Below are 230,686 nucleotides of genomic sequence, written 5' to 3' on the forward strand. Positions count from 1 at the left end.
AATCTGAACCAAATAATCCAAACCACCTGCAACTTGCATAGCAGCAATCGCTGAAATAACTGATGCGATGATCAAAATAACATCTACTGGAATATCTTTGAATTCCACCTTCATACCGATAATCGCCATAACGACGATACCTAAACCGCCGGCGTATCCGACGCCCATGCCGCCTAAGCGAACGCCTAGGTAGATACCAGCTAGCAATACGGCCAGTTGGACAAATAGCATAATATCCATGCAAGACTCCTTTGAAAATTCAAAACTCTAAATTTAGGGTAGGTCAAAATTTGACCTACCACGATAAAATTTATTTACCTGTTTTTTTCATGCCAGGATTTAGCATGTTTTTAGGATCTAAAATTTTATCGATTTCTTCTTTTGTTAAATAACCGCGCTCTAAGCAGATATCGCCGACTGCTTTACCAGTTTGGAGAGCCTCTTTTGCGATACTTGCTGATTTTTCATAACCTAAAATTGGGTTAAATGCAGTTACGATACCGACTGAGTTTAGCACTGATTTTAAGCAAGCTTCTGGATTTGCAGTTAGTTTTTTGATAGCTTTGTCGCTTAGTGTTTTAACTGCGTTTTCCAAGATTACGATTGAGTTGAATAGATTATAAGCAATGCCTGGTTCGAAAGCGTTTAGTTCGAAATCGCCTCTTTCAGAGCATAGCATGATAGATACATCATTGCCGATGACTTCGTAGCATGCCTCGCCTACAACTTCGCAAATTACAGGATTTACCTTACCTGGCATGATTGAGCTACCTGGTTGCATTTGTGGTAGGTTGATTTCGCCTAGACCGCATCTTGGGCCTGAATTCATTAGGCGTAAGTCGTTGATGATTTTGCTGATTCTTACAGCAGCTGTTTTTAGTGCGCCAGATACATGCACGAAATCGCCTGTATCTTGTGTAGCTGCGATGAAATCCTCAGCTGGTTTGAACTCAACGCCAGTGATTTGGCTTAGGTGTTTTTCTACTACAAATTTATAATCTGGGTGGCAGTTGATACCTGTGCCGATCGCAGTTGCGCCCATATTTAAAAAGCTCATTGACTCTCTTGCAGCTTTGATTTTTGCTATATCGCTTTTAATGTAGCTTGCAAAAGCGTGGAAGGTGTTGCCAAGTGTAGTTGGGACAGCGTCTTCAAGCTCTGTTCTACCCATTTTGATGATATCTTTGAAAGCCTCAGCTTTTTTCTCTAATTCGCCTTTTAGCTCTTCCATAGCAGCTAGCAAATCTGTAAGTTTAGCATAAGCTGCGACTTTGATTGAGCTAGGGTATGTATCGTTTGTGCTTTGGCCTAGGTTTGTGTGATCGTTCGGGTGGATGAATTGATATTCGCCTTTGGCATGACCTTGAATTTCAAGAGCGACATTTGTCAAAACCTCATTGACATTCATATTTGTGCTAGTTCCTGCGCCGCCTTGGATCATATCTACTACGAATTGATCTGCGAATTCGCCTGCGATAACCTTGTCGCAAGCTGCTACAAGCGCATCAGCAATTTCTGGTTTTAAAACGCCCAATTCTTTGTTTGAAAGTGCTGCTGCTTTTTTGATTTGTGCAAATGCTTTTACAAAAAATGGATAATCGCCAAGTTTGCGACCTGTCATTTTGAAGTTGTCCAAAGCTCTGAAAGTCTGAACGCCATAGTATTTGTCGTTAGGAATTTCAAGCTCACCTATAAAATCGTGTTCTTTTCTAGTTTCCATCACTAGTCCTTTCTGAAAGAATTTATGTGATTGTATTATTAAATACCTAAAAACAATCTTAAATTTTCGTTAAAATGTTACTTTAAATTCAAAATTTTATAATTGTTATTTTTATTTTAAGATTTTTTTAAATTTAGCGATTTTTTCGCTTGATATGAAGTATGTAAATTACAGAAAGAAGTAGGACAAATCCCAATAAAAGAAGCGTGATTATATGCAATTTTTCCTTAATTAATTCTTGATTTTCGCCGATAAAATATCCAAGTAGCATTAAAATCAACACCCAAATCCCAGCACCAAGTGCTGTAAATGTGCAAAATCGCGCTAAATTCATCTTCGCAAGACCTGCTGGCAGGCTGATGTATTGGCGGATACCTGGGATTAGTCTGCAATTAAATGTAGAAATTTCGCCGTGTTTGTTGAAAAATGCTTCAAATTTGGCGAATTTTTCGTTTGTTACGCCGATAAATTTGCCAAATTTATCAATAAATTTGCGCCCGAAAAAATAGCACAAATAGTAGTTAAACACAGCCCCAGCCACGCTCCCTGCTAGCCCGCACGCAAATGCTATGGCAAAGCTCATTTCGCCCTTGCTAGCGAGGTATCCTGCTGGAATCATCACGACTTCGCTTGGAAATGGAAAAAAACTGCTTTCTAAAAACATCATCGCAAAAATGCCGAAATATCCCCACGCTGCGACGAATTCTACGATAAAATTTACGATTGATGTAAGCACGAATTTCCCTTAAATTTGAAATTTAGAATTTGCGCGAAACTTAAATTTTATTAAATTCCGCGCATTAAATTTACATTTTTATTTTGCGTATTCTACTGTCTGTTTGCTAAATAGCTCGTTTGCGATATCGTCAATTTTTTTGTTTAGTTTGCTTGGCGCAATTTGAGCTTTTATCATCTCTTTTACTTTGTCAAATTCCACAGGAGCAGCCTCTTTTAGGTCTTCTTTGTAGATGACATGATAGCCAAATTGAGTTTTCACAGGGGTTTTGCTAATCTCGCCTTTATTTAGCGCCCACGCAGCCTCTTCGAACTCGCTTACCATCATACCTTTGCCAAATGAGCCCAAATCGCCGCCATTTTCTTTGGCACTTGGATCTGTTGAAATTTCTTTGGCAAGTTTGTTGAATTCGGCTTTTAATTTGTCTTTGCTGACTTTTTCTAGTTTAGCGATAGCGTCTTTTGCCTCTTTTTCATCTTTTAGCAAAATGTGGCTAGCTACGACGCTTTCTGGTTGCATGAAGCTGTCTTTATTATCATCATAGATTTTTTTGGCCTCTTCGTCGGTTACTTTGACATCTTTTGTCTGCTCTTGTTGCCACAAAGCAAAGGCGATTTCATCTTTTGCAAGCTCGACTTGTTTTTTGTATTCTTCACTATTTACGATACCGCTTTTTTTAGCCTCGGCAATCATAAGTTTAAATTTAATCATTTGATCGATTAGTTGTTTTTTGTCCTCATCGCTTGGTGTAGCGTGTGGGTTTTGAGCGAAAACTGGTGCGATATCCTCATCTGTGACCGTGATATCTGTGCCTTTGACACTAGCTAGCACGCCAGCATTTAGCGAAAGCGCCATAGCGGCGACGAAACTGATTGATAAGAATTTTTTCATTTTTTTCCTTTTTTGAAAATTTTTGCGCGCATTATAAAAAAAGATTGTAAATATATAAGCAATACGAGAAAAAATGCGAAATTTAGCCTACGAATTCGTAGGCTAAATTTGGATTAAAACGATGGAACAATCGCACCTTTGTATTTTTCCTCGATAAATTTTTTCACACTTTCGCTTTGAAGTGCGCTATCAAGGGCTTTGATTTTTGGTAGGTTTTCATTGCCTTCTTTGACGACGACGATGTTTGTGTATGGGTTGCCGACTGCTTTTTCGATGAAAAGTGAGTCTTTAACTGGGTTTAAATCCGCGTTGAAAGCGAAATTTGAGTTGATTACAGCGATATCGACATCATCGAGCGTGCGAGGCAAATTTGGACCTTCAAGCTCTAAAATTTGGATATTTTTAGGATTTTTGGTTACATCTAGGGCTGTGCGAAGCTCTACATCTTTATTAACCTCGATTAATCCTGCATCCGCAAGCACATCAAGTGCGCGAGATTCGTTCGTAGGGTCGTTTGGCACAGCTACTTTGGCGCCGTCTTTTAGATCTTTTAGATCTGTGATTTTTTTGCTATAAATTCCCATCGGTTCTAAATGCACGCCAACTGTTGTTTTGAGTTTTGTGCCATTTTTGGCGTTAAATTCCACTAAATATGGCTCGTGTTGGAAATAGTTCGCATCCACGCTGCCGTCATCTGTGGCTAAATTTGGAGTAACATAGTCGTTGAAAACTTTGACTTCGAGCTCGTATCCAGCGGCTTTTAGCTCTGGTGCGATATGCTCTAAAATTTCGGCATGTGGCACAGGAGTAGCTGCGACAACTAATTTTTCTGCCAAGGCAAAACTTACAACGCTTGCACTAAGAAGTGTAGTTAGAAATATTTTTTTCATTTCTTTCCTTTGATGAGAATTTAAAAAGGGCGATTTTATCATAAAATTTGGGCGTAAAACACAACAATTATTAAATTTATATGTAAATTTGTATTTGAAATTTCACTTCTAAATAATAATTTTTATTAAGTAGAGTTTAATGAGCTTTTGGTTATCATAAATTCCAAATTTTTGATAAAGGAGAGAGTATGAGACAATACGAAACATACAAATGCGAAAAATGTGGCTGCGAAGTCGAAGTGCAAAAAGTAGGCGAGGGCGCAGTTTTGACATGCTGTGGAGAGCCGATGAAATGCATCACAGAGGATTTGACACAGGTAAATTTGATGAAGGCGTTTGCTGGCGAATCACAAGCTAGAAATAAATACGACCTTTACGGAGATTTAGCCAAAGAAGCTGGTTTTCACGCTATCGCGCGCCACTTTTACGAAGCGGCTGAAAATGAAAAATGGCACGCAAGAGCCGAGCTTAAAGCTCACCACGCAGCAGCGGGAATTCCGCTAGATAAAATGGATAAAAACCTAATCGACGCCGCAGCTGGCGAGAGATACGAGCATGAAAGCATGTATCCTGCGTTTGCTCAAATCGCGACAGAAGAGGGCAAAAAAGAGGTCGCAAGGCTATTTAACGCTATCGGCAAGGTCGAAGTCGAGCACGAACGCGAATACAACGAACTTCAAAAAATCTTGCTTGAAGAGGGATTTTTCGAGAGTTTTGATGAGGAAGTTTGGGTTTGCGAAGTGTGCGGTCATGTCCATCGTGGCAAAAAGGCCCCAGGCGCATGCCCACTATGCAAGGCTCCAAAAGAGTATTTCAAAAAACAAAGATTAGTTTAACCCATAAAATTCTGACGCTTCTTTGGCGTCAGAATTACCAAATTTTATTCAAAATTTCACTATAATTCGCCCTAAATTTTACAAAAGGAAAATTTATGAAAAAGCTGCTTTTAAGCGCGATTTTTGGCGCAGTATTAGCGCAGGCAAACTTCCTTGATGAGGACATTAGGCTCTGCGATGAGGGTAGGGCTAGCAGTTGCGATTTTCTTATCAACTACTACAAAAGCGCCGAGCAAGAAAAGCACCGCAAAGCTTATGAAATCATCGCCAAACTATGTCTAAATGGCGATGATAGCAAGTGTGAAATCATCCGCTCTGAGGAATTTTTTGGCGGTGATCGCAAGCGTTATGCCGAAATTTTGGAGAAAAGTTGCGATGAGAAAAACATCAAAAGTTGCCTGTTTTTATTAGAGGATTATCCGATGTGGTCGAACCCCGCACCAAGGGTGCAAAGCGTGTATGATAGGCTGTGCAAATTCGGTGCGCTGCAAGATTGCGATAAACAAAACCTCGATTTTAGCGATGTTAGGGACTTGCGCAAAGCTCACGATATCGCAAGAGCTGCAAGGAAGCTAGAAACGCTTCCAAAAGAGCTGAAAAAATCTGCCCAAAACAAGCTTGACGCCGCAAAATTTGATGATATGATTGGGGCTGAAAATTTCGCTAGCGAGGAAAATTTGGCGCGAGTAAAGCAAAAATGCGAGGAGAAAAACAGCTCTTATTGCGCACTTTTGGGCTATTTTTACGAGGTGCGCGCCAAGGCCAGCACTGATAGCGATGATGATTTTTACGAGTTTAACGCTGCGTCGATGAAATTCTACAAAAAAGCCTGCGAGTATGGGGAGTGGGACGATTGGGATACGGGGCATTATTGCAGGGGATACGGCGGGGCTATATTTTATCGCCGTATGCGTGCAGGAGAGTGAAAGCTAGGCAAAATTCGGCGAAATTTTGATTTTGCCAAATTTCGTTTTTTAAATTTTGCAAAATTCTAAAATTCCGCTTATGCAACCCCAAAATACTGTGCCGCAATTTTGCTTTTTATTTTGAAAAAAATTTTGCTTTCAAGCGTCATTGCGAGGCGATGAAATCTCCGTGGTAATCTAGGGAATACCAAAAATTTTAAAATATAAAATTTAATTAGAATTTCAAATTTTTGATTATTAAGCCAAAATTTGCATTTTAAATTTCAAAATTCTTTGGAATTTTACTAGATTGCTTCGTCACTTTGTTCATCGCAATGACATTTTGGGCGAAATTTCGGCACAGTATCAGAGATTGCACTCAGCGAATTTTGCATAAAATTTCAGACGCAGTATCTGCAAAAAAAAACAAAATTTGCCAAATTTTACTCTCTTGTAAAAACTCTGATATTATCCGCAAATCCGCTATCTTGCACTATTTTAAGATTTTCATTTAGTTTGGATACGACCAAATCGTGGTGAGATTGCACGACATAGCGAGCCTCTTGCGGGCAGAGTTTTTTCCAAATTTCATAGCGTTCGTTGCAAGATTTCCAGCTAAGCTCGCCGTCGCAAGTTTGGATTAAAACTTCCGTTTTGTAACCTGCTGTTTTGAATTTTTTAAGCGTGTAAATTGGTGTATCAGCTGTGCGAAAAGTCCCCTCAATAGCGATATTATAGCGTTCTACGATTGCTTTATTTATGATTATTTCTGTAAGTTTTGCGCAAAACTCGGCTGTTCGCTCTGCCATTTTTTGGCTATCAAGGGCGCAAATTTGGGCGTAGTAGGGGTGGTATTTGCGAAACTCATCGCCGTTTATGACAACGCCATTTTCGCCTAGCTCGTTAAGGGCTAGGCGGAGCATATTTGCCTTACCAGCTCCTGGCTGACCGCCTAAAACATAGGCTTTTGGGGCTTCGTTGCCAGCTTTTGCGAGTGGATTTTTATCCAAAATCACCTCAGTCCATACATTTTGGCTCGCTCTTTGGGCGAAAAATTCGGCGTTTTCGTTGATTTTGGCTATGTCGCAGAGCAAATTTTGTCTAATTTCTTTATCTTTATAGGCTTGCAAAGTCGCAAAATTCGTGGTTGTGCCGCCGTCTATGGATTTTATGAGCCTTGCAAGATTTGGCATTTGAGTTGCGATATTTCTAAGCACATTTTTTATCTCATCATCGCTCATATCGTATTTTGAAAGAAACATTGTGCGAGCGACTTTCTCATCTGTGTAAAATTTGTGATAATCAAAGTTTTTATCTTGCGTAGGTCTGATTAAAATATCGAATTTAGCGAATTTCTCTTCTAATTCGTCAAAGAAGTTTTGCAAATTTTGCCCGTAAATTTCTCGCAATTTTTCTGCAAAAAATTCCAAAAACAAGCCGTGAGTATTAAATGAAACTTCCCGCCCCATTAGCTTCATATCGTATTCTTCGCGGATTTGCTCGATTTTTTCAGCCGTTTTTTCAAAATCAATGCTTTCATGTTCGCTCATTAAAATTTGATGATAAATTTCGCCCATTTTTTTGCTATCACTTCTCATTTTCTCGTCCCTATCTGTGGGGAATAAATGCCCAACACAAGCGTATTCGAGTAAAACATCTCTTTGCATTAACGAAGCCATTTTTTAATCCTTTAAGTTTTGATAAATGCGATTTTATCGCTATTTGGTAAAATTTTGAGCTTGAAGCTCTTTGATTTTTTCTATCTCTTTTGGTGAGTAACCTGCCTTTAAACGGGCGTTTTCGTTTATTATTCTAGCCGTAGAAAATGCCTTAGGATAGTGTTTTAAAACGATTTCAAAAAAGCACTCTGGCAAAACTCCAAGTCGGTCGCACTCGAATTTAAACCATTTATCGCCCTTGCCTACATGCGAAACTTCCTCGCGCAAAATCATCTCCAAAAGCGGCCGCAATGGCCTTTTATCCGGCATTTCATCGATATGCGAAAGCAGATAAAAGTTCGCATCCAGCCCGCCAGCCTCCAAGTGCCTAGGCACCACTGCCATGCGCTCAATTAGCGAGTGCTGAGTTTTTTTCAGCGCCTCAAATAGCCCGTCATGCACGCTAAAATCGCCGTAAGAAAAGCCCGTTTTTTCTAGCTCGGCATTTACGAGCGAAAAGTGCCTCACCTCATCTTCTGCCGCTTCTAGCCAATCAGCGTAAAATTCGCGTGGCAGTCCCGCGAAACGATAACACGCATCGAGCGCCAAATCAATCGCGCTGTATTCGATATGCGCCACAGAGTGCAGAAATAGGGCGTTTTTATCGACATTTTGCTTTTTTAAATTTTTGTTTTGGATTTTTATATCTTTGACCTGTGAAATTTGGGCGAATTTCGCATAGCTAGGATTTTCGAGCGGTTTTGGCTCAAAATTTGGCTCAAATTCTACTTCGTTTTTGCAAAATTTTGCGTAAAATTTTGCAAATTTTTCTATTTTTTCGTTAGGACTGCCAGCGTTTAAAATTTCCCAAATTTCTGCGTGAAAACTCATCTCTACCCCCATTTACGCCATACCAGCTTCGACTAAAAAACAGCTTGGCTGATAGTTTATTTTGCGAATTTTATCAAATTTCGCGTAGCTTAGATAGAGCTCATTTCGCGCCCTAGTAACCGCTACATAAAATAGTCGTCGCTCCTCATCTAGACTGCCACCCATGCCCATTAGCTTCAAATTTGGAAAGCGGTTTTGCGCCAAATCTACCAAAAACACGCTATCAAACTCCAAACCCTTGCTAGCATGCACGCTTAGCAGATTTACGCCCTCTCCCTCGCTCATTTCCTTTGCGCCAAGTGTGATGAAGTTATAAAAACTCCCCGCGTCCTTGTATTTGCTCGCAATCCCGCCTAAAATCGCTACTTTGTTGTAAATTTTCTCATTTTCGTTCGTTTTGCGATCGAGATCTATTTTGCCGTTTTTGAGCGTGGCTCTGTGAGTGGCGATATTATCGGCGATTATGGCAAAAAGCTTGGAGGATTTTATCAAATTTACTAGCTCGCCAGCGCCAAAATTTGGGTTAAATTTGCTAAATAGCGTGTATAGTTCGTGCAAAATCATAGCCGCGCTTTCGTTTAGTTTGTTGTATTTTAGCACCGGATTTTTGGCGAAATTTTCGCTAAATCCAAGCGTGCTAAACCGCTCTAAACTCGCCTGCAAATCCATATCGTCAAAAAGTCCTAGCTGGTAATTTCGCTTTTTTTGCTCGTAAATTTTCGCACTCATATCAGGGCGCAAAAAGCCATCTTTGATATTTCCGCCACCAAGCGTGATTAGCGCGTCGAAAATTTCCTTGCTAGTGGCGTTTCCCACGCCTTTGGCATACTCTAAAATCCCAAGAAATGCCATCATATCCTTTGGGTTTATCAGCGCGCCGAAAATATCCATAAACGCCTTTATTTCGCGACTTTCAAAAAAGCTCGTGCTGCCTTTGCGCTTCGCGCCGATTCCTAGCTCTTTGAGCGCGACCTCGATCCCGTCAGCCGAGGAGTTGTTGCGAAAAATCACCGCAAAACTCTCAGGCGCGCGCCTGCTTTGCTTGATTTGCTGTGCGATATGGCCGTATTGCGACATAATCTCATCATAAACATGCAGTTTTGGCGCGCTAAATTTGCCCGTGCGCCCTACGACTAGCTTTTTGTCATACAGGCGCGGATTGTTTGAAATGACCTTGTTTGCAAGGGCTAAAATTTGGCTAGATGAGCGGTAATTTATGTTTAGCGTGTAAATTTTCGCGTCGCTAAAACGGGTGCCAAAAGAGCCGATTATATCGATATTCGCGCCGTTAAAGGCATAAATGCTCTGGTCGAAATCGCCCACGCAAAAAAGGCTTTTTGTCCTAAATGCGTCGATTAGTGAGCCTTGAAGCGAGTTGGTATCTTGATACTCATCGACTAAAATTTCATCATAGTATAGTGGCGCACCCTTGCGCAGTTCGTGGCGCATTTTAAGCAGTATGTCGTTAAAATCGGCGTAATTAAAGCGGGCTTTTTCTTCTTCAAATTCACGCAAAATATCCTCGTAAATTTCGCTAAATTCAGCCTGATCTTCAAAATTTCTAGCAAACCATGAGCCAAAACTCTCGCCTGTTTGTTTGTTTTGAAAGAGCGAGTATATGTCGTATAAATACGCACCGCCATACGGCCTAGTGTCGCTGATATGGTAAAATTTGCGATTTTCTACGATACTTTTTAAAAGCGTTTTTAACTCGCTTGGCTGTTTTAAAATCACACCCTTGCCAAGCTCACGCAAAAGTGCGTAAGATACCGCGTGGAAGGTGCCTGCGGTGATTTTGGCGGTGATTTTTTTGTCAAAATAGCGATTTAGCCTCGCAATCATTTCGCTAGCTGCTTTGTTTGTGAAGGTTAGAAGCAAAATTTTGCTTGGATTTACGCCAAGGTGCAGTAAATGCGCAATGCGCGCTACAATGGTGCTAGTCTTGCCTGTGCCTGCGCTTGCGATTACGAGATTGTGGCCAAAGGGCGCAGTCGCGGCGGAGTATTGTTCTTGGTTTAAATTTGATATTGCGTTCAAAATTTTCCTTTAAAATCGTAGATTATAGCCTAAATTTATTATAAAAAAATTAGCCCTGCGCCTAAAATTTGGCGCAAATTTGGGCGTGAAATTTAACCAAAATTTGCAAAATTTAAAATTTAACCAAAATTTGCGAATTTTAAAATTTGCCTAAATTTAACGCGCGAAATTTAGCCCAAACTCACGCGCCCATTTCTTTTAGCTTTTTTATCCGTGATTGCAGGCTAGGGTGCGTGGCGAAAAGCCCAGAAAATGCGGGCAAGAAAAACATGTGCGCGCAGGCTCTGGCGTTAGTGTTTTTGATATGAAAATTTGCGAAATTTCTTAGTGGATTTGCGCGAAAATTTCGCATGTCATCTGTGTTTATACTGCCCCTTTGGCGCGTTTTTGAGGAAAAATATCTGTTTAAATTCGGCTTTTCTTCATCTTTTGGGGCTTTAAAATCCTTTTTGCCGATTCCGTCGTGATAGGCTTTGTTGAATTTTTGTATCATAAAAAGCTTATCAAGCGCCTTTTTGATCCCCAAAGGATTGCGCGTGTATTTGGCTGCGCTAGCGTCTGCTAAAAACTCTTTTTGCCTAGAAATGGCACTTTGGATAAGTTCGGCAAAAACTTTCCCCAAAAGCCCAAGTAGCCAAAATATTACTCCCACAAGTATGACTATGGCAATCCCGCTTCCTTTGGAGTTTCTGCCGCTTCTACCCCTGCCAAATGCCCTTAAAATCTCATATCCGATGAAGCTAAGTGTGCCAAGTGCGCCAATGACGCTAATTAGCCTGATATTTAGCTCGATATCATTGTGAAAAGCGTGCGAAAACTCATGCGCGATTACCCCTTGCATTTCGTCTCGGTTAAATGTCCTCATCGCCCCAGCCGTGACAAAAATCGCGATTTTTTCGCTATCTTTGCCGAAATTCTCCCCACTTGCCATGGCATTTACGCCATTTTCGTTTTTCATGATAAAAACCCGTGGCATGCCCACACGCGAGGCAATCGCCATTTCTTCGATTATGTTAAGTAGCACTTTTTCGGAATTTTTGGCAGTGTAGGGGTGAATTTCTGTGGCGTCAAGCTGGCTAGCTAGGCTAGAAATGTCTGTCGCCTCAAAATGGCGTTTTTTGATATAGTTAAATAAAATCACGCAGACTAAAAGCGCGGATAAAAGTAGTGGCAGGGCGTAATCCGCGCCCTCGCCAAGGGCAAAATTTTTGTAATTTAAAAAATCAAAAAATAGCGCGTATGAGAGCCAAAAAACCTGCACCAAAACGCTTGCAAAGACGAAATTTAGCCACGCAACCTTGCTTTTGGCTAGTTTTTGGTGCTCGTTTATGCTGTGAGATAGTGAGGCTGTTTTGCCAAGGAAAATGCGCGTTATGGCAAACAAAACCACGCTACACGCCAAAACACATAGATAATACCCGGCCTTTGGCGTGCAGGAAATCTCATTTGCGCTTAAAAAATGGCAAAATTTTTCAGGTAGGTAAAAGAGCGCTAAATTTAGCGCAGACAACGCCTCCACAAAATTTCTCGCTTAAAACTCGATTTTTGGGGCTTTTTGGATATTTTCCTCTCTAAATTCAAGCAGGGCTAAATCTTTGTGAAATTTAGGGAAAAATCCGACTAAAATATTGTTTGGAAAGCTTTGTTTATAGGTGTTAAAGTCCGTTACTGCGTCATTGTAAGACTGCCTAGCAAAGCCGATTTTATTCTCAGTAGAGGTGATTTCTTCGCTTAGATGTAGCATATTTTCGCTAGCTTTTAGCTCTGGGTAGGCTTCGACCTGGATATTTAGCCCATTTAGCGCGCTTTTTAGCTCGTTTTCTGCGCTTGCTAAATTTCGCATATCGCTATCGTTTATGCCATTTTGTTTAATGCGTTCTAATGCGCTAGTTGCGCGGTTTCTGGCATTTACGACATTTTCTAGGGTCTGTTTTTCGTGCGCCATGTATTTTTTGACAACTTCGATTAAATTTGGGATTAGATCATATCTGCGTTTTAGCTGGACATCGATTTGCGCAAAGGCGTTTTTGGCTTCGTTTAAAAGTGCGACAAGTTTGTTGTAAATACCAATGAGAAAAATTCCGACAAGAATTAAAATAGCTAAAATTACTAGCAAAACACTCATTTTTTATCCTTTTGTTAAATTTGGCTAAATTTCACGCTAAATTTGGAATTTAGCGTGAAATTTGATTATTTGTTTGCTGCGATTTGCGTAACCAAATCGTAGGTTACTGGGATTTTTTTGTATTGTGGCAAAGATGTAGAAAGCCCGTCGATAATCGCGCCAAAATCGTTAAATAAATAGCTTGCAAGAGCCGCTGGGACGGGGTTGATTTCGTTTAGATAGATTTCGTTATTAAACACGAAAAAGTCGCATCTGATGATCGAGCCCTCAAATCCGCTGTTGTAAATTTTAGCAAACGCATCTTTCATCTTATCTGCGATTGAAATGCCCACGGTTTGCTCTGTCACGGTGTTTGGTTGGGTGGTGTCGATGTATTTGCGACCAAAGTCTAGGAAGTCTTTTTTCACGGCTTGACTGATTTTTGAAAATACAATCTCATTGCCTATTTTACAACCTGCTAGGCTGTATTCTTTGACATCTTTGACGAAAGGCTCGACGATGACCTCTCTATCTAGGCTAAATACCTTATCTATGATTTTATCGAGCTCCATATCGCTATTTACGATACTAGCGCCGATACTGCTACCTAGGTGGGCTGGTTTTATGATGACAGGGTAGTTAAAAGACGGCAAACTCGTGCGCTTTAAAACCGCGTAATTAATCGCCTTGACCCCTGCGTTTTTGGCTAAATTTTTGGTTAAAATTTTATTATGGCTTACCGCACTTGCCTCTAATCTAGGGCCGATTTGTGGAATTTCGTAAAATTCTAAAAGTGAAGCTAGCTTGCCGTCGCAACCATCACCGCCGTGGATTGTGTTGATACACACATCGATTTCTAATCTGTTTTTTGAAAACATACCGCTTGTGTAAAATCCGCCATAAGAGAGGGTTAGCTCTTTGACCTTGCTGCCATAAGAAGTTTGAGATGAAAAACCGCCCTCAGCAGCGTCTGTGTTGGCAGAGTGAGACCTAGCAAAATTTCTAGCAAAGTAGCTTGCTACCATATTTCCCTCTTCGATTTCGAAAAATCTGCGGTTAGCGTCGCAGTAGATAAAGGCTAAATTTTTGCCTTTTAATGCGTTTTTTACAGCGATTGCTGTGAGGATACTGACATCGTGCTCGTAGCTTTGTCCGCCAAAAATGATACCATATTTCATAATAACTCCTTTGGGCTCTTTAAAGTGTAATTTAACTCTCGATTTTATAAAATTTATGCTTTATATTCTCTTTTTGCGTGAAAAATTTGAGTAAATTTATAAATTTTATAGATATAATATTTTTATGAAATTTATAGGGTTTGTGAAATTTAGCGCATTTTTTGGCGCATTTTTGCTTTCGTTGTTTTTGATTTTGGATTTTTTATTCCCCCTAAATTTGGCTGGATTAAATAAAGAAAAGTCGTTAGTTTTGTATTCGAGCGAGGGGGAAATTTTAAATATGCAAATCAGCAGTGATGAGATTTGGAGGTTTTACGCCAGTAGCGATGAAATCCCACAGCGTCTAAAACAAAGCGTAGTGCATTTCGAGGATAGGTATTTTTACTACCATTTTGGTGTAAATCCATTTTCGATAGCACGGGCATTTACGCATAATATTTCGCAAAATTTTACGCATAAAAATGCAAATATAGCCAGAGTGGGCGCAAGCACCATTACAATGCAGGTTGCGCGTATGATGAACCCCAAAGAGCGCAGTTACAAAAACAAATTTATCGAAATTTTCAACGCTTTTCAGCTCGAATTTCACTACACCAAAGATGAAATTTTAACAATGTATTTCAATCTAGCCCCCTATGGTGGCAATATCGAGGGTGTGGCGAGTGCTAGCTATTTTTATTTTGGCAAAAGCCTAGGTGAGCTTAGCAACGCTCAAATCGCGCTTCTTGCGGTGGTGCCAAAAAACCCGAACAAAAACCGCCTAGACCGCGCGAATTTGGATTTAAACTCGCTAAAAAATAGGCTGATTTTTAGCCTTTATAAGGCTAAAATTTTATCGCTTAGTGAATTTGAACGCGCTAGTAGCGAGAAATTTACCCCCACAAGGCACCCTGCGCCAAATTTTGCCCCGCATTATGCAATGCGCGCCTTTAAAAATGCGAAAAATTTGGGCGTGGCAGGGCGCGCTGGCGCTAGTGAGGCTGTGAGTGCGCGTATGGGCGAAACAGCGAGTAAAACAGCTGGCGTGGCAGAGGGTGTGAGCGAAACAGCTACCGAAACAGCTACCGAAACAGCTACCGAAACAGCTACCGAAACAGCTACCGAAACAGCTACCGAAACAGCTACCGAAACAGCTACCGAAACAAAACGCGCGTGCGCAGGTTCTGTGGGAGCAAATTCTGTGGGAGCAAGCCAAAGCGCGCACTTGGCACAAAATGGCGCGATAAAGCCCGCAAACACAGACAATCACGGCGCGCGCATAGGCGATACAAAGCACTCGGCGCAAAATTGCGCAATCTGGCAAAACAAAGCAGAGCGTATGGCACAAAACGGCGCAAATTTAATCCACTCAAATTTAAACAAAACCTATCAACTCACCCTTGAAAATTTCCTTAAATCAAGGATAAATGACCTAGCCAAATTTGGCGTCAAAAACGGCTCGGCAATCCTAATCGACAACGAAAAAATGGCGGTTGTGGCATACGCAGGTTCGCACGATTTTGGCGGATTTTTGGGACAAAATGACGGCATAGTCTGGGCGAAAAATGTTGGCTCCACGCTAAAACCATTTATCTACGCAAGAGCCCTTGAAGAGGGGCTTATCACGCCACGCCGTGAGCTAATCGACGCTCCGATTAGCTTCAAAAATTACTCCCCACGCAACTACAATCTAGGCTTTATGGGGGTTGTTAGCGCAAATGAGGCGCTCGGATATAGCCTAAATATCCCGGCTTTGAAGCTTTTATTATCCCTTGGCGATGACGGGCTTTATGAGCTTTTGCTTCGTGCAAATCTCGCGCCGTATTCCAAAGAGCATTATGGGCTTGGGCTTGGGCTTGGCGGAATTAGCATAAATTTGTTAAATCTCACTCATCTTTACAGCGTTTTTGCAAACTCTGGCGAGTTAAAACCGCTAGAACTAGCAGGGGCGAAGGTAGGGCAGAGCGCGCAAATACTAAGCCCGCAAAGTGCGTATATCATCACGCAAATGCTAAAAAACGCCCCACGAAGCTATCTTGGCTCTGTGTGGCAAAATACCAAAAATATGCCAGCCTTGATGTTTAAAACCGGCACGAGTGCCGACGGGCGCGACCTTTATACGATTGGCGTAACGCCAAAATTTAGCCTTGGGGTTTGGTTTGGCAATTTCAACGGCGAAAAAACGAGTGATATAAGTGGCGGACTTAGTGCTGCGCGCGTGGTTTTTGATATGTTTTCTTACCTTTCAAACACAGGCGCGATAAATGCCGAATTTGCCCGTCCTAGTGGCGTGAGCGAAAAAGAAATTTGCGCTGATTTTTTCGTAGAAAAAGAGTGCAAAAAAATGGTGCGAGATTTGGTGATAGAGGGTGTAACTTTGCACGATGAGTGCGAATTTTACCGCCCTAGTGAGCTTTTTTATCTTTTGCAAAACGGCATTATTGACGCAAATGCGACCAAAAATGGCAGGTGCAAGGATAAATTTGCTAGCATTGCGCCAGCTCTTAGCGATATAGATGGCAAAATTTACGAAGTGGGCGATAATGCAGAGATAAATCTTAGCGCCTCTTGCACGGCTGTTTTTGGCGATGAAATCTTTATCAGCGTAAATAATAGCCCATACGAGGCGAAAAAAAATGGCGAGAATTTTATGCTAAATTTAAGTCCGGGCGAATATGAGCTTTCGTGTTTGGACGAAAACGCGAATTTTAGCGTGGCGAAATTTAGTGTAAAAAATAGATAAAATAAAAAATAAAAAATTACCAAAATATAAAAATTTCACAATATAATTACGCGAAATTCTTAGGGGAAAATTATGGAAAAAATTTTAATCAAATTTGGGCTTTGTAGCGCACTTTGCGCTGGGTGGCTCTTTGGCGTGGAAACGCAGATTAATGATGAGAGCTTGATTTTTAGTGGTGCAAAAATCGCGCCTTTTGGCATAAGCGAGGAGCAAATCGCAAAATGTGCGCCAGGGATTACTGGCGTGTATGAATATAAAAATAGCGCTGAAATAGAGTTTTATCCAAAGACTAAGCTAAATGCTAGCACTCGCTATAACTGCGAGATTGGCGGGGAGAAATTTAGCTTTACGACGGCTGGGTTTAGCGCGAGCGAGCTTAAAATACTGCGCCCGGGACTTGCAAAGATTAGCTTTAACGATAGCGTTAGCGAGGAGGGGGCAAAGTCAGGGATTAGGGTGTATTCGCTGCAAAATTTAGCCAAAAACGATATTAGCTTTACCATTAGTGCGCAAAATGATAGAAGTTTTTTGATTTCTTATGACGCTAAGCACCCAAATATCGTCATCGAAGCAAACTCTGTAAAATCCAAAAACGGCGCAACGCTAAGTGCCCCAAAAATCCTAAAAGCAGATGAGGAGCCATTTAACGATAGCATAAACGCCTCAAACCTAGATGATGTCAAAATCCGCGAAATTAGCTTTAATGACGGCTCATTTGGAGCGAGGCTGTATTTCCCACACTATGTCGATGACGCGAATTTAGCCAAATTTATCCGCGTTAATGGCGTGGGTAAATTTAGCCTTGGCGAGGCTAGATACAGATACTACGAAGATGAGCAAAAATACCCGCAAATCAGTGATAAATACTACTATCATGTAGATATCAAAAGCGCTGAATTTGCGCCAAATAAAAGCTATGAATTGCGCCTTTTAAAGGGCTTTGGCGATGATTCTAGGATAGTTAGAGATGAAATAAAGCTAAATTTCAAAACTGGCGATAGAAAGCCGTTTGTGCAGTTTAGCGATATGAAAAAATTCGTCCCTAAAAACGCAAATATCGCGATAAAAAGCTCGAATTTAAACGAAATTAGCATTAGCGTTTCAAAAATCAGCGAGGAAAATTTCAGATATTTTCTAAATTTCGAAAGCAATTATCCGCACTCGCTAGCTAGTGAGGTTGTGAATAAAAAATTTGACATTGGCGGGGCAAAAAACGAGATTAGTGAGCATAAAATCGCTATGGATTTTAAGGGCTTTGAGGACGGCGTGTATGTGATAGATGTGCATTATAAAGAGGGTAATATAATGCGAACTATCACGCGCACGGCCTATATCAGCGATATTTCGGCTCAGGTTAGCATGGCTGATAGTGGCGCGCTAATCTATACTTCGCGCCTAAGCGATGCGAAGGCTTTGTCGCACGCTATTGTTAAAATTTACAATGACAAAAACGAGATGATTTTAGAAAAACGCACGGATAGTGATGGAATTTTGCTTGTAAATGACGCTAAATTTTTGGATAAAAATCCTAAATCTATCGAGATTACAGACGGCAAAGAGCGCGGATTTGTGATATTTGACGAGGCTGTTTCTAGCAGGGAAGCGACTACAAGCGACGCGCGGGCAATGGTGTATTTCGCTAGCGAGCTAGTAAGCCCAAATGAGGCACTAATCGGCTCTGTGGTGCTCAAAAAGAGCGATTTTACGCCGATTAAAAACACTCCGATTAAATACAAAATCACAGATCCTTACGGCGTGAATATCATCACTCGCGCCCTAAAAACCGACTCTTATGGCGCGCTAAATTTCAAAGAGAATTTGGGCGAAAAAAGCGGAAGTTATACCTTTGAGCTGATTTACGAGGATAAAATCATCGAAACCAAGAAATTTAGCGTCGAAAATTTCATACCAAACCGCGTGAAAAACGAAATTTTAACGAGCAAAGATGAAATTTACAAAGATGAGTTAATAATCGCAAATTTGATTTCAAACTACCTTGTGGGCGCACCAGCTGCGAGCTTAGCTAGCAAATTTGAAGTGAAATCTTACGAAAAAGAGCTTAAAATCAGCGGTTTTGAAGGATACAGCTTCACAAATGCAAGACTTAAAAAAGAGGGCACATTGGAGGTAAAAAGCGAGGAATTTAGGCTAGATAATAACGGCAAAAAAGATCTCGTAATCGCTCCAAAGGCGCAGGGTGTGTCAAATGCGGCAAATTTGATGATGAATTTCAGCGTCCAAGACGGGGGCAAAAATGTCAGCGCGTATAAAATGCTAAGCTACTATCCATACGAAAAAATTCTAGGAATTCGCGCTAACAAGGACTTTATAAGCAGTGGCGAGGAGGTAAAATTCGACCTTGCATTGCTAGATAGCGTTAGCAAAAAAGAGCAAAAAGGCAAGGTGGATTTAGAAATTTATCGCCAAGATTTCACTTACATTTACGACGGCGAGAGATATGTCGAGCAAGAGAGCTTTTCGCTTGTGGATAGCATTAGCGCAGAGGGCTCACAGATTGGGTATAAATTCGAAAATGGCGGTTCGTATATCGTAGTAGCAAACGACTACGCAAGTGGGGCAAGTGCGAGCGTGAGAGTCGATGTGAGCGGATATGGATACTATGGCAGGCTAAATGCCAAAGATGTCAATACCGCCCGCATAAATTTAGAAAAATCAAAGCTCAAACCTGGCGAAATGATAAAAGGCGTGATTACTTCGCCTATCGAAAACGGCGTGCTAAATGTGGCTTTGATAGGAGAGGGCGTGTATGATTATAAAATCACGCAAATTCGCGGAAATAGCGCAAGTTTCGAGCTAAGAGTGCCAGAGAATTTCACCGGCGGACACATTAGCGCTAGCATTTCACGCTCTGCCTCGGGCGCTGCTATGCCGCTTCGCACCTATGCAAATGTAGCCGTAAGCCTCGATGTAAGCGAGAAAAAACTCCCTCTTAGCCTGCAAAACAAGTCTGAGTATAAAAACGGCGAAAAAGCCATAATCGTGGCAAAATCCGCGCCAAATTCTAAAATCACGCTTTACGCTGTGGATTTAGGGATACTAGACGCGATAAATCAAAAAGAGTTAAATGCGTTTTCGTATTTTGATAAGCCGATATATTTCAGGCACCGATATTTCGATATTTTTGATGATTTGAGTGTGTATAGCGCAAACGGCAAAGAATTAAGCTTTGGTGGCGATGAAATGCTAAAAAGCGCGAAGCGAAATTTAAGCCCAGTGCAAAACAAAAAAGATAAAAAATTTGTCAAAATGTATGAGGGTATCGCAAACGGCGCAGGCGAGGCTAGATTTGAGGTAGATTTGCCAAAACACTTTAACTCTATGATTCGCCTAAGCGCGCTAGCTCTCGATGATGAAGAAAAAATCGGCTGGGCAAACTCTCAAATCAGCGTCAAAGATGATATCGTCATCAAACCAGCTGATTTGACATACATGGTCAAAGGCGATGATATAAATATCCCGCTAACGCTCATAAATACGACAAATTCGCCAAAATCGCTAAATTTAAAGGCGAGTTTTAACGACGCAGTTCAAATTTCGCTTAGTGATGCAAATATCACGCTAGGCGCGCTAGAAGCAAAGAATTTGAAATTTAGAGCAAATGCGTTAGAGCTTGGCGAGGGCGTGGTGAGCTTGGAAGCGAGCGAAGAAAATGGGGCGAAATTTGAGTATGAGTTGAAATTTGATGTCATTTCGCAGTTTCCGCGCTCGAAATTTAGCGCCAGTGCTTATAGCGACGCGCCGATGAATTTTAGTCTGCCAGCTTCGTATAAAGATGTCTTTACATACATAGGCACTAGACCTAGCACTTATACGGTGGCAAGGGAGTTGGAGCGATATCCGTATGGTTGCACAGAGCAGATTAGTTCAAAAATTTTAGCCTATGATTTCTTCTTTAAACGAGACCACGACGAGGCGATGAAGGGGGCTGTTTTAGAGCATGCTACGAAAATTTTATCAAGGCTTAAAAATAACGGCGAATTTGGGTATTGGAGTGCGCATGGTGAGACGAACGCATTTGCGTCGCTGTATGCTAGCGATGTGCTTTTGGATATGGACGCAAAATACAAAATCCTAACCCCAAAACAAAAAGAGCTGATTTTAAGGGCGCTAAGATCGTCGTATTCTAGCGAGCCTAGCTTGCGATTGTATGCGGATTTCGTGCTAGATAGGGTTGGCGCATTAAGCGATGATGAGCTAAATTTCGTCTATGATAAAAAACTCTACGAAGCTAGCCCGCTAGCGACATTTTCTATGCTTGCGATTTTGCAAAAACACAAAATGAGCGCGGAATTTAGTAAAATTTATAGTTCAAATTATAAATTTGATTATGCTAATAAAGAGGCTAGTAAAATTTTTGCTAGTGAGGTTAGGGACGCTGGATTTGCTCTGTATGCTTTGGGAAGCGTCGGTATAAAAGATAGTGTCTTAGATACTTTGGCGCAAAATTTAAGCCAAAATTTACAAGACATTTATAGCACGCAAGAAAGAGCGTTTGTGCTAAGGGCGCTGGAAGCGTATTTTGGCGAAGATGATAAGGGCGTGGGCGCAGATATCGTCGCAAACGGACTTACACAAAGTATCCAAACTCCGTCAAATTCAGTAATTACGCTAAATTCTAACGACAGAGAAATCAAAATTTCGCCAAAAAATGGCGAGAAAATTTTTGCTAATTTGCTTAGCTTTGGTTACGAACCAGTAGCACTTAAACATAGCCCGCTTAGTATAAACAACCACACAGGAAATCTGCACGGAATCAAACAGCTAGAAATCGTGCGTGAATTTGTCGATGAGGCTGGTAATGCGGTTTTGCTTGATAATCTAAAAGTAGGGCAAAGAATTTATTCTAAGATAAATTTCCGCTCAAATTTTTATATCAGAAATTTTGTGATTGACGAGGCGGCAAGCACCTGCTTTGAGATCGTCAATGAGCGCATAAATCCGGGATTTATAAGACCTGAGAATTTGCAGGATAAAACTAGCTTCGAGCACAAAGAGATAATGTTTGATAGAGTGCTAAGCTTCCCGGTTGGTGGGGCGTATTATAAAGATACAAAAAACGGCAATGACTATACCGGCGTATTTTACACACCGCTTAATGTAGTGTATTCTGGTATGTGTGCCTTGCCGGCTGTGAGTATCACTGATATGCAAAACGAAAGCGTAATGGATTATGATTTACCGGTGCTAAATTTCAAAATTAAATAAATTTAACCTTAAAATTTAACTTACTTGTAGAAAATTTAACTACAAGTAAGTTCTTCCTTAACAAATTTTAAACAAAAAAACTATATAATTACGGATTAACGCTATAAGCGTAAAGGAGAACATAATGATTGATTTAGCAAAAGTAGCCGATAGGCTAGAACAAGTCGCTAAACTACCCAAGATAAAAGAGGGCGATAGTATCACTAAACGCCTTGCTGAGCGCGGTTTTTCACGCCGTGATTTTATGAAATGGGCAGGCGCAATGACTGCGGCGATTGGGTTACCTAGCGTATTTGCACCACAAGTTGCACGGGCGGCAGAACTCGCCGATCGCTTACCTGTGATTTGGCTTCACATGGCAGAATGCACAGGTTGTAGCGAAAGCTTACTTAGAATTGATACTCCAACTATCGATTCGTTGATTTTCGACTATATTAGTTTAGAATATCACGAGACGATTATGGCTGCTGCTGGCTGGCAAGCAGAGGAAAATTTAGATGGAGCTATCGAAAAATATAAGGGGCAATATATTTTAATGGTAGAAGGTGGAATTCCAAGCGGAAGTAGCGAATATTTCCTTACAGTAGGACCTGCTGGTAAGACAGGTGCCGAGCATTGCAGACATGCCGCTGCTGGTGCAGCTGCGATTTTTGCTATTGGAACATGTTCGAGCTTCGGTGGTATCCAAGCAGCAAGACCAAACCCAACAAACGCTGTTGCGTTAAGCAAATTAACTAAAAAACAAGTAATCAATGTCCCTGGCTGTCCGCCAAGCGAGAAAAATATCGTAGGAAATGTCCTTCACTACATACTATTTGGCACACTTCCAGCACTTGATGTTTATAATCGTCCAAAATGGGCTTACGGACTTAGAATTCACGATTTGTGCGAAAGACGCGGTCACTTCGACGCAGGTGAGTTCGTAGAGCAATTCGGCGATCAAGGCGCAAAAGACGGATATTGTTTATATAAAGTAGGTTGCAAAGGCCCATATACATTTAATAACTGCTCGCGCGAGAGATTTAACGCTCACACTAGCTGGCCAATCCAAGCAGGTCATGGCTGTATCGGCTGCTCTGAGCCTGATTTTTGGGATCACATGGGACCATTTGAGGAGCCATTGGCAGATAGATTATACAATACCGTATTTAGCGGAGCAGGTGCTGATGCGACAGCCGATAAAATCGGTATAGGAATTTTGGCTGTTACAGGTGTAGCTATCACAGTTCATGCAGCCATTGCATCATTTAAAAAGAATAAGGGAGAGTAGAAATGTCACAAAGATTAGTAATAGATCCGATAACTCGTATTGAGGGACACTTACGCATAGAAGTAGTTGTCGATGATAACGGAGTTGTAACGGATGCGTATTCTGGCTCTACTTTATGGCGTGGATTAGAGACTATCGTTAAGGGTCGTGATCCTAGGGATATCGGCTTTTTTATGCAAAGAATTTGCGGTGTTTGCACATTTTCTCACTATAATGCTGGAATTTCAGCTGTTGAAAATGCTCTTGGCATAACTCCGCCACTAAATGCGATTTTGACTAGAACGCTAATGAACACTGCGTTATTTATGCACGATCACCCAGTGCATTTTTATCAACTACACGGACTTGACTGGGTCGATATCGTAAGCGCACTAAGCGCAGATCCACACGCTGCTAGCCAAGAGGCTTTCAGATATACAGATTTGCCTTATGCTTGCGGTGAGGATCAGCTAAAAGCGGTTCAACAAAGAGTAAAAGCTTTCGTTGAAAAAGGCGCACTTGGACCATTTGCAAACGCATATTTCGGACACAGCACATACAAGCTAACCCCTGAGCAAAATTTGATTGCGCTTAGCCACTACTTAGAGTGTTTGCGTATCCAAAGAACAGCCGCGCAAATGATGGCGATTTTCGGTGGCAAACAACCACACCCACAAACCCTAACAGTCGGTGGCGTAACATGCGTAATGGATATCCTAAGCCCAGCAAGACTTGGTGAGTATATGGTTAAATTCCAGGAAGTCGCTGATTTCATCAACCGCGCATATTATCCAGACTTGCTTATGGCTGGTGGTGCGTATGCTAGTGAAGAAAGCGTATTAAACGATGTCGGTGTCGCAAATCTATGGACACACCAAACTTTCCAATATTCACGCAATGATTTCTTATTCCAAAGCGGTGTGATTTTAGACGGCGATATTAGCAAGGTTCATGAGCTAGATGAGAGCAAGATTACAGAAGAAGCCACTCACTCATGGTATAAAAATGACAAACCACTTCACCCTTATGACGGCGAACAAGAACCAAACTACACAGGATTTAAGGTAGAGCAAACTCTAAACGCCAAAGGTGAAATGGAAGATACAAAAGTCCTAAATACCGAGGGTAAATATACTTGGATAAAAGCTCCTAGATATGATGGCAAATCGCTTCAAGTTGGACCACTATCAAATATCGTTGTAAATTACGCAAAAGGTAATGAATTTGTAGTAAAAGTAGTAGATAAATTCTTAGCCGATACAGGTCTTCCACTAGAAGCAGTATTCTCTACTCTTGGTAGAACAGCGTGCCGTATGATCGAGGCAAAAGTCGTAGCTGATAATGGACTATTAGCATTTAATAACCTAATCGCTAATATTAAATCAGGCGACACTGAGACTTGCGCTAAATACACAATCGATAAAAAGAAATCATATAAAGGCAGATATATCGGACATGTTCCACGCGGTAGCCTAAGCCACTGGTGCAGAATCGAAAATGGAGTAATCCAAAACTGGCAAGCAGTCGTTCCTAGCACATGGAACGCTAGTCCAAAAGACGCTCAGGGCAATATGGCATCTTATGAGTCATGCTTAATCGGTCTTAAAATTGCAGATTTAACGCAACCGCTTGAAATTATCCGCAAAATCCACTCTTATGATCCGTGCATTGCGTGCGCTGTTCATGTTATGGACACCAAAGGCAACGAGCTTAGCTCATATAAAGTAAATCCAAATATCAAGGATTAACCATGAAAAAAAGAGAAGCCGAGTATGAATTTTCGATAGGATTGCGCCTTACCCATTGGATACGCGCTATCGCTATCGTCATACTTGTAATTACTGGATTTTATTTGGCTTATGTTTTCATAGCCCCAGAGATTAGCTCTGAGCCAAATTTATTCTTGCAAGCTAAAATTCGCTTCGTGCATTTAGTGGCAGGTTTCGTGCTAATGGCGGCTATGCTTTACAAATCATATCTGTTTTTGTTCGACAAACACAGCAGAAAAGAGCTAGTTAGTATTAAGGATTTTATCAATCCTAGGGTTTGGATCGAGCAGATTAAATTTTACCTATTTTTAGGCGAACACCCACATTTGCACGGCGTTTATAATCCTTTGCAATTCATTGCGTATTTGGCATTTTACATCATTTTAGCCTTGATTTGTATCACTGGCCTTGTGCTTCATGTGCATATGTATCATGGCGGACTTGGCGGTATGATTTATGATCTAATGCGCCCAATCGAGGCTATGATGGGTGGTCTAAGCGAGGTTCGCACTATCCACCATTTATCGATGAATTTCCTTATTTTATTTATCCCTGTGCATGTTTATATGGCTGTTTTCAACGCTGTAAAAGGACAAGACGGAGCTATGGACGCTATCATTAGCGGCTATAAGTTCAAGGTTCAAAAATGAAATTAGGTGTTATCGGTATAGGTAACATTATGTACTCCGACGAAGGTGTCGGAGTACATTTTATGCACGCACTGCAACAAAACTACAAATTCACCCCAAACTCACCTGATGATAGTATCGAATTCATCGACGGAGGCACGCTGGCTGCGCTTTTAATGCACATTTTGGTCGAATTCGACGAAATTTTGCTGATTGATTGTATCGACGCAGACGAGGGCAGTATCGGTGATGTGTATTTCTTCGACTACGAGGCTATGCCAAAAAGCGTGAAATGGAGCGGTTCGGCTCACGAGGTGGAGATGCTAGAAACCTTGCAAATGCTAGATCTTTGTGGCGATAGACCACGCACGCAAATCCTAGCCGTGGTGCCAATGCGCATAGAGCCGATGAGTTTTAGCGTGAGCGATGAGGTGCTGAAATCTAGCGAGATTATGGAGCGCACGGCGATAGATTTTATCGCTTCTCGCGGTTTTGTGTGCGAAAAAATTGGGAATTTAAGCGTGCGCGATATCGCTGAAAATTTTGATTCTAAGGGCAAAAATTGATAATTTCTTTTAAATTTGATTATTTGAATAACAACGGCTTAATCGCCTATTTTTTGGATTTTTATGCGCGCAAGGCTGGGCTGAAATACGCCCTAAATTTAGGCAAAAATTTAATCACACTCTATGTCGAAGCAGATGAAAAAGAGCTACTCGAATTCAGCGATAAATTTATGGCGCTTATCCCAAATTCTGCGTTTTTGGCAAAATCGAGCGTGGAGGTGGTATCTGGCGAAGGGGATTTGAAGGAAGTTTGCGCCAGAAGCGACGAGATTAAATTTTTGCCTAAATTTTCGAATTTTACCCCAAGCCAAATTCACGAATTTTTGCAAAGTGGCGAATTTATAGAAAATGAATTTGGGGTTTTAAGCGGTGTTAGCGTCTTTGACGGCGAGAGTTTCGTCGCTGCAAATAAGCAAAATTTTGGCAAGTTAATCGAGTATGCTTACCGCATTTTGCGCCATAATCAAATTTTGCAAATTTCGCTAAATGGCGAGAAATTCAGCCTAAGTGCTGATTTAAATTTCGAAAATTCAGACTTTATGGTCGCCACTGGCCTAAAATCGTTTAATAAAATTTTCATCACCGATGACAAGCAAAAAATCGCCCTTGCGACATATGAAAAGCCGATTTTACGCCTCAAAACAAACAGCGTTTTTCGCAACTCTTTCTCAAAATCGCCTAAATTTTTCGATGTGAAAATGTGTAGCGATCTCTTTTCGTTCGCGCTTTTTAAACGGCTCGAAGATGATGAAATTTACTATGTCAGCGCACAGGGAAACAAAAATAAATTTTTAAATTTATGCGTGATTGAGGATAGATTTCTTATCACAAAAAATTACGAGTTTATGAGCGAGGCTGAAAAAACGCTTCTTGCTTCTGGCGATGAAATTACGCATTTTGGACTTATTTGCAAGGAAAAAGAGATTTTTGATTCGCGCGTGATGAGGGTGTTTGTATCGAAAGAGTGTGCCGATGAGATTGCGATTTACGAAGCCAAATCCAAGCGCAAGCTCCTAAATTTCGCTATGCCTGCGAATTTAGACGCTCTTTTTGATGAAATCAAAAGCGACGAGACAGGCGCAAAACTTTTGGCAAATTTTAGCGCAAAATTTAGCCTAGATTATGCGCGCGCAAATGCCGATTTTGGCGAAATCAAACCTAGCTTTTATGGCTATTTTGAACTGCTTTCTCGCGTGATTTTTGGCAAAGACGCGCAGTATTTGTTAGAGTGTGCTGGGGAGTTTTTGGGCGAAAAGGGCATGAAACTAGACTTCGAGCTTAAAGAAAACGGCGATTTTAACTTCGCCAAAACGCTTCGTTCGGCGATGAGCTACAAGCTAGCAGGGGTCGATGACAAGGTTTTAAGCTACGGCGTAATCGACACGTTGGCTAGATTTATCGGCGATTTGGCTGACGCAAACGAGGCATTATACGATTCTGGCGTGCTTAGCGGTTCGCTCTTTGCCGAGCGCAGGTTTGCAAACATCGCCACACTCGTGCTCGGCAAATCTCGCCTTGATTTCTCGGCATATTTGGGTTTGCAAGGCTGTGAGCGTTAAAATCGAGATTGCAGGAGCTGTGCAGGGCGTGGGCTTTCGCCCATTTATCTACCGCATTTGCACCGATCTAGGCATAAAAGGCGAGGTTTATAACGACGGCGAGGGCGTGAAAATCCACGCAAACGCCACGAGCGAGCAAATAGCACGGCTTAAAGAGCGCATTTATGGCGAGCTTCCGCCACTTGCGCGGATTGATAAATTTGAAATTTTTGAAATCGCGCCTAAAATTTATAGTGATTTTAAAATCACGCACTCGCAAGAAACGCAAAAATTTAACCCCATTTTGCCTGATTTTGCCATTTGTGATGATTGCAGGCGCGAATTTTACGACCCGCAAAACAAACGCTACCGCTACCCATTTATCAACTGCACGAACTGCGGACCGCGACTTAGTATCATCAAAAAACTCCCTTATGACCGCGCAAATACGACAATGTCGCAGTTTAAAATGTGCGAATTTTGCGGTGGTGAATACACTGACCCGCTAAATCGCCGTTATCACGCCGAGCCGATTGCTTGCGCAAAATGTGGGCCAAAGCTCTTTTTGAAAAACAAAAATGGCGAAATTTTGGGTATTGGCGAAAACGCTGTTAAAAGGCTTTGTGAAATTTTATCTCGTGGCGAGATAGTCGCTGTAAAGGGGCTTGGCGGATTTCATATAATGTGCGACGCGACAAACGAAGACGCCGTAGCGACCTTACGAATTCGCAAAAATCGCCCTGATAAGCCATTTGCCGTGATGTGTAAAGATGAGAAAATGGCTGAAAAATTTGCCCGGTTTTGCCAGAGCGAAAAAGAGCTTTTAAACTCGCAAATTAAGCCGATAGTTTTGGTTAAAAAATCAAAAAATCCGCAAAATTTAGCCCTTGCTAGGGCGGTTGCGCCAAATTTAGGCAAGGTTGGCATTTTTCTAGCTAACACTGGCATTCATTTGCTACTTTTTGAGTATTTTAATCGCCCCTTAATCGCTACAAGCGCGAATATCAGTGGCGAGCCGATAATTTACGATGAGGCGAGTTTGCGCCAAAAATTGGGCGGTGTGATTGATTTTTATTTGGATAACGATAGAGAGATTATTACGCCAAGCGACGATAGCGTGGGCTTTGTGGTGCGAAATCAGGCGCAGAGTATCGCAGAAACCACGGAGCAAAATTCGCAAAATTTAACGCAAAATTTTACGCAATATTTACGCACTTCGCGTGGGCTAAATCCGCAAATTTTCAAAAGCAAATTTACTCATAAAGGCTCGTTTCTCGCCCTTGGCGCAGAGCTAAAAAACCAGTTTGCAATATACAAAGACGGGCAAATTTTTATTTCCCCATACATCGGAGATTTGAAAAATATCGCCACAAATGCTCGATTTTTCGCGCTTTTGGATATTTTCATCAAAACTTATGATTTGAAATTTGACGCTGTTATAGGCGACCTGCACCCGAATTTTTTGCATACGAAACATTTTGAAAATTTAGGCTTTGAAGTGGCGAAATTTCAGCACCATTACGCGCATTTGGTTGCGAATTTGGCGGATAATGATTTGCTTGGAAGTGGTAAAAAATACCTCGGATTTAGCTTTGACGGCACGGGATATGGCGAAGATGGCGCGATTTGGGGTGGCGAAGTGCTGGAATTTGACGAATTTGGCTATGAGAGGGTTTTGCATTTCGACGATTTTGCCTTAATCGGTGGTGAGAGCTCGATCAAAAATATCTACAAACTTGCAATTTCGCTGTTTTTTAAATTTGGCATTGAAAGCGAGGCGAGTGAGTTTTTGGCGAAATTTAGCCAAAATGAAATTTCAAATCTAGCCAAAATCGCCCCGCGCTCGCCAAAGACAACCTCGCTTGGACGCATTTTTGACGCTTTTGCAAGCGTGATTTGCGCCCTAAAAAGCGTTAGTTTCGACGGTCAAAGCGGTATGAGTTTGGAAAATCTCTTTAATGAGAGCAAAATCACGAGCGAGAGTGAAAAACGATATAAATTTGAGATAATAAACGGCAAAATTAGCGTGAAAAATGCCTTTTTAAGCGCGCTAAAAGATGAGCCAGCCGTGGCTGCGTCAAATTTCATAAATGCGCTCGCTAAAATAATGCTTCAAATCGCAAAAGAGCGAAATTTAGAGGTCGTGCTAAGTGGTGGGGTTTTTCAAAATGCTACGCTTTTGGATTTGGTAGTGCGAAATTTTAGCGAGGCAGGGGTGAAATTTCATCTGCACAAAAATACTCCGAGTAACGATAGTGGCGTGGCTCTCGGGCAACTCATGGCCTATATCGCTCGCCTGAAATAATCAATAAATTTTATCAACTAACTTAAAATTTTAAAATTTTACGCTAAAATCGCAGGGAATTTTTAATCAAACAAGGCAAAAATGATGAAAATTTTAAAATTTTTACTATGTTTTGCGCTGTTTTTGGGCGCAGATGAAATAAATTTAAAGGGCGAAAGCGTGCAGAGCAAAAATCAAAATTTAAAAGAAATTTATTTAGCGGGTGGCTGTTTTTGGGGTATGGAAGGCTATTTTAAGCGAGTAAAGGGCGTCGTGGATAGCGAGGTTGGCTACGCAAACGGCAATAGCGAAAAAACGGATTATTATTCGCTTAAAAATACTGACCACGCAGAAACGCTAAAAATCAAATTTGATGAAAATGTCGTGGCATTTGCCGAGATTTTGGAGCATTTTTTCAGAGTGATTGACCCTATAAGCGTCGATAAACAGGGCAATGATGTCGGCAGGCAGTATCGCACGGGGATCTATTATACCAACGAGAGCGACAAGGAATTTTTGCAAAATTTCATCGCCTTAAAACAAAAAAAATATAAGGAAAAAATCGCTGTCGAGGTCGCACCACTACGCAATTACGCGCGCGCAGAAGAGTATCACCAAAACTACCTTGGCAAAAACCCAAATGGATATTGTCATATCGATCTAAATTTGGCGAGCAAACCGCTTTATGACGAGAGTAATTTTACACTTCCTAGCAAGGACGAGCTAAAAAATTCGCTAAGTCCGTTGCAGTTTAGCGTGACGCAAGAAAAGGCGACGGAGCGCCCATATACGAGTGAATTTGATAAACTCGACGCAAAGGGCATTTATATCGATGTCGTTACGAAAAAACCGCTTTTTAGCTCGACGGATAAATTCGACGCAGGGTGCGGGTGGCCGAGCTTTTCTAAGCCGATTACTACCGACGCGCTGGATTATGCGCGCGATACGAGCCACGGCATGGTGCGCACGGAGGTTAGCTCGCGGCTTGGCGGGGCGCATTTGGGGCATGTTTTCGAGGACGGTATCAAAGAAAAGGGCGGTTTGCGCTACTGCATAAACGGCGCCTCGCTCGAATTTATCCCGCTTGAAAAAATGAGCGAGCGCGGATACGCTGAGTTTATCCCGTATGTGAAATAGTAAAATTCCGCTGTCCGCAAGCTTCGATACCTGCGCCAAAAATTTTGCTTTTGCAACTTGTGAATACTGTGTGCGAAATTTCGCCAAATTTTAAATTGCAAACTGTAAAAATGGCAGAATTTTAAAGTTTAAATTTTTGCCATTTACCCTGCGCTTAGTTTGAAATTTGGCGATTGCTTTGCTTCGCTTTGCTCGCAATGACACTTATGTGCAAAATTTATACAATAAAATTTTCGGGTGCAGTATCCAAGTTTGTAGCAAGCTGGATTTGAAAATAAAATTTCTGCATAGTGCCTTGTAATGGGTAAAAAAGCATAACAAGCGAAGTTTAAAATTATTGCTAGATATTTTGCGCCCAAAGTCGTTATGAATTTTCGCTCAAATTTTCGCCCGAATTCCAGCCCAAGCTAGGCTTGAAAACTTTCGAATTTAAATTTAAATCATCTATTATTTTTAAAATTTCTAAAATCATTTTTTTATGCGTTCTGTAAATAATCGGGATTAGCGTCTGCGAGATATCAAAATCTATTTCGAAATTTTCCCGCCTATTGTTGATATAAAGATAGAGATTATCGCGGTAAAAAACGGCGTTTATCTCGCATTTCATCCGCTTAGCTAAATTTAAAAAATCCTCCATAAAACTATGCGATAAAATATAAAAGGCACTTATCTCATCGTCTGCATAAACATCGTATTGTTCGCTAAATTCGACATTATCGATATTTATCTTTTTCCCGTAGTTTCTCGTATATCCAGTGTCTTTGTTTTTTCGGATGATATAAACGCGAGAGTTAAAGAATTTATAAAATTTCGCGATAAAAACAATTCCTAAAAATAGGTGTTTGGCATAGACGCTTCTACCCGCGCTTCGAAGCACATAGTAATCGATATCGCTCATCCTAAAATAAACCCCATTATGCCTGCCATCTATAAAATCATCGCCCTTAAACCACCAAGTTTCTTGCGCTCTATTATAAAGATTTGGTTTGAAAAATTCCTTTTCGCCTATGGATGAGGTCGGGCGATATGCGAAATTTGGGTTTATGTCTTTTACGATTTTTTCTATAACGGCGTGTTTAAATTTGGGCTTTATATTCGATACATCCGAGTTTATTAAAGGATATAAAATAGAAAAAACGATAAGAAATATAGGCAAAACTAAAATTAATGTTCTAATAAATCCCAACTCATCAAAAAAATAGCCAAAAAGAAAAGTTAAAATAAAGCTAATAAAAATACTAAAATATAAAATATAACTTAGCTTTTTATTTATGCGCTGTCGCTCGAATTCGAGCTCTTGCATAGTCTCATAAGATATGCCGTTGTAATTATCCTTAGGTGGTTTATGCACTAAATTTCCTTAATCATCAAATCTTTTTAGAAGTGAGCCATAGCTATCAATTCGGCGATCGCGCAAGAACGGCCACCACCTACGCACATTTTCGCAACGCCGCATATCAATCTCCACGACCTCGCAAAGCTCGCTTTCGCTACCTGCGCGAAATAGCTCTTCGCCCTGCGCTCCAAAAACAAAGCTATTGCCCCAAAATTTAATCCCCTCTGCGCTCTCATCGCATGTTATCGCAGGCGCAGTATTTCCCAAAACTGCATTTGGCAAAATTTCGCTAAGTCCCGCACTCTCAAATCCCACGCGATTTACAGCGATCACAGGCAGTGAGTTTGCCACGCTATGGCCTCTTTGCACAGCAACCCACGCTTCTAACTGTCGCTCACGCTCTGAGCTTTCATCGCCCATAAACCAGCCAATCGCAGTCGGATAGATTAGCACCTGCGCCCCACGAAGCGCCATTGCGCGCGCAGCCTCAGGATACCACTGATCCCAGCACACCAGCACGCCGAGCCTTCCCACGCTCGTATCAATCGGCGCAAAGCCCATATCGCCGGGCGTGAAATAGAATTTTTCATAAAAATTCGGATCGTCTGGGATATGCATTTTGCGGTATTTGCCAAGCACTTTGCCGTCGTGCTCGAAAACCACAGCCGTGTTGTGATACAGCCCCGCACTCCTGCGCTCAAAAAGTGAAGCCACAAGCACTACGCCAAATTCTTTGGCGATACTGCCCCAAAATTTCACATCGTCTTCGAAATTCGCCGCATAGTCGAAATTTTCGGTGTTTTCGCGCTGACAAAAATAGTGAGTTTGGTGGAGTTCTTGAAGCACGATTAAATTCGCCCCTTTTTGCGCCGCCTTTGCGATAAGCTCCTTAGTGCGCGCTATCGTGGCTGATTTGGTGCCGTAAAATTTGTGTGAGATTAGTCCTACTTTTAAATTTTTCATTTTTTGCCTTTAAATTTTAAATTTTATCGCTAAATTTATTCATACACGAGCAGTGAAGCGAGCCGTTTTGGCGGATAAAAACCCGCGCATCTACGCCAACAACCTTGCGCCCCGGGCAAGCCAAAGAAAGACGAGAGAGCGCGATTTCGTCGTTTTTATCGCCATAAGTAGGCACGATAAGTCCTCCATTTACAAATACGAAATTCGCATAAGTCGCCCCCAAACGCCTATTTTCGTAAAAAATCGGCGCTGGAAGCGGAAGCTCGATAACCTCGAATCCATGTGCTAAAATCTGCTCTTTTAGCGAGCGCAGGGCAGGGTAGTGTATGTCGCTAGAATCATCGCATGAAGCCACGGCAACGAGATTTTCGCCCACAAATCTAGCCAGCGTGTCGATATGGCAGTCTGTATCATCGCCCTGAATAAATCCGCCTTTAAGCCAGATTATTTTTTTTAGCCCAAAAATTTCGCCTAGCTTTTGCTCTAAAATTTCTTTGCTAAGGGCGTTTCGGTTGTCATTTAGCAAGCACTCCTCAGTCGTCATTAGCACGCCAGCGCCATTAAATTCGACACTTCCGCCCTCTAAAATCAAATCGACATCGCGCAGCGCTTTGCCCCAAATTTCATAAAGCGTAGCATTTAGTGCGTTGTCCTTTTCACTCGCAAATTTCCCGCCCCAAGCGTTGAAGGTGAAATTTAGCGCCTCTACCTTGCCCTCATTTTCGACATCAATCGCGCCATAATCGCGTATCCAGGTGTCATTTGTAGGGATCTGCACGAAATTAACGGCGAATTTCTCGTCTATTTCGCCACACACTTTGTCGAATATTGCTCGTTTTGGTGCGATAGCTATGAGCGGCTGAAACTGCGCCACAGCGCGGATAAAGTGCGTATAAGCGCTACTAATCTCGCCCAGATACGGCGCCCAGTCGCTGTCCTCGTGAGGCAGTGAAACTAAAAGCGCGTTTTGATTTTCCCACTCTGCAAATGCTCTCATTTTCTCTCCAAAATTAAATTTGCGTTGAATTTTATGTAAAATTTAGCGTAAAATTTTACGCTAAATTTGTTAAAATTTCAAAAATTCCTCTTTGAAAATGCCTTTTAAATTTTCGTAAGGCACGATGATTTCGGGCTCGCCCATAGCATACGGCGCGATGAAATACGGCGCGAAGACAAACGCCACGCCCTCTTTGGCGAAATAAAATTCGCTTTTAAAAACGATATCTTCTGGCAGATTATCCACCCAAAATGTCTTGATAAACTCCGTAATATCGCGCTCTTGGCAGGCTTTGTCGCAGTTTGGCTGCGAGGCTATGATATCTGCGCGAAGCATATCCTTGTAACCCTTGAAAATCTCCTTGTATAGGGGCTCCACGCTAACCGCGCCGATTAGGACATTTGTAATGTCGATTTTTTTGTCTGCGGCTAAATCGTAGATGATATAGCTCGTGTGCTCCATGCCGTGCGCTCCGCCGGAATACGAGTATGAAAACTGCTTGATTTGGGCTAGGTTGCCGATTTGAGAGACAAAACTCTGCTCGGCGCTAAATTCGCTATGAAAGTCCAAATCGCCATTTTGAGCCATTTCTTTATCGGCTTGGGCTTTGGATTGTTCTACTAAACTTGTGGCGTATTTTTTCGCGTCCAAGCTTTTTAGCAAAAGCGCGCATCTCTCGTCGATACTCTCGCCCTCGCAAATCCCAAACAGGCGGTTTTTTAGTAAAATGTCTAAATTTTCGTTGCCGGTTTGAACTAGGGTGTAGCTGTGCGCATCGTCTGAATACAGCTCCTGGGACTGAGGGTTAATCTGCGCGTAAGAAAACAGCGCAAACAGCGCAATTGTGGCAAGTTTTTTCATTTTTTTCCTTTAAATTTACAAAATTTACGCCAACTTTTCTTTAATCAAATCCAAAATTTTATCCACGCTAACGCTTTGTTTTTCTAGGTTTTTGCGCTCGATAAACTCTACTTCACCATTAGCCAAGCCTTTGCCGACTAGCAGGGCGTATGGAAAGCCCATAAGCTCGTAATCGTTCATCTTAACGCCAAAGCGTTCGTTTCTATCATCAAGCAAAGCGTTAATGCCCAAATTTCGGCATTTCTCGTAAAGTTCGGTCGCAAAATTGACGATATTTTCATCTTTTGCATTTGAAATGATGATTTCTAGCGCAAAAGGCGATAGCTCTTTGCTCCACACGCAACCCTTCTCATCGTGGCTAGACTCGACTGCGACTGCGACTAGACGGCTCACGCCGATACCATAGCAACCCATGAAAAATGGCTGTGTTTTGCCGTTTTCGTCTAAAAATTTCGCCCCCATAGGGTCTGAGTATTTCTGTCCTAGCTGGAAAATGTGTCCTACTTCAATGCCCTTTGTAACGCGCAGTTCGCCCCCACAGCACGGGCATTTATCCCCAGCTTTGACTTCGGTTAAGTCTTTGAAGCGAGTTTTGTTAAAATTCGTAACCGCGCAACCGATTAAATGGTAGTTTTCTTCGTTTGCCCCAGCTATCATTTCGCGCTCGTTTTCAAGCTCAGCGTCTATGTAAAAATCAATATCTCTTGGCAGTCCAAATGGCCCGCAAAACCCTGGCACAAGCCCGGCTCCCCTAACTTCGCTCTCATCTGCGTCGATTAGTTCTAGCGCGCCACAAGCGTTTTGCGCCTTTGTCTCTTGCAAATCATCGTCGCCTCGCACGAAGAAAACCACGATTTTTGCGCTATCTTCGTAGATTGCTTTTTTCATCACGGCTTTGATTGTAAAAAATTTATCCACTTTGAAAAATTCAGCCACGCTCTCGATTGTTTTGGTGCCTGGCGTGTGAAATTTCATCATACCCTCGGTCTCTGGCGCTTCGCAAGGGGCTGTGCGTTTAGCGCGGTGCGCTGCTTCGATATTAGCAGCATAAGAGCAGTTGGCGCAAACCAAAATATCGTCCTCGCCGTTATCCGCTAAAACCATAAATTCCTTGCTTCCGCTTCCGCCGATTGCGCCACTATCGGCTTCGACGGCACGGAAATTTAGCCCAAGACGGGTGAAAATTTTGGTGTAAGTTTGCTCCATGAGATCAAATTCGCGCTTCAAATCAGCCTCGTTTGCATGGAAACTATATCCGTCTTTCATCGTAAATTCTCTACCGCGAAGTAACCCAAAGCGAGGTCTAGCTTCATCTCTAAATTTGGTGTTTATTTGGTAGATATGAAGCGGGAGTTGCTTGTAGCTGGTGATTTTATTGGCTACCATTAGCACGGCGCTTTCTTCGTTTGTCGGGCTTAGGACGAAGTCATTTTCTTTGCGGTCTTTTAGGCGCAAAAGCTCTTTGCCGTATTTGTTATACCTGCCACTTGCCTTCCACGCATCAGCTGGTGTAACCACGCTAAATGCGACTTCTTGCGCGCCTGCGTTATTCATCTCCTCGCGCACGATTTGCGTGATTTTGTTTAAAACCATTTTTCCTAACGGCATAAAATTATAAAGTCCGCTGCCTAACTGCTCGATAAATCCTGCCCTAAGCAAGAAAATATGGCTTGGCAAAATAGCGTCTTTTGGCGCTTCTTTAAATGTCGGTGCAAAAAGTTTGCTAAATTTCATTTTTATTCTCCATTGTTTTGCTATTTTCGTAGTCTAAAAATTTTTCGTAATTTTCTTTAAGGGCGAAAATTTCATTTAACGAATTTGTCGCGAAATCAATCTCGTCCTTGCTTTTTAAATTTTTCAAATTTGTCGTTGGCGTGTGCAAAAATGATTTGAAAACTTGGTGAATTAGCTTCCTGGCTTCTTCTTTGTCGCTGTTTTTTAAATAGCCCTTTTTGATAGCTTTTTCTAGCTCGATTTCGGCTATATCCCTGGCTTTGGCGCGTAGGGCCTTGATGAGTGGGGTGGCTGCTTTGGCGTTTTGGCTATCGAAAAACTCGCTGGTTTGCGCCCCAATGATCGCATAGGCGTTGTGGGCCTGCTCCTCGCGCAAGATTAGGTTGTTTTTGACGATTTCTTCTAAATCATCGACGCTATATACGACGATATCCTCGCTTTGGCTTAGCTCTATGTCGCGCGGGACGGCGATATCGAAAAAGTAGCGTTTGAAATTTTTGGCTTCAATGATTTCGTCGGTGATTATTGGCGTAGCGGAGCTTGTCGCGCTGAAAAATAGTCTATTGATATTGACATATTTTTTTAGGTTTTCAAGGCTATCAAATTTCACGCCTTCACCTAGGCTTTTGGCTAAATTTTCGGCATTTTTTAAATTTCGGTTTAAAATTGTAATCTTCGCGCCACTTGCGAGCAGGTGTTTGCACGCTAGCTCGCTCATTTCGCCAGCCCCGCACACTATGGCTTCCTCGCCTTGAAGCGAGCCTAGCTTTTCCTTTGCCATGGATACTGCCACGCTTGAAACAGATACTGGGTTTTTGGAAATTTCGGTTTTTGTGCGCACGCTAGCGGCGCATTTTAGCGAAGCGTCGATTGCGCTTTTGATATCCTCGCCTGTGTTGTTGTTTTCAAGCGCAAATTTATACGCATCTTTTAGCTGGCCTACGATTTGCGTTTCGCCGACAACTAGGCTATCAAGCGAGCTTGCGACCGAAAAAAGATGATGAATCGCGCCATCATCATCGTATAAATCAGCCCTAGTTTCTAGCTCATCTAGCCCCACGCCACTGACGCGAGATAGCGCAAGTAGGGTAAATTTCGACGCAGCCTCATAATCGCTTACACTAGCGAAAATTTCCACGCGGTTACAGGTATTTAGCACCATGCACTCTTTGATACTCGCGTTCGAGCACAAAAGTCGTAAAATTTCTTTTTTTCGCACATCGTTTGTGAAAGATAGCTTTTCACGCACTGTAATGTCTGTGTTTTTGTGAGTAAAACTCACACTCATATAAGCCATTAAAACTCCCTATTTATCATATTTTCAGCGATTTGTATAAGTTTTTCGTTTTTGAAATCTTTTATCGCTTCTATTGCGCTAGTGCCTAAAAATTTCGCTTCATTTATGCAACGCTCGATGATTTTATACTCGCTAAATTTTGCCCTAAGCCACGAAATTTCGTCCTCGTTTAGCTCTTTTTTGAAAAGTGATTTTAGTTTTTCTTTATCATTTTCGTCCAAATTCTCGTATAGATAAATATACGCTAGCGTAGTTTTTCCCTCTTTGAAATCCCCTAAATTTGGCTTTCCTAACACTTCGCTTGATTGCGTGATATCCAAAATATCATCGATTATTTGAAAGGCAAGGCCTAAATTTTTGCCATATTCGCCAAATTTTTCTACCTCCGCACCCTCGCCAAATTTCAAATACGCCGCACTTCTTGCCACTTCCTCGATGAAAACGGCGGTTTTGTAATAAATCATTTGGGTGTATTTTTGGGCGTCGGAGTTAAAATTTTGCGACATTTTTACATCCATCATTTCGCCGATTGCGAGTTTGGTGACAGCCGAGCTTAGCGAAGTAGCGATGAAAGCGGGAAATTTGCAAAGCTCGCTGTAAGCTTTGGAGTAGAGTATATCGCCGAGCATAACGGCGTTTTTAGAGCCCTGGGTTGCGTTGATTGAGGGCTTGCCGCGGCGCATTACGCTTTCGTCGATGACATCATCATGTAGCAGGCTAGCAGCCTGAATAAGCTCGGTAATAGCGCATAGTCTTAGGCTCTCTTCGCTCTCTCCGGCGATATTTAAAAGCAGTTTTGAGCGCAGTTTTTTGCCTGAACTAAGAGTCAAAAACATTTCGCTAGCCACGCTGTATCCGCAACTAGCGATGAAATTTTGCATAATTTGATCGATTTTGTCCATTATTTCTTTCTTTTTTGATAAAAAATTTAGCGATTATAGCAAAATTAAATTTAATCCAAGCTAGAATTTATCGATAATCTCCCACGCTTGCTCTGGCGTTTTTGCGTTTTTTACACCCTCTCTAAACTCGCCCATACCCCAGCTTACTTGCAGATACTGGATATTTGCCCTTTTGGCGGCAAATTCGTCCTTTTTGCTATCACCTAAAAAAATCGCCTTTTTAAATTTGCTATTTTTCAAAACTTCTAAAATCATAGCAGGATCTGGTTTGTGCGGCACTCTCTCGCTCTCGCCCACGATAAAGTCAAAAAACTCGCTTAGCCCCGTAAATTCGGCTATGCTAGCAAGGCTAGCTTGTGGGGCGTTTGAGGCTAGGGCGACGAAAAAGCCAGCATTTTTGCATTTTTTTAGCAAATCCAAAATCCCAGGATAGGGCAGGGCAAATTTGCGGTAATTCCCCATATACACAGCCATAAATTCAGCCCCTAACTCCGCGCTCACGCTCGCCCTGCCATATAGCGCGATAAAGGGGTTTTGCGCGGGATCGTTTATCACGCTCATTATGTAATCATGCTCCAAAGGTGCGAGGTTAAGGCGGTTTCTAGTGAAATTTATACTCTCGCAAATGGCCTTTTTGCTATCAAGTAGCGTGCCGTCCATATCAAAGATTATCGTTTTCATGCGCCTCGCCTTGCAAAAATTTTCTAATATCGCTCTCCCATTTTGGCGCAGCGGTTACTGCACTTTCGATGTAGCTTTTATCGAAAAATTTATCGATTCGCGAGGCGTCAAGGTTGTTTAAAACACTGATTTTAAAGTATCTTGTATAGCCTGCTACATCGAGCACTTCCCCGCTCGTGCCGATACAGACGAACATTTCGCACTCTTGCAGTGCCTCGTATAAATCAGCATAGTGTGGGGCTTGCTCGCCAAACATAACGATATTGTGGCGCATTTTAGGGCTCCCACATTTTCCGCAAATTTGCTCCTTAATTGGCGCGTAGCCGATGTTTTGGACATGTCCGCACGCCTCACAGCGAATTTCGGGCAAAAATCCGTGCAAATGAATTACACCCTCGCAACCTGCGCGTTCTAGCAGATCATCGACATTTTGGGTTTGCACGACGATTTTTTCTCCAAATTCTTTTTTTAATTTTGCGATTGTGTAGTGGGCTAAATTTGGCTCGCAACCCGCTAATTGCGCCCTGCGCTCATCGTAAAATTTAAGCACCTTCGCTCTATCTTTTAAAAACCCAGGCACCGAGCAAACCTCTGCCACGCTGTATTGCTCCCAAAGTCCGCCACTCTCCCTAAATGTGCGAAGCCCGCTAGCTGCACTCAGCCCAGCCCCGCTTAAAATCAATACTTTTTTCATTTTTTACTCCATAAATTTTATTTTTTTGTGGGGGCGGCGCTCAGAGTTGCGATGGCCACCCGCCCCCGCGCCCCCACCAGGCCGACGCTAGTAGTGGCGCGCTTTGCGCGCTAATTTTACTTTAAAATTCATCGTTAAATTTGCCCTTGTGCTTCTCTTTTTTGTAAGTTTTTGAATTTTTGAGTTTTTCTAGCAAATTTGCCTCTTTTATCAGTTCGTCTTTGCTCTTGTGCGCTAGGACCGATTTGACGAAGTTTTCGAGCGATTTCGTGTAGGGCTGATCTAAATAAACAGCTTCCACTTTTTTTAAAACTTCGTAGTTTTTTATCACGCGAATTTTAAATAAATTCTCGTCAAAATCATCTCGTTTCAAAATCGAAATTGCCGATTTTGCGAAGCGCTCTAAGGCGCGGATGTATTTGATACGATCGCTTTTTTCATTTATTTGGCTCAAATTTTATCCTTTGAAATCAAAAGTGCGATTATACCAAATTTAGCTTTATTTTTTATTTTGCATATTTTTCCTATATATTATTAAAACTATATTTTTTTCAAAACACTTTAAATAGGGAATTTATAAAATATATTTTCTCTATTGACTTGTTTGTAAATAAGTGTTATAATCTCTTTAAAATTTTAAATTTTAAGGAGGAAAGATGGCGGAATTTAACTTCGAAACACTAGCAACTCACGCAGGATACAGCTCTAAAGAGGGCTGTGGTTCTATGGCGGTGCCGATCTATCTAACCACAGCGTTTGACTTTGGCACGAGCGAGGAGGCGGCAGCTAGGTTTGCATTGCAAAGCCTTGGTCCCATTTATACGCGCTTAAATAACCCAACGGTCGATATTTTCGAGGCGCGCATTGCAGCCCTTGAAGGTGGCGTGGCGGCGATTGGCACTGCTAGCGGTCAAGCCGCTTCGTTTTATGCAGTCGCAAATGTCGCAAGTGCGGGCGATAATATCATCATGGCGCAAAAGGTCTATGGCGGAACTTCAAATTTAATGCTCCATACGCTTAAAAAATTTGGCATTGAGACGCGTATGTTTGACGCAGATAGCGCGGACGATTTAGAAAGCTTGATTGATGAGAAAACAAAGGCGATTTTCTTCGAAACGCTTTCAAATCCGCAAGTGGCAATTCCAAATTTTTATAAAATTATCGAAATTGCCGATAAATACGGCATTATCAGCATTGTGGATAACACAGTCGCCACGCCAGTGCTGTTTAATCCTATCAAAAAAGGCGCCGATATCGTCGTGCATAGTGCGAGCAAGTATATCAGCGGTCAAGGGCTAACCATCGCAGGTGCTGTCGTAAGCGGGGCTAGCACAAACAAAAAAATCCTAGCTAATCCAAGATATGCTGATTTCAACGAGCCTGATGAGAGCTATCATGGGCTAGTTTATACAGATTTGGTAGAAAATTTCGACATTTTCACGCTTCGAATTCGCCTTGGTTTGCTTCGCGATATCGGTGCGACGATGAGCCCATTTAGCGCGTGGCAGTTGATTCAGGGGCTTGAAACCCTAAGCGTGAGGGTTAAAGAACACTCTCGCAAAACGCAAAAAATCGCCGAATTTTTAGAATCTCACCCAGCGATAAAAAGCGTAAATTACCCAGGACTAAAAAGCTCGCCACTAAATAAATTTGTGAGCGAAAATTTCACCGAGGGGCTATGTAGCGGGCTTTTGTGCTTTGATGCTGGAAGCAGAAAAGTAGCCGATGATATCATGCGAGAGGTGAAAATTTTCGCCGTTGTCGTAAATATCGGCGATAGCAAATCCGTCATAACTCACCCAGCAAGTTCAACTCACTCGCAATCAAGCGACGAGGAACTTTTAAGCGCTGGGATTACTCCGGGGCTAATTAGGCTTAGCGTGGGGCTAGAAGACACTGACGATTTGATTAATGATCTTAAAAACGCAATCGAAAAAGCAACGAAATAAGGGGAATATATGGCACTTTTATCTACAAAAGGCGTTTATGGCTTAATGGCGATTTTAGAAATCGCCAAAGCTAGCGAAATTTCGCCGATTAGCATTAGCGAAATTTCAGATAGAATTTTGGTTTCAAAAAACTATTTGGAGCAGATTTTAAACGGCCTTAGAGGCGGCGGGTTGATTGAGAGTATAAAGGGCAAAAACGGCGGATATTATCTCTCGCGCGATATCGAGGATATCACATTTGCCGATGTTTTCAAGGCTATGGAGAAGGACTTTAAGCTTACGAATTTGAAGCTATTAAACCCAAATTTAGAGTTTTTTTTCAAAGAGTATGATGAAAAACTGCTAGAAATTTTCAACAAATCAATTAGCAAATTTGAAGAATACAAGGAAGAAAGCACTAAATTTTTAGATTTTAGTATTTGATTTGAGGCTGCGCACAGTTTCACAACGATAAAAAAAGGAAAAAAATGAAAATAGCAAACGATGTAACAGATCTAATCGGCAACACTCCGTTAGTTAGGATTAATACCTTTTCAAAAAACGCGACAATACTTGCAAAAGCTGAGTTTCTAAACCCAAGCCACTCAGTCAAAGACCGTATCGCGTGGAATATCATCAAGGTCGCCTTCGTGCAAAATCTCATCAACAAAGACACAATCCTAATCGAGCCAACCAGCGGAAATACAGGCGTAGGACTAGCCATGGTAGCTGCGAAAATGGGGCTAAAACTAATCCTAACAATGCCAAGTTCGATGAGTATCGAAAGACAAAAGCTAATCGCGGCTTTTGGTGCGAAAATCGTGCTCACAGATCCGCAATTTGGCATGAAGGGTGCCGTGGATAAGGCAAACGAACTAGCCGAGGAAAACCCAAATTCCTTTATCCCAAGCCAGTTTGACAACCCGGCTAACCCACAAGCCCACTATGAGAGCACTGGCCCTGAGATTTGGCGCGATACAGACGGCAAAGTCGATATCCTAGTCGCTGGATTTGGCACAGGAGGCACGCTAAGCGGGACAGCGAAATATCTCAAAGAGCAAAACCCTGATTTAAAGGTAATCGCGGTCGAGCCTGATTCGTCGCCATTAGCTAGTAGGGGGTGTGCTGGAAGTCACAAAATCCAAGGAATCGGCGCAAATTTCATACCGAAAAACCTAAATTTAGATATAATCGATGAGTATATCGCTGTCGCAAATGGCGCAGCTTTCGAGACTGCAAAGACTTTGGCGCAAAAAGAGGGCTTGCTAGTGGGCATTTCAAGCGGCGCAAATGTCTATGCGGCAAACATCGTCGCCAATCGCTTCGAAAATCGTGGCAAAATCATCGTAACCACGCTAAATGACACAGGCGAGAGATACCTTTCTACCGATTTATTCAAATAAAATTTAATTTCAAATTTGCGAATTTTATAATTCGCAAATTTGCTTTTTACTACGAAAAAATTCCAACGCTAAATTTGCTGTCATTGCGAGGCGACAAAGTCGCTGTGGCAATCTACGAGTTTAAAATTCCAAACGCTAAATTTGCGAAATTCATAAAATTTTAATAAATTCCGCCAAAACACTGCGCCGAAATTTTAAATTCCGTAGATTGCTTCGAATTTGCTACGCAAATTCTCGCAATGACACTAGCGAGCAAATTTGTTTAATTTGTCATTGCGAGGAGCGGAGCGACGAAGCAATCTACGAGTTTAAAATTCCAAACGCTAAATTTGCGAAATTGAAATTCCATAAATTTACACATTATTATCAAAATTTGCGCTAGAATTTGGCTAAATTTCATAAAAAGGAAAGTTATGAAAAAGCTTTTTGTTTTTTTATTTTTGTGCGCTTCTTTGTGGGGCAAAATCAACATAAACGACGCGACTAGATACGAGCTAATGACCATTGGCGGGCTTGATGCGGGCAGGGCGGACATGCTCATAAACTACCGCAAATCGCGCGAAATCACAGATGAAAATCAGCTAAAAAACATAACCGGTTTTGGCGGTTATGATACGACTAGGCTCGCGCAAAATTTTGATTTGCAAGCCCTGCCAAAGCCAGAGCCTGTCCCAGAACCTAAAAAAGAGAGCGAACAAAACATAATCATAATCCAACCAGAAAAAAAGGTCTATGTAAATCACCCGCCAAGATACCGCTACGAACAGAATTTCGGCAATGGTATCACTATCATAGAGGAGGGCAATCTACGACGCAGACCACTACCGCCACGCTACGAGGAGCACCGAGGGCGCCGCTTTGGCGCGCATGAGCAAAACAGAGTCGCCAAACCTGCGCCAGTGCCACAGCACCTAACCACACAAAGAGCTAAGAGCTCCCAAAATAACTGCGTCATGCGAAATGGAATTTGCATAAGTGGCGAAGTGCGTGCCAGAGGCGTGTGGAGATAGGCTATCTGGCTTAAATTTTAAAATCAAAGGGAAAAAATACGAAAAACAAGTCAGCACAAAATTTACAAAGGAAATTATTATATGAAAATTCATAAAAAGACCAAAATTCTACTTATTGCTTTATCGATTATTGCCATAGTTGGATTGCCGATTATTGGGTATTTGAATTTCATTGGTTATAGTTTTAGACATCATAAAATTTTAACCAAAGATGAGTTGTTGCAAATTTTTACACAAGATGAGTTTGAATTTAAAGTCTATATTATAGAAAGCTACAACCAAGAAAATCATGGCAACAAATTTTACGAGTTAGATAAAAATTTGGCTATGGACGAAATGATTTTGGAAATATCCGAAATCATAAATTCTCATATAGATGATAATGGGACTTTTGATTTACTTCAAGGAATATCAAATAATTTTGATATAAAAGACATAACACAAGAAATCGTAAATATAAACGAAAAAATTCCTTACTACAAAGAAGACGCTCAAATTATCGCCGACTATAACAAAGAAAGTCACGGGAATTGGGTTTATGCGGGATTTAGCAAGATTAATTATCCTGTTGGAAAAACTGTAATATTTGACGATATAAAGAATTTTTCGATTTACCCTTCCGACGCTTTTGAGATAAAAGAGTGTGAAATACCTACTAGTTTTGTTGGTAGATTGCTTGGTAAAAGTAAGTATTGTAGAAAAAAGAAAACTTTCGTATATATCGATAAATGCTACAAAACACCAGATGAACTTGTTTGTGCGGACAGTGATTTACAAGAAATAAAATCTGAAATAGAAAAATTTCGTGACGGACACAAAGGTGGCATTTCTAATGCTATTTGGATTTATGAAATTCCTATAAATAACGACGGAATTAATAAAAAGCAATGGCGGTGGCAATGGATAGGCAAATAGCTTATCTCGCTCAACAAATAATTAAAATTTAAAAAGGAATAAAAAATGTCAAATACAAACTTAAAAGAAAAAGAGTTAAATTTAGACAGCGACCAAGCCCAAAAATGTCTGCTTGACACGCAAAACATATAGGGGCTATGAGACGACCTGCGAAGATAGGCACCATTATTTTATATCGTTGTATAAAATCCGTTAATTTTCTCGTTTTAAAATTTTAGCTTCGACGATATGATAAATTTAAAGAGGGCAAATTTTAAACTGCATTTGAATAGATGGCTAAGGACACGAAATTTTGACATAATACGCTGATAAAATTACTTAAAAATAGAGTTACTAGTCTAAATTTATACCACAAGCCAAAATCGTTTTTAAGCTATTTTACGGATTTCAAGTCATTTAAATTTTAACTTTCCAAAATGCTACAAATTTTGCTAAATTTTCGGGGCAGTGTTACCAAAAAATAAGGGGCGAAATTTGCCTATTTTCTCGCCATAAAAACAGCGAAATTCGCCCATTTAAAGATAATTTCCACGCTGGCAAATCCGGCATTAAGCGCGAGTGTTTTGTTCTCGCTCTCGGTGTATGGTATGAGCACATTTTCGAGCGCTTTGCGCTTTTGGGCGATTTCGAACTTCGAATAGCCTTGATTTTCTTTGTAATTTTCGTAAATTTCAATCATATTTTTGCTAAGCGTTTTATCCTCATAAACGAGCTTTTCAGCGAAAATCAAAACCCCGTTTTTGCCCAAATTTTCATAAATTTTGCGCATAAATTCCGCCCGTTTTATCGGGCGAATAAACTGCAAAGTGTAGTTTAAAATCACGGCGTCAAAGCCCTTAAAATCGCACTCTAAGATATCTTCGCACGAAAATTTTATCTGCGCGCCAAAAGCAGCGGTTTTTGCCGCGGCGATTTCTAGCATTGCTTCGGAGTTATCCACGCCAAAAAGCGCCAAATCAGGGCGCATTTGATACAAGCTAAGCAAAATCCCAGCCGTCGAGCAGCCAAGGTCTATGGCTTTGGCACCATGAGCCAAAATCCGTGCCAAAAGCTCGCAAATAAGCTCGGAGCTTTGCTTATAAAACGGCACCGAGCGCGCGATCATATCGTCAAAGACGCTAGCGACGCTTTTGTCGAACTCAAACTGCTTTTTTATCGGCGTTTTGAAAATTTCATCTTTCATATTTGTTTCCTAAAATATCCCTAGCAAGGGTGATGTCGCTTGAAATTTGCGCTTTTAATTCGCCCAAATTTGCAAATTTTTTGTTTTCGCGGATAAATTTGATAAATTTCACGCTCGCACGCTTTGGCGTGAAATTTGCGCCAAACTCCCCTAAAATATGCGTTTCTATGGCGAAATTGCTATCCGTGCTGACCCTGTGCCCTATAAAAGATACGCTTTTGTAAATTTTGTTTTTTACCCTGCACAGCGTGGCATAAACGCCAAATTTTGGCATATAAAACTCGCTAGCATCTAGATTTAGCGTCGCAAACAGCTCCTTTGCGCCAAGCCCTTGACCGCTGATGACTTTGCCAGAGATTTCATACTCCCTCCCCAAAAACTTCGCCGCCTTCTCGCACTCACCAGCGTTTAAAAACTCCTTTATCAGCCTCGTATGCACGCCCACGCCGTCGATTTTATACTCGTCGATTATGAGCGTTTCACCGGCGAAATTCGCGCGCAAAAATTCTGCGTCGCTGGCTCTATTTTTGCCAAATTTAAAATCATTTCCGACTACGATTTTTTCTAAATTTGGAAAATTTGCGTTTAAAAGTGCGATAAATTCGGCTCCGCTTAAATTTTTCACCTTAGCTAAATCGCAGTAAAAAATCTCTTTTTCGCAAATTTGGCTAATTAGGCTAGGTGGCGTGAGTTTGGGCGCAGTATCGGCGATGACTATGATTATGCCACCATGCTCGCCAAGAGCGTCAAATAGCTTTTGATGAGCCCTGTGAAATCCGTCGAAATTGCCGATAGCAAGGGCTTTAATCTCGCTTTTTTTCGCTCCATTTAAATTTAGAAATTTCTCGTTTTCGCCAAATTTGGCTAGGATTGAAATTTCGCTAGGCTCACTCATTTTTGCTTCGTCCATACGATTTTTTGGGTGTCATAGCCACTTTCTTTGGCTTTGTTTAGGTAGATATTTTTGATGAGTTCGGGCATGGTTTTGGTGCGCGAAAGCATATAAAGCTCGCCTGTGTTTTCGCCAAAAACGAGCGCGTAGCTGTAATCCACATCGGTTTGAGCGACGCTAAATTTGGCATTTTTTATCATACCTTTGCGAACTAAATTTCCCTCGGATTTTTTGCCTACAAAGGCTAGTTCTTCGCTAGATAATTTGATTTTTCCGCTTTGGCTTTGGGCTGATTTTAGCATATTTATCGAGCCGTTTTTATCGACAAAAATCTCATAAGCTGTGTTTTCTAACTCGCCTGTAAAGCCCTTGATATGGGCTATCTCATACCAGCCGCCGCAAAATTTAGCTATGTCAAAATCCCGCGTGATAGGCGCGTTTGGCGAAATGCTTTTGGCACACGCCCCTAGGAAAAATATAGTTAAAGTTAAAATTAAAATTTGCTTAAATTTCATCTATTCTCCTTTTTTATAATGATAGAAAAACTCCTGATTTCCTTCTTTGCCTTTGATTTGACAAGGGAGTTTTTGTATCATTATAAGCCCCATTTTAGCGCAGTTTAACTCAAATTTCGCCATTGCTTGTTCGACTAGCTTTTCATTTTTTATGACACCTTTTTTATCTCGTTTTGCACCCACGCCGACCTCGAATTGCGGTTTGAAAAGCAAGATTATATCGCGCGAAGCAAGGCACAAAATGCTAGGCAAAATTTTCTCAATCCCGATAAAGCTCACATCGCAGGTGATTAGCTCAAAACTCGTTTGACTCTCAAACTCCCTGATATCGGTGTTTTCGCGCACGATTACACGCGGATCGTGGCGCAAGCTATCATCTAGCTGTGCGCTTCCCACATCGAGGGCTACGACCTCGCTTGCGCCGTATTTTAGCAAAATTTGCACAAATCCGCCCGTCGATGAGCCGATATCTAGGGCGCGCACGCCAGTGATATCAAGCGCGCACTCATCTAAAAATCCCTTTAATTTCAGCGCGCCACGGCTTACGAAAATCTCGTCTGTCGCGCTAATCTCGCCACTTTCTATTTCGGCTGATACCTTGCCTAAAATTTCGCCATTTAGCAAAATTTTGCCCTCTTTAATGAGATTTTGGGCTTTGTTTCGACTGATTTTTAGAGCCTGGGCCACGAAACTATCAAATCTCACGCGCCATTTCCTCAAACTCATCTTCGCTTAGCGTGCGCACGCCAAGGGCATTTGCCTTATCTAGCTTGCTTCCAGCCTCGCTTCCATAAATCACAAAATCGGTTTTGGCTGATACTGAGCCAGAAACCTTTGCGCCCATTTGCAAAAGGCGGTTTTTGATCTCGTCTCTGGGACGCGACATGGTGCCAGTAAGCACGATAGTCTTGCCTGTAAAGGCGGTTTGCGTGGTTTTGCTCTTAGAAATTTGTGGATTTATGATTGTGATTAAATTACGAATTTTTTCTCTGTTTTCGGCGCAAAATTCGCAAAAACTCTTCGCCATAGCCTCTCCAAAATTTTCTAAATTTAGCACCTCTTCATAGCTAGCGTCTAGCCATTTCTCGCCAAAACTCTCGGCGATTTTGCGCGCTGCGACCTCGCCTATATGCTCGATACCAAGCCCGCTGATGAAGCGATAAAGCTGTGCGCCCTTGCTCGAATTTATAGCGTTTAAGAGATTTGAAATTTTTTTATCTTTAAAGCCTTCAAGCCCCGCAAAATCAGCTTCGCTAAGCGCGTAAATATCGGCGATTTCGTTAATTTTGCCAAGGCTATGAAGCAAGCTAATCGTAGCCTCGCTTAGCCCTTCGATATTCATACATTTTTTCGAGCAAAAATAGATCAAAGCCCCTACAATCCGTGCTTTGCAACTCAAATTTTGACATTTTATCAAAGCACCCTCATCTAGCAGGCCACCGCCACATACAGGACATGCACTAGGGCGAGTTATGGGCGTTTGCGAGCCGTCTCTGCGCCCAGCAAAGACGCTTGTGATTTTTGGGATTACATCGCCGCTTCGTATAATTCCCACAAAATCGTTTTTCATCAGCCCCAAGCGCTCGATTTCATCGAAATTATGAAGCGTAGCGTTGCTGACATTTGCCCCGTCGATATTGACGCTTTCGACCACCGCCACAGGGGTGATTGCGCCCGTTCTGCCTACTTGCAAAACAATGTCTTTTAGCCTTGTAACCTTTTCGATAGCTGGGAATTTATACGCTACCATGAAACGCGGAAATTTCACGGTGTATCCCAGCAAATCGCACTTTGCGACATCATTTATGCGAAGCACCATGCCATCAAGCATCAAATCTTTTTTCTCGCGCAGGGCGTGCAAATCCTCGTAAGCCTTGCGGATTTCATTTGCACTCGCGCAAATTCGCCTAAAATCGTCCCTCTTAAAGCCAAGACTTCGCACGAACTCCATAATCTCGCTATGTCGCGTGAAATTTAATTTATTTTCGCCCACGCCCCAAGGTATGAATTGAAGTTTTCGCCTTGCTACGACCGCGCTATCTAGCTGGCGAAGGCTTCCAGCTGCGGCGTTGCGCGGGTTTGAAAACAGCGCTTCGCCATTTTGCGCGCGTTCGTCGTTTAGAGCGTCAAAATCGCTTTTAGCAATCAAAACTTCGCCACGAATTTCGATTTTTTCGTTATATGGGATTTGAAGTGGGATAGATTTTATCGCTCTTGCATTGGCGGTTACATTTTCGCCGATTTTGCCGTCCCCGCGTGTGGCAGCCGAGATTAAAATGCCGTCTTCGTAGGTCAAATTTAGGCTCGCTCCGTCAAATTTCGGCTCGACATAAAAATCTAAATTTGCCTTTTCTCCACGCCCAAGCCACGCCACAAGCTCGCCGTCGTTAAAAATATCCTCCATAGACCACATTTGCGCGCCGTGAGAAAGCTTTTCGAAACCCTCGCTAAGCTCACCTCCGATACGCAAAGTAGGGGAGTATGGCAAAATTCGCTCTGGGTGGGCGCGCTCGAAGATTTCGACCTTGCTATATAGCGTGTCGTATTCTTCGTCGCTAGCGATTGGATTATCCTGCGTGTAATACGCTCTCGCCCATAAATTCAGGGTTTGGACGGCATTTTTGTATTCGTTAAAATCCATTTTATTTCCCAAAAATTTTCAGCGCTTTTTCATAATCTTCTTGCGTGTCGATTCCGACGCTGTTTGTCTCTATTTGCAACATTGCGATTTTTTTGCCAGCACTTAGGGCGCGAAGTTGCTCTAATTTTTCGGTGTTTTCTAGCACGCTAGGCGGTAGGGCGCAAAACTCGCGCAAGGTTTTTGCGCTATACGCATAAATCCCAATATGCCCCAAATAGTCCTTGAATTCGGCTCTTGGATAAGGTATTGGCGCGCGTGAAAAATAAATCGCAAAGCCGTGGTTGTCCAAAATCACCTTGACTAAATTTGGATCTTGCGCGCTTGTGGGGTCGATTTTTTTGTAGCAACTAGCCATAAATGCGCCGTTTTTGATCGCGCTGGTGGCAAATTCTTTAAATTTAATTAAATTTTGCGTCTCAAAAAATGGCTCGTCGGCTTGAACATTGATTAAAATTTCATCATCGCTTAAATTTGCGTTTTTCACAGCTTCGTTTATTCTATCTGTGCCGCTTTGGTGGTTTTCATCTGTCATAACGGCGTGAAATCCGTAATCCTTAGCAATTTGCAGGATTTTTTCATCATCTACCGCGATTAGCACATTATCGACTTTCGCGGCGTTTTGCGCTGTTTTGATAAACATTGGCACACCGGCAAATTCGCATAAAATTTTGTTTTTAAACCTAGTTGAGGCTAGGCGGGCAGGTATTATAATCATAGTTTTATCCAATCAATAATCGTATTTTTAATCTCGTTTTGCTCGATTATGCTCGTGTGAATTTCAGGGCTGGCAAAAAGGCGTGAAATTTGCGCTGGAATATCGCTTTGAAACTCTTTTGAAAGCGCGATCATATCGGCCTTTTCGTCTTCGCATGGGCGAGATTTTATCGCTTTTATCATTGACGGGGTAAATTTTATCCATTTCGCCGTAGATACGATAAGCGTTGGCGTATCGCCACCTAAAAGTTTGAAGCAGTTTGCAGTGTGCGGGTCGATGAGACGGCCACTACTGCTAGCTTCTTTGATAAATTTCGAGCACTCATCATCGCTTGTAAAATCAGCCTCAAATTCGCTTTGAAGCTTAGTAAGCTCATCTTTGCTAAGGGCGTAGAATTTATCTTGCGCAAGGCTAGCCATAAGCTCTTTTGTGCGAACATCGCCGAATAAATCAGCCAGCACGCGCTCGACATTTGAACTAATCAAAATGTCCATTGCAGGGCTAATCGTGCTAATTAATTCTCTGCCACGCAAATCGTAAATTCCAGTATTAATGAAATCAGTTAGGATATTGTTTGCGTTGGAAGCGATTTTGATTTTGCCGATATTTGCCCCCATTTTTTTGGCGAAATACGCACCAAGGGCGTTGCCAAAATTTCCGCTTGGCACGATTACATCAAATTTATCGTGCGCGCTAAATTTTGGATTTTTGCTAAATTGCACGCTAGCGTAAATGTAGTAGATGATTTGAAACAAAATTCTGCCGAAATTTACAGAATTTGCCGCACTTAGGCAAAGATTATTAGCTCTTAGCTCGTTTTTAAACTCATCATCGCTAAGTAGCGATTTTAACGCTCTTTGTGCGTCGTCGAAATTCCCTTTAATGCCTAGAATTTTTAAATTTTTGGCTGATTGTTTTACCATTTGTTGGCGCTGAATTTCACTTGTTCCACCAGCCGGATAGAGGCAGACGACCTTGATATTTGGGTCGTTTGCAAAGGTATCTAGCGTAGCTGGGCCGGTATCGCCACTAGTAGCGCAGATTATGAGGTATTTTTCATTTCTTTGCGCCGCTAGCTCGCCAAGAAGCGCGCCAAAAGGTTGCAACGCCATATCTTTAAAAGCAAGTGTCGGGCCGTGATAAAGCTCCAAAATATAGGTGTTATCGTTAAATTTAGAAATTTCAAGTGGCAGGGCAGGGTTTTCGAAACTATCATACCTTGCAAGAGCGGTTTTGAAAACCTCCGGCGAAATGTCGAAATCTAGGGCTTTTATAAGCTTTAAAGCGATTTGTTTGTAGCTAAGCTCTTTGCACTCGCTCCAAAATTCAGGTGTAAGTTTTGGCAACTCGCGCGGTGTATAAAGTCCGCCAAATACAGCACTTGGGCTTAGTAGTGCGTCGCTAAGTGTGGCGCTGGCGCTAAAATCTCGTGTGGAAACTAATTTCATAAATTCTCCTTATCTAATCAAACTTCCGATACCAGTATCAGTGAAAAGCTCTAATAAAAGCGAGTGTGGGATTTTGCCATTTATTATGTGAGCGGCCTTGGTGCCTGTGTTTATGCACTCCAAACAAGCATCGATTTTAGGTATCATACCGCCACTAATCGTGCCGTCTTTTTTCAAAGCAGAGATCGAATTTTCATCGAGTTTGCTAATGAGTTTGCCCTCTTTATCTAGCACGCCGTCGATATCGCTTAGAAAAATCACTTTGTCGGCTTTTAGGTAGCTAGCGATTTTGCTAGCGCAAAGATCTGCGTTTATGTTAAAGCTGATATTTTCGTCATTTTCGCCCCCGGCAAGTGGCGCGATGACAGGCAGATAATCACGATCTAGCAAATCATAAATGACTTTTGTATTCACATCTGTGATTTCGCCTACGAAGCCGTATTTTTCGCGGTCTAAAAATTTGGCTTTCAAAAGTCCGCCGTCCTTGCCGCTAATGCCTATGGCAGGGGCTCCGTTTTGGTTAAGAAGCGCGGTGATTTCTTTATTTACAAGTCCGCTTAGCACCATTTCGGTTACTTCGATAGCTTCTTTACTTGTTACGCGCAAACCATCGCAAAATTCGCTTTTGATATCCAGCAAATCGAGGGTTTGGTTGATTTTTTTGCCACCACCATGCACGACGATGACCTTGATACCAACCATGTGCAAAAGCGTGATATCGCGGGCGAAATTTAGCTTTAAAACCTCGTCGGTTTGGGCTGCGCCGCCGTATTTGATGACGAAAATTTTATCGCGAAATTTGCGGATATAAGGTAGGGCTGAGATGATAATTTCTGCGATTTGACTTGATTTTATCATTGTTTTCTCCAAATTTAGTGGTTTAGTTTGCTAGCAATGTAGGCTTTGATTTGGTTTTTGAAATTTTCGCTAAGCGTGGTTTTAAGCTCGATTACGCTGATATTAAGCCCGAAATTTTCGAGCTTGACGAAATCTTTGGCGGTGCAAATGATATGCGTGGCGCTAGATTTATGAAGTAAATTTTGAATTTCATCTTTTGTAAAATCATAATGATCTGGGAAATAAAAACTAGCTTTGGCGTGTTTTTCAAACTCTTTTAGGCGCCATGGCTTGGCGATTGCGCTGATTAAAATCGTATTTTCCTTGTCGGTGTGTGGATTTGGGAAATTTGAAATTTCGCTAGTGGATTTTATATCGTCCAAACTTGGGATAAAATCTGCGAATTTGTAAAAATTTGGCGGATAGCGATAGCCTGCGACTGGCAGTGGCAATGGCAAAAGTGGCGAATCACTAGGGCGCAAAACAATCTCAAATTTTTCTATATGAAATTTAGAAAATCCATCGTCTAAAATCACGAGAGCAAAGCCGTCTTTTTTGGCCTGCATTATGGCATTTTCGCGGTTTTCGCTCACAAGAACGCTTGCGTTTTTTAGGGTTTTAGTATAAAGCATGGCTTCATCGCCACTGGTTTTTATGTCGCATAAAATTTCGCCATTTTTCGCCACATATTGCAGTCCGTGGCTTTTGCGGCCGTATCCGCGCAGTATTATGCAGGTAGGAATCTCGGGGCTAAATTCTGTAAAAATTGCCCCCACAAGCGGAGTTTTACCGCTTCCGCCAAGGGTTAGATTTCCCACGCTTACTACTGCTATGCCATAATCTTTTGGTTTAACTAGGGCGCGCCTAATCATCTGAATAAAGCCAAAAATGATTGAGAGTGGAAGCAGAAAAAATGAAATTATAAGCCAAATAACGCCCGGATCGTATAAATTTTTTTCGAGCCAAATTTTAAACACGGCTTCTCGCAATTTCTATAATTTTTTCGCAGATATACGCCACATCGTCATCGCTAAGCGAGGCGTAAATCGGCAAAGATAAAATTTGCTGATAATTTTTTAGCGCATTTGGGAAGTCATTGACTTTGTAATTATACTTAGATTTGTAGTAGCTCAGCAGGTGCAGTGGCACATAGTGAAGCCCTACATCAATGCCCCTAGAAATCATTTCGCGCGCGAAATCATCGCGATTTTTGTCGATTTTGATGATAAATTGTGTATAAATGTGCTCCGCGCTATCGGTAGGAAGCTCGATATGAGGGCAATTTTCCAAAGATTTCCTAAACATTTTTGCAATATTTTGGCGACGCTTGATAAAGCTATCTGTTTTTTCTAGTTGCGATAGCGCAAATGCCGCATTTATCGAGTTTAAATCGTATTTTTGACCGATACGATCTACATTGTAAGTAAAGCCTAAATTTCCGTCCTCATAAAACGCTTCGCCCACGATTCCGTTATTGCGCAAAATTTTGGCAGAATTTGCCAAACCTTCGTTGTTTGTGACGAAAAATCCAGCCGTAGAGATTGCGTCTTGGGCTTGTGGATTTATCTGAAAGCACGAAAACAGTGAGTTTTCAAACGAGCCGATTTTTTTGCCCTTGTATGTAGCACCTGTGGCCCTAGAAGCGTCATCTATGATAGTGATATTTTCTTTTTTAGCGATTTCGTAAATCTCGTCCATATCGGTTACGAGCCCAGCTGTATGCGAGATAAAGGCGCATTTTAGCTTTTTGTGTCTGTTTAGCTCGATAGCTTTTGAAAAGCTTTCAGGGGTGATATTAAAGGTGTTTGTATCGATATCTACGAACACAGGCTCAGCATCAAAATGCCTAATAACCGCCGCTACATGCGGAAATGAATTAACTGAGCATAAAATTCTATCTCCACGCTTGACACCGAGTGTGCAAAGCGCAAGATGAAGCGCAGTAGTGCCACTAGTAGTGGAGATTGCGTAATTCACGCCAAAATACTCACAAATTTTGTTTTCAAAAATTTCTGAGTATTTTATTTGTGGATTGTGAAGGGCATTTAGTATAAGCGATTCTTCTTTATCATCAACCTGCGCTTTAAAAAAGGGTATTTGCCTCATGTGAAATCCTAAGCATTAGGATCTACTTGTGCTACATTTGGCATGCGTAATTTAAAGCTATTTTTTATCATTCTATTTGTGATAAATTTGCATAAATCAGCGTTGTGATTCGAATCAAGCAAGTATGCTAAATCATCTTTTGTAATCTCTTTGCCGCCTCTAATTTTTTCGCGAAGTTCAGGGCGAGAGAAGATATCTCTAAGCACGCTATCAAGGATATCATAGCTATATCCAAGCTCTCTTTCGTCGCTTTGATTTTCCCATAAATCTGCGCTTGGAGTTTTTGCGATTATGTTTTCATTGATTGTAAGTGCTTCGGCAAGCTTGCTTACTTTTGTCTTTAAAATTTCACCGATTGGGTTAAAGGCACACGCTAAATCACCATAAATCGTGCTGTATCCTAGCATTCTTTCGCTCAAATTTGTTGTTCCGACTACGACTGCGCGGTGTTTCGCGCTGTAATCGTATAATAATCCCATGCGAATTCTTGTCGCAAAATTTCCAGTTCTTAGCTTGTCTGCGCCAGTATCAAGCGAAGCGAAAGCCTCCATAAATGGGGCGATTTCTTGGATTTCGTAGTCTATACCAAACATATCGCAGTGCTCAATCGCATCGCCTAAATTTGCTAAATTTGAGCTAGGCATAGGCATGATTAGGGCGTGAGTTGGGATCTCTGTTAGGGCGCATAATGCCGATACTACGGCACTATCAAGTCCTCCACTGACTCCGACTACGAAAGCGTCTGCTCCTGTTTTTTCAAGTTCTGTGGCCAAAAAATCGGTCAAATATGGAATTAAATTTTGAGCGTTCATAGAAAACCTTTTAAATTATAAACTAAACTTTTAATTCTACCAATATTAAACTAAAATTAAGCTTTAAAAAAGAGAGAAAAATTTGATTAAAATTTATGATTTATTTGCAAATTTTGCCAAATTTGACAAAATACGCAAAATTATTTGTAAAATTTTGTGTATTTACAGGCTGATTTTAACATAGACTCGTTTCGGGGCAGGGTAACCCTCGATAGTGAGATTTGGGTTTTTTGGATCTAGGAAATTTTCTAAGCTCTGACCGTCAATCCACTCAGTTTTTCGCTGTTCGTTAAAATCGGTTTGTTTGGTTTCTAAAATTTCAAAATTCTTAAATTTCGCCCTTTCGCACCAGTTGCTAAGTGCGCCGATAGTGGGCACGAAGTAGATATTTGAGATCTTAGAATACCCGCCCTTTGGTGTGAGCGCGAAATCCCCGTCCATATCTATATACATCGTATCTAAAATCACCTCACCACCGCTATTTAGCGCGGATTTGAGCTGTTTTAGCATAGAGATAGGATCCGAGCGATGATAAATCACGCCAAGACAGAAAATCGTGTCAAATTTCGCCCCATAAAATGGCAAATGCTCCACGCCAAGCGGCTCGAAAATCGCCCGTGTGCGCATAAAATGTTGCAAAAACAAAAATTGCAGATAAAATAACGCGCTAGGATCGAAGCCCGTGACGCTACGCGCGCCAAGGCCTAGCATACGATACATATAATAACCATTATTGCACCCCACATCTGCGACATTTTTGCCCGCCAAATCAATATGCCCCCCTAAAAGGTTAAATTTGATGAAGCTTTGCCACTCGCTGTCGATAAAAAGCTCATTTAGCGCGAAAGGCCCCTTGCGCCAAGGTTTTAGCGATAGTGCGATTTGCCTGATTTGCTCCATTTGCTCAGCGTTTGCGTCAAATTTCGCGCTAATAGTGTCGCCAAAACTCACCTCGCAATCAAAATTTGGCAGTGCATTAATCGCGCCTAAAATTTCGGCGTTTTGAGCGTTTTCTAGTTTTTTTAACATTTCGTTTTTTATGGTAGTTAAATCCATTTTTTACCCTAAATTTCATAAATTTTGCGCCATTTTATCAAAGCAAATTTAAAAAAGCAATTTTAAAGCATTAAAAGGATAAAATCCCTGCCTTTTAGAGCCAAGTTTGGTTAGATTATTCAGGAATTTTTTCAAATGAAAAGACGAGATTTTTTCAAATTCAGTAGTATTTTAGGTGTCGCTAGCTTCGCTCCTAGCGTGGTTTTGGCTGATGTGAGCGCCAAAGAAGACGAGCAAAAAACGCGCAAATTTAGCGTTAGTTTAAAACACGCTATCAAAGAGGTCGGCAAAGAGAGCAGGGTGTGGGTCCCACTCGTGCTTCCTAGCGATTTTCAGCAGGTCATTTCGCACTATAAGGTCGGCTCAAACGCAGTCGAGAAATTTATCACTGAGGGCGAAATTCCGACATATTATGCGAAATTTAGTGGAAGCGAAACTCCGATACTTGATATCAGTTTCGATGTGCAAACCACAGAGCGAAATACCGATTTTTCGAAGGTAAATTTCAACGAAAACGAAAAATTAGCTCCCGAAATCGCCAAATTTTTGCAACCAACTACGCAAATTCAAATCGACGGCGTGGTTAAACAAAAATCAGATGAAATCGTAGGAAATATCAAAGGCGATTTAGAAAAGGCTAGGGCGATTTACACCTGGGTGGCAAACACCATGGAGCGCGATAACAGCGTGCTTGGGTGTGGGCTAGGCGATGTGAAGCAAATACTTAGTAGCGGTAAATTAAGTGGCAAATGCACCGACATAAACTCAGTTTTTGTGGCTTTGGCGAGGGCTGCTGGGATACCTGCGCGCGAAATGTTTGGTATCCGCGTGGGCGCGTCGCGCTTCTCATCTCAAATGGGCGCAGCACCCAAAGATGACGGATTTAGCCATATTTCAGGCGGACAACACTGTCGCGCTGAGTTTTATCTCAAAGGATACGGCTGGATTCCAGTAGATCCTGCCGATGTCACCAAGGTTCGCCTTGGCGAAAAACTCACAAACGACGACCAAAAAATCGCACAAATCCGCGAATATCTCTTTGGCAACTGGGAGATGTGCTGGATAGGGTTTAATTACGGCAGAGATTTCACGCTAAGTCCGCGCCCAGCGCAATTTCCGATAAATAATTTCGGTTATGTTTATGGCGAAACGGACGGACAAACGCTAAATTACTATGATCCAAAAGAATTTAGCTACGATTACAAAAGTCGCGAAATTTGAGTAAGCTAAAATTTATCGTTCTAGCGATTATAAGCGCATTTATGGCGACTTTGTGCTGTTTGCCAGCGCTTTTGTTTTTGCTTTTTGGGGTGAGTTTTTCGGCACTTTCCTTTGCGGACGAGTTGGCGAGATTTCGCCCCATTTTTACGGCGATTTCCATTGTTTTTTACATTGCGAGCCTCTATTTTGTGCTATTTCGCAAAAACTCATGCGTCATCGGCGCAGGTCGCAAAAAATGGTATTTTATTTACATTTTAAGCGGAATTTTGATATTTTTACTTCTGTTTTATCCTGAAATTTTAGGGAGATTTTATGCGTAAAATTTTAGTTTTATCACTCGTTTGTGGCGCGCTTTTTGCACAGCGAGAAATCGAAATCCAAGTCGGAAAAATCCATTGTAATCTATGCGCAGCTTCGATTAAATTTGCCTTGCAAAAATGCGAGGGGGTAATCAGCGTCGAGGCCAAAGAGGGCGAGAAAAAGGCGGTCGTCATCGCTGAGGATAGCGCCGATACGAACGCTATGATCGAGGCTTTGAAAAACGCAAAATACGAAAAAGCCAAAATTTTAAGTATTAAACAAAAATAAGGAAATTTATGCGTAAAATTTTACTATTATTTGCCCTTGTTAGCGCGGTTTTCGCCGATAGAGAGATTGAAATTTATGTAGAGAAAATACACTGCCCGCTCTGCACGCAAATGGTGAGAAAGGCTCTTAGCGAGTGCGAGGGCGTAATCAGCGCGCGCGTGGAGTTATCGAGTAAAACAGCCAGCGTGCTAGCGCGCGATGATGCTGATACAAAGGCGATGCTAGAAGCTATCGCAAAGACCACTTACGAGGGCAAAATCGTAAGTGATAAGCGAAAATAGGGCGAAAAAATGAAAAAAGTTATGAATTATTTTCGCCAAATTTGCGAAATTCCACACCTTAGCTATGAAACGGAAAAATTGCGAGATTTTTTAGTGGAATTTGCTAAAAAGCACGAATTTAGCGTGGAAGTTGATAATGCAGGAAATATTTATGCCCTCAAAGGTGAGCCAAAAATTTGCCTGCAAGCGCATTATGATATGGTTGGCGTGGGACTTGCGCCGAGTATCGAGCTAGTGGAGCAAGACGGATTTTTAAGTGCGAAAAACTCATCGCTTGGGGCTGATAATGGAATCGGTGTAGCAATTATAATGGCGATGATGAGCGAATTTAGCGATTTTGAGGCAGTTTTCACAAACAACGAAGAAGTGGGGCTCTGGGGCGTTAGAGAATTTCACGCAGAGATAAAAAGCAAAAAAATGCTAAATTTAGACAGCGAAGATGAAAACGAAGTCATAATCGGGTGCGCAGGAAGTGCCGAAATTCGCGCTATTTGCGACAGCGCGCGCGAGAAAAAAAGTGGCTTTTGCTATGAGATTTTTATAGATGATTTTCCGGGCGGTCATAGTGGGATTGAAATTCATAAAAACCTACCAAATGCGATTAAATTTTTAGCCGAATTTATCGCTAAAAATGGCGGTAAAATCGCCAAATTTAACGGCGGCGAAAGGGCAAATTCGATCCCTGCAAAAGCTAGTGCGACTGCAATTTTTAAAAATGAAATTTCAAATTTTCCAAATTTCATAAAACATAAATTTTTTGGATTTAAAGAGTGCGAAATTTATGAAAATTCAGACAATATTTTAAATCTCATTTGCGAATTTAAACAAGGCGTTAGGGATTTTAACGATGAGTTAAATTTGCCCGGGACTAGCATAAATTTATCTTTGGCTGGTGAAAAAAACGGCAAATTTGAGCTTTTGTTTTACGCTAGATCGATGAGCGAAAAGGGCTTAAAAGGGGTGAAATATCAAACCAAAATGTCGGCTGAGAATTTTGGCTTGGAGTGCGTTTTTGGCGAAACTAGTCAGCCGTGGCAACCGCAACGAAGCGAATTTAGCGAATTTATCTTAAAAAATTTGCAAAAATTTGTGCCAACTGCGAAGCTTGGTGCTGTTCATGCTGGGTTAGAGTGTGGCGTTTTTATCACAAAAGATAGCGCTATACAGGCAGCTTCGATTGGTCCAAATATCACTTCGCCACACAGCACGCATGAAAAAGTCGAGCTAAAATCTGTCGAAAAAATCCTAAATGCCGTGCGAGAAATAATCTCTGGCGCACAAAATTTATAAAATTTTATCCTTGCTTTTGCAAAGGTGCGCCAAAAAGCACTCTTTGCAATTTGGCTTTACGGCTTTGCAAGTGTATCGTCCAAATAGCACCAAAGCTTGGTGCAGGTAGTTTAGATCGCTTACAAATGCCTTTGTAAGGTCGTTTTCGGTAAGTTCTGGCGTTTTTGCCGAGCTTAGCTCAAGCCTGTGCGAAACGCGAAAAACATGGGTATCCACGGCGATAAAATTCGCCCCGCAATGCTCGATTAGCACGACATGGGCTGTCTTTTGACCGACCCCCGCAAGGCTTTTTAAATCCTTTTCATTTAGGGGGATTTCGCCGCCGAAATTTTCCACCACAGACTTTGCCATTTTGATTAAATTTTGCGCTTTGTTATTAAAAAAACTGCACGAATTTATCAGCATTTTAACTGTGCCTAAATTTGCATTTGCGAGTGAGTGTATGTCAGGAAACTCCCTAAATAGCGCAGGTGTGATTAAATTTACTCGTTTATCGGTGCATTGCGCGCTAAGCATAACGCAGACGATTAGCTCGTAAAGATTGCGAAATTTAAGCTCGGTTGTGGGCTCGCCAAAGTGCTCTAACAATAAATTTTTGATTTCTAAAATATCTTTTTTCGTTCTCATGCCCTTATTTTACACAAAAATTTTGATTATTAACAGCTTTTTGGCTATAATCTCGCATTTTTTTACAAGGAATTTTAATGAAAAAATTACTATTTTCAGCCCTAAGTTTAGCAGCGGCAGTAAGCCTAAATGCGACAGTTTTCGCCACAGTAAATGGCGCGCCAATCACAGAGGCCGAGGTCGCCCCGCACATAGCAGCACTTGGCAAAAATCCAGCCACGCTTAGCAATCAAGAAAAACAAATGGTGCTAGCAAGAGCGATTGATATCGAAATTTTAGCCGCTGAGGCTAAAAAAAGTGGCGTTACAAATCTACAAGAATACAAAGACGCCCTAAAAGCAGCGCAAGATAGAATCGCTATCGAAATGTATCAACACCAACTATCAAAGCAAATCAAAGTAAGCGACGCTGATATCGCTAAATTTTACAACGAAAACAAATCTGCTTTCGTCGAACCAGCCGCTTTGTTGCTATCTAATATCACAGTGGAGAAAAAGGCCGAAGCTGACGCGATTATCAAAGAGTTAAAAAACACAAAAGCCGACGCTTTGGTGAGCAAATTCGAAGAGCTTGCAGTAGCTAAATCAATCGTGCCTGAGGCCAAACAAACCAAAGGTCATCTTGCATGGGTTACCCAAGAAATGATGCCAAAAGCGTTTTGGGACGCTTCAAGCAAGCTTAAAAGAGGCGCTATCACGCAAACCCCTATCAAAACTGATTTAGGCTATCATATCGTGCTCAAAGAAGATGCCAAACTTCAAAAACAGCTTAGCCAAGACGAAGCCAAGCCTTTTATCGAAAATTTAATCAAAGGCCAACAAGCAGGCGCTGCATTAGAGCAAAAACTACAAGAACTTCGCAAAAGCGCGAAGGTAGAAGTAAAATAAATTTCACTTCAATTACACTGACCCGCTCATAGATACGCGAAAATGCGTATCCTAAGGCGGGCAAAATTTTAATCATTAACCAGCTTTGGCTATAATCTTGCGATTTTTTTTTACAAGGAATTCAGATGAACAAATTAGTTTTTTCAGCACTTAGTTTGGCTGTGGCCATGGGCCTAAATGCGACAGTTTTAGCGACTGCTAATGGCAAAAACATCACAGAAAACGATGTTATCCCATTTCTAGTAGCCCAAGGCATAGCTCCACAACAATTCGCTTCACTGCCAGCAAACACCAAAAAAGATATCTTAAACCGCGTTATCGCTAGAAAACTTGTCGTAGAACAAGCTAAAAAAGCAGGCGTTATGAACGACGAAGTTTATAAAAAAGAGTTAGAGTTCCAAAAAGACAACCTAGCTGTGCGCGTATGGCAATCAAAAGAGGCCAAAAAAATCAAAATCAGCGACAAAGAGGTTCAAGACTTTTACAACAAAAATAAAGCCAAATTTGTAAATCCAGAACTTGCCCAAGTTCGCCATATTTTGGTCAAAACAGACGCCGAGGCAAAGGCTGTGATTGATGAGCTAAAAGGGCTAAATGGTGGCGCGCTAATCACTAAATTTAGCGAAATCGCAAAAGCCAAATCAATCGAGCCAGCCGCAAAACAATCAGGTGGCGCACTACCAGCGTTTCCAAAAGAGGGCGCTATGGTTAAACCTTTCGCAGACGCTGCATTTGCGCTAAAAAAAGGTGAAATTTCAAAAACTCCTGTTAAGACAGAATTTGGCTACCATGTAATCTTAAAAGAGGATCAAATCGCAAAACGCCAAGTCCCAGTTAGCGAGGTAAAACCTCTAATCGAAGGCTCAATCCGCCAAGAAAAAGCAGCCGCAAATTCAGAAAAATTGGCGCAAGATCTGCTTAAAAAAGCAAAAATCGAATACAAATAATCTTAAAAAAGGGGTGCAAAATGGGTGTTTTAGATGTAGTTAAAGCTGGTGTATTATTTGGTGATGATGTTAGCAAGCTCTACAAATACGCGCAGAGCGAGGGTTTTGCAATCCCTGCTGTAAATGTCGTAGGAAGCCACTCTGTAAATGCTGTCTTAGAGAGCGCCAAAAAGGCAAACTCTCCTGTGATTATCCAATTTAGCAATGGCGGAGCGAGTTATTATGCGGGCAAAGAGTGCGAAAACGGCGCAATTATGGGCGCAGTTAGTGGAGCTATGCAGGTGCATTTGCTAGCTAGGTATTATGGCGTGCCTGTGATTTTACACACTGACCACGCAGCGCGCAAACTGCTTCCTTGGATTGATGGATTATTAGAGGCAAGCGCAGGGTATAAAAAAGCGCACGGCGTGCCACTATTTAGCTCTCACATGCTAGATCTTAGCGAAGAGAATTTGGAGGAAAATTTAAGTACTTGCGAAAGCTATCTTAAAAAGATGAGCGAGCTAGGAATTAGCCTAGAAATCGAGCTTGGCGTAACAGGCGGCGAAGAAGACGGCGTGGATAATACAGGCGTGGATAACGCGCTTTTATACACGCAACCAGAAGATGTCGCGCTTGCGTATGAAAGACTTAAAAAAATCAGCGATAATTTCTCGATTGCAGCGAGCTTTGGCAATGTGCATGGCGTGTATAAACCGGGAAATGTCGTGCTTCGCCCTGAAATTTTGCGAAATTCGCAAAAATTCGTGCAAGAAAAATTTGGTTTAAATGACGCCAAACCTGTAAATTTCGTATTCCACGGCGGTAGCGGTAGCGAGATCAAAGATATCAAAGACGCTGTAAGCTATGGCGTGGTTAAGATGAATATTGACACCGATACGCAGTGGGCGTTTTGGGACGGCGTGAGAGAGTATGAGCTCAAAAACAGAGCATATTTGCAAGGTCAAATCGGCAACCCAGAAGGCGAAGATAAACCAAACAAAAAATACTACGATCCACGCAAATGGCTAAGATGTGGCGAGGAAAGTATGGTAAAAAGATTGCTTGTCGCATTTGAAAATTTAAATTGTATAAACAAAAACTAAGGCAAATTTCATGGAAAAAACAACAGAAATTTTAGATTTAACGCTTCCAGAAAATCCAGAGCGCTCACTACTTGGCGTTTATCTGAAAATCGTGTTTGTTCCTGTGGTGATTTTCGCCATATTTTTGCTAGGATTTTTGAAGGTAATCAACTTCAAAGTCGAGCTTCACTCGATCGTAATGATGGGCTTTTTGCTCATCATTGCGCTATTTTTGGCTAGGCATAATGCTGAATTTGGCTGTTTGAAATTTCAAAATAGTATCGAAAATTTCAAAACCGAACTTAAAAATTACATCGTCGAAAATCTCCTTAGCATAGGCACTAAGAAAAAGTCCGACGCTAAATTTGAAAATTTCGTCGATGAATACTCGCACTCGCTTCGCAATGACAACTATGCCTCTGTCGCGGTGGGTGTTTTCCCAATGCTGGGTATTTTGGGCACATTTATCAGCATTGCGATTTCTATGCCAAATTTCTCATCATCAAATATCGCAAATTTAGAGACCGAGATTGCTGGGCTTCTAGGTGGCGTTGGCACGGCGTTTTATGTGTCGATTTATGGTATTTTTCTGGCGCTTTGGTGGATTTATTTCGAAAAAAAGGGAATTAGCAAATTCGAAAGATTGCTTTTAAAATACAAAAACGCCACAAAAAACTTTTTTTGGAGCAAAGAGGAAATCACGCAAAGCTACCTTAGCGAGATACTTGATCGCAACGCCGAGGTTTCGCGCTCTTTCATGGCTATGGCTTCAAATACCCTTAGCGATAGCCTAAATGTCGCAATTGATGAAAAAATGCAAACACTTCAAGGCATAATTGACGCCGAGCAGCGCGCCCTTGCGCTAACTACTAGCGAGTTAGAAAGGGCTAATGAAATGATACTAAATGCCAACCTAACTCACGGCGAAATCAGCAAAAATTTCGACCAAATTCTATCGTCTTTAAAGGCCGTTACGAGCAATATGGTCGAGATCCAAAACGGCATTTCAGCGGGATATTTGAGCTTTTCTAAATCATCTGAGCAAAAGAGCGCAAATCTGCAAACCAGCGCAGACGCCCTAAATCAGGCAATCGTAAATTTTACCTTGCAGATCAAATCCCTAAACGAAAATATGCTAAGCGAGCAAGCCATCGCCAGGGAGAGCTTTAAGGCAAGTTTTAAAGAGCTAAATGACGAAATCAAATCGCTTTTTGATTCTAGCCTAGGCAAAAACACAAGCTCAGAGGGTATCATCGACGAGCTACGCAAAACGCTTCAAAGCATAGACGAAAAAGAAAACCAAAATGAAGAGTAAAACCAGCGAAAAAGAGACCTTTTGGATAGCTTACGCTGATTTAATGGCGGGGCTTTTGTTTGTCTTTATTTTACTAATCGGCGGGATTATCGTCAAATACTATTTGGTGCAAGACGACCTCAAAGCCCAAACCAGCGAGCATGAAAAAACTATGGTCGCGCTTCAATCCTCGCAGAAAAAATCCGCTGAATTAGAGGCGTTAAATAAGATTTTTTCCGAACAGCTTGAAAAGCTAAATGTCGAAAACACCGACCTTCGCAAGCAAAATTCAATCTATTTTATCCAAATCGAAGATCTAAGCGCCATGGCAGAAAAACTCAAAAAAGAGAATTTCGACATTAGCGAGCTTTTGAAAAACACTCGCACCGAGGCTACCGAAAAAGAGATAAAAATCGCGTTTTTGCTCGATCAGCTAACCCAAAAAGAGAGCGATTTCAACAAAATTTTGCATGATTTAAATGTCACCAAAAACCGAATTCGCAACCTAACCGGTCAAAAGGTCAAACTAATCGCCGAACTTAAAGAGAGATTAGACGGCAAAATCCGCATAGATAGCGAGAGCGGGGCGATGACGCTAAACTCGTCCGTGCTTTTTGATAAGGGTTCGAGCGAGCTTAAAGAGGGTAGCAAAGAGAGCTTTAAAACCGCGCTAGAAGGGTATTTTAGCGCGCTTATGGATAATGACGAAATCAGAAATAGCCTAGATCAAATCATCATCGAGGGCCACACAGACAGCGACGGCGGGTATTTATACAACCTAGCCCTTTCGCAAGAGCGCGCGCTAGCGGTCATGAATTTCATAAACGAGTGGAACAAAGACGAGAGATTGCAAAAACACCTAATCGCAAGCGGGCGCAGTTATTCTCAGCCTGTGCTAACTGGCGGCGTCGAGGACAAAGACGCAAGCAGGCGTATCGAAATTAAATTTACGCTTAGCAACAAAGAGGCTATGGAAGAGATCCGCAAATTTTTGGAATTTGACGCAAATGCGACAAGATAGCTTTGGCGGGGCGCAATACTCGCGCGAGCTCTCGCAGCGCGCCATAATCTCGCCTGAGTTTAAAGCTCATTTGCGCGAAGTAGAAAAGGCGCAAAAAACAGGCGAAATTTCGCTACAACCCCCAAAAATCCAAAAGATAAAAATCGAAAATTTTAGCTTTGCAATTTTGCGTGATGATTTGATTGGGATTTTTAACGGCAATAAAGCAAGGAAGCTCCAATCTCTGCTCGGTGCCGATTTACGGGGCATTTCAAAGATTGTAAGCTTTGGTAGCTCGCAATCAAACGCCATGTATAACGAAAGCGTTTTTGCCCGCATAAAAGGGCTAAAATTTCAGTTTGTTATCTCGCATTTAAGCGAAAATTTAAGCGCGCGCCCGTGTGGAAATTTCGCCGCCGCACTAGAAAATGGCATGGAAATTTTCGTGGCGCAAAATCGCCGCGAATTTGCGCTTAGCCTTTGCGATGAGAGCACGATTTTTATCGAAGAAGGCGTTGCGCAGGGCGAAGCTGAGGCTGGATTTATCGCGCAGGCTAAATTTATCGAGGAATATGCGCGCGAAAATGGGCGAGAATTTGACATTTTTTTGCCAAGTGGCACTGGCACGAGCGCAGCGTATCTAGCCAAACACAGCCGTTTTCGCGTCTTTACCACGCCTTGCGTGGGCGATTGCTCGTATCTGAGAGAGCAAATACTAGCCCTAGATCCGCGCTCGGGCGTGCAAATTTTGCCCACACCACGCAAATTTCACTTTGGCAAACCTTACGCCGAACTTTATGAAATTTGGGGGAAAGCAAAAGCGCAAACCGGCATAGAATTTGACCTCATTTATGACCCTGTGGGACTTCTCACACTTTTGGCTAACCGCGAAAAATTCGCAAACGAAGTCCTATATATCCACCAAGGCGGAATTCTCGGCAATATCTCGCAACTGCAACGATATGAGTATAAATTTAAAAGGAAATAAATGGCACTTTTCAAAGAAAAAATCATCAAAGAACAAAAGCAAGATGAAAAAACTCTAAACGAACGCTACGAAAATTTTCTCAAATTTCAAGCTAAAATCGACGCCATAAAAGGCTACAAAGAAGAAGAGTATCAGACCGATTTTTTGCACGATATTTTTGAGGCATGCCTTGGATACACGCTAAAAACGACAAATCCGCAAAATTTCAACCTAGCAAGAGAGAGCAAAAACGAAACCGATAGCAAAAAAGCAGACGGAGCGATATTAGATAAAAACGGCGAAGTCATCGGCGTCATCGAGCTAAAAGACCAAAAAACGCACGATTTGGACAAAATCGAAAATCAAGCCTTTAATTATCACAATTCAAACTCAAAAAGCCGTTATATCATCATCTCAAATTTCGATGAAATCCGCCTGTATATCGACAAAAAAACCGCTTATGAAAAATTTAGCCTTTTTGCTATGACGCGAGATGAATTTGAGCTTTTTCACCAAATTTTTTGCTTCGAAAATATAAATTCGTTTAAAACTATTGATTTGCGGGACAAAAGCGAGAATTCAGATAGAGAAATTTCAAAAAGACTTTACAACGATTTTGCAGAATTTCGCCTAAAACTCTTTGAAAACGCTGTCCAAGAAAATCCGCAAATTTCGCCAAAAGAAATTTTAAGTCTAGTGCAAAAACTCTGCGACCGCATAATTTTTGTCCTTTTTGCCGAAGATTATGGACTTTTGAAATCAAATTTTGTCGCAGACATTAACACCGAGTGGCAAAATCAAAAATTTACCGATTTTAGCCTTTATGAAATTTGGCAAAAATATTTTGAAGCTATTGACAAAGGAAATCAAAAACTAGGTGTTGAAAATGGCTACAATGGCGGACTTTTTGCGACTGATGAGACGCTAAATTCGCTCAAATTTGATGATGAAATTTTGCAAATTTACACCGAAAAACTTTCAAAATACGACTTTGCTAGTGAAGTTGGCGTGAATATCTTGGGTCATATTTTCGAACAAAGCCTAAGCGACCTTGAAGAACTCACCGCCCAAGTCGAAAACAAAAATTTCGACAAAAAAGATAGCAAACGCAAGAAAGACGGCATTTTCTACACGCCTGAATACATTGTGAATTTTATCGTTAGCCAAACACTAGGCGAGATTTGCGAAAACGAGAAAACAAGGCTAAATTTACACGAAATCGCAATACCAAAAAACCCAAAACGCCTTAGCAAAGCAGAAACGCAAACGCTAGAAAATATCCGTGCTTACAAAGAATTTTTACTAAATTTAAAGGTTATCGACCCAGCCTGTGGCTCGGGTGCGTTTTTAAACGGAGCGTTAGACTTTCTCATAAACGAACACAAAAATTTAGATAAATTTCGCAAAATTTACGAAAACGAAACTCTACCACTTTACGACATTGACCACAAAATCCTAGAAAACAACCTTTTTGGCGTGGATATTAACGCCGACGCAGTGCAAATCGCCAAACTCTCGCTTTGGCTTCGCACCGCGCAAAAGGGGCGAAAACTGACGGATTTATCAAACAATATAAAATGCGCAAATTCGCTTTTAGATTTTCCGTTTGATTTCAAATTCGACTGCGTTTTAGGCAATCCGCCTTATGTCCGCCAAGAGATGATAAAAGAGCAAAAACCGCACTTACAAAAGCTTTATAAAGCATATTGTGGCACTGCTGATTTGTTTGTGTATTTCTATGAACTGGGACTAAATTTGCTGAAAAACGGCGGTTTGCTAGGCTTTATCTGCTCGAATAAATTTTTCCGTGCAAGTTACGGGCAAAATTTGCGCGAATTAATACTACAAAATTCGCAAATTCTCGCAATCGCCGATTTTAATGGCGTTAAAGTTTTCGATGATGCCACCGTCGATAGCGCCATTACGATTTTGCAAAAAAATAGCGTAAATTCCGAAATCGCTCAACCTTGTCATTGCGAGGAGCGAAGCGACGAAGCAATCCAGAGAAATTCCGATTATCTCGCTACTTCAAAAACGGCTAACGCCGTGCTGGATTGCTTCGACGACAAGTCGTCTCGCAATGACAGCGCACAATCTGTCATTGCGAGGAGCGAAGCGACGAAACAATCTACGAGCGAAAATTACCAAAACGCAAATTCGCTTCAATCTGTCATTGCGAGGAGCGAAGCGACGAAACAATCTACGAGCGAAAATTACCAAAACGCAAATTCGCAAAACTCAGAGTTCAAACTCTACTCCCCAAATTTGCAAGATTTTGCGACCCTGCAAACTGCGAATTTAAAAGCAAGCGGTTTTATCTTCTTAAACCCGCTCGAAGCAAATCTCAAAGCCAAAATCGAGCGACTTGGCACACCGCTGAAAGATTGGGATATAAACATTAATTATGGCATTAAAACAGGTTTAAACGAAGCTTTTATTATAGATAAAGCGACCCGCGCCGAAATTTTGAGTGGCTGTGGAAGCCAAGCCGAATTCGAACGCACACAGGCTATCATAAAGCCTATTTTGCGCGGGCGTGATATTAAACGCTACTGCTACTCGTGGGCGAAAATTTACTTGATAAATTTTCACAACGGCTACACTTGTGCTGACGGCGTTAAAATTCCGCCTTTGGATATAGCCGATTTTCCAAGCCTTAAAAAGCATTTTGATAAATTTGAACCCGCACTTTCTAAACGAAGCGACAAAGGTGCAACGCCGTATAATCTGCGAAATTGTGCTTATTTGGAAGAATTTGAGAAAGAGAAAATTATTTGGGCAATACTTGCACGAAGCGGAAATGCTTTTACACTAGATACAGAAAAATTCTATATACACGATAGTTGTTTTTATTTAAATTTACATGACAATTCACAAAATATTCGTTGGCTTTTAGCATTTCTCAATAATCCTTTATCTCTATTTTATTTAGAACAAGTTTATACAAAACTTGATATTACTGGTTGGCAATGGAAAAAAGCTGGTGTTGAAAAAATTCCTATCCCAAAAATTTCAAAAGAAAAAGAAGCCGAATTTGTGAATTTGGTGGATAAAATTTTAAAAATCAAAAACCAAAGCGAAATCTCAGGGGACGATGAAATAATGCTAAAAGTTTTAGACAAAGAGCTAAATTCGCTAGTTTATAAGCTTTATGATTTAAGCGATGATGAAATCGCCTTAATAGAAAATGCTTAAATTCTCGCAATGCCTAATCTGTCATTGCGAGAGTTTTGAAAAAACTCGAAGCAATCCAGTAAAATTTATAGAGAATTTCAATTTATCAAATTTTATTTAAATTTCCCTGGATTGCTTCGCTACGCTCGCAATGACAATAGCGAGCAAATTTTGTTTAATCTGTCATTGCGAGAGTTTTGAAAAAAACTCGAAGCAATCCAGCAACGGCGAAGCCGTTTATAAATTTAAACATTTTGATAATTCTCTGGATTGCTTCGAAAACTTCGTTTTCTCGCAATGACAAAGTTGTAAGCATTTTGGTAATTAAAAGTAAAATTTGCTAAAATTCACACAAAAATTTAAAGGCAAAATTTGAAACAATACTTCGTTTATATCCTTTTTAGCGAAAGAAACGGCACTTTATATGTCGGTGTTACAAATGATTTAAAACGCCGAATTTACGAGCATAAAAACAAAATTTTTAAAGGTTTTACCGAAAAATACGGCGTGGATAAACTTGGATATTTTGAAGTTTTCGAAAGCATAGAAAGTGCGATTTTGCGAGAAAAACAGCTAAAAGGCGGAAGCAGAAAACAAAAACTAGCTTTGATTGAAAGCATAAATCCAAACTGGATTGATTTGTATGATGAAATTTAAAATTCGCCTTTGCGTGTCATTGCGAGGAGCGTAGCGACGAAGCAATCCAGTAAAATTTAGAGAGAATTTGAATTAATCAAAATTTATCTGAATTTCTCTGGATTGCAACGCTGGGCTCGCAATGACAAATCAAGGCAAATTTTGCTCCACTTTTTGCAACGACAAAATCGAGGCAGTATTTAAAAACTTGCGGTAGCGGAAATCTCGCAATGACATTAAATTCCCAAATTTATTAAATTCAAAACCAAATTATGCTATAAACTCCAAATTTTTACAATCAAAATTTTAGGATTAAATATGAAAATTTTAAAAAGCACAGATAGCAATTTCGCGCAAGAATTCGAGGCTCTGGTAAATCGCGGCAATATGGATATGCAAAAGGTAATGCCGATCGTAAGCGGTATCATCGATGATATCAAGGCGCGTGGCGATGAGGCGTTAAACGAGCAAATAGCCAAATTTGACAAATGGGAAGTTAAGGGAAATTTGGCGATTTCGCAAGATGAGATGAAAAAGGCTTTCGACGAGCTAAGCGACGAGTTAAAAACCGCGCTTAAAGTGGCGTATGATCGCATTTATGCCTATCACGAAAAGCAACTCGAAAAAAGCTGGATTGACTTCGGCGCGCACGGCGAAATTTTGGGCCAAAAAATCACACCCGTAGATCGCGCGGGGCTGTATATCCCAGGTGGCAAGGCCGCCTATCCTAGCTCGCTTTTGATGAACGCAGTGCCTGCAATCGTCGCAGGTGTCGCTGATATCACGGTCTGCACCCCTGCTGTGGGCGGAGTGGTAAATTCGCTTCTCTTAGCTGCCATGCATGTGCTAGGAATCAAAAAAGCCTATAAAGTAGGCGGTGCGAGCGCAGTCGCAGCCATGGCGTATGGCACTGAAACGATAGACAAGGTCGATGTCATCACAGGTCCCGGAAATATTTTCGTAGCGACGGCTAAAAAGCTAGTTTTTGGCGATGTAAATATCGATATGATCGCAGGTCCTAGCGAAGTGGGCGTGCTAGCAGATGCTAGTGCGAGTGCGTATCACACGGCTGTGGATTTGCTAAGCCAAGCCGAGCACGACGAGATTGCAAGCAGTATTTTGGTAAGTGCAGATGAGAAATTTGCCCTTGCTGTAAAAGATGAAATTTATAAAATTTTGCCTACATTAGAGCGCGAGAGTATCGCTAGAAAGAGCATTGATGATAAGGGCGCGATTATTATCGCGCGAGATTTCGACGAGGCGATAGATTTGATGAACGACCTAGCCGTCGAACACCTAGAAATCGCCATGGACAACGCCTACGATTACCTTGCGCGCATTAAACACGCAGGCGCGATTTTTTTAGGACACTACACGCCTGAGGCTATGGGGGATTATTTGGCGGGGCCAAACCACACGCTTCCGACTGGTGGCAGTGCTAGATTTTTCTCACCGCTTGGGGTTTATCACTTCATCAAGCGAAGCTCGATAATCGCGCTAAATAAGGGCGCAATCGACGCTCTGGGCGAGGCGTGCATGGCACTAGCGCAGGCTGAGGGGCTCACAGCGCACAAAAAATCGGTTGAAATTCGCTATAAAAATAATGATTAAAAAAATTTTCAAATTTTTTCTTTGGGTTTTTGGTATTGCTGGTTTTTTGCTTTTTGTTTTTGGCGTTGCTATTATTATTTTTTTTAATGCTTTAATTTTATTTACGCCGCCAGCTGGGTGCGATCCACGCGAGCCCAGCGACGCTTGCGATTATATAAACACAAATTACGAAAGCCAGTTTAAACACACCAAACCAAACCCCTTTCCTGCGGATTTAACCCCAAAGCCTATATTTTGGGAAAATGCGATTGATGGGGCATTTCCTGATGCCATTAGCGTGCCTTATATCTACTTGCGAGATAAGCATGGCGTGTGGCTTCGCTATAATGATGGCTTATCGTTTGATTATCTTTTGGGCGAAGATATGCCTGAAAAGCATTATTTATACATAGAAGATGATTTTTCGCCAAGCGAGGAAGTGCGAAAAAAGGAGAAATTTTTCAGGCACAAATCGTGGAATATCACCCTAAAAGAGGGCGCAAACGAAATTTACAAGCAAACGGCGCATAAAATCACTAGACAATACATTGGCTCGTTTGATTTGCACTCAAACCCGGGCAAGACAGTGTGGTTTCCTAGCAGTGCCGAGCAAAATTTCGAGGCAATTTCAAGATTGCAAATCCCGCTTGAAGCTTACGATTTCCCACATAAACTAAATAGAAATACCGAAATCACGCCCCAAAAATACGGTAAATTTCGCGGTGATAGCGAGGTTTTGCCAGTAGATGAAAATGTCTATGAGATTAAAACCCACGAAGGGACGCAAAAAATCCGCACCTCAAATATGAGCAAATGGTCCGTAGAATACAAAAAACAAAAGGCGATTTGCGGGGATAAATTTTGCCTATTTCTTTTCACGGATACAGATAAAAAAAATAAATATTGCGAAAACATAGGCAATGAAACAGCGATAGTTTTTTTAAATTTAGAGCGCAAATTCACATCTAGCTCATATAGCAATAGCCCGCTATATAATACCCATGGCTATCATTTTGGGCTAAAAGAGGGTTACGAAATCGACGATATAGCCTCATTTGAGATGATACCGAGCGAGTTTGCGGAGTTTGAGAAAAAACAGCAACCCGATAAAATGACCTACAAAAATGTCCCAACTGGCAAAAAATTTATCGAATATGAGCTTAAAATTTACGCCAAAGACGGCGCGCTCATCAATCAGTATTGCGACCACTACTACATGCACGAAAAAATAAGGGAGTTGTAGTGAAAATAGGGCAAATGGGCGGAATTTTTTATATTTTGCTTCTTTGCGTTTGCTTTGCTAGCGCAAATGAGCAGAATTTTACGCAGAATTTATCACAAAATTTTACGCAAAATTTAAACAAGAGTGTTTTTGTGGATACTGCGCCCGATACTGCGCCTGATACTGCGCCGAATTTGGACGCAAATTCTAGCAATGGTGTTTTTGCAGATACCACGCCAAATTTTGAAATTTTCCACGACGAAAACGCTACAAACGAGCAAATTTCTAGCGCGCTAGACGAACTTTTGGACTTTGCGCGCGCAAATGCTGAGCGCATAAATGAGGAATTTGGCGAGTATGGCGAGCGGATTTTTACGCATTTTATCTATAATTCCAAAATTTCGCGCACAGGCAAATTTGACTTTGACAAAATCTCTGAAATTTTAAAATTCAGCCCGAATTTGAATTATAACGAGGGCGATTTTGACAATCCATTAAATATCGTAAATTCCTATGGTTGCGATATTGGCGCAGGTTTGGAAAACGACGAAAATTCCACTAAATTTGATAGCGAGGAGCTGTTTGCGCTAATAGATTTGCTGGTAAGTAGTGGCGCCAAACCTAGCGAAAACGACGCTAAAATGGCTAGTGCGTGCGATAATTTTGACGCGTTTGCATATTTTTTGGCTAATGGCGCACCGCTAGGAAATGGCGTGGTCGCTGATATAACTTCGAGCGAGGCGGAGTTTATCAAGGACCAAAATATCACGCTCGATTATCTTTTAAAAACCCCGCCAAGCGATCTTAGGCGCATTGCGCAGAGTTACGATTTTTCGAGATTTCACGCCGATAAAATGCGGTTTTTCGAGGAGAGTTTGAAGTATAAAGGGATAAACGAGCTCGATAAAAAGGAGCTTGAAGGCTTTATTAAATTTTCTGCGCTTATGGATAATTCGCTTGCGGTGCAGTTTTTGTTGGAGCACGGCATTTGCGAGAAAGACCGCCAAATGTGCGCTTATATGAAGGCGCAGGCGAAGTATTTCGAGGCTGAGAAAATCTCGGATATGCTTAGCTTGGAGCTGAAACATAAATTTTGAAATTCTGTGAAATTTGAAATTCTTTAAATTTTTGAAATTCTTTAAATTTTTGAAATTTCACGCTGGCGCAACCTTAAAATACTGCACCGATTTTGTGTCATTGAGAAATTTTGCAAATTTTATTTGCTTTGTCATTGCGAGACCACGCAGTGGTCGAAGCAATCCAGTAAAATTTAGAGAGAATTTTAAAATTTGTAATTATTGACAAATTTGTCTGTGAATTGAAATTTATCTGAATTTCCCTGGATTGCTTCGCTTTCTACTAAAACTCGCAATGACAGCAAAAACACACGCTTTAAATTTTATACTCGTAGATTGCTTCGTCGCTTCGCTCCTCGCAATGACAATAGCAAGCAAATTTTGTATAATCTGTCATTGCGAGCAAGTGTAACGAGCGTGGCAATCTACGAGCCAAAATAACCAAACGCTATAATCCGTGTCATTGCGAGACCACGCAGTGGTCGAAGCAATCCAGTAAAATTTAGAGAGAATTTGAAAATTTAAAATTTTACGCTTTCCATTGTCATTGCGAGCGAGTGTAACGAGCGTGGCAATCTAAGAATTAAAAATTTAAGGTCAGTATTTTTGGAAATTTATTGTTAGGAATTTTATACTCGTAGATTGCTTCGTCGCTTCGCTCCTCGCAATGACAAATCGGAGATTAGGGAATTTCCCTGGATTGCTTCGCTACGCTCGCAATGACAATAGCGAGCAAATTTTGTATAATCTGTCATTGCGAGGCGACGCAGTCGCCGTGGCAATCTACGAGCCAAAATTACCAAACGCTATAATCCGTGTCATTGCGAGACCACGCAGTGGTCGAAGCAATCCAGTAAAATTTAGAGAGAATTTTAAAATTTATAAATTTCGATAAATTTATCTGTGAATTGAAATTTATCTGAATTTCCCTGGATTGCTTCGGCAAAGCGTCTTGACGCTTTGCTTTTGCTCGCAATGACAGCAAAAACACACGCTTTAAATTTAAACTCGTAGATTGCTTCGTCGCTTTGCTCCTCGCAATGACAAAATCGGGCAGTATTTAGGAACTTGCGGTAGCGAAAGCTCGCAATGACAAAAATAATGCTTCTTGCAATAACAAAGAATTTTCGGGCATAAAAAAAGCGCCGAAAAATTCGGCGCCGAAGTAGAAATAATAGTAAAATAACGATTATTTATCGTGTGCAATTCTCTCTCTCATAGAGCAAGCTTTTTCGTGACCTTGATCGCAAGCCATTTGTAGTGATAGCATTGCACGATCGTGATTATGCCATTTGCCGTCTAAAACTGAGTGGAAGATACCGTCGCGGTAGCAAGCCTCAGCCCATTTAGCGATATTGCAAGTTTTGTCATAATATGAGTGAGCTTTGTCATAGTCTTTTGGCAAACCATCTTGACCACGGAAATATTTCATACCAAGCTCAGTGCAAGCTTGATAATCTCCTGCTTCGCATTTAGCGTCCATTTCCTCTGCTATACCAGCGAATGCGCAACTCGCAAAACCAAATAGTGCTAAGAAAACTAGTTTTTTCATAACTTTCTCCTTGTAAAAATAATATGTGTTTCCTTTAAAACGCGTGATTATACACTAAAATAGTTATAATAGAGTTAAATTTTAATTAAATTTTGTGTAAATTCGATAATTTGCGCCGAATTTTATCGGCGCAGTGGTAAAAACAGAGTAAAAATAGCGATTAATTATCGTCTTTGATTCTCTCTGCCATTTTACAAGCTTTTTCATGACCTTGATCGCAAGCCATTTTCAAAGATAGCATTGCGCGATCGTGGTTGTGCTCTGCACCAACGCCTACTGAGTGGAAGATACCGTCGCGGTAGCAAGCCTCAGCGTAATTGTGTTGGTTACAAGTTTTATCATAATATGAGTGAGCTTTCTCGTGGTCTTGTGGCAAACCGTCTTGACCGCGGTAGTATTTCATACCAAGCTCAGTGCAAGCTTGATAATCTCCTGCTTCACATTTTGCGTCCATTTCCTCAGCTATACCAGCGAATGCACAACTCGCAACACCAAACAATGTTAAGAAAACTAATTTTTTCATAACTTTGCTCCTTTTAAATAAAATATTCGTTTCCTTTAAAACGGGGCGTATTATACTCCAAAAATTTGCTAATAAAGCTAAATTTTACTTAAATTTTTAGTAAATTCGACAAATTTTATTAATTTACTAGGTTTTACGCGTCTTGTAAGTAGTAGGATATTTGCTCGTCCTTTAACATACGGATAAGATTTGTAGTCCCACTTACACCTGTTGGATAACCTGCCGTCATGATATATGTTCCATCAAGCTTGATTGCGCCACAATCCACGCCGCTTTTGATAGCCTTTGCCATGAGCGTGTGAAGCTTGGCTTCTTCTGCTATAACTAGGCTTTGGCCTATACCCCAACAAAGCGTGAGATAGCGCGCTGTGTTTATATCGTGGGTAACGGCTAGGATATCGATATTTGGGCGATATCTCGCCATTTGCACGGCTAGTTTGCCAGAGGAGGTTAGGGCGATGATTTTATCCGCGTTTAGCTGACCTGCTAGCCTAACGGCAGATTCTGCCATGATATCGGTGCTATCGTGGTTTTCGTGCTTGAAGCGGTTGTAAGCGTAGATCTCTTGCGCTTCTAGTATCGTATGCGACATAGCGCGCACGACAGCGACTGGATTTATGCCTACTGCGCTCTCTTCGCTTAGCATTACAGCGTCTGTGCCGTCAAGCACGGCATTGGCGACATCGCTAATTTCGGCTCTGGTGGCTGTTTCGTTGCGCGTCATACTAAGAAGCATTTGAGTGGCTGTGATGACTGGTTTAGCAGCTTCGTTTGCCTTTTTGATAATCAATTTTTGGATTGAAGGCACCTTGTAAAACGGCACCTCGATACCCAAATCGCCCCTAGCGACCATGATTCCGTCGCTCTCGTCGATAATGCTATCTATGTTTTCCACAGCGTCAAATTTTTCGATTTTTGCCAAAACATGGGCGTGTGAGCCTGAGGCGCGCAAAATTTTCTTTGCTTTGATTATGTCGTTTGCGCTTTGCACAAAGCTGATTGCCACAAAATCCACGCCAAGAGTAGCGCCAAATTCCATATCGGCTCTATCTTTTGGCGTGATGACATCTATGCCAAGGACGGTATTTGGGAAATTTACACCTTTTTTCGAGCTTAGGGTGCCGTCGTTTTCGATGACGGTTTGAACGACATCGTTTCCACTGTGAGCGACCCTAGCGCGGATTATGCCGTCGTAGAGATAGACATATTCGCCAGCTTTTAGCATAGGCAAAATTTGGGGTTGATTAATGCTAAGAGCGTAGTGGTGTGGGGCGATTTGGGTGCCGATTTGCTCTTTGGCGTAGATATCAAGCCTATCGCCAGCTTTTAGCTCGAAAGGCGTATCAAGCTCGCCAATGCGGATTTTAGGGCCGCAGATGTCTTGCAAAATCCCGATATGAAATCCGACCTTTTTCTCCACGCTACGGATTTTTGCGACATTTTGAGCGTGGTATTCGTGCGAGTTGTGCGAAAAATTTAGTCTAAAAACATTGACCCCAGCCCTAACCATGGCTTCCATTATCTCTTCGTTATCGCTAGCTGGGCCAAGCGTGGCTATGATTTTTGCTTTTTTCATTAAATTTTCCTTTGTGTTAAAATTTGAAATTTAAAAGTAAAATTTATGCAGAAAAATTCTGCATAAATTTGATTATTTTACAAGTTCGTTTTCGAATTTTTCAGCGTCGAATTTTTTGCCCAAAAACGAGCAGATTGAGATAGCGTCGCGCTCTGCGTTGCCAAAACAGCTTGTCGCACCCGGGCTTGGAGTCATATTGAAAATCACGCCGTTATTATCGTCAATTCTAGCCTCGCCTAGAAGCAATTCAAGCTTGTCTTGGTCGATGATTTGGGCTCTGACGCCTCCAAAACCTTTGGCATAGTAAATATCTTCTTCTCTAATGCTAGGTATGATTTTTTTGGCATTTTTGACAAAGAGTTTTTTGCCTAAAACTGGGGCTTCAAACGCGATATTTCGCAACAAGAAATTTCTAACATCGCTATCGCCGAAATTGTTCCAAAATACCTTTGCGACCTTTGGCGTAAAATTTAGGGATTGGAAAAACTCAGGCACCGAGCGACAGCCTTTGTAACGCTCTAATTTTGGCATAGTTAGCGCAGTAGGGCCAAATCTCGTGCAACCATCAGCTAGCAGGTCAGGGTCTCCGTGAAGTGCGGCAAATGGGAGTTTTGGGTTTTGCACCATATAGACTTTGCCGTTTAATAGCTTTTGTTTGGTTAGATAAAAGCTTCCAGCGATACAAATCGCGCTAAGGCTCTTGCCATAGCCCATTTTGTGCGCTAGCCACAGCGAGTGCGCGCCCGCATCGACTACGACGAAATCAGCACTAACTGAAATTTTATTTGCAGTGCGGATATAAAATTTATCGCCTACCTTTGTGATATTTTGAACCTCAGAATTTAGGTATAAATCGCAAATTTTGCCCTTTGTTTTTTGCGCATTTTCGACTAGGGTATTTGTCATGGCGCCAAAATCAATCGTGGTATATGCGCCACTTTGCACGCCAAGACCTGCGACATCTTCGGGGCGAGGGTTGCCATTGCTATCGAAAATGACCTTTGGCTCGATCTGTTTTAGCTTGTCTTTATCATAAAATTCCAAATACGGATAAAGCTCTTTGAAAACCTCATAGCGATCTTTGATAAAAGCGACCTCGCTGTCGCCCACGCCGATTGCCATTTTTTGCCCTTCAAAGATAAATTTACCGATATAATCGTGCTTTTTGCAGTATTTCGCAATCATATCGGCTGCGCGTTTGACCTTTTTGGCTTTGTCGATTGTGTAGTTTGTCTCGATATCGCCACAATGAATCGTTTGCGAATTTGCCGTGCCTTTTGTATTTAGCGTGGCTAAACCTTCGTATTTTTCGATGATTGCGATGGATTTTATATCAGTGTATTGCGCCAAAGTATATGCTAGCGCACCGCCAGAAATACCGCCGCCGACGATGACGACTTCGTAGTGTTTTTCTTGCATTTTCACCCCTTAAAAGTATGCGATATTTTGCAAAAATTTTACTTAAAAAAGTGTTAAATTTCGCCGAATTTATCGGAATTTCTCGGAGTTAAATTTAAGATTAAATTGTCATAAAATAACTAAGAATTTAAAAATTTCGCAAGGTTAAATTCCTTGCGAAATTTTATTTTTTCAAAGATTTGAAAAGCTCTACGCTATCGAGTTGCTCCCATGGGTATTTTGGGTTGCCGACTTGGCCATAAGCAGCTACTTTTGCGTATAAAAATGTCTGGGCACTTGGTTTGTCTAGGCCGAATTTCTCAGTAATCCAACGCGGGGTTAGGGCGAAATTTTCGAGGACAAATTTCGAGAGTGTATCATCATCAATACCAGCGTTTGTACCCATACAATCGACACTCACGCTAACTGGTTTTGCTACGCCGATAGCATAGCTTAGCTGGATTATACATTTTTTCGCTAGCCCTGCTGCGACGATATTTTTAGCGATATAGCGCGCTGCGTAAAGACCTGAGCGATCGACTTTGGTGTAGTCTTTGCTAGATTGTGCGCCACCGCCGATTGGCGAATATCCGCCAAAGCTATCGACGATGAGTTTGCGTCCAGTCAAACCGCTATCGTGAAGCGAGCTGTGATTTACATAGCGACCTGTTGGGTTGATATAAATTATGGTTTTTTCTTTTTGATAAAGCTCTTTTGGAAGGCCTGCTGTGTCAATTAAATTTTGGATTAGCTCACGCACATACTCGATACTCATACTCTCCACGCAAGGCGCGCTAACTACGATTGTGTGGATTGATTGTGGTTTGCAGTCTTCGAAATTTGACTTCGTGCCATAATCAAGCGTAACTTGTGTTTTAATATCCACACCAAGCTGATTTGGGTGAGTTTTGGCATACTCATAAACCTTATCGCAAAGAAGCCTTGCATAAGTAATCGCTGCTGGCATGAAATTTTGCGTCTCCGAGCTCGCAAAGCCAAACATTATGCCTTGATCTCCCGCGCCGATCTCGCCACTTTCTTGATCTACACCTTGATTGATATCTGGGCTTTGTTGGTTTAGATATACATCGACCTCGACATCTTGCGGGTGTAGGCATTGCTCGCGGGTAAAAAATGGATTGTCATTGTAGCCAATGTCGCTAAGAGCGCGTTTGACGATATGGCGATAATCATCGTGTGTAAAATCGACCTTGGCATTTACTTCGCCGCCGATTACGATATGTTTGCCCGCTACGAAAACCTCGCTAGCTACGCGTCCTTTGGGATCTTTTTTTAAAATTTCATCGACAATTGAATCTGCGATTATGTCGGCGCATTTATCTGGGTGACCAGGGCTTACGACCTCGCTCGTGAATAGATACATTTAAGCTCCTAAAATTTTGAAAATTTTGGGCGTAATTCTAGCGTTTAATATTTAATGTAAAATGAAATTTTATTAAATTTTTAAAGAATTTAAATAATGTTAAATAAAAATTTAGATATATTGCGACAAATTTTACTCATTGAAAGGGAGGCAAGATGACTTATTTAGATAAGCTAATACAAAGTTACAGCAACAAAAGCCTGATAATGCGCATTATCATCGGACTTTTGCTCGGTGCTGCGCTAGGGTATTTTGCTAGGGTCGGTGTATCTGGGCTGGATTTAGACGGCGGTGAAACAAATGCGTGGAGTAATATAGCGAATTTGGCTAGATTGTTTGGTGATTTTTTCGTAAGTGCGCTTAAAGCTGTCGCCCCAGTGCTAGTTTTTATTCTAATTTTAAGTTCGCTTGTCAATAAAACTTTTGGAAGCACGACAGGACTAAAAAGAGTTATCGTGCTTTATATCGTAGGCACGCTTTTGGCTGCTTTTGTTGGCGTTGGAGTAAGCTTTATGTTTCCGACTCCGATTGCGCTTGATGGCGTTGACGCGGCAAACTCACCTGCACCTGCAAATGTCTGGGAAGTGCTAAAAACTACATTTTTCAAAATCGTTGATAACCCTGTAAATGCCCTTTCTAGCGGTAATTATGTCGGTATTGTCGCATGGGCGGTAGGACTTGGAATCGCGCTTAAATTTTGCACGAACGAAACCAAACGCTTCATCGGCGATTTAAGCGAAGGTGTAACGAAAATAATCCAAGTCGTAATCCAGCTTGCGCCAATCGGTATTTTTGGCATTATTACCTACACTGTGTATGATTTGGGCGTGGAAGGTCTAGCAACCTATGCTAAGCTTACAGGCGTGCTTGTGCTAGCACTTATTTTAGTAGCTGTTGTGGTAAATCCGCTAATCGTATTTTTCGTAACCAAGAAAAACCCTTTCCCTATCGTCTTTACCTGCCTTAAAGAGAGCGGAATTCCAGCGTTTTTCACACGCTCATCGGCTGCGAATATCCCTGTAAATATGAACCTTTGCAAAAAACTTGGCGTTGATGATGAGCTAAGCTCTATCTCTATCCCACTAGGAGCTACCGTAAATATGGCGGGAGCCGCTGTGGTTATCGCTATTTTGGCACTTTCGACTGCATACACGCTAGGAATTCACCCAGATTTTGGCACAGCTTTGCTTCTATGCGTAGTCTCAGCCGTGGGCGCATGTGGCACAAGTGGCGTGCCTGGCGGTTCGCTTATGCTTATTCCGCTTGCTTGTGCGCTTTTTGGTATCGACAACGATATCGCATTTAAGGTCATCACCGTCGGTGTCATAATCTCTGTAATCCAAGACTCAATGGAAACAGCCCTAAATAGCTCTACCGACGCACTTTTTACAATTATCGTTTCACAAACTTCAAAACATTAAAATTTAAAAATTTAAGCGACCAAATTTTTGGTCGCTTACCACTGTATAACTCTTTTTGGCTAGAATTGCGCCAAAAATTTAAAGGAAAAGTATGAATTGGGATTTGAGTGAATTATTTCAAAACGAGGAAAAATTTGAGCTTGCCATAGAAAATACACGCACTAAGGCTAGCGAATTTGAGGCGAAATTTAGGGGAAATTTAGCGAATTTAACCTGCGATGAATTTTGCGAAGCGTTAGGCGAATACGAGCGCATAAACGCGCAAATTTCAAAGATTATGAGCTTCGTGCATTTAGATTTCGCCAGAGATACTACGCGTGGGGCAAGGCAAGCCAAAGTGGAGCAAATCTGCAACGATATCGCCCAAAATTTGCTATTTTTCGAGCTAGAATTTAACGAGCTTAGCGAGGAGAGAGCGCAAAATTTCATCGCGGGTAGCGGGCGTTTTGCTTACTATTTAAATTTGCTTAAAAAACACAAATCGCACCAGTTAAGCCTGCTTGAAGAAAAGGTTTTGCTAAAAACGAGCGTGGTTGGCGCAGAGGCGTTTTCGAGGCTGTTTGATGAGAGTATGGCAAGGCTAAAATTTGACTTTGGGGGCGAGAAAATCAGTGAAGAGGAGCTTTTATCACACCTTTACGATAGCGATAGAAATGCACGCAAGCAGGCCGCAGTCTCGCTAAGTGCGGTCTTAGAGCAAAATTCACACCTTTTAACCTACATTTATAATATGATAAAAACTAGCCTTAAAATCAGTTGCGAGCTTCGCGGATACGCACAAGGCGAGCTAATCATGCACGAAGAAAACCAAATCGAAAAATCAAGCGTCGATGCGCTCATTAGCGCAACCGAGCGAAATTTTGATTTAGTGTGGCGCTACTATGATAAAAAGCGCGAAATTTTGGGACTTGAAAAGCTCTATGATTTTGATCGATACGCACCGCTAAATTTAAACGACGATAGCAAATTTAGCTTTGATGAGGCCAGACAAATCGTCCTTGACGCCTTTGATAAATTTAACCCTAAATTTGGGCAAATCGCAAGGGAAGCGTTTGCGAAAAACTGGATTGATGCAATGCCAAAGCCAAATAAACAAAGTGGTGCATTTTCGCACTCTGGTTCGGCTGATACGCACCCGTTTGTGCTACTAAATTTCACCGCCAAGCGTCGCGATGTATTCACCCTAGCGCACGAGTTAGGTCATGCAATCCACCAGTATTTAAGCTATGGCGTGGGATATTTTTACTCATTTACGCCACTTACCACAGCTGAGACAGCCTCTGTATTTTGCGAAATGCTAGTCTTTGACTATATGCTCTCGCGCGCGGATAAAAGCGTGGCTCGCGCCATGATAGCAAACAAACTCGAAGATATTTTTGCCACGCTGTATCGCCAGATAGGATTTACGACATTTGAGCGCAGAATTCACGCCTCGCCTGATGAGCTAGCCACCGAGCAAATCAATGAAATTTGGCTAGAAGAGTCCAAAAAAATGTTTGGCGAGGCGCTAGAACTTAGAGATGAATATAAAATTTGGTGGAGTTATATACCGCACTTTATCCATACGCCGTTTTACTGCTACTCTTATGGCTTTGCGCAGTTGCTAGTTTTGGCGCTTTATGGGCTGTATAAAAGTGGCAAAATTTCAAATTTCGCCGAAATTTACACTGAATTTTTAAGCTCGGGCGGAAGCGATTCGCCGAAAAATTTAGTCGCAAAATTTGGGCTAAATTTAGATGATGATAAATTTTGGGAGATTGGAATTTCTCAAATTCGCTCTCTCGTCGATGAGTTTGTAAAGGAGTAAAGATGATTTTAGAAAACGAAAAATTCATACAAAAAGAGATTGCGCACATCAAAGAAATTTTGGAGCTTTTTTTCGAGCTTGGCGAGAGTTTTGGCGTGGTAGCGCGCACAAGCGAGGTGAAATTCGACCCCGAACTTCCTAGCGAGATAAGTGCGGGCTTTATCAAAAAACCTGTGATTTTCTTCGAGTTAGAAAACTACACGCTGTCAAGCGCGCATATCCAAAAGGACGATTTGAAATTTGAAGCTGGTTTTGGTAGCGAGGATTTCGCAGCAGTCGTATCAATCCCGCTGTATGCTATAATGGAGCTAGTCCAAGCTAACACCCCAGTGGCTGTAAATTTAGCCAAAATTGATAGCGAGTGGATCAAAAAAGAGAGATCTCGCAGAATTTTCGCTAGATAGGAAAGATATGAAATTTTTAGACGAATTAAACGAGGCTCAGCGCAGGGCAGCACTGCATATAGACGGAGCTATGCTGATTTTAGCGGGCGCAGGTAGTGGCAAAACTAAAACAATCACCGCGCGCCTAGCTTACCTGCTAGCAAACGGCGTGCCCGCGCAAAACACGCTCACGCTAACTTTCACAAACAAAGCAGCTAGCGAAATGCGTTCTCGCGCGCTTAATCTAATCGCAAATTTAAGGCTTGAAGTGGGCGTGCCACTGCTATGCACATTTCATAAATTCGGACTTTTGTTTTTGAAATTTTACATTAGCGAGCTTGGCCGTAAGCCAAATTTTGCCGTCATAGACACAGACGATAAGAAAAAAATCCTAAAATCGTTTGAGATAAATTTGCAAACAAGCACCATGGCAAATGAAATTTCAAAATACAAAAACGCCCTAATTGGCCCAGATAAGCTTAAAAACAATATCGCCTCTCTAAGCGATGATATCAGGCAGGCAAACGAGGGATTTTACGCCAAAATGCTAGAAGCTTACACCAGATACGAGGAGTATTTGCTAAGCAATAATTTAGTCGATTTCGATGATTTGCTCGTGCTTCCTTATAAAATTTTAGACGCAAACGAGACACTTTGCGATGAAGTTTCGCGCCAATACACCTACATAACCGTCGATGAGTATCAAGACACGAACGAAATTCAGTTTAAACTACTACAAAAGCTTTGCAAAGCGCACCAAAATTTAACCGTCGTGGGCGATGATGATCAGAGCATTTATAGCTGGCGTGGGGCTAGGGTGGAAAATATCCTAAAATTTCGCGATCAATTTGAAAATGTAAAATATGTGAAATTAGAGGAAAATTACCGCTCGACTAGCCAAATTCTCTTCGCCGCAAACGAGCTAATTTCGCATAATAAAAACCGCCTAGGCAAAAATTTAAAAAGCACATTTGGCAAGGGCGAAGATATCAAAATCCTACACTGCGAAAACGAAAGCGACGAAAGCGCGCAGGTAGCGGCAAAAATCAAAGAGCTCATAAACTCAGGTATCCACCCAGCCCAAATCGCCGTGCTTTACCGCGTAAATGCTCTTTCGCGCGCACTCGAAGAGGGGCTAAACCGCGCGAAAATCGCATATCGCATAGTAGGTGGCGTGAAATTTTACGAAAGAGCCGAGATCAAAGATATCATCGCATACCTGCGCCTAATCATCAACGAAAACGACGATTTTTCAATGCGACGCATTATAAATGTCCCAAAAAGGGGCATTGGCAAGGTTAGCCTTGCAAGGCTCGATGAAATCGGCGCAAGGAAGCATTTAAGCCTGTTTGATGCGTTTTCGGATCAGGGTGCAAATCTAAGTGCCAAAGCAAAAGAGGCCCTAGAAAAGCTCAAACTCCACATAAACGAACTCTCGCACGAGCCAAGCGTGGAGAAAAAAATCGACGGAGTGCTGGATAAATTTGAGCTAAAAGAATACTACGAGGGTATGCCAGAGGGCGATGATAGAGTGGCTAATATCAACGAATTTTGCGCTATGCTAAAAGATGAAGCCATAAATAAGCCAAATTTTGATTTGGGCGAGTTTTTAAACGATTTAGCACTCCTTAGCGATCAAGACAATATCAGCACAGAGGCGATAAATATCATGAGCGTGCATGCTAGCAAGGGTTTGGAGTTTTCACACCTTTTTGTCATCGGGCTTGAAGAGGGGTTTTTCCCAATCATCAGCGACACGACAGATTTAGAAGAGGAGCGCAGGCTAGCGTATGTAGCCATAACTAGGGCGAAAAAAGAGCTAACGCTTAGTTTTGCGAATTCACGCTTTTATCGCGGGAAACGGGACTATCTATCCAAATCGCGATTTTTAGGCGAAGCAGGGCTAATCGATATTCCACTTAGCCCACAAAGTGACGGCGAGTTTAAAAAGGGCGATTTAATCACCCACAAACTCTTTGGCATGGGCAAAGTAAGCGCGGTAAATGGCGACAAACTTACCATAAATTTCGGCGGAATCGAGCGCATGATAATGAAAAATTTCGTGCAAAAACTAGTATGAATAGACTTTTTTTAGCAAACAAACCTGCCGGAATTTCATCAAATCAGTTTTTAGGACGCTTGAAGCGCAAATACGGCGTGAAAAAAGCTGGATTTTCTGGCACGCTAGATCCCTTTGCTAGCGGGGCTTTGGTCATTGGCTTTGGCGAATACACGAGATTTTTTCGCTTTTTGCGTAAGGCTCCAAAAATCTATATCGCCACGCTGTGGTTTGGTGCTAGTAGCCAAAGTGGCGATAACGAAAACATTTATAGCGTAGAAAATGTGCCAAAGCTTAGCATGGAGCAAATTTTAGGCGCAAGGGATAGCTTGCTGGGCGAGGTGCGATACACACCACCAAAATTTAGCGCGAAAAAAATCGATGGCGTGCGTGCGTATGAACTAGCAAGGCGTGGCGAGGAAGTAGCGCTTAAAGAGCAGGTTATGAGCGTGTATGAGTGCGAAATCCTAAGCTATCGCCACCCGTTTTTAAGCTTTAAAATTTCAGTTAGCGAGGGCGGATATATCCGCTCATACGGCAAACTTCTTTGCGAAAAGCTAGGCGTGTGCGGGACACTAAGCGCGCTTTGCCGAGTAAGTGAGGGCGCATTTAGCCTAGAAAATCCGAAATTTATGAGTGAGGCTAGCATAAATCCGAAAGATTATCTAAATTTAAAAGAAAATTTTTATAATGGCGATAAAAATGAAATTTTGCTCGGCAAAAAACTTCGCGCGCAAAATTTTAATTTTCAAAACAGTGGCGAATATTTGATAAATTTGGGCGAATTTCACGCGATAATCGAAATTTGCGATGGCGAAGTAAAATATTTATGGAATAGGATAAAGATTTGAAAAGTTTTGCTAAAATAAATGTTTTTTTGAAAATTACTGGCGCAAACGGCGCATTTCACGATATCGCCTCTCGTTTCGTGCTTTGTCATGAGCTTTATGACGAGATTAGCTTTGAGCGTGGCGAGCGGGGCGGATTTTGCATAGAGTGCAATGAAAAAATTGCTGGTAAAAACATAATCCAAAGCGCATACGAGCGGCTGTGCGAGAGCGGTTACAAAAACGAGCTCGATGAATTTTTTGCAAAATTTTATGTAAAACTTTACAAACAAATTCCAGCAGGCGGTGGATTGGGTGGCGGTAGCAGTAACTGCGCCGCGTTTTTAAAAATGATAAATGATGAGCTAAATTTGGGAATTTCAAAGCCAAATTTAATGCAAATTGCAAATTCGCTCGGAAGCGATATTTGCTTTTTTTTAAGTGGTGAGCGAAGCGCAAATGTGAGTGGCAAAGGCGAAATAATCGAAGCGTTTGATGATGAAATTCCGCCACTTAGGCTTTGCCTAAAAGGGCTATTTTGCGATACTGGCGCGGTGTATAGGGAATTTAGAAAAAATCATTTTAATAAAATTGATTTAGGCTTAGCTAACAAACTTTTAAAGCTAAAATCAAGCGAAATTTTAAGTAATTTTGACGCTGATAGCCTAAATGATTTGCTAGCCCCAGCGCGCGCACTTTATCCAGATTTGCGCCTAGAAAAGGGCGAGTTTTTAAGCGGAAGTGGCAGTTCGTGCTTCAAGGTAGATTTAAGGTAGAAAAATGATAAAAGAACTTACAAAAAATAGAAAAGCTTTCCACGACTTCGAAATTTTAGAAAATTTCGAAGCTGGCGTGGTTTTAAAGGGTAGCGAGGTCAAGTCCTTGCGCGCTGGCAGGGCAAATCTCAAAGACAGCTTTTGTCGCATAATAAGAGGCGAGTTGTTTTTGCTGGGGGCGCACATAAGCTATTTGGAGCATACTAACCCGCATTTTCGCCCAGACGAAAAGGCCCCAAGGAAGCTTTTAATGCACAAAAAGCAAATTGACAAACTTCTAGGTCATGTCAGCAAGGACGGCCTTACGCTGGTTGTTACTTCGCTGTATCTAAACGACAAAAACCGCGTCAAGGCTAGGGTGGCACTAGCGCGTGGTAAAAACCTGCATGATAAAAGAGAGGCGCTAAAACGCAAGGAAGCCGACAGGGAGGCTAGAAGCGCGATGAAAAATTATAAATAGAAATTATAAGTAAAAAGGAGAAATGATGAGAAAAATTTTAACGCTGATTTTTGCTGGATTGCTTCTTTGTGGTTGTAATGATGAAAGTGCGCAAAATGCGCAAAATAGCGAAGCGATGGCAAAATTTACCCCATTTAGCGTGGGCGAAAAATTTAGCTTAAAAAGCGTCGTGGGTGGCGAAGTGGTTATCGAGCGCACAAACAAGGGCTTTAAACTAGCTGGAAGCGATAAAATTTTGATGTTTGATATCTTTGGGACATATTGCGAGCCGTGCAAAATCGAGGCTCCACACCTAATGGACTATCAGCTAAAAAACGCAGATGATTTTATAATGGTGGGCCTTATTCACTTCGAGGATATCACAGACGCGCAGGTCGTGGAGAATTTCACCAAAAAATACAATGCGTATTATTTCATAGCAAACGACAAACAAAATTCCCGAATTGTGGAGCAAATTTTAACCGATATCAACTACCGCCACGCACTTTCAATCCCATTTAAGGTGGTTTTTAAGGACGGCGAGTATCAGACACTGACAGATATAAATGAGGGAGATGAGCGCGGAAAGCCGTATTATTTAGGTATGGTCTCTACTAAGGTGATAGAAAAAGATATGCTTAGGATAAAAAATGGCAACGCAAACTAGCACAAAGGTGCGAGTTAAGACCTTCAAACCCTCGCCGTATCGCGTGGTGCTACTAAATGACGATGTTACGCCAATGGATTTTGTGGTGATAATTTTAATCGAAATTTTCGCTCACACCACGCAAAACGCAGTCAAAATTATGCTAAATGTCCATAAAAATGGGCGCGGGATTTGTGGGGTATATGCCAAAGAGATCGCCAAAAGCAAGCAAGAAGCCGTTTTAGAGGCAGCCGCGAGAGAGGGCTTCCCGCTAAAATGTATTATAGAGGAGGATAAATGATAGGATTTTATTTACAAAAAGATATTGATAACGCTGTGCGAAACGCCGTAAAAGGCGGGTTTGAGTATGTCAGCATAGCAAGCGTGATATATGAAATTTTCTCAGATAAAAATTTTAGAAATTTTTTTGAAAACGAGTTTTCAAATTTTGAGTATGAAAATTTCAAAACCAGCATTGGCGAGCTAATCGCTTCAATGCCAAAATCAGATGAAAAAAACCGCACCAAGGTCGCAGCGACAACCGATTTGGCGCGCATTATGGGGCTTTTCGAGGAGAGCATTGACAACGAAAACGAGCTAGATTTTATATCTTATGTCCTTGCTAGCAAAGATACTGACGCGGCTAAAATTTTCGAATTTTACGGAATAAATTCTTACGATTTTGATAAATTTAGAGATAGATATTTACAATGGTTTGATAATCGCGATATGGCGCAAAACGGCGAAAATGGCGAGATGGACGAGGGGCTTTTTAATGATTTTTTAGGCGAAGATGACGAGAGCAAAAAGAAAAAAAAGCCAGCTAGCGAGCTATATACGACGAATTTAAACGAAATGGCAAAAAGTGGCAAAATCGACCCGCTAATCGGGCGCGAAAAAGAGATCGAAAAGACCTTGCAAACCCTTTGCCGCCGCAAAAAAAACAATCCAGTCCTTGTGGGCGAAGCAGGCGTGGGAAAGACGGCTATAATCGAGGGAATCGCACTAAAAATCGCAAATGGCGAGGTTCCAGCAAAGCTAGCTGATAAGACGATTTTTGCCCTTGATATGGGCGCTCTCGTAGCTGGGACGACGCTAAGGGGCGAGTTTGAGGAGAGATTAAAAAATGTAATAGATGAATTTAGCAAAAATGATAAAGCTATACTTTTCATAGATGAAATTCACACAATTGCGGGTGCAGGGGCAGGATCGCGCGAGGATTTGGATATGTCAAATCTGCTAAAACCGGGCCTTGCAAACGGCACGCTAAGCCTAATTGGTGCCACGACTTACGCTGAATTTCGCAATCTAAGCAAAGACAAAGCGCTTGCTAGAAGGCTATGCAAAATCGACATAAACGAGCCTAGTATCGAAGATAGCGTGGAAATTTTAAAAGGAATTGTGAAAAAATACGAGGAATTTCACAATGTCAAATTTAGCGATGAAATTTTGCGTGAGGCTGTGAATTTAGCCAAACGCTACGAAAGCGACAAATTTTTGCCAGATAGCGCGATTGATTTGATTGACGAAGTGGGCGCAAGCTACGCATTTAAGGAGCATAGCGAGGCGATAAATGTCAGCAAAGAGGATTTGGTAAATGTGCTAAGTGCTAGCGCAAATATCGCAAATTTAAGCCAAAGCGTCGATAATAAAGAGACCTTGCGAAATTTAGAGGAAAATATCAAAAAAGAAATTTTCGGTCAAGACGAGGCAGTTTCTAGCCTAAGCAAAGCACTTTTGCGCTCTTATGCGGGACTTAGGCACGAAAATTCGCCAATTGGCGTGTTTTTATTCACAGGAAGCTCGGGCGTAGGCAAAAGCGAGCTAGCCAAGGTTTTGGCTAAAAATTTAGGTGTAAATTTCGAGCGATTTGATATGAGCGAGTATATGGAAGCTCACAGCGTGAGCCGCCTAATCGGAGCGCCTCCGGGATATGTGGGGTTTGAAAACGGCGGAATTTTGACAAATCAGATCAAAAAACACCCTTACAGCGTCGTGCTTTTCGACGAGATCGAAAAGGCTCACCCAAGCATGACAAATATATTTTTGGGTATTTTTGATAACGGCGTGCTAACTGACACAAACGGCACGAGTAGCGATTTTAAAAACACCATTATCATTATGACCTCGAATTTAGGCACCAAAGAAGCGCCGCAAGTGGGCTTTACCAAAGATGAAAGTTATAAAATCGACAACGCTGTAAAGAGCTTTTTCGCCCCTGAATTTCGCAATCGCATAGATAAAATCATAAATTTCAACCCACTAAAAGGCGAAATTTTAGAAAAAATCGTGGATAAAACAGTGCGCGAAATACAATCAGGGCTCAAAAATATCGAAATTTCGCTAAGCAAAGGCGCAAAAGAGTTTTTGATAAAAAAAGGTTATAGCGCAGAATTTGGCGCAAGAAATCTCAAACGAGAGGTGCAGTTGCAAATCTCAGATGAGATTAGCTCGGAAATTTTATTTGGAGCGTTGCAAAATGGTGGTAGGGTTTTTGTGGATTTTGCTGATGAAAAGCTTAAATTTGACTTCGAAAGCGTGCCAATGCTGGACGCGAAGGTATCAAATACTGTCCAAATTAGCGCAGATGAGAACGGCGGTTTAACCAAAAATCCAGACGAACCCCAAAACGCTACGGTCATAAAATAAAAATGTCGAAATTCTACACCTTCCCAAACCCAAAAACCGCGCCAGATTTCGCCCCGCTAGCTAGCGGGGGAGATTTGAGCGCAGAGTGTTTGCTAAGCGCATACACGCAAGGGATTTTCCCGTGGTTTTGTGAGACAGAGCCGATTTTATGGTGGTCGCCAAACCCGCGCGCCATACTGGAACCAAACTGTGTGCGTGTGCAAAAATCGATAAAGCCATATTTAAAACGATATGAAGTAAAATTCGACCAAAATTTTGCTAGATTTATCACCCTTTGCAAACAAACCCGCCAAAACTCAGATGATGGGACTTGGATAAGCGATGAGATTGTAGAGGCGTATGTAAATTTAGCAAATTTAGGCGTCGCTCACAGCGTGGAAGTCTATGAAGAAGGCGTTTTAATTGGCGGATTATACGGGCTGATTTTGGGCAAGGTGTTTTGTGGCGAGAGTATGCTTAGCCTAAAAACAGGCGCGTCGAAGGTCGCTTTAATCACGCTTTGTAGGGTTTTAGAAAAATTTGACTTTTTGATTGATTGTCAGATTATGAACGAGCATTTGCGCTTTATGGGGGCGCAAGATATGCCAAGGGGCGAATTTTTAGCCAAATTTCAAATTTTGCAAAACTTGCCAAGCGGATTTGAAAAATTTAAAGATTTAGAAAAGTTGATATGATTTTACGGGATAAAAACTCAAATATCGGTATTTGCGTGCTTGCGGCTGTGCTGGGATTTTTGATGTGCGTGTTTGTGTGGATGATGTTTTACTCTGCTAGTAGCGATCGCAGGCTTCCACGCCTTGACATAAACGAAACAAACAGCGCAATCAGGGGCTCAATCATCACCAAAGACAAATATGTCGTCTCAAACTCGACCAAACTCTACAAAGTCAGCATAGACTCTCGCTCTCTTGATCCGCACAAGCTCGATTTGTTTGTCAAACTCTACTGCATTTACACAGGCGATAGCGAAAAATGGGTCAAAAAAACAATCCAAAGCTCAAAGGGCACCACGGTTTTATCCTATAAAATCGACGCCAAAACAGCCGTGCATTTAAAAGAGTTAGCCTACAAGCTAAATTTAAAGAAATTTTTCGTAGCCTTTGAGACGGCTAGCGGGCGTGTAAATCCGCCAGTGCGCATGAGCGTAAGCGAAAGTGGCGAAAAGCGCACTTACAATATCCAAAACTCCCTAACCCCGCTTTTAGGCTATATCAACAAAAAAGAGGTTTCAGGGATTACCAAAGTAGTCGGCATTAAGGGCGTGGAGAAATACTATGAGTATTATCTAACCCCGCTAAAAGATGAGTTTATCACGGGCCCAAGGGATCTAAAAGGCAATATTATCCTAGAAAAAAGCACCAAAAAAACAAACAAAATCGACGGATATAATGTCCATTTAAGCGTGCCTTTGGCGCTACAAAGAGATGTTGAAAGGCTAATTGATAAAGCTAGCTTAGCTTACGATGCCAAAGAGATAGTCGTAGGCATAATGAACTCAAAAACAGGCAAAATTCTCTCCCTTGCCACAAACGCTAGATATAATCCCGAAAATATCACAAAACAAGATGTGAAAAATCTAAATTCGACCGCTAGCGAGTATGCTTACGAGGTCGGCTCGATTATGAAGCCGATAATTTTCTCAATCGCTTATGAGGGAAATTTAGTCAAACCAACCGAGATTATAAACACCCATAATGGCGCATACAAGCTAGGTTCGCGCACTATCCGCGACACTCACCCAGCAAAGTCAATGAGTGGCGAGGAAATCATCGTGCATTCATCAAATATCGGTATGATTAAAATCGCCGAGCGTATGAGTGGGCAGATGATTTATGACGGGCTTTTAAATTTCGGTATGGCGCAAAAAACCGGTATTGATTTGCCTTACGAGCAGATTGGAAATATCCCTAGCGTGCGAAGTTTGGAAGGCAAGGTTTATAAAGCTACGATTAGTTATGGTTATGGCGCGCAGATGACATTTTTGCAGATGTTGAGCGCGTATGGAGTTTTTAATAACGGCGGAGTTTGGATTAGTCCAAGACTGGTCGAAAATTTAGAAATGAACGGTAAAATTTACCCTGTAAATGAGAGTGAAACACGCACCGTGCTAAGCCCGCAAACAGCAGATGTTATGAGAGAAATTTTGATTAAGGTAGTCGAAGGCGGCACAGGGCGCAAGGGGCGCACGAGCGGTATCGAAGTAGGGGGCAAAACAGGCACCGCTAGAATTGCCAAAGGCGGCGGATATTCTAGCGCGTATAATAGCTCGTTTTTTGGTTTTGCGAACGACGCTCACACTAGCTACACCATAGGCGTGCTAGTTAGAGAGCCTAAAAAAGGCAGTTATTACGCGGCGCAAAACGCCTTACCTGTGTTTAAAAGCATAGTTGATTTGCTAGTTGAAAAAGGATTTTTAACCCCTAGTGGCGATAGCGACAAGATAAATCATGTAGATATTAAAGATTTAAATGAAATCAAAGATTAAAGGATAAGCGATGAAAATAGGAATTATCGGACTTGGTTATGTGGGGCTTCCCCTAGCAGCGGCATTTAGCGCAAAACACAGCGTAGTGGGCTTTGATATAATGAAATCTCGCATAGACGAGCTAAACGGGGGCCATGATAAGACCCTAGAATTAGAAGATGAGAAACTTGCCACAGCGCTAAAAAATGGACTTAAATTTACCTGCGATATAAATGATTTAAAAGATTGCAACTTTTATGTCGTTTGCGTCCCAACGCCTGTGGATAAATTCAACCGCCCAGATATCACGCCACTAATCAAAGCTAGCCAGAGTGTGGGCTCGGTGCTTAAAAAGGGCGATATCGTAGTGTATGAAAGCACGGTCTATCCAGGAGCAACAGAGGAGGACTGTGTGCCTGTTTTAGAGCGCACTAGTGGGCTTAAATTTAACGAGGATTTTTTCTGCGGATACTCGCCAGAGCGCATAAATCCGGGCGATAAAATTCACACTGTAACAAAAATCAAAAAAATCGTCTCAGGTAGCAATGGGCGCACCCTCGATATCGTCGATGAAACATACTCTTCTATCCTAGAAAACGGCACTTTTCGCGCCAAAAGTATCAAGGTAGCAGAAGCTGCCAAAGTCATCGAAAATACACAGCGCGACATAAATATCGGCTTTATCAACGAGCTTGCGATTTTGTTTAACAAACTAGGAATAGATACCAATGATGTCATCGACGCAGCCGCGACGAAATGGAATTTCCTAAGCTTCCGCCCAGGGCTTGTGGGAGGGCATTGTATCGGCATAGATCCATACTACCTAGCCCAAAAAGCCACAGAGGTGGGCTATCACCCGCAAATCATACTCGCAAGTCGCCGTATCAACGACAATATGGGCAAATATGTCGCCACGCAGGTCGTGCAGATGATGATAAAATTTGACAAAAAAATCAAACATAGCAAAATTTTGATTTTAGGTCTTACCTTTAAAGAAAACTGCCCAGACATACGCAATACGCGCGTTATTGATATGATTGATGAGCTTAAAAATTTCGGTTGCGCGGTCAGTGTGTATGATCCATGGGCGAGCAAGGATGACGCGAAACGCTACTACGATATCGAGCTAATCGAAAAGCCAAATTTAGGCGAATTTGATTGCGTTGTAATCGCTGTGGCGCACAATCAATTTAAAGAATTCGACTACTCTGGCTCACTAGTGTATGATGTGAAAAATATCTACGAAGGCGCGCAAGGCAGGCTATAATAAGCTATAATCTGGGGCTAAATTTAGCCCTGGGTTTTTTGGGCGTGAGTTATGATAAATGATGCGAACTCATCGCCAAAATTCGGACACTCACAAACCTCAAAATAGCTAAATTTAAGCTCTTTTGCCACATTTCTAAAATACATATCAAGCTCAAATTTCGTCTCAGAATTATCTATGCAAAACGAAATCGGAAAAATCAGCGCGCGCTTATTTTGCAAATTTGCCAAATGCTCGTTTAGGTTTGGTTCTAGCCATTTTACGGGGCCTAGGCGGGATTGATAGGCGAGCGAAATATCTTTAAATTTTATGCCAGATTTTTGCAAAATTTCACTTAGAATTTTAACATGCTCATTAACCTGCACCTCGTAAGGATCGCCAGCGGCGATGATTTTTACAGGCAGTGAGTGAGCCGAGAAAACTAAGCTTGTGCGCGAAATTTCATCAGCACTTAAATTTTTGATTTTTTCTTTGATTAAATTTAGCAGGATTTGGTTGTAAATTTCGCTTTTATAAAAAATATCAACTATTTTAAAATTTGAAATTTCTAAATCCACTAAGGCTTTTTTAGCGTCGTCAATGCTCGATTTCACCGTCGTTTGCGAAAAATGCGGATAAAGTGGAAAAAGTAAAATTTCATCAAATTTCGCATATTTTGCCAAAACATCACGAGCAAAAGGGGCAGTGTAATTCATAGCAAAATCGCAAACAAACTCATTTTGGTATAAATTTATCTTATCGCAAAGTCGCTTTGTAAGCCCAGCGATAGGGGATTTTCCGCCAAGTTTTTCGTAGTTTTGGCGTGCTTCTTTAACGCGCATTTTAGTAATCAAACTGGCTAAAATTTTGCGCAAAATTTTGCTTTTGACCCCCAAAATATTTGGATCGCAAAACATATTTTTTAAAAATACGCTAACCTCGTCTAGGCTATTTGGACCGCCCATATTTAGGAGAATTAAGGCTTTTTTCACGAGATTAACTCTCTTAGTTTGATTGCTTCATCAGGGGTCGCAATTCCCTCGAATTTAGAATTTTCGATTAAATTTAAAAACGCTTTGTGCTGGTATCTAAGCGCGTAATCATCGCGATCTACACGCTGATTTATCCGTCCATCATTTGTAACTTTAAATAAATTTAGCGATTCTAAATCGCCAAAATAAACGCCAGAATTCGTGCAAATCTCCACGCCGTGGCGTTTGAGCGGATATAAATTTGATAGCAAAATCGTGCAATTACTCATCGACTTTGTGCGAAATGCGACGCCGATGCCGTTAGAATCGCCGTTTTTGCAGATATTTTGTGATGAAATTTCAGATTTGCTAAGCAGGGCAATCAAATCTAAATCCCTAATCAGCGCATTTTGCAAGCAGTTTGCACTCTCAGAGCTAAATCCATCTACGAAATTTATCGAATAAATTTTCTCGTCCTTAGCCAGCTCCCTACACAGCGAGATTATGACAGGATTATAGCGCCCAGCATATCCCACGCCAAGCTTCGCGCCGTTAATCGAAATAGAGTAATTTATCTCCCTAGCCTCAGCTAAATTCCCAGCGAGCGGGGATTCTACAAAGATATTTTTGGTAAAAGGTATGCATTTTAAAATGATTTCTTTGTGCGTCGCAGGCGGTGTAGCGATGACCACAGCGTCTGGTTTGGCACTTTCGAACATTTTTGATAAATCATTATAAAGTGGATATCTAGGGCCAAAATCCTCGGTTTTTTCTTTGTCATAAAGCGCGACCAAATCGAAATAATCGCTTCTTCTAAGCTCTTTGAAATGTTTTGCGCCAAGCTCCCCTAAGCCTATTATGGCTATTTTTTTCTTCATTAATTAATCCTGTAAATTTTGCATATTTTTCATTATAACGAATAAGAGTAAAAATTTATATTTCTTAAAATCAAAATTTGCTAAAATGGGCGCTAAATTTTACTAAATTTAGGATAGTTAATGGATATTAGAAAAGCTTATTTAGACTTTTTTGCGTCAAAAGGACACGAGGTTATGCCAAGCTCACCGCTTGTGCCAGATGATGATAGTTTATTATTCACAAATGCCGGTATGGTGCCGTTTAAGAGCATTTTTACAGGTGCGGTGCCACGCCCAACTCCGCCGATTCGCACTAGTTGCCAAACCTGCATTAGAGCAGGTGGCAAACACAACGACTTAGATAATGTCGGCTACACAGCGCGCCACCACACATTTTTTGAAATGCTTGGAAATTTCAGTTTCGGCGAGTATTTCAAAACAGACGCGATAGCCTACGCATGGGAGTTTGTAACAGAAATTTTAAAACTTCCAAAAGACAAACTTTATGTTACCGTCCATGATAGCGATGACGAGGCGTTTGAAATTTGGTCGCGCCATATTGCAAAAGAGCGAATTTATCGCTTCGGCGATCACGATAATTTCTGGGCTATGGGCGATACTGGGCCATGTGGGCCATGTAGCGAGATTTTTTACGATCAAGGAAGCGAGCATTTCCATAGCGATGAGGATTATATGGGCGGAGACGGCGATCGTTTCTTAGAAATTTGGAATTTAGTCTTTATGCAATACGAGCGAAGCGCAGACGGCAAACTCTCGCCACTTCCAAAACCATCAATCGACACAGGCATGGGTTTAGAGCGCGTAACAGCGATAAAAGAGGGCAAATTTAGCAATTACGACAGCTCGCTATTTATGCCATTAATCGGCGCAGTAGAAAGGCTATGTGGCAAAAAATACGAGTATGAAACTGGCGCGAGCTACCGCGTCATCGCAGATCATATCCGCTCGGTTACATTTTTGCTAGCCCAAGGCACGAATTTTGATAGAGAGGGCAGAGGCTATGTGCTTAGAAGGATTTTGCGCAGGGCGGTTAGACACGGATATTTGTTAGGCATAAAAGAGCCATTTATGTATAAGCTAGTCGATGATGTTTGCGCTAGTATGGGCTCTCACTATACATATCTAAACGAGAAAAAAGAAGCTGTAAAAGAGCTAGTAAAACTCGAAGAAGAGCGATTTTTCGCCACTTTGGCAAACGGAATCGAGCTATTTAACGAAGAATTAGCCAAAACCTCAGGCAATGTTTTCTCTGGCGATGTCGCATTTAAGCTCTATGATACCTATGGATTTCCGCTCGATCTCACAGCCGATATGCTAAGAGAGAAAAATCTTAAAGTCGATGAGGCTAAATTTGATGAGCTAATGGCGGAACAAAAACGCAGAGCCAAAGCCAGCTGGAAGGGCTCTGGCGACAAGGCTCAGGCTAAGGGCGATTTTGCGCAACTTATAGAAAAATTTGGCAAAAATGAGTTTGTGGGGTATTCATGCCGAGAGAGCGAGGGTCGAATTTTAGCCCTTTTGGACGAGAATTTTAAAATTTGCGATAGTTTAGAGCCAGGGCACACTGGCTGGGTAATGCTAGATATCACGCCATTTTACGCTACAAGTGGCGGTCAGTGCGCAGATACCGGCACTATCGAAAAAAGCGAGGTTATCGACACGCAAAAATTCTTTGATTTAAATTTATCTCAAATCAAAGTAAAAAGCCTGCTTAAAACCGGCGATCTCGTAAAATGCGTGGTTAGCGCTGGCAAAAGAGCGATGATAGCGCGTCATCACAGCGCGACACACCTGCTTCACGCTGCGCTAAGAGAGGTTTTGGGCGAACATATCGCGCAGGCTGGATCGCTTGTAGAGGCAAACAGACTTAGATTTGACTTTTCGCACCCAAAAGCGATGAGTAGCGAAGAACTTGCCAAAGTCGAGCAAATAGTAAATCGCTGGATTAGCGCGGGCGCACAGAATAAAACCGAAATTTTAGATATAGATGAGGCCAAAAAATCAGGCGCGATTGCGCTTTTTGGCGAAAAATACGGCGCGAAAGTGCGTGTGGTAAGCTTTGGCGATGTAAGCAAGGAGCTTTGCGGCGGCACCCATGTCGAAAACATAAGCGAAATCGGCGCGTTTTTAATCTCAAAAGAGAGTGGCGTAAGTGCTGGCGTGCGCAGAATCGAGGCGATTTGTTCGCAAGAAGTGCTAAATTTCACGCTAAATTTAAGATCGCAAATTAACGAAATCGAAGCTGAATTTAAAGGCGCAAATCCACTCGATGGCATTAAAAAGCTAAAAGATGAAATCAAAGGCTTAAAAGAAAAATTAAAACACGCAGGCGACCAAAAATCTCTGCCTTGCCAAGAAATCTCAGGCGTGAAGCTTTGCGTAGCAGTGGTAGAAAACGGCGAAATTAAAACCATGATTGATGAGTTTAAAAACGCGAACGAAAAGGCTGCGATTTTGCTAATGCAAGTGGGCGAAAACGATAAAATCACAGTCGCAGCCGGAGCGAAAAACGCCCCAATCAAGGCTGGCGAGTGGGTTAAAATGACAGCTCAAATTTTAGGCGGTAACGGCGGCGGACGCGATGATTTCGCTACTGCTGGCGGAAAAGATACTAGCATGGTTTCTAGCGCGCTAGCTGAGGCATTAGAATTTGCAAAAGGTAAGCTAGGTTGAACGAATTAGAAACGAGTTTTGCCAGAAGTGATCAAATTTTGCCCCTAATTCACATTTTAGGGGCGATTTGCTTTATTTGCGCGCATGTTTGCATTATCATGCTGATTCGAATTTTCAGCGATAAAACAGACATCACAAACTCAAATTTCGAAAAAATCAAATTTTATCTTTCGAAATTTAATCTCTTTTTCGGCTCGTTTTTTTTGATTATAATTGTGAGTGGATTTTTTCTAAGCATAGGCAACAATTTCAAATTCGCAGACCCTATGATAAATGCTGTAATCGTTACGCTGTGGGTTTTAGCGGTGTTTATTTTGATAAATTTTGGCTATGTTTATTTTAAATTTTACTCGTTTAAAAAGGCGCTTTTAGCAGGCGATAAATTCGAAGCTAGCGAGCATTTGATTATCATCGCTAGATATTTTGTCCCGCTAAATGTCGCTGTATCGGTGCTTTGCACCTATCTTTGTGTAGCGGTGGGTAGATTTTGATTTATTTGGTTTCATCTTCGCCGACAAGGGCGCAGATTTTGCGGGAGGCTGGGATAAAATTTGAGCAAATCAGCTTTGAATTTGACGAAAATGTAGGCGACATAGCCGATGCCAAAACATACGCTTACCGCGTGGCAAGTGCGAAAAAATCGCAGTTTTTAGCCAAAAACAAAAATGCAAAAAATTTGCTTTTTTGCGATAGCTCGGTTTTGGTAGGTGGCAAAATTTTAGGCAAAGCAAAGGACATTGGCCACGCAAGAGCTATGCTAAACGCCCAATCTGACGCTATTAGCGAGGTTTATACGGCGATGATTTTTGTGGGCGAGGGTTTTGAGATAAGCACGCTTTTGGTGGCTAGTTACAAATTCGCCAAATTTAGCGAGGCAGATTTAGAAGCGTATCTAAAAAGTGGCGATTGGCGTGGCAAAGCGGGGGCTATGAGTATCGAGGGGTTTAACAAAAAATATATCCAAAGCTTTCGTGGCGATACTAGCACCGCTATGGGTTTAAATGTGGAAATTTTAAAAAGGTATTTAGATGGTAAGAATTTTATTTAGTTTTATTACGGTTTGTTTTTTCGCAGGGTGCGGTGTGTTTATGTATTTTTATACGCAAATTCGCCTAGAATCGAACTCTATTATTGATTATCACCCGGAGCTAACGACCAAAATTTACGATCGCAACGGCAACTTGCTTGCCAATATTTTTAACGAACAAAACCGCCTTTATACTAGATTTGACGAAATTCCAGGCCGTATGGTCGAAGCCCTAGTAGCTATTGAGGATACCGCATTTTTCGAGCATCAGGGCATTAATACAGAGGCTATTTTTCGCGCAATCGTAAAAGATATAAAAGCGATGAAATTTGTCGAGGGAGCTTCCACTATCACGCAACAACTTGTCAAAAATTTGGTTTTATCCAGCGAAAAAAAGATAGATAGAAAAATCAAAGAGATGATTTTATCGCTAAAAATCGAAAACACCCTAAGTAAAGAGGAAATTTTAGAAAGATATTTTAACGAAGTGTATTTCGGGCACGGGTATTACGGCGTCAAAACTGCCGCGCTTGGGTATTTTAAAAAGGATTTAGCCGACCTTAGTATCAAAGAAATCGCCATATTGGTGGGTTTGCCAAAAGCCCCTAGCCAGTATGACCCTACCAAGCACCTAGATTTGGCACTTTCTCGCGCAAACAATGTAATTTATCGTATGCACGAGCTTGGCTGGATAAACAAAACCGAGTATGAAATCGCAATGGCAGAAGAGCCATTTGTCTATGATGAAACCCTAACTCAAAATGTCGCCCCATACGCAGTCGATGAAATCGTAAAAGAAGCCGAGAGACTGCTACCAGATGTGCGCACAGGCGGATATAGAATCGAAACAAGCCTTGATTTAAAGGCGCAAGAAATGGCGCAAGAGGCGCTGATTTTTGGCTACAACGAAATTTTAAAACGCAACAAAGACGCAAATGCTAGCAATGTAAATGGTGCAATTATCGTTACGCACCCGCAAAATGGCGAAATTATCGCGCTCGTAGGCGGTGTGGATTATGCCAAATCAAATTTCAACCGCGCTAGCCAAAGCAGACGCCAAACGGGGTCAAGCTTCAAGCCATTTATCTACCAAATCGCCCTAGATAGCGGGTATTCGACGATGACAGAGGTCCCTGATATCGCGCGCGAATTTGACGATGGAAGCAACAAAAGCTGGAAACCGAAAAACTACGATAGCACATACAGCGGCTATATCACGATAAAAGAGGCTTTGCAACGCTCTCGCAACCTCGCTTCGATAAATTTAATGCAATCAATCGGCATTGAGCGCACGATTCGCAAACTAAATGAATATGGGTTTAAAAATGTCCCGCCAGCGCTATCTGTGGCGATCGGAAGTTACGGCATTTCTCCACTTGAATACTCGACTATGTATTCGATGTTTCCTGGTCTTGGCATTAGCACGAAGTCTAAATTTATCACCGCAATCACCGATAATAACGGCACTACGCACTATATCGAGCCTGAGCGCAGACGCATTTTGCGCCCAGAACAGGCGTATTTGATGACGACGCTGATGAAAAACATCGTCCAGCGAGGAACTGGCACCAGAGCGCGCGTGCAAGGCATCGAGATTGCTGGCAAAACAGGCACTTCAAACGATAGCATTGATGCGTGGTTTTGCGGATTTACGCCTGATTTGCAAATCATTGTTTGGTATGGAAACGACGATTATAAGCCTATGCGCAAGGTCGAGGGTGGCGGTAGAACTGCCGCGCCTGTGTTTGCGAAATTTTTGGAAAATTATCTTAAAGAATACCCGCAAGCTAAGCGAAATTTCAGCGTCCCAAGTGGAGTATTTACCCGCAGATACGGCGCTGGCGATGAATATTACACCAAAATTTCCCCACTTCCAAGAAGGGTTGAAGCAAACGAAGAAGACGGGTTGATGTTTTAGGGCGAATTTCAAACTAGTTTTGTCATTGTAAGAAATGCGAAGCATTTCAGCAAAAATAAAACCAGCTAAATTTAAAGCGAAGCTTTAAATTTAGTCACCTTGTAAAGCGTCGTCGGGGGTTGGGGGTTTGTAAGGAGGAAGGGGCGCGACCTCGCAATTCAAGCCCCCTTCCCCCTTACAGAGAATTTCACGGGCAGGTTAAATTCATAAAATCGTTCAATGCTAAATTTGGGTTGAATTTGAATTTAAATTTTACTGGATTGCTTCGAGCTTTTCGACTCTCGTAATGACACGGATTATAGCGTTTGGTAATTTTGGCTCGTGGATTGCCACGCTCGTTACACTCGCTCGCAATGACAGCAAAATTAGCGTCTATAAATTTTAAATTCGAAGCAATGACAAATCAGGCGTGAATTTTGCCAAATTTCACGCTAAATTCCACTATTTTATCACCTCTTTCATCTCTTTTATCGCATTTTCAAGCCCTACGAAAATCGCGCGCGAAATGATACTTTGACCGATATTTACGAGCGAAATTTCGCTGTTTTTCACCAGCGCAGAGACATTTTGGTAGTTCAGACCCCCGCCAGCAGTTACATTCATACCTAGCCCCTTGGCATACGCGCTCATGTGGCGAAGTTTGGAGATTTCATCTTTTAACATTGATTTTAGCGTATCAAGCGGGAGATTATACGCCTTTATCGCATGTGGCGTAAAAGCCAAATTTGACCTAATCGTCGCAAACAGCGCAGAGTATGTGCCGGTGCGAAGCTCGATCGAGCGGACATTAAAATCATTTGCCATGTCGATTACTTCACGCACAGGCTCGATAAACAGCCCCACGCGCACGCCTGAGTGTTGCAAAAACTCGATATCACTCGCGATTTGCTCAGAATGCAGATTTAGCCCACAATCCTCGCCAGAGTGTGGCACTAGCGTGATACGATATGGTTTAGCCTTGACCAAAATCTCCAAAAGCTCGCTCCCACCGCTACACTCGACATTTACAGGCACCTTTGAGTGGCGCACGATATCGGCGATATCATCTTCGTTGATATGGCGTCGATCCTCGTGCAAATGAAGTGTGATTTGATTTGCACCCGCGCTGATTGCGGTGTATGCCGCCATTAAGATATCAGGGTCGTTCATCGCCCGCGCCTCGCGCAAAACCGCGACATGATCGATATTTACTCCAAGTAGCATTTTAACTCCTAAGAAAATTTTCGCTATTATAACCAAAAAAGGTAAGGAGAAATTTATGGTTTTAGGCTTTGATTTGGGCTCGAATACACTGCGCGCATGCGTGATGAAGCCAGCTAAAACGGGCTTTGAGATAGTTAAATCTAGCGAGCGCATAGTCGGCTCGGCTAGGGGATTAGTGGCAAACAAACCTTTGCAAAATGATGCCAAAGAGCGTATTTTGCGGGCTTTGGGCGAAATTTTAGAAGAACTTTCGGATTTGATTTATGAGCGAAATTTAGATTTTGAAAATACTTGCGCGCGAAATTTGGGTTTTGAAAATACCTGTGCGCAAAATTTTAAAAATGCCAAATTTAGCCTACCTTACGCCGCTGTGGCGACGGAAGCCTTTCGTGTCGCTAGCGATAGTGTAGAATTTTTCGAAAAAATTTACAAAGAATTTTGCGTAAAATTTAGCATAATCGACGGCGAAACAGAGACAAATTTAACGCGACTAGGTATCGAAAACAGACTTCAATTTTTAGGAATTATGGCACAAAATGCTGTCAGTATCGACCTTGGCGGGGCTAGCACAGAGATAAGCAGTGCTGAATTTGGACAAAGCTTTAAATTTGGCATTGTGAGATTTTGCAACGAAAATCCCGGAATTTTACAAAATTTTAATTACACCAATTTTAGTCAAATCGCAAACGAGCAGACAAGAAGCGCAAGGGAGTTTTTGCGCAGTTTTGGTGCAGGAAAAATCGTGCTCACAAGCGGTGTGCCAACCACGATAAGTGCCCTTAAATTGGGAATTTGTGCCAAAGATTACGACGCAGGCAAAATCAATGGAAGCGTTTTGAGATTTAGCGATTTTGCTGGGGCGATAGGGCAAATTTTGAAATTCTCAAAGCGCAAAGCCGATGAGGCAATGGGCGAAAATAGGGCGGAGGTTATCGTGGCTGGGGCGCTACTTTTAGAGGCGATTTTGAGCGATTTTAGCGGTAGTGGCGCAGATTTTATCGTCGTTGATGATGGATTACGAGAGGGCGTGTGTATAAATTTAATGCAAAATTTGGCGATTAAGAATTAAATTTTAAATCCAAAAATAGTATCATACCCAAATTTTATCAAGGAGAAAAAATGGTAAGAGAGCAAATTTTAGAAGATATCAAAACCGCTATGAAATCCGGTGATACGGTGCGCAGAGACGCTTTGCGTATGCTAAATTCTACGCTTAAACAAATCGAGGTTGATGAGAGAATTACTCTGAGCGATGAGAGAGTTTTTGCTATTTTGCAGACCGAAATCAAGCGCAGAAACGAAAGCGCAGTGCAATACAAGGCCGGTGGGCGCGAGGATTTGGCGCAAAAAGAGCTTGGCGAGGCCGAAATTATCGGCGCGTATCTGCCAAAACAGCTTAGCGATGACGAGCTTAACGCGGCTTTGGGCGCACTGCTTGGCGAGCTTGGCGCAACGAGTGCCAAAGATATGGGGCGCGTGATGAAAGCCGCAAAAGAAAAATTCGGCGCTAGTGTCGATGGCAAACGCCTAAGTGAAGCGGTAAAATCGGCTTTAAACTAAAATTTAAAATTCGCAATTTAGGCTAAAATTTAAGCAAAATTTTAGCCTAAAACTATTGACAAAAAATCAAATTTTGCATATAATCTAGCACTCAAAGATACAGAGTGACAACTTTTAGAAAATCAAAACTAATTTAGAAAGGACGAAAATGAATTTTCAACCACTTGGAAAACGCGTTTTAATCGAGCGCGAGGAAGAGACCAAAACCACAGCTAGCGGTATCATTATCCCAGATAACGCTTCAAAAGAGAAGCCATCAACTGGCAAAATCGTGGCTGTCGGCACAGAGTGCGATAGCGTAAAACTTGGCGATGTTGTAGCGTTCGCAAAATACGCTGGCGCGGATATCACAATCGATGATAAGAAATATCTTATCTTAAATTTAGAAGATGTTTTAGGAATACTTAAATAAAAGGAATCAAAATGGCAAAAGAAATTTTTTTCTCAGACGAAGCTAGAAACAAACTATACTCAGGCGTAAAAAAACTAAACGACGCAGTTAAGGTCACAATGGGACCAAGAGGCAGAAATGTGCTTATCCAAAAAAGCTTTGGCGCACCTGCTATCACAAAAGACGGCGTAAGCGTAGCAAAAGAGATCGAGCTTAAAGACACTCTCGAAAATATGGGTGCAAGCTTGGTTAGAGAGGTAGCAAGCAAAACTAACGATGAGGCGGGCGATGGCACAACTACTGCGACAGTGCTAGCTCACGCGATTTTCAAAGAGGGCTTACGCAATGTAACAGCTGGCGCAAATCCTATCGAAGTAAAACGCGGTATGGATAAATTTAGCGCAGCCGTAATTGAAGAGCTAAAAAAATCTGCAAAAGCAGTAAGTGGCAAAAAAGAGATCGCCCAAGTCGCTACAATCTCAGCTAACAACGATGAGAGCGTGGGTGATTTGATTTCTGAGGCTATGGAAAAGGTCGGCAAAGACGGCGTAATCACAGTCGAAGAAGCAAAATCAATCAACGACGAGCTAAATGTGGTCGAGGGTATGCAGTTCGACAGAGGCTATCTAAGCCCATATTTCATCACAAACCCTGAAAAAATGCTAGTAGAGCTTAGCTCACCGCTAATTTTACTTTTCGATAAAAAAATTACAAATTTAAAAGATTTGCTTCCGGTTTTAGAGCAAGTGCAAAAAACAGGCAAACCACTTCTAATCATCGCAGAGGATATCGAGGGCGAAGCGCTTGCGACTTTGGTTGTCAATAAACTTCGTGGCGTGCTAAACATTTCAGCCGTAAAAGCCCCTGGATTTGGCGATAGAAGAAAGGCAATGCTAGAAGATATCGCTATCCTTACAGGCGGAACAGTCGTAAGCGAAGAGCTAGGCAGAACGCTAGAAAGCGCAAATATGGCTGATCTTGGTCAGGCTGAGCGTATCGTAATCGACAAAGACAACACTACAATCGTAAATGGTGTAGGCGAAAAAAGCGCAATTGACGCTAGAATCGCGCAAATTAAGGCTCAAATTTTAGAGACAACAAGCGATTATGATAAAGAAAAATTGCAAGAACGCCTTGCAAAACTAAGCGGTGGCGTAGCCGTAATCAAAGTAGGTGCAGCAACCGAAACAGAGATGAAAGAGAAAAAAGATCGCGTCGATGATGCGCTAAATGCGACAAAAGCAGCTGTCGAGGAAGGTATCGTAATCGGCGGTGGCGCTGCGCTAATCAAAGCTAGCAAAAATGTCAGCCTAGATTTAAGTGGCGATCAAAAAATCGGCGCAGATATCGTCAAACGCGCACTTTATGCTCCGCTTCGCCAAATCGTAGAAAATGCTGGATATGACGCAGGCGTAATCGCAAACGCAGTCGAAAACGCAAGCGATGAGGCGCAAGGCTTCAATGCTGCAAGTGGCGAATTTACAAATATGTATAACGCTGGAATCATCGATCCGCTAAAAGTAGAGCGCGTCGCTTTGCAAAATGCGGTTTCAGTCGCTAGCATGCTACTAACCACAGAAGCGACAGTCAGCGAAATCAAAGAGGACAAACCAGCTCTTCCTCCAATGCCAGATATGGGCGGTATGGGCGGCATGATGTAAGCTTACCTAGCGCAAATTTAAGAGGCAAATTTAAGAGGGGCAATTCCCTCTTAAATTTGCAAAATTTATTCTATTTCTCGCCATAATCTTATTAAATTTTTAATTCTTTTTTTGTAAAATCAAGGCTTTTTAAAAGGAGAAAATATGAGAAGTCAAATTTTAAATTCCTTTGTTATTTTTGCCGTTTGTTTAGGGCTAGCAGGGTGCGCCCAAAACAAGCCAAAACCGCGCGTGGAGCCATATCCGATAGTCAAAGACAGCTCCAAACAACCGCCTAAAAAAACAAAAAGAATTAAGAAAAAACAAAACGCCTCTAAACAAGATAGCACAAAAAAACCTATCGCGCAAAATTCAGAGAAGCGTTGGGTTGTAGATATCGACTCTCTAAAAAGAGAAGAACCGCCAGCTACGGAAAAAAAGCCAAAGGTGGATAATGGCACTCCTCGCAAATACACTGTCCCGGTAGAGTAAATTTAGGCTAAGCGATGAAACGAGTAGAGCGAGTAGAGCAGATGAGCGAGATTTTAGCAAAAGTGCAAAAGTGCCTAGATGCATTTGAACTCGCCCTTGATGAGTATAAAAATTCGCAAAAATTTATCAAAAAGCTTAGCAGATATTATTCTAGTAAAATTTGGCTAAGTGATTACGAGGCCGATGAGAGCGGTAAAATACCGCGAGAAATAGGTGAGGGGAAAAGCCTTCGTGCGATCAATCGCGGTGCGCTAAGCGAAGATGGGATTTACAACGCTATTTGGCTAAACAAACGCCTAGCGCGCGATATGAAAAAATTATCAAATTTGATTTGCAAGGAATAAAAATGAACAAAAAATATGTTTTTATCTTGGTTTTGCTAGCACTCTGCGCTGTGGGGGCGCTTTTAGGTGTGGCTAAAAAAGACGAGCTTAAATGCTACGCAAAAGATGCTCAAAGCTGCCTAAATGTCGGTATGAAATACTTCGAAAACAGCCACGACCCAGTAGCGCAAAAGTATTTCAAAAAATCTTGTGATTTAAAAAGCGCGTATGCGTGCTACAATCTAGGCGTTATGTTTGACAACGGCTTTGGCGTGGCTAAAATGGAGCCAGAGGCGATTAGGTATTATACCAAGGCCTGCGATAGTGGCTATGCCCCAGCATGTGTAAATTTAAGCTACATTTACTACGACAGCTCAGTTTATAGCAACACAACCCAAGCTATCGAATTAGCCAAAAAAGCCTGCGATTTAGGCGAGGGAAGTGGGTGCTATAATCTAGGCTTTTATTATCTAAAAGGCAACGCATACCGCCAAAACATACCAGAGGCCATAGCTAGCTACGAAAAAGCCTGCGATCTAAACTACGCCCCAGCGTGCGGACTAATCGGAAATATGTTTGCCAAAGGCGAGTATTTGCAACAAAACAATCAAAAAGCCATAGCTTTTCATCAAAAAGCCTGCTCTCTTGGCAACGAAAAAAGCTGCGCACTCTTCAAAAAACAATAAATTTATCTAAATTTCAACGGCGTTAAATTTGCAAATTTAACGCCAAATTTATCTTTTAAATTTCACTACTTCGCTTAAATTTTCTTCGAGTTTGATTGTATTTTGCATGCCAAAATTTGATGATTTTATCGCGTCGATGCGCTTTTGCAAAAGCGGGTGCGATTCAAAAAGATTGATGAAGGTATCGCTATCACCAAGCTTTTTTGCGCTAGCGAAAAACTCATCTGCACCGCCAATGTGCCCATAAGCGCAGTTTAAAATCCTAAGCGCCTCGCTATCGGCGGCGGCTTCTTGCGAGCGCGAGTATTTGCCAGCAATCGCTCCACCTAAAATTTGGCTTAGTCTCTCATCGCTAAAACCGAACAAAATCGCCATTACGGCGCCATTTCCTAGACCTTTTATGTGATCTCGGTGCTTAAAATGCGCTAGCTCGTGGGCTAAAACAAAGGCTAGCCCATTTTCGCTTTTAATATGCGAAAAAAGCCCGGTATTGACCGTGAGTGCGCCATTTAGGGCTGCGCTTGCGTTTGGGATTTTGCTTTCGTTTATCACGATAAAATATTCGTTTTTGACCTTGGCGCATGAATTTAGCCGTGAGGTTAGGGTGCGGATTTGCTCGGCGAGCCTCTCGTGTTTTGGCTCGATTACACGCTCGCTTTCACTGGCTTTGAAAATTTTATACTCTTTGCCCTCTGGGATAAATTTCACAGCCACGCCCACGAAAATATTTAGCGCGAAAAACGCGCACGCGATAACTGCGACAAGCCCCACGCCAAGGGCTAGGAAATTTATAGCATGATTTTCTTTGGAATAATTTTGCTCGCCCTCGTTTTGCGAGGGAATAAATTTAGCCATTGAAATTCGCCTGTTTTGGCTCTTTGGCGTAATAAATCGCCGTAGCGTAAGCTAGGATTTCCACGCTTCCGACATTTTTCGTGGTTTGATTTATCGAGCTTGTTTCTATGCGCAAATTTATAATCTCGTCCGCACCCAAGGCCTTTTCTTTTAGCCTAATCACAGCCTCGCGTCTAGCGCGGTCTAGCAGGCTTTCATACGGCACAACATCGCCACCGAAAAAATTTATCACGCTAGCGTAAATTCGCTTGAAATAATCAATACTTATAACCACATTTCCGCTTACAAATCTCACCCTTTCGATTTTGCCCGAATTTAGCAATGGGTGTTTTGAGTTTGTGGTGGGTATGTGTAAAAACAGAGCCTCTTTTTTGCGAATTCTAGCGAAATGGCGCACCTCAGCTTGCTTGCCAAAGATATATCCAACCCCAAGCAAAATGAGAAATATTATAATATCGCTCATAGCTTACCTTGCCAAAACTGCCGTGCCATAGACATAAATTTCACTCGCACCAGCCGCAACCGAGCTAGTGGAAAATCGCAAATTTACAATCGCGTTTGCACCCATGGCTCTGGCCTGAGAGCACATACGCTCGATTGCTTGTTCGCGCGATTCTTCGAGTAGCTCGGTATATCCTACTAGCTCGCCACCTACGATATTTTTCAGGCTCGCCATGATATCGCGTCCGAAGTGCTTAGCTCTGACCGTGCTTCCACTCACCACGCCGAAAACCTGCTCGATCTCACGCCCTGGGATTGTCTCTGTATTTGCCAAAGTCATCATAAGTGAATTTTTAAAATTTGCCATATTTTCTCCCAAATTTTACAAAATTTGCGAAATTTTAAATTTCGCAAATTTAGCTTATTTATAGTTTTTCACAAATTCTGCTATGCGCGCGATTCCCTCTTTTATCTCGTCCATTGAGCAAGCATAACTAATCCTAAAATGCTCGTCCATACCAAATCCCACGCCCGGCACGGTCGCCACGAGCGCCTCATCTAGCAGTTTTGTGCAAAATTTCATGCTATCTTTTTCTACCCCCCCGCAGTTGATAAATAAATAAAACGCGCCGTCAGGTTTGACTACGCTAAGACCCTCTATCGCATTTATCGCATCTACGGCGTAATCACGGCGTTTTTGATACTCTTTATTCATCATAGCGATATATTCATCAGCCTTGCCTTCTAGCACAGCCACGGCACCTGCTTGGACTATGCTTGAAATATTGCTCGTGCTTTGGCTTTGAAGTTTTTTCATGGCTTTGTTTAGCTCGTCGTTCGCGCACGCTGTATAGCCAAATCTCCACCCAGGCATTGCGCCACATTTGCTAAGGCCATTTACGGTGATAGTGCGATTAAACATATCCTCGCTGATACTTGCACAAGCTACAAATTCTTTATCAAAAATGATTTTTTCGTAAATTTCATCTGCGATTACGGCGATATCTGTGCCTTTTAGCACCTCAGCGATCGCAATTAGCTCATCTTTGCTATACACAGCTCCTGCTGGATTTGACGGAGAGCAAAGGCTAAGCGCTTTCGTGCGTGGCGTGATAGCTGCTTTTAGCTCAGAGGCTGTGATTTTGTATTTATTTTCTGGCTTTGTGTCGATTATGACAGGTTTGCCACCGCAAAATTTAACAATCTCAGGATATGTTACCCAAAATGGCGCTGGCACGATAACCTCGTCACCATCATCTATCAAACATGAAAAAATATTAAAAAGCGAGTGTTTTGCCCCTACATTTGTGATGATTTGGCTAGGTTTGTAATCTAGGCCATTATCTCGTTTTAGTTTTAGTGCGACTGCGTTTAGAATTTCAGCTGTGCCTGGGATTGGTGTGTATTTGCCGCAGCCCTTTCTCATAGCCTCTATTACGGCATTTTTCGCCGCCTCAGCAGTATCGAAATCAGGCTCGCCTGCGCTAAAAATAATCACATCTTTTCCACTAGCTTTAAGCTCTTTTGCGCGTGTGCTAATGGCGATTGTTAGGCTTTCGCTTAGTCTGTTTATGCGTGAAGCAAGTTTCATTTTTTCTCCTTTTGGTGTGTTTTTAAACAATCATAAATCATCTCTTTGACGCTAAAAGTTTCGTCTTTGCCTTCATAGTTTGCGGTATTGTAAATATCGCTTATCTTGCAATCATCTTCACCGCACTCTAATTTATAGATTATTTTTTGACTTTCTGGCGTCCAGCCTTTGCAAATTTGCTCCACCTCTACATCGCCAAATTTTAAAATTTCAAATTTGTATTCTGGGTTATCGCAAACATCTTGTCCAGAGATTGTAGGAGCATAATCTAGGCAACCAATCTCTCCGTTTGCAAATTCCTCATCTTTCAAAAATGCGATTTTCAAAGAATTTGTGCAAATTTCGCCACAAATTTTATCAAAATTTTCTTGATTTTGATATATTTTTTTAACTGTTTCTATTTTAAGATTATCAAATTCCCCAGCGTTTAACGCACCGCAAATTCCAAGCAAAATCAAAATTTTTCTCATTATTCCCCCTGTTATTTGAGAGATTTTAGATAGTTTTCATACTCTTGGTTGATCTCTTTTTCTTTGTCGCAGAGATTTTTATCGCCATTTTGTATGCAATCTTCTAAAATTTCAATTCGTTTGATTAGATATTTCATCAGCTCTTTGTTGATATCTGGGAGTTTGTTATGCGCTAGCGGATCGCTGTCGCACTCGCCTAAAATCCTAGCTGGCACGCCCACGGCTGTGGAGTTTGCGGGGACATCTTTTATCACGACAGAATTTGCGCCGATTTTAGAGTGCGCTCCGATTGTGATATTGCCTAAAATTTTCGCCCCAGCTCCCACGACTACGCCATCTTCTAGGGTAGGGTGTCGTTTGCCCTTTTCCAAGCTAACGCCACCTAGGGTTACATTTTGATAAATCAAACAATTATCGCCGACAATCGCTGTCTCGCCGATGACCAAACCAGCCGCATGGTCAAAAAACACGCCACTGCCGATTTTTGCCCCTGGATTGATATCCACAGCGGTGATTAAGCGCGTAATGCCAGAGATTATGCGCGCGATAAGGCGAAATTTGCGCTCATAAAACCAGTGCGCAAAACGATAATTGATTAGCGCCCACACACCCGGATAGCAAAAAATCACCTCAAATACGCTATTGCACGCCGGATCTTGGCGAGATGGCTCGGTGAAATCGTGTTTTATAGTTTGCCAAAAAGTCATAATCCCGCCTTATTGGATAGTTTTCAGATAGCTATTATCGTTTAGGAACAAATACAGCTCGCCTAGGACATGCTTTTTCTCTTTTTCTGAAAGCAGTGGCGAGTTTGCGATTCGTTCATTTAGGCTCTCTCTGATATCGACTACATCATAATCCATATCATCTAAGATATCAATGACAGATTGCGACTCGATAAAATCCGTAATCTCAAATCCGCCGTCTTTTAAAATCACGGTTGCCTCATTTGGGTGAGCGAAGAGGTTGTGATTCATACCAAGCACCTCTTGATACGCCCCGACTAAGAAAAATCCGAGGAAATACTCTTCTTCTTCTGGGTCGATATCGTGCAAAAACAAAGGATTATGCTCTTTATCAAATGTAATCTCGCCGTCGCTATCGCAGGTGATATCCCACAGCGTCGCAGAAAGCGTAGCGCGCTCGTCGAGGTGTTCGAGTGGCATGACTGGGAAATGCTGTTTAATGCCCCAAAAATCAGGCAAGGATTGGAAAAGCGAGAAATTTACCAAATACCGCTCTTGCGCGTTTCCGAGTGAATTTAAGAAATTTCCATACTCTTGCTTATTTCCCAAAAGCGCATAAGCCTTGCGCACGACCAAATGCACCAAAATTTCGCCATTTGAGCGATCTGTGAGATCCACATAGCCCAAATCAAATAGCGTCAGCACGCTCTCCATGTGCGCCATAGCGTCATGCAGGTATTCAAGGGCGTTTGAGGGCTTTAACGAAGTGTAAAGATCGTAAAGCTCGGTGATGACTGGCGGATTTTCCTTTTTTAAAGCCAGTTTGGCCTCTGTGTATTCTTGGGTAAAAAGCTCCAAAACAGGCGCGACCAGCACAGCGTGGCTAGCTGCGACATAACGGCCACTTTCTATGAAAATATTTGGCTCGACCTCGTTTTTATCCTGTGCGATTGATTTTAAAAGGAAAACGACATCGTTTGCGTATTCTTTGAGAGTATAGTTTCTGCTGAAATTTTCCTTCACTTGTGAATATTCTATCGCCAAACCACCGCCTAAATTTATCGAATTTAGATTTTTAGCACCCATTTTGCGAAGTTCGGCGTAGATGTTTCCAGCCTCGACTAACGCCTTTTTGAGAGGGTGAATTTCGGTGATTTGCGAACCGATATGGAAATGAATCATCGTAAATTGCTCGATTAGATTATTTTTTTTGAGCAAATTTACAGCCTCGATTAGCTCGGTCGAAGTAAGGCCAAATTTGGAGTTTATTCCGCCACTTTTGACCCAAATTCCGCTACCTGAATTGTGAAGTCGTATGCGAAGCCCGATAAATGGCTTTGGCGCAAAGCGCTCTTTGGCGGTTTCGATTATGGTTTTTAGCTCGTTTAGACCCTCGATTGTAAGCGTGATATTATGCCCCATCTCTGCGGCGATAAAGCCGATATTGATAAGCTCTTTGTCCTTAAAGCCATTTACGGTGATTGGCGCGTTGTCGTTGTTATACGCCATGGCTAAAAGCAGTTCTGGCTTAGAACCAGCCTCCAAGCCATACCCGTAAGGCTTGCCGATTTCGACCAAATTTTTCACAAATCCCGGGAATTGATTTACTTTGAGCGGATAGACGGCGTTGAATTTGCCCTTGTAGTCAAATTCTTTTATCGCGCGGTTGAAATTCGAGTAAATTTCGACAATTTGTTTTTTGATAAGGTGCGGAAAACGAAGCAAAATAGGGCCTCTAATGCCGTCAGCCCTGATTTCTTTAACCATATCGACAAGAGGCTGTTTGAAGTCAGAATTCACGCACAACTTGCCAGAATCAATGACGAAATTTGAATTTCCCCAAATATTTAATCCATAATCGTTCATACTCTATCCTTAAAAAAGTCTTCGATTTCGTTAAATTTAACCATGTCTTGGCTTTTATCCTCTAAATTTTTGCACCATACGCTAGCATTTTTAAACTCATCTTCGCCGATACATAGGCAAAATTTAGCCATTTTTGAATCTGCGCTTTTTAGGTGTTTTTGCAAATTTTTTGGCTCGTATGCGATATGAGTTTTGGTGATTGCGCGCAGTTTTTGTCCGATAGCAAACGCGCAAGGCACGATTGCCTCGTCCATTGCGCCAATGTAAATTCCACTGCGAGAGCTAGGGGCTTCTTTTAATTTTAAAATTTCGATTAGCCTTTCAATTCCTATCGCAAAACCCACGCCAAATGTGCTTTTGCCACCCAAAAACTCGACTAGTCTATCGTATCTGCCACCACCTCCGACTGCGCTTTGTGCGCCAAGCTCACTGCTGACGAACTCAAATGCGGTTTTGCAGTAATAATCTAGCCCTCTAACCAATCGTTTGTCGATTTCGAAATTTAGCCCATTTGCAAGCAAAATTTCTTGCAATTTTTCAAATTCGCCTTTGCACTCATCGCTTAGATTATCGGTGATTAGCGGGGCAGTGGCAAGCTCGCTTTGGCAGGCTTCGTTTTTGCAATCAAGCACGCGGATTGGGTTTGTGATAATGCGCCTTTTGCAATCCTCGCAAAGCCTATCCTCGCGCTCGTTTAAAAATTTGATTAGTTTGTTTTTATACTCCGGCATGCACGAGCTATCGCCTAGGGAGTTTAGTTTGAGCGTGGTTTTTACGCCTAGTTTGCGCAAAATTTCAGCTAGTAACAAAATCACGCTCGCGTCCTCATACACGCTTCCCTCGCCAAAACACTCTACGCCGAATTGGTGAAATTCGCGTAGTCTGCCTCGTTGTGGGCGCTCGTAGCGAAACATCGAGCCGGTGTAGTAAAATTTGCGCACGCCACCAGCTTTGTCGAATTTGTTCTCGATAAATGAGCGAACGACCCCAGCCGTGCCCTCTGGGCGCAGGCAGACGCTATCGCCACTTTTATCGCTAAACTCATACATTTCCTTGCCGACTATATCGCTACTCTCGCCCACGCTTCGGCGAAATAGGGCGGTTTGTTCGAGTTTTGGGGTTTCGATTAGCTCAAATCCATAATTCCTCGCCACGCTTTCACAAACTCGCACGATTTTTGCGAAAAGTTCGGCTTCATAGCCCATTAGGTCGTTCATACCACGCAGTGCTTTAATCATCTATAAATTCCTTTATTTTTTTTGTTATTTTATCAATATCATCGTTTGCATTGACGATTAAAAAATTTAATTTTAGCTTTTGTAAGGTAAATTTTATCTTTTCTTGCACCCTAATCAGATACTCCACGCCACGAAGCTCGATTTTATCGTATCCCGCGCGAGTATTTAGCCTAGAAATCAAATCATCTTTGCTAATCTCAAAAAATACAAATTTACCATAAATTTCACCACCAAGCGCGATTTTATTTAGCATTACAAGCTCGTCAAATTTAGCGTTTTCATCGTTGGCTAGGGCGTAGGCGATACCTGAGATGAAGCTTCTATCGCTTAGGATTAGATTGTGCGAATTTGGCAAAACAACCTTCTCGTGGTGCTCAGCGCGATCAGCTAAAAACAAAAACATCTCAGCCGTTTTTGAGATACTTCCGCAAATTTGACCTAAATTTATGTGGTTGTCGCCGTTAAATTTGAAATTTTCGTTTAAAATTATACTACGCAAAATTTCGCCAAACCTCGTAGCACCCGGTTCTTTGGTAACTATCGCGCCAGGATAAATTTCTGCTAGGCGCGATATTTGCGTGCTTTTGCCAACTCCGTCAATCCCCTCAAAGGCTACAAACATCAATTTTCCTTTTTAAGCAGTGGCAAAATTTGCTTTGGCACAAACTGCGAAACATCGCCGTCGTGGCGCAGTATCGTGCGAACCATAGAGCTCGAAATAAAGGCATTTTTCAGGCTTGGCATCAAAAACACACTCTCAAATTTATTCCATAACGATGTGTTTGTGTAGCTAAGCTGTAATTCGTATTCGAAATCGCTCACCGCGCGCAGTCCCCTAATGCAAAAATTCGTGCCGTGTGATTTAGCGAAATCGACTAGCAGGTTCGAAAACGGCTCAACTTTGACATTTTTTAGATCGCTAAGGGCAAGCCTTGTCATCTCTAAGCGCTTTTCTAGCGAAAAACAAGGGCTTTTGCTCTCGCTAAGTGCGATTGCGACGACGACCTCGTCAAAAAGCCCAAGGGCGCGTTTGATTACATCTAAATGACCATTTGTGATAGGATCAAAAGTACCGGGATAGATACATTTTCTCATTTTTGCCACCTTTTAAAGAGATTGTTTGCCACGCCCATGGCGTCGCACCATTTGCCGATTATGAAATTTTGCATATCTTCTAAATTTTTCGCACCGCTATAACCGCCGATAATGGGCGGAGCGATGATGACGCCGAGATTTGCTAACTCGCTCATTGAACGAAGCGAAATAGGCGATAATGGCATTTCGCGCACGCCAAGGATTAGTTTTTTGCGCTCTTTTAGCGCGACGGCTGCTGCGCGAATGCTAAGAGTATCGGCGATACCTGCGTGAATTTTCGCTAGTGAATTGATAGAGCAGGGGGCAAAAATCGTAGCGTCTATACCAAACGAACCAGACGCCACACTCGCGCTAATATCGCTATCATCGAAGAATTTTACAGCTTGATTTTCGCTAATGAAATTTGCAAAATTTATATTATTTTCGGATTTTAAGACGATTTTTGCATTTTCGCTTATGATTGCGTAAATTTCGTTTGGTGTGGTCGATAAAAATTTGATTAATTTTAACCCAATTTCGCAAAAACTAGCACCGCTTACACAAACTAGGATTTTCATAAGCAAACTTTTTGATTTGGATTTAAAAAAGTGGAGCGGGAAACGAGAGTCGAACTCGCGACATCAACCATGGCAAGGTTGCGCTCTACCACTGAGCTATTCCCGCACGAAGTAAAAAAGAACTTGGATTTTATCTTAAAATTTCTCATTTGTCAATACCATTTTGCTTAAATTTCATAAATTTTTACAATTTCGCCATTTTTTTGCTCGCATTGCTCAAATTTTGAGAGCATAAAATGCGTCGCCCCGCATAGTGGCTTAATCATAGCCGAGTTTGATTTTATCGGCGTAAAATAGCCGTTTTCATACACGCCTAGGCTTAAATTTATGCGATTTGGGCGAAATTTTAGCTCACCATTAAATTTGGCTAAAATTTCACGCGCCTTAAAATTTTCACCAACCATTTTTTTAAGCACCGGCAAGATTATGATTTTTGCTAGAATAAACGCTGCTAGCGGGTTTCCCGGCATTACAAAAACAAGCTTTTTGCCCGCATGGTAGCATTTAATCGGCTTTCCGGGCTTTATATCGATATGCTCAAACACTGGGCTAAATCCAAGCTCGCACAAAATTTGCGCCATGAAATCAGCCTCACCCACGCTTGCCCCACCGCTTGTGATTATCACATCATAGCTTTGCGCTGCGCTTTTTAGGGCTTCTCTCACTGCGTCCGCTTCGTCTTTGATGATTCCAAGATAGTTGTTTGCGAAATTTTCACTCTGCAAAAGCGCGCAAATTCCACTTGCGTTTGCGTTGTAAATTTCGCGCTCATTTGCGTTTTCCCACGGCTCTTTTAACTCATCGCCACTCGAAAGCACGGCGATTTTTGGCGTGGTGCGCACAGGGATTTCATTTATGCCTTGCGCTGCTAAAAGCATGATTTTAGCAGCATTTATCCGCTCTCCTGCGCTAAGTAGCACCTCGCCCTCACGCACTTCCTCGCCCATTTTGCGAAGTCCATCGCCTGCTTTTGCGTTAGATGAAATTTGCAAAAACCCGTCCTTAATGCACGCATCCTCTATGCGAAGCACGCTGTTTGCGCCCTTTGGCATAGGTGCGCCCGTCATTATTTTTTGCGCTTGATTTGGCAAAATTTCATAAAATTTTTGATTACCAGCAAAGATAGTTGGCTCTACGATTTGCAAACTCTCGCCGATTTTTTCGCTGTTATACGCATAGCCATCAAGTGCGCTATTATCGAAGCTTGGCACATTTTTTCGCGCTTTTATATCTTGCGCTAAAATAGCCCCAAGAGAGCGTGAAATTTCAATCTTTTTTTCGCCAAAAAAGCCTAAATTTTGCCTAAAAATCAATTCCAGCGCAGTGTTTATATCAATCATTCTTCTAGCCTTAGAATTTGCGCGCCTAGTGCGCTAAATTTCGCCTCCAAGCTCTCATATCCGCGGTCTAAGTGATATATGCGATGCACGCGCGTAGTGCCACTTGCTGCAAGAGCCGCTAAAACAAGAGCTGAGCTAGCGCGCAAATCCGTCGCCATGACATCTGCGCCTGCGAGTTTGCCACCCTTGATTGTAGCGATATTGCCATTTAGTTTGATATCTGCGCCCATGCGGTTTAGTTCGCTCACATGCATAAAGCGGTTTTCAAACAGTCTTTCCTCGACCGTGCTAGTGCCCTGCGCGACGCAGGTTAGCGCCATAAACTGCGCTTGCATATCGGTCGGAAAGCCTGGGTATTCGGTAGTGATGATTTTGGTCGCTTTGATTTCGTCTGCTGGCAAAATTGTGATTTTAGAGTCGTTACCACTGCTTGAAATTTCAAATTTAAATCCCATATCCTCAAATTTCGCTAGCACAGCGCCCAAATGTGCAGGATTTACGCTTGTAACGCTGATTTTAGAATTTGTTATCGCCCCGGCGCATAGATATGTCCCAGCCTCGATACGATCGGGGATTACGGTGATTTCATTGATATTTAAAAGTTCGCCCGCTGTGCCTGTGATTTTAAGCTCGTCAGTGCCGATTCCTTCGATTTTGACGCCAGCACTAGCTAGGGCTTCGCACACAGCCACAACCTCTGGTTCTTTGGCAGCGTTGATTATGCAAGTCTCCCCATGCGCTAACGCAGCCGCCATTACGACATTTTCGGTGCCTGTAACAGTGATTTTATCAAACGAAATATTCGCACCCTTTAATGCGCCCTCGCACACGACATAGCCTTCTTCGATTTTGACCTGCGCGCCCATTTTTTCGACTGCTTTTAGGTGCAAATCAATCGGCCTTGCCCCTATCGCACACCCGCCTGGCATGCTAACTTCTGCCTTGCCAAAACGCGCTAACAAGGGACCAAGAACTAAAATCGAAGCGCGCATTTTGCGCACGATGTCATAAACTGCCTTAGTTGAGTTTATCCCTCTTGGATCGATTATAGCGGTGTGAGCGTCCAAATACTCGCATTTTGCGCCTAAATTTGCCAAAAGCTGGATTAGGGTTTTGATATCTGAAACATCTGGTAAATTTTTAATTGTAACTGAGTTTTTGGATAGTATAATTAGCGCAATTAGCGGTAGTGCCGCGTTTTTGGCGCCTGAGATTTTTATTTCGCCACTAAGCTTGGCTTCGCCTTTGATTTGTAAATAGTGCATTTTCTCTCCGTTTTGATTGCAAAAATTTCGCCGTGATTATACATAAATTTGCTTTAAAATTACTATTTTATTACATTTGGTTGCTAAAATGAAAACACATTTTGTATTTTTTAAGGTAGTTTATGAAAAAAATTTTTGCTTTATTTTTAGGGGCGTTTTTGATGAGTGGCTGCTCGTGGCTAGCTCCGTTTTCATCGCCTGCAAACCCCACTACGCAAGCAGATTATGAAGTTTATGAGGATAACTCTGGCTCATCGCAAATCCCAGGAAATACCTACAACACAACGCTAATTTCATGGGTCGATAAATACACTGGAACCAAGGTAGGCGGGGATTGTAGCGGGTTTATCACAGCGCTAAATTCTAAAAACAAAGAGATTTTTTTCGACTCCAAAGAGCTGCCTAAGTATTTCACAAACGGCAGAAAATCACAAGCGATTTATAATTATTACAAAAAACGCGACCTAATCGCGCACAAAAACCCGCGAGTAGGGGATTTGATATTTTTCCAAAACACCCTTCAATCAAACAAAAAACGCCTAAATAACGAAATCAGCCATATCGGCGTGATCCGCGAAATTTACGCAGACGGCAGGATAAAATTCGTGCATAATTCGCGCGGTAGAAACAAGGTCGATTTTGTAAATTTAAACAAAAAAAATACTCATAAAAACGGCAAAAAAATCGAAAATAGCTATATCGTGCGCTGCGGAAGTAACAAAGTTTCTTGCCTAGCTTCAAATCGCTTCGCAGGATATGGTCGCGTAAAACAATAAATTTTAGGAAATTTATGCAAATGGCAAATTTCGGACAAAGGGCGAATTTCGGGCAGGCAGGCAAACTCACGCTAGCTATCATCATCGCAAACTGCGTGCTTTTCGTCCTAGCAAATTTAATCCCAAATTTGGGCGCGTATTTGGGGCTAAATTTGCTATTTTTTGACGGATTTTTTTGGCAAATTTTATCATCATTTTTCATGCACGCTGGAATTGCGCATTTGGCGATGAATATGGCTGTGTTGTATCAATTCGGCTCTATTTTAGAGCGATTTTTCGGTAGCGTTAAATTTACGATTTTATATTTTGGGCTTGGAATTTTTACGAATTTAATCTGTCTAATTTACATTTTTTGCGCTTACAAATTCATGGGACAAAATATAAATTTAATCGGCGCGAGTGGCGTAATCTGCGCACTTTTGGGCGTGATTTTGTGCTATGAGAGGCAAAATTTAAAAAGCGTTTTGGCTATGGTTGCACTTATTAGTTTTGCTCCACTTTTATTAGCTTCAAATGTGGCGTGGTATGCGCATTTGATAGGGTTTGGGGTAGGGTTTGGATTCGGCAAAATAGAGCAAAAATTTAAAATTTTGTAAAATTTTGTGTAAAATTATACGAAAAGGAAATTTATGAAACAAATTTATTTTATCAGACACGCCAAAGCCGAGACTTTCGCACAGACAGATTTCGAGCGCAAACTAAGCCAAAAGGGCGAAGACGACGCAGGCAGGCTAGGGGAGCTTTTGGCAAAAGAGGGGATAGTGCCTGATATCATCATCGCTAGCCCTGCCAAACGCGCATTAAAAACCGCCAAAATCATAGCCAAAAATATTGGCGCCAAAGATATTTTAAAAGAAAAAAAAGAGCTTTACGACATTAGCGCGCGAGAGCTGGCGGAGTTTGTGCGCATGCTCGATGAAAAATACAAAGTGGTTTTCATAGTAGGCCACAACCCCACAATCGGCGCAGTGTGCGAGTATTTCAGCAACTCAGTAATCGAAAAATTCCCAACTTGTGCGATTTTCGGACTAGAATTTGAAGCTGAAAATTTCGCCGAGATTAGCGAGCATAGCGGGAGAGTTTTGGTTTTTGACTATCCAAATTTGCATTTACAATAGATTTTGCAAGGGGAATTTTAAGGTATTTTGCAAAATTTAAACGCCAAAACGGCGTTTAAATTTATAAATTTTATCTCGCAACGCGGATTATTCCGCTGCGCCGAGCGTTCGCTCTCTTTTGTCGATACTTATCTGTCCGGCGTAGAGATTGCGGTATTGCGCGTGTAGGTTGTATCCGTCGAAATCGTCGTCCTTATAGACGGCCTTGTAAAGATCGATTGCCTTTTTTATCCTGAAATGTAGGCTGTCGCGCGGATACTTGACATCTTTACTATACATTTTGTTAAAAATATAATTCAGCAAGATAAACGCCTCTTTTCGCGTTAAATTTTGCTTGTTTTTGAAAAATTCTTTTTCGTCGAAAATCAACACGAAACCATAGTTAGGATCGGTGCTTGTCTCGGTTTCGTTGTAGTCAAATTTGACATAAATTTTCTCTTTGATTTGCACGAATTTCATTTCGTTAAAATCGAATTGAAAATAGTTCGGAACGCCCCTGAAATTCGAACGCCCACCAAATTGCTTTAAATATAAATTTTTGTTATCGCCGATTATTACAACATCGAAAAGCATATCAAACCTTTATCATATATATAATTCGTAATTTTAATAAATTTGGGTAAAAACTCGGTAAATTTGTAAGCCAAATTTCAAAATTTTCAATGAAATTTAAACTAAATTTTGCGCCAAATTTTCGCGATGATCGATACTCAAACACCCCACAAACACATTGCGATACTGCGCGTGCATGTTGAATTTATGGTCTTTTTCTTTGGTGAAATTATAAATTTTGTTTAAAAATTCAATCGTTTTTTTTATTTTTGCGTGCAGGCTGTCGCGCGGGTATTTGACATTTTTGTCATAAATTTTATCAAAAAGATAGCTTAGCATATAAAAAATCTCTTTTTTAGAAAGGTGAGTTTTGTTGTTTATAAAAAATTTATTATCCTCGAAAACGAGGTAAAATCCATAGTCCAAATCAGATTTGCAACCTGTGGATTTGATAGAAAGTTTGTTGTTTAGCTTGACGAAAGACATCGCAGAAAAGTCGAATTTTAGGTAGTGCGGAACGCCGTTTAGGTTCGAGCGACCAAACCGCTTTAAATATAAATTTTTCGTATCGCCAATTAAACTGATATCAAAAAGCATGTCAAACCTTTCTCATCTGATTGGTTTGGGCATTATAGCGCAATAAATTTAATATAAAATTAGAAGCGTGATTACATTTTGGGTTTATGTATTTTTAAATTTTATTTTTAGTATTGAAAACTGCAATTTTCATTTTTACTTTTATATCCAATCCCATTTATTTTAAAGTTCATCTTTTTCAATAATTGCTTGTAAAATCATAGTCTGGATTGCTTCGTCGCCTTGCTCCTCGCAATGACACGGATTATAGCGTTAGGTTATTTTAGCTCGTAGATTGCCACGCTCGTTACACTCGCTCGCAATGACACGGATTATAGCGTTTGGTTATTTTAGCTCGTAGATTGCCACGCTCGTTACACTCGCTCGCAATGACAAATCAGGGGAAATTTTCCGCTGTCGTTCGCTCGCAATGACAATGGAAAGCGTAAAATTTCAAATTTAAATCCACTTTGCCATGCGAGCATTGCTCGCTCGCGATGACAAATAGCGAAAAATAACTAAATTTGGATTATTTAAATTCAGCCGTGATTGTATCTGCGATGAATTTCGCGTGTTTTATGAAAAAAAAGTGATCCCCGTCAAGCGGGTAAAATTTGCTATTTTTGATGAGTGAGTGGATTTTCTCTCCGCTACTTAGAGCTGTGGCTGTATCGCTAATACCCCAAAAAATCAGCGTTTTTTCTGGTTTAATCTCGGCAAAAATCGGCTCGAAATCCTCGCGAATCACATTTTTTAGCGTCCCAAACATCTCTTCGCTCATACCAGAAGCGTCTTTGCTAGCAAAAAATCGCCAAAATTTTGCCAACCCAACATATTTTAGGCACTTAAAAACCGCGATTTTCGCCCTCACCTTCAAAGGCTTTGGCTCGATTATCCCAGCCGAGCTTAGCAAAATCAGCCTTTTTGGCGCAAGCAGAGTGGCGACCTTGCCACCAAAACTATGCCCCATAATGGCCTCTGGTGCGCCTCCAAGCGCAGTGATAAACTCTCTTATTATCCCGGCATAATCCTCGCTTGTAAGCGCGAATTTTGGTTGCGAGCTAGCGCCAAATCCGGGCAAATCCACGAAAACTAGCCTATAATTTGGGAAAAATTTCGCCTCGAAAACCCTCTGCATAAGCTCTTTTTTCGCGCCCCAGCCGTGCAAAACCAAAATATACGGCTCGACGCTTAAATTTTCGATTTCATAGCTGATTTTGTATTCATTGCCACCAAATTTTATGGTTTTACTAGCCATCTTGACCCTTTTTACCATAAATCGCTTTGAGTAGCTCGACTGCCTTTTCTAGGCGCTCGTATTCGCTCATGCTAAGCATTACGGCCTCAAATTTATTATTTTTGACAATCATAGCCTTTTTAATCTCTTGGCTATTTAGTTTTTTTAAAATTGAGCTAAAATTTCTCGCCATTTCCGTCGCTGTGTAAATTTCGTCTTTATTTAACATAAACAATCCTTATGTAAAATTTTACGCAAAATTTAGCGTAAAATTTTTAAATTTAGCTTATTTATTCGCTGAAATTTTTGTTATCAAATCATACGAAATCGGAATTTCCTTAGCCGCCGGAAGCGAAGTAGCTAGCTTGCTCAAAACCTCTGCAAAGTCGCTAAATAGGTAGTTTGCCATACTTCCTGGATTTGGATTTATCTCGTTTAGATACACTTCGTTATTTTGCACGAAAAAATCACACCTAATCAGCGCCCCCTCAAATCCACCGACATTATAAAGCTTGGCAAACGCGTCTTTCATCTTATCCTCGACTGACATACCGATTTGCGCCTCTTCGACCACGCCAGTGCGCGAAAAGTCAAGGTATTTTCTACCAAAATCCAAATATCCCTCTTTTTTCGGCTCTTCGATGAAGGAATACTCAATTTTGCCGTCGATTTTAGCCCCTGCTAGGTTGTATTCTTTGATATTTTCCATATATGGCTCGACGATTGCGCTATCATCTAGCTCATAGACCTTATCCATGCAGTAGTCAAACTCTTTTTCTGATTTTGCTATGCCAATACCGATACTAGAACCCAAATGAGCGGGTTTGATGATGACTGGGAAGTTGAAATTCGGCAAGCTGTTGCGATTGACGATTTCAAATGGCACGGTTTTTACACCTGCGATTTGCGCTAGGTATTTGGTTAAAATTTTGTTGTAGCTTAGCACGCTAGCCTCGATTCTAGGGCCGATATAAGGGATTGAGAAAAACTCAAAAAGGCTTGCGAATTTTCCATCCTCGCCGTCGCAACCATGGATCAAATTCACATAAACGCTCACTTCAAGCATGCTTTTTTTGCCAAACATACCCCCGCTCATATAAAATCCGCCGTTTGAGATATTTAGCTCTTTTGATTTTGTGTATTCGCCGTTTTTGAAATACACTGCGCGCATATTTTTCTCTTCGATTAAGAAAAATCTCCTATCTTTGTCGCAAAAAACAAACGCCAAATTCTCGCCCTTTAACGCGTCTTTGACCGCGATTGCAGAGATTATACTAATCTCGTGTTCGTAACTTTGACCACCAAAAACTATACCGTATTTCATTATTTCTCCTTGTAAATTTTAAATTTATGCTAGTTTTTTCAATGCCTCTTTGATCAAATCAGCCGTATTTGTGCTGACGCAATCAAGCAAAATTTTACTGATTCTATCGCGTTTGAAGCCTAAACTTTCAAGCGCGCTCATCGCCTCTGATTTATACACTTCGCTCTCGCCAAACTCCATTAATTTCGCGTCCCCTAGCTCGGCGATTATGCGCCTAGCTGTCTTTGGGCCGATTCCTGGCACGCTCGTTAGTAGCGCGCTATCGCCTGTGATAATCGCGCGAGAAAAGCTCTCTGCGCTAAGCGATGAGCACACAGCCATTGCCGTGCTAGCCCCTATTCCGCTTAGCTTGATTAGCATTTCAAACATATTTTTCTCTTTTGGCTCCAAAAATCCATAGAGCAAATTTGCGTCCTCTCTGATAATCTGAGTTATCAAAAATTCCACCTTCTCGCCCCGCTCTACCCTAGCGCCGCACCCTAGCGAAATCGCCACAGCATAACTTACACCACTAGCGCACTTTATCACGCATTTAGTGGGCTCTTTGTGCGTGATTATTCCTTCTAATCCTACTATCATTGAATTGCCTTTAAAATTTCATCAATTGCCAAATTTAACGCCGAATTTGTCGCGTTATAAATGCTTTGCGAGCTTGGATCTGGCACGAAAACTCGCTTTGTAATCACGCCAGATTTTATGCTTTGCACAGCGTTTAAAAACTCGTATCCAATCGTGATTTTAGCGTTATCGCCATCGACTTGAAGCGTGATAAGCGTGGTTTTTAGCCGCAAATCTCTCTCTTGTGGCACAAAAATCGGATTTAGCGCGCATGTCGAAAATGCCGCGTCGATTAGGGCTTTATAAAGCATTTCGCTTGGCATTGTTATGTATTTGGCATCACTTGCGTATCTCGTGCGAGATTTCCAATCCACGATTAAGATATCGCGTCTATCGACCAAATTTGTCGCAGTTACACTCTCGATATAGATATTTTTGCGTGAATTTGACTTCGCGGCGCAGTGTTTTTGGTCGTATTTAAGCTCATAATAAGTATATGGCTTAGCACTCTTTGCCAAACAGCCTCCCAGTAAAGCTCCCGCCAAAACTGCGATAAATGCGCATAAAATTTTTCTCATTTTCAGTCCTTTTTGGTATCTCTAAAAAAGAATTCATACGGATTTTCTTCTAGCCTAAACATCGCGCCTTGAAACTCTCTTAAAGCCTTGTTAAACTCGGTTAGTGTGGTTTTGGCCTCGTTTAGTGTAGGATCTAGTATGGCTTTGAGATTGTATTCGCCCCGCTCTACGCGCTTTGCCATAATCTGACTTGTTTTTTCGAGCGAATTTGAAAGGCGCGTCGCACTGCTGGCAAAAGCATTAAATTTATCCAAAATTTCGTCTAATTCGTGCTCTCTTTCGTTTAAATTCGTCATTAGGGTGTTGAAATTCGCCATTAATGCGTTTAGTTCGTTAAATTTCTTCTCATCGCTAAGTTCGGCGCTAAATTTATTAAGCGAAGTTAAAATTTCATCGACTTTTTTCATATTATCTTGCGATAAAAGCGAGTTGATTTTAAATATCATCTGCCCTACACTATCTGTGATAACTTCTGCTTTGGAGCCGATTTTATCAAGCAAAGTTTTATCTAGCTCGATGATTGGCCTTTCTTCATTTTCGCTAAATAGCTCGCCACTTCCCTTTGTGATATTTAAAAACGAAATTCCACTAATGCCTTGCGTTTCGACCTTGGCGATACTATCTCGCGAGATAGGGAGTTTGCTTTTAAGCGATACTTCGATTTCGATTATTGCATTTTCGATATCGACAAAATCTATTTTTTTGATGATTCCAGCATTTACGCCGATAAATTTGACATCTGAATTCTCGCGAATTCCAGTCGGAAGCTCTTTGGTGTGGATATAATACGATCTGTAAGTCTCCCTAGTATCGGTGCGAGTTAGCATCCACCACACAAAAGCTGTAAGCGCAAACACGCACGCCATAACAAATGCGCCCACGATTGTATATGAGGTTCTATTTTCCAAATTTTGCTCCTATTTCGCTCTCATTTTAAATAGCTCTTCAAGCGGGTTGTTTTCTAGCTTTTCGATTTCGCTCAAAGCCCCTTCGAAGATGATTTTTTTATTATCGACTATCAAAAATCTATCAAGTATATCAAAAATACTATCCACATCGTGCGTTACCATTACTACGGTTACGCCAAGATTATCTCTTAGCTCGCACACTAGCCTATCAAGGGCGCGTGAGCTAAGCGGATCGAGCCCCGAGTTTGGCTCGTCTAAAAATAAAATCTCAGGGCTTAATGCCAATGCCCTAGCGAGCGCAACACGCTTTTTCATACCGCCACTTAGCTCGTTTGGATTTAGCATTGCGCTCTCTTTTTTAAGGCCTACCTTTTGTATCCAAAACATAGCAAGCTCGTTAATCTCTTTGTCACTAAAATTTGAGTATTCGCGCAGTAGCACGCCTACATTTTCTAGCACATTCATCGAGCTATACAGCGCGCCGAATTGAAACATCACACCGCATTTTAGGCGAATTTCATTGCGCCTATCCTCACCCGCGCTCCAAATATCCTCACCAAAAATTTTAATCTCGCCGCTTTTTGGCTGGTTTAGGTAAATTAGCGTCTTCATTAGAGTGGTTTTTCCGCTTCCACTTCCGCCCAAAAAGCCGTAAATTTCAGCCTTTTTCACGCTAAAACTCACATTATCGTGCATTATGCGCGCACCATACGCTGTGGTTACATTTTTTGCGCTTATTATCTCGCTCACAGCCCAATCTCCGAGAAGAGTATCGCAAAAATCGCGTCTATGGCGATGACCCAAAATATCGCATTTACCACGCTGATTGTGGTGTATTCGCCGATACTTTGGGTATTTCCCTTGACCTCAAAGCCTCTCATACAGCCGATTATAGCGATAAATGCGCCAAAAAACGGAGCCTTTATCATACCGGCGAAAAAGTGGCGAATTTCGACATTTGATTTAAATCTATCCAAATAATCCAAAAATCCTATCTCCAAATACGCCTCGCAAACTATCATTTGAGCGAAAATACATATTGAATTTGCGATAAAAATAATAAATGGCATACAAATCACCATAGCCAAAATTCGTGGCATTGAGAGGAAATAAAACGGATCAAAGCCCATTGTTTTCATCGCGTCGATCTCTTCTGTGATTTTCATAACGCCAATTTGCGCTGTAAAGCTCGACGCAGAACGCCCAGCAATGACAATCGCTGCGATTAGCGGGGCAATCTCGCGCATGGTTAGAGCACCCATAATATCTATAATATAAATACTAGCCCCAAACTGCGATAGCATGTCTGCGCCAATGTAAGCTAGCACCACGCCGATTAAAAACGCGGTCAAAGCCACGATAAAAAGCGAGTCAATGCCGTTGTCTTTGATAAAATTTACGGTCTCTTTGAGGCGAAATTTGCGCGGGTGCAAAAATAGCGAAAATACTTTGCAAAAAAACTCGCCCAAAAATGTAGCTAGATTTACAATCCCAGCCCAGCCTGCGCAAAAATACAGCCCTATTTGAGCCAAAATCCCCATACCATGCACTTTTGGCATAAAATTATGGTCTATGCTCTCATCGCTAATAAATTCAAAAATTTTTTCTATTTTTGGATTTTGGCTCCTAAATTCCACGCTTTTGCCACGCATTAAATTTTTAATGCTGTAAGCCATGAAATAATCCAGCTTTTCGACATTTGAAAAATCTGCTACGAAATTGTCTAAATTTGATAGTGTTTTTTTAAGTAAATCAAGCTGTTTTTTTCCGCTTCGATATGTCCAGCTACCCTCAAATTTTAGGGTTTTGATGAAGTTTTGCGTATCGAGCGAAAATGGCAAATTTTGCAAAATATCCTCTTTCAAAATCAAAAAATAGGCGAAATTATATTATAATCTATCTTTTTATTTTATAAAATTTAACGAGGAATTATGTTTAGAGGGTTTTTTACAAACAGCGTCGGAACGCTCGCTTCTCGCATTTTGGGCTTTGTGCGCGATTTGCTGACGGCTTCAATTTTGGGTGCTGGTGTGTATAGCGATATATTTTTCGTGGCGTTTAAACTGCCAAATTTATTTAGACGACTTTTTGGTGAGGGTGCCTTTACGCAGGCGTTTTTGCCAAATTTTACCGCTTCGAAAAAAAAGGGGATTTTCGCAGCTTCCGTGCTGATTAGATTTTTTCTTTTTATTTTGTTTTTAACTGCGGTTGTATGGGTGTTTGCGCCGTTTTTTACTAAAATTTTAGCTTATGGTTTTTCGGACGAGCAAATCACCTTGGCAACGCCATTTGTGCGCATAAATTTCATATATCTAGCTTTTATTTTTATCGTTACGCTTTTTGCTTCGATGCTGCAATACCGCGATCATTTCGCCACTACGGCATTTTCTACCGCTTTATTAAATTTAGCTATGATTACTGCCTTGCTTTTGGCTCGCGGTAAAGATGAGCGAAGTATCGTTTTGTATCTATCTTGTGGCGTCGTAGCGGGCGGGTTTTTGCAGTTTTTGGTGCATGTGTATGCGCTGAAATTTACCGGAATGCTTAGAGTGCTATTGGGTGGATTTGCTAGGCTCAAAAACGGAGCCAAAGCGCAAACCAAAGGCTTTTATAACAACTTTTTTGCCGGGGTTGTAGGGGCTAGCGCTTTGCAACTTAGCTCATTTATAGATACATTTTTTGCTAGCTTTTTAGCCAGCGGAAGTATCAGCTATCTATACTACGCAAACCGCATTTTTCAGCTTCCGCTCGCACTTTTTGCGATCGCGCTTAGCACGGCGATTTTCCCGCGACTAACCAAACAAATCAAAACAAACAACCAAAAAGAGGCGCTAAATTTAATCGAGCGCGGATTTTACATGCTTTTGGCACTTTTGGCACTCTCCACAATCGGCGGAATCATGCTCTCGCACGAGATTACCAAAATTTTATTTGAGCGCGGAAATTTCACCGCCACTAACACAGCCCAATGCGCGGCTGTTTTGGCAGCGTATATGGTGGGACTGCTGCCGTTTGGGCTCTCGCGCATTTTTTCGCACTGGCTGTATGCGCACATGAAACAGAAGCTAAGTGCTAAAATTTCGCTTTGGTGCGTGTTTATAAATGTAGTTTTGTGTGCTATATTTTTTAAACCATTTGGGGCTGTGGGTTTGGCGCTTGCTAGCTCGATTACAGGGGGATTTTTGTTTGTTTTCAATCTCTATTTTTTTGGATTTAATAACTTTTTGGCTATAATCAAGGCTAAAAAAATCCTTCTAATTCTAGGGCTTTGCGCGCTTGAAATAGGAATTTTATATGTTTTAAAAGGTTTATATTATGGTAATTTATGATACTGCAAGTAAAAAAAAGGTTGAATTTATCCCGCTTAACGAAGATGAGATTAAAATTTATGTCTGCGGGCCGACTGTGTATGATGACGCGCATTTGGGGCATGCTAAAAGCGCGATTAGCTTTGATTTGCTTAGGCGCGCGCTAGAAGCGCAGGGCAAAAATGTAAAATTTGCTAGAAATTTCACCGATATCGACGACAAAATTTTAAAAAAAATGAGCGAGAGTGGAAAAACTCTAAGCGAGATTACAGAATTTTACACCAAGCGATATTTGGACGATATGGGTGCGCTAAATGTCCGTGACGCCGACATTTCGCCCAAAGCGACCGAAAATATTAATGAAATTTGCGCCCTTGTTTCAAATTTGCTAAATTTGGGCTATGCGTATGAAATACCAGGCGATGGGATTTACTTTGATACCACCAAAGATAGCGATTATTTAAGCCTTAGTGGCAAAAAAGCAGAGGATCAAAACAGCGAGTTTGCGCGCGTGGTTTCAAACGAGCAGAAAAAAAATGAAAAAGATTTCGCGCTGTGGAAATTCGACGAGGCGTGGTTTGAGGCGCCATTTGGGCGTGGCAGACCGGGCTGGCATAGCGAGTGTGTGGCGATGATTTTAGCCCATTTAGATAGCCATGATGCCGAATTTTGCATTGATATCCACGCTGGCGGGGCTGATTTGCTCTTCCCGCACCACGAAAACGAGGCCGCGCAGTGCAGATGTAGCGAGCATAGAGCCTTAGCTAAATACTGGATGCACAATGGCTTCGTGCAGGTAAATAACGAAAAAATGAGCAAAAGTCTAGGCAATAGCTTTTTTGTCAAAGACGCCCTAGCTCTGGTGCCTGGCGAGGCTTTGAGGTTTTATTTGATGAGTTCGCATTATAGGGCAAATTTCAACTACACAATCGATGATTTGCTCGCCTGCAAAAAACGCCTTGATAAAATTTACCGCCTTAAAAAAAGGGTAAATATGGCGCAAAATTTGCCTTGCGAGCAAGCCAAATTTAGGGGCAAAATTTTAGAGTTTTTAAATGATGATCTAAACACATCTGGCGCGCTTGCCTGTGTCGATGAAATGGTGTCTTGCGCAAATGAAGCACTCGATAAAAACCCAAAAGATAAGGCTTTAAAAGCGCAAATTTTAGCAAATTTAGAATTTGTCAAAAACACCCTTGGCGTGCTTTATATGGACGAGGTTAGCTATTTTCAATTTGGCGTAAGCGATGATGAAAGAGCTGAAATTTTGCGTCTAATCGAGCAAAGAAGCGAAGCTAAAAAGCAGAAAAATTTCGCCCTAGCCGATGAAATTCGCGCCAAACTTACAGCGATGAAAATCGAGATTATGGATACGCCAAATGGCACGATTTGGGAAAAAAGCGCGCAATAAGTAAATTTAAGGAAGAGTTTTGAACGATTTTAAGACAATTTTAAAAAGATTTAAACCATTTTTGATTGATTATAAAATCCAGTTTGCGCTAGCGTTTTTGGGTATGATTATGACCTCGCTTGCGACATCTGCGAGCGCGTATTTGGTAAAACCGGTGCTTGATTATATCTTTGTCGAGAAAAACACCCTCTATCTCTACCCGCTTGCGTTTGCGATTATAGCGGTGTTTGCGATGAAAAGTGCCGGCACATTTATCCAGACATACTACACTTCATTTATCGGGCAAGATACCGTGCGCAGACTGCGCGATTTGCTCGTATCAAAGCTAATTAGGCTAGATTTGAAATTTTTCAACACTCACAGCACTGGCGAGCTGATTTCTAGGACGATGAACGATATCGAGCGAATCCGCACGGTGGTTTCAAACATGATACCTGATTTTGTGACGCAAATCATCACTATTTTTGGGCTTCTTGGCGTGGTGATTTACAATAGCCCTAAGCTTTCGTTTTTTGCGCTCGTGGTCTTTCCGGCTGCGATTTATCCGCTATCGCGCCTAGCCAAACGCATGAAAAAGGTCTCGCGCCAGTCCCTTGAAAAGACCTCCGATATCACATCGGCTCTAAATCAAATTTTTACAAATATCGAAATCGTAAAGGCCAGCAACGCCCAAAATTTCGAGGTAAAACACTTCGAGGAAGAAAACTCAAAATTTTTCAAGCTAAATTTAAAGGCAATAATTACAAACTCACTCGTAAGCCCCGTAATGGAAATGCTTGGCGCACTTGGCGTGGCTGTGGTTATCATCGTAGGTGGCAAAGAGGTCATCGAAGGCAAGATGAGCATAGGAAGCTTTTTTAGCTTTTTAACCGCGCTTTTTATGGTCTATACGCCGATAAAAAAGGTCTCATCACTGCATAATAAAATGCAAGACGCCACGGCTGCTACTGAGCGGACTTTCGAGTTAATTGATTTAGAGCCAGCCATAATCGGCGGAAGCCTAAAAATGGGCGATATATCCACGCTCTCTTTCGAAAATGTCTCGCTTAGCTATGATGAAAAAATCGCGCTAAAAGATATAAATTTTAGCGTAAAAAAGGGGCAAATTTTAGCCCTTGTGGGAAATAGCGGCGGTGGCAAAAGCTCGGTGGTAAATCTCATAATGCGCTACTACGACGCCAAAAGCGGAAATATACTTTTTGACGGCAACGAGATTAGCGAATTTGACATCGCAAGCCTGAGGGATAATATCGGCTTTGTGAGCCAGCGAATTTATATTTTTAACGATACAATCGCTGCAAATGTCAGCTACGGTGCCGAATTTGACGAAGAGCGCGTCATAAATGCCCTGCGCCTTGCCAATGCTTATGAATTTGTCGCCAAGATGGAAGATGGCATAAACACGCTTTTAAGCGAGTTTGGCGCGAATCTCTCAGGCGGACAGCGCCAGCGCATAGCGATTGCGCGCGCGCTGTATAAAAACCCGCAAATTCTCATTTTCGACGAAGCCACGAGCGCGCTAGATAACGCCAGCGAAAAGGAAATCTCATCTGTCATAGAAAAGATAAAGGCCGATAAAATCGTAATTGTCATCGCTCACCGCTTATCCACTATCAAAAACGCCAGCCAAATCGCCGTGGTCAAAAACGGCGAGATTATCGCAATGGGCGATGATGAAACACTAAGCGCGAATTGCGATGAATACAGGATTTTAAAAGGTCTAGTGAAGGATTAAATTTCGCAAAATTTGCTGTCATTGCGAGAATTTTGCGCCCAATTTGTCATTGCGAGCTTTCGTAGAAAGCGAAGTAATCTACGAGCCAAAATTACCAAACGCTAAATTCGCTGTCATTGCAAGAATTTTGCGTTAGCAAAATTCGTGGCAATCTATGACTTTAAAATTTAAGGTCAGTATTTTTGTAAATTTATCGTTTATAAATTTCAAAACTCGTAGATTGCTTCGAATTTGCTATACAAATTCTCGCAATGACAGATTATGCAAATTTTGCTCACTATTGTCATTGCGAGCTTTCACAGAAAGCGAAGCAATCTACGAGTTGCTAAATTCGCTGTCATTGCGAGAAAACGAAGTTTTCGAAGCAATCCAGAAAAATGTAGAGCAAAATTCTACTTAAATTTAGCATTGAACGATTTTTTGAATTTAACCTGTGCCGTGAAATTCTCTGTAAGGGGGAAGGAGGCCCCAATTACTCTGCTTCGCTTCGCTCGCAAGAAATGCCGGCTGTCGCCATCGCTACGCTCATTTTGCGAGGTCGCTCCCCTTCCTCCTTACAAACCCCCAACCCCCGACGACGCTTTTAAGGTGGCTAAATTTAAAGCTTCGCTTTAAATTTAGCTGATTTGATTTTTCGTTACGGCTTGCGCCGTTTCTTGCTACGCTAAAAACAATCGCAAATTTTGCAAATTTAACCTTGAATTTTTCAAATTTCGAGTAAAATACCAGCTTGAATTTCAATTTTTAGGATATTTATGTTTAAAAGCCTGCGTGCGGCAAGGACGCTAAGTGCGCTATTTCTAGCGATTTTTTTTATGTTTATCGGGGACGCGCTAGCCCTATCATCAGCCGGCGTCATACTCAAAATGCGAGGCCAAAGCGACCTAATCATCGGCATTATCTCATCGTTTTTCTTCCTGGGCGCCATTTCTAGCGTGTTTTTCACGCCTACGATCATCGGCCGCTTCGCCCATGTGCGCTCGTATTATATTTTTAGCGTGGTTTTCGCGCTGTGTGCCCTAGCCCACGATATCAGCGCAAATTTGGCGTTTTGGGCGATACTTCGCTTCGGGCTTGGGTTTTGCTACTACGCACTTTTGATGATAATCGAAAGCTGGATCAACTCCAAAATCACAAACTCTATCCGCTCACGCGTCCTAGCCGTGTATGAGATCGTATTTTACGGCGCATTTACCGTGGGCGTGGGGATAATCGCGCTAAATTTAAGCGCAAATTTAATCTTTTTTCTAAGCGGATTTTTCATACTTTTTGGGCTAGTGCCTTTGAAATTTATGCGTTTTAACCCGCCCGCAAAAGCGCAAAAAGCCACAATCTGCATGCCAAAAATCTCGGTTCTACCGCCACTTGCGCTTGCGACGGCAGTTTGTGGCGGGGTTTTGATAAACGGATTTTTTTCAATGGCGAGCGTGTATGTGCTAAGCAGTGGAAATGTCAGCCAAGTGGGCTGGTTTATGGGGCTAGCCATGGTCGGAGGCTTCATTTCGCAGATTTTTGCTAGCCCTGTGTCTGATTTTTTCGGCAGGCGCAAGGCGATAATGCTAGTGTGCGCAATCGGCGCGTGCTCGGCGCTGGGGCTGTTTGCCACCGGGAATTTCGAGGTCAAATGCGCCCTAGCCTTTTTGCTAGGTTTTGGCGTTTTTCCGCTATACTCGCTCGCAATCGCGCGCGCGAACGATTCCTTTACAAACAGCTCCTCAATCTCGCGCGTGCAAATCTCGGCCTCGCTTTTGTTTTCGTATTCGCTCTCATCGTTTTTCTCGCCCATAATCATAGGCGGGGCGATGAGAGTTTTCGGTGCAGAGGGGTTTAGCGCGGTGTTTTTTGTAGTAATGGCATTTTTGCTCGTTTTCGCATACTTCCGCCCCGAAATCGCCCCTAAAATTTAAAATTTGTTAGATTTGTCATTGCGAGAATTTTGCGTAGCAAAAATCGTGGCAATCTACGACTTCAAAATTTAAGGTCAGTATTTTTACAAAATTAGCGTAAGAATTTTAAAACTCGTAGATTGCTTCGCCGTGCAAGCACAGCTCGCAATGATAAATTAGGCAAATTTTACGCTAAACCTCACTCCTTGCTTAGATACCTATCATATACGATAAATTTATAATACACCGCAGCGATTATAAACATAAATCCCATTAGAAATGTTATCTGCCACAGCGCCAGCCCTAGCGAATACAGCGCACCGATAGCCGCTGAGGTCAGAGTTGCGACGATGAAATACGCCATATCGTTATACGCGATCACCCGCCCGAAAAACTCCCTATCGACATGGCTTTGGAGTTGCGTGAAAGAATACGACCACACCGTCGTGATAAAAAATCCAGCCATTACGATACCGATAAACGAAAGCCAGTAATTAAACTCCAACGCCGCCCAGAGCATGATTCCACCGCCCTGCCCTAGCAAAATCCAAAAATACCGCTTCAAATTTACAATTCGCGTCAGCCACATCTGCCCAAAAAACGCCGCGGCTGAACGCGCCATATTCATTAGCCCAATCACCAGCGACGCGCTTAGGATTTCCTTGTATTCAAATTTCGCTAGTAGCGCGATAAGATTATCATAAGTCGTAACCGCCACAAAGGCGTGAATTACGATTAAATGCACCACCAAAGGGCGCGAGCGTATGTAAGTAAAGCCCTCTTTTAGCATTTTTATCGCACCTTGCGTGCTACTTCCTGTAATATCTTTAAAATTTAGGCGAATTAGGATAAAAAACGAAAAAACATACAAACAAAAATCCAAAATAAACGCCGCCCTAACCCCAAAATAGTGTATAAACACCCCAGCTAACGCCATACCAAGGGTATAAGTAATCGTCCAGCTAATGCTAGTTAGCTCGTTTGCTAGCTTTAAATACGGCTTTGGTAGAAATTTCGGCAGGGTCGAAGACTCGGTTTGATAAAAGAGCGTCCCAGCCACGCTTCGCACCACGACAATGCCCAAAAGTAGCCACAAATACGCCAAATCATTGATAAAAATCAGCATGAAAATCGTCACAATCTCTATGGCGAACATGCTCACCATTAGGGGCTTTGGGCGAAATTTATCCACGATAATGCCGTTAATCGGAGCTAAAAATATATTTGGTATAAACGACACCACGCCCACAGCGGTGATCGCCCACACGGGCGCGCCCAGCTCGATCAGTAGCGTAGCGATACCCACTATCGAAAACCACACGCCAAACATGCAGATAAATCCCGCGCTAAATAGCAAGCGATAGTTGCGAAAATTGCGAAGTAAAATATAATATCTAACCATTTTTGCCTTTCAAAAAACCTCGCATTTTAGCCAAATTTGGCTTAATTATGTGTTTTGGATTTGTTAAATAAAACTACCAAAAATCTTAAATTTAGTATTAAACATTAACTTGCTATAATCGTCAGATTTAAATTTTAGAAATTTTAGGAGAAAAAATGGAAGGTTTCGCAGCTACCGTTGTGGTGATTTGTGCGCTAATCGCGCTGGTTTTGAAGCTTGGTGTCAAAATCGTATCGCAATCTGAGATTATGATTATCGAACGACTTGGTAAATTTCACAAGGTTTTAGACGGCGGATTTCATGTAATTGTGCCGTTTTTTGACAGCGTGCGCGCTAAAATGAGCGTTCGCGAACAGCTAGTAGATATCACAAAACAGCAAGTCATCACCAAAGACAATGTCAATATCATGGTCGATGGAATCGTATTTTTGAAAATCGTAAATGGCAAAATGGCGCTTTATAATGTCGAGGATTATCGCAAAGCTATTTCAAATCTCGCTATGACTACACTTCGTTCAGCAATCGGCGAAATGAGCCTAGATCAGACCCTATCAAGCCGCGATCAGCTAAACTCAAAACTCCAAGTCGCCCTTGGCGATGCAGCCGATAACTGGGGCGTAAAAATCATGCGTGTTGAAATTTCAGAAATTTCAGTCCCAAAAGGCATAGAGGACGCTATGAATATGCAAATGAAAGCCGAGCGCGAAAAACGGGCAATCGAGCTAAAAGCCGAAGCCGAAAAAGCTGCTCTTATTCGCACAGCCGAAGCGCAAAAACAAGAAAAAGTTCTCGAAGCTGAGGCAATCGAGCGCATGGCGGACGCGAAAAAATACGAGCAAATCGCCCTAGCTGTGGGTCAAAAACACGCTATGGATAATATCAATATGGCTATGGCGGCGTCGAAATTCGCCGCTGAATACCTGCTCGCGCAAAGTCGCGTAAATGCTTTCAACGAGCTAGCAAAAAGCGCAAGCAAGGACAAGGTCATCATACCGTATGAAACCAGCGAAATCATCGGCTCGCTCTCTGTGCTAAGCGAATTTTTAGGCAAGGCTGGGGATAAAAATTTAATCACGGAAAACAATCAATGAGCCCACTTATTTTTATCATAATTGGCGTTATTTTGGTGATTATCGAGCTTTTGGTGCTTGATTTTACCTTTGTATTTTTCGGGGCTGGATTTTTGATCGTGGGGCTATTTAGCTTCGCGCTTCCGCTATCATGGGAGGTGCAAATCCTAGCCTCTTTCGTGCTATCTTTCGCACTTTTGCTCGCCCTAAAAAAGCCACTGAAATCCAAATTTTTCAAGCCAACCGAAGAGATTAAAGACAATTTCTTAGACGAGAGTGGCGAGGGCTATGTCAAAGAGGGCATGGTCTATTTCAAGGGCACGCTATGGCAAAGCAATGAGGTAAAAAACATGGCAGAAGGCACAAAAGTGCGCGTGCGTGGCGTCAAAGACGGACAAATCATACTAGAAAAATAAATCAAAAAAGAAGGTTAAATTTGAGTAGAATTACTAAATCACAGGCATTAAATTTGATAAAAAACGCCCCGCTTCACGAGCTTGGAGCTATGGCGTATGAAAAAAAATTAGAGCTTCATCCAGATAAAATCACGACTTTTGTAGTCGATCGCAACATAAACTACACAAATATCTGCTTTGTGGATTGCAAATTTTGCGCGTTTTGTCGTAAAATCAATGAAAAAGACGCCTATATTTTGAGCTTTGATGAGATTGATGCGAAAATCGACGAACTAATCGCAATCGGCGGGACGCAAATCCTTTTTCAAGGCGGCGTTCATCCGAAACTAAAAATTGATTGGTATGAAAATTTAGTCGCTCACATAGCGCAAAAATACCCGCAAATCACGATTCATGGCTTCTCTGCAATCGAGATTGATTATATCGCTAAGATTTCGAATTTAACGCACAAAGAAGTTTTATCTAGGCTTCAAGCAAAGGGACTTTACTCAATTCCCGGAGCTGGGGCTGAGATTTTAAGCGATAGAGTTAGAGATATAATCTCGCCTAAAAAAATCGGCGCAGATACTTGGCTAGGCATACATAAAGCCGCCCACGAAATCGGTATGAAAACGACTGCAACGATGATGTTTGGCACGGTTGAGAGCGATGAAGAGATTATCGAGCACTGGGAAAAACTGCGAAATCTGCAAGATATTACGGGCGGATTTCGCGCTTTTATCTCGTGGAGCTTTCAGTCTGCAAACACAAAACTCATCGCCGAACACCCAGAAATCAAAAAAACAAGCTCAAATCGCTATTTAAGGCTATTAGCCGTAGCAAGGCTATTTTTGGATAATTTTAAAAATATCCAAAGCTCGTGGGTTACTCAAGGAAGCTACATAGGGCAACTCGCACTAAAATTTGGCGCAAATGATTTGGGTTCAACGATGATGGAAGAAAATGTCGTAAAAGCCGCCGGTGCGAGTTTTCGCATGAGCGCAGATGAAATGATAAGCTTAATCAAAGACATCGGCGAAATCCCAGCCAAACGCAACACAAACTATGATATTTTGGAGATTTATAAATGATAAAAAGCGAAATTTTAGCAAAAAACACCAAAGTAGATTTTCTCACACAAATCGAAAATTCCCTGCCGGTGGCGAGTTTCAAACTCGTTTTCAAAGCCAGTGGCGCAGTGAGCGAAAAGATAAATGGCCTAGCCAAACTCACCGCAAAAATGCTAAATGAGGGCACAAAGAGCCTAGGGGTAAATAAATTTTACGAAAAACTCGATATCTATGCGATAAATTTCGATATCGACGCAGGGTTTGAGACCTTCGTAATCGAGGTAAATTCGCTCAAAGAGCACTTCGAATTTGCCCTAGAAATGCTGGATAATCTGCTAAAAGAGCCAAATTTCACAGATGAAATTTTAGCTAAAATCAAAACCCAAATTTTAGGCGAAATTGATATTTTAAAGAGCGAATTTGACTACATCGCAAACCAAGGCTTGCAAAACTGCCTTTATTCGGGCACCAAACTAGCCTCCCCGCTAATCGGCGATGAGGATAGTATCGCGCAAATCAGCCTTGAAAATGTCAAGGAATTTTTCGCCTCGCTAGATCTTGCAAACGCCTATGTCCTCGTAGTGGGCGACGCGCAGGGCGCAAGCGATGAGGCTAGCCTTTTGCGCAAAAACATAACCAAAATTTTAGAGAATTTCACCGTCACAAACGCGCGCGAACTACCCGTTTTTGCGACAAATTCTACACCCAAATCTCAAATCATCGCCCAAAAAAGCGAGCAAGCCTATATCTATTTTGGCGCGCCATTTTTCGCCGAAATCGCAGAAAAATATATCGCAAATGTGGCGCTTTTTATCCTTGGTTCGAGCGGATTTGGCTCACGCCTCATGGAAAACATCCGCGTCAAACACGGACTTGCATACTCTGTGTATGCCAGAGCGAATTTCGACCTGTCTAAGCGCGATTTTTGGGGATTTTTGCAGACCAAAAACGAAAATTTAGCCAAAGCCTACGAGCTAATCAAATCCGAAATCGCAAATTTCGTCCAAAACGGCGTTACGCAAAGCGAGCTAGAAAGTGCGAAAAAATTTATCCTAGGAAGCGCGGTTTTGCAAAAAGAGACTATGTTTAAGCGCGCAAATATCAGCGCCAACGAATATTATCAAGGCTTCGAATTTGGCGAGTTTGAGCGAAATTTAGAGCGCACGAAAAACCTAGATTTGCGCACGCTAAATGAATTTATCGCCTCGCACGCTGAAATTTTAAATTTAAGCTTTTGCGTGGTTTGCTCAGAAGTCGCAAAGTCAAATTTTAAATTATGAAATTTAGCCCCAAAGACAGCGCAACGCTCGCTAAAATCGGCGTTTTTTCACTGCTTGATTTAGCCTTGGCACTTCCAAAAAGCTATGATGATTTAAGCGTCAAAGATGAGCCAAACACCGGCGAAAACACGGTTTTGATCGAGTGCAAAACAGCAAGCCGTCGCGCCAATGGTATGCTTATCATCAGCGCATTTTGCCTAAGCTGGGAGTGCGAGATCAAAATCGTCATCTTCAACGCCAAAAGCTGGCACCACAGCGTCTTTAAAATCGGCAAGCAGATGTTTATCCACGGCAAAAGCGACAACGCTTACGGCGCGTGGCAGTTCGTAAATCCCAAAATCGTCACCAAAGTAGGCGAAATTATCCCTAAATACAAAAACGCCCTCACGGACGCCGCGACGCAAAAGCTCATTTCAAGCTACATTTCCAAGCAGGCCTTGCTTGATGAGGGGCTTGGTGAAAATGAGGCTGAATTTTTAATGCAAATTCATCAAAACGACCAAAACAGCGTGCGTTTGGTGCAAAATTTAGAAGAAAACGAAAACGGGCTTGAAATTTTAAAATTCGTTGAAATTTATAATTATTTAAGAAAACTAAAAGCCAAAAAAATGGATTTTAAGGCGCAAATTTACCCTCTAAACGACATTTCCTCGTGGCTTAGCACCCTGCCTTTTGCTCCCACAAACGACCAAATAAAGGCACTTGATGATATCAAAGCCGACCTATCTAGCCCGCTTGCAAGGCGCAGAGTGGTAATGGGCGATGTGGGTTCGGGCAAGACGCTAATAATCCTTGGCGCAGCCTTGCTAAACTATCCGCGCACTAGCTATTTAATGGTGCCAACCTCGATTTTAGCCGATCAAATTTACACAGAAGCGGTGCGACTTTTGCCAGAGTTTATGAATATTTTGGAGGTCAAAGGTGGCGAAAAATCGCTAAATTTAGAGGGTGCGCACCTAGTCATCGGCACGCACGCCCTGCTCTATCATGACTTGACGCCCTCAAATCTCATCATGGTCGATGAACAGCACCGCTTCGGCTCAAATCAGCGCGAAAAAATCAACGCCCTCACCCAGTGTGGCGAGTATCGCGCGCACTTCGTGCAATTTAGCGCCACACCGATCCCGCGCACACTCTCGCTAATCCAATCCGAGCTTGTGAATTTTAGCTTTTTAAAGCAAATGCCTTTCGAAAAACATATCCACACTCTAATCTTGCAAAACGCCGGATTTGAGGGCTTTATGAGCCATTTAAAGCGCGAAATCGACAAAGGAAATCAAGCAATCATCGTCTATCCGCTCGTCGAACAATCCGAAAAGTTGATTTACCAAAGCGTCGAGGAAGCCGCGCCGTTTTGGCAGGCGAAATTCTCTGGCGTGTATGTTACGCACGGGCGCGACAAGGAAAAAGAGGAAATTTTGCTGAAATTCCGCGATAATGGCTCGCTGCTAATCACCACAACCGTCGTGGAAGTGGGCATTTCGCTACCAAGACTTAGCATAATCTTAATCGTCGGAGCCGAGCGCATGGGGCTAGCCTCGCTTCACCAATTGCGCGGTCGCGTGGGGCGAAACGGCGGCGAGGGCTGGTGCTATCTCTACACGAAATTAAAGCAAGCGCCAGAAAGGCTAAAAGAATTCGCGCAAACACTAGATGGATTTAAGGTCGCAGGAATTGATCTGAAAAACCGCCAAGGCGGGGATTTGCTCGATGGCTCGGTTCAGCATGGAGCGACATTTTCGTGGTATGATTATGAAGAGGATATAACCGAACGAGCCAAAAGCAGAGCGCAAAATTTCGCCGATACGCAAACAAGTAGCGAGATTAAATTTTAAAATCGCCATAAATTTTACTAAATTGCCATAAATTTTACTAAATTGCCATAAATTTTACTAAATTGCCACGGCGACTGCGTCGCCTCGCAATGACAAATTAGAGATTAAAGAATTTTACTGAATTGCCTCAAAACTTAGTTTTATCACAATGACAGATTAAGCAAATAAAATTTTCAGCCATAAAAAAAGGCGCCTTAAAAAAGGCGCCCAAGTATAGTATTAAAAAGCACTAATTATAGTAATGCTTCATAAATATCATCTAGAACGAACATTTTCTCTTCTAGCTCACCACGATAGAATAGCTCGAAAGTTTGCTCATACATATCTGCAAAGAAGCCTTCTTGTGATAGAGATAGGATTTTGCTATCTACGATTTCCATTAGATCGCGGTTGCCTTTTTGAGTGCCTACGCAGTTGAAAGCGATAGCTCCTATGCGTTTGATAGCAAGCTCAAATCTATCATCAACAAAAGGAATAGTAGCGATTGCTGTGATTTTTCTAGCATAGCCGTCAGCTTCGCCAGCTCTTAGCTTATCCAAGCACTCTTTTGATGTAGAGCAAGGGACTTGTTGGATTTGTGGTTCTTTATTAAGAGCAGTTTCAGCTGATGTGCCTGGGACAACTAGAACTCTTCTACCTCTTAAATCGCCGATTCTTTGGACACCTAAATCTTTTTTAGTAACAACAGCATCCATTGTTGAAAGATAAGGCATAGAAAAGTCCATTGATTTCTCGCGCTCAGGTGTTCTTGAATAATTGTGGATTAGCAAATCAACTCTGTTTTGAGTTACTGCGTCCATACGCTCAGCATCTTTAACAGCGACAAATTCTACCTTACCGCCGTCACCTAAAATGGCTTTTGCTAGTTCTTTTGCTAACTCAATTTCAAAACCTTGGAATTTGCCACTTTTTGAAATAGAACTCATTGGAGCATCGTGCTCACCTACACCAATTCTTAGCGTATTGCTCGCTTTGATTTGTTCTAGTGTGTTAGCACCAGAAAAAGTCACTGCGCCTGCTAATGCCAAAAGACCTAAAAACTTTTTCATTTTAACTCCTTAAAAATAAAACCGAAAAATACCTAAAAAAAGTAAATAGAAAGATAACGCGCGCCCATTTACCATAAATTTTAGATAAATTTGCAAATTTCACTTCAAAAATTTCAAGCAATTTTAATCTAAAAAAACTTAAATTTTAAGAAAAAAAATCAAAATTTGCATATTTCAAAAAAAAATTAAATTACACATTAAACCTAAAATGCATTACATCGCCATCATTTACTACATAATCCTTGCCTTCTAGGCGCATTTTTCCTGCCTCTTTTGCCCTACTTTCGCCTCCATGCGCCACGAAATCATCGTAGCTAATGACCTCTGCACGGATAAAGCCACGCTCGAAATCATTATGTATCACGCTAGCCGCCTTTGGCGCTTTCCAGCCTTTGGTTATCGTCCATGCGCGCACTTCCATAACCCCAGCGGTAAAATAGCTTATCAAATTTAGCTTCGCAAAAGATCTTCTGATGATATTATCTAGTCCGCTTTCTTCTGCGCCTAGGCTTTGAAGCATTTCGTGCGCTTCATCATCACCTAGACCGATTAGCTCCTCTTCGATTTTAGCGCAAAGCTTGATAACTTCGGCATTTCGCGCATTTGCATACTCTTTTACAGCTTTTACATACTCATTATCCTGCGCTATGCCGTCCTCATCGACATTTGCGCCATAAATCACCTCTTTTGCAGAAAGCAGGCGCAACTCTTTGTTTAAGCTCGCAAACACTTCGCTGTCTTTATCTGCGAAATTTGAAGCAGGTTTGCCTAAATTTAAGTGTTCTAAAAGCTCATTTGCGAGTGCCAAGGCCTCTTTGGCGCCTTTGGCGTTTGCTTTGGCCTCTTTGTTTAGCCGCTCGATTTTTCTGCCTAGCTGCTCGATATCGGCTAAAACAAGCTCGGTTTCGATGATTTCGATATCGCGGATTGGATCGATACTGCCCTCGACATGCGTGATATTGCCGTCTTCGAAGCAACGCACGATATGCAAAATAATTTCGGCTTCACGGATATTTGAGAGAAATTTATTTCCCAAACCCTCGCCCTTGCTAGCACCCTTTACAAGTCCAGCGATATCGACAAATTCGATTGTCGAGTGCATAATGCGCTCAGGATTAACAATCTTAGCTAATTCTTCCAAGCGTTTATCAGGCACCGGCACGATAGCCTTGTTTGGCTCGATTGTGCAAAATGGATAGTTTTGCGCTTGGGCATTTTGCGCCTTTGTTAGCGCATTAAAAGTGGTAGATTTGCCCACATTTGGCAAACCTACGATTCCAACAGAAAGCCCCATTAGCCCCTCTTTTCTAGCTCTTTTTGCAGAGCCATTAGGTAGTATAGATTTGCTCTAACTGCCGCACCTGTCGCGCCGAATTGGTTATATCCCCACGCTTTTTCGACATAGGCTGGGCCTGCGATATCGAGGTGAAGCCATTTGTCTTTGAATTCAGGTTTGATAAATTTATCAAGAAAAAGTCCCGCTGTGGTCGTGCCACCGTATCTGCTAGACGCTGTATTTGAGACATCTGCGATATTTGATTTGATAAGTTCTCGCAAATAATCATTAAATTCTAAAATCGTAAAAAGCTCACCACTAGGTTTTGTTAAATTTTTGAATTTTAATTTTAGCTCTTCATTATTTCCTAAAAGTCCGCTTGTGTATTCGCCAAGCCCCACTACGCAAGCCCCTGTAAGTGTCGCCATATCAATTAGCAAATCAGGGTTTAAATCCTGAGCGTAGCTTAGACAATCAGCCAGCACTAGCCTGCCCTCTGCGTCTGTGTTTCGCACCTCGATACTCACGCCAGAACGAGAGATTAGCACATCGTCTGGTTTGTAGGCGTTGCCACCTATCATGTTTTCGGTAGCGCCGATGATAGCGTGTATTTCAAAAGGCAAATCAAGCTCAGCAGCGCCTTTGATAATCGCCATAGCTGCAAGCGCGCCACTTTTGTCGGCTTTCATTGTCAGCATATAATCGCTCGGTTTTAGGCTAAGTCCGCCACTATCATAGGTCAAACCCTTGCCCACGAAAACGACCTTTTGAAGGCATTTTTCAGGTTTGTAGGTAAGGTGGATTAGGCGTGGGCGATGAGCTGAGGCGCGATTGACAGCCAAAAACGCGTTCATTTTCTCTTCTTCCAAAAATCTCTCATCATACACAGCTACGCTGACATCATCGTAGTTTGAAGCCAAAATTTCAGCCTCGTCTGCCATTTTGTGCGGAGTGTAAATTTCAGGGATTTCATTGACGCCGTTTTTGGCGAAATTCGCCGCGTCCGCCATAATAGTGCCAAATTTCACGCCACGACCAGCTTTATCGGCTTCTAGCGTAGAGCCTGTGTATGTGTCGCTAGCGATAAAAATTTCATTTAGAGTGTAGGATTTTTTTTCGCTTTTGTATTTGTTAAACTCATACGCGCCTAGCACTGCGCCCTCGGCCATAGCCATTGCGCTTTTTTTCGTGCAACCGCAATCATAAAATGCGATTTTAAAATTTGAAATTTTAAGATTTTTTAGCGTGTTGTATGCCTGCGCTACGCCCACTCTCACACGGTCATATTCTAGGGCTTTTATGCCTATATATAGCCTTTTTTGCTCGCTTAAAAGCAAATTTCCCTCGCCTTTGTAATCAAAAAAATCAAATTTATCGCCGTCTTTGACAAAGCGGTGAGCTGTGTCGCCACCGACGATAAAAATCAATTCAAAATCCGCATTTATCGCGTCAAAATTTTGATTCAATAATGTTACCTTCATCTCTATCCTTTCTTAAATTTATAAAATGATTTTCTAATCTTGCAAAAATTTTATAAAACCCAAAGACAATTCCGGCAATCAGCGGTATTGCAAAATACCAGTATTGCTCGATCAAATTTATCGCTTGCCAAATTTGCTTGCCGAAATACCACGCAGGTATCATCGTCATACTCGCCCACGCAACCGCGCTTATAAAATTTATAAATGCAAATTTTTTGGCACTATAACGAGTAATGCCGATACTCATCGGAATAATCATACGAAGCCCATACATATATCGCTGGATAAATATCAAAATCCAGCCCCAACGCTGTAAAAGCAGGTGCGCGATAGCAAATTTGCGCCGTTGGGTGGCTAATTTTTTGCTAATGTAATTTTTATTATACCTGCCGATATAAAAATAAAATTGATCGCCCGCAAACGCCCCACACGCCGCGACAAAAATACCAAGTGGTAAATTTATATGCCCCTCGTGCGCCAAAATCCCGCCCAAAACTAGCGCGATTTCGCCCTCTAATGCGCACCACGCAAAAAGCACGATATAAGCGTATTGATGATACTGGGTTAGAATTTCTTTGAGCGTTTCTTCCAAACTAAGCCTCTAAAACACAATAAACTTTCGTTCTTGCTTCAAATTCGCCCAGATCGTTTAATGCGCGCAAATTTAGCAAAAAGCATGCTTCCACGCAATCGGCGTTTGTTTGCGCGATCAAATCAAGCGCGGCTTTGGCAGTGCCACCAGTAGCGATTAAATCGTCGATTAAAAGCACTCTGGCTTTGCGGTTTTGCGCGTTTGCAACTGCATCAAAAGCATCGACATGCATTTCGACCTGATCGAAGCCGTATTCGAGAGAGTATTTTTGCGAAATGGTGATATATGGAAGTTTTTTTGGTTTGCGAATCGGCACGAAAGCCAAATTTAGCCTAGCCGCAAGTGCCGCACCAAAGATAAATCCCCTGCTCTCAATCCCTACGATATAATCAAGCTCGTAATCCTTGTAGCGATCTACGAGATGATCTAGCAAAAAGCTAAATGCCTTTTTATCGCCCAAAAGTGTCGTTACATCGTAAAACAAAATCCCGGGTTTAGGGAAATCCTCGATAGTCCTTAATGATTTAAAAAGATAAGCTTTATCATCATTGCTTAAAGTTTTCATCCTCTATCCTTTAATAATTTTGCATTTTGCAATCTTAAATTTAACTTTTCTGCTTCGTCGCTTTGCAAGGCCTGTATGCTAAGCTCCAACGCAGATTTTAGCTTTTCTTGATTTTCTTTTAATTTTGAAATTTCGTCTTCACATTTTGCCAATTTATCGTAAATTTTCATATTTTTACGGATCGAAAGCACCAACAATACAGCCAAAACAAAGCTTAAAATTTCAAAAACCACTATCATATCTCGCCCTATTTTGCGCTCATATCGCAGGCAATCACGCCTAGCTTATTCACGCGTCTTTCGTGTCTGCCGCCGCTAAAATTTGTGCTAAAAAATGTCTTTATCATATCCTCAATCTCTGCGATTCCTAGCACTCTTGCGCCAAATGCAAGCACATTTGCGTTATTATGCTCCCTGCAAAGCCTAGCAGTTAAGCTATCGTGGCAAAGCGCGCAACGAATATGTGTGTGGCGATTTGCCGCAATCGAAATCCCAATGCCTGTGCCACAAATTAAAATTCCATAAATTCCAAATTTTGTGCTATCTATAATTTCGCCATTTTGCTCGCCGTTTGCGCTAGCTAAATTTTTGCTTTCAACCAAAATTTTATCAGCCAAAATTTTCGCGAAATCAGGATAATCCACGCTGATATTTTCGTCATTTGTGCCCAAATCTTCGAACTCATAGCCCAAATTTGCGATTATTTTTTTGACCTCTTCCTTCACAGCCGGAGAAGCGTGATCGCCCGCAATAAAAACCTTTTTTACCTGCATATTTTCCCTTTATTTTTGCTCATAAATCAAGCTCTCATCGCTTTGAAGCGTGTCGATGAAACGCCCTATTCTCTCCCAGCGGATTTTTTTATCCGGGTCGATACTAAAATAAGTAAACCACGGCTTGCCTACGATTAGGCGATACGGCACGGTGCCCCAATACCTGCTATCACCTGAGTTGTTGCGGTTATCGCCAATCATAAAAAACTCATCTTGCGGAACTTTGATATAAAATGCGTTAAATTTCACACTGTCATATTCATAGACCTTCTCGCTCTCAGCCACCATTATAGGGCGCATTGCTAGGCTTTTGCGCTCTAAATTTCCAAGCATGCTTGCCCGCATAGCGTTTCTAAAATGCGGATTGTAGTTTATGCCTTTGAATTTATACGGCTCTTTGACATATTTTTGTCCGTTTAAGATGACAATATCGCTTTTATCGTAGTTTTGCTCTATAAATTCATCGCCCTCGTTTGGTCTGAGGTAGAAATTATCTAAATCAAAAATCACTTCATCTCCACCAACGGCGAAATTTCGCTTGACATAGTGAATTTTCTCATCTTTTGGATAGCGAAATACTACGATATCACCACGCTGTGGGCGTTTGCCTTGGATTAAATGTCCGTCTCCGTCGTTATCTGGGGCTACTGGAACCTCGATAAATGGGATATGAGGAGTTGGTATTCCGTAGCTAAATTTTTTCACAAACAAAAAATCGCCCTCCAAAAGCGTAACTCTCATCGATCCGCTTGGAATCACAAAAGCTTGCGCCACAAAAAGTATGATAAAAAGCACAATGCAAATCGTGCCAACCCAGCTAGATGAAAAGCGATAAAGCGAATCCAAAGATTTCATTTATTTGCTTCTTTTTAGGCGGTTGCGCGCCGATGTGATTGTGTTTTGAAGTAGCATTGCGATTGTCATAGGACCTACGCCACCAGGAACTGGCGTGATAAATGAGCATTTAGGCGCGACTGCGTCGAAATCCACATCGCCGGTTAGTTTGCCGTTTTCTAGGCGGTTTATGCCTACATCAATGACCACCGCGCCATCTTTTACCATGTCAGGGTTTACGAAATTTGGCTTTCCAATCGCTGCGACTAAGATATCAGCCTGCGAGCAAATTTCGGCTAAATTTTTGGTGCGAGAGTGTGTGATAGTAACGGTAGAATTCGCGTTTAAAAGCAAATTTGCCATAGGTTTGCCGACTATATTGCTTCTGCCAATTACCACAGCGTTTGCGCCGTTTGTTTCTATGCCGTATTCAGCCAAAAGTCGCATAATGCCAAGTGGCGTGCATGGCACAAAAGCCTCTAATCCGCTAACTAGCCTGCCGACATTTACAGCGTGAAATCCATCGACATCTTTGCTAGGATCGATTTTTTCTAAAATTTTATTTGTATCAATGTGTTTTGGAAGCGGAAGTTGGACAAGTATGCCATCGACATTTTCATCAGCATTAAGCTCATCAATTAGCTCTAATAGCGCAGTTTCGGTAGTTTGCGCGCTTAGATGATATGGGTAAGAATTTATCCCGCATGCTACGCACGCCTTTTCTTTGCTAGCCACATAAGTAGCACTAGCCTTGTCCTCGCCCACCAAAATCACCGCAAGCCCCGGAGTTACGCCCTTCGCACTAAGCCCTGCGGCTGCGATTTTTACCTCTTCTTTGACCTTTGCGCTTATCGCTTTTCCGTCGATTAAAGTCATAAAAAACCTTTAAATAAAAATTTAAGCTTCAATTTTACCTTAAATTTAATAAAAATCAGATTTATTTTTGGGCTAAATTTTGGAATTTTAAGTGGAAATGGTAGTTAAAAAACTACCATTGAAATTTATCGTTTTATATTTTTGTTTGCTTCTTGGGCTTTGATTACAGCGTCCATGCAGCCTGTGGTGCAACCAGCGCTATTTTGGTTGAAATTTGGCTCGATTTTTTTCTGCTCGATTGGCGCGCTCTCGCTCACGCCCGGCTCTTTCGTGCCAGCACAACCGATAAAAAACCCAGCCACTAGGGCGCATAAAATTAACTTTTTCATAAATTCTCCTTTATTAAATTTAAATTATTCATTACGCAAAGTTTGCAAAACATCGACTTCGGTGGCCTTTTTGGCTGGATACCACGATGAGAGCGCTACTATTATCACAGCTCCTACCACGGTAGAAATCAAATCGCTAAATGATAGCTCCATAGGCAGTTTGCTGCTTCCATAAACATCAGCTGGCAGGTCGATGATATCGAAGTTTCCAAGCAACCAAACCCCAAAAAGCCCCAAAATAAGGCCAAAGATTATTCCGCTTCCGCCAATCGTCGCCCCAAGCGAGAAAAATGTCTTTTTCACCTCTTTTTTGCTCGCCCCAAGGCTAAGCAAAAGCGCGATTTCTTGGCGACGATTCATCACTGTCATCAAAAGCGAACTAACGATATTTAAGCTAGCAACTAAGATTATTAGCAAAAGCACCAAAAAAAGCGCCCGTTTTTCAAGCGCAAGGGCTGAGAAAAAGTTGCCGTTTTGTTGCCACCAGCCAACAGCGCGCGCGCTCGGCGGGAGATTTTCTTTAATGATTTCTAAGTCCTTAAATGGATCGTCTGAGAAAACATGCACCCCGTCATATCGCCCCTCGTCATAGCCCAAAATTTTCGCCAAATCGCCCACGCTAGCGTAAGAATACGCCTTATCATAAGCAATCAAACCAGAATCAAAGCTAGCGCGCACCTCAAATCGCTTCATTTTTGGAATCAGCGCAAATCCACCTGGGTCGTTTTTGGTAAAAATCATTGTGATTTTATCGCCCATATCCAGCATAAATTCGTCCTTTATGCCCTTACCGACCATAATGCCAAATTCGCTCAAATTCGCGTCTTTCGCCCCCTGTGCGACGACTGAGTTTATTTGAATTTCATCAGCCAAATTTACGCCAAAGATTATTCCACCCTCTAATCTATCGCCGTTTTTGGCGATGACTTGCGAGCTGATATATGGGCTAAATTTTAAATTTGGGAAATCACCCTTTAAAATTTCGACATCATCGTTTGTGATACCACCGCGAAACTGGCTGTGTATCGTAATAGGATAGTTCATCGTAAAGAGTTTGCGTTGAAATTCTTTATCGAAACCGTTCATTATCGCCATTGCGATGATTAGCACCATTAGTCCGATACTCACGCCCAAAAACGCCAAAATCGCAGAAAGCGTTATAAATGGCTGAGATTTGTCGAAACGCAAATATTTAAAAAGTAGATATTTTATCAAAGTCTGCCCTGTAAATTTTAAATTTAGGCGTTTGCAAGTTACCTTGCAAAACCGCCTTTTTTAGGGCCACCTTTACCGTGGCAATCTTTGTATTTTTTACCGCTTCCGCATGGACATGGGTCGTTTCGTTTAGGTTTTTTCGCGCCTAGCGAAAATTCGCTATTTTCTGCGGTTTGATTTTCACTCGAATTTAAATTTTCGCTTGAATTTGAAATTTCGTCCTCGTTTGTATTGGCTTCGTTTATTTCGTCCTGCGCTTCGCTACGCATTTGCTCTTGCATAGCCTCTCTTTCAGCGTCGATTTCTTCTTGGGTTTTGAAGCGAATTAGTTGCAAGGTGCGGATACTATCGCTTTTTAGGCGCAAAACAAGCTCCATAAAGAGATTGTAGCTTTCTTTTTTATACTCGGTTAGCGGGTCTTTGTGATTGTATCCCCTTAGTCCAATGCCTGTTTTTAGGGTATCCATTTGGTATAAATGCTCACGCCAGTCGCGATCAACGATTTGCAGATAAAGCATTTTTTCAATCTCTTTGCGCTGAGCCTGATCGATTTGGCTCATTTTTTCCTCGTAAGAGCTTTGAAGTTGCTCTACAATCACGCTTTTTAGCTCGCCGTAATCATTAGCGTTTTTCAAATTTGCTTCATCTAGCGTTTCGCCAGTATCATTTAAAATGCGGTTTATTATCGCCTCATAATCGAATTTTTCCTTCTCATCTCCGTCGAAAATCTCCAAATCATCTAGCACGCTTGCGATATACTCTTCGCGGTTTTGCAAAATTTTGTCTTTTAGATCAAATTCTTTATCCAAAAGCTCGTTTCGGTATTTGTAAATCGTCTTTCTCTGCTCGTTTGCGACATCGTCGTATTCTAGGATATGTTTTCTGGCCTCGAAATGCAGGCTCTCGACCTTTTTTTGCGCATTTTCTACGGCACGAGAGACCATTTTCGACTCGATATGTTCGCCGTCTTGCAAACCCAAACGCTCCATAATATTTTTAATCTTATCGCTACCAAAAATTCGAAGCAAATTATCCTCTAAACTCAGATAAAATCTACTCTCGCCCGGATCTCCCTGACGGCCTGAGCGACCGCGGAGCTGGTTGTCGATACGGCGGCTTTCGTGGCGTTCTGTGCCTAGGATATAAAGCCCACCAAGCTCCCTGACTTCATCATTTATGCGGATATCTACACCACGACCCGCCATATTTGTGGCGATTGTTACAGCGCCCTTTGCACCGGCTTCGGCGATGATTTGTGCCTCTTTTTCGTGGTTTTTGGCATTTAGCACAGAGTGAGCGATTTTTTCTTTAACCAAAAGTTCGTGAAGTAACTCTGATTTTTCGATCGATGCGGTGCCGACTAAGACTGGCTGACCTTTTTTGTTTAGCCTTTTTACTTCCTCGATTACGGCGTTAAATTTCTCGCGCTCTGTTTTGTAAATCAAATCATTTTGATCTAGTCTTTGCACTGGGATATTTGTAGGGATTGAAACGACCTCTAATTTATAAATTTGAGAAAACTCAGTCGCCTCAGTTTGGGCTGTACCAGTCATGCCTGCTAGTTTTTCATACATTCTAAAATAGTTTTGAAATGTAATATCAGCTAGGGTTTGGCTCTCTTCTTGGATTTGCACACCCTCTTTGGCTTCTAGGGCTTGGTGCAAGCCCTCGCTAAAACGACGCCCCTCGCTTAGTCTGCCTGTAAATTCATCTACGATGATTATCTGTCCGTCACGCACGACATAATTGACATCTTTTTTAAATATATAATTTGCTTTTAATGCTTGGTCTAAATAGTGGCTCAAAACGGCGTTTTCAAGCTTGTATAGGTTATCTACGCCAAAAAGTTTTTCAGCCTTTGCGATACCTGCTTCGGTAATTAGCACGCTTTTATTTTTTTCATCTAAGATAAAATCGCCGGTTGGCTTCTCTTTTGGATCATCTGGCGCCTGGCCTTGCACCATTTGTTTGGCTACTTCATTTGCTTTGACATAGCCATCAAGTGTGCGGTTTGTAGGGCCTGAAATGATTAGTGGAGTTCTAGCCTCGTCGATTAAAATACTATCGACTTCATCGACGATTACGAAATGATGACCTCTTTGCACTTTGTCTTCGCTGCTAAATTTCATATTATCACGCAAATAATCAAAGCCAAATTCGTTGTTTGTGCCGTAAGTTATGTCGCAAGCGTAAGCCTCTTTGCGCTTAGTATCGTTATACTCGCCACCGACTACTACACCAACGCTAAGTCCTAAGAAATTATACAAAACGCCCATTTGCTCGGCGTCGCGTTTGGCTAGGTAGTCATTGACCGTCACGACATGCACGCCCTTGCCACTCATAGCGTTTAAAACCACAGGCAAAGTTGCGACCAGCGTCTTTCCCTCGCCTGTTTTCATCTCAGCTATCGCGCCGTCGTTTAAAACCATACCGCCGATTAGCTGGACATCGAAATGGCGCATATTTAGCACCCTTTTTGAAGCCTCTCTAACGATAGCAAAAACATCATATAAAATTTTATCAGTTGTCGTTTCGCCCTTTTGAATTTGCTCTTTAAGCGCGTTAAATTCAGCCTTTAACGCCTCGTCATCGAGTGCTTCGTATTTTTTTTCTAGCGCGTTTATCTCTTTTGCGCGTTTTGCGTATTGTTTGACCACACGATTGTTTTTCGTGCCAAAAATCCCTCTAACTACTCTTTTAAACATTTCAAACCTTCATTTTAAAATTTTAACCGAACATATTACCATATTTTTAGTTTTTATTTAATTAAACTTAATAAAAACAGCTATAATAACGCAAAATTTTAAATTTAAAGAGGTTTGAGATATGAAAAAATCTGTTTTTGCATTGGCGTTTTGTGCTACCTTTTCGCTCGCAAATCCGCTCGAATTCGACACTCTAAGCGCAAATTTCACCCAAAGCGTCCAAAGCGAAGACGCCAAAATCAACTACACAGGCGATTTTAGCGCGACCAAAGAGCATGCCGTGTGGCACTACACAAGCCCTACGAAAAAAAATATATTTTTTAGCTTCACAAAGGTTACGGTCATCGAGCCTGATTTGGAGCAAGCTATCATCACAAATATCAAAGAAACGCCAAATTTAGTGGCGATTTTATCTGGCGCAAAACAAAACAAATCTGGCGCTTACGAAGCCGAGCTTGACGGCGTGAAATACTTCATCACTACCCAAAACGACGCCCCTAGCCAGATCTCATACACCGACAAACTCGATAACAAGGTCGTGATAAATCTGCAAAGCGTGCGCAAAAACGAGAAAATAGACGAGAAAATTTTCGCGCCAAATATCCCCAATCACTACGACATAATCACGCAATAAAGGGCAGAAATGAGAATTTTATTCGTTTGTCACGGAAATATTTGTCGCTCGCCAATGGCGCAGGCCGTCATGGAAAATTTAGTAAAAATTCGCGGTTTGCAGGATAAAATTCATTGCGATTCCAAAGCCACGCACACCGATGAAATCGGCTCTGCGCCATACTACGAAACCAAGCGAGTATTACGCGAAAAGGCCGTGCCTCTCATGGCTCACACCGCCACGCAAATCACAAAAGCTGATCTTGAAAAATTTGATTTGATTTTGTGTATGGACGAAGAAAACATGCGCGCTCTTGCCCGAATTTTTGGGCTAAATTCGCCAAAAGTAAAATTCTTGCTCGAATTTGCGGTAGGCCAAAACGCACCAAAATCGCAAAAAATCATCGCAGATCCATACTACACACGCGATTTTGAGAACTGTTATGACGATATCGCCAAATCGTGCGAGGCGCTAATGCAAAAAATAGAAAATTTAGAAAGCTTTTGATAAAATTGGCGCTTTAAATTTCAGCAAGGATAGAAATGTTTAGGTTTTTGATACTTCCGTATTTGGTGCTAGAAATGATAATCACATACCATTTTTTGCACGCAAACGGATTTGTGATTTTTGTCATCGAAGTCCTTGCCAGCACGATTTTGGGGCTATTTTTGATGACAAAACGCCCAATGGTAAATTTGGCAAATTTCGCTCGTATCACGCCAAAATATATTTTGAGTGAATTTGGCTTTGTCGCGGCTGGTTTTGCGCTATGTGTGCCACTCATACTTAGCGATATTTTGGGCGTTTGCTTGCTCGTAGTAGCGGTGATTTTATACCTAAAAAACCCCGCTTCCAAAAACGACACATTTTATCGAAACAGCAGCGATTATAGCGCGCAAAACAGCACCCATTACAGACCCAAAAACCACGCAAACGACGATATAATCGACGCTGAAATCATCGAAGAGAAAAAAGGAGAATAAATGCAAAATCTAATCATAGCCACCCGCGGAAGCGTGCTAGCTCTGTGGCAAAGCGAACACATAAAATCGCTAATCGAGCAAAAACACGGCGTTAAGGTCGAGCTAAAAAGCATGAAAACCAAGGGCGATAAAATTTTAGACACACCGCTTGCAAAAATCGGTGGCAAGGGGCTATTTACCAAAGAGCTAGAAGAGTGTATGCTCCGAGGCGAAGCCCACCTAGCCGTGCATAGCCTAAAAGATGTGCCAGTTGTGTTTCCCGAGGGTCTAGTTTTGGCTGCAATCGGCGCTAGGGAGGACGAAAGGGACGCGATGATTAGCGAAAAATACGCTAAATTTAGCGACCTACCAAATGGCGCTAAAATCGGCACCACGAGCCTTCGCCGTAAAATGCAACTTCTAAAAATGCGCCCTGATTTAGAGATTATTTCGCTTCGCGGAAATGTCCAAACACGCCTCAAAAAGCTAAAAGACGGCGAATTTGACGCGATAATTTTAGCAATGGCTGGGATAAATAGGCTAAATTTAAGAGCCGAAGTGGCGCATGTTTATACCTTCGAGCTCGATGAAATGGTGCCTGCAATGGGTCAAGGCGCACTTGGGATTGAGTGTGCCGACAAAAAAGAGTTGCTAGAAATTTTAAATTTTATAAACGACGAAAACAGCGTGCTTGCGACAAATTTAGAAAGGGCGTTTGTGGCGAGATTGGAGGGCGGTTGCCAGGTGCCAATCGGCGTAAATGCGCAAATCTCAGATGATAGCGTGATCGTGCGCGCGGTCGTGGGACTGCCTGATGGAAGCGAGTTTATCGAGGATAAACTCTGCCTTGCACGCGCAGGAATCGATGCGAAAATGGCGCAAAAAATCGGCGCAAATTTTGCTGATAAATTTATCGCCAAAGGGGCAAAAGAGCTTCTAGCCCGCGCCGAAGCTATGGCGTAAATTTGCCTTTTATGCCTTGCGTGGCGAAAATTCGCCATTGTAAGGCATAAATCTACAAAATTTTAAAATTTCAAATTCCACGAAACGCTAAGCTTGAATTTTATTTTTGGATAATTTGCGCTTATTTCAAAGAACTCATCGAAAGGCTAAAACAAGTTTTTACTCGCTGCAACCGCCCAAAAGAGCCAAAAAGCCTAAAATCGACCAGCCAGTCGGCAAATCAAAAAACCTTTTTCCCACCCATGAAATTAAGCCGATTATGATAAACACATATAAAAGTCCTAGCGCGACATTTTCCATAAATTTGCCTTTGTATGATGAATTTGCTCTGCTTTGGCTACGCCTTTGCTTTGCTTATTTAGATTATATAAAATTTAAATCTAAGAGCGGTAGGACTCGCACCTACAATACGCAATCTTATCCTGCTTTTAAAGGGATTGCCCGGACTACTATGTTACCGCCATCAACTCTTAGATTTTAAAAGAGCTAGCCAAGCTCTTGGCATTTATGTTTGCGGTAAAGACTTATACCCGCGACCCTAACAAAAGGGCTGAACTTACCCAAAGTGGCTACTTTTGGGTGGCAATCGCAGTCTTAATTCAACATAAAGCTTTAATAAAAATTTCAAAGGTAATAAATGGTGACGAGAGTTGAACTCGCGATGGCACTATTTAAACGGCGCAACACGACCACATGGTATATCTGCCACTTATTACGCTTATATTGTATCAAAAAAGTGAAATTTTACCAAAATAATAAATTTTAAAACAACTCACGAGAGCGAGAGCTTAACGCATAGTATGATTAAAAGTCTGTATCATACTCGCCACCAAAAATGGCTAAAAAAATTAAATTCTTTTTGATAATTAATATAAAATTTTTTTAAGTAAATTTAGTATATAAATACCTATATATGGTTATTTTATCAAAATTTATCTATTTTGACTTTTATATTTTTTTAAATAAATTTCGAATATAATTCTCAATATTTTTCTTATCAGGAGCAGGATTATGAAATTAGAAAATTTAGAAATTTTAGAAAATTCGACAGATTACGATGCTAACGATACGGACGAGATTATGCTTAGTATCGGCTGGATGAGCGATGAGCTTTATAAACAAAGGCAAGGGCGAGATTGGGCGTGGTCGCATTGGGATGTCGATAGAAGCTATGATTATACGGCTATTGCGAAACTTGACGGCAAAGTTATAGGCTCATTACAAGCTATGTGCGATAGAGATAATTTTGATAAAAGTTTTCTATATTCTATTATTGTTCATAAAGATTTTCAAAGAAAAGGTGTAGCAAAAGCGCTAATGAAGGCATTTGATAGCAAATTTTCTCACACAAAAGTTTTTACGATAGCTCCCGTTAAAAACGGCAAAATTGAGGCAGAGAAATTCCTAAATTTTTGTGGATTTAAACAAGAAAAAGAGAAGAAAATTTGTGCCAAATTTAAAGATTACAAATATGATAAAACAAGCGAAAATAAAGAAAGCAAAATTGCAAATTTAGAAATTTTGGAAAATTGTGCAAATTTTAATCTAAATGATATAAAAGAAATTCGTGCATCAATCGGTGCAAAATCGCAAAATATCGCACTTTTAGACGAACTTAGAAATGTGGATTATTACGCAGTGGCAAAAATTGGTGAGAAAGCAGTTGGCATTTTAACGGCATTTTGCGATAGAGATAGGGCATTTACTGGCTATCTTCATAGCGTTGAAGTTCATAAGGATTATCAAAGACAAGGCATAGGACGAGCTTTGATGAGAGCTTATAATCGCTATTTTGGCGATAAAATTATGACTTTTGCAGCCGTGCCTACAAAAAACGGCGATGAAAATATAAAATTTTTATCAAATTTCGGTTTTGTAGAAAGAGCAGAATTTTTCGCACCTTTTTGCAGAGAAAAATAGATTAATTTTTTGCAAATTTGGCGTTAAATTCGCTAAATTTGCAACATTTATAATGCATAAATTTGTAAAATTCTACGCTAAATTTTGCGTAAAATTCAAATTTCACCCTTTATCTTTTTAAGCCACTCATCTAGCGTTTTTTCAAATCCGATTTGTTTGCTGTGGTAAAATTTCACTTTCGCACTAGTGTATTCTTGCTCCACCCAGCCACCGAAATCATGCGGATAAAGGTAGTTTGCGATCTCTTTGTCCGAGTTTATCAAATGCCTTGGCGTAGGCAAAATTTCGCCCTCTCGCACGAATTTCAAAGCCTCGTTTATGGCGTTGTAAGCAGAGTTTGATTTGGGCGAGTGTGCCAAATACACCGCGCATTGTCCCAGTATTATGCGAGCTTCTGGGTAGCCGATTTTGCTGACTGCCAAAAGCGTATTAACCGCCATATTTAGGGCATTTGGATTGGCGTTGCCAATATCTTCGCTAGCTAGAATTACCATGCGCCTAGCGATGAAATCCGCACTCTCGCCAGCCTCGATTAGGCGCGCCACATAGTATAGTGCGGCGTCCGCGTCGCTTCCACGCAGGCTTTTTATCATCGCGCTTGCTAGCTCGTAGTGCGTATCGTCCGAGCTTACCCCCTGTGCTACGGCACTCGCGCGCAGTGTTTTTAGCGTATCGAGAGAGATTTTACTATCAGCCAAAATCGCAAATTCGAGCAAATTTAAAAGACTTCGCCCGTCCCCTGCGCTAGTGTGTATGAGATACTCTCTGGCATCATCATCGCACGCGAAGCCCAGCTCGCCCTGCACCCGCTCAAAAAGCTCGCTCATTTCCTGCGCCCCCAAAGGCTCAAACTCGAAAATCATCGAGCGAGAGCGAATCCCAGAGCTTATGACAAACTGCGGATTTTCCGTGGTCGCGCCGATTATTATCGCTTCGTAATTTTCCATTGGGATTAGCAAAACCTCTTGCTGGGTTTTGCTTAGGCGGTGGATTTCGTCGATGAAAATCAGCGGTTTGGCTAGCACGCCAGAGTGCGTAGATAGGATTTTGCGGATATCTTCGACTTTTAGGCTCGTGGCGTCAAGCTCGTAAAAATCGTAGTTCAGCTCGCTTGCGAGCACGCGCGCCATAGTGGTTTTGCCACACCCTGCCGCGCCGAAAAATATACTATGCGGAATTTTGCCAGAGGCGATAAATTTTTTAAAAAGCTCCACGATTTTTTTCTGACCTAGAATTTCATTTAAGCTTTTGGGACGAAATTTTAGCGCTAGACTTTGCATGATTAACCTTTGAAATTTAATGCGTGATTGTAGCGAAGTAAGGATAAATTTTAAGTTACACGCCAAATTTACGAAGCGCAAAGGCTTCGTAAGCTAGCGTTTGATGAGCTTAAAAATAAATGAAATTGCAAAAAGCACAAGAAATACAAAAAACAGGATTTTCGCAATTCCTGCGCTTGTGCCAGCAATCCCGCCAAAGCCGAAAATTCCAGCCACGATTGCGATGATTAGGAAGATTATGGCGTATCTTAGCATTTTAGCCTCCATTAAAAATTTCGCCAAAGCGATTGGGGAAATTTTAACTCTATTTGGTAATGAAATGATAAATTTTTGTGAAATTTTGAGCTACGAGCCAAATTTTGGCAAATAAAAAGGGAATTTAGCAAATTTGCCAAATTCCCTTGCTGGCTAAATTTTATGAAATTTAACCATTAAATTTCAAATTTAAAACCTAAATGTCAATCCGACATTTCCGCTATATCCGCGCTCTTTGCCAGTATAACCTTTCGCGCCGACTTCGAATTTAAGCTTTCCACTATCATAGACATAGCCGATTTCGCCGATACCTGTTGAGCCTTTTAGTTTAGGACTTGCGATGTCTGCACTTCCAAAGGTTGGTAAGCTTAGAGTTCCTTTTGCTTCGCCGTCAAATTCATATTGATATGTTGCACCTACATAAAGTTTGCTTGTGTCGCTAAATTTGATATTATCTTTAACACCAACTTGCGCTCTAAGCGAAGTTACGCTATCAAAGTGCGTATTTACGCCATTTAGAACAAGGTCATTTCCTGCTGTTTTAGCCCAAATTCCACGAGCAAAAATATCAAGGTCATTTGAATTCGATAATGCAATTTCTTTGCCAAGCCCCAAATGAGCGCCATAGTAAGTGTTGCTTATATCAAATTCTTTATAAGCAGCTGTTGTTTCGTATTCGGTTTTTACTTGACCTACTCTACCGCTTACTTCTGTGTAGAAGTTATTTAAAGTAGTAAATCTAGCAAAAGCGCCACCGCCAATGAACTCAGTCTTACCGCTTCCTTTTGTGCCGTCATCTAAAAAGCTATCATACTCTCCTTTGCCGTATTCTACAAATAGACCTGTTGTTAAATTTCCGCTACTGAAATAATCATTTCCTGCGATACCTGCGTTTGCATTAAAGCCTTTTATGTCTATGTGTGAGCCTGTTGTCATCTCTTTGTCATATCCGCTTACAAAGGCAAATGCTACTGCTTTTCCTGTTTGGGTATCGTTATTTAATGAATTTGCATTACTTGCACTGCTAGAATTTGCATTGTTTGCAGCATTTGCAACGCTACCTAAATTTGATACAAGTAAATTTGCTCCTTCATTTACCGCTGTGCTTTGAGATAGTTTGGTTTCTAGTAGGATTTTTGCACCGGCATTGTTTGCAGTGATATTGCCTATACCGCTACCACCGCCAGAGCCTGTTCCTGTGCCTGAACCGCCTGTACCTGTTCCACTACCACTACCACCAGTGCCTGAACCACCAGTGCCTGAACCACCAGTGCCTGAACCGCCAGTGCCTGAACCGCCAGTGCCTGAACCACCGCCAGTGCCTGAACCACCGCCAGTGCCTGAACCACCGCCAGTGCCTGAACCACCGCCAGTGCCTGAACCACCGCCAGTGCCTGAACCACCGCCAGTGCCTGAACCACCTGTATCAGGGTCGCCGCTAAATGATAGGTCTAAATTTTTGCTGGTGCTATCAACGGCGATTTTACCTGCTATATTTATAAGTCCTGCGATATTAACATTTGTTAAATTTGCTTTGCCGTTTGCTTCTGCAAAGCCTGTTATGCTTCCGGCTGTTTGGATAAGATGAATTTTATCATCTTTGCTTGTTATGCCTGTGGCGTCTTTTAGGTAGGCATTTACTTTTGTGCCACTCAAATCAACAGAATTTGCGACTTTCAAGGCAGTTTCATCTTTGGCGACATTGCTTGGCAGATAGAAATTTATCTCTTTTGCCTTTAAAGCAGAAATATCATAAATGTCCATTACCATAGCATCGCTACTATCGCCGAAATTTGCGGTTTTTACATCTATACTAGCTCCCTTATCAAATGTCGAACCGCCTTTTATGTCTAGGGTTGAACCACTACTTATCACGCTTCCGACATTATGAGCGTTTGTTAGATTTATGGTTGCAGAATTTGCGATATTTATGTTAAGTTTAGCATAGTTGCTATTTGCTAAATTTACAGTTATGCCGTCTTTTATACCTGCTTCGTCATCGCCGAAAGTATCGCCTGTGATAGTTTCGACCGAATTTGCCGTGCTAGTAATATATAGGTCTTTTTTGTCGCTACTTTGGAAAATTCCGCCTTTGGCGACATTATACTGGGTCTCTCCAATTACATTAAAGACATTGCCGAAGCTTTGAGTGGCTAAAAGCCATGTGTTATCTACGCTTATTTCACCGCCACTTTTTAGTAGATAGTATTTGTTTCCTGTGCCGTCAATGTATGAGCTAAGGTTATCTACGGTTATATTTGTTTTTGCTAGGTCGGTTGGGTCTGAGCCAGTTAGAGTTAGCGCAACTTCATTGGCACTTAAATCTGAGTAGAAGTTTAAGTTATCGAAATTTATGATATTTCCAGCTTTAAGATTTTTTGCCTTTGTTGTGCTACTGCCTATGTTTAGGGTGTTGCCTTTACTTGCAGATGATCCGCCATCAAAGCCAACTATCATAGCAGTCGATGTATCTCCGCCTAGAAGCGTTACGGTGTTGTCACTTACTTCGCCATAACCGCTAGTATCTCCGGCAAAAATACCGTCATATACGGTACCGCCGTTTATGATGATTTCATTACCGCTGACTTTTCCTGTGTCGCTAGTCAAACCGCCCACAACTGTATTTATCTCTCCGCCGTTTATAAAGACTTTATTACCGCTTACTTCGCCATAACCGCTAGTACCACCGTATATCAAAGGAACAAATCCTTTGTTAAGATTTACCGTATTACCGCTAACATCTTCATCGATGCCATAACCTCCACCGCCAGGGATACCAAAAAAAAATGGTTTTGCACCTACTAAATCGATATTTACGATATTTCCGCTATATGATACAGCAGTAGTTCCGCCTGTGCCATTACTTGAAGTAGCGTCTGTGATAGTTACTAGCTCGTCGCTACCAAATCCACCCGTGATAGCAAATTCTTGCTCTACTTCGTTGCCTTTGTCATCTACCATAGTGCGAGTAAATTTATTTGCGTCTGTGATAGTAAAGATTTTATCCTTAGATGACCAAATCGCAGTCGGTGTCGGCGGTGTTGCACTAAAATACAAATCCAAATTCTTGCTATCATCTGCTAGTTTGACATAGCCTTTGAGATCTAATAAACCTGCTATATTTACATTTGTTTGCTCTGCGTTGTTGTTTGCAGGTGCGCTTAGAGTTCCAGCTGTTTGTATTAGATGAACTACGCTGTCAGCCTTTAAATTTGAAGCATTTTTTAGATACGCATTTACAGTTGTTTTACTTAAATCAGTTTCGCCTGTATCAGACAAGCTTAGAGCGATTGCTTTATCAGCTATACCGCTATGCAAATAGAAATTTATTTTATCGAATTTATAAATTTGTTTTGCTTGTAGTGTTTTTCCTACTGCAAGTGGATTTGATAAGCTTTCGCCTATGTTTAGGGTGTTGCCGCTTGCAGTACGAGCACTTTCATAGCCGTATATCCTAGCTCCTGATAGGTCACCGTCTAGAAGTGTTACTATGTTGTTATTTGATTCGGAATGTGTGCTATGACCGCCAACAATTGAACTGCCATCTTTAAAGATTCCACCTTTTATAACGACTTTATTATCACTAACTATTCCTGCTGTTCCCGAGCCATTAGACCAACCACCATAAACATAATCTAACCGTCCACCGTTTATGATAACTGAGTTACCGCTAACTTCGTTACCTCCACTAAAACCACCTTGCGCACCTCTAATATATGTTCCGCTATTTACATTTACTGTGTTTCCACTAACTTTTTCATTAGTGTTATAATCTCCGCCACCTAATATAGAATAATCTCGAACGAAATTTGTTCCTAAATCTACATTTACGGTATTTCCGCTATATGATGCAGTAGTAGTTCCCCCTGCGCCATCGCTTGAAGTAGCGTCTGTGATAGTTACTAGCTCGTCTTTGCTATCAAATCCACCCGTGATAGCAAATTCTTGCTCTACTTCGTTGCCTTTGTCATCTACCATAGTGCGAGTAAATTTATCAAATGCTGTGATATTAAAGATTTTATCCTTAGATGACCACTTCACAGGGTCGCCGCTAAATGATAGGTCTAAGTATTGAGCCGTGCTATCAACGGCGATTTTACCTGTTACATTGATAAGACCTGCGATATTAACATTAGTTAAATTTGCATTGCCGTTGGCTTCGTCAAAGCCTGTTAGAGAACCTTTTGTTTGGATTAGATGAATTTTATCATCTTTGCTTGTTAAGCCTGTGGCGTCACTTAGATAAGCATTTACTTTTGTGCCTGCTAGGTTTTTCGTGCCGGTATTTTGCAGACTTAGAGCAACATTTCCGTTAGAAACATCGCTTGGCAAATAGAAATTTAGCTCTTTTGCTATTATATCGCCTACTATAATCGAACCTAATCTCATAGCGTTTTTACTATCGCCGAAATTTATAGCCTTATTTGTAGCTACCGTTCCACCGATATAAGCCCCGGCGGCTGAGAAGTTGATATTGCCTTGGGCTGAGTTTAAACCGCCTATTATCGATAAAGGTGCATTTGCCGTTATATCATTTGTAGCATAAAAACTACCGGTAGCGGTTATCGTCCCTGTGCCTAATAAATTTAGGCTCTTGCCATGCACTAATTCTCCTGTAAATGACGAAGAATTTATATTTATATCACTATTTAAAGCCACTACATTTCCGACATTTGTAGCTTTATTAAAATTTATCGTAGCTTGTCTAGACGGAGATAAATTTATTTTTAGATTACTATAAGAATTATCTGCTAAATTTATAGTTATGCCGTCTTTATCGGTTCCTGCTTCGTTATCGCCGAAAGTATCGCCGATGATAGTTTCGACCGAATTTGCCGTGCCTGTAATATATAGGTCTTTTTTGTCGCTACTTTGGAAAATTCCGCCTTTGTCGACATTATACTCTGTTTTTGAAGTTACATTAAAGATTTTTCCCGTAACTCTTTGAGTGCTTTTTAACCAAGTATCATTTACCTTTATAGTTCCTGTGCCTGTGTTTTTTAGCAAGTAGTATTTATTTCCTGTGCCGTCAATGTATGAGCTAAGGTTATCTACGGTTATGGTTGTGTTTGTTAGGTTTGTTGTATCTGCGCCTGTTAATCTTAGGGCAACTTCGTTGGCATTTAAATCTGAGTAGAAGTTTAAGTTATCGAAATTTATGATATTTCCGGCTTTAAGATTTTTTGCCTTTGTTGTGCTGCTGCCTATGTTTAGGGTGTTATTTTTATTTGCAGCATTATTACTACTATAAAAGCCAACTATCTTAGCAGTCGATGTATTTCCGCTTAGAAGTGTTACGGTATTGTTGCTGACTTCGTCACTATTGCTATCTCCGGCATAAATACCGATATTTACGGTACCGCCGTTTATGATGATTTCATTACCGCTGACTTTTCCTGTGTGTTTAGTCCAACCGCCATAAACAAGTTCTAACTGTCCACCGTTTATAAAGACTTTATTACCGCTTACTTCGCCATAACCGCTAGTATCACCGTTTATCAACCTAACAAATCCTTTGTTAAGATTTACCGTATTACCGCTAACTTTTTCATTAGTAGTATAATCTCCGCCGCCAAATATATCGTAGTAATTAGACGAATTTGTTCCTAAATCTACATTTACGGTATTTCCGCTAAATGAGTTAGCAAAAGTTCCCCCTGTGCCATCACTTGAAGTAGCACCCGTGATAGTTACTAGCTCGCCACTATCAAAAGTACCCGTGACAGCAAATTCTTGCTTTTTTTTATTGCCTTTATCATCTACCATAGTGCGAGTGAATTTATCACTAGCTGTGATATTAAAGGTTTTATCATCAGATGACCAAGTCTCAGCCGATAATGATAAATTTGGAGTAACCGCCATGAGCGTAGCTGCTGCTACGACGCTAAATTTGAGTGGATTTTTCATATTATCCCCTTTATTAAAAGTGTTTTGAATTTGCTAAATCTGTAAAATTCGCCAAAATTTGGCAAAAAACTAAATTTTAAAAACCTGTGCATTTGTAAAATTTGAGATTTTTCACCTCCGATAAAAAATGGTTGTATTGTGCAATTTGTGATTAAATTTATTGCTGGATTGTAAAATTTGGAAATTTGATAAAATTTGCGTTTCGCTGATACTTGCGAAGTAGCCCAAAGACAGGCTGTGGCTTTTAGTTCGCCCCCCCCCGCAACGATTTGGTAGAAGTTTCATCATTTCCCCTAAAATATAAAATTTCGGGGTATTGTATTTAAATTTCATTAAATTTTGGCTTATTTTTTTAAATTTTGATTAAAGAATACAGCTAAATTTGGAAATTTTAGAAAATTTAGCGAAATTTAAAAACGCTACCGCAAGCGAGGCAGTATTTCGGGCTTGCGGCAGCGTGGAATTTCAAGTAAATTTCGTAAAATTTTGCGCTAAATTTTACGCAAAATTATTTTACAGGCAAGACATCATCGACATCTATTTCTACGCCGACTAAATCCTTATCCACCTCGCCTACTATGCGGATTTTGGTATCAGGGCTCACGACTAGGCCGTTCCAGTCATCATCGTCGATATCTACCGTGATAGAGGCGCCACTTTTATCCACGAATAGATATTTATCGTCGTTATTTAGGCGTTTTTTGATATTTCCCACTAGGGTTACCTTCGTATCATCGCGCAAATCTTTCGCCTCTTTGACGCTAACTACGCGGTATGATTTGGCGCCGTATTCGACGAACTCGCCCTTGCTGCTGCCATCATTTCCGACAAAACCACCCTTTGCCAAGGCAAATGCGCAAACTGCGCTAAGGATTAGAAATTTTTTTACCATAATTCGCTCCTTTTAAGAAATTTTTTGTGTGATTTTACAATATTTGAATTAAATCTAAATTTAACGAATTTTTTTAATTTTAAAATTTGAAATTTTATACATTTTCGACGCAGTGCGCTCGCTAAATTTCTCATCTACGATGACATCTGCGATTTCGCGCGCATAATCCTCGTCGAATTTCTCGCCGTGCAAATTCGCCGAGCTCGAATACATCGCGCCAAATTGTCGCAGAAATTTCGCATGCTCGCAGCCTTGCACATAGCGAAGTGAAATTTGATTTGGGTAGATGAAGGTCGATTTTTTCGCCCTTCGCACGAGATTTTTAAATTTTTCTGGCACGCGCGCTAGGGTTTTTAGCTCGTTTAAATTCGCCGTGGTTAGCACACAGGGAGTGTTTTTGGGGCGCATTTTCGCGCGGTTAATCTGCGTAAAGTCCTTGCTTAAAAATCCGGCTGTGGTGTCTGTCTGGGCTAGGTAAATCATAGCGGAAGTGAAATTTCGCCCAAAATTTGGGCGAAATTATTATTTGTAGTTTGCGATTGCGCGAGATAGGATTGCCTCAGCCTTGCTAGCGTCCTCGAAATCCTTGACCTTCACCCATTTACCAGGCTCCAACGCCTTGTAAGTTTCAAAGAAATTTTTGATTCTATCAAGCGTGATTTTTGGCAAATCGCTTAGAGATTTGATATTGTCATATCTAGGGTCGATTTTGCTAACCGGCACGGCTAGAAGTTTTTCATCCATTCCGCTTTCATCTTCCATAACCAAAACGCCGATTAAGCGGCATGGGATAACTGAGCCTGCTTGAAGCGGGTATTCATTTAGCACCAAAATGTCGGCAGGATCGCCATCATCTGCTAGTGTATTTGGCACAAAGCCGTAGTTTGCAGGGTAAAACATCGCCGAATACATAACGCGATCGACGCACACAGCACCGCTTTCTTTGTCGATTTCATATTTTATGTTTGAGCCGTAAGGGATTTCGATTACAGCGTTGATTTTATCAGGGTTTGAACCTACTTTGATTTTAGAAATATCCATTTTTTATCCTTTATTTAAATTTTAAATTTACCACGCACTTATAGAAAATCCCGTGAAAACTCCGCCACCGCCGCTGTTTCCTGCCACGCTCACGGATTTTTTGGCCTCACAACCAGCGCAAAAAACCAAAACAGCAAAAACAGCGCAAATTTTAAGACTAAATTTCATGCCAAATTTGGGGCTAAATTTCACAAGAATTCCCTAAATTTCACTCTTAGCCGATGATTTTTTTCGCGATTATATCGTTGATATCTTCGACGATTTCTTCGATTGTGCGTTCGCCATCAACTGAGTAAAAAATCTCTTTTTTGCCGTAAAATTCGCGGATTGCGCCGATTGGTTCGTTGAAGACTTTCATGCGGTTATAAAAGACTTGCTCGTTATCATCAGCTCCCCTTGCACGACCCAAAACGCGCTCTTTGGCTGTGTTTTCGCTAACTGCAACTTCGATTACTGCGCTAAGCTCGATCTCATCGTCGCTTTTTAAAACTTCGTCGAGTTTTGTCATTTGCTCCACGCTTCGTGGGTAGCCGTCGATGATGATAAAATCTTTTGGCGAGCTTTTAATCGCAGAAGTTATCGTGCCTACAACCACTTCAAGCGGGACTAAATTTCCAGCTGAGATAAAGCTGTCGATTGTTTTGCCTAGTTCGCTACCGCTTGCTACCTCTGCGCGAAGCAAATCGCCAGTAGAGTAGTGAGCGATACTCTCGTTGTTTTGCGCAATCAAGCTAGCGTCTGTGGTTTTGCCACTGCCTGGTGCGCCGATGATTAAAAATAGATTTTTCATTTTTTATCCTTTAAATTTATTCTAAGTCCTAATTCTTGGAGCTGTTCGCTACTAACCTCGCTTGGAGCCTTTGTCATAGGGCATTGCGCTCTTTGAGTTTTAGGGAAGGCGATGACATCTCTAATGCTACTTGATTTGGTAACTAACATCATAAGTCTGTCAAAACCAATCGCGATACCGCCGTGTGGTGGCGCACCAAAGCTAAGCGCGTCAAGCAAGAAACCAAATTTTTCTCTTTGCTCGTCTGGCTCGATTTTAAGTAGTTTGAAAACCTTTTCTTGGATATCGGCTTTGTGGATTCTGATACTTCCACCACCAAGCTCGACGCCATTTAGCACGACATCGTAAGCGATAGAGGTGATTTCTTCCATATCTGGCTCATCGACATTGTTTGGCATAGTAAATGGGTGGTGCATAGCCGAGTAGCTTCCGTCGTCGTTTTGCTCGAACATTGGAAAATTTACAACCCACAAAAATTCGAGTTTGTTCTCGTCGATAATGCCAAGCTCGTTTGCAAGGAAAAGTCTAAATCTACCCATATAATCAAGCACGATTTTTTTCTTTCCAGCACCGAAAAATACGACATCGCCGACTTTTAGGTTACAGCGTTTGACTAGCTTGGCCACATCTGCTTCATCGAAAAATTTAACCAAAGGTCCTTTAAGGCCATCTTCTTTGACTTGGATAAATGCTAGGCCTTGTGCGCCAAATTTGCGCACATATTCTTCGAATCTTTGCATTTGGCGTTTGCTAAATTTCAAATCTCCACCCTCGACGACAAGGGCTTTTACGCGGTTTTTCTTAGTATCTTTTGCAATATTAGCGAAAATTTCATTATTTGAACGCGCGAAAATATCAGCCACATCGATAAATGGCATACCAAAGCGAAGATCTGGTTTATCGCTACCGTAATTCTCCATAGCGTCTTTATACTCCATTACGCGAAATGGCGTAGGAATATCGTGTCCGCAAGAGGCAAAAATATCTTTTAAAAATGTTTCAGCGACCTTCATTACATCATTTTGATCGCAAAAGCTCATCTCAACATCTATTTGGGTAAATTCTGGCTGACGATCTGCGCGCAAATCCTCATCGCGGAAGCATTTGGCTACTTGGAAATATCTATCAAATCCAGAGCACATTAAAAGCTGTTTAAAAAGCTGTGGGCTTTGCGGAAGCGCATAAAAGCTACCCGGATAAACGCGACTAGGCACCAAATAATCCCTCGCACCCTCTGGCGTAGCGCGAGTTAGCACAGGGGTTTCAACCTCGACAAAACCAAGTCTATCAAGCGCATTTCGTGCCGCAATGGCCGCTTTTGAACGCATTGCAAAGCGCTCAAATTTATCATTTGTCCTTAAATCCAAAAATCTGTATTTTAGGCGAATTTCCTCATTTACGCTCTCATCTCCGATGACAAATGGCAATGCACGGCTTGGATTTTCGATGATTAGCTCATCGACTACGATTTCAATCTCTCCGGTTTTTAAATTTGGATTTTCCAAACCCTCGCCTCTGGCGCGCACTTTTCCGTTTGCGCGCAAAACATATTCGTTTCTGACATCGTTTGCTATTTCGTAAGCACTTTTGCTATCTTTTGGATCGCATACTAGCTGTAAAAGTCCGCTTCTATCGCGCAAATCGATGAAAATAACGCCACCATGGTCGCGGTAAGAATTCACCCAACCACAAACGCTAACGTTTTCGCCGATATTTGCTTTGCTTAGATCGGTGCAATAATGACTTCGCAATGTGTTCTCCTTAAAAAAAATAATTAAAACCAATGATTATAGTTAAATTTTGCTTTTACAAAGCTAATTTTTTATAAAATCGCGCCATGGAAAATTTAATCGCATTACAAAAAAATTTAAAATTTGTCGGAATCATCGCCAAAACAGAGGCGGGAATTTTGCCTATTATGGAGGAAATTTCTAAAATTTTGCGCTTGGGGAGCATTGAAATTTTATGCGAAAAAACCTGCGCGCAGTATTTTGGCAAAACTGGATTTAGCATAGATGAGATTTTATCTCGCACCAAAGTTTTAATCAGCCTTGGAGGGGACGGCACGCTAATTGGCGTGGCTAGAAGCGTGCTAAAAAAAGGCGCATATATAATAGGTGTAAATGCTGGCACGCTTGGCTTTTTAACAGACATTAAAAATAGCGAATTTAACGCATTTTGGCGTGAATTTATGGCTGGGAAATTTAGGCTAGATAAACTGCCAGTTTTGAGCGTAAGCTTGGAGCGCAAAAACGGCGAGAAACTCGAAATCAGCGCATTTAACGATATGGTTATCACGCGCTCTCATATCTCGTCAATGGCGAAAATCGACGCGTTTTTGGACGATACGCATTTTAACACATACTATGGAGACGGCGTCATAATCAGCTCGCCAGCGGGCTCGACGGCGTATAATATGAGCGCAAATGGCGCGATAATCTACCCGCTTTGCGAAGTTTTCGCTATAACGCCGATTTGCTCTCACAGCCTGACCCAACGCCCACTAATTTTGCCAAAAAGATACAAACTAGGCTTCAAAAATAGCGGAAATTCCGAGCTTTGCGTAGTCATCGACGGACAAAATTTTTACAATATGGACGAATTCAAAAGCGTGGAAGTAAAAATTTCAAAACACAAATCCCAAATAATCCGCGCTAGCTCATACGATTATTTCGCGGTTTTGAAGGAAAAATTGCGCTGGGGACATGCTGGATGTTAGAGAGAGTGTATATCAAAAATCACCTTAGCTTCAACGAAATCGAGCTAAATTTCGCCCCAGGGCTTAGCGTATTTACTGGTGTGAGCGGTGCTGGAAAATCTGTGCTAATGAACGCAATTTTGGCTGTGTTTGGGCTAAGGGAAGCAGAAGCAAAGATCATCGAAGCCGACATTAGCCACAAATTTGGGCTTGATGAGTTTGGCATAGAAAACGAAACGCCGAATAATTTCCGCATTTTGCGGGATAAATCCGTGCGGTATTTCATAAACTCGCAACTAATTTCAAAGAAAAATTTGACCAAAATCGCGGGCGAATATGTGAAATTTCTAGGCGCAAAAAATGCCGATGAAATAAACTCTGCCTCGCTTTTGGAGTTGCTTGATTTTATGATTTGTAAAAACGATAGCGCTCATGGCGCAAATTTGGCGAATTTTAGGGCTAAATTTAGCGAATTTTTAAGAGTGCAAAAAGAGCTTAAAAAAATCGAAGAAGAAGAAAATAAAATCGAAGAACTTAAAGAATTTGCCAAATTTGAAATCGAAAAAATCGAGCAAATTTCGCCTAAAATCGGCGAATACGAAGAGCTTTTAGCAGTCAAAAAAAAGCTTAGCAAAAAGGATAAAATCGAAGAACTTTGGGCGAGAGCTGAGGGGATTTTCGAATTTGAGCGAAGCGTGATAGAAGCGCTAAATCTAAGTGAAATGGATAGCGCGTTTTTCGAGGATAGCATGAACGAACTGCGCGTAAAAATGGAAAGCTTAAACCTAGACGAACTAGGTGAAATCGATATCGAGGCAGTGTTAAACAGACTAGAAGCGCTTTCAGGCCTAAACAAACGCTACGGCGACATTGCCGGCGCGCTTGACACGCTTGAAAGGCGCAAAATAGAGCTTGCGCACTACGAGCAAATCAGCTTCGAAAAAAGGGATTTAAGCGCGAAATTTGGCGCGCTAAATTTGGAAATTTCAAATTTAGCTACTCTTATCAGCGCGAAACGAAAAGCAAGTAAAAACGCGCTAGAAAGCCTGATAAATCGCTATTTGGGCGATTTGTATATGCCTAGCGTGAGGCTGGAATTTTTAGAGCAGAGCTTGGAAGCAAACGGCAGCGACGAAGTGCGCGTAATGCTAAATAATACCGAATTTAAAAATTTAAGCTCAGGCGAGACAAACCGCCTGCGCCTCGCCTTCATCGGGGCAAATTTGGAGATTACAAATCAAGGAAGCGGGATTTTAATCTTAGATGAGATTGATTCGAATTTAAGCGGAAAAGAGGCGATGAGTATTGCAACCGTGCTAGAAAAAATCTCGAAATTTTACCAAATTTTCGCTATCTCGCACCAGCCGCAACTCAGCTCCAAAGCTCACTCGCACTTTTTAATCACCAAAAATGGCGAAATTTCGAGCGTAAAACTGCTAAATGAAAGCGAAAAAATCACAGAACTAGCCAGAATGATTAGCGGAGAGACGATAAGCAAGGAAGCATTAGAATTCGCCAAAAAGCTAAAAAATTAGCTAAATTTAAGCCAAAAATGAAACTAGTTTGGTATATTTAATCTTTGTTTAATTTTAATTTGGCTATTTTGGCGTAAAATGTTTTGTTTATAAATTTTTAAGTGAGTTTTATGATTATTGATACACATTGCCATTTAGATGATAGTAGCTATTTTAGCGACCTTGACGCCGTAGTTCAAAGAGCAGGCGAGCACGATGTCGGCACTATCGTCATCCCTGGTGCTAGTATGTCGGATTTAGCGCGCGCTAGGGAGATTTCTCACACTTATGCAAATGTATTCTTCGCTGTGGGCGTGCATCCTTATGAAATAGATGAATTTGACATTAATACGCTAAAAGAGTTCGCAAACGACTCAAAATGCGTGGGTGTGGGCGAGTGCGGTTTGGATTATTATCGCTTAAATGGCCTTAGCGACGAGGAAAAATCTAGCGAAAAAGCACGCCAAAAAGAGATTTTTTTGGCACAAATTGAGCTTGCCAAAGAGCTAAATTTACCACTAATCGTGCATATTAGAGATGCAAACGAAGATGCTTATCGAATTTTAAAAACTCACGCAAATGGGCTAAATGGCGGTGTTTTGCACTGCTACAATGCAAGCCCACTACTCGCAAATTTAAGCGAATTTGGATTTTATTTTGGAATCGGCGGTGTTTTGACATTTAAAAACGCAAAAAATTTAGTCGAAATTTTACCAAAACTTCCACTTGATAAAATCGTCGTCGAAACAGACGCGCCATATCTTACTCCGCACCCTCACAGAGGCGAGCGCAACGAGCCAGCCTTCACGAGCCTTGTCGTAGATAAGATAGCCGAAATTTTGGATAAAGATGTAGAATTGATTAAAAGTATCACTACGCAAAATGCTTACAGACTTTTTGCAAATCAAATTAAAGGAGATTAATGAGAGTCATTAAAATCATTTTTTTGATGCTAATTTTCGCAGGTTTTGCGCACGCTAGCCAGTCAAAAATTTCACGGGTAAATCACGACTACATTATGAACGAATTTGGCATAGAAAACAACCTTTCAAGCCAAAAAGTCGTCGCTGACATTTACCGCTCTATCGATTCTTCGGATAAAAAATTATTCAAAGACATCATCACTTCACAAGCTCACAATGCCTTTTTGGTAAAAACCGAAATCGAAAGCATTGAAGCGCCTGAGTTTTTGCTCTACCTTGCTATGGTAGAATCTCACCTCAAAAACACCGTTACTTCGCACGCCAAAGCAGGCGGTATGTGGCAACTCATGCCCACAACTGCCAAAAATTTCGGCCTGCGCATAGATACGCATGTAGATGAGCGTAGAGATCCCGCAGCCTCGACGGACGCTGCGTTTTCGTATATTTTGCATTTAAGACAAAATTTCGGCAAATGGTACACTGCTCTCATGGCATATAATTGTGGCGAAGGCTGTATGAACAGAGCCATAAAAGCGGCTGGAAACGATGATTTAGGCACCCTACTTTCTAGCAATGCAGTGCCAAAAGAGACCAAAAATTTCATCAAACGCATTATCAAATTCGCCTACATCGCCCAAAGCGATAGTATGCAAAAGGTGCTAAGATTTGAAAACGAGCCATGGGCGTTAAAACGCATTGCCGTAGCCCCAGGCACGAAGCTAAGCGCAATCGCCAAACAAATCGGCATTTCGCAAACCCAAATGAATAGCTACAATGCACACATTACAAACGGCGTATCGCCTAGCAACGGCAAGTATTTTTTCTATATCCCAGAGAGCAAATATACAGAATTTGTCCTAAGTAGAGGCGATTTTCAGGCGTATGAACCAAACCTTATCAAAAATCGTCCAAAGCTAAGTTTTGCGAAATTTAAGCCTCAGCATGAGCATATGATCAAGATCGAACAGATCGAAAAAACCACTCCGACATTTGCCTCTAAAACTGACGAAAAAATCCGCACAGTCGCAATGGCGTTTGATCTCAAATTTTAAATTCGGAGTAAATTTTGCATTTTAAAAAATCAATAATTTTTAGCGCGCTTGTCGCGCTAATTTTTGCTGGGTGTTTTTCATCACACAGAAATTATCCGTCATCTAGTTCAGGCTCAAAAGCCCCTAAAATCGGCAAAAACTCGCCTGCAACCATGCGCCCTTACAAGATAAATGGCAAAACCTACTATCCCGAGCAGGTTAGTATCGGCGATACACAAAGTGGTATTGCTAGCTGGTATGGACCGGGCTTTAACGGCAAAAAGACAAGCAATGGCGAGATTTACGATATGAACGCCATGACCGCCGCGCACAAAACCTACCCAATGAACACCATGGTCAAGGTCACCAACCGCGACACTGGCGCAAGCACGACCGTGCGCATAAACGACCGCGGGCCATTTGTGAGCGGGCGCGTAATCGACCTTAGCAAAAGCGCAGCTAATAAAGTCGGCGTCTTCGCCAAAGGCACAGCTCCTGTGAAGCTCGAAGTCGTGGGATTTTATGGTCAAACTATCAAAAAAGGCGCGCCAAATGCGACAATCGTGGGCGGAAATTTTATGGTGCAAATCGGAGCGTTTAGAAACCAAGCTGGCGCAGCACGCTTCACGCGAGAAAATGATGCTCTGCACGGATATCCTAGCGTAATGCGCGAGTTCGACCTAGACGGCGCGCCGATTTATAGGGTATTTTTAAGCGGATTTAAAAGCGAGAGCGAGGCGCGCGATTTCATCGCCAGTGGCTCACTTCAAAACGCATTTTTTGTGCGTGAATAAAATTTATGGCTAAATTTAGGCGAAATTTCGCCTAAATTTGGTTAAATTTATCCAAATTTTTGATTTCATTTTTTCACACGCTAACGCAACTTCAAAACACTGCCCCGAAAACAATCTATAAATTTAAAATTTCGGCACAGTGTTTTGGCAAAATTTCATAAAATTTTAAAATTCTGCGAATTTAGCTAAATTTGCGCTTTAAATTTTTAGTGAATTTTTTATTCGCGCACAGATATACGCCGTATCCTAGGAAAATGCAAATCGCCATTACCACAGCTAGCGAAAATGGGTGATTTGCACCGGCAGCTCCCACGATTGCGGCGATTAGTCCAGCTACCGCCATTTGCACCGCGCCTAGCACGGCTGAGGCAGAGCCTGATTTGCCCTTAAAGCGCGCCATGGCAAGCACCACGGCATTTGGGATTATGAGCCCCTTCATACCCAGCGTGAAAAAAAGGCAAACCTCAAATGCCCAAAATCCAAGCCCCAAAAGCCCGCACCCAAGCAAGCACAAAGCCCCCACAATCATTGCTAAAAAGGCAAATTGCAAAATCACAAAAGGCGAGATTTTTTGCACGATTTTGGCATTTATCGCCGAAAAAATCGTCATCGACAGCGCATTTACGCCAAAAATCAGCCCAAATTCCTTGCTACTTAGCCCAAAATGCTCCTTAAAAACAAACGCAGAGCCCGTGATATAGGCAAACATCGCAGCCATTGTAAGCGCAGACGAAAGCGTAAAAATGAAAAATTTGCGATTTTGTAAAATTCTAGCGTAGTTTATAAAAACGGGCTTGAAGCCCAGTTTTAGGCTCTTGTCGATAATCGCGCTCTCCCTAAGCCCTAAAAATATCATACAAAATAAAATTATTCCAAGCACAAAAAGCGTGCCAAATATTACTCTCCACCCGCCAAAATCTAGTATAAATGCCCCAAATGTGGGCGCTAGCATAGGCGCTATGGAGCCTACTATCATCATCAGCGCCAAAACCGACGCGCCCTGAGCGGTGTCAAATTTATCATTTATCACAGCGCGCGCAATCACCACGCCAGCGCACCCGCCAAGGGCTTGAACAAATCTAAAAAATATAAAAGCGTAGATATTTTGGGTATTAGCGCATAAAATACTCGCCACGATAAATAGCGCAACGCCCGCTAGCAGGGGTTTTCTGCGACCATAAATGTCGCTTAGTGGGCCATAGATTAGCTGACCTAGCGCAAATGCCACAAAAAACGCGCTGATTGAGAGCTGAGTGTAAAATTCACTCGTCTCAAAGCTGGTTTGGACATTTTTGAGCGCTGGCAGATACATATCCGTCGAAAGTGGCGCCACAGCCGACATATAGGCTAAAACTATGATTAAATATGGTTTTGCGATTTTGGGTGAATTTAAAAATTCGCCGATTTTTTCAAACATCAAATTCCTTAAATTTCAAAATTTAGCTAAATTTTGCCCCTAAATATCCACAGGGTTTTCGTCGTTTTCGCTCGCATTTTCATCGCCAAAAAGCTCTTCGCCTTGACTTTGATTTTGCGTATATGCGCCCTGTTTTAGGACATTTGCCATATTTGTATCAGGGATTGCGAAGCTTTCGATATCTACGCTTTGGCTTGGCACATCTACGCTTTGCATAATCTCATCTGCCCCAGTTTCGATAAATTCCCCGCTTTCGCTTTCTTGCGCAAAATTTGACGCACTATCTCCCACGCCCTGAGGCGCAAAATTTGGCGCAAATTCGGGCGCAGTATTTGGCGCACCTGCCCCATTTTCTAGCGAAATTTCGCCCACCATTGGCATTGCTTCGGCAAAATCTGGCGTCATATCAGGCGTCATTTCAAACTCGCTACTCTCCATTGGCGCACCACCGAAGCTCACCAAATCCACAAAACGCGTATAAGGCCCCTGAAATGCGACCTCTATCGTGCGCCCTGCTTCGCCTGAGCGGTTTTTACCAATGATGATTTCAGCCTTTTCTTCTAGCTCATTTCGCTTAAATTCCTCGATCTCGCTCGGATCTTTGCCTGCCATTTCCAGCGCAGCTCTTTTCTCACGATACGCCCTTTCTTTATAGACCTCATCGCGATAAACAAAAAGTATAATATCCGCGTCCTGCTCGATCGCCCCACTCTCGCGCAAATCCGCCATTTGCGGGCGTTTATCCGATCTAAGCTCCACGCCACGATTGAGCTGAGAAAGCGCGATAATCGGTATGTTTAGCTCGCGCGCAAGTAGCTTTAATCCGCGCGAAATTTCGGCGATTTGCAAATGCCTTTCGCTAAAATTGCTCGTGCTAGTCATCAAACCTATATAATCCACCACGCAAAGCTCGATATTTTCGTGCGCGGCTTTGAGTTTGCGCATTTGGGTGCGCACCTGCTGGATATTGACATGACCGCTATCATAGACGAAAAGTGGCAAATCCATCATACGCTCACACTCGGCATTAAACCTGCTCCAATCATCATCGCTTAGCGTCGCGCTTAAAATCGAATTTAGTGGCACAGAGCTTCCGATACTTAGCATTCTATACATAATCTGCACGGCTGGCATTTCCAGCGAGAAAAACACCACGCCCTTGCCCTTTTCGAGCGTTTTTAGCATGGAGTTTAGCACGAAGGCTGTCTTTCCCATACCTGGGCGCGCAGCGATGATGATAAGCTCGCCTGGTTTGTAGCCTTTGGTAAATTTATTAAGGTATGTAAAGCCCGTGTCAAGCCCCACTAGCTCAGAGCCTGCTTGTTCTTTTTGTTTGCGTAGCTCGCTGACGACTTCGGTGATGATTTCGGGGCTGGTTTTGACCCCGCCGTGCTTTTCCTCGTCGATTAGTTTGTAGATTTCTGCGCTGATTTTATCGGCGGCTTCTTTGGCTTTTTGGGTTTCATTTACGATAGTAGGCGTCCTGTGCGCGATAGAATTTAGCCCGCGTTTGATAGATTTTTCTTTTAGTTCGTTTGCGTATTTTCGCGCGTCGATTAGTCCGCTCGTGGCTAAAATTTCGGCGAAAATTTGCTCGTTATACCTGCCTTCTAGCCATTTTTTGATAAAACTAGGCGCGATAGGCTCATCATGCGCCACGCACTTCGTGATAGCCTCATAAACATCGGCGTGTGGCTTGAAATAAAAGTCCCCCACGCCAATCATATCGCCGATTTCGCTGTATGCCTCGTCGTCTTGTATGAGCGCGCTTAAAATCGCTCTTTCCATATCCAAATCATATAAATTTGCAGCTACTTCCATAAATTTGCCTTGATTAAATTTGATTAAATTTCATTAAATTTGCCAAAATTTAGCGCTCTTCGTAGCGCTTCACTTCGTCCTCTACTTCGCTCAAAAATCTCTCCACTAACTCGCTCTCTTTTAGCTTTGCTACTATTTCGCCATGGCGAATTACTAGACCATTTCCCTTGCCAAAGGCGATAGCGACATCTGCGCCCTTTGCTTCGCCAAGCGCATTTACCACGCACCCCATGACAGAGATATTTAAAGGTGCTTTTATGTGCTTCGTGCGCTCTTCTACGATTTTAATCGCACGGACTAAATCGCTCTGCAAACGCCCACAAGTAGGACACGAGATGATATTTATGCCACTTTTTTGCACTCCGGCGTCTTGGAGTATCGCTTTGGCGACTTTGATTTCTTCTTCGAGTTCGCCCGTGATCGAAACTCTCATCGTATCGCCGATACCTTCTAATAAAAGCGTTCCAAGCGCGATTGCGCTTTTTATCGTCGCGTGGAAGGTCGTCCCGGCCTCTGTAACGCCTAAGTGAAACGGATACTCGCAAAGCGGACGAAGTGTGCGATACGCTTCAATCGTGCGGGGCACATCGGAGCTTTTTAGCGAAATCGCAATGTCGGTAAAATCAAAGTCTTCGAGCAATTTGAAATTATAAAGCGCACTTTGGATCATGCCTTGTGGGGTTCTGCCAAATTTGGCTTCAAACTGCTCTTCGAGTGAGCCCGAATTTACACCTATGCGAATCGGCAAATTTCGCTCTTTACACGCTTTTACCACTTCTTTTATTCTCTCTTTTCCGCCGATATTGCCCGGATTTATGCGAATCGCATCGACAAAAGGGGCGACTTCAAGTGCCAAGCGATAGTTAAAATGAATATCCGCGACTATCGGCAAGGGCGAATTTTTCTTTATCTCTGCCAAAGCCTTTGCGTCGTCATGATCTAGCACGGCACATCGCACCAAATCAGCCCCCGCAAAATAAAGGCGATTGATTTGCGCAAGTGTGCCATTTATATCTTTTGTCTTCGAAAATGTCATCGACTGCACCGAAATCGGCGCGTCCCCACCGATAGCAACAGAGCCCACTTTTATCTGTTTTGTTTTGTATCTCATTTGTAAATTTGCCTTGAATTTTAAAATTTAGCGTGCGAGATTGTATCAAAATGTGGTTTAAATTTTGCAAATTTATAAAATCTGTCATTGCAGGGCAAGTATTATCGCACCCAAAATTTGCAAAAAACAAAATGAAATTTTATTTCACCCAAATTTGCCAAATTTAAAACAAATACCAACTTTAATATGATAAAATGCAAGTGTTTTTTTAATTTTTTTATAAGGATTGCTTATGAACGCATTTTTTGTTTTAGGCGACGATGTGCGCGATGTCACAGCCAAATTTGACGGCGCTGTGGCGCTAAATATCGTCCCAGATGTGGCGAGCGAGAGCGAAATCATATCGCTTTTAGAAAAAGGCGAGATTGCACAAATCTCAAAAATGGCAATAGACAAATTTGACGCAGTCTCAAAAAACGCAAAATGCGTAATCGTCTATGGCGCAAAAGGCTTCGATGAGGTGCTAAATTTCGGCCTTAGCAAGGATTTGGCTCTGCCTGTGGTAGGACTATATACGAACGAGAGCAAGGCGAAAATCGCCGAGAATTTCGCCAAAAAATGTGGCGCACAAGTTTTGCGCTTCACCACAAAAGATGTCTGCGCTGATTGCCTAGGCGAGGCGCTAAATGGCGCAAAATGCGAAATTCTAACCCCAGTGAGATTTGAAAGCACACTTTATGCCAAAGCAGCTGCAAACAAAAAATCAGTCGTCCTACCTGAGGCCGATGATGAGAGAATTTTGCGCGCTAGCGAAATTTTGCTAAAAAGTGGCGCGGTAAATTTAGTCTTGCTTGGCGATGAGGCAGAAATTAAGGCAAAAGCTGGAAATTTAGGGCTGAATTTAGACGGCGTTAAAATCATAAACCCAGCAAACAACGAATTCTCTGATGAGTTTGCAAACACACTTTACGAGCTTCGCAAAGCCAAAGGTATGGAGCTAGAAAAAGCGCAAAAATTAGTGCGAGATCGCACATTTTTCGGCACTATGCTAGTTTATAGTGGCAAGGCAGACGCTATGGTTAGTGGCGCTAGCACGACCACAGCCGAGACTATCCGCCCAGCACTACAAACAATCAAAACAATGCCAGGCGTAAGCACTGTAAGTGGCTCATTTATCATGTGCCTAGATAGCCAAATCGTGATTTTCGCAGACTGCGCCGTCGTGCCAAACCCAGACGCAAACGCCCTTGCAAGTATCGCGATTAGCTCGGCAAATACTGCGCGCGCATTTGGTCTAGAACCACGCGTAGCTATGCTAAGCTACTCTACCAAAGGAAGTGGAACAGGACCAAGTGTAGAAATCGTCGAAGAAGCCACCAAACTAGTTGGCGAGCTAGCCCCTGATTTAGCAGTCGATGGACCATTGCAATTCGACGCAGCGTTCGACCCTACAACCGCAAGCAAAAAGGCCCCAGGCTCAGCAGTAGCTGGCAAGGCAAATGTCTTTGTTTTCCCTGATTTAAATGCAGGAAATATCGGCTACAAGGCAGTCCAACGCACATCTGGCGCAGTAGCAATCGGCCCAATCTTGCAAGGTCTTAAAAAACCAGTTAATGATTTAAGCAGGGGTTGCAAGGTCGAGGATATCGTAAATACAGTGCTTATTAGCGCAATTCAAGCAGGAGTAAATTAATGGAAATTTTAGTCATAAACTCAGGTAGCAGTTCAATCAAATTTAAATTCCAAGATATGGACACTAAAACTTGCCTTGCAAGTGGCGTCATCGAAGAGATTGGCTCAGAGCACTCAAAAGCCAAAATCGAGGCAGGCGAGTTTGAAAAAGAGGTCAAAGAGCCGATTAAATCGCACGAAGAAGGCATTGAGATAATGTATCGCTTGCTAAAAGAAAGTGGCACGCTAAAAGACATCAACGATATCGAAGGTATCGGACACAGAATCGTCCAAGGCGCTGATTATTTCGACAAAGCAGCCTTCGTAGATAGCGATGTGCTAGCCAAAATCGAAGAGCTTTGCCCGCTTGCCCCTCTTCACAACCCAGCAGCAGTTGCCGGAATCAAATCATGTATGAGCGCGTCAAAAACCCCAAATGTGGCTGTTTTTGACACTACATTTCACCAAAGCATGCCGCGCGAAGCATATATGTATGCGCTTCCGTATGAATTCTACGAGAAAAACAAAGTCCGCAGATACGGCGCACACGGCACTTCTCACTGGTATGTATCGCGCACAGCGGCTGAATTTTTAGGCGTGGATTATGATAAATTTAACTGCATTACGCTTCACCTTGGAAATGGTTCTAGTATCACCGCTATCAAAAATGGCAAATGTGTCGATACTTCAATGGGTATGACTCCACTCGAAGGCCTTATGATGGGCACTAGGTGTGGTTCGATAGATCCTGCGATTATCGCGTATATGGAGCGCGTGGCAGGTCATGGCGCACAAGAAATGGACGCGATAATGAATAAAAAAAGCGGACTTTTGGGCATTTGTGGCACTAGCGACTTGCGCAAAGTCGAGGAAATGATGGAAGCAGGCGACGAAAAAGCAAAACTCGCCTATGATATGCTAGTCTATCAAATCGTCAAACTCGTAGGCGCATACTACGCAGTGCTTGGCAAAATCGACGCTATCATCTTTACTGGCGGTATCGGAGAAAACGCAAATATCTTGCGCGAGAGAGTTTGCGAGAAGCTAGCGCATTTTGGTATCGCAATCGACAAGGCTGAAAACAATATCCGCAGAAAAATCAACCGCGATCTAAGCACGAGCGAGGCAAAAATCAAAACTCTAATTATCCCTACAAACGAAGAGTTAGCGATCGCCGAGCAAGTAGTCGAGGTGCTAAAAGCTAAGAATTTAGCTTAAATTCCGTAAATTTTAGGCGAGAAATCGCCTAAAATTTGCCTATTTTTCAAAATTTACGCTACAATACGCGCTTAAATTTTAAAATTTCACTTCCACACAAAATTTAAAATTTCACCGAATTTAAGGGTTTAAAATGAGTAAAATTTATTTTATTAGCGATTTGCATTTCGGACACGAAAACATTATGAAATACAGCCCAAAATACCGAAATTTTAATAGCGTAGCCGAAATGGACGAGTATCTAATCGCCCTGTGGAACGACACTGTGAGCGATGATGACATCGTCTATAATCTAGGTGATCTCTCATTTCACAAAGACAGCACCAAAACAGCGCGGATTTTAGAGCGGTTAAACGGCTCTCATAGGCTGATTTTGGGCAATCATGACAAACAAATCATCGCAAACACCGATTTGCAGGGCTATTTCGATGAAATTTGCGATTATAAATATTTCAAAGCCCCAGGCGTAAAAAAGGGCTTCGTGCTATTTCACTACCCGATTTTGGAGTGGAACGGCGCGCATTATGGCTCGGTGCATTTATACGGCCATGTGCATGACAAAACCCCACCGCTAAAAGGGCGCGCGATAAATGTTTGCTATGATTATAACGGCAGATTTTTGGAATTTAAAGAAATTTTAAAAATGGCTGAGAAGCTGGATTTTAGCGGGTTTATACATAATTCTAGCGACGAAGAGAACGAAGAGTAATGGGATTTTTAGTGCGGTTTGGGTTTTTGGCATGGTTTGGAATACTGTGCCGAAATTTGACAAATTTTAAATTTGCGTGAATTTTCTAAATTCGGCGCAGAAATTAACTTCGCTCAAAATTCAAAGCTTCTTAAAATAAAACGCATCATCTTTTCGATAATCCAAAAATCGCTATATTCGCCGTCAATATAAATTTTGCAATTCTCAAATTCGTTTAAATCCATAGCGCACCTACTCAATCACAAGTTGCATTAGATACAAATCTTCGCCGTCGGTTACTTTTAAATTTCTGCTCCCGCATTTTGGGCAGATGAAGTTGTTTTGCTCCAAAACGCCGTTGTAGCCACACTTTTCGCACTCTATAACGACATCTTGGATATGGATTTTTAGCTCGGCATTTTCGCAGACCGTGCCCTGCCTAAACACATCGTAGCAGCTTTGCAAATAATGCGCTTCCACGCCACTAAGCCTGCCTACTTTGACTACGATTTCTTTGATTTCTCCGCCACCATTTGCGTTTAAATTTTTCTCGCAAAGCTCCACTAAGCTCTGCACTATCGACATTTCGTGCATATTATCTCCATTTTATTAAAATGTTTTTATCATCAAATAATTGATTTTTTTCTCAATATCAACGCCTGCAACTTCTAAAAAATATTTTCTCAAATCATCTTTATCTTTTTTTGTGATTATAGGTATAATTTTTTCGCCATGCTTGGTTTTTATAGCTAAAAAACTAAACGAAAATAGACTGCCAAGCGACCCATTTCTGATGATAGAAAGTATCATGAACGGGCAGTAAATCACTATGATTAAACTGCTAAAAGCGTATGCCATATTTATCGCACCCACAAATAAAGAAAAAATCACTACCGCCAAAAAAATAGGCAGCAACATCGTCCTTTTATCGATAATAAAATTTGCCTCTTTTAGTGAATTTGTTTCTATGGATACAACATTATTTAGAGCGATTTTAGAGTTAAAAAATTTAAATTCATCGTCGTTCGTGCCTATGCGTTTTTTGAACCAAATAGCCAGTATTATTGTCGCAATAATTGACGAAATAAAGATTATATTGTTGTTAAATTCGCTATAAATTGTCTTTGTGGTCATAAAGGTAATAATCCCCTTATCAAAAAGTATCTTTGTTAAAATTAAATCAAAAATGGCGGGAAAAAACATATAAAATGAAATTTCTTTTATAAAATCTCTTATAACAATCGGATTTTCATCATAATCTCGCAAATTTGATTTTTTGACATTTGGTTTATTTTCTAAATTTTCGTTTTCCAAATTTATCCTTTTGTTTTTGCTGTTCGGTCAGTATCGTTTGATACTGAATTTTAAATTTCAGCAAATCCTAGGCAAAAGCTCACCCTTTGGAAGCTCCAAAAATCGCCCTGAGCCATACGCATTTTGGATTATCACCCTATTTTGCGATTTTGCCGTGCCTGTTACTTCGCCGATGATTTCGGCGTTTTTATCAAATTTACGCAACACTTCTAATGCTTTTGCTTCATCGCCGTTGGCAACGACTGCGACAAAAGTGCCTTCGTTCGCCAGTTCGTAAGGCTCGAAACCTAGCAACTCGCACACGCCCACGACTTCATCGCTCAGCGCGATTTTTTCTTCGAAAACCAAAATTTCATTGCCAGAAATCTCGGCAAATTCGTTCAAAACTGCACTCAAACCACCGCGCGTAGCATCTCGCATGGCTCTTATTTTCACGCCACTTGCTAGTAACTCCCCTACTACTCCATTTAGCGGTTTGCAGTCGCTTTTAAGCTCACTTTCAAGCGAAAGCTCATCTCTGGCAGCTAGTATCACAGCCCCGTGTCTGCCCACATCTCCGCTAAGCAAGATTTTATCGCCGATTTTGATATTTTTCGCCTTTATGTTTGGTGCTAGGATTTGCCCTATTCCGCTGGTGTTTATGAAAATCTTGTCGCATTTGCCGTGCGGGACGACCTTAGTATCGCCACAGACGATTTTTACGCCACACTGCTTTGCTGTGTCGGCAATGGAAGCTAAAATTCGCTCAAATTCGGCAAATTCTAGCCCTTCTTCGATGATGAAACCCACACTGATAAAAAGCGGTTTAGCTCCGACCATACAAAGGTCATTTATCGTGCCACAAACTGCGATTTTACCGATGTCGCCACCGCTAAAAAATATCGGCGTAACGACATACGAATCAGTCGTAAAAGCTAACTCGCCACCGAAATTTGGCAAAATCGCGCTGTCGTTGCACTCACGCAAAATTTCATTATCAAACGCCCTAAAAATCGTATCATTGATGAGTTTATTCATCTCTTCGCCACCACCACCGTGGCTAAGCAAAATCGTTTTTTTCAAAATTTATCCTTATTTTGTAAAATTTTACGCAAAATTTTATGAATTTCGTGCGTATTTGAAATACGCAGCACATGCGCCTTCACTACTTACCATGCACGAGCCTATCGGGTTTTGCGGGGTGCAGACCTTGCCAAAAACCTTGCAATCATAAGGTTTCGCCTTGCCACGCAGTATCTCGCCACAGATACATGCCCTATTTTCGCCCTTACTTTCTAAATTTTGCAAAATTTCAGCGAATTTTACTCTCGCGTCAAATTCGGCGAATTCGGCTTTTAGCTTCATACCGCTTTTTGGGATTTCGCCAAGCCCACGCCACGAAAAATCGCAAATTTCAAAATATTTATCTATCAAATTTAACGCAGTTTTGTTGCCATCCGTTTTCACTACTCTGTCGTATTCGTTATAGACTTCGTGTGTGCCATTTTCAAACTGAGTTACCAAATTTAGCACACCAGCCATAATGTCAAGTGGCTCAAAACCGCTCACGGCGATTGGTTTTTTGTATTTTGTGGCGATATTTTCGTAAATTTTGCTTCCTGTGATGACGCTGACATGGCTAGGTCCTAAAAATGCATCGATTTTGGCGTCTTTGTCTTGTAAAATGGCTTCTACTGGGGCTGGGACGGTTACATGATTTATGTGAAAAAATAGATTTTTTAGCCCCAAATTTATCGCTTTATCAACCAAAACTGCACTCATCGGCGTAGTCGTCTCAAAGCCAATCGCAAAGAAAATGACATTTTTATCAGGGTTTTGAGCGGCGATTTTTAGGGCATCGAGCGGGCTATACAGCGCGCGTATATCGGCTCCACCCGCACGCAGTTTTTGTAGGCTCGTGGTGCTTCCGGGGACTCTTAGCATATCAGCCAAAGTGCAAAAAATCACGCCCTCACTCGACGCAAGAGCGATTGCTTCATCAATGCGAGTTCGTGGCATTACACACACAGGACAGCCCGGACCATGCACGAAGTTTATATTTTCGCCAACCAAATTTGGCAGACCAAATTTCATAATGCTGTGCGTATGACCGCCGCAAATTTCCATGATATTTATGGGCTTTGTGCTTTTTTGCTTTATCGCTTCTGAAAGCCCTAAAATCAGCTTTTTATCTCTAAAATCTTTTATCAAATCCATTTTTACTTCTTTGTAAGTTTATAACTTTCTTCGATTAAATCGTATGTCGTCGCCTCGTCGCAAACACCAAATACTACGCTAATCCAATGCTTTTTGTTCATGTGATACGCCTCTATGACACTCTTGCCGTCGCGCAAAATTTCGCCCAAATTCGGCTCGATTTTCAAATTTAAAATATCAAGCGTTTTCTCGCCCACAAACGCACCGAGTTCGACGCCCAGAGTTTTTACGCTCACGCCCTTCATCAGCACGGCAAACCATTTTTTGTTTTTTTCGTGGCGAAAAACGCAAAAGCCCGGCGCACTTTTCCACAAATACTCAGGCTTTGCGCGATACCTGCGCCAGATTTCTTGGATTAGTGCTTCTGCTTCCACCGCGCGCCTTATTTGATTTTTTTGGCTTTTGCACTCACGCTTTGGATTTTAAACTCATAAATTTTCATACGATGAAACTGCCCGTTTATGGCTGTTTCAAAGGCGCTCATATACTCTTTGCAATACTTTTCGCAAAGTAGTTTCATCGCCTTTTTCATAGTAGGCTCATCGCCGACCTCATAGGCTTTGGCTCGCGCGATTGCCGAGGTGTATTCTGTGGTGAAAGCCTTTTTGCCAAGCATGCTTGTATTGTCTTTAATAGCCTCAAATTCGGCATCGCTTAGGACTGGGACTTGATTGTAGCTCACGCAAACAATGCTAACTTTCCTGCCCTGCGTAAAAAGCTCCGCCTTGCTCCCCTCGGGTGCGCCGTGGATAAAGATACTATCATTTTCCCTAGCAATCGAAAGCGGAATCGAAAAAATCTCGCCATTATCTCTCACGCACGAAATTATGGCATATTCGCAATCATCAATGATTTTGTAAGCTTCCTCATTTGAAAGTTCTCTGTCTTTTCTACGCATTTTTTTCCTTTGCACGGCTTGCCTTTTTAGTGCTTTTTTGCGATTATTTGCGCTTGCTTCACTGCGACGCACAGCCCAGTGCGCCTCGCTCGCAACCGCTCTAAAACGCAAAAAATCATCTAAAAATACTTCGCCTTATTTTTTAATTTTTTTTTGCGAATTTTGAAATTTATTTTAAATTCGCTAGCCCCATATCGCCCTCATCTGCCGAAATTTCGCCACTATTCATCTCTTCGGCGATTTGTTCGTAAATTTTCAAGCTCTCTAAGGCGACGGCTGTGTCGATTTTTTCCATCGCAAAGCCCACATGAATAAGCACGAAATCTCCAACGCTAACTGGCTCAGAAATCAGATCCAAGCTCACGCCACGCTTTACACCTAGCGTTTCGACGGTCGCGAAATTATTTTCATCTATTGAAATCACTTTTGACGGGATTGAAAGGCACATTATCTAAATTCCTTTTTAAATTCCAAAAATTTTAGCCACTTATCCACGCCCTCGCCTGTTTTGCTATCAAGCGCAATAACACTTGCTTTTGGGTTTAGTTTTCGCACCTCTTTGACTACCTCTTCGACGCTAAAATCAAAATGCTCGATTAACGAGTGTTTGGTTACCACGACCAAATCCGCAGCCCTAAACATAACAGGATATTTTGCGACCTTGTCGCTTCCCTCAGTTACGCTTAGAAGCACGACATTTGCGTGTGCGCCGACATCGTAGCTTGCAGGGCAGACGAGATTTCCGACATTTTCTATGAAAACCAAATCAAGCCCAGTGGTATCGAGGTGATGAAGCCCTTCATGCACCATAAATGCGTCTAAATGACATGCTTGTCCTGTGGTGATTTGATGAGCGCGCGCGCCTGCTTGCAATACGCGATCGGCGTCGCGATTGGTTTCTAAATCGCCCTCGATTACGCCGATTTTAAATTTACCGCTTTTGATAGTAGCTTCTAGTAGCGTTGTTTTGCCACTTCCTGGGCTACTCATCAAATTTACGCACAAAATCCCGTCCTCGTCGAAATGCTCTCTGATATGCGCTGCTTCGGCGTCATTTGCAGATAAAATTTTCGTGATTACTTCAACGGTTTTTTTATCATTTAGCACAGGGTGTGCGTGGTCGCCGTGAATTTCGCCGTGCTCGTGCTCGTACGCCTCTCCATGAGAGTGAGCATGAGCGTGGTTATGCTCGTGAGTGTGCGTAACTCCGTCAGAGTGCGTGTGGCTGTAAGTGTGTCCTGCGATAGAACATCCGCAATCTTTACACATTTTTTATCCTTTAATTTGAGATTAAATATATAAGAAAAATTAAAACCAAAGCCCACACCACCGACCAAATAACAAATTTTTTCCAAAATTTATTGCTACTTTGCTCGTGGGTTGCGACTTTGTTTTGTGAGTTTTCGTAAAAATCTTTTGCCCTCATATCCGCGCTACTTAAAACCGCGCGCCTGACATCGACGAATTCGCCATTATAGCGCATTGCCCCGTCTGGTTCGATCCTGTAAGAATCTATTTTTTTAACGCTCCATAAAACTTTATTGGTTGCGCTTTGCATTTTGATTAGGGCTGAAATTTGCCCCTCGCTATCGAGGGCGTAAAATTTTAAAATTTTATCGTATGTAGCCTTGTCGATTTGCCCCAAATCCGCTAAATAATCTAATTTTTCCTTAATACTTTTTTGGTGAAAAGTATGTAAAAACATAAAAATTCCTAATCGTAAAATAACTTACGATTTTACCTAAATTTAATTATTTAACGCTGAAATTTAGCCTTTAATGTAATCACTGGCGTTGTATGCCTTGCCCGCGTCAAAATCCCGCAGTAAGCGCACTACAATGCCACTTAAAAGCAAAATCGCAATCAGGTTTGGAATCACCATAAGTCCATTAAAAAGATCGGCTAGCTCCCAAACAAGGTCGATTTTAAGCAGTGAGCCCATAAAAACAAAGCCGATAACCAAAAGCTGTAAAAATTTCACCCCTTTTGGTCCAAGCAGATAGCGGATATTTATCTCAGCGAAATAATACCAGCCCATAATCGTAGTAAATGCGAAAAACAAAAGACAAATCGCCACGAAGCTATATCCAAGCTCCCTGCCCAAAAAATTCGACGAAAACGCCTCTTGCACGAGCGCAATCCCGCTAAATACAGCCTTGCCATCAGCCCCAAACTCCACCACGCCCGAGGTCAGTATCACAAAAACCGTGATATTTAGCACGATAAATGTATCTATAAAAACGCTCATAATGCCTAGCATTGCTTGATCGACTGGGTGAGCGACATTAGCAGCGGCGTGAGCGTGAGGGGTAGAGCCCATACCAGCTTCGTTGCTAAATAGTCCCCTGGCCACGCCATATCTCATAGCCATAGCGATACTAGCCCCCGTCGCACCGCCCCATGCAGCGCTTGGATCAAAGGCAGCTTTGAAAATCAGCGAAATAGCGCCAGGAAGCTCTGAGATATTAGCGCAGATTATGCTAAATCCCACCAAAATGTATAAAATCGCCATAAGCGGGACGACCTTTTCGGCTACGCGCGCGATTGCCCTGACACCGCCGATAAAGATTATCGCGCAAACCACAGCCAAAATTTCGCCAATATAGACCTTGTCGATATTAAAAGCCTTGCTAAATCCGTCTGAAATGGCGTTTGCTTGCACCATATTTCCCATACAACCAAGCGCTAAGATTATCGCTATGGCAAAAACCACAGCCAAAATTTTGCCAAATTTCCCGCCAATACCGCGCGAAATATAAAACGCAGGTCCGCCTATGATATGGCCACTTTTATCCTTTGAGCGATAAATTTGAGCTAGACAGATTTCGGCGAAATTTGTCGCCATACCAAAAAACGCAGCCAACCACATCCAAAAAATCGCCCCAGGTCCGCCCATAATAAGCGCAGTCGAAGCTCCGACTAGATTGCCCGTGCCCACCTGCGCCGCAATCGCAGTCGAAATCGCCTGAAACGAGCTCATACCGTGTTTGCCCGCCTTTTTACCATGGAGCGAAAAATCGCCCAAAAGTCTATTTCCGGCAAGCTTGAATTTCAAAATTTGAACGAATTTTAATCTGATTGTAAAATACACGCCAGTTCCGCAAAGAAGGGCTATGAGAAAGTATGGCCCCCAGATAAATGAGTTTATGTCGGTTACGATTTTGATAAAATTTTCCATTTTTGTCCGCCTTAATCTGCCTCGAATTTGTTAAAAATCGATTATTTTACTTTTTTCGCGCTTAATAAAACTTAAAATTTTATAAATTTCAGTTTTAATTTATAATTGTAAGAATTTATGGCGTCAAATTTTGCTAAAATTCGCGCCATTTTTTAAAATTTTTAAAATTCATCGAGGCTAAAATGAATCTAAAAAACGAAAATATCTCCAAACTCTCAAATTTCCCGATTATGTTTTTTGCCGTAACAATGGGGCTTGGCGGGCTTAGTATCGCTTATCGCGCCATTAGCGAGGCGTATGGTGCGCCACATTTTATATTTGAAATTTTGCGATTTTTCGCCCTTGGTGTGTTTGCGCTAATTTCGGCGTTTTACACGGCAAAAATCATCAAATTTCCGCGCGCTGTGCAGGCAGAATTTACCCACCCAATCAAGCTAAGTTTTTTTGCCACATTTTCGATTAGCCTGCTTTTACTAGCCATCGCGTTTAACGATATTAGCGCACTTCATAGCGCATTTTACGGCGTGGCGATGATATTTCATGCGTTTTTGACGCTTTATATCATTTCGTTTTGGATACAAAAAAACATGCTCATCACCCACTCAAATCCAGCGTGGTTTATCCCGATCGTGGGCAATCTCATCGTAGTAATCGCCGCGACCGAAAAGGGCGAATATCTGTGGTATTTTTTTAGCATTGGGATTTTCTTTTGGATTGTGCTTTTTAGCATTGTTTTTTACCGCATTATTTTTCACGACCAACTCGCACAAAAATTCGTCCCAACGCTTTTTATAATGATTGCGCCCCCGTCTGTGGCGTTTCTGGGCTATATCAACATCGGTGGCGAGTTTGATATGCTCGCTAAAATTTTGATAAATTTGGTGCTATTTTTCACACTTTTGATATTTTTCATGGCAAAAAGCTTTTTCGGGCTTAAATTTTTCCTATCATGGTGGGCTTTCACTTTCCCGACAGCGGCTGGGTGCATTGCCTTTATGAAGGCGTATTTTTTAAGCGCAGAAGTGTGGTTTGCGCGCCTTGGGCTTGGTATGTTCGCGCTTTTGTGTGTTTTGATAGCAGTCGTGGGATACCACACTATAAAAGGGCTAATCAACGGCGAAATCTGCGTGCAGGAGTGAAATTTAGCGCAAATTTCGCCAGATTTATTATCTATAAAACTATTTTGCAAAATGCACATTATCAACCTTAAAATTTAGTAAAAGTAAATTTATAAACTTACAAATTTTCTTAAAATCCACTTACAAATTCGCTATTTTTATTGACTTTTAAGAATTAATATTATATTATAACGCCAAATTTTCACAAGGAGCAACCTATGGCAGTAGATGTTATAAAAGTCGAGCAAATGGTCAAAGACGCTGAATTTTTAGAAAATATCAAAGGCAGAGAAAGTTACAGAAAAGCTCTAAAACTCTTAGGAATTGCTAAAAATTATAGCCTTTTGGATAGCGAAAAATGGGAAGCTCTCCATAATAGCGTGCAAACAATAGCTTCGCTCTTGGGCCTAGCAAGAGCAGAAATAGATGAGGTCTATACCCCTAAACAGCAGGTTTTAGCCAGCCACACTATGGAAATCATAGAGCTACTCAAAAAAGAAAAAACCCCGCTTCAAATCACAAAAATTTTGCAAGAGCAAGGCGTAGAGGTGGCCTACTCTCAGGTCAGCCATTTCATATCAGAGACAAGGCTAAATCAATTTTCCGCGCCATCGACTAGGGACAGGCTCGCCAAATACAAGGACGAAATCCAAGCCAAACTCGAAAACGGCGATAGCTACTACTCGATCGGCGGCGATTTGGCAGAAGCATATCCTGAGCTTAGCGAGCTTACATATTCGCAGATTAGCAACTTTATCAAAAGCGAATTTGGCGAAAAATACTTAGCCGAAATAAAGGCGAAATTCGCAGGTCCGACAAGCGAAGAGTTGCTAAGCCCATACAAAGATGAAATTCGCAAAATGCTAGCTAGCGGCGACCAGCTCACGGATATCCGTGCCAAACTAAAAGAATTAAAGCCCGAGCTAGGGAATATTTCGTATTCTCAGCTTAACTACTTTATCGCAACGAAACTCTCGCAAGGCCGAGAGCCTACGATAAGGGCGTAAAATTTGGCGTGAAATTCTCGCGGTGGCGCATTGCAGTGCGCGCGATGCTGTCATTGCGAGAATTTTGCGTTAGTAAAATTACCTTTGTTTGTCATTGCGAGAAGCGAAGCGACGAAGCAATCTACGAACTTGAAATTCATTACGCTAAATTTGCAAAAATACTGACCTCAAATTTTAACTCATAGATTGCCACAAATTTGCCTAACGACAAATTCTCGCAAAGACAGAATAGGCGAGATTTTTACCGCCTCGCGCGCAGTATTCCCCCCAGCCAAAAGCCACGCTTAAAGCGCGGCTAAATTCCCAGCTAAAACGCGACGGATTAAAACACAATCAAAATTCCAAGCGAAAAAGCGCGGCTAAATTCCAAGCCACGCGCCACGCTCAATCACAAATCAAATTTTACAGAGCTTTTGCGACTAGTTCGTTGATATTGGCGATAAAAGCGCCCGGATCATCGACGCTTTGGGTCTCGCCTAGCTTAGCCAAATCAAAAGCCAAACGCGCCACGCTAGCAATCATAGTTTTATTATTTTCTAACTTTTTGATGATCTCATGCTTTGCGTTGATTTCCAAAATCGGCTTAAACTCAGGCAAATTCGTCTGCCCCATTTGGCGCAAAATTTGCTGTGTGGCGTAGTCTGGATCGCTCTCGTCAAAGACAAGGCAAGAAAGCGAGTTTGTCAGACGAGTGGAGATTTTCACATCTTTTACGCGTTCTTGCAAACACTCTTTAAATTTCGCCGCCACTTCCAGCGCCCACGCGCTTTGCTCTTCGTTTTGCTCGGCGCTTTTTACACTAGTTACGCTCTTGATTGCCGTGCCATCAAACTCGAAAAGTCCCGGCATAACCACAGCATCAATCTCATCATCGCAGAGCAAAACCTCCACACCCCTAGCGTTAAAATCCTCCAAAAGTGGCGAGTTTTTCAGCATTTTCGCGTCTTTGCCAGTGATGAAATAAATCTCTTTTTGCTCCGCGTTTTGCTCGCTCATACGCGCCTTATATTCATCTAGGCTGATTAGCCCCTCGCGTAAATTTGACTTAAACAGCGCTAGGTGGCTAATCTCAGCCTTATCAGGGCCGAATCCATACAAGCCCTCTTTTAGCACTTTGCCAAAAAGCGCGTAAAATTTCTCATATTTTTCGCGGTCGTTTTTTAGCATTTTGGCTAATTCGCCTAAAATTTTCTTTACACTTTGTTCCTTGACATGGGCCAAAATGCGGTTTTCTTGCAGAATTTCACGGCTTACATTTAGTGGCAGATCTTCCACATCTATCACGCCACGCACGAAGCGCAAATACACAGGCAAAAGCTCTTTGGCGTCATCTGTGATAAATACGCGCTTGACATAGAGTTTGACGCCACTTTGATAATCCACGCGGTATAAATCAAAAGGCTCGTTTGATGGCACATAAAACAGCGTCGTGTATTCATGCACGCCCTCTGCTTTGGTATGGATATGAAATAGCGGATCTGCGCTATCGTGGCTGATTTGTTTATAAAAGTCGTCATAATCGCTCTGTTTTAGCGATGATTTTGGCAGTTGCCAAAGCGCACTAGCCGAGTTTAGCTGCACGACCTTGGTCTCGCTATGACCCTGCGCACCGTCCTCGCCAGGGATATACTCCTCTTTTTGCCCAAAAATCGGGTATGGGATATGATTGGAGTATTTTTTGATAATGCCCTCTAATCGCGCCAAATTCGCAAATTCATCGTCTTTTAAATGCAAGATTATATCAGTGCCAAAGCTATCTTTTTCGCAAGGCTCGATTGTGTAGTTTTCGGCGTTCGATGACCATTTGAAAGCCTCGTCTTCAAGGGCTTTGCGCGAGATGACATCGATACTATCTGCGACCATAAACGCCGAATAAAACCCCACGCCAAACTGCCCGATTAGGTTGCTATCTTTGGCGGCATCTCCGCTCAAATTCGCCATAAATCCCTTTGTGCCAGATCTCGCAATCGTGCCTAGATTAGTCTCTAACTCGCCCTCGTTCATACCGATACCATTGTCTGAAATTTTTAAAATTTTATTCTCGCTATCGAGCGAAATTTCAATGCGTGGCGTGTAGCTTAAAGCCTTGTAAGCCTCATCGGTAAGGCATAGATAATTTAGCTTATCAAGCGCGTCTGAGGCGTTAGATACGAGCTCACGAAGGAAAATTTCCTTGTTTGAATACAGCGAGTGAATCATTAAATTTAATAAATCATTGACCTCTGTTTTGAATTTTTTCTTTGCCATAAAATGTCCTTTGGATTGAATTTTGTTTAAAAATTAGCACATTATAGCACCGAGTGCTAAGTTTTGTCAATATTAAGCCAAATTTTGTTTTTAAATTTGGCTTAGAATATCGTCGATTATGGATTTTGCGCCGTTTTTGGAGCTGAAATTTACTAGCCCCCTACTTGCACTTGGAGCGTCGAAATTTTGGATTAAATCCAAAATTTTATCCTCGCTAGCCTCATTTTGGCGCACGATTTTGCATAAATTTAGATCTTGCAAAAATTTTGCATTGTAGAATTGATGATCTCCTGCTGCGTGCGGAAACGGCACGAAAATCGCAGGAAGTCCGTTTGCCACGAGCTCCCACAGAGTGCTAGCCCCACTTCTGCCTACGCACAAATCGGCCTTTGAGATCAAATCGACCAAATTTTTGCTAAATCCCACAAGCTCGACATTTAAATTCGCGTTTTTGTAAAATTCGCTGTATTTTTCAAACTCTTTTTCGCCACATTGATGAATAATCTCATAGCCCATTTTAACGAGCCTTGGCGCTAAATTTGAAGCAAGAGTATTGATAAAACTCGCCCCTTGCGAACCTCCTAAGAAAATTATCGTTTTTACTTCGCTTCGAATTCTAGATTTTTCAAAAAAAATGTCACTTACTGGATAGTCGAATTTATCGCTTATGCACTGGGTATTATCCTGAGTAAATTTCGTCACGCAACCACAAGCTGTGGGAAGCTCGAATTTTTCCCTAGAATATGGGCTGTAAATTTTCTTGCAAAACGGCTCTAAAAGGTCGTTTAACCGCCCTAAAATGGCGTTTTGCTCGTGGATAAAAAGTGGCTTGAAAAAAAATAAAGAAGCAAACGAAGCCGGAGCCGAGCTGTATCCGCCCACGCTGATTACGGCCTTTACGCCGTTTTCTTTGAAAATTTTACGACATTTCAAAGATAGTTTTAAAATATTCATCAGCGATGAAATTTTACTAAATCCTTTTTTATTTACCACGCCAGAGCTTTCTAAAAAATACGCCCGCTCGAAAATTTCGCTATTTTCGAACCACGCTCTGTCTTGGCCGTTGGTCGAACCGATAAAAATCACCCCTATTCCGCGATTTTTAAGCTCAGTGCCTAAACTTTTTGCGATACTTAAATGCCCGCCTGTGCCACCGCCACTGATTGCTATCATTTTCAGCTCCTTAAATTTGCGCGTTTGCTAATCATAAGTATAAATCCAACCGCCATTGAAGCAGCTATGACATGGCTTCCGCCATAGCTTAGAAACGGCACAGCGATACCCTTCATAGGGATTAACCCAGTAATTCCGTAAGAATTTAGACAAAATGAGAAAAATAGCATAAAAGCAATGCCAAGCCCAAAGAGAAAATATACGCTATTTACGGATTTTGAGGCTATGCGAAAGACCCTAGCAAGCATCGCAGAAAAGAGCAAAACAACGCCAAGAATTCCAAAAAATCCGATTTCCTCGGCAATGCCAGCTAGCACGAAGTCAGTATGCACCTCGCTAAGATAGCCCAGCTTGAAGCTTCCCTGCCCTAGCCCAGCACCCAAAAGCTCGCCGTTGTTTATGGCATTTAGCGAGTGGCCGACTTGGTAAGGCATATTCGCATCATCTACGCGAACCTTAGCGGCTGTTTCCGGGGAGAGAAACGGAGTGATAGTGTCTTGCACGCCAGCCCACCATGAGCGAATTCTCACAATTCTGTGCGGACTAGTAACGACAAAGGTATAACCCAAAATGCCGATTATTCCCACCACTATGCCAACTAACCTCATGCTAGTTCCAGCGAAAAACGACATACATATCATCGTCGCAGCCAAAACAGCCACTTGACCAAGGTCCTTTTGTCCTATGGCGATAACTATGCCAAAAATCGCGAAAAGAAAGACATACGGAACCCAAATTTTAATCTCTTGCCAAACCGTTTTTTTAGTGTGGTTCATCTTGCGCGAGAAACTCCACGCCAAAAAATATATAAAGCCGACTTTGAAAAATTCCACCGGAGCGATACTAATGCCTGCGATTTTTATCCACCTAGCCGCTCCATTTACCTCTGATACGATTGATTTAGGCATGAAGCCCATTGAGATCATCACTAGCCCAGAGACCACCCACAAAACCATACAAAACGGCGTTAAAACCTTATCTGGGTTAAACTGCGAAAGCCCCCACATAAGGAAAATGCTAAACATACCAAATATCCATTGTTTTTTGAAAAAATATAGTGGCTCAGTATCGCTTGCAAGCGTGGTATATGAGGTCAAGGATAGCGAAAATACAATGCCTATGGTGATTAATGCAACCGTGAAATAAAACAGCCACTGATCTGTTCTCAAATTTTACTCCATTTAAATTTCAAAATTTAGCCAAATTTATTTGATGATATCTCTTCACCCTTTGGTATTAACTTCGCTTAAAATTCCCATTTGCTCTAACTGCTCGATGATTCTAGCGGCGCGGTTGTAGCCGATTTTAAGACGGCGTTGCAGATAGCTACCAGATGTTTTACCCTCGGTTAGAACGATGTTTTTCGCCTCTTCAAACAGCTCGTCAAGCTCCATATTTTGCGGATCCATCATACCTGTGCCCTCTTTTTGACTATCATTTTCGGCCAAAAATCTCTCATCATAAACCACGCTTTCTTGCGAACGCAAATACTCAGCTATGGCATTTATCTCATCTTCTGTGCTAAATGGCGCATGCAAGCGAATCGTAGTGCTTCCACTTGGCGGCATAAAGAGCATATCGCCTTTCCCTATCAGGCTTTCAGATCCCATTTGATCTAGGATTATGCGACTATCTGTATATGAGCGAACCTTAAAGCTAATACGACTTGGCATATTTGTTTTGATTTGGCCTGTTACAATCTCTTTGCTTGGGCGTTGAGTTGCTATGATTAGGTGGATTCCGCATGCTCTTGCCTTTTGAGCTAAAAGCACTATGTTGGTTTCGACCTCTTTTCCACCCGTCATAATAAGGTCGGCAAATTCATCTATCACAACCACAATATAAGGCAAAATTTCGCCATTTTCTTTTGAAATTTTGGCATTATAACTTTCGATATTTTTGACCCTATTATCAGCCATTATGTGATATCTATGCTCCATTTCAGCCACGACATTTCCAAGGGCGGTTATAGCTTTTTTGGGCTCGGTAATAATCGGCGTTAGTAGGTGTGGGATATCCTCATAAAGTCTAAATTCAACCATTTTTGGATCGACCATTATTAGGCGCAGTGTTTTTGGCGAATTTCTATACAAAAGGCTTAAAATAAGGGCATTTACACCGACACTTTTACCACTTCCTGTCCCACCTGCGATGAGTAAGTGTGGGAGTTTTTTTAGATCCGTGACAAAAGGCTGACCCACGATATCCTTACCAAGCGCCATTGTAAGCGGACTAGAAGCTGTTTTAAAAACCTCACTTTCAAAAATTTCGCGCAAATAGATTGTCTGGGCCTTTTTATTTGGAATTTCGATACCTACGACATCTTTGCCAGGAATCGGGGCTTGGATACGGATCGTCTCCGCGCGCAATGCCATAGCCAAATCATCTTGGAGGGTTAGGATTTTACTAACCTTAATGTGCGCTGCTGGGCGAAACTCAAATGTCGTAACCACGGGGCCTGAGTATGTGCAAATGACATCGCCGTCGATTTTAAATTTGCGAAGTTTATCGAGCAAATCAAAGATTTTTTGATCTATTTCGCTATCATCGACCATATTTTGTTTTTTGGGCGGATTTTCCAAAAAATCAAGTGGCGGAAGGGCGAAATTTTGCGGTTTGTCTATTTTGCCCTTTTCTAGCTCATCAAGAAGTTTTTTGTTTTCGGCAACCTCGCTTAAATGCTCGACTTTTTTTAGCGAAGATGGTTTTTTGGAATTTGACTTTTTAGAATTTGGCTCTGAAATTTCATTTTGCAAATTTGGCTCTTTTTCTAAATTTAAATCTAAATTTTCACCCTCCAAATCATCGCTTTGCTCGGTTAGAAATTTTTCGATTTTGCTCTCTTGCTTTTCGCTAAATTCGGCTCTGTCTTTTTTAAGCGGTTTTGGTTTTAGCTCGGTTTGCGCCCTTGTGGCTCTTTGGCGGGTTTGTTCGCGCGAAATTTCACTTTTTGCCTCGCTAGTTTGCTCTTTGATAAAAGAATTTTTGATAATATTTGTAAGCTTATCCTCGAAAATCAGCACCAGCGAAAGGACAAAAAGCGTTAGATTAAAAATCCAAATCCCCACGCTTCCCACAAACTGCCTTAGCTGATTTATGACCACGCTACCGATGATTCCGCCACTATCGCCGATAATGCTTGATTGCACAAAAAGCACGGTGAAAAATAGCAAAATCACGCCTATGCAAAATTCAAAAAATCTAAAATCAAATCCCCTAAAATAGCGATACGCGATATATACAAGCCCTAGTAAAAATAACGGATAAATATATGAAAAATAACCAAAAAGCCCCAAATTTACCGAGCGAATCGCATTGCCAGCACTGCCGACAAGAGCCGAGTCAGGCGCAATCGTAGCAAATCCAAAAAACAAAATTATAGCCGAGACAATTATAAAATATACTTCTTTTATTATGATAAATCCTTTGAAAATAAAAAGCGCAATTTTAGCAAATTTAAGGTTAAAATTTTATTTGAAAACTAGAATTTTACGAAGTTGTGATAAATCCGCGCCCGATTTGGACGCGGATTTTGTTTTAGCTTTTGACAGCTTTTCCCAAATCCCACATTGGCATAAAGATACCAAGAGCGAGTAGCAATACCATACCAGCCATGAAAAATAGCATAATCGGCTCAACATAGCTAGAAATATTATCGATAATATCGTCAAATTTCTCTTTGTAATAATCAGCAACATTTCCAAGCATTTTATCAAGGTTACCAGCCTGCTCACCAGCGCTAATCATCTGGATAAGCATACTCTCGTAAAGTCCAGTATTCTCAAAAGCCTCCGTTAGGCTAACACCTTGTTGAACAGCGATTTTAACGCTTGAAAGTTTTTCTTTTAGTGTGTGGTTATCGACCATCAAAACAGCCGTATCAAGGGCGTCTGCAATAGGAATACCAGCGCGAACTAGCTCGGTAAAAATAAGCATAAAGCGTGACATTGTAGAGTAAAAAATAATCTTGCCAAACAAATAAACCTTTAAAATTCCCCTATCCCAGCCGATTTTAAACTGATCGTTGTTTTTATAGAGCCATTTAAGACCCACGATTGTAACGATGATACCAAGCAAAATATAGCCACCATAATTGCTAAGCGCACTTTCAATTCCTAGCAAAATTCTTGTAGGAAGTGGCAAATCTGCTCCGAGCTCTTCGAAAATTTCGCGGAATTTAGGCACAACATACATCATCAAAATCGTAAATGCTATCGCCATAACAATCATCAAAGTCATCGGATAGCGCTAGCCTTTTTAAATTTTCTTTGGTTTTCGTAAAGTTCAGTAAGCATAGAAGCTAGCTTGGCAAGTGATTCAGCCATATTACCTGTGGCCTCGCCAAGGCTTACCATTGCTACGACGACATCGCCTAGTTGTGGGCGGAATTTCTCCGCTGATTCAGTCAGGCTAAGACCTGCATTAAGGTCGTCGTTCATCGCGCTAAAAATGCCTTTTAGTGTCTTATCCTCTGTCGCTCTTGCGACCTCTTTAATAGAGTCGTGAATAGAAATACCGGCATTTGTCATAACAGAAAGCTGTCTAATAGCAGCAACTAATGGCAGAGTTTTTACCTTGCCACTACCGCCCATTAAACGACTTACTTGGGTTTTAAAATCGCCTGTGATATTACCCAAATTTTGCGTTTGAGCGCGTCTAGAAATCGAACCGCCTGAGCGTTGTTTCATTAGGTTGTTCGCATTGACCTTGTTATTGACTTTTAGTCGCATTTGCTGGCGTTTTCCACCAGCGTTCATATTTACATTTAAATCTTTCATTGTTTAGCCACCCTATAAATTTCTTCTATACTTGTTACTCCACGAGCCGCACGAATAATGCCGTCTTCAAACATATCGATAAAGCCCTCCTCTTTCGCCAAAGCTCTCATATCGTCTTTCGAGCCACCATTTGCAATCAGGCTTTGCATACGATCTGTAATAGGCAAAATTTCACTTATCATCTCACGACCCATATAGCCTGTCTGACCACATTGATCACAACCAACTGCTTTGAAAAATTTATACTGCTCAGGTAAAAATTCTTTTAACTGATCGAGCATAGATTTTGGCACATTTGTCGGTTGTTTGCAGTGCGGGCATAGCTTACGCACAAGGCGTTGAGCCTCGACCGCAATAAGCGCACCACTGATTAAGTAACTCTCAATTCCCATATCTACAATTCTTGGTATCGCACTAACAGCGTCATTTGTGTGTAGTGTAGAAAAGACCAAGTGTCCAGTAAGAGCCGCTTGAATCGCGATTCTAAGCGTTTCTTGGTCACGAATCTCACCAATCATTATAATATCAGGGTCTTGACGCAAAATCGAGCGCAAAGCCGACGCAAATGTAAGGCCTGCTTTTTCATTAACATGGACTTGTTGTATTAAATTTACCTGATACTCAACAGGGTCTTCAACGGTAATGATTTTTGTATCGACACTTTTGACATCGTTTAGTGCCGCATATAGTGTGGTTGATTTACCACTACCAGTTGGTCCAGTAACTAGGATAATGCCATACGGTGCGTGCATTGCATTGCTAAATTTTTTAAAGCTTTCAGGGTGCATACCAAGCTTTTCAAGGCTAATGATAACCTTAGATTTATCCAAAATACGCATAACGGTAGATTCGCCATTGATAATAGGCAGTGTAGAGATACGAAAATCGTATTCGCGCCCAGAAATCGTCATAGAAAAACGACCGTCTTGTGGTTTTCTACGCTCTGCGATGTCCATATTCGAAAGCAATTTCAAACGGCTCACAAGTGGCGGATAAATATCTTTATCAAAGATAAAAATTTCTTGCAACATACCGTCAATTCTGGTGCGCACGACGCAGTTATTCTCAGTAGGCTCGATGTGAATATCGCTACCGCGCATAATGATTGATTGTTTTACAATCATCTCGATAAGCTGCAAAATCGCAGATGTATCATCGCCTGTGCCACTACCGCCCGTGCTAGCCAGCTCTTTTCTAATAGTAGCGACCAAATCTTTGATACTCTCGGAAAGTTCAAGCTTAGCCATATATTTATTTACTTGATTTGGATCGGCTACAACGATTTTTAGAAGGTGTTTGTTAAAAATCGCTTGAATTCTATCCTGTGCTTCCATATTAAACGGATCAGAAAACGCAACATAGATATTTAAATCGTCCGCCCTTACAGGAATTACGCCAAATTTTTTAAGTTGCGCCATCGGAGCGCGCTCAGATAGTTTAAAATCGATATCAACATCGTCTAAATTCATATAGGTTAAATTTTGCTTTTTAGCCAAAACTTGCAAAAATTCTTTTTGATCGATTGAAAATTTCTCACGGACATCTTCGTAATCGATCTGTCTGCGTTTGTAAAGCTCAGCTAAAATCAAGCAAAAATTTTCTTGACTTAAATAGTTGTCGCCGACCAAAACTTCGCCAAGGGTCAAACCAATATCCATTTTCTCCTGAATTTCAGGGACGATAGCTTGGGTTAGGACATTATTTTTTATTAGAATTGAAACAATCTGCTCTTCTATCTTTGTCATATCAATCACCAATAAATTTTAATCGAGCTAAGTTTTTCACCGGCATAGATTGCCACCACCATTTTTTTTACTCCCTCTTCTTCTTTGATAAAAAGCTCGGCTTTTTCGCCGTCATCTAGGGTAAAAACATACGCATCGCCTTTTTTGGTGTATGTTTTCTCTACAAATTTATCAAAAATTTCAGACAAAATATAATTAATCTTCGGCGTTCTGATATACGAAATATCCACGCCGTCGCAAAGCGCTAAATAAAGCATTTTCTTTTGGAAAACTATGGTCGAATACAAAGAGGCATTTTCCCTAGTTTCCTTCGTTTTATACAGCATTACCATTGGCACGACTAGCTCATTTACCCTATCCATTTTTAGGCAAGCTTTCGCATAAGTGTTTGCTAGCGCCTCGTTTTGCTCCTCGATAAAGAGATTTCTAACGCTTTCTTGGCAAATTCTATTATATTGACCGATTTGATCCCAGTTTCGCACATCATCGACATTGACAGCGAAAACAGAGCCAAAAAATAGCGTTAAAAATAAAAATACTCTCATAGCGCACCGCTTTTGATTTGATTTATTAGATTCGCAATTTCGCCATTTTTAGCCTTAGAATTAAATGTTTCTAGCGCGTAAATAGCGTCATCTTTGCGACCTTTTTTATAATTAGCTTTGGCAAAAATTATCCAACTATTAATATTGTTTTTATCAATCTCATTTGATGTTAAAGCCCATTTTATCGCATTGTCATAATCTTTTTTATTATAAGCTTCCTCAGCCAAGGAAAGTGAATACTCGATTTTATTTGTCGCATAAAATTTACTCTCCAAACTCTGTCGCTCAGAGCTTAAATTTGAAGTGCGAATTTCAAGGCGAGAACTAATCGGAGCCCTATTTACAGGGGCTGGCGCGTTAGAAGCGACATTTTGTTTTGGTGGTAATGGAGCCTTACCAAAATCAATAATCTCGTTTTTCATCGGTTGGTTGAAATTTTGAGCATTTGGGTTAAAATTTGGCACATTATTAGCCTGGTTGAAACCCTGATTAAATCCCCCGTTTGCAAAATTTTGATTAGCAAAATTTTGGTTATTGGCAGAATTTTCGTATGTGTTTGTGATCTTAAAACCACCAGAATCCTCGCTAGATAGCACGCCCACATCGTTGATATTTAGGCTTGGGCGTTCTACATTTTGCGCTCGGTTGCTATCGTTTGCTGGGGCGCTGATATTATAATCCGCTCGTGAAATTTCGCTATTTTGCGTGGTAACCTCAGTTTGCGGGGCAGTATTTATGGTAGGCTGGACCTGCGGCGCAGGGTTTGGCACGACATCGCTTATGGTAGGTTCGTTTTGGATATTTTCGTTTATGCTAGCCATGCTGACTTTATCATCGTCTTTAAGCAACCAAAAAATCGCGCCAATCGCGATAGAAATCAAAGCCAAAAGCCCTAAAATCGTCTTGTCAAATTTAAATACAAAATTTGGCTTAGATTTCAAAAAGGAAAATTGCTTTTTGTTTTTGTTGTATTCTTCCCATTTTTTTTCTAATTCATTAACTTCGTAAAATTCAAGCATCGATTATCCCCGTGCCAATGGCTGCCATTTCTATTATTTTATTATTGATTTGAGCAAAACTAATCTCTGTTGGCTTATTTGCCTCGTAATACTCAAACAGCTCATACATTTTATACATTAATTTGTTTATGTTTCTCATATTTCCGTCGGTTAAATTTAGGATTAAATCAAAATTGTCATCGCTAAACATAAAATAATATTGCTGAAAACCATGAAAAACTAATTTTTTTTCTATATACAGCTTTACCTCGCCTAAATTTGAGTTTGGAAGCTCGATACTCTCCCAAATTCTGGTTTTAAAATAATCTTTGGCAAGGCGATCTTCTTCGTCTGTTTTATGCACTGTAAATAAAAATTTAAATAACCTAGAATCCGCCATTAATCTAATTTTTTCAATCAAATTTCCAGGATAAAGCTGAGCTTCATCGAGCAAGATTACCACCTGCTCCACGGCTGCACCTCCACCTGTAATCCCAAGTCTTTCGCGATAAACTCTCATAAAATTTTCGTAGTTATCGATTGGTGCAACTGGGTTAGAGTGGAAAATTTGAGAATATAGCTCTAAAAAAAACTCTTTTTCATCAAAAAAAGGTTGTGGCATAAAAACTACTTTAACCTTTTTTTCCAAATCGACCTTGATTTTATTTAGTAAAAAGGTCTTTCCGCAACCCGGTTTGCCATAAAACAAAATCAGTTTAAGCGGTTTTTGTAGGGCATTTAAAATTTTATGGTATGCAAGAGTTGATTTATCGAGATTAACGAAGTCTGAGACTTCGTTATCTTCGATAAATATCTCTTTAATAGAGGTATAAGTGTTACTCATTATTTTTCATAAATTGATTTTGAGTAACCAAGCTCTTTTAGCGATGTAGCCAAAGGAGCACCTGTATTGTCGATAATATGCGGAGTTACGACGAAAATAAGCTCAGTTGTGCTTAAAACATCAGCTGTGCTTTTGAATAAATTTCCTACAAGAGGAATTTCAGCCAAAATCGGAACTCTTGTATTATTTTTAGATTTTGTTTGACCAATCAAACCACCAAGGATTACAGTATCGCCATCATCAACCCAAACTACACTTGAAAGTTTCTTTTGAAGTGTATCGGGAGCGATATTTCTAGGTGTGGTAGTTTTCACATCATCTTCTGCGTATTTAAAGCTACTCAAAGACGGATTGATTCTAAGCATAATTCTATTATCATCTGAAATTTCTGGCAAGATATTTAACAAAATACCGATAAAAATAGAGTATTGTGTTTGATCAGATGTGACAGAGCTACCATCACTTGCCGCAGTTAGAGAAGTAGCACTTTCTAGCAATAAATAGTTGATAGTATCACCAACAGAAATAATCGCTGGTTGGTTATTCATAGTAGTTACCTTAGGGCTAGATACGACCTTTGTTTTACCCTTAGTCTCCAAGAAGTTAATCATACCATCAATGCTGAAATTCAAGTTCGCGCCGATAGCCCAAGCACCGTTGCTAGTGCTTGTTTTGCCAGACCATTGATTAGTAGTACCGCCAGTAGTAGTTCCGACATTTAACGCAGCATTACCACCAGTGCCATTTGTAATAGTTCTGCCAACTGAATTTCCGAAATTAAACAAACTAGCTGTTCCAGCATTGTCTATGTAAGTATTGAAACCAAGTTGGAATTTACTCCAATCGATACCTGTTGTGTATTCATTGTGCAACTCGACAGAAATAATATTTACATCAAGCAATACCTGTCTGCCAAGGCGTTTTTGCATACTTTTCAAATAGCTATCAACACGAGCAATTTGAGATTTTGTAGCAGTTACAGTAATCAAACCAGCATTTTGATTGATAATAGGAGCTACGGCTACATATTTTTCTGTGCCGTTATTTAAAATACTAGTGATATCATCGCTAATTTTTTCCCAAAAATCAAATTTCTCAGTAGATGTAATTTTATTATCATCTAATTTAGCATCATCAATATCATCACCTACCTCGATAGGAGCTGAATCAACAGAAGCTTTCGTAGTAGCCACTCCCTCTCTTACAGAAGTGATATAATCTACCTTAAATGTCTTTGTCTCTAATGCAGAAATTTTAAGAACATTGTTTGAGTAATCATAGCTAAGGTTGTTTTCTTTAATCAATAAATCAAAAACCTCTCTTAATGACATATCTTTAATGCTAACACCTTGAAGCTCTTTTGCAAGCTCTTCTTGTGCCATAGCATCTTTTGCAACGACAGAAAATCTACACATATCAGATAATTGTGTTAGCATTTCATTTAGCGTTACAACATCATTAACCTTAATATTCAAAGCCTTTCTATCGCAGTTTGAAGCAGCAGATAAACCTGTGACACCAAGCGATAATGCAAGCATAGCAGCTAAGCTAAGTTTCTTACTTGTATGTAATAGTGACATTTTGATTTCCTTGTTTTAGTTTTAATTCGATTTTATTATCTTCGTTATTAGCGACAATAACGCTATTGCCAGTTATTTGGACAATTTTATATGAACCGATATAATCACCTAGTCCATACCATTTGTCATTTAATTTAACTTTATTGCCCATGATACCAAGCAACTGATAACCTAAACCTTCTGTTTTTTTCACCACAGGCTCAGCAGGACCAGTATTAGCCTCTCTCGGATAAAACGGATCTGGCAAAGATGCGATTTGAGAATCACTAAGACCGACCCTTGGCTTGTTTAGGTTAGAAAACATACCATTATATCTATCTTGAAATGCTCTTACTTCATCAGATAGACCCTTAGGCTCATCTGCTCCAAAAAGCACACTAGACAAAACAAACGAACATAAAATTATCTTTTTCATTTGTAATTCACTCCCCAGATAGACATACCAACCGTGCCACCAATTTTACCTTCCTCGGTGCCATTGATATCCATCTTATTAACATCTACAATCATTTCTGATTGTTCGATTAAATTTACATATCTAACAACATTTTGAAAAGCACCTTCGAATTTAACATCGATATTCAACAATGCTTCTGGTTTGAATACATTTTTAGCACTCGGCTCTTTTTTAGAGCTAGTAATGCTATGAATTTTGATATTATTATTCTCGGCCAATGTTGTTAAACTATCCATAAAGGTAGCCCAGTTTTTCTCATTGTATGTTAGCTTTGAAATCTCTGTCAATTTTACATCTAAATAGTTGATTTTATTAACAGCATTTTCCAAATTTGTCTCTTCGCGTTTTAAAACAGCTCTTTCTTGTGCAACTTTGCCAGTAGGATTACCGTTAAAGTCAGTATCATACTCTCTTTGTGATTTTTCCAATTTATCAGTCGCGCTAGCTAAATTGCTTTCACTCTCTTCTAAATATGGCACAGAGTATGTGCTCAACGCAAAGTAAGCAATAACCGCTGCCAAAGCCAAGCCCATATATAAATATGTGTTGGCGCTATTTCCTTTGGCTGCAAACCATTCATCAATTTGATCTAATGAACCTTTTTTTCTCATTAGCGCACCTCCACACTTATATTACTATCATAAACGACACTGTCATCTTTGCCTTGCAAGACGATTGTTTCAGTATATACGCCATATTTTGCTTTTTGGCTTATATCTTCTAGCAACTCTGTCATTTGCTTGTCATTTTTAGTATGAACTTCTACGGTAATATTTCTATCATCGTTGCCTATTCTTACCAATTTTCCTCTGTTTTTAACAATCATATTAGTAAGGTCAAATACAGACATACCTTTCATAGCATACTCATTTTTCTTACTAAAAATTTCGTTAATCAAACTACTACGATCGCCTAATTCTTTATTTCTTACGCCAAATTCCTCTTTAACTTTGGCAGTTTTATCTCTGGCTTCTTTGACTTGCGCTCTTGCAGGCACAAGCTCTGATTCTAGCCCCTCATACTCTACTGTTTTCTCATCAGCTATCATATTGTTGTAATAACCATAGCCAAATTGATACGCAGGGTAAGCAGCACCAAGCAACAAACCACCCAAAACATAGCCAATCAATTTACCGCTATATCTTTGATTTAATGGTGGCGGGCGCATAAATGGTGAGTAGTTGTGATCATCATCTGGCTCAGCCAAGTATTGTTGTCCGGCTAAAAACATCAAAGTATCTAGTTGAGTAAGCGGATAATCTTTCGCATTAATCGCTACGCTAAAATTGAAATCTTTGTAGTCAATTTTTAGATTATTTTCTACAAAAACCTCGATAGCAGGGATTTTGCCGATATCTGTGCCGATATAAATACTTTGAATATTTATGTTATAGACCTTAGATATACCGTTCAAAACATCGTTGATATAGTAGAACATATCATCGAAAATTTGAATCATATAATCTCTCTCAGCTGGATTTTCTAAATTTATACCTTGTGTTGCAAGTAATTTAAAGAATTCAGCCTCTTCCATTCTGTTTCCGACCAATTCAGAAAATTTGTCGTGCAAGAATTTGAGATTGTATCTAAGCTGTCTTGATTGAAAATATTCACCGTTTTGATAGACGACCAAAAACGCGTCATCTCTTTGCAGATAAACAAAACAATCAATTCCGTCTCTTGTCAAAATTCCACGAGCATAGAGATTTTCGTAAAGAAACGGTGCCATAGCGACATAATCGATGTAGTTTGTGCGAGCTGCGATAGCATCAAATTCAGCAGTTAATTTTGTGTTATCGACGACGAATACATTAAATACTCTATCATCGCTGTTAGCACCGATAACTTCGCTATATGTAATTTTATAATCCAGAGCAGTGTCAAGACCTAGCTCCTCATAAACCTTAACGACGATAGTGTCTAACAAATCGTCATCCGCGACAGTCTTGCTTATTTCGACTGTTGTTGTCATTACATCCTTATAAGGTACATAAGAAATGTAAGTCTCTTTCGCACGATTTGATTTAGAAAAATCGTGTTCAAAAACTTCATTTTCACTTAGACCGAATATGGTTTGCGTGACTTTGTTGATTGCAACAACCGAAGTAGCATTTTTACTATTTCTTGCCATAACACTCCACTTCTTTAAATGAAATTAAATATCTACGAATAATAATAAAAATAAAATGAAATGTCAATAGATAAAGTGCCTTTTTACGCCATTTTCATCATTTTTCCACCCTTTTTTTACCAAAACTATTAACTTTAAGTAAATTTTAATGTTTTTAAAGGCAGAAATTATTTTTTTTCCTCTAATTCCTATTCTCTTAATTGTTTCACCATTTTTGCCAATTAAAATTTCTTTATGAGAGTTTGTGTCGGTAATAATCTGGGCATAAATTGAGATTAAATTTGGCTTTTCTATCACTTTTTCGATTAAAACATCGCTCGAATACGGCACCTCGCTATTGGTATTTTCAAAAATAGATTGCAGGATAAATTCGCGATAAATATCTTTTTCGTTTGTAGTGCTTAAAATTTCAGGATCGTAAAAATACTCATGCTCGGGCAGAAATTTGCAAATTTCGTCCAAAATTTGGCGTTTGTAAATATTTTTTTTGATACTAACTGGAATTATGGCTTCAAATTTATCTTGAAATTTTTGATATTCAAGCAGTTTTTTAACGATTTTTTCGTCATTTACTTCATCTATTTTAGTCAAAATCACGATATGTTTGGCAGTGGGATTTAGCTCGACAAATTTCGCGTAGTTTTCCACGCTATCATGCACAGGCGCTAAAAACAGCGTCAAATCGCCGTCCCCAATGGCTTTGAGCGCCACTTCGACCATAAGCTTATTCATCAGCTTCTCGCTCTCGTGAAGTCCTGGGGTATCAACAAAGATGATTTGATCATCTCCATGCATAACTATGCCATTGATTTTACGGCGTGTGGCGTTGATTTTGTGCGAGACAAGCGAAATTTGCTCACCCAAAAGATAGTTTAAAAACGAGCTTTTCCCAGCGTTCGTGCGTCCGATAAGTGTAACAAATCCGCTTTTCATCGAAATTACCCGCAAAATTTAAAGAATATATTTTGCCAAATCGTCGTTATTAACGATTACGCCTAGCTTTTCGCTGACTAAATTTTCATCAATCACAATCTTTTCACCGCTATGCTCATCGGCTTCGAAGCTGATGTCTTCTAACACCTTCTCCATTATGGTATGAAGTCGTCTAGCGCCGATGTCTTCGACCTGAGCGTTTGCCTGAGCGGCGTATTTAGCAAGTGCTTTTATACCACTTTCGCTAAATTCTAACTCCACGCCCTCGGTTGCTAAAAGCGCGCAGTATTGTTTAAGAAGCGAATTTTTTGGCTTGGTTAAAATTTCGTAAAGCGCGTTTTCATCTAAGCTTTCAAGCTCCACGCGAAGCGGAAATCTGCCTTGAAGCTCTGGGATCAAATCGCTTGGTTTGCTTATGTGAAACGCCCCGGCAGCGATAAATAAAATGTGGTCAGTGTCTAAATTGCCAAATTTCGTGCTCACGCTCGAACCCTCCACAATCGGAAGTAAATCACGCTGAACGCCCTCTTTGCTCGGATCTTGGCGCGAGCCGTTGGAGCTAACAGCTACTTTATCAATCTCATCGATAAAGATAATGCCCTCTTCCCTAGCCCGTCTCATCGCCTCTGCCTTAACGCTTTCCATATCCAAAATTTTCTCGCTAGCTTCGTTTTTAAGGGCGACTTTGGCGTCTTTGATTTTGAGCTCTTTTTTTGTTTTTTTCGTCGCTATGCCGATGACTTTAATGAAATTCTCTTGCATATTTGCCATTTCTGGCGGTAAATTTGAGTTTGATTCTAGCGTGTTTTCGCTGATTTCGATTTCGATTAATTTCTCGTCCAAACTCCCGCTAAGTAGCTTTTCACGCATTTTTTCGTAGCTTTTGGCATACTCTGCATTTTTCTCTTCGCTAGCCCCGCGAGGCAATGGCGGCATAAGCTTTTCTAAAATTTTTTGCTCGATATACTCGTCGATTTTGTCTTTGTTTTTTTCAAATTCTTCATTTCTGACTAAATTTACAGCCGCAGCTGCCAAATCTCGCACCATAGACTCCACATCTCGCCCCACAAAGCCCACTTCTGTGTATTTGCTAGCCTCCACTTTGATAAATGGCAAACCAAACATTTTTGATAATCTTCGCGCGATTTCTGTTTTTCCTACGCCGGTAGAGCCTATCATAAGGATATTTTTCGGGGTAACCTCGCCCCTCATATCATCGCTTAGCCTCATACGGCGATAGCGATTGCGAAGTGCGACTGCTATCGTGCGTTTAGCGTCCTTTTGTCCGATTACATAATCATCTAAATTTTTAACAATTTCCTTAGGTGTCATCATCTATTTATCGTCCCAGATTGCGTAAGTTTTAATGTTTTCGTTTGTGTAAATGCAAATTTCACCAGCTATTTTTAGGCTCTCTTTTACCAAATCCTCTTCGCTTAAAATTCCAAACCTATCCAATGCCCTAGCTGCGCTTAGCGCGTAGTTTCCGCCACTTCCAATGGCCGCTAGGCGACCGTCGTCTGGCTCGACGACATCGCCCGTACCACTTAGCAAAAATATATTTTTTCTATCCACTACAAGCATCATGGCTTCGAGTTTGCGCAGATATTTATCCTTGCGCCACTCTTTGCTAAATTCCACCACAGCTTTCAAAAGTTCGCCCTTTGCGTTATCAAGGCATTTTTCAAACATATCAAAGAGATTAAATGCATCGGCCGTGCTTCCTGCAAATCCAGCTAGCACGCTTCCGTCTTTGCCTATTTTGCGAATTTTAGTCGCATTGCCTTTGAGGACAGTATTACCAAATGTAACTTGTCCGTCTCCGCCGATAACCGAGCCATTTTTGCCTTTGTAAGCTAAAATCGTAGTTGCTTCAAACATTACTCTGCTACCACATCTATTTCAAATTTCGCCACAATGCCGTGTTTAAATTTCGCCGAAACATCGTAAATTCCGACACTTTTTATATTTTCGACTTCCAAGACTTTTTTATCTATATCGAAATTCTTTTGCTCTTTTAGCGCAGTTGCGATCTCTTCTTTTGTAACTGAGCCAAAAAGTGCGCCATTTGCACCTGCTTGTTTTGCGATTTTTAATCGGACATTTTTTAACGCCTCTTTAAGCTCGGTAGTTTTGTCGATTTCCTCTTTTTCTAGCTCGGCTTCTTTGCGTTTGCCAGCCTCGTATTTGCGCAAAACCTCGTTAGTCGCAGCTAGTGCAAAGCCCTTTCCTATCAAAAAATTATTTCCATATCCGTCTTTTACTTCTTTGATTTCACCGGCTTTTCCTAGCCCTTTGACATCTTTTATAAGTAAAACTTTCATTAAATTTCCTTTTAAATTTTAAAATTTTCGACCGCTTTTTCCTGCGATGATAAATCTAAGCGCATTTAGCTTGATAAAGCCGTCTGCGTCTTTTTGGTTAAATACAGCGTCTTCTTCAAATGTGCTAAATTCGACATTAAACAAGCTATCTTTGCTCTCTCTGCCTCTTACAATCACATTTCCTTTGTATAGCTCTATGCGAACTGTGCCATTTACGCACTCTTGTGATTTATCAATTAGGCTTTGAAGCATGATTCGCTCTGGGCTAAACCAAAAGCCATTGTAGATTAGCTCAGCGTATTTTGGCATAAGCTCGTCTTTTAGGTGCGCTGCGCCACGATCTAGCGTAAGGCTCTCTATCGCGCGGTGAGCTTTGAGAAGGATTGTGCCACCTGGGGTTTCGTAGCAACCTCTACTTTTCATACCGACATAGCGATTTTCGACTAAATCAAGTCTGCCGATACCGTGTTTGGCGCCAAGATTGTTTAATTCGTGTAAAATTTCATGTGCTTTTAGTTTTTTGCCATTTAGCGCGATTGGATCGCCATTAGCATACTCGATTTCGATGATTTCGCTCTCATCTGGGGCGTTTTTAGGATCTGTTGTCCATCTCCACATATCATCTTCTGGGGCATGGTTTGGATCTTCTAGCACCAAACCCTCATAAGAGATGTGAAGTAAATTTGCGTCCATTGAGTATGGTGATTTACCTGGTTTTTTTGTTATATCAATACCGTGTTTCTCGGCGTAAGCAAGGAGCTTTTCACGGCTGTTTAAATCCCACTCGCGCCATGGAGCGATGACCTTTATATCAGGTTTTAGTGCGTATGCACCAAGCTCGAAGCGAACTTGATCGTTTCCTTTGCCAGTAGCGCCGTGGCTTACAGCGTCTGCACCTGTTTTTTGTGCGATTTCGACCATTTTTTTCGCAATTAGCGGTCTAGCAATACTTGTGCCTAGCAAATACTCGCCCTCATAGACTGCATTTGCGCGAAACATAGGGAAAACATACTCTTTTACAAACTCTTCTCTCAAATCTTCGATAAAAATATTTTCTGGTTTAATGCCTAGTTTTAGGGCTTTGTCTTTGATTGGGGCTAGGTCTTCGTTTTGACCGATATCAGCGGTGAAAGTTACCACTTCGCAGCCATAATTATCGCCAAGCCATTTTAAAATAATACTCGTATCAAGTCCGCCAGAATACGCTAGAACTACCTTTTTTACGCTTTTTTGCATAACCACTCCTTTGATTTGAAAATAACGGCAAGGATTTTAGCTAAATTTTGGTTTAAAAGTTCTGAAATTTGGGAAATTTTGGGAAATTTACGAAATTTTAAGGCGTTAAAATAAAAATTAATATCAAATTTGCTAAAATTGATTTTGAAATAAACTTTCAATAAAGGTAGATAATGTTTTCATCATTTTTCAAAAGCAAAAAATGGCGAATTTTGGCGTGGGGCGGTATGTTTTGCATACTAAGTATAAATTTGTTTCAAACCGTTTTAAATGTAAAATTTAACGAGTGGTATCGGACATTTTATGATATGGGTGGCGAGATAGACAAGCACACAATCGATGAATTTTACCAGCAAATTTTGCTTTTTATCTGGATTGCTGTTTGGTTCGTGTTATCGGTGGTTGCTGAGCGATATATCACGCGTGTATGGGTGCTAAAATGGCGCGAGGCGATGACATTTGCGCATATCGGCTTTTGGCACAAGGTAGAGCGCGATATCGAGGGTAGCTCGCAGCGTATCCAAGAGGATATTTATCGTTTCACCAAAACGCTCGAAGATGTCGGCATGCGTATCGTCTATGCCTTTATGACGCTCTTTGCCTTCATACCGATTTTGTGGAATTTAAGCTCAGGCGTGAAAGTGCCAATACTCGAAAATATCCCAGGCGGGCTTGTTTGGATTGCGCTAATCGTTAGTATCGGAGGGCTTGGGGTTTCGTGGTTTGTGGGACGCTACCTGCCACGCCTAGAATACAACAACCAAAAGGTCGAAGCAGCATTTCGAAAAGAGCTAGTATTCGCCGAAGAAGATAAGCAAAACTACGGTAGCGAGACAAAGATTATTTCGCTTTTTGACAAGCTCAAATTTAACTACCACAAGCTATTTTTGCACTATTTGTATTTCGATGCGTGGCTAAATACATACTCACAAATCCTAGTCATGGTGCCTTACCTCATCATGGGTCCCGGGCTTTTTACCAAGGCAATCACGCTTGGCGTGCTGATCCAAACAGCAAACGCGTTTAATAAAGTGCGCGTGAGTTTTAGCGTATTTACGAATAACTGGACGACGATTACGGAACTTCGCTCAATCCACATGAGACTTAAAGAATTTGAGGAAAATATCGGGTATAAGCCAAATTTAGAGTAAAAAAAATAGCGAATTTGGGTGAAATTTACCCAAATTCGCAAAAAGGAGTTCAATGAAAATTTTAAAATTTAACTTCTAAATCTACCCAGAAATTTCGCCCACGACCGACTTGCGAACTAGCCTTATATGTATCTGCACGAATATATTGCTTATCTGTTATATTATTCACACCAAAATTTATCGTAGCTCCATCTAAGAAAGGTAAATATTCGTTTTTGCTAACTTTATAGCTTCCTTGAAAATCAACAGTCGTAAATGGTTTATCTACATACGGATAACGAGTGCCATAATACTCAGGATAGTAATACTGTGGTTGAGTTTTAGGTTTTAACCAATGGCTAACTTTCACACCCAAATTTAAATTCTTCATAGGTGAATAATCGACTTTTCCGATAAATCTATCAGCTGTTTTTCTGATAGGCTCTTTTGTTTGTGCATCATAAATTTTTAATTTCTCGTAACTAGCACCAAAACTAAAATCACCAATATCATATTTAGTCGAAATTTCATAGCCTTTTCGTTTTACTTTACCGATATTTTGATATTGACCGTATTTTTGCAGATTAGTAGGATCTGATTGATCGTTCATAGCATTTGGTGGCGGAATTCCCAAATCTCCCCTATCAACAAATTCTATAAAATTACTAATCTCTCCGTTGAAATGGATAAATTTAAAGTTAAAATGATCGTCATCGCTTAACAATGCTTGATCTTCGTAGCTAAAACCGATTTCATATTCTTTCGCAATCTCGGGTTCTAGCCCATCGGCTGGAACATACCAATAAGGTCTATTTACCGGACCTGCCATACCTGCTTCGTGTGGTGTAGGAGCCCTAAAACTCTCGCTATAACCAGCAAGCAAAGTTAGCTTATCGAAAATGGTATAACCAAGCGCAACCCTTGGCGAAAATCTGCTGTCTGAAAATTTATCACCATACTCTCGTTTAACCTCTCGTTCAAATTTATCATATCTACCGCCTAATGTAAGCTCAAAATCACCCACAGAAATAATATCTTGAAGATAAATTCCTAGATCTTTCCATTTATTTGGGTGTGATGCAAACATACTCATTGATTGATCTATACCATTTCTGACATAGCTAACACCCTCTTCTCTTTGCTGATAATCAAAACCCAAAACTAGATTATGATTTAAAAATCCCGTATCAAATTCTGCGTTATTTTTTAAATTAATTCCCCAACGCTCATCTTCGTTTTTATATCTCAAATCTGTTCCAGAAATATAAAATCTGTCATATTTAGCATCTGTTTTATAAGCCTTAAATGATAAATTTACAAATGGATTTGCAGGAGTGTAAAAATAATCAAACACATAATCTCGTTGCGTCAAATCAGCACTTAGGGTTAGCTCATCTGGGTTTTGCCTCATAGGTTGCCATGCAGTCATCAAATCGCCGTTATAATCAAAAATGCTAAATTGCGCTCTATGGCTATCGTAAAAATCAAAGCCTAACTTGAAAAACAAAGTCCTTATATCTTCATCAGCATTTGTTTTTGTGGTAGGGGTTTGTGAATAATGAGAACCGCCATCAGCCCATTTGATATTGCCATAGCCAGCTTGTTTGCCGTAAATCAAAATATCTATCGGGACATCATTTGGATCGGCATACACAGCAGCTCTACCGCTTTTCATATTGTTTGACTCTGCTCTAAAACCAAGCATTGCACCAAATTCTTTGCCTTCGCTTAAATAATCCCTAGCATCTTTTGTAGTCATATCTACGATACCGCCTATCGCACCAGATCCATGCAAAATAGAACTAGCACCCTTGGTAACTTCCACGGTTTTTAAAATATCATTATCTACTCTAAGGCTGGAAGTTTGATTTGAAAACAAAGTAGCGTCCCGCTTTACGCCATCTTGCTTAAATATAAGCCTATCGCCATCTCCCCAAGTCGAAAAGCCACGAATAGAGAATTCTTGTGCCGTAGGTCGAAGCAAGCCCTCTCCCACACTTACGCCAGGAATATCACCTATTACATCAATGACATTTGATTTTTGTTTCAGCTCTTTTTCGCCAACTACACCAACCGAACCTGCGTATTTTAAATTTTCGACCTCCGTCAAGGTCGCACTAACGATAATCTCGTCGAATTCAACCGCATTATGCTTGGGAGTTGTTGCGTTGTTTTCGACACCAAAAAGCACACCAGCCACAGCCAAAGAAAGATAAAAGCTCTTTTTCATGTGGAATTTTCCTTTCGTTAAATTTGCATTTAAAAATAGTGGCAAAATTATATTCATTATCAACTTAAAATATATTGAAAATTTTTATCAATAAAATATAATAGCGATTATACTTCGTTTTTATCGAAGTTTTTATAAAATTTTAAGAAAAATTTATTAAAAAATTTTATAAGAATTTATTGTTTTATTTTCGTTTAAAATTTTAAAATTTATGAATTTTATGCATTTTAACAAAATTGATAAAAACAAATTTATAGTAGTAAAATTTTTGATTAATTATAAAATTTTAAATTCGCCTAAATTTCCAAATTTTAAGGCGAATTTGGCTACAATCCCGCCCATGAGAGTCGATAAATTTTTAAATTCAGTAAATATCACAAAAAGGCGCGCCATAAGCGAGGATATGTGCAAAAGTGGCGTAGTCTATATCAACGGCGCAGTGGCAAAAGCTAGCAAAATCCTAAAAATCGGCGATATAATCACCATAAAATTTTTAGAAAAAGATAAAAGCTATCAAGTTCTGGGCTTTCCCGCCACCAAAAACACGCCAAAAAGTGAGCAAGAAAAATATGTCAAAGAGCTTTAAACTCACGCTTGGCGAGGGCGAAATTTCGCAAATCGCTGAAATTTTGCCACGCAGTGGAGTGATTTTGCTAAATGGCACGCTAGCAAGTGGCAAAACCACGCTAACAAAGGCTATCGCGCTATCGCACGGCATAGATCCAGCCGCTGTGAGTTCGCCGACATTTTCACTCATGCAAAATTACGGCCAAATTTACCACTACGACCTGTATAATGGCGGTAGCGAGGCGATGATGAATAATGGCTTGATTGAAAATTTATTCGAAGACGGGCTTCATATCATCGAGTGGGCGGACGAGAATTTGATAAAATTTATTGAAAAATATGAGCTGGATTGTTGCGCGGTAAATATCAAGGTCGTGGGCGACAAACGCGAATACGAGGTAGTTTATGCATAGATTAGAAGTAAAAGATTTGAAAAAGACTATCAAAGGCACCCCGATAATCAAGGGCGTTTCATTAGAGGTCGAAAACGGCGAAGTCGTGGGCTTACTAGGTCCAAATGGCGCAGGCAAAACCACGACATTTTATATGATTTGCGGGCTGATTTCTAGCACGAGTGGCGAGATTTTGCTCGATTTTAAGGATATTAGCAATGTCCCGCTTCACAAACGCGCCAAGCTTGGCATCGGATACCTACCCCAAGAAAGTAGCGTTTTTAAGGATTTAAGCGTGGAAGAAAATTTAATGCTTGCCGCTGAAATCACCTATAAAGACAAAAAAATCGCAGCCGAAAAAGTCGATGAAATGCTAAATCTACTAAATATCGAGCCGATAAGAGAGCGAAAAGGGGTGAGCCTAAGCGGCGGCGAAAGAAGGCGTTGCGAAATCGCGCGAAGCCTGATGATAACGCCGAAATTTTTACTGCTTGATGAGCCATTTGCAGGGGTCGATCCTATCGCTGTTAGCGACATACAAAACATCGTGCGAAGCCTAAAAGAGCTTGACATCGGGATTTTGATAACCGACCACAATGTCCGTGAAACTTTGGCGATTTGCGATAGAGCCTATGTCATCAAAGACGGCGAGTTGCTCACTAGTGGCACAGCCAAACAGGTCGCAAACGATGAAAATGTGCGAAAATACTATCTAGGCGATAATTTTAAATTTGATAGTGAAATTTAGGCTTAAATGACGAAATTTAAGAAAGATGAAAAAATGAAAGAATTTTCAGAGAGAGAGAGAGAGAGAGTAAAAGCGAAAATTTAGATGAATTTTCGCAAAATTTAGAGCAAAATTTTACGCAAAATAATCCGCAAAATTCTACAAAACTTTTATCCATAGTCGTTCCTTGCTACAATGAAGAGCTTGTTTTGGACGAATTTTACAAAGTTACACTTGGTGTTTTAAAGCAAATTCAAAATGAAATTTTATCAAATTTAGAGTATGAATTTATTTTTGTTGATGACGGAAGCCGTGATAATACGGCAGAAAAAATCAAAGAACTTCACGAAAAAGACAGCGCCGTGCATTTAGTAAAATTCTCGCGCAATTTTGGCAAAGAAGCAGCTATTTTAGCAGGATTTAAACACGCTAATGGAGATATGGTAGTGCTAATGGATGCTGACTTGCAAGATCCGCCAAGCCTGATAAGCCAAATGGTAAAAAGCTATCTTGATGGCTATAAAATCGTCTATTCTAAACGCAAAGACCGCGTCGGCGAAGGCTATGTAAAATCAAAATTTAGCGAAGCTTTTTATCAAATTTTCAACCGAATTTCAGGCGTAAAAATCGAAAGTGGCGTAAGGGATTATCGCCTAATGGATAAAAGCGTAGTGGCTGAACTACTTAAAATGAACGAATATCACCGCTTCTCAAAATCAATGTTTGCATGGGTTGGATTTAAGAAAAAATGCTTAGAATTCGACCATGAACCACGCGTTGCAGGGGAAACCAGTTGGAGCTTTAAAAAGCTTTTTAACTACGCCGTTGAAGGCTTTGTGAGCTTTTCTACTGCACCACTGAGATTTGCCTTTATCATCGGCTTTTTTGTTAGTGCTTTTGCCTTTATATATGGAGCTTATGTCATTTTGCGAACGCTGATTTTTGGCGTGGATTTGAGTGGTTGGGCTAGCACGATTGTCATTATTTCGTTTTTGGGCGGAATTCAGCTCATCGTGCTTGGAGTAATTGGCGAATACATAGCACGAATCTACGAACAGGTCAAAAACAGACCACATTTTATAATCGAAGAAATCATTTAAAGGTAAAAATTTATGGCAAATAAAAACTCATTTTATGCCTATTTGTTTAGTTGTTTTGCGATTTTTGCTTTGGTATATTATCCTGCATTTTTTATTCCATTTCATAGCGATGATTATTCATATTTTTTAAAAGGCTTGTCGCTTGAAGAACACTTAAAACATTATCTGAATTGGAGTGGTAGATTTATCACAGATTACATAAGTTCGTTGTGTCTAAATTTGCTTTCAAAACCTGTTTATATGGCGTTAAATTCGCTTGTGCTTTTGGTGATTTTAATCTGTATTTCGATAATCCCTAGCATAATAGCAAAAGAAAAATTTATAAACTCAAAAAGCACAACACTTTTATGGGCTTCGTTTTTTCTTTATTGGCTTTGTAATCCAAATTTAGGGCAAACGACATTTTGGCTTGTGGGTTCCGCAAACTACCTTTGGACGCTTATGTGGGCTAGTTTGTATATAATTTATCTGTTAAATTTAGTCCATAATGAAATTAAATTAACCACAGCAAAAACTTTTTTTCTTGTGGTTTTAGCATTTTTTGCAGGGCTTTCGAACGAAGCCACTGGCGTTAGCATGGTGTTTTTTACTTTTATATTATTTTTCATCTATAAAAATCAAAGAAAAACGCTTCTAATAGCCTTTATAGCGACATTAAGTGGATTTTTGATTTTATTTTTTGCACCTGGGAATTTTAAGAGATTAGAGCACCCAAATCTCGAAAATTGGCGTAATTTATCATTTTCTGGAAAAGTTATAAGCCATATCTTTAATCGTATTCCAAACGGAATTTCTGGTTTTTGGCTTGCTTTTTGCACGATTATTTTATCGCTTTTTTCGCTTCAAATTTTAGAAAACAGAGAGAAAAAAGAAAAATTTTGGCTTTTTGCATTTTTGTTTTTTGTAATGGCAGTATTTTCGTTTGTGGTTTTTGTAGTATCTCCTGTTTTTATGGCGCGTTCTCAAAATACATTTAACTTTTTTATAATTTTAAGTGCTAGTTTTTGTATTTATGAAGTTCTATCTTTGCAAGATAAGAAGAAAATTTTATTTATCGGCTTTTTATTTTTAGTTTTTGTGCCATATTTTGCTCTGTCGTGGGCTAGATTTACATACGCCGTAAAGCAAACTTCTATCCAAGCAGATATTAGAGAAGAAATTATTTTAAAAGCTAAAAATCAAGGCGAAAGCGAAGCAAAAATCCCTGATTGGTATTTCACAAAGCTAGTAAAAGATAATGACAAATTTGACCTTTATCAAAGCCCGCGAATGCCACAATACTATGGCATCGAAAAAATCACTTGGCTACCTGCGAAATTTAACTACGCTATAATAAAAACGCAAAAACCGATTTTATCGCAAAATTTAGCCGATAATTTAAAACTAAATTTATTTTATGATAATGCTCCAAGGCTTTTTAGAAATAACAGAAATTTAGTTTTTGAATTTGATAAAAATATCCTAAATATCGCCAAACAAGGTGATAATATACTATATATTTATCTGTTTATAAATGATAACGAATTTCTAAATGCTCATACACAAATAAACAATTTCACACAAATTGGTGAAAAAATTTATTATGTTATAAATTTAGAAAATTTTGATATAGAAAAATTTAAAAAGATAAATTTCGGGTTTTATAACAGCGTGAGCGAAAAAGCTTCGGCGCAGTTTAGCATAAATTTAAAAGAGCAAAAATGACACTCATAAAATACCTGCTCGTGGGAGTTTTAAATACAATCGTCGGCTTTGGGCTAATCTTTTTGCTAATGTGGCGAGGGTTTAGCCCAGAGATTTCAAATATCATCGGTTACGCCGTTGGAATCTGTTTTTCGTTTGTGATGAATAAAATTTTTACATTTAAAAGCAAACAAATTTCCAAAACGGCGAATTTAAAAGAATTTCTCAAATTTGTAAGCTCCATGCTAATCGCTTGGAGCCTAAATTTTATCACACTTAAAATTTGTTTGAAATTTGGCGTAAATCCATATATTTCGCAAATCATCTCAGGTGCGATTTACACTATCACGGGATATTTGCTAAGTAAAATTTGGGTTTTCAAAAAGAGCTAAATTTAAATCAAATTTAGCCCAAATTTTACGTGGCGCAGTATCACGCGAAACCACGCCACGCGAAACCACGCCACGCGAAACCACGCCACGCGAAACCACGCCACGCGAAACCACGCCACGCGAAACCACGCCACGCGAAACCACGCCACGCGAAACCACGCCACGCGAAATTCCACTAAAATTCCAGCAAATTTTCGCAAAATTTTACTAAAAATTCCACGCAAAATTTTACCAACTATATTTCGCGGTTAGTGTTACCTTTGCTCCTTCGCCATAATAGCACCAGTAGTTGCACCCTGCGACATACTCCTTATCAGCGATATTTGTCGCATTTAGACGAAGCGAAAAGTCCTTATACGAATACTCCGCCATAGCGTCAATTAGCGTGTGTGACGGCACACTCACAGCGTCGTGGCGAGGCGATGTCCATGCGCTGCTCTCGCTCTTGCTTTTGCCCACATAGCGCACGCCAGCGCCCATTTTGAGGCCATGTCCGCCTCCTAAATCCATAGAATACACCAAAAAGCCAGAGAGCATATCTTTTGGGATTAGTGGCGTTGGCGTCATGTAGTCAAAACCATCGACATTGATTTTGGCTTCGTTGTAGTGCGTGTAAGCGGTGATTAGGTTTAAATTTTCGCTTAAATTCACATTTGCGCCAAGCTCCACGCCTTTGGCTACCTGCTTTCCAGCCTGACTTGAAAAGCTCGAACCATCAGTGTATGGGACATTTCTCTGCTCTATATCAAAATACGCTAGGCTAAATTCGCCATCTATGAAGCTTGGCAGATATTTCACACCAGCTTCGTATTGTCTAGCCGTGGTTGGCTTGTAAAACTCGCCCGAACTCGTGCGGCCGGATTGTGGCATAAAAGACTCGGAGTAGTTGAAATACGGCATAAATCCACTATCAAATGCGTATAAAATCCCAGCCTGATATGTGGTTTCGTCCGTGTCGTAGCTTTTATCACCATTTAGTGTGGCCTTAGCCTTATCGTGGCGAATTCCAAGCGTTAAATTTAGCTTTTCAAACAGCTCAATTTTATCGTTTAAATAAAACCCAAGCTGACTTTGATCTAAGTCATAATTCGGGTTTGAAAACGATAGCGCCGGATTTGCCATTAGGCGAGTGCGCACTGGATTATAGACATTTATAGTGCCTACGAAGTAGTTGTAAAAATACTGCCCCCTAGCGCGGATATCTCTGTAATCCACGCCCAAAGTTAGGCGGTTTTTCACACTTCCCCACTCGTCTTCGTAGCTTATGCGGTTATCGAATATATGCGAATTTACACTCGCATCGACAAAGAGCAAATCCTGCGCGATATCGGTATCGTTTATCATATTATACTCGACACTTGCGCCGATTTGATCTTTGTTTTCGCGGTTAAATTTATAGCTTGATTCAAATTTTAGCTTGTCGTTAAAGCTATGCGCCAACTCGTATCCAACTGAAATTTGATCGCGCGATAGGCTATCGTTTAATGCGCCCAAATTCGCACTTGGCGAAATTTTGCCCTGCGCGCCAGGTATCATCGTGCCTACATAAGGGAAAAACCCGTTGCTTCCAGTGCCTGCGTCATGCGTGAAGCTAGATAGAAGTGTGAGCTGTGTATCATCGCCTAGCAAAAACAAAATTGAAGGCGCGATGAAAAAATGCTCGTTCCATGTGTAATTTATGTCGCCACGCTTTTTCTCATAATCGCTTACAATGCGAAATTTCACATTTTCGCTAAATCCGTCGCTGACATCGAAAAACACCCCGCGCAGGTGATTTGAGCCAAATTTCGCGCCGATTTCGCCTTGTGGAGTGAGAGTTGGACGCTTAGAGATGAGATTTATCACGCCACCAGCGTATGATGAGCCATAAAGTAGCGAGTTTGCGCCCTTTACCACCTCGATACTCTCATATCCGTATAAATCAGGACTGATACCAAAATATCCGCCCTTATACGCACTAGCGCCGTCCAAGCTCACACTTGCTTCAAATCCACGAAGTCTAAGCCAGTCGCTAGTATCCAAATCCGCGCCATAAGGCTGTCCAATGAAACCTGCTTCATATTTTACGGCCTCGTCTAGCTGTGTCGCGCCACGCTCTTCGATTGCTTTTTTGCTCTCGATTACAGATGAGCTTCCAGCACTCATGAAATCGACCTTGCCACTACCCTTGCCTACCGAGCCTACCACGGCGATTTCGTCTAAAACCTGCGCCTCGTTTGCCGTCTCAGAGACTTCCTGCGCCAAAACAGCCGCCGCACACAAACTAAGCGCAAACGCGCTACCAAAAATTTTTCGCATAAATGCTCCTTTGATTAAAATTTATTAAATTTTTCTTGCAATCCATAGAAAATAAAGGCTTCCGATTATCGTAGCGACCACGCCACAAGGTATTTCGTAAGGAAAAATCAAATTCCTACCCAAAAAATCCGCCACGCTCATTATCAAAGCCCCGATTAGCGCACTTGCCATGAGCCCAGCGCCCGTTTTGCGAAAGCCCAAAAATTTCGCCAAATGTGGCGCGATAAGCCCCACAAAACTCACTGGCCCCACGCAAAGTGCGCTAAAAGCCGACAATACGGCGCAAAATACAAACAAAATTGTTTTAAATTTGAAAATATCCACGCCCACGCTACTAGCGCACACATCGCCTAAGCTTAAAATCGTAATTTCTCTTTGAAATCTCATCACCACGCCAAAGCTAATCACGCAAAGCATCGCCAAAAGCAAAACCTGCGAAAAACTCGTAGAATAGGTGCTTCCAGCGCTGTATGAGATAAAATCATAAATCCTGCTATCCCCGCTAAAAAGCAAAATTTTCTCCACCGCGCTCACAAAGGCACTCACCGCAATCGCGCTTAAAATCACGCGCATTGGACTCATGCCACTTCTCGCATTTATCGCCAAAATAAAGCCCAAAACCACCAACGCCCCAAATACGCCAAAAACAAAGCCAAGCGCAGGTGCGAAAAACATCGAAGCAAGCACGCCAAGGCTCACGCCAGAACTAATGCCAAGAAGCTCAGGCGAGGCCATGTCATTGCGGGTTAGGCTCTGTAAAATATAGCCACAAACAGCCAAAATTCCGCCACAAAACAAGGCTGTGAAAACGCGGTTTATGCGCAGAGCAAAAATTTCGCGCGAGAATTCGCCATAAAATAGACAAAACACCACAAAAACAGCCAAAATTCCGCCAAGAAGTGGCAAATTTAAATACTTTGCCCTTTCACGAATTTCGTTTTTGGCGCCGTTTCCTGCGTTTGCGTCCTTTGTGGCGCAGTGTATGAGCCACAAAAACATCGGCGCACCCAAAAATGCGCAGATTGCACCCGCAGGAAGCGAAATTTGGGTTAAATTTTGTAGTATTATGAGCCCTGCGTCGCAAATTCCAAGTATCAAAGCCCCCAAAATGGCGCAAAAAAGGGCTTTTTTGACAAACGAGCTAAATTTCAGCTGATTTGCGAGATAACTCGCCCCAAGTCCCACAAATGCGATAATCCCGCAATGCGCCACCGCCACAGCGGTAAAATACGCACCCAGCACAAAGCCTATAATTCGCACCAAAACGACATTTAGCCCAAGCGATTTTGCCGTGCTATCGCCAAGCCCAAAGAGCCAAAACGAACGCGCAAAAGCAAGAGTTACAAGCAGGGCTGGAAGCGATAAAATCGCCATTGTGCGCAGGTTTGCGTAGCCGTTTTGGGCTAAATCGCCACTTAGCCAAACCGTGATAAAATAACTCTCATCTTTGAAAAAAATCAAAAGTAGCGCGCTTAGTGCGCCAAAGACTAGCCCTATGATTAGACCGCACAGCGTCGCGCTAAATGCGCTAAACTCGCGCGTATTTGTGAGCGCAAACAAAAGCCCAAGTCCGATGAGTGCGCCCACAAACGCACTTAGCGTGGTGCCAAGAGCAGGCGCGAACAGCCCCAAAAACAGCACCCCAAAGGCACTTGACGCGCTTACGCCACTGGTGCTATCACTCGCTAATGGATTGTGCGTAATAGCGCAGAGCAAAAGCGATGAAAGCGAAAGTAGCGCACCGCAAAGAAGAGCCGTCAAAATGCGTGGCAGGGTGGAATTTAGCACCACAAGGGTGCGAATTTCGCCCAAATTCGCGTGTGCGCCAAGAAGCGAAATGGCGCAGAGTATCGCAAAAATGAGCGTTAAGATTGGCAGAGTTTTATTCATTTGCGCTCTTTTGCGAAATTTTAGAATTTGCAGAATTTGATAAATTTGCCAAATTTGGCGAAATTTTGGAATTCGCCGAATTTGCATCATTTTTCAAAATTTCACTCAGCAAATTTGCAAATTTTTGCATACTTGGCCACGCACCAGCGCTCCACACAGCCTCTATTTGCGCGCGATTTTGCAAAATTTGCAAATTTTTATAAATCCCATTTGAGGCGATTTGCGAGTTTATATCAACTCTGTTTGGCTCGATTATTACGAGCTTTGCGCCCTGCTCCACTTCATAAAGTGCGCTTACATGGGCACTCGCGATACCCCAGAGATTATATGATAAATTACTTGGAGCCAAATTTGTAATCCCAAGTTTAGCCAAAACCACGCCATACAGGCTGTTTGCGCCATAAATCCTAATGTGAGCCGCGTCGATAAACTGCACGACTAAAACAGGCGTGGTGAAATTTTCTAGCTCTTTTTTCATTTTTTCGAAAAATTCGTTGTTTTTGGCAAGTAAAATTTTCGCCCTCTCTTCGCAATCCAAAATTTTCGCCACTTCCAAAACAGCCGCGTTTAGGTTGTCTTCCAAATTTCCGTCTTTATAAACATCGATAATGCGGGTTTTGGCGTATTTTGAAATGGTTTTTTCGTGCCCCGCAAAAAACGATGGCAAAAGCACAAAATCAGGCTTCAAAGCTATTATCATCTCCAAACTCGGCTGGTTTCTAAGCCCCAAATCTAGGGTATTTGCACCACTACCTAGCCCACCACCCCAGAGCATAAAACTCTGCTTTTCTGCCATCGCGATTGGATCAACTTCTAAAAACTCCAAAATCTCCGCCACACCCCAATCTAGCGTGATTATACGCGGTTTTTCGCCCCCAAATACTGCGCCGCAAAAAATCAGCAAAAATATAACCACTCTCATCAAAACATCGCCGTTAATAAATTTGTCTTTGGGTGCGCGATTATATGGGCATTTACGCCATAAATTTCTTTGATTTTTTCTGCGCTCATAGCCTCGCTAGATGGGCAGTTTAGTATCAGCTCGCCGCCTTTTAGTGCGATGATTTTATCGCAGTGCGAACAGGCTAAATTTATGTCGTGAATCACGATGATGACGCATTTGCCAAGCTCTTTTGCCATTTTTTTGATTAGCGCCATGACGCTTAGCTGGTGGGCAATATCTAGGGGCGCTAATGGCTCGTCAAGTAGCAAAAAATCGCTTTCTTGCGCGAGTAGCATGGCTAGGAAAATGCGCGATTTCTCGCCACCGCTTAGTGTGGAGACGATCTGGTCTTTAAATTTGAGCGTATCTGTGATTTGTAGGCACTCGGTAGCGATTTT

General features: G+C 41.5%; 215 protein-coding genes, 1 tRNA gene and 2 pseudogenes (2 of these 218 only partly in view). 92 read left to right on the plus strand and 126 right to left on the minus strand.

Features of this window, described 5'->3' with window-relative positions; genetic code table 11:
- The 5 genes from PF027_RS03655 to PF027_RS03675 all read right to left on the minus strand — a co-directional run.
- On the minus strand, nucleotides 1–240 hold the start of the coding sequence (locus PF027_RS03655) for an anaerobic C4-dicarboxylate transporter (RefSeq protein ID WP_270861796.1). The gene continues 1,104 nt to the left of window position 1, outside the view; only the first 240 of its 1,344 coding nucleotides appear in the window; it begins with the start codon at nucleotides 238–240; its stop codon lies off the left edge, out of view.
- 70 nt (nucleotides 241–310) lie between these two features.
- Nucleotides 311–1,720, minus strand: coding sequence for an aspartate ammonia-lyase (locus PF027_RS03660; RefSeq protein ID WP_270858973.1), 1,410 nt, complete (start codon nucleotides 1,718–1,720; stop codon nucleotides 311–313).
- Nucleotides 1,721–1,853: 133 nt separating this feature from the next.
- Complete coding sequence (locus PF027_RS03665; protein WP_270871913.1) at nucleotides 1,854–2,456, minus strand: DedA family protein; 603 nt, start codon at nucleotides 2,454–2,456, stop codon at nucleotides 1,854–1,856.
- Between the two features lie 78 nt (nucleotides 2,457–2,534).
- A complete protein-coding gene (locus PF027_RS03670; RefSeq protein ID WP_270858971.1) occupies nucleotides 2,535–3,347 on the minus strand; it encodes a peptidylprolyl isomerase in 813 nt (270 codons plus the stop codon).
- A gap of 113 nt (nucleotides 3,348–3,460) precedes the next feature.
- Nucleotides 3,461–4,237, minus strand: coding sequence for a MetQ/NlpA family ABC transporter substrate-binding protein (locus PF027_RS03675; RefSeq protein WP_270871912.1), 777 nt, complete (start codon nucleotides 4,235–4,237; stop codon nucleotides 3,461–3,463).
- Between the two features lie 188 nt (nucleotides 4,238–4,425).
- Between PF027_RS03675 and PF027_RS03680 the strand changes: the two genes are divergently transcribed.
- Nucleotides 4,426–5,073: a ferritin family protein gene (locus PF027_RS03680; RefSeq protein ID WP_270871911.1), complete on the plus strand. Its 648-nt coding sequence runs from the start codon at nucleotides 4,426–4,428 to the stop codon at nucleotides 5,071–5,073.
- A 95-nt stretch (nucleotides 5,074–5,168) separates the two neighbouring features.
- A complete protein-coding gene (locus tag PF027_RS03685; protein WP_270877361.1) occupies nucleotides 5,169–5,999 on the plus strand; it encodes a hypothetical protein in 831 nt (276 codons plus the stop codon).
- A gap of 422 nt (nucleotides 6,000–6,421) precedes the next feature.
- Here PF027_RS03685 and PF027_RS03690 read toward each other — a convergent pair whose 3' ends face one another.
- The 6 genes from PF027_RS03690 to PF027_RS03715 form a co-directional block, all read right to left on the minus strand.
- Nucleotides 6,422–7,657, minus strand: coding sequence for a zeta toxin family protein (locus PF027_RS03690; RefSeq protein WP_270877362.1), 1,236 nt, complete (start codon nucleotides 7,655–7,657; stop codon nucleotides 6,422–6,424).
- Nucleotides 7,658–7,696: 39 nt separating this feature from the next.
- Nucleotides 7,697–8,527 (minus strand): ferritin-like domain-containing protein, encoded by an 831-nt coding sequence (locus PF027_RS03695; RefSeq protein ID WP_270871910.1) that lies wholly within the window; start codon nucleotides 8,525–8,527, stop codon nucleotides 7,697–7,699.
- 12 nt (nucleotides 8,528–8,539) lie between these two features.
- Nucleotides 8,540–10,555: an ATP-dependent helicase gene (locus PF027_RS03700; RefSeq protein ID WP_270872048.1), complete on the minus strand. Its 2,016-nt coding sequence runs from the start codon at nucleotides 10,553–10,555 to the stop codon at nucleotides 8,540–8,542.
- 190 nt (nucleotides 10,556–10,745) lie between these two features.
- Nucleotides 10,746–12,083 carry a M48 family metalloprotease gene (locus PF027_RS03705; RefSeq protein WP_270871909.1) on the minus strand — a complete coding sequence of 446 codons (1,338 nt, stop codon included), beginning with the start codon at nucleotides 12,081–12,083 and terminating at the stop codon, nucleotides 10,746–10,748.
- 12 nt (nucleotides 12,084–12,095) lie between these two features.
- A complete protein-coding gene (locus PF027_RS03710) occupies nucleotides 12,096–12,689 on the minus strand; it encodes a LemA family protein (protein WP_270871908.1) in 594 nt (197 codons plus the stop codon).
- Nucleotides 12,690–12,754: 65 nt separating this feature from the next.
- The gene (locus PF027_RS03715) at nucleotides 12,755–13,846 is read right to left on the minus strand and encodes a D-alanine--D-alanine ligase (RefSeq protein WP_270871907.1); all 1,092 of its coding nucleotides are present in this window, start codon (nucleotides 13,844–13,846) and stop codon (nucleotides 12,755–12,757) included.
- A 124-nt stretch (nucleotides 13,847–13,970) separates the two neighbouring features.
- Between PF027_RS03715 and PF027_RS03720 the strand changes: the two genes are divergently transcribed.
- The 9 genes from PF027_RS03720 (at nucleotide 13,971) to msrB (ending at nucleotide 30,966) form a co-directional block, all read left to right on the plus strand.
- Nucleotides 13,971–16,568, plus strand: a complete 2,598-nt coding sequence (locus tag PF027_RS03720) for a transglycosylase domain-containing protein (RefSeq protein ID WP_270871906.1) — start codon at nucleotides 13,971–13,973, stop codon at nucleotides 16,566–16,568.
- A gap of 72 nt (nucleotides 16,569–16,640) precedes the next feature.
- Nucleotides 16,641–21,794: an alpha-2-macroglobulin family protein gene (locus PF027_RS03725; protein WP_270877363.1), complete on the plus strand. Its 5,154-nt coding sequence runs from the start codon at nucleotides 16,641–16,643 to the stop codon at nucleotides 21,792–21,794.
- Between the two features lie 124 nt (nucleotides 21,795–21,918).
- Nucleotides 21,919–23,064: a hydrogenase small subunit gene (locus PF027_RS03730; protein WP_270858960.1), complete on the plus strand. Its 1,146-nt coding sequence runs from the start codon at nucleotides 21,919–21,921 to the stop codon at nucleotides 23,062–23,064.
- 2 nt (nucleotides 23,065–23,066) lie between these two features.
- Nucleotides 23,067–24,791: a nickel-dependent hydrogenase large subunit gene (locus PF027_RS03735; protein ID WP_270861781.1), complete on the plus strand. Its 1,725-nt coding sequence runs from the start codon at nucleotides 23,067–23,069 to the stop codon at nucleotides 24,789–24,791.
- A 2-nt stretch (nucleotides 24,792–24,793) separates the two neighbouring features.
- Nucleotides 24,794–25,462, plus strand: coding sequence for a Ni/Fe-hydrogenase, b-type cytochrome subunit (gene cybH / locus PF027_RS03740; RefSeq protein WP_270861780.1), 669 nt, complete (start codon nucleotides 24,794–24,796; stop codon nucleotides 25,460–25,462).
- The gene (locus tag PF027_RS03745; RefSeq protein WP_270858957.1) at nucleotides 25,459–26,007 is read left to right on the plus strand and encodes a HyaD/HybD family hydrogenase maturation endopeptidase; all 549 of its coding nucleotides are present in this window, start codon (nucleotides 25,459–25,461) and stop codon (nucleotides 26,005–26,007) included. Before cybH ends, PF027_RS03745 begins: the two co-directional genes overlap by 4 nt.
- Nucleotides 26,004–27,566: a hypothetical protein gene (locus tag PF027_RS03750; RefSeq protein WP_270871904.1), complete on the plus strand. Its 1,563-nt coding sequence runs from the start codon at nucleotides 26,004–26,006 to the stop codon at nucleotides 27,564–27,566. Before PF027_RS03745 ends, PF027_RS03750 begins: the two co-directional genes overlap by 4 nt.
- Nucleotides 27,556–29,850 carry a carbamoyltransferase HypF gene (hypF, locus tag PF027_RS03755; protein WP_270871903.1) on the plus strand — a complete coding sequence of 765 codons (2,295 nt, stop codon included), beginning with the start codon at nucleotides 27,556–27,558 and terminating at the stop codon, nucleotides 29,848–29,850. The genes PF027_RS03750 and hypF overlap by 11 nt, the downstream gene beginning before the upstream one ends.
- Nucleotides 29,851–29,934: 84 nt before the next feature.
- A complete protein-coding gene (gene msrB, locus PF027_RS03760) occupies nucleotides 29,935–30,966 on the plus strand; it encodes a peptide-methionine (R)-S-oxide reductase MsrB (RefSeq protein WP_270877364.1) in 1,032 nt (343 codons plus the stop codon).
- Between the two features lie 364 nt (nucleotides 30,967–31,330).
- On the opposite strand, the gene PF027_RS03765 is transcribed toward msrB, so the two are convergent.
- From PF027_RS03765 to PF027_RS03810, 10 genes are all read right to left on the minus strand, one after another.
- On the minus strand, nucleotides 31,331–32,317 hold the full coding sequence (locus tag PF027_RS03765) for a DUF3137 domain-containing protein (RefSeq protein WP_270871901.1): 987 nt from the start codon (nucleotides 32,315–32,317) through the stop codon (nucleotides 31,331–31,333).
- A 9-nt stretch (nucleotides 32,318–32,326) separates the two neighbouring features.
- Nucleotides 32,327–33,265, minus strand: a complete 939-nt coding sequence (locus tag PF027_RS03770; protein ID WP_270871900.1) for a carbon-nitrogen hydrolase — start codon at nucleotides 33,263–33,265, stop codon at nucleotides 32,327–32,329.
- 16 nt (nucleotides 33,266–33,281) lie between these two features.
- Complete coding sequence (locus PF027_RS03775; RefSeq protein ID WP_270871899.1) at nucleotides 33,282–34,262, minus strand: agmatine deiminase family protein; 981 nt, start codon at nucleotides 34,260–34,262, stop codon at nucleotides 33,282–33,284.
- A 69-nt stretch (nucleotides 34,263–34,331) separates the two neighbouring features.
- Complete coding sequence (locus PF027_RS03780) at nucleotides 34,332–35,123, minus strand: DUF3298 and DUF4163 domain-containing protein (protein WP_270871898.1); 792 nt, start codon at nucleotides 35,121–35,123, stop codon at nucleotides 34,332–34,334.
- 24 nt (nucleotides 35,124–35,147) lie between these two features.
- Complete coding sequence (locus PF027_RS03785) at nucleotides 35,148–36,857, minus strand: proline--tRNA ligase (protein WP_270876219.1); 1,710 nt, start codon at nucleotides 36,855–36,857, stop codon at nucleotides 35,148–35,150.
- Complete coding sequence (gene hemA, locus PF027_RS03790) at nucleotides 36,847–38,154, minus strand: glutamyl-tRNA reductase (RefSeq protein ID WP_270858945.1); 1,308 nt, start codon at nucleotides 38,152–38,154, stop codon at nucleotides 36,847–36,849. Before hemA ends, PF027_RS03785 begins: the two co-directional genes overlap by 11 nt.
- A complete protein-coding gene (locus PF027_RS03795) occupies nucleotides 38,154–39,056 on the minus strand; it encodes a polyprenyl synthetase family protein (RefSeq protein WP_270876218.1) in 903 nt (300 codons plus the stop codon). Before PF027_RS03795 ends, hemA begins: the two co-directional genes overlap by 1 nt.
- 60 nt (nucleotides 39,057–39,116) lie before the next feature.
- On the minus strand, nucleotides 39,117–39,737 hold the full coding sequence (locus tag PF027_RS03800; protein WP_270876217.1) for an HAD family hydrolase: 621 nt from the start codon (nucleotides 39,735–39,737) through the stop codon (nucleotides 39,117–39,119).
- On the minus strand, nucleotides 39,718–40,431 hold the full coding sequence (locus PF027_RS03805) for an SIR2 family NAD-dependent protein deacylase (RefSeq protein ID WP_270871895.1): 714 nt from the start codon (nucleotides 40,429–40,431) through the stop codon (nucleotides 39,718–39,720). The genes PF027_RS03800 and PF027_RS03805 overlap by 20 nt, the downstream gene beginning before the upstream one ends.
- A gap of 121 nt (nucleotides 40,432–40,552) precedes the next feature.
- Nucleotides 40,553–40,885 carry a hypothetical protein gene (locus PF027_RS03810; RefSeq protein ID WP_270871894.1) on the minus strand — a complete coding sequence of 111 codons (333 nt, stop codon included), beginning with the start codon at nucleotides 40,883–40,885 and terminating at the stop codon, nucleotides 40,553–40,555.
- A gap of 202 nt (nucleotides 40,886–41,087) precedes the next feature.
- On the opposite strand from PF027_RS03810, the gene PF027_RS03815 reads away from it, so the two are divergent.
- The 5 genes from PF027_RS03815 (at nucleotide 41,088) to PF027_RS03835 (ending at nucleotide 45,687) form a co-directional block, all read left to right on the plus strand.
- Nucleotides 41,088–42,380 (plus strand): O-acetylhomoserine aminocarboxypropyltransferase/cysteine synthase family protein, encoded by a 1,293-nt coding sequence (locus PF027_RS03815; RefSeq protein ID WP_270871893.1) that lies wholly within the window; start codon nucleotides 41,088–41,090, stop codon nucleotides 42,378–42,380.
- Nucleotides 42,381–42,389: 9 nt separating this feature from the next.
- Complete coding sequence (locus PF027_RS03820) at nucleotides 42,390–42,803, plus strand: RrF2 family transcriptional regulator (protein ID WP_270858939.1); 414 nt, start codon at nucleotides 42,390–42,392, stop codon at nucleotides 42,801–42,803.
- Between the two features lie 44 nt (nucleotides 42,804–42,847).
- On the plus strand, nucleotides 42,848–43,762 hold the full coding sequence (gene cysK, locus PF027_RS03825; RefSeq protein WP_270861765.1) for a cysteine synthase A: 915 nt from the start codon (nucleotides 42,848–42,850) through the stop codon (nucleotides 43,760–43,762).
- Between the two features lie 413 nt (nucleotides 43,763–44,175).
- Nucleotides 44,176–44,772, plus strand: a complete 597-nt coding sequence (locus PF027_RS03830) for a hypothetical protein (RefSeq protein ID WP_270877365.1) — start codon at nucleotides 44,176–44,178, stop codon at nucleotides 44,770–44,772.
- Between the two features lie 81 nt (nucleotides 44,773–44,853).
- The gene (locus tag PF027_RS03835) at nucleotides 44,854–45,687 is read left to right on the plus strand and encodes a hypothetical protein (protein WP_270871891.1); all 834 of its coding nucleotides are present in this window, start codon (nucleotides 44,854–44,856) and stop codon (nucleotides 45,685–45,687) included.
- A 478-nt stretch (nucleotides 45,688–46,165) separates the two neighbouring features.
- Here the strand turns inward: PF027_RS03835 and cmoA are convergent, their stop codons facing one another.
- The 12 genes from cmoA to cmoB all read right to left on the minus strand — a co-directional run bounded on the left by cmoA (nucleotide 46,166) and on the right by cmoB (nucleotide 57,892).
- A complete protein-coding gene (cmoA, locus tag PF027_RS03840; RefSeq protein WP_270871890.1) occupies nucleotides 46,166–46,870 on the minus strand; it encodes a carboxy-S-adenosyl-L-methionine synthase CmoA in 705 nt (234 codons plus the stop codon).
- Entirely contained in the window at nucleotides 46,860–47,780 is a 921-nt protein-coding gene (locus tag PF027_RS03845; protein WP_270870776.1) for a bifunctional riboflavin kinase/FAD synthetase, read from the minus strand. The genes cmoA and PF027_RS03845 overlap by 11 nt, the downstream gene beginning before the upstream one ends.
- The gene (locus tag PF027_RS03850) at nucleotides 47,762–48,277 is read right to left on the minus strand and encodes a lipocalin family protein (RefSeq protein ID WP_270858934.1); all 516 of its coding nucleotides are present in this window, start codon (nucleotides 48,275–48,277) and stop codon (nucleotides 47,762–47,764) included. Before PF027_RS03850 ends, PF027_RS03845 begins: the two co-directional genes overlap by 19 nt.
- A complete protein-coding gene (gene tlyA / locus PF027_RS03855; RefSeq protein WP_270870775.1) occupies nucleotides 48,278–48,982 on the minus strand; it encodes a 23S rRNA (cytidine-2'-O)-methyltransferase TlyA in 705 nt (234 codons plus the stop codon).
- Nucleotides 48,972–50,918, minus strand: coding sequence for an NAD-dependent DNA ligase LigA (ligA, locus tag PF027_RS03860; protein ID WP_270871889.1), 1,947 nt, complete (start codon nucleotides 50,916–50,918; stop codon nucleotides 48,972–48,974). Before ligA ends, tlyA begins: the two co-directional genes overlap by 11 nt.
- 1 nt (nucleotide 50,919) lies before the next feature.
- The gene (gene kdsB, locus PF027_RS03865) at nucleotides 50,920–51,633 is read right to left on the minus strand and encodes a 3-deoxy-manno-octulosonate cytidylyltransferase (RefSeq protein ID WP_270871888.1); all 714 of its coding nucleotides are present in this window, start codon (nucleotides 51,631–51,633) and stop codon (nucleotides 50,920–50,922) included.
- Nucleotides 51,630–53,081 carry a threonine synthase gene (gene thrC / locus PF027_RS03870; RefSeq protein ID WP_270871887.1) on the minus strand — a complete coding sequence of 484 codons (1,452 nt, stop codon included), beginning with the start codon at nucleotides 53,079–53,081 and terminating at the stop codon, nucleotides 51,630–51,632. Before thrC ends, kdsB begins: the two co-directional genes overlap by 4 nt.
- 9 nt (nucleotides 53,082–53,090) lie before the next feature.
- Nucleotides 53,091–53,939, minus strand: coding sequence for an acetylglutamate kinase (gene argB / locus PF027_RS03875; protein WP_270868218.1), 849 nt, complete (start codon nucleotides 53,937–53,939; stop codon nucleotides 53,091–53,093).
- A gap of 14 nt (nucleotides 53,940–53,953) precedes the next feature.
- Nucleotides 53,954–54,895, minus strand: a complete 942-nt coding sequence (locus PF027_RS03880) for a tetraacyldisaccharide 4'-kinase (RefSeq protein WP_270871886.1) — start codon at nucleotides 54,893–54,895, stop codon at nucleotides 53,954–53,956.
- Complete coding sequence (locus PF027_RS03885; protein ID WP_270871885.1) at nucleotides 54,888–56,024, minus strand: DegT/DnrJ/EryC1/StrS family aminotransferase; 1,137 nt, start codon at nucleotides 56,022–56,024, stop codon at nucleotides 54,888–54,890. Before PF027_RS03885 ends, PF027_RS03880 begins: the two co-directional genes overlap by 8 nt.
- A gap of 8 nt (nucleotides 56,025–56,032) precedes the next feature.
- Nucleotides 56,033–56,836: an NAD(+) synthase gene (gene nadE / locus PF027_RS03890; protein ID WP_270871884.1), complete on the minus strand. Its 804-nt coding sequence runs from the start codon at nucleotides 56,834–56,836 to the stop codon at nucleotides 56,033–56,035.
- A 162-nt stretch (nucleotides 56,837–56,998) separates the two neighbouring features.
- On the minus strand, nucleotides 56,999–57,892 hold the full coding sequence (gene cmoB, locus PF027_RS03895) for a tRNA 5-methoxyuridine(34)/uridine 5-oxyacetic acid(34) synthase CmoB (protein WP_442867874.1): 894 nt from the start codon (nucleotides 57,890–57,892) through the stop codon (nucleotides 56,999–57,001).
- Between the two features lie 135 nt (nucleotides 57,893–58,027).
- On the opposite strand from cmoB, the gene PF027_RS03900 reads away from it, so the two are divergent.
- Genes PF027_RS03900 through PF027_RS03920 form a run of 5 tightly spaced genes read left to right on the plus strand, consistent with a single transcriptional unit; the run spans nucleotide 58,028 to nucleotide 61,272 of the window.
- Nucleotides 58,028–59,113 (plus strand): transglutaminase-like domain-containing protein, encoded by a 1,086-nt coding sequence (locus PF027_RS03900; RefSeq protein ID WP_270871883.1) that lies wholly within the window; start codon nucleotides 58,028–58,030, stop codon nucleotides 59,111–59,113.
- Nucleotides 59,110–59,433 carry an aryl sulfotransferase gene (locus PF027_RS03905; protein WP_270871882.1) on the plus strand — a complete coding sequence of 108 codons (324 nt, stop codon included), beginning with the start codon at nucleotides 59,110–59,112 and terminating at the stop codon, nucleotides 59,431–59,433. Before PF027_RS03900 ends, PF027_RS03905 begins: the two co-directional genes overlap by 4 nt.
- Nucleotides 59,426–59,701, plus strand: coding sequence for a heavy-metal-associated domain-containing protein (locus PF027_RS03910; RefSeq protein ID WP_270871881.1), 276 nt, complete (start codon nucleotides 59,426–59,428; stop codon nucleotides 59,699–59,701). Before PF027_RS03905 ends, PF027_RS03910 begins: the two co-directional genes overlap by 8 nt.
- A gap of 8 nt (nucleotides 59,702–59,709) precedes the next feature.
- Entirely contained in the window at nucleotides 59,710–59,982 is a 273-nt protein-coding gene (locus PF027_RS03915; protein WP_270864394.1) for a cation transporter, read from the plus strand.
- Between the two features lie 9 nt (nucleotides 59,983–59,991).
- Complete coding sequence (locus PF027_RS03920; protein WP_270877366.1) at nucleotides 59,992–61,272, plus strand: M28 family peptidase; 1,281 nt, start codon at nucleotides 59,992–59,994, stop codon at nucleotides 61,270–61,272.
- Here the strand turns inward: PF027_RS03920 and nth are convergent.
- Nucleotides 61,267–61,899, minus strand: coding sequence for an endonuclease III (gene nth, locus PF027_RS03925; RefSeq protein ID WP_270877367.1), 633 nt, complete (start codon nucleotides 61,897–61,899; stop codon nucleotides 61,267–61,269). The two genes, PF027_RS03920 and nth, sit on opposite strands and share 6 nt — an antisense overlap.
- Before the next feature lie 77 nt (nucleotides 61,900–61,976).
- On the opposite strand from nth, the gene PF027_RS03930 reads away from it, so the two are divergent.
- The 11 genes from PF027_RS03930 (at nucleotide 61,977) to PF027_RS03980 (ending at nucleotide 75,777) form a co-directional block, all read left to right on the plus strand.
- On the plus strand, nucleotides 61,977–62,786 hold the full coding sequence (locus PF027_RS03930; protein ID WP_270877368.1) for a peptidylprolyl isomerase: 810 nt from the start codon (nucleotides 61,977–61,979) through the stop codon (nucleotides 62,784–62,786).
- Nucleotides 62,787–62,911: 125 nt separating this feature from the next.
- Complete coding sequence (locus tag PF027_RS03935; protein WP_270858917.1) at nucleotides 62,912–63,733, plus strand: peptidylprolyl isomerase; 822 nt, start codon at nucleotides 62,912–62,914, stop codon at nucleotides 63,731–63,733.
- Nucleotides 63,734–63,753: 20 nt separating this feature from the next.
- Nucleotides 63,754–64,818 carry a class II fructose-bisphosphate aldolase gene (gene fbaA / locus PF027_RS03940; protein WP_270871877.1) on the plus strand — a complete coding sequence of 355 codons (1,065 nt, stop codon included), beginning with the start codon at nucleotides 63,754–63,756 and terminating at the stop codon, nucleotides 64,816–64,818.
- Between the two features lie 10 nt (nucleotides 64,819–64,828).
- Nucleotides 64,829–66,112 carry a MotA/TolQ/ExbB proton channel family protein gene (locus PF027_RS03945; RefSeq protein ID WP_270871876.1) on the plus strand — a complete coding sequence of 428 codons (1,284 nt, stop codon included), beginning with the start codon at nucleotides 64,829–64,831 and terminating at the stop codon, nucleotides 66,110–66,112.
- Entirely contained in the window at nucleotides 66,102–67,112 is a 1,011-nt protein-coding gene (locus tag PF027_RS03950; protein WP_270871875.1) for an OmpA family protein, read from the plus strand. The genes PF027_RS03945 and PF027_RS03950 overlap by 11 nt, the downstream gene beginning before the upstream one ends.
- Nucleotides 67,099–68,079, plus strand: coding sequence for a 1-aminocyclopropane-1-carboxylate deaminase (locus PF027_RS03955; RefSeq protein WP_270871874.1), 981 nt, complete (start codon nucleotides 67,099–67,101; stop codon nucleotides 68,077–68,079). The genes PF027_RS03950 and PF027_RS03955 overlap by 14 nt, the downstream gene beginning before the upstream one ends.
- The gene (locus tag PF027_RS03960) at nucleotides 68,080–71,253 is read left to right on the plus strand and encodes an Eco57I restriction-modification methylase domain-containing protein (RefSeq protein ID WP_270871873.1); all 3,174 of its coding nucleotides are present in this window, start codon (nucleotides 68,080–68,082) and stop codon (nucleotides 71,251–71,253) included. It begins immediately after the preceding gene.
- 351 nt (nucleotides 71,254–71,604) lie between these two features.
- The gene (locus tag PF027_RS03965) at nucleotides 71,605–71,889 is read left to right on the plus strand and encodes a GIY-YIG nuclease family protein (protein ID WP_270877369.1); all 285 of its coding nucleotides are present in this window, start codon (nucleotides 71,605–71,607) and stop codon (nucleotides 71,887–71,889) included.
- A gap of 297 nt (nucleotides 71,890–72,186) precedes the next feature.
- On the plus strand, nucleotides 72,187–73,479 hold the full coding sequence (gene hisD / locus PF027_RS03970) for a histidinol dehydrogenase (RefSeq protein ID WP_270875121.1): 1,293 nt from the start codon (nucleotides 72,187–72,189) through the stop codon (nucleotides 73,477–73,479).
- Between the two features lie 46 nt (nucleotides 73,480–73,525).
- A complete protein-coding gene (locus PF027_RS03975; protein ID WP_270877370.1) occupies nucleotides 73,526–74,701 on the plus strand; it encodes a hypothetical protein in 1,176 nt (391 codons plus the stop codon).
- The gene (locus PF027_RS03980) at nucleotides 74,701–75,777 is read left to right on the plus strand and encodes a hypothetical protein (RefSeq protein ID WP_270877371.1); all 1,077 of its coding nucleotides are present in this window, start codon (nucleotides 74,701–74,703) and stop codon (nucleotides 75,775–75,777) included. The genes PF027_RS03975 and PF027_RS03980 overlap by 1 nt, the downstream gene beginning before the upstream one ends.
- 1,168 nt (nucleotides 75,778–76,945) lie before the next feature.
- Here the strand turns inward: PF027_RS03980 and PF027_RS03985 are convergent.
- From PF027_RS03985 to metK, 5 genes are all read right to left on the minus strand, one after another.
- Nucleotides 76,946–77,308, minus strand: coding sequence for a hypothetical protein (locus tag PF027_RS03985; RefSeq protein WP_270865001.1), 363 nt, complete (start codon nucleotides 77,306–77,308; stop codon nucleotides 76,946–76,948).
- A 160-nt stretch (nucleotides 77,309–77,468) separates the two neighbouring features.
- Nucleotides 77,469–77,831, minus strand: coding sequence for a tetratricopeptide repeat protein (locus tag PF027_RS03990; protein WP_270861734.1), 363 nt, complete (start codon nucleotides 77,829–77,831; stop codon nucleotides 77,469–77,471).
- A gap of 133 nt (nucleotides 77,832–77,964) precedes the next feature.
- The gene (gene pyk / locus PF027_RS03995) at nucleotides 77,965–79,407 is read right to left on the minus strand and encodes a pyruvate kinase (protein ID WP_270869520.1); all 1,443 of its coding nucleotides are present in this window, start codon (nucleotides 79,405–79,407) and stop codon (nucleotides 77,965–77,967) included.
- A gap of 72 nt (nucleotides 79,408–79,479) precedes the next feature.
- On the minus strand, nucleotides 79,480–80,826 hold the full coding sequence (locus PF027_RS04000) for an FAD-dependent oxidoreductase (RefSeq protein WP_270877372.1): 1,347 nt from the start codon (nucleotides 80,824–80,826) through the stop codon (nucleotides 79,480–79,482).
- A gap of 163 nt (nucleotides 80,827–80,989) precedes the next feature.
- Nucleotides 80,990–82,189: a methionine adenosyltransferase gene (gene metK / locus PF027_RS04005; RefSeq protein WP_270858903.1), complete on the minus strand. Its 1,200-nt coding sequence runs from the start codon at nucleotides 82,187–82,189 to the stop codon at nucleotides 80,990–80,992.
- Between the two features lie 155 nt (nucleotides 82,190–82,344).
- Here metK and sstT point away from each other — a divergent pair, with 155 nt between their 5' ends.
- From sstT to PF027_RS04070, 13 genes are all read left to right on the plus strand, one after another.
- Nucleotides 82,345–83,610, plus strand: coding sequence for a serine/threonine transporter SstT (sstT, locus tag PF027_RS04010; RefSeq protein WP_270861731.1), 1,266 nt, complete (start codon nucleotides 82,345–82,347; stop codon nucleotides 83,608–83,610).
- Nucleotides 83,611–83,701: 91 nt separating this feature from the next.
- Nucleotides 83,702–85,417 carry a M3 family oligoendopeptidase gene (locus PF027_RS04015; protein WP_270877373.1) on the plus strand — a complete coding sequence of 572 codons (1,716 nt, stop codon included), beginning with the start codon at nucleotides 83,702–83,704 and terminating at the stop codon, nucleotides 85,415–85,417.
- 2 nt (nucleotides 85,418–85,419) lie between these two features.
- Nucleotides 85,420–85,821, plus strand: a complete 402-nt coding sequence (locus PF027_RS04020) for a hypothetical protein (protein WP_270870750.1) — start codon at nucleotides 85,420–85,422, stop codon at nucleotides 85,819–85,821.
- A 7-nt stretch (nucleotides 85,822–85,828) separates the two neighbouring features.
- Nucleotides 85,829–87,880: an ATP-dependent helicase gene (locus tag PF027_RS04025; RefSeq protein WP_270877374.1), complete on the plus strand. Its 2,052-nt coding sequence runs from the start codon at nucleotides 85,829–85,831 to the stop codon at nucleotides 87,878–87,880.
- Nucleotides 87,877–88,710 (plus strand): tRNA pseudouridine(55) synthase TruB, encoded by an 834-nt coding sequence (gene truB, locus PF027_RS04030; protein ID WP_270871859.1) that lies wholly within the window; start codon nucleotides 87,877–87,879, stop codon nucleotides 88,708–88,710. The genes PF027_RS04025 and truB overlap by 4 nt, the downstream gene beginning before the upstream one ends.
- On the plus strand, nucleotides 88,707–89,462 hold the full coding sequence (locus tag PF027_RS04035; protein WP_270871858.1) for a 4-(cytidine 5'-diphospho)-2-C-methyl-D-erythritol kinase: 756 nt from the start codon (nucleotides 88,707–88,709) through the stop codon (nucleotides 89,460–89,462). Before truB ends, PF027_RS04035 begins: the two co-directional genes overlap by 4 nt.
- A gap of 4 nt (nucleotides 89,463–89,466) precedes the next feature.
- Complete coding sequence (smpB, locus tag PF027_RS04040; protein WP_270858896.1) at nucleotides 89,467–89,922, plus strand: SsrA-binding protein SmpB; 456 nt, start codon at nucleotides 89,467–89,469, stop codon at nucleotides 89,920–89,922.
- Nucleotides 89,923–89,947: 25 nt separating this feature from the next.
- Complete coding sequence (locus PF027_RS04045; RefSeq protein WP_270869513.1) at nucleotides 89,948–90,568, plus strand: TlpA family protein disulfide reductase; 621 nt, start codon at nucleotides 89,948–89,950, stop codon at nucleotides 90,566–90,568.
- Nucleotides 90,552–90,848: an ATP-dependent Clp protease adaptor ClpS gene (locus PF027_RS04050; RefSeq protein ID WP_270858894.1), complete on the plus strand. Its 297-nt coding sequence runs from the start codon at nucleotides 90,552–90,554 to the stop codon at nucleotides 90,846–90,848. Before PF027_RS04045 ends, PF027_RS04050 begins: the two co-directional genes overlap by 17 nt.
- The gene (locus PF027_RS04055; protein WP_270871857.1) at nucleotides 90,845–93,196 is read left to right on the plus strand and encodes an AAA family ATPase; all 2,352 of its coding nucleotides are present in this window, start codon (nucleotides 90,845–90,847) and stop codon (nucleotides 93,194–93,196) included. Before PF027_RS04050 ends, PF027_RS04055 begins: the two co-directional genes overlap by 4 nt.
- 2 nt (nucleotides 93,197–93,198) lie before the next feature.
- Complete coding sequence (gene aat / locus PF027_RS04060; protein WP_270871856.1) at nucleotides 93,199–93,870, plus strand: leucyl/phenylalanyl-tRNA--protein transferase; 672 nt, start codon at nucleotides 93,199–93,201, stop codon at nucleotides 93,868–93,870.
- Nucleotides 93,867–95,681, plus strand: a complete 1,815-nt coding sequence (locus PF027_RS04065) for a peptidoglycan D,D-transpeptidase FtsI family protein (protein WP_270870744.1) — start codon at nucleotides 93,867–93,869, stop codon at nucleotides 95,679–95,681. The genes aat and PF027_RS04065 overlap by 4 nt, the downstream gene beginning before the upstream one ends.
- A 10-nt stretch (nucleotides 95,682–95,691) precedes the next feature.
- Entirely contained in the window at nucleotides 95,692–96,927 is a 1,236-nt protein-coding gene (locus tag PF027_RS04070) for a nucleotide sugar dehydrogenase (protein ID WP_270871855.1), read from the plus strand.
- Nucleotides 96,928–96,950: 23 nt separating this feature from the next.
- On the opposite strand, the gene hemH is transcribed toward PF027_RS04070, so the two are convergent.
- Together hemH and PF027_RS04080 are read right to left on the minus strand one after the other, a co-directional pair.
- On the minus strand, nucleotides 96,951–97,898 hold the full coding sequence (gene hemH / locus PF027_RS04075; protein ID WP_270871854.1) for a ferrochelatase: 948 nt from the start codon (nucleotides 97,896–97,898) through the stop codon (nucleotides 96,951–96,953).
- On the minus strand, nucleotides 97,895–98,755 hold the full coding sequence (locus tag PF027_RS04080; protein WP_270858888.1) for a Gfo/Idh/MocA family protein: 861 nt from the start codon (nucleotides 98,753–98,755) through the stop codon (nucleotides 97,895–97,897). The genes hemH and PF027_RS04080 overlap by 4 nt, the downstream gene beginning before the upstream one ends.
- Nucleotides 98,756–98,875: 120 nt before the next feature.
- Between PF027_RS04080 and alaS the strand changes: the two genes are divergently transcribed.
- The 4 genes from alaS to PF027_RS04100 are packed head-to-tail and all read left to right on the plus strand — an operon-like array spanning nucleotide 98,876 to nucleotide 104,373.
- Complete coding sequence (gene alaS, locus PF027_RS04085; RefSeq protein ID WP_270871853.1) at nucleotides 98,876–101,428, plus strand: alanine--tRNA ligase; 2,553 nt, start codon at nucleotides 98,876–98,878, stop codon at nucleotides 101,426–101,428.
- Nucleotides 101,425–101,919 carry a hypothetical protein gene (locus PF027_RS04090; protein ID WP_270858886.1) on the plus strand — a complete coding sequence of 165 codons (495 nt, stop codon included), beginning with the start codon at nucleotides 101,425–101,427 and terminating at the stop codon, nucleotides 101,917–101,919. Before alaS ends, PF027_RS04090 begins: the two co-directional genes overlap by 4 nt.
- A complete protein-coding gene (gene maf / locus PF027_RS04095) occupies nucleotides 101,916–102,476 on the plus strand; it encodes a septum formation inhibitor Maf (protein ID WP_270865018.1) in 561 nt (186 codons plus the stop codon). Before PF027_RS04090 ends, maf begins: the two co-directional genes overlap by 4 nt.
- On the plus strand, nucleotides 102,457–104,373 hold the full coding sequence (locus PF027_RS04100; RefSeq protein WP_270871852.1) for a transglycosylase domain-containing protein: 1,917 nt from the start codon (nucleotides 102,457–102,459) through the stop codon (nucleotides 104,371–104,373). Before maf ends, PF027_RS04100 begins: the two co-directional genes overlap by 20 nt.
- Before the next feature lie 441 nt (nucleotides 104,374–104,814).
- Here the strand turns inward: PF027_RS04100 and PF027_RS04105 are convergent, their stop codons facing one another.
- Complete coding sequence (locus tag PF027_RS04105; protein ID WP_270865020.1) at nucleotides 104,815–105,576, minus strand: pyridoxine 5'-phosphate synthase; 762 nt, start codon at nucleotides 105,574–105,576, stop codon at nucleotides 104,815–104,817.
- Between the two features lie 55 nt (nucleotides 105,577–105,631).
- Between PF027_RS04105 and PF027_RS04110 the strand changes: the two genes are divergently transcribed.
- The 7 genes from PF027_RS04110 (at nucleotide 105,632) to PF027_RS04140 (ending at nucleotide 110,668) form a co-directional block, all read left to right on the plus strand.
- Nucleotides 105,632–106,645 carry a Ppx/GppA phosphatase family protein gene (locus PF027_RS04110; protein ID WP_270871851.1) on the plus strand — a complete coding sequence of 338 codons (1,014 nt, stop codon included), beginning with the start codon at nucleotides 105,632–105,634 and terminating at the stop codon, nucleotides 106,643–106,645.
- Nucleotides 106,646–106,695: 50 nt separating this feature from the next.
- Nucleotides 106,696–107,136, plus strand: a complete 441-nt coding sequence (locus PF027_RS04115; RefSeq protein ID WP_270871850.1) for a GatB/YqeY domain-containing protein — start codon at nucleotides 106,696–106,698, stop codon at nucleotides 107,134–107,136.
- Nucleotides 107,137–107,284: 148 nt separating this feature from the next.
- Nucleotides 107,285–107,548, plus strand: coding sequence for a co-chaperone GroES (gene groES / locus PF027_RS04120; protein WP_270858878.1), 264 nt, complete (start codon nucleotides 107,285–107,287; stop codon nucleotides 107,546–107,548).
- 11 nt (nucleotides 107,549–107,559) lie between these two features.
- On the plus strand, nucleotides 107,560–109,188 hold the full coding sequence (gene groL, locus PF027_RS04125) for a chaperonin GroEL (RefSeq protein ID WP_270871849.1): 1,629 nt from the start codon (nucleotides 107,560–107,562) through the stop codon (nucleotides 109,186–109,188).
- A gap of 144 nt (nucleotides 109,189–109,332) precedes the next feature.
- The gene (locus tag PF027_RS04130) at nucleotides 109,333–109,659 is read left to right on the plus strand and encodes a hypothetical protein (protein WP_270871848.1); all 327 of its coding nucleotides are present in this window, start codon (nucleotides 109,333–109,335) and stop codon (nucleotides 109,657–109,659) included.
- A gap of 14 nt (nucleotides 109,660–109,673) precedes the next feature.
- Nucleotides 109,674–110,003, plus strand: coding sequence for a DUF4298 domain-containing protein (locus PF027_RS04135; protein WP_270871847.1), 330 nt, complete (start codon nucleotides 109,674–109,676; stop codon nucleotides 110,001–110,003).
- A gap of 2 nt (nucleotides 110,004–110,005) precedes the next feature.
- A complete protein-coding gene (locus PF027_RS04140) occupies nucleotides 110,006–110,668 on the plus strand; it encodes a tetratricopeptide repeat protein (protein WP_270861704.1) in 663 nt (220 codons plus the stop codon).
- A 48-nt stretch (nucleotides 110,669–110,716) separates the two neighbouring features.
- Here the strand turns inward: PF027_RS04140 and PF027_RS04145 are convergent, their stop codons facing one another.
- From PF027_RS04145 to murA, 14 genes are all read right to left on the minus strand, one after another.
- Nucleotides 110,717–111,523 (minus strand): M48 family metallopeptidase, encoded by an 807-nt coding sequence (locus tag PF027_RS04145; RefSeq protein WP_270877375.1) that lies wholly within the window; start codon nucleotides 111,521–111,523, stop codon nucleotides 110,717–110,719.
- On the minus strand, nucleotides 111,516–111,986 hold the full coding sequence (locus PF027_RS04150) for a YbjQ family protein (protein ID WP_270858872.1): 471 nt from the start codon (nucleotides 111,984–111,986) through the stop codon (nucleotides 111,516–111,518). Before PF027_RS04150 ends, PF027_RS04145 begins: the two co-directional genes overlap by 8 nt.
- Before the next feature lie 3 nt (nucleotides 111,987–111,989).
- A complete protein-coding gene (locus PF027_RS04155) occupies nucleotides 111,990–112,331 on the minus strand; it encodes a YbjQ family protein (protein WP_270877376.1) in 342 nt (113 codons plus the stop codon).
- A gap of 54 nt (nucleotides 112,332–112,385) precedes the next feature.
- Nucleotides 112,386–113,555, minus strand: coding sequence for a pyridoxal phosphate-dependent aminotransferase (locus PF027_RS04160; RefSeq protein WP_270877377.1), 1,170 nt, complete (start codon nucleotides 113,553–113,555; stop codon nucleotides 112,386–112,388).
- Nucleotides 113,552–114,025: a hypothetical protein gene (locus PF027_RS04165; RefSeq protein WP_270877378.1), complete on the minus strand. Its 474-nt coding sequence runs from the start codon at nucleotides 114,023–114,025 to the stop codon at nucleotides 113,552–113,554. The genes PF027_RS04160 and PF027_RS04165 overlap by 4 nt, the downstream gene beginning before the upstream one ends.
- Before the next feature lie 11 nt (nucleotides 114,026–114,036).
- Nucleotides 114,037–114,732: a serine O-acetyltransferase gene (cysE, locus tag PF027_RS04170; RefSeq protein ID WP_270877379.1), complete on the minus strand. Its 696-nt coding sequence runs from the start codon at nucleotides 114,730–114,732 to the stop codon at nucleotides 114,037–114,039.
- A 9-nt stretch (nucleotides 114,733–114,741) separates the two neighbouring features.
- Nucleotides 114,742–116,577, minus strand: a complete 1,836-nt coding sequence (speA, locus tag PF027_RS04175; RefSeq protein ID WP_270865031.1) for a biosynthetic arginine decarboxylase — start codon at nucleotides 116,575–116,577, stop codon at nucleotides 114,742–114,744.
- A complete protein-coding gene (gene hisS, locus PF027_RS04180; RefSeq protein WP_270874690.1) occupies nucleotides 116,574–117,815 on the minus strand; it encodes a histidine--tRNA ligase in 1,242 nt (413 codons plus the stop codon). Before hisS ends, speA begins: the two co-directional genes overlap by 4 nt.
- Nucleotides 117,808–118,437 carry a dTMP kinase gene (gene tmk / locus PF027_RS04185; RefSeq protein WP_270871840.1) on the minus strand — a complete coding sequence of 210 codons (630 nt, stop codon included), beginning with the start codon at nucleotides 118,435–118,437 and terminating at the stop codon, nucleotides 117,808–117,810. Before tmk ends, hisS begins: the two co-directional genes overlap by 8 nt.
- Complete coding sequence (gene coaD / locus PF027_RS04190) at nucleotides 118,437–118,910, minus strand: pantetheine-phosphate adenylyltransferase (protein ID WP_270861694.1); 474 nt, start codon at nucleotides 118,908–118,910, stop codon at nucleotides 118,437–118,439. Before coaD ends, tmk begins: the two co-directional genes overlap by 1 nt.
- Nucleotides 118,907–119,467, minus strand: a complete 561-nt coding sequence (locus PF027_RS04195) for a UbiX family flavin prenyltransferase (protein WP_270871839.1) — start codon at nucleotides 119,465–119,467, stop codon at nucleotides 118,907–118,909. Before PF027_RS04195 ends, coaD begins: the two co-directional genes overlap by 4 nt.
- 31 nt (nucleotides 119,468–119,498) lie before the next feature.
- Nucleotides 119,499–119,573, minus strand: a tRNA-Gly gene (locus PF027_RS04200).
- 61 nt (nucleotides 119,574–119,634) lie between these two features.
- Nucleotides 119,635–120,807 (minus strand): molybdopterin molybdotransferase MoeA, encoded by a 1,173-nt coding sequence (locus PF027_RS04205; protein ID WP_270871838.1) that lies wholly within the window; start codon nucleotides 120,805–120,807, stop codon nucleotides 119,635–119,637.
- Entirely contained in the window at nucleotides 120,804–122,072 is a 1,269-nt protein-coding gene (murA, locus tag PF027_RS04210) for a UDP-N-acetylglucosamine 1-carboxyvinyltransferase (protein WP_270871837.1), read from the minus strand. The genes PF027_RS04205 and murA overlap by 4 nt, the downstream gene beginning before the upstream one ends.
- Before the next feature lie 122 nt (nucleotides 122,073–122,194).
- Between murA and PF027_RS04215 the strand changes: the two genes are divergently transcribed.
- From PF027_RS04215 to PF027_RS04225, 3 genes are read left to right on the plus strand one after another with little or no spacing between them, the layout of a single operon-like run.
- The gene (locus PF027_RS04215) at nucleotides 122,195–122,848 is read left to right on the plus strand and encodes an NlpC/P60 family protein (RefSeq protein ID WP_270871836.1); all 654 of its coding nucleotides are present in this window, start codon (nucleotides 122,195–122,197) and stop codon (nucleotides 122,846–122,848) included.
- 20 nt (nucleotides 122,849–122,868) lie between these two features.
- Complete coding sequence (locus tag PF027_RS04220) at nucleotides 122,869–123,444, plus strand: rhomboid family intramembrane serine protease (protein ID WP_270871835.1); 576 nt, start codon at nucleotides 122,869–122,871, stop codon at nucleotides 123,442–123,444.
- Between the two features lie 33 nt (nucleotides 123,445–123,477).
- The gene (locus tag PF027_RS04225) at nucleotides 123,478–123,966 is read left to right on the plus strand and encodes a SixA phosphatase family protein (protein WP_270871834.1); all 489 of its coding nucleotides are present in this window, start codon (nucleotides 123,478–123,480) and stop codon (nucleotides 123,964–123,966) included.
- A gap of 87 nt (nucleotides 123,967–124,053) precedes the next feature.
- Here the strand turns inward: PF027_RS04225 and PF027_RS04230 are convergent, their stop codons facing one another.
- The 10 genes from PF027_RS04230 to PF027_RS04275 form a co-directional block, all read right to left on the minus strand.
- Complete coding sequence (locus PF027_RS04230) at nucleotides 124,054–124,539, minus strand: hypothetical protein (protein WP_270871833.1); 486 nt, start codon at nucleotides 124,537–124,539, stop codon at nucleotides 124,054–124,056.
- A 96-nt stretch (nucleotides 124,540–124,635) separates the two neighbouring features.
- Nucleotides 124,636–125,115: a hypothetical protein gene (locus PF027_RS04235; protein WP_270861685.1), complete on the minus strand. Its 480-nt coding sequence runs from the start codon at nucleotides 125,113–125,115 to the stop codon at nucleotides 124,636–124,638.
- A 508-nt stretch (nucleotides 125,116–125,623) separates the two neighbouring features.
- Nucleotides 125,624–126,352 carry an alpha/beta fold hydrolase gene (locus PF027_RS04240; protein ID WP_270871832.1) on the minus strand — a complete coding sequence of 243 codons (729 nt, stop codon included), beginning with the start codon at nucleotides 126,350–126,352 and terminating at the stop codon, nucleotides 125,624–125,626.
- The gene (locus tag PF027_RS04245) at nucleotides 126,345–126,566 is read right to left on the minus strand and encodes a prevent-host-death protein (RefSeq protein WP_442867875.1); all 222 of its coding nucleotides are present in this window, start codon (nucleotides 126,564–126,566) and stop codon (nucleotides 126,345–126,347) included. The genes PF027_RS04240 and PF027_RS04245 overlap by 8 nt, the downstream gene beginning before the upstream one ends.
- Before the next feature lie 51 nt (nucleotides 126,567–126,617).
- Nucleotides 126,618–127,655: a D-alanine--D-alanine ligase gene (locus PF027_RS04250; protein ID WP_270871831.1), complete on the minus strand. Its 1,038-nt coding sequence runs from the start codon at nucleotides 127,653–127,655 to the stop codon at nucleotides 126,618–126,620.
- Nucleotides 127,656–127,679: 24 nt separating this feature from the next.
- On the minus strand, nucleotides 127,680–128,234 hold the full coding sequence (ruvA, locus tag PF027_RS04255) for a Holliday junction branch migration protein RuvA (RefSeq protein WP_270861682.1): 555 nt from the start codon (nucleotides 128,232–128,234) through the stop codon (nucleotides 127,680–127,682).
- Entirely contained in the window at nucleotides 128,231–128,791 is a 561-nt protein-coding gene (locus PF027_RS04260) for a hypothetical protein (protein ID WP_270871830.1), read from the minus strand. Before PF027_RS04260 ends, ruvA begins: the two co-directional genes overlap by 4 nt.
- A gap of 2 nt (nucleotides 128,792–128,793) precedes the next feature.
- Nucleotides 128,794–129,699 (minus strand): MlaD family protein, encoded by a 906-nt coding sequence (locus tag PF027_RS04265; RefSeq protein WP_270861680.1) that lies wholly within the window; start codon nucleotides 129,697–129,699, stop codon nucleotides 128,794–128,796.
- A gap of 9 nt (nucleotides 129,700–129,708) precedes the next feature.
- On the minus strand, nucleotides 129,709–130,449 hold the full coding sequence (locus PF027_RS04270; RefSeq protein ID WP_270861679.1) for an ABC transporter ATP-binding protein: 741 nt from the start codon (nucleotides 130,447–130,449) through the stop codon (nucleotides 129,709–129,711).
- Nucleotides 130,446–131,549 carry an MlaE family ABC transporter permease gene (locus PF027_RS04275; RefSeq protein ID WP_270871829.1) on the minus strand — a complete coding sequence of 368 codons (1,104 nt, stop codon included), beginning with the start codon at nucleotides 131,547–131,549 and terminating at the stop codon, nucleotides 130,446–130,448. Before PF027_RS04275 ends, PF027_RS04270 begins: the two co-directional genes overlap by 4 nt.
- An 81-nt stretch (nucleotides 131,550–131,630) precedes the next feature.
- Between PF027_RS04275 and murJ the strand changes: the two genes are divergently transcribed.
- The 5 genes from murJ to PF027_RS04300 all read left to right on the plus strand — a co-directional run bounded on the left by murJ (nucleotide 131,631) and on the right by PF027_RS04300 (nucleotide 138,060).
- Entirely contained in the window at nucleotides 131,631–133,028 is a 1,398-nt protein-coding gene (murJ, locus tag PF027_RS04280; RefSeq protein WP_270871828.1) for a murein biosynthesis integral membrane protein MurJ, read from the plus strand.
- Nucleotides 133,015–134,418, plus strand: coding sequence for a cysteine--tRNA ligase (gene cysS, locus PF027_RS04285; protein WP_270871827.1), 1,404 nt, complete (start codon nucleotides 133,015–133,017; stop codon nucleotides 134,416–134,418). Before murJ ends, cysS begins: the two co-directional genes overlap by 14 nt.
- Before the next feature lie 19 nt (nucleotides 134,419–134,437).
- Nucleotides 134,438–136,153 carry an ABC transporter ATP-binding protein gene (locus PF027_RS04290; protein WP_270871826.1) on the plus strand — a complete coding sequence of 572 codons (1,716 nt, stop codon included), beginning with the start codon at nucleotides 134,438–134,440 and terminating at the stop codon, nucleotides 136,151–136,153.
- 154 nt (nucleotides 136,154–136,307) lie between these two features.
- Complete coding sequence (locus PF027_RS04295; protein ID WP_270877207.1) at nucleotides 136,308–136,553, plus strand: hypothetical protein; 246 nt, start codon at nucleotides 136,308–136,310, stop codon at nucleotides 136,551–136,553.
- A 355-nt stretch (nucleotides 136,554–136,908) separates the two neighbouring features.
- On the plus strand, nucleotides 136,909–138,060 hold the full coding sequence (locus tag PF027_RS04300; protein WP_270877208.1) for an MFS transporter: 1,152 nt from the start codon (nucleotides 136,909–136,911) through the stop codon (nucleotides 138,058–138,060).
- A 178-nt stretch (nucleotides 138,061–138,238) separates the two neighbouring features.
- Here the strand turns inward: PF027_RS04300 and PF027_RS04305 are convergent, their stop codons facing one another.
- Nucleotides 138,239–139,441 carry an MFS transporter gene (locus PF027_RS04305; RefSeq protein ID WP_270877209.1) on the minus strand — a complete coding sequence of 401 codons (1,203 nt, stop codon included), beginning with the start codon at nucleotides 139,439–139,441 and terminating at the stop codon, nucleotides 138,239–138,241.
- A 155-nt stretch (nucleotides 139,442–139,596) separates the two neighbouring features.
- Between PF027_RS04305 and PF027_RS04310 the strand changes: the two genes are divergently transcribed.
- Genes PF027_RS04310 through recG form a run of 5 tightly spaced genes read left to right on the plus strand, consistent with a single transcriptional unit; the run spans nucleotide 139,597 to nucleotide 145,091 of the window.
- Nucleotides 139,597–140,532 (plus strand): SPFH domain-containing protein, encoded by a 936-nt coding sequence (locus PF027_RS04310; RefSeq protein WP_270858837.1) that lies wholly within the window; start codon nucleotides 139,597–139,599, stop codon nucleotides 140,530–140,532.
- Nucleotides 140,529–140,927, plus strand: coding sequence for an NfeD family protein (locus PF027_RS04315; RefSeq protein WP_270871823.1), 399 nt, complete (start codon nucleotides 140,529–140,531; stop codon nucleotides 140,925–140,927). Before PF027_RS04310 ends, PF027_RS04315 begins: the two co-directional genes overlap by 4 nt.
- A 20-nt stretch (nucleotides 140,928–140,947) precedes the next feature.
- Nucleotides 140,948–141,997, plus strand: a complete 1,050-nt coding sequence (locus PF027_RS04320; RefSeq protein ID WP_270871822.1) for a dehypoxanthine futalosine cyclase — start codon at nucleotides 140,948–140,950, stop codon at nucleotides 141,995–141,997.
- Entirely contained in the window at nucleotides 141,994–143,256 is a 1,263-nt protein-coding gene (locus tag PF027_RS04325) for a M16 family metallopeptidase (RefSeq protein ID WP_270871821.1), read from the plus strand. Before PF027_RS04320 ends, PF027_RS04325 begins: the two co-directional genes overlap by 4 nt.
- Entirely contained in the window at nucleotides 143,253–145,091 is a 1,839-nt protein-coding gene (gene recG / locus PF027_RS04330) for an ATP-dependent DNA helicase RecG (protein ID WP_270871820.1), read from the plus strand. The genes PF027_RS04325 and recG overlap by 4 nt, the downstream gene beginning before the upstream one ends.
- 233 nt (nucleotides 145,092–145,324) lie before the next feature.
- Here recG and PF027_RS04335 read toward each other — a convergent pair whose 3' ends face one another.
- From PF027_RS04335 to secA, 12 genes are all read right to left on the minus strand, one after another.
- Complete coding sequence (locus PF027_RS04335; RefSeq protein WP_270871819.1) at nucleotides 145,325–146,101, minus strand: transporter substrate-binding domain-containing protein; 777 nt, start codon at nucleotides 146,099–146,101, stop codon at nucleotides 145,325–145,327.
- Between the two features lie 229 nt (nucleotides 146,102–146,330).
- Nucleotides 146,331–147,434, minus strand: coding sequence for a redox-regulated ATPase YchF (gene ychF / locus PF027_RS04340; RefSeq protein WP_270871818.1), 1,104 nt, complete (start codon nucleotides 147,432–147,434; stop codon nucleotides 146,331–146,333).
- Nucleotides 147,434–148,897 carry a leucyl aminopeptidase gene (locus PF027_RS04345; RefSeq protein WP_270871817.1) on the minus strand — a complete coding sequence of 488 codons (1,464 nt, stop codon included), beginning with the start codon at nucleotides 148,895–148,897 and terminating at the stop codon, nucleotides 147,434–147,436. The genes ychF and PF027_RS04345 overlap by 1 nt, the downstream gene beginning before the upstream one ends.
- Nucleotides 148,866–149,489, minus strand: coding sequence for a DedA family protein (locus PF027_RS04350; protein WP_270862498.1), 624 nt, complete (start codon nucleotides 149,487–149,489; stop codon nucleotides 148,866–148,868). The genes PF027_RS04345 and PF027_RS04350 overlap by 32 nt, the downstream gene beginning before the upstream one ends.
- A 1-nt stretch (nucleotide 149,490) precedes the next feature.
- The gene (apt, locus tag PF027_RS04355) at nucleotides 149,491–150,054 is read right to left on the minus strand and encodes an adenine phosphoribosyltransferase (RefSeq protein ID WP_270864995.1); all 564 of its coding nucleotides are present in this window, start codon (nucleotides 150,052–150,054) and stop codon (nucleotides 149,491–149,493) included.
- Nucleotides 150,051–150,293: a hypothetical protein gene (locus tag PF027_RS04360; RefSeq protein ID WP_270858827.1), complete on the minus strand. Its 243-nt coding sequence runs from the start codon at nucleotides 150,291–150,293 to the stop codon at nucleotides 150,051–150,053. Before PF027_RS04360 ends, apt begins: the two co-directional genes overlap by 4 nt.
- 8 nt (nucleotides 150,294–150,301) lie before the next feature.
- The gene (locus tag PF027_RS04365) at nucleotides 150,302–150,826 is read right to left on the minus strand and encodes an RpiB/LacA/LacB family sugar-phosphate isomerase (RefSeq protein ID WP_270871816.1); all 525 of its coding nucleotides are present in this window, start codon (nucleotides 150,824–150,826) and stop codon (nucleotides 150,302–150,304) included.
- 9 nt (nucleotides 150,827–150,835) lie between these two features.
- On the minus strand, nucleotides 150,836–151,681 hold the full coding sequence (gene lepB, locus PF027_RS04370; protein ID WP_270871815.1) for a signal peptidase I: 846 nt from the start codon (nucleotides 151,679–151,681) through the stop codon (nucleotides 150,836–150,838).
- Complete coding sequence (folD, locus tag PF027_RS04375; protein WP_270871814.1) at nucleotides 151,682–152,536, minus strand: bifunctional methylenetetrahydrofolate dehydrogenase/methenyltetrahydrofolate cyclohydrolase FolD; 855 nt, start codon at nucleotides 152,534–152,536, stop codon at nucleotides 151,682–151,684.
- Nucleotides 152,537–152,661: 125 nt separating this feature from the next.
- On the minus strand, nucleotides 152,662–152,865 hold the full coding sequence (locus PF027_RS04380; protein WP_270858823.1) for a hypothetical protein: 204 nt from the start codon (nucleotides 152,863–152,865) through the stop codon (nucleotides 152,662–152,664).
- Between the two features lie 24 nt (nucleotides 152,866–152,889).
- On the minus strand, nucleotides 152,890–154,080 hold the full coding sequence (locus tag PF027_RS04385) for an ABC transporter permease (RefSeq protein ID WP_270858822.1): 1,191 nt from the start codon (nucleotides 154,078–154,080) through the stop codon (nucleotides 152,890–152,892).
- Nucleotides 154,081–154,118: 38 nt separating this feature from the next.
- Entirely contained in the window at nucleotides 154,119–156,785 is a 2,667-nt protein-coding gene (gene secA / locus PF027_RS04390; RefSeq protein WP_270876207.1) for a preprotein translocase subunit SecA, read from the minus strand.
- Nucleotides 156,786–156,906: 121 nt separating this feature from the next.
- On the opposite strand from secA, the gene lolA reads away from it, so the two are divergent.
- Genes lolA through hemC form a run of 4 tightly spaced genes read left to right on the plus strand, consistent with a single transcriptional unit; the run spans nucleotide 156,907 to nucleotide 159,323 of the window.
- Entirely contained in the window at nucleotides 156,907–157,419 is a 513-nt protein-coding gene (lolA, locus tag PF027_RS04395; RefSeq protein WP_270858820.1) for a LolA-like outer membrane lipoprotein chaperone, read from the plus strand.
- Nucleotides 157,420–157,428: 9 nt separating this feature from the next.
- The gene (locus PF027_RS04400) at nucleotides 157,429–157,905 is read left to right on the plus strand and encodes a low molecular weight protein-tyrosine-phosphatase (protein WP_270876206.1); all 477 of its coding nucleotides are present in this window, start codon (nucleotides 157,429–157,431) and stop codon (nucleotides 157,903–157,905) included.
- Between the two features lie 35 nt (nucleotides 157,906–157,940).
- Complete coding sequence (locus PF027_RS04405) at nucleotides 157,941–158,381, plus strand: FxsA family protein (RefSeq protein WP_270876205.1); 441 nt, start codon at nucleotides 157,941–157,943, stop codon at nucleotides 158,379–158,381.
- Nucleotides 158,382–159,323 (plus strand): hydroxymethylbilane synthase, encoded by a 942-nt coding sequence (gene hemC, locus PF027_RS04410; RefSeq protein ID WP_270876204.1) that lies wholly within the window; start codon nucleotides 158,382–158,384, stop codon nucleotides 159,321–159,323. It begins immediately after the preceding gene.
- Nucleotides 159,324–159,482: 159 nt separating this feature from the next.
- On the opposite strand, the gene PF027_RS04415 is transcribed toward hemC, so the two are convergent.
- Nucleotides 159,483–159,623, minus strand: a complete 141-nt coding sequence (locus tag PF027_RS04415) for a hypothetical protein (RefSeq protein ID WP_270858815.1) — start codon at nucleotides 159,621–159,623, stop codon at nucleotides 159,483–159,485.
- A gap of 711 nt (nucleotides 159,624–160,334) precedes the next feature.
- On the opposite strand from PF027_RS04415, the gene PF027_RS04420 reads away from it, so the two are divergent.
- Nucleotides 160,335–161,243 (plus strand): GNAT family N-acetyltransferase, encoded by a 909-nt coding sequence (locus PF027_RS04420; RefSeq protein WP_270871809.1) that lies wholly within the window; start codon nucleotides 160,335–160,337, stop codon nucleotides 161,241–161,243.
- 95 nt (nucleotides 161,244–161,338) lie between these two features.
- Here PF027_RS04420 and PF027_RS04425 read toward each other — a convergent pair whose 3' ends face one another.
- Both PF027_RS04425 and PF027_RS04430 read right to left on the minus strand, forming a co-directional pair.
- On the minus strand, nucleotides 161,339–162,523 hold the full coding sequence (locus PF027_RS04425; protein ID WP_270871808.1) for a replication-associated recombination protein A: 1,185 nt from the start codon (nucleotides 162,521–162,523) through the stop codon (nucleotides 161,339–161,341).
- Between the two features lie 93 nt (nucleotides 162,524–162,616).
- Entirely contained in the window at nucleotides 162,617–162,778 is a 162-nt protein-coding gene (locus PF027_RS04430) for a DUF1328 domain-containing protein (protein ID WP_270864958.1), read from the minus strand.
- On the opposite strand from PF027_RS04430, the gene PF027_RS04435 reads away from it, so the two are divergent.
- Nucleotides 162,762–162,893, plus strand: a complete 132-nt coding sequence (locus PF027_RS04435) for a hypothetical protein (protein ID WP_270871807.1) — start codon at nucleotides 162,762–162,764, stop codon at nucleotides 162,891–162,893. The two genes, PF027_RS04430 and PF027_RS04435, sit on opposite strands and share 17 nt — an antisense overlap.
- Before the next feature lie 74 nt (nucleotides 162,894–162,967).
- Here PF027_RS04435 and PF027_RS04440 read toward each other — a convergent pair whose 3' ends face one another.
- The 7 genes from PF027_RS04440 to aspS form a co-directional block, all read right to left on the minus strand.
- A complete protein-coding gene (locus PF027_RS04440) occupies nucleotides 162,968–168,685 on the minus strand; it encodes an autotransporter outer membrane beta-barrel domain-containing protein (RefSeq protein WP_270877210.1) in 5,718 nt (1,905 codons plus the stop codon).
- 508 nt (nucleotides 168,686–169,193) lie between these two features.
- Nucleotides 169,194–169,577, minus strand: coding sequence for a YgiW/YdeI family stress tolerance OB fold protein (locus PF027_RS04445; RefSeq protein WP_270877211.1), 384 nt, complete (start codon nucleotides 169,575–169,577; stop codon nucleotides 169,194–169,196).
- Nucleotides 169,578–169,637: 60 nt separating this feature from the next.
- Entirely contained in the window at nucleotides 169,638–170,060 is a 423-nt protein-coding gene (locus PF027_RS04450) for a Sua5 YciO YrdC YwlC family protein (protein WP_270877212.1), read from the minus strand.
- A gap of 39 nt (nucleotides 170,061–170,099) precedes the next feature.
- Complete coding sequence (gene ppa / locus PF027_RS04455) at nucleotides 170,100–170,618, minus strand: inorganic diphosphatase (protein WP_270870686.1); 519 nt, start codon at nucleotides 170,616–170,618, stop codon at nucleotides 170,100–170,102.
- Nucleotides 170,619–170,645: 27 nt separating this feature from the next.
- The gene (locus PF027_RS04460; protein WP_270871803.1) at nucleotides 170,646–170,810 is read right to left on the minus strand and encodes a hypothetical protein; all 165 of its coding nucleotides are present in this window, start codon (nucleotides 170,808–170,810) and stop codon (nucleotides 170,646–170,648) included.
- Between the two features lie 22 nt (nucleotides 170,811–170,832).
- The gene (locus tag PF027_RS04465; protein WP_270858806.1) at nucleotides 170,833–171,408 is read right to left on the minus strand and encodes an adenylate kinase; all 576 of its coding nucleotides are present in this window, start codon (nucleotides 171,406–171,408) and stop codon (nucleotides 170,833–170,835) included.
- A complete protein-coding gene (gene aspS, locus PF027_RS04470; protein WP_270877213.1) occupies nucleotides 171,405–173,159 on the minus strand; it encodes an aspartate--tRNA ligase in 1,755 nt (584 codons plus the stop codon). The genes PF027_RS04465 and aspS overlap by 4 nt, the downstream gene beginning before the upstream one ends.
- 86 nt (nucleotides 173,160–173,245) lie before the next feature.
- Between aspS and PF027_RS04475 the strand changes: the two genes are divergently transcribed.
- The 5 genes from PF027_RS04475 (at nucleotide 173,246) to PF027_RS04495 (ending at nucleotide 178,368) form a co-directional block, all read left to right on the plus strand.
- Nucleotides 173,246–174,127, plus strand: coding sequence for an NAD(+) kinase (locus PF027_RS04475; protein ID WP_270877214.1), 882 nt, complete (start codon nucleotides 173,246–173,248; stop codon nucleotides 174,125–174,127).
- Entirely contained in the window at nucleotides 174,121–175,641 is a 1,521-nt protein-coding gene (locus PF027_RS04480) for an AAA family ATPase (RefSeq protein WP_270871801.1), read from the plus strand. The genes PF027_RS04475 and PF027_RS04480 overlap by 7 nt, the downstream gene beginning before the upstream one ends.
- 110 nt (nucleotides 175,642–175,751) lie before the next feature.
- Nucleotides 175,752–176,543: a TatD family hydrolase gene (locus PF027_RS04485; protein WP_270871800.1), complete on the plus strand. Its 792-nt coding sequence runs from the start codon at nucleotides 175,752–175,754 to the stop codon at nucleotides 176,541–176,543.
- Nucleotides 176,543–177,595, plus strand: a complete 1,053-nt coding sequence (locus tag PF027_RS04490) for a lytic transglycosylase domain-containing protein (protein ID WP_270871799.1) — start codon at nucleotides 176,543–176,545, stop codon at nucleotides 177,593–177,595. Before PF027_RS04485 ends, PF027_RS04490 begins: the two co-directional genes overlap by 1 nt.
- 14 nt (nucleotides 177,596–177,609) lie before the next feature.
- Nucleotides 177,610–178,368, plus strand: a complete 759-nt coding sequence (locus PF027_RS04495; RefSeq protein ID WP_270871798.1) for a septal ring lytic transglycosylase RlpA family protein — start codon at nucleotides 177,610–177,612, stop codon at nucleotides 178,366–178,368.
- 181 nt (nucleotides 178,369–178,549) lie between these two features.
- Here PF027_RS04495 and PF027_RS04500 read toward each other — a convergent pair whose 3' ends face one another.
- From PF027_RS04500 to ispG, 3 genes and pseudogenes are all read right to left on the minus strand, one after another.
- A complete protein-coding gene (locus tag PF027_RS04500; RefSeq protein WP_270866342.1) occupies nucleotides 178,550–179,785 on the minus strand; it encodes a multidrug effflux MFS transporter in 1,236 nt (411 codons plus the stop codon).
- A gap of 462 nt (nucleotides 179,786–180,247) precedes the next feature.
- Nucleotides 180,248–181,606, minus strand: a pseudogene (locus tag PF027_RS04505) (replicative DNA helicase); the annotation flags it as partial.
- Between the two features lie 49 nt (nucleotides 181,607–181,655).
- On the minus strand, nucleotides 181,656–182,717 hold the full coding sequence (gene ispG / locus PF027_RS04510) for a flavodoxin-dependent (E)-4-hydroxy-3-methylbut-2-enyl-diphosphate synthase (protein ID WP_270871796.1): 1,062 nt from the start codon (nucleotides 182,715–182,717) through the stop codon (nucleotides 181,656–181,658).
- Nucleotides 182,718–182,949: 232 nt separating this feature from the next.
- Here ispG and pta point away from each other — a divergent pair, with 232 nt between their 5' ends.
- From pta to PF027_RS04525, 3 genes are all read left to right on the plus strand, one after another.
- Nucleotides 182,950–184,350: a phosphate acetyltransferase gene (pta, locus tag PF027_RS04515; protein ID WP_270871795.1), complete on the plus strand. Its 1,401-nt coding sequence runs from the start codon at nucleotides 182,950–182,952 to the stop codon at nucleotides 184,348–184,350.
- A complete protein-coding gene (locus PF027_RS04520) occupies nucleotides 184,350–185,546 on the plus strand; it encodes an acetate kinase (protein WP_270871794.1) in 1,197 nt (398 codons plus the stop codon). Before pta ends, PF027_RS04520 begins: the two co-directional genes overlap by 1 nt.
- Nucleotides 185,547–185,679: 133 nt before the next feature.
- Entirely contained in the window at nucleotides 185,680–186,255 is a 576-nt protein-coding gene (locus tag PF027_RS04525; protein ID WP_270876203.1) for a metallophosphoesterase, read from the plus strand.
- 231 nt (nucleotides 186,256–186,486) lie between these two features.
- On the opposite strand, the gene hypA is transcribed toward PF027_RS04525, so the two are convergent.
- The 10 genes from hypA to PF027_RS04575 form a co-directional block, all read right to left on the minus strand.
- Nucleotides 186,487–186,828 carry a hydrogenase maturation nickel metallochaperone HypA gene (hypA, locus tag PF027_RS04530; protein ID WP_270871792.1) on the minus strand — a complete coding sequence of 114 codons (342 nt, stop codon included), beginning with the start codon at nucleotides 186,826–186,828 and terminating at the stop codon, nucleotides 186,487–186,489.
- Between the two features lie 15 nt (nucleotides 186,829–186,843).
- A complete protein-coding gene (locus PF027_RS04535; RefSeq protein ID WP_270871791.1) occupies nucleotides 186,844–187,548 on the minus strand; it encodes a hypothetical protein in 705 nt (234 codons plus the stop codon).
- A 57-nt stretch (nucleotides 187,549–187,605) separates the two neighbouring features.
- Complete coding sequence (hypE, locus tag PF027_RS04540; RefSeq protein WP_270877380.1) at nucleotides 187,606–188,565, minus strand: hydrogenase expression/formation protein HypE; 960 nt, start codon at nucleotides 188,563–188,565, stop codon at nucleotides 187,606–187,608.
- An 81-nt stretch (nucleotides 188,566–188,646) separates the two neighbouring features.
- Nucleotides 188,647–189,744 (minus strand): hydrogenase formation protein HypD, encoded by a 1,098-nt coding sequence (gene hypD / locus PF027_RS04545; RefSeq protein WP_270871789.1) that lies wholly within the window; start codon nucleotides 189,742–189,744, stop codon nucleotides 188,647–188,649.
- 2 nt (nucleotides 189,745–189,746) lie between these two features.
- The gene (locus PF027_RS04550; RefSeq protein ID WP_270871788.1) at nucleotides 189,747–190,118 is read right to left on the minus strand and encodes an MmcQ/YjbR family DNA-binding protein; all 372 of its coding nucleotides are present in this window, start codon (nucleotides 190,116–190,118) and stop codon (nucleotides 189,747–189,749) included.
- Between the two features lie 8 nt (nucleotides 190,119–190,126).
- Nucleotides 190,127–190,642 carry a pyridoxamine 5'-phosphate oxidase family protein gene (locus PF027_RS04555; RefSeq protein WP_270871787.1) on the minus strand — a complete coding sequence of 172 codons (516 nt, stop codon included), beginning with the start codon at nucleotides 190,640–190,642 and terminating at the stop codon, nucleotides 190,127–190,129.
- Between the two features lie 169 nt (nucleotides 190,643–190,811).
- Entirely contained in the window at nucleotides 190,812–191,090 is a 279-nt protein-coding gene (locus tag PF027_RS04560; RefSeq protein WP_270871786.1) for a HypC/HybG/HupF family hydrogenase formation chaperone, read from the minus strand.
- Entirely contained in the window at nucleotides 191,090–191,911 is an 822-nt protein-coding gene (gene hypB, locus PF027_RS04565) for a hydrogenase nickel incorporation protein HypB (protein ID WP_270871785.1), read from the minus strand. The genes PF027_RS04560 and hypB overlap by 1 nt, the downstream gene beginning before the upstream one ends.
- A 10-nt stretch (nucleotides 191,912–191,921) precedes the next feature.
- Nucleotides 191,922–192,347 (minus strand): hypothetical protein, encoded by a 426-nt coding sequence (locus PF027_RS04570; RefSeq protein ID WP_270871784.1) that lies wholly within the window; start codon nucleotides 192,345–192,347, stop codon nucleotides 191,922–191,924.
- A 63-nt stretch (nucleotides 192,348–192,410) separates the two neighbouring features.
- On the minus strand, nucleotides 192,411–193,820 hold the full coding sequence (locus tag PF027_RS04575) for an alanine/glycine:cation symporter family protein (protein ID WP_270862452.1): 1,410 nt from the start codon (nucleotides 193,818–193,820) through the stop codon (nucleotides 192,411–192,413).
- 182 nt (nucleotides 193,821–194,002) lie between these two features.
- Here PF027_RS04575 and PF027_RS04580 point away from each other — a divergent pair, with 182 nt between their 5' ends.
- Both PF027_RS04580 and PF027_RS04585 read left to right on the plus strand, forming a co-directional pair.
- Nucleotides 194,003–194,959: an SLAC1 anion channel family protein gene (locus PF027_RS04580; protein WP_270864965.1), complete on the plus strand. Its 957-nt coding sequence runs from the start codon at nucleotides 194,003–194,005 to the stop codon at nucleotides 194,957–194,959.
- A gap of 197 nt (nucleotides 194,960–195,156) precedes the next feature.
- Complete coding sequence (locus PF027_RS04585) at nucleotides 195,157–195,945, plus strand: hypothetical protein (protein WP_270871783.1); 789 nt, start codon at nucleotides 195,157–195,159, stop codon at nucleotides 195,943–195,945.
- Nucleotides 195,946–196,347: 402 nt separating this feature from the next.
- Here the strand turns inward: PF027_RS04585 and htpG are convergent, their stop codons facing one another.
- The 18 genes and pseudogenes from htpG to PF027_RS04675 form a co-directional block, all read right to left on the minus strand.
- Nucleotides 196,348–198,192, minus strand: coding sequence for a molecular chaperone HtpG (htpG, locus tag PF027_RS04590; RefSeq protein WP_270871782.1), 1,845 nt, complete (start codon nucleotides 198,190–198,192; stop codon nucleotides 196,348–196,350).
- Nucleotides 198,193–198,282: 90 nt separating this feature from the next.
- The gene (gene murG / locus PF027_RS04595; RefSeq protein WP_270871781.1) at nucleotides 198,283–199,365 is read right to left on the minus strand and encodes an undecaprenyldiphospho-muramoylpentapeptide beta-N-acetylglucosaminyltransferase; all 1,083 of its coding nucleotides are present in this window, start codon (nucleotides 199,363–199,365) and stop codon (nucleotides 198,283–198,285) included.
- A gap of 2 nt (nucleotides 199,366–199,367) precedes the next feature.
- Nucleotides 199,368–200,534, minus strand: a complete 1,167-nt coding sequence (locus PF027_RS04600) for an FtsW/RodA/SpoVE family cell cycle protein (RefSeq protein WP_270871780.1) — start codon at nucleotides 200,532–200,534, stop codon at nucleotides 199,368–199,370.
- 54 nt (nucleotides 200,535–200,588) lie between these two features.
- Complete coding sequence (locus PF027_RS04605) at nucleotides 200,589–202,742, minus strand: FtsK/SpoIIIE family DNA translocase (protein WP_270872046.1); 2,154 nt, start codon at nucleotides 202,740–202,742, stop codon at nucleotides 200,589–200,591.
- A gap of 160 nt (nucleotides 202,743–202,902) precedes the next feature.
- A pseudogene (locus PF027_RS04610) lies at nucleotides 202,903–204,143 on the minus strand (type II secretion system F family protein).
- Nucleotides 204,140–205,888, minus strand: a complete 1,749-nt coding sequence (locus PF027_RS04615; protein WP_270864455.1) for a GspE/PulE family protein — start codon at nucleotides 205,886–205,888, stop codon at nucleotides 204,140–204,142. The pseudogene PF027_RS04610 and the gene PF027_RS04615 overlap by 4 nt, the downstream one beginning before the upstream one ends.
- Nucleotides 205,889–205,893: 5 nt before the next feature.
- The gene (locus tag PF027_RS04620; protein ID WP_270869420.1) at nucleotides 205,894–206,433 is read right to left on the minus strand and encodes a hypothetical protein; all 540 of its coding nucleotides are present in this window, start codon (nucleotides 206,431–206,433) and stop codon (nucleotides 205,894–205,896) included.
- A complete protein-coding gene (locus PF027_RS04625; protein ID WP_270871779.1) occupies nucleotides 206,430–207,452 on the minus strand; it encodes a tetratricopeptide repeat protein in 1,023 nt (340 codons plus the stop codon). Before PF027_RS04625 ends, PF027_RS04620 begins: the two co-directional genes overlap by 4 nt.
- Entirely contained in the window at nucleotides 207,445–208,275 is an 831-nt protein-coding gene (locus PF027_RS04630; protein WP_270867994.1) for an ATP-binding protein, read from the minus strand. The genes PF027_RS04625 and PF027_RS04630 overlap by 8 nt, the downstream gene beginning before the upstream one ends.
- Entirely contained in the window at nucleotides 208,275–209,855 is a 1,581-nt protein-coding gene (gene mshL, locus PF027_RS04635) for a pilus (MSHA type) biogenesis protein MshL (protein ID WP_270867995.1), read from the minus strand. Before mshL ends, PF027_RS04630 begins: the two co-directional genes overlap by 1 nt.
- Entirely contained in the window at nucleotides 209,833–210,270 is a 438-nt protein-coding gene (locus PF027_RS04640; RefSeq protein WP_270862440.1) for a hypothetical protein, read from the minus strand. Before PF027_RS04640 ends, mshL begins: the two co-directional genes overlap by 23 nt.
- Nucleotides 210,267–210,923, minus strand: a complete 657-nt coding sequence (pilO, locus tag PF027_RS04645) for a type 4a pilus biogenesis protein PilO (RefSeq protein WP_270864460.1) — start codon at nucleotides 210,921–210,923, stop codon at nucleotides 210,267–210,269. The genes PF027_RS04640 and pilO overlap by 4 nt, the downstream gene beginning before the upstream one ends.
- Nucleotides 210,923–212,443: a hypothetical protein gene (locus PF027_RS04650; RefSeq protein WP_270867997.1), complete on the minus strand. Its 1,521-nt coding sequence runs from the start codon at nucleotides 212,441–212,443 to the stop codon at nucleotides 210,923–210,925. Before PF027_RS04650 ends, pilO begins: the two co-directional genes overlap by 1 nt.
- A 63-nt stretch (nucleotides 212,444–212,506) precedes the next feature.
- Nucleotides 212,507–213,376, minus strand: coding sequence for a GTPase Era (gene era / locus PF027_RS04655; RefSeq protein WP_270858761.1), 870 nt, complete (start codon nucleotides 213,374–213,376; stop codon nucleotides 212,507–212,509).
- An 18-nt stretch (nucleotides 213,377–213,394) separates the two neighbouring features.
- The gene (gene hslU, locus PF027_RS04660; protein WP_270871778.1) at nucleotides 213,395–214,711 is read right to left on the minus strand and encodes an HslU--HslV peptidase ATPase subunit; all 1,317 of its coding nucleotides are present in this window, start codon (nucleotides 214,709–214,711) and stop codon (nucleotides 213,395–213,397) included.
- A complete protein-coding gene (gene hslV / locus PF027_RS04665) occupies nucleotides 214,712–215,257 on the minus strand; it encodes an ATP-dependent protease subunit HslV (protein ID WP_270871777.1) in 546 nt (181 codons plus the stop codon). It abuts the gene before it with no gap.
- A complete protein-coding gene (rplI, locus tag PF027_RS04670; protein ID WP_270868000.1) occupies nucleotides 215,257–215,700 on the minus strand; it encodes a 50S ribosomal protein L9 in 444 nt (147 codons plus the stop codon). Before rplI ends, hslV begins: the two co-directional genes overlap by 1 nt.
- Before the next feature lie 18 nt (nucleotides 215,701–215,718).
- Complete coding sequence (locus tag PF027_RS04675; RefSeq protein ID WP_270871776.1) at nucleotides 215,719–216,936, minus strand: argininosuccinate synthase; 1,218 nt, start codon at nucleotides 216,934–216,936, stop codon at nucleotides 215,719–215,721.
- Nucleotides 216,937–217,109: 173 nt separating this feature from the next.
- On the opposite strand from PF027_RS04675, the gene PF027_RS04680 reads away from it, so the two are divergent.
- Nucleotides 217,110–218,087, plus strand: a complete 978-nt coding sequence (locus tag PF027_RS04680) for a putative transporter (RefSeq protein ID WP_270871775.1) — start codon at nucleotides 217,110–217,112, stop codon at nucleotides 218,085–218,087.
- Between the two features lie 61 nt (nucleotides 218,088–218,148).
- On the opposite strand, the gene PF027_RS04685 is transcribed toward PF027_RS04680, so the two are convergent.
- A complete protein-coding gene (locus PF027_RS04685; RefSeq protein WP_270871774.1) occupies nucleotides 218,149–220,296 on the minus strand; it encodes a TonB-dependent receptor domain-containing protein in 2,148 nt (715 codons plus the stop codon).
- 340 nt (nucleotides 220,297–220,636) lie between these two features.
- Between PF027_RS04685 and PF027_RS04690 the strand changes: the two genes are divergently transcribed.
- The 6 genes from PF027_RS04690 to PF027_RS04715 all read left to right on the plus strand — a co-directional run bounded on the left by PF027_RS04690 (nucleotide 220,637) and on the right by PF027_RS04715 (nucleotide 225,157).
- The gene (locus tag PF027_RS04690) at nucleotides 220,637–220,882 is read left to right on the plus strand and encodes an RNA-binding S4 domain-containing protein (RefSeq protein WP_270862526.1); all 246 of its coding nucleotides are present in this window, start codon (nucleotides 220,637–220,639) and stop codon (nucleotides 220,880–220,882) included.
- The gene (tsaE, locus tag PF027_RS04695) at nucleotides 220,866–221,276 is read left to right on the plus strand and encodes a tRNA (adenosine(37)-N6)-threonylcarbamoyltransferase complex ATPase subunit type 1 TsaE (protein WP_270871773.1); all 411 of its coding nucleotides are present in this window, start codon (nucleotides 220,866–220,868) and stop codon (nucleotides 221,274–221,276) included. The genes PF027_RS04690 and tsaE overlap by 17 nt, the downstream gene beginning before the upstream one ends.
- Nucleotides 221,269–222,003: an LPS export ABC transporter ATP-binding protein gene (lptB, locus tag PF027_RS04700; protein WP_270858753.1), complete on the plus strand. Its 735-nt coding sequence runs from the start codon at nucleotides 221,269–221,271 to the stop codon at nucleotides 222,001–222,003. The genes tsaE and lptB overlap by 8 nt, the downstream gene beginning before the upstream one ends.
- Nucleotides 222,004–222,191: 188 nt before the next feature.
- The gene (locus PF027_RS04705; RefSeq protein WP_270876202.1) at nucleotides 222,192–223,082 is read left to right on the plus strand and encodes a glycosyltransferase family 2 protein; all 891 of its coding nucleotides are present in this window, start codon (nucleotides 222,192–222,194) and stop codon (nucleotides 223,080–223,082) included.
- Between the two features lie 12 nt (nucleotides 223,083–223,094).
- Nucleotides 223,095–224,786 carry a DUF6056 family protein gene (locus PF027_RS04710; protein ID WP_270871771.1) on the plus strand — a complete coding sequence of 564 codons (1,692 nt, stop codon included), beginning with the start codon at nucleotides 223,095–223,097 and terminating at the stop codon, nucleotides 224,784–224,786.
- Nucleotides 224,783–225,157: a GtrA family protein gene (locus PF027_RS04715; protein ID WP_270871770.1), complete on the plus strand. Its 375-nt coding sequence runs from the start codon at nucleotides 224,783–224,785 to the stop codon at nucleotides 225,155–225,157. The genes PF027_RS04710 and PF027_RS04715 overlap by 4 nt, the downstream gene beginning before the upstream one ends.
- 2 nt (nucleotides 225,158–225,159) lie before the next feature.
- On the opposite strand, the gene PF027_RS04720 is transcribed toward PF027_RS04715, so the two are convergent.
- The 5 genes in view from PF027_RS04720 to PF027_RS04740 are tightly spaced (at most 24 nt apart) and all read right to left on the minus strand, a layout consistent with a single transcriptional unit that may run on beyond the window.
- Nucleotides 225,160–225,381 (minus strand): hypothetical protein, encoded by a 222-nt coding sequence (locus tag PF027_RS04720; protein ID WP_270871769.1) that lies wholly within the window; start codon nucleotides 225,379–225,381, stop codon nucleotides 225,160–225,162.
- Between the two features lie 4 nt (nucleotides 225,382–225,385).
- Nucleotides 225,386–227,455: a TonB-dependent siderophore receptor gene (locus PF027_RS04725; protein WP_270876201.1), complete on the minus strand. Its 2,070-nt coding sequence runs from the start codon at nucleotides 227,453–227,455 to the stop codon at nucleotides 225,386–225,388.
- Between the two features lie 24 nt (nucleotides 227,456–227,479).
- Nucleotides 227,480–229,345 (minus strand): iron ABC transporter permease, encoded by a 1,866-nt coding sequence (locus PF027_RS04730; protein WP_270876200.1) that lies wholly within the window; start codon nucleotides 229,343–229,345, stop codon nucleotides 227,480–227,482.
- Nucleotides 229,338–230,267, minus strand: a complete 930-nt coding sequence (locus PF027_RS04735; RefSeq protein WP_270876246.1) for an ABC transporter substrate-binding protein — start codon at nucleotides 230,265–230,267, stop codon at nucleotides 229,338–229,340. Before PF027_RS04735 ends, PF027_RS04730 begins: the two co-directional genes overlap by 8 nt.
- Nucleotides 230,267–230,686 carry the 3' portion of an ABC transporter ATP-binding protein gene (locus PF027_RS04740; protein WP_270876199.1) on the minus strand. It continues 345 nt past the right edge of the window, so 420 of the gene's 765 nt are visible here — the last part of the coding sequence; the start codon falls outside the window, past its right edge; the stop codon is at nucleotides 230,267–230,269. The genes PF027_RS04735 and PF027_RS04740 overlap by 1 nt, the downstream gene beginning before the upstream one ends.

Origin of the sequence: Campylobacter sp. VBCF_01 NA2, from assembly GCF_027797205.1 — a bacterium.
Classification (GTDB): domain Bacteria; phylum Campylobacterota; class Campylobacteria; order Campylobacterales; family Campylobacteraceae; genus Campylobacter_B.

Excerpts from the sequence above, each read along its gene's own strand:
- PF027_RS03660 (WP_270858973.1), bottom strand. The coding sequence starts at position 1,720 with ATGGAAACTAGAAAAGAACACGATTTTATAGGTGAGCTTGAAATTCCT.
- PF027_RS03670 (WP_270858971.1), bottom strand. The coding sequence starts at position 3,347 with ATGAAAAAATTCTTATCAATCAGTTTCGTCGCCGCTATGGCGCTTTCG.
- PF027_RS03675 (WP_270871912.1), bottom strand. The coding sequence starts at position 4,237 with ATGAAAAAAATATTTCTAACTACACTTCTTAGTGCAAGCGTTGTAAGT.
- PF027_RS03680 (WP_270871911.1), top strand. The coding sequence starts at position 4,426 with ATGAGACAATACGAAACATACAAATGCGAAAAATGTGGCTGCGAAGTC.
- PF027_RS03685 (WP_270877361.1), top strand. The coding sequence starts at position 5,169 with ATGAAAAAGCTGCTTTTAAGCGCGATTTTTGGCGCAGTATTAGCGCAG.
- PF027_RS03690 (WP_270877362.1), bottom strand. The coding sequence starts at position 7,657 with ATGGCTTCGTTAATGCAAAGAGATGTTTTACTCGAATACGCTTGTGTT.
- PF027_RS03695 (WP_270871910.1), bottom strand. The coding sequence starts at position 8,527 with ATGAGTTTTCACGCAGAAATTTGGGAAATTTTAAACGCTGGCAGTCCT.
- PF027_RS03710 (WP_270871908.1), bottom strand. The coding sequence starts at position 12,689 with ATGAGTGTTTTGCTAGTAATTTTAGCTATTTTAATTCTTGTCGGAATT.
- PF027_RS03715 (WP_270871907.1), bottom strand. The coding sequence starts at position 13,846 with ATGAAATATGGTATCATTTTTGGCGGACAAAGCTACGAGCACGATGTC.
- PF027_RS03720 (WP_270871906.1), top strand. The coding sequence starts at position 13,971 with ATGAAATTTATAGGGTTTGTGAAATTTAGCGCATTTTTTGGCGCATTT.
- PF027_RS03725 (WP_270877363.1), top strand. The coding sequence starts at position 16,641 with ATGGAAAAAATTTTAATCAAATTTGGGCTTTGTAGCGCACTTTGCGCT.
- PF027_RS03730 (WP_270858960.1), top strand. The coding sequence starts at position 21,919 with ATGATTGATTTAGCAAAAGTAGCCGATAGGCTAGAACAAGTCGCTAAA.
- PF027_RS03735 (WP_270861781.1), top strand. The coding sequence starts at position 23,067 with ATGTCACAAAGATTAGTAATAGATCCGATAACTCGTATTGAGGGACAC.
- cybH (WP_270861780.1), top strand. The coding sequence starts at position 24,794 with ATGAAAAAAAGAGAAGCCGAGTATGAATTTTCGATAGGATTGCGCCTT.
- PF027_RS03745 (WP_270858957.1), top strand. The coding sequence starts at position 25,459 with ATGAAATTAGGTGTTATCGGTATAGGTAACATTATGTACTCCGACGAA.
- msrB (WP_270877364.1), top strand. The coding sequence starts at position 29,935 with ATGAAAATTTTAAAATTTTTACTATGTTTTGCGCTGTTTTTGGGCGCA.
- PF027_RS03770 (WP_270871900.1), bottom strand. The coding sequence starts at position 33,265 with ATGAAAAATTTAAAAGTAGGACTAATCTCACACAAATTTTACGGCACC.
- PF027_RS03775 (WP_270871899.1), bottom strand. The coding sequence starts at position 34,262 with ATGAGAGCATTTGCAGAGTGGGAAAATCAAAACGCGCTTTTAGTTTCA.
- PF027_RS03780 (WP_270871898.1), bottom strand. The coding sequence starts at position 35,123 with ATGAAAAAACTTGCCACAATTGCGCTGTTTGCGCTGTTTTCTTACGCG.
- PF027_RS03785 (WP_270876219.1), bottom strand. The coding sequence starts at position 36,857 with ATGAAATTTAGCAAACTTTTTGCACCGACATTTAAAGAAGCGCCAAAA.
- hemA (WP_270858945.1), bottom strand. The coding sequence starts at position 38,154 with ATGGCTTATATGAGTGTGAGTTTTACTCACAAAAACACAGACATTACA.
- PF027_RS03795 (WP_270876218.1), bottom strand. The coding sequence starts at position 39,056 with ATGGACAAAATCGATCAAATTATGCAAAATTTCATCGCTAGTTGCGGA.
- PF027_RS03800 (WP_270876217.1), bottom strand. The coding sequence starts at position 39,737 with ATGAAAACGATAATCTTTGATATGGACGGCACGCTACTTGATAGCAAA.
- PF027_RS03805 (WP_270871895.1), bottom strand. The coding sequence starts at position 40,431 with ATGAAAAAAGTATTGATTTTAAGCGGGGCTGGGCTGAGTGCAGCTAGC.
- PF027_RS03815 (WP_270871893.1), top strand. The coding sequence starts at position 41,088 with ATGGCGGAATTTAACTTCGAAACACTAGCAACTCACGCAGGATACAGC.
- PF027_RS03820 (WP_270858939.1), top strand. The coding sequence starts at position 42,390 with ATGGCACTTTTATCTACAAAAGGCGTTTATGGCTTAATGGCGATTTTA.
- cysK (WP_270861765.1), top strand. The coding sequence starts at position 42,848 with ATGAAAATAGCAAACGATGTAACAGATCTAATCGGCAACACTCCGTTA.
- PF027_RS03830 (WP_270877365.1), top strand. The coding sequence starts at position 44,176 with ATGAAAAAGCTTTTTGTTTTTTTATTTTTGTGCGCTTCTTTGTGGGGC.
- PF027_RS03835 (WP_270871891.1), top strand. The coding sequence starts at position 44,854 with ATGAAAATTCATAAAAAGACCAAAATTCTACTTATTGCTTTATCGATT.
- cmoA (WP_270871890.1), bottom strand. The coding sequence starts at position 46,870 with ATGAAAGATGAAATTTTCAAAACGCCGATAAAAAAGCAGTTTGAGTTC.
- PF027_RS03845 (WP_270870776.1), bottom strand. The coding sequence starts at position 47,780 with ATGGACGAAGCAAAAATGAGTGAGCCTAGCGAAATTTCAATCCTAGCC.
- PF027_RS03850 (WP_270858934.1), bottom strand. The coding sequence starts at position 48,277 with ATGAAATTTAAGCAAATTTTAATTTTAACTTTAACTATATTTTTCCTA.
- ligA (WP_270871889.1), bottom strand. The coding sequence starts at position 50,918 with ATGGATTTTAACGAATACAAAAATGCCGTCCAAACCCTGAATTTATGG.
- kdsB (WP_270871888.1), bottom strand. The coding sequence starts at position 51,633 with ATGATTATAATACCTGCCCGCCTAGCCTCAACTAGGTTTAAAAACAAA.
- thrC (WP_270871887.1), bottom strand. The coding sequence starts at position 53,081 with ATGAAATTAGTTTCCACACGAGATTTTAGCGCCAGCGCCACACTTAGC.
- argB (WP_270868218.1), bottom strand. The coding sequence starts at position 53,939 with ATGATAAAATCAAGTCAAATCGCAGAAATTATCATCTCAGCCCTACCT.
- PF027_RS03885 (WP_270871885.1), bottom strand. The coding sequence starts at position 56,024 with ATGAGGCAAATACCCTTTTTTAAAGCGCAGGTTGATGATAAAGAAGAA.
- nadE (WP_270871884.1), bottom strand. The coding sequence starts at position 56,836 with ATGAACGCTCAAAATTTAATTCCATATTTGACCGATTTTTTGGCCACA.
- cmoB (WP_442867874.1), bottom strand. The coding sequence starts at position 57,892 with ATGGATTTAACTACCATAAAAAACGAAATGTTAAAAAAACTAGAAAAC.
- PF027_RS03900 (WP_270871883.1), top strand. The coding sequence starts at position 58,028 with ATGAAAAGACGAGATTTTTTCAAATTCAGTAGTATTTTAGGTGTCGCT.
- PF027_RS03910 (WP_270871881.1), top strand. The coding sequence starts at position 59,426 with ATGCGTAAAATTTTAGTTTTATCACTCGTTTGTGGCGCGCTTTTTGCA.
- PF027_RS03915 (WP_270864394.1), top strand. The coding sequence starts at position 59,710 with ATGCGTAAAATTTTACTATTATTTGCCCTTGTTAGCGCGGTTTTCGCC.
- PF027_RS03920 (WP_270877366.1), top strand. The coding sequence starts at position 59,992 with ATGAAAAAAGTTATGAATTATTTTCGCCAAATTTGCGAAATTCCACAC.
- nth (WP_270877367.1), bottom strand. The coding sequence starts at position 61,899 with ATGAGAACGAAAAAAGATATTTTAGAAATCAAAAATTTATTGTTAGAG.
- PF027_RS03930 (WP_270877368.1), top strand. The coding sequence starts at position 61,977 with ATGAAAAAATTACTATTTTCAGCCCTAAGTTTAGCAGCGGCAGTAAGC.
- PF027_RS03935 (WP_270858917.1), top strand. The coding sequence starts at position 62,912 with ATGAACAAATTAGTTTTTTCAGCACTTAGTTTGGCTGTGGCCATGGGC.
- fbaA (WP_270871877.1), top strand. The coding sequence starts at position 63,754 with ATGGGTGTTTTAGATGTAGTTAAAGCTGGTGTATTATTTGGTGATGAT.
- PF027_RS03945 (WP_270871876.1), top strand. The coding sequence starts at position 64,829 with ATGGAAAAAACAACAGAAATTTTAGATTTAACGCTTCCAGAAAATCCA.
- PF027_RS03950 (WP_270871875.1), top strand. The coding sequence starts at position 66,102 with ATGAAGAGTAAAACCAGCGAAAAAGAGACCTTTTGGATAGCTTACGCT.
- PF027_RS03955 (WP_270871874.1), top strand. The coding sequence starts at position 67,099 with ATGCGACAAGATAGCTTTGGCGGGGCGCAATACTCGCGCGAGCTCTCG.
- PF027_RS03960 (WP_270871873.1), top strand. The coding sequence starts at position 68,080 with ATGGCACTTTTCAAAGAAAAAATCATCAAAGAACAAAAGCAAGATGAA.
- hisD (WP_270875121.1), top strand. The coding sequence starts at position 72,187 with ATGAAAATTTTAAAAAGCACAGATAGCAATTTCGCGCAAGAATTCGAG.
- PF027_RS03985 (WP_270865001.1), bottom strand. The coding sequence starts at position 77,308 with ATGAAAAAACTAGTTTTCTTAGCACTATTTGGTTTTGCGAGTTGCGCA.
- PF027_RS03990 (WP_270861734.1), bottom strand. The coding sequence starts at position 77,831 with ATGAAAAAATTAGTTTTCTTAACATTGTTTGGTGTTGCGAGTTGTGCA.
- pyk (WP_270869520.1), bottom strand. The coding sequence starts at position 79,407 with ATGAAAAAAGCAAAAATCATAGCCACGCTTGGCCCAGCTAGCGATAAC.
- PF027_RS04000 (WP_270877372.1), bottom strand. The coding sequence starts at position 80,826 with ATGCAAGAAAAACACTACGAAGTCGTCATCGTCGGCGGCGGTATTTCT.
- metK (WP_270858903.1), bottom strand. The coding sequence starts at position 82,189 with ATGTATCTATTCACGAGCGAGGTCGTAAGCCCTGGTCACCCAGATAAA.
- sstT (WP_270861731.1), top strand. The coding sequence starts at position 82,345 with ATGACTTATTTAGATAAGCTAATACAAAGTTACAGCAACAAAAGCCTG.
- PF027_RS04015 (WP_270877373.1), top strand. The coding sequence starts at position 83,702 with ATGAATTGGGATTTGAGTGAATTATTTCAAAACGAGGAAAAATTTGAG.
- PF027_RS04020 (WP_270870750.1), top strand. The coding sequence starts at position 85,420 with ATGATTTTAGAAAACGAAAAATTCATACAAAAAGAGATTGCGCACATC.
- PF027_RS04025 (WP_270877374.1), top strand. The coding sequence starts at position 85,829 with ATGAAATTTTTAGACGAATTAAACGAGGCTCAGCGCAGGGCAGCACTG.
- truB (WP_270871859.1), top strand. The coding sequence starts at position 87,877 with ATGAATAGACTTTTTTTAGCAAACAAACCTGCCGGAATTTCATCAAAT.
- smpB (WP_270858896.1), top strand. The coding sequence starts at position 89,467 with ATGATAAAAGAACTTACAAAAAATAGAAAAGCTTTCCACGACTTCGAA.
- PF027_RS04045 (WP_270869513.1), top strand. The coding sequence starts at position 89,948 with ATGAGAAAAATTTTAACGCTGATTTTTGCTGGATTGCTTCTTTGTGGT.
- PF027_RS04050 (WP_270858894.1), top strand. The coding sequence starts at position 90,552 with ATGGCAACGCAAACTAGCACAAAGGTGCGAGTTAAGACCTTCAAACCC.
- PF027_RS04055 (WP_270871857.1), top strand. The coding sequence starts at position 90,845 with ATGATAGGATTTTATTTACAAAAAGATATTGATAACGCTGTGCGAAAC.
- aat (WP_270871856.1), top strand. The coding sequence starts at position 93,199 with ATGTCGAAATTCTACACCTTCCCAAACCCAAAAACCGCGCCAGATTTC.
- PF027_RS04065 (WP_270870744.1), top strand. The coding sequence starts at position 93,867 with ATGATTTTACGGGATAAAAACTCAAATATCGGTATTTGCGTGCTTGCG.
- PF027_RS04070 (WP_270871855.1), top strand. The coding sequence starts at position 95,692 with ATGAAAATAGGAATTATCGGACTTGGTTATGTGGGGCTTCCCCTAGCA.
- PF027_RS04080 (WP_270858888.1), bottom strand. The coding sequence starts at position 98,755 with ATGAAGAAAAAAATAGCCATAATAGGCTTAGGGGAGCTTGGCGCAAAA.
- alaS (WP_270871853.1), top strand. The coding sequence starts at position 98,876 with ATGGATATTAGAAAAGCTTATTTAGACTTTTTTGCGTCAAAAGGACAC.
- PF027_RS04100 (WP_270871852.1), top strand. The coding sequence starts at position 102,457 with ATGGTAAGAATTTTATTTAGTTTTATTACGGTTTGTTTTTTCGCAGGG.
- PF027_RS04105 (WP_270865020.1), bottom strand. The coding sequence starts at position 105,576 with ATGCTACTTGGAGTAAATATCGATCATGTCGCGGTTTTGCGCGAGGCG.
- PF027_RS04110 (WP_270871851.1), top strand. The coding sequence starts at position 105,632 with ATGGTTTTAGGCTTTGATTTGGGCTCGAATACACTGCGCGCATGCGTG.
- PF027_RS04115 (WP_270871850.1), top strand. The coding sequence starts at position 106,696 with ATGGTAAGAGAGCAAATTTTAGAAGATATCAAAACCGCTATGAAATCC.
- groES (WP_270858878.1), top strand. The coding sequence starts at position 107,285 with ATGAATTTTCAACCACTTGGAAAACGCGTTTTAATCGAGCGCGAGGAA.
- groL (WP_270871849.1), top strand. The coding sequence starts at position 107,560 with ATGGCAAAAGAAATTTTTTTCTCAGACGAAGCTAGAAACAAACTATAC.
- PF027_RS04130 (WP_270871848.1), top strand. The coding sequence starts at position 109,333 with ATGAGAAGTCAAATTTTAAATTCCTTTGTTATTTTTGCCGTTTGTTTA.
- PF027_RS04135 (WP_270871847.1), top strand. The coding sequence starts at position 109,674 with ATGAAACGAGTAGAGCGAGTAGAGCAGATGAGCGAGATTTTAGCAAAA.
- PF027_RS04140 (WP_270861704.1), top strand. The coding sequence starts at position 110,006 with ATGAACAAAAAATATGTTTTTATCTTGGTTTTGCTAGCACTCTGCGCT.
- PF027_RS04145 (WP_270877375.1), bottom strand. The coding sequence starts at position 111,523 with ATGGCTAAATTTATTCCCTCGCAAAACGAGGGCGAGCAAAATTATTCC.
- PF027_RS04150 (WP_270858872.1), bottom strand. The coding sequence starts at position 111,986 with ATGAGCGATATTATAATATTTCTCATTTTGCTTGGGGTTGGATATATC.
- PF027_RS04155 (WP_270877376.1), bottom strand. The coding sequence starts at position 112,331 with ATGGCAAATTTTAAAAATTCACTTATGATGACTTTGGCAAATACAGAG.
- PF027_RS04160 (WP_270877377.1), bottom strand. The coding sequence starts at position 113,555 with ATGAAACTTGCTTCACGCATAAACAGACTAAGCGAAAGCCTAACAATC.
- PF027_RS04165 (WP_270877378.1), bottom strand. The coding sequence starts at position 114,025 with ATGAGAAAAATTTTGATTTTGCTTGGAATTTGCGGTGCGTTAAACGCT.
- cysE (WP_270877379.1), bottom strand. The coding sequence starts at position 114,732 with ATGACTTTTTGGCAAACTATAAAACACGATTTCACCGAGCCATCTCGC.
- speA (WP_270865031.1), bottom strand. The coding sequence starts at position 116,577 with ATGAACGATTATGGATTAAATATTTGGGGAAATTCAAATTTCGTCATT.
- hisS (WP_270874690.1), bottom strand. The coding sequence starts at position 117,815 with ATGATTAAAGCACTGCGTGGTATGAACGACCTAATGGGCTATGAAGCC.
- tmk (WP_270871840.1), bottom strand. The coding sequence starts at position 118,437 with ATGTTTGTAGCCTTTGAGGGGATTGACGGAGTTGGCAAAAGCACGCAA.
- coaD (WP_270861694.1), bottom strand. The coding sequence starts at position 118,910 with ATGAGAAAATGTATCTATCCCGGTACTTTTGATCCTATCACAAATGGT.
- PF027_RS04195 (WP_270871839.1), bottom strand. The coding sequence starts at position 119,467 with ATGAAAATCCTAGTTTGTGTAAGCGGTGCTAGTTTTTGCGAAATTGGG.
- PF027_RS04205 (WP_270871838.1), bottom strand. The coding sequence starts at position 120,807 with ATGATTGATATAAACACTGCGCTGGAATTGATTTTTAGGCAAAATTTA.
- murA (WP_270871837.1), bottom strand. The coding sequence starts at position 122,072 with ATGCACTATTTACAAATCAAAGGCGAAGCCAAGCTTAGTGGCGAAATA.
- PF027_RS04215 (WP_270871836.1), top strand. The coding sequence starts at position 122,195 with ATGAAAAAAATTTTTGCTTTATTTTTAGGGGCGTTTTTGATGAGTGGC.
- PF027_RS04220 (WP_270871835.1), top strand. The coding sequence starts at position 122,869 with ATGGCAAATTTCGGACAAAGGGCGAATTTCGGGCAGGCAGGCAAACTC.
- PF027_RS04225 (WP_270871834.1), top strand. The coding sequence starts at position 123,478 with ATGAAACAAATTTATTTTATCAGACACGCCAAAGCCGAGACTTTCGCA.
- PF027_RS04230 (WP_270871833.1), bottom strand. The coding sequence starts at position 124,539 with ATGCTTTTCGATGTTGTAATAATCGGCGATAACAAAAATTTATATTTA.
- PF027_RS04235 (WP_270861685.1), bottom strand. The coding sequence starts at position 125,115 with ATGCTTTTTGATATCAGTTTAATTGGCGATACGAAAAATTTATATTTA.
- PF027_RS04240 (WP_270871832.1), bottom strand. The coding sequence starts at position 126,352 with ATGGCTAGTAAAACCATAAAATTTGGTGGCAATGAATACAAAATCAGC.
- PF027_RS04250 (WP_270871831.1), bottom strand. The coding sequence starts at position 127,655 with ATGAAATACGGTATAGTTTTTGGTGGTCAAAGTTACGAACACGAGATT.
- ruvA (WP_270861682.1), bottom strand. The coding sequence starts at position 128,234 with ATGATAGTAGGATTAGAAGGAATAATCACGCACAAAGAGCCCACTAAA.
- PF027_RS04260 (WP_270871830.1), bottom strand. The coding sequence starts at position 128,791 with ATGAGAAAAATTTTATGCGCATTTATCGCAGTTTTGGCGGGAGCTTTA.
- murJ (WP_270871828.1), top strand. The coding sequence starts at position 131,631 with ATGTTTAGAGGGTTTTTTACAAACAGCGTCGGAACGCTCGCTTCTCGC.
- cysS (WP_270871827.1), top strand. The coding sequence starts at position 133,015 with ATGGTAATTTATGATACTGCAAGTAAAAAAAAGGTTGAATTTATCCCG.
- PF027_RS04295 (WP_270877207.1), top strand. The coding sequence starts at position 136,308 with ATGACTTTAAAATTTAAGGTCAGTATTTTTGTAAATTTATCGTTTATA.
- PF027_RS04300 (WP_270877208.1), top strand. The coding sequence starts at position 136,909 with ATGTTTAAAAGCCTGCGTGCGGCAAGGACGCTAAGTGCGCTATTTCTA.
- PF027_RS04305 (WP_270877209.1), bottom strand. The coding sequence starts at position 139,441 with ATGGTTAGATATTATATTTTACTTCGCAATTTTCGCAACTATCGCTTG.
- PF027_RS04310 (WP_270858837.1), top strand. The coding sequence starts at position 139,597 with ATGGAAGGTTTCGCAGCTACCGTTGTGGTGATTTGTGCGCTAATCGCG.
- PF027_RS04315 (WP_270871823.1), top strand. The coding sequence starts at position 140,529 with ATGAGCCCACTTATTTTTATCATAATTGGCGTTATTTTGGTGATTATC.
- PF027_RS04325 (WP_270871821.1), top strand. The coding sequence starts at position 141,994 with ATGATAAAAAGCGAAATTTTAGCAAAAAACACCAAAGTAGATTTTCTC.
- recG (WP_270871820.1), top strand. The coding sequence starts at position 143,253 with ATGAAATTTAGCCCCAAAGACAGCGCAACGCTCGCTAAAATCGGCGTT.
- ychF (WP_270871818.1), bottom strand. The coding sequence starts at position 147,434 with ATGGGGCTTTCTGTTGGAATCGTAGGTTTGCCAAATGTGGGCAAATCT.
- PF027_RS04345 (WP_270871817.1), bottom strand. The coding sequence starts at position 148,897 with ATGAAGGTAACATTATTGAATCAAAATTTTGACGCGATAAATGCGGAT.
- apt (WP_270864995.1), bottom strand. The coding sequence starts at position 150,054 with ATGAAAACTTTAAGCAATGATGATAAAGCTTATCTTTTTAAATCATTA.
- PF027_RS04360 (WP_270858827.1), bottom strand. The coding sequence starts at position 150,293 with ATGATAGTGGTTTTTGAAATTTTAAGCTTTGTTTTGGCTGTATTGTTG.
- PF027_RS04365 (WP_270871816.1), bottom strand. The coding sequence starts at position 150,826 with ATGCAGGTAAAAAAGGTTTTTATTGCGGGCGATCACGCTTCTCCGGCT.
- lepB (WP_270871815.1), bottom strand. The coding sequence starts at position 151,681 with ATGAAATCTTTGGATTCGCTTTATCGCTTTTCATCTAGCTGGGTTGGC.
- folD (WP_270871814.1), bottom strand. The coding sequence starts at position 152,536 with ATGACTTTAATCGACGGAAAAGCGATAAGCGCAAAGGTCAAAGAAGAG.
- PF027_RS04380 (WP_270858823.1), bottom strand. The coding sequence starts at position 152,865 with ATGAAAAAGTTAATTTTATGCGCCCTAGTGGCTGGGTTTTTTATCGGT.
- secA (WP_270876207.1), bottom strand. The coding sequence starts at position 156,785 with ATGTTTAAAAGAGTAGTTAGAGGGATTTTTGGCACGAAAAACAATCGT.
- lolA (WP_270858820.1), top strand. The coding sequence starts at position 156,907 with ATGAAAAAATCTGTTTTTGCATTGGCGTTTTGTGCTACCTTTTCGCTC.
- PF027_RS04400 (WP_270876206.1), top strand. The coding sequence starts at position 157,429 with ATGAGAATTTTATTCGTTTGTCACGGAAATATTTGTCGCTCGCCAATG.
- PF027_RS04405 (WP_270876205.1), top strand. The coding sequence starts at position 157,941 with ATGTTTAGGTTTTTGATACTTCCGTATTTGGTGCTAGAAATGATAATC.
- hemC (WP_270876204.1), top strand. The coding sequence starts at position 158,382 with ATGCAAAATCTAATCATAGCCACCCGCGGAAGCGTGCTAGCTCTGTGG.
- PF027_RS04415 (WP_270858815.1), bottom strand. The coding sequence starts at position 159,623 with ATGGAAAATGTCGCGCTAGGACTTTTATATGTGTTTATCATAATCGGC.
- PF027_RS04420 (WP_270871809.1), top strand. The coding sequence starts at position 160,335 with ATGAAATTAGAAAATTTAGAAATTTTAGAAAATTCGACAGATTACGAT.
- PF027_RS04425 (WP_270871808.1), bottom strand. The coding sequence starts at position 162,523 with ATGCAAAGTCTAGCGCTAAAATTTCGTCCCAAAAGCTTAAATGAAATT.
- PF027_RS04435 (WP_270871807.1), top strand. The coding sequence starts at position 162,762 with ATGGCGTATCTTAGCATTTTAGCCTCCATTAAAAATTTCGCCAAAGCG.
- PF027_RS04430 (WP_270864958.1), bottom strand. The coding sequence starts at position 162,778 with ATGCTAAGATACGCCATAATCTTCCTAATCATCGCAATCGTGGCTGGA.
- PF027_RS04440 (WP_270877210.1), bottom strand. The coding sequence starts at position 168,685 with ATGAAAAATCCACTCAAATTTAGCGTCGTAGCAGCAGCTACGCTCATG.
- PF027_RS04445 (WP_270877211.1), bottom strand. The coding sequence starts at position 169,577 with ATGGTAAAAAAATTTCTAATCCTTAGCGCAGTTTGCGCATTTGCCTTG.
- PF027_RS04450 (WP_270877212.1), bottom strand. The coding sequence starts at position 170,060 with ATGATTTACCTAGCCCAGACAGACACCACAGCCGGATTTTTAAGCAAG.
- ppa (WP_270870686.1), bottom strand. The coding sequence starts at position 170,618 with ATGGATATTTCTAAAATCAAAGTAGGTTCAAACCCTGATAAAATCAAC.
- PF027_RS04465 (WP_270858806.1), bottom strand. The coding sequence starts at position 171,408 with ATGAAAAATCTATTTTTAATCATCGGCGCACCAGGCAGTGGCAAAACC.
- PF027_RS04475 (WP_270877214.1), top strand. The coding sequence starts at position 173,246 with ATGGAAAATTTAATCGCATTACAAAAAAATTTAAAATTTGTCGGAATC.
- PF027_RS04480 (WP_270871801.1), top strand. The coding sequence starts at position 174,121 with ATGTTAGAGAGAGTGTATATCAAAAATCACCTTAGCTTCAACGAAATC.
- PF027_RS04485 (WP_270871800.1), top strand. The coding sequence starts at position 175,752 with ATGATTATTGATACACATTGCCATTTAGATGATAGTAGCTATTTTAGC.
- PF027_RS04490 (WP_270871799.1), top strand. The coding sequence starts at position 176,543 with ATGAGAGTCATTAAAATCATTTTTTTGATGCTAATTTTCGCAGGTTTT.
- PF027_RS04500 (WP_270866342.1), bottom strand. The coding sequence starts at position 179,785 with ATGTTTGAAAAAATCGGCGAATTTTTAAATTCACCCAAAATCGCAAAA.
- ispG (WP_270871796.1), bottom strand. The coding sequence starts at position 182,717 with ATGAGATACAAAACAAAACAGATAAAAGTGGGCTCTGTTGCTATCGGT.
- pta (WP_270871795.1), top strand. The coding sequence starts at position 182,950 with ATGAACGCATTTTTTGTTTTAGGCGACGATGTGCGCGATGTCACAGCC.
- PF027_RS04520 (WP_270871794.1), top strand. The coding sequence starts at position 184,350 with ATGGAAATTTTAGTCATAAACTCAGGTAGCAGTTCAATCAAATTTAAA.
- PF027_RS04525 (WP_270876203.1), top strand. The coding sequence starts at position 185,680 with ATGAGTAAAATTTATTTTATTAGCGATTTGCATTTCGGACACGAAAAC.
- hypA (WP_270871792.1), bottom strand. The coding sequence starts at position 186,828 with ATGCACGAAATGTCGATAGTGCAGAGCTTAGTGGAGCTTTGCGAGAAA.
- hypE (WP_270877380.1), bottom strand. The coding sequence starts at position 188,565 with ATGAATAAACTCATCAATGATACGATTTTTAGGGCGTTTGATAATGAA.
- hypD (WP_270871789.1), bottom strand. The coding sequence starts at position 189,744 with ATGGATTTGATAAAAGATTTTAGAGATAAAAAGCTGATTTTAGGGCTT.
- PF027_RS04555 (WP_270871787.1), bottom strand. The coding sequence starts at position 190,642 with ATGCGTAGAAAAGACAGAGAACTTTCAAATGAGGAAGCTTACAAAATC.
- PF027_RS04560 (WP_270871786.1), bottom strand. The coding sequence starts at position 191,090 with ATGTGCCTTTCAATCCCGTCAAAAGTGATTTCAATAGATGAAAATAAT.
- hypB (WP_270871785.1), bottom strand. The coding sequence starts at position 191,911 with ATGTGTAAAGATTGCGGATGTTCTATCGCAGGACACACTTACAGCCAC.
- PF027_RS04570 (WP_270871784.1), bottom strand. The coding sequence starts at position 192,347 with ATGTTTTTACATACTTTTCACCAAAAAAGTATTAAGGAAAAATTAGAT.
- PF027_RS04575 (WP_270862452.1), bottom strand. The coding sequence starts at position 193,820 with ATGGAAAATTTTATCAAAATCGTAACCGACATAAACTCATTTATCTGG.
- PF027_RS04580 (WP_270864965.1), top strand. The coding sequence starts at position 194,003 with ATGAATCTAAAAAACGAAAATATCTCCAAACTCTCAAATTTCCCGATT.
- PF027_RS04585 (WP_270871783.1), top strand. The coding sequence starts at position 195,157 with ATGGCAGTAGATGTTATAAAAGTCGAGCAAATGGTCAAAGACGCTGAA.
- htpG (WP_270871782.1), bottom strand. The coding sequence starts at position 198,192 with ATGGCAAAGAAAAAATTCAAAACAGAGGTCAATGATTTATTAAATTTA.
- murG (WP_270871781.1), bottom strand. The coding sequence starts at position 199,365 with ATGATAGCAATCAGTGGCGGTGGCACAGGCGGGCATTTAAGTATCGCA.
- PF027_RS04615 (WP_270864455.1), bottom strand. The coding sequence starts at position 205,888 with ATGACAAAGATAGAAGAGCAGATTGTTTCAATTCTAATAAAAAATAAT.
- PF027_RS04620 (WP_270869420.1), bottom strand. The coding sequence starts at position 206,433 with ATGAGAGTATTTTTATTTTTAACGCTATTTTTTGGCTCTGTTTTCGCT.
- PF027_RS04625 (WP_270871779.1), bottom strand. The coding sequence starts at position 207,452 with ATGCTTGAATTTTACGAAGTTAATGAATTAGAAAAAAAATGGGAAGAA.
- PF027_RS04630 (WP_270867994.1), bottom strand. The coding sequence starts at position 208,275 with ATGAGTAACACTTATACCTCTATTAAAGAGATATTTATCGAAGATAAC.
- mshL (WP_270867995.1), bottom strand. The coding sequence starts at position 209,855 with ATGTCACTATTACATACAAGTAAGAAACTTAGCTTAGCTGCTATGCTT.
- PF027_RS04640 (WP_270862440.1), bottom strand. The coding sequence starts at position 210,270 with ATGAAAAAGATAATTTTATGTTCGTTTGTTTTGTCTAGTGTGCTTTTT.
- pilO (WP_270864460.1), bottom strand. The coding sequence starts at position 210,923 with ATGAGAAAAAAAGGTTCATTAGATCAAATTGATGAATGGTTTGCAGCC.
- PF027_RS04650 (WP_270867997.1), bottom strand. The coding sequence starts at position 212,443 with ATGGCAAGAAATAGTAAAAATGCTACTTCGGTTGTTGCAATCAACAAA.
- era (WP_270858761.1), bottom strand. The coding sequence starts at position 213,376 with ATGAAAAGCGGATTTGTTACACTTATCGGACGCACGAACGCTGGGAAA.
- hslU (WP_270871778.1), bottom strand. The coding sequence starts at position 214,711 with ATGATGACACCTAAGGAAATTGTTAAAAATTTAGATGATTATGTAATC.
- hslV (WP_270871777.1), bottom strand. The coding sequence starts at position 215,257 with ATGTTTGAAGCAACTACGATTTTAGCTTACAAAGGCAAAAATGGCTCG.
- rplI (WP_270868000.1), bottom strand. The coding sequence starts at position 215,700 with ATGAAAGTTTTACTTATAAAAGATGTCAAAGGGCTAGGAAAAGCCGGT.
- PF027_RS04675 (WP_270871776.1), bottom strand. The coding sequence starts at position 216,936 with ATGCAAAAAAGCGTAAAAAAGGTAGTTCTAGCGTATTCTGGCGGACTT.
- PF027_RS04680 (WP_270871775.1), top strand. The coding sequence starts at position 217,110 with ATGTTTTCATCATTTTTCAAAAGCAAAAAATGGCGAATTTTGGCGTGG.
- PF027_RS04685 (WP_270871774.1), bottom strand. The coding sequence starts at position 220,296 with ATGAAAAAGAGCTTTTATCTTTCTTTGGCTGTGGCTGGTGTGCTTTTT.
- PF027_RS04690 (WP_270862526.1), top strand. The coding sequence starts at position 220,637 with ATGAGAGTCGATAAATTTTTAAATTCAGTAAATATCACAAAAAGGCGC.
- tsaE (WP_270871773.1), top strand. The coding sequence starts at position 220,866 with ATGTCAAAGAGCTTTAAACTCACGCTTGGCGAGGGCGAAATTTCGCAA.
- lptB (WP_270858753.1), top strand. The coding sequence starts at position 221,269 with ATGCATAGATTAGAAGTAAAAGATTTGAAAAAGACTATCAAAGGCACC.
- PF027_RS04710 (WP_270871771.1), top strand. The coding sequence starts at position 223,095 with ATGGCAAATAAAAACTCATTTTATGCCTATTTGTTTAGTTGTTTTGCG.
- PF027_RS04715 (WP_270871770.1), top strand. The coding sequence starts at position 224,783 with ATGACACTCATAAAATACCTGCTCGTGGGAGTTTTAAATACAATCGTC.
- PF027_RS04725 (WP_270876201.1), bottom strand. The coding sequence starts at position 227,455 with ATGCGAAAAATTTTTGGTAGCGCGTTTGCGCTTAGTTTGTGTGCGGCG.
- PF027_RS04730 (WP_270876200.1), bottom strand. The coding sequence starts at position 229,345 with ATGAATAAAACTCTGCCAATCTTAACGCTCATTTTTGCGATACTCTGC.
- PF027_RS04735 (WP_270876246.1), bottom strand. The coding sequence starts at position 230,267 with ATGAGAGTGGTTATATTTTTGCTGATTTTTTGCGGCGCAGTATTTGGG.